Source organism: Dyella acidiphila (assembly GCF_014863405.1).
Taxonomy (GTDB): domain Bacteria; phylum Pseudomonadota; class Gammaproteobacteria; order Xanthomonadales; family Rhodanobacteraceae; genus Dyella_B; species Dyella_B acidiphila.
Genome location: NZ_JACZZA010000001.1, coordinates 510,079 through 740,764 on the forward strand (window position 1 = coordinate 510,079; position 230,686 = coordinate 740,764).

At 64.2% G+C, this 230,686-nt stretch carries 199 protein-coding genes and 1 pseudogene (2 of these 200 running past the window's edge); 91 read left to right on the plus strand and 109 right to left on the minus strand.

The window, feature by feature from the left end; genetic code table 11:
- A protein-coding gene (locus IGX34_RS02400; RefSeq protein ID WP_192554059.1) for an efflux RND transporter permease subunit crosses the window boundary here: on the minus strand, positions 1 to 1,613 show its 5' portion. It extends 1,564 nt beyond the left edge of the window; only the first 1,613 of its 3,177 coding nucleotides appear in the window; the start codon lies at positions 1,611 to 1,613; its stop codon lies beyond the left edge, outside the window.
- A complete protein-coding gene (locus IGX34_RS02405; protein ID WP_338015396.1) occupies positions 1,610 to 2,761 on the minus strand; it encodes an efflux RND transporter periplasmic adaptor subunit in 1,152 nt (383 codons plus the stop codon). Before IGX34_RS02405 ends, IGX34_RS02400 begins: the two co-directional genes overlap by 4 nt.
- Positions 2,762 to 2,916: 155 nt before the next feature.
- Between IGX34_RS02405 and IGX34_RS02410 the strand changes: the two genes are divergently transcribed.
- Positions 2,917 to 3,534 (plus strand): TetR/AcrR family transcriptional regulator, encoded by a 618-nt coding sequence (locus IGX34_RS02410; RefSeq protein WP_192554060.1) that lies wholly within the window; start codon positions 2,917 to 2,919, stop codon positions 3,532 to 3,534.
- A 7-nt stretch (positions 3,535 to 3,541) separates the two neighbouring features.
- On the opposite strand, the gene IGX34_RS02415 is transcribed toward IGX34_RS02410, so the two are convergent.
- From IGX34_RS02415 to cyoA, 5 genes are all read right to left on the minus strand, one after another.
- Complete coding sequence (locus tag IGX34_RS02415) at positions 3,542 to 4,324, minus strand: SURF1 family protein (RefSeq protein WP_192554061.1); 783 nt, start codon at positions 4,322 to 4,324, stop codon at positions 3,542 to 3,544.
- Positions 4,325 to 4,404: 80 nt separating this feature from the next.
- Positions 4,405 to 4,800: a cytochrome o ubiquinol oxidase subunit IV gene (gene cyoD, locus IGX34_RS02420; RefSeq protein ID WP_192554062.1), complete on the minus strand. Its 396-nt coding sequence runs from the start codon at positions 4,798 to 4,800 to the stop codon at positions 4,405 to 4,407.
- Positions 4,797 to 5,426, minus strand: coding sequence for a cytochrome o ubiquinol oxidase subunit III (gene cyoC, locus IGX34_RS02425; RefSeq protein WP_192554063.1), 630 nt, complete (start codon positions 5,424 to 5,426; stop codon positions 4,797 to 4,799). Before cyoC ends, cyoD begins: the two co-directional genes overlap by 4 nt.
- Positions 5,419 to 7,386, minus strand: a complete 1,968-nt coding sequence (gene cyoB / locus IGX34_RS02430) for a cytochrome o ubiquinol oxidase subunit I (protein ID WP_338015412.1) — start codon at positions 7,384 to 7,386, stop codon at positions 5,419 to 5,421. Before cyoB ends, cyoC begins: the two co-directional genes overlap by 8 nt.
- A gap of 65 nt (positions 7,387 to 7,451) precedes the next feature.
- Positions 7,452 to 8,423, minus strand: a complete 972-nt coding sequence (cyoA, locus tag IGX34_RS02435; RefSeq protein ID WP_225737146.1) for a ubiquinol oxidase subunit II — start codon at positions 8,421 to 8,423, stop codon at positions 7,452 to 7,454.
- A gap of 322 nt (positions 8,424 to 8,745) precedes the next feature.
- Here cyoA and IGX34_RS02440 point away from each other — a divergent pair, with 322 nt between their 5' ends.
- Positions 8,746 to 10,074, plus strand: a complete 1,329-nt coding sequence (locus IGX34_RS02440; RefSeq protein WP_192554066.1) for an MFS transporter — start codon at positions 8,746 to 8,748, stop codon at positions 10,072 to 10,074.
- A gap of 46 nt (positions 10,075 to 10,120) precedes the next feature.
- Positions 10,121 to 10,603, plus strand: a complete 483-nt coding sequence (locus tag IGX34_RS02445) for a gluconokinase (RefSeq protein WP_192554067.1) — start codon at positions 10,121 to 10,123, stop codon at positions 10,601 to 10,603.
- A gap of 3 nt (positions 10,604 to 10,606) precedes the next feature.
- Here the strand turns inward: IGX34_RS02445 and IGX34_RS02450 are convergent, their stop codons facing one another.
- The gene (locus IGX34_RS02450) at positions 10,607 to 11,524 is read right to left on the minus strand and encodes a DMT family transporter (RefSeq protein WP_192554068.1); all 918 of its coding nucleotides are present in this window, start codon (positions 11,522 to 11,524) and stop codon (positions 10,607 to 10,609) included.
- 98 nt (positions 11,525 to 11,622) lie between these two features.
- Between IGX34_RS02450 and IGX34_RS02455 the strand changes: the two genes are divergently transcribed.
- Entirely contained in the window at positions 11,623 to 13,029 is a 1,407-nt protein-coding gene (locus tag IGX34_RS02455) for an aminotransferase-like domain-containing protein (protein WP_192554069.1), read from the plus strand.
- A 137-nt stretch (positions 13,030 to 13,166) separates the two neighbouring features.
- On the plus strand, positions 13,167 to 15,263 hold the full coding sequence (locus IGX34_RS02460) for a phosphocholine-specific phospholipase C (protein ID WP_192554070.1): 2,097 nt from the start codon (positions 13,167 to 13,169) through the stop codon (positions 15,261 to 15,263).
- A 17-nt stretch (positions 15,264 to 15,280) separates the two neighbouring features.
- Here IGX34_RS02460 and glmS read toward each other — a convergent pair whose 3' ends face one another.
- From glmS to IGX34_RS02485, 5 genes are all read right to left on the minus strand, one after another.
- Positions 15,281 to 17,110, minus strand: coding sequence for a glutamine--fructose-6-phosphate transaminase (isomerizing) (gene glmS / locus IGX34_RS02465; RefSeq protein ID WP_192554071.1), 1,830 nt, complete (start codon positions 17,108 to 17,110; stop codon positions 15,281 to 15,283).
- A 184-nt stretch (positions 17,111 to 17,294) separates the two neighbouring features.
- Positions 17,295 to 18,665, minus strand: a complete 1,371-nt coding sequence (locus tag IGX34_RS02470; RefSeq protein WP_192554072.1) for a pyridoxal-phosphate dependent enzyme — start codon at positions 18,663 to 18,665, stop codon at positions 17,295 to 17,297.
- 146 nt (positions 18,666 to 18,811) lie between these two features.
- A complete protein-coding gene (locus tag IGX34_RS02475; protein ID WP_192554073.1) occupies positions 18,812 to 19,039 on the minus strand; it encodes an HP1242/YdcH family protein in 228 nt (75 codons plus the stop codon).
- Positions 19,040 to 19,367: 328 nt separating this feature from the next.
- Positions 19,368 to 19,994 (minus strand): hypothetical protein, encoded by a 627-nt coding sequence (locus IGX34_RS02480; RefSeq protein ID WP_192554074.1) that lies wholly within the window; start codon positions 19,992 to 19,994, stop codon positions 19,368 to 19,370.
- A complete protein-coding gene (locus IGX34_RS02485; protein WP_192554075.1) occupies positions 19,991 to 20,707 on the minus strand; it encodes a DUF4398 domain-containing protein in 717 nt (238 codons plus the stop codon). Before IGX34_RS02485 ends, IGX34_RS02480 begins: the two co-directional genes overlap by 4 nt.
- A gap of 111 nt (positions 20,708 to 20,818) precedes the next feature.
- Here IGX34_RS02485 and IGX34_RS02490 point away from each other — a divergent pair, with 111 nt between their 5' ends.
- Entirely contained in the window at positions 20,819 to 21,907 is a 1,089-nt protein-coding gene (locus IGX34_RS02490; protein WP_192554497.1) for a PilT/PilU family type 4a pilus ATPase, read from the plus strand.
- A 63-nt stretch (positions 21,908 to 21,970) separates the two neighbouring features.
- Here the strand turns inward: IGX34_RS02490 and maiA are convergent, their stop codons facing one another.
- The gene (gene maiA, locus IGX34_RS02495; RefSeq protein WP_192554076.1) at positions 21,971 to 22,642 is read right to left on the minus strand and encodes a maleylacetoacetate isomerase; all 672 of its coding nucleotides are present in this window, start codon (positions 22,640 to 22,642) and stop codon (positions 21,971 to 21,973) included.
- 125 nt (positions 22,643 to 22,767) lie between these two features.
- Between maiA and IGX34_RS02500 the strand changes: the two genes are divergently transcribed.
- Together IGX34_RS02500 and IGX34_RS02505 are read left to right on the plus strand one after the other, a co-directional pair.
- Positions 22,768 to 23,946, plus strand: coding sequence for a phosphoglycerate kinase (locus IGX34_RS02500; protein WP_192554077.1), 1,179 nt, complete (start codon positions 22,768 to 22,770; stop codon positions 23,944 to 23,946).
- A complete protein-coding gene (locus IGX34_RS02505; protein ID WP_192554078.1) occupies positions 23,946 to 24,578 on the plus strand; it encodes an HAD hydrolase-like protein in 633 nt (210 codons plus the stop codon). The genes IGX34_RS02500 and IGX34_RS02505 overlap by 1 nt, the downstream gene beginning before the upstream one ends.
- 92 nt (positions 24,579 to 24,670) lie before the next feature.
- Here IGX34_RS02505 and IGX34_RS02510 read toward each other — a convergent pair whose 3' ends face one another.
- The 6 genes and pseudogenes from IGX34_RS02510 to IGX34_RS02535 all read right to left on the minus strand — a co-directional run bounded on the left by IGX34_RS02510 (position 24,671) and on the right by IGX34_RS02535 (position 32,582).
- Complete coding sequence (locus IGX34_RS02510; RefSeq protein ID WP_192554079.1) at positions 24,671 to 25,258, minus strand: alpha-ketoglutarate-dependent dioxygenase AlkB; 588 nt, start codon at positions 25,256 to 25,258, stop codon at positions 24,671 to 24,673.
- Between the two features lie 21 nt (positions 25,259 to 25,279).
- Complete coding sequence (locus IGX34_RS02515) at positions 25,280 to 28,357, minus strand: error-prone DNA polymerase (RefSeq protein WP_192554080.1); 3,078 nt, start codon at positions 28,355 to 28,357, stop codon at positions 25,280 to 25,282.
- Positions 28,354 to 29,754, minus strand: coding sequence for a Y-family DNA polymerase (locus IGX34_RS02520; RefSeq protein WP_192554081.1), 1,401 nt, complete (start codon positions 29,752 to 29,754; stop codon positions 28,354 to 28,356). Before IGX34_RS02520 ends, IGX34_RS02515 begins: the two co-directional genes overlap by 4 nt.
- 132 nt (positions 29,755 to 29,886) lie before the next feature.
- Positions 29,887 to 30,498, minus strand: a pseudogene (gene imuA / locus IGX34_RS02525) (translesion DNA synthesis-associated protein ImuA); the annotation flags it as partial.
- The gene (gene lexA, locus IGX34_RS02530; RefSeq protein ID WP_192554083.1) at positions 30,498 to 31,118 is read right to left on the minus strand and encodes a transcriptional repressor LexA; all 621 of its coding nucleotides are present in this window, start codon (positions 31,116 to 31,118) and stop codon (positions 30,498 to 30,500) included. The pseudogene imuA and the gene lexA, both read right to left, overlap by 1 nt.
- Before the next feature lie 138 nt (positions 31,119 to 31,256).
- Positions 31,257 to 32,582, minus strand: coding sequence for an APC family permease (locus IGX34_RS02535; protein ID WP_192554084.1), 1,326 nt, complete (start codon positions 32,580 to 32,582; stop codon positions 31,257 to 31,259).
- 288 nt (positions 32,583 to 32,870) lie between these two features.
- On the opposite strand from IGX34_RS02535, the gene IGX34_RS02540 reads away from it, so the two are divergent.
- From IGX34_RS02540 to IGX34_RS02560, 5 genes are all read left to right on the plus strand, one after another.
- On the plus strand, positions 32,871 to 33,797 hold the full coding sequence (locus IGX34_RS02540; protein ID WP_192554085.1) for an ATP-grasp domain-containing protein: 927 nt from the start codon (positions 32,871 to 32,873) through the stop codon (positions 33,795 to 33,797).
- A gap of 72 nt (positions 33,798 to 33,869) precedes the next feature.
- On the plus strand, positions 33,870 to 34,937 hold the full coding sequence (gene dinB / locus IGX34_RS02545) for a DNA polymerase IV (protein WP_192554498.1): 1,068 nt from the start codon (positions 33,870 to 33,872) through the stop codon (positions 34,935 to 34,937).
- Entirely contained in the window at positions 34,934 to 37,102 is a 2,169-nt protein-coding gene (locus IGX34_RS02550) for an alpha-glucuronidase family glycosyl hydrolase (RefSeq protein WP_274380808.1), read from the plus strand. The genes dinB and IGX34_RS02550 overlap by 4 nt, the downstream gene beginning before the upstream one ends.
- Before the next feature lie 159 nt (positions 37,103 to 37,261).
- The gene (locus IGX34_RS02555) at positions 37,262 to 37,936 is read left to right on the plus strand and encodes a hypothetical protein (protein WP_192554086.1); all 675 of its coding nucleotides are present in this window, start codon (positions 37,262 to 37,264) and stop codon (positions 37,934 to 37,936) included.
- Positions 37,937 to 38,032: 96 nt separating this feature from the next.
- On the plus strand, positions 38,033 to 38,704 hold the full coding sequence (locus tag IGX34_RS02560) for a hypothetical protein (protein ID WP_192554087.1): 672 nt from the start codon (positions 38,033 to 38,035) through the stop codon (positions 38,702 to 38,704).
- 75 nt (positions 38,705 to 38,779) lie between these two features.
- Here IGX34_RS02560 and lpdA read toward each other — a convergent pair whose 3' ends face one another.
- The 3 genes from lpdA to IGX34_RS02575 all read right to left on the minus strand — a co-directional run bounded on the left by lpdA (position 38,780) and on the right by IGX34_RS02575 (position 43,122).
- Positions 38,780 to 40,558, minus strand: coding sequence for a dihydrolipoyl dehydrogenase (gene lpdA / locus IGX34_RS02565; protein ID WP_192554088.1), 1,779 nt, complete (start codon positions 40,556 to 40,558; stop codon positions 38,780 to 38,782).
- 13 nt (positions 40,559 to 40,571) lie between these two features.
- Complete coding sequence (aceF, locus tag IGX34_RS02570; RefSeq protein ID WP_192554089.1) at positions 40,572 to 41,942, minus strand: dihydrolipoyllysine-residue acetyltransferase; 1,371 nt, start codon at positions 41,940 to 41,942, stop codon at positions 40,572 to 40,574.
- A 373-nt stretch (positions 41,943 to 42,315) separates the two neighbouring features.
- On the minus strand, positions 42,316 to 43,122 hold the full coding sequence (locus tag IGX34_RS02575) for a DUF2884 family protein (protein WP_192554090.1): 807 nt from the start codon (positions 43,120 to 43,122) through the stop codon (positions 42,316 to 42,318).
- A gap of 221 nt (positions 43,123 to 43,343) precedes the next feature.
- Here IGX34_RS02575 and IGX34_RS02580 point away from each other — a divergent pair, with 221 nt between their 5' ends.
- Together IGX34_RS02580 and IGX34_RS02585 are read left to right on the plus strand one after the other, a co-directional pair.
- Entirely contained in the window at positions 43,344 to 44,999 is a 1,656-nt protein-coding gene (locus tag IGX34_RS02580) for an FAD-binding dehydrogenase (protein WP_192554091.1), read from the plus strand.
- Complete coding sequence (locus tag IGX34_RS02585; RefSeq protein WP_192554092.1) at positions 44,996 to 46,009, plus strand: 2-dehydropantoate 2-reductase; 1,014 nt, start codon at positions 44,996 to 44,998, stop codon at positions 46,007 to 46,009. The genes IGX34_RS02580 and IGX34_RS02585 overlap by 4 nt, the downstream gene beginning before the upstream one ends.
- A 2-nt stretch (positions 46,010 to 46,011) precedes the next feature.
- Here IGX34_RS02585 and IGX34_RS02590 read toward each other — a convergent pair whose 3' ends face one another.
- The 7 genes from IGX34_RS02590 to IGX34_RS02620 all read right to left on the minus strand — a co-directional run bounded on the left by IGX34_RS02590 (position 46,012) and on the right by IGX34_RS02620 (position 50,048).
- A complete protein-coding gene (locus tag IGX34_RS02590) occupies positions 46,012 to 46,332 on the minus strand; it encodes a DUF2845 domain-containing protein (RefSeq protein WP_192554093.1) in 321 nt (106 codons plus the stop codon).
- A 52-nt stretch (positions 46,333 to 46,384) separates the two neighbouring features.
- The gene (locus tag IGX34_RS02595; protein ID WP_338015398.1) at positions 46,385 to 46,972 is read right to left on the minus strand and encodes a DUF924 family protein; all 588 of its coding nucleotides are present in this window, start codon (positions 46,970 to 46,972) and stop codon (positions 46,385 to 46,387) included.
- Positions 46,969 to 47,412 (minus strand): PA2169 family four-helix-bundle protein, encoded by a 444-nt coding sequence (locus tag IGX34_RS02600; RefSeq protein ID WP_192554094.1) that lies wholly within the window; start codon positions 47,410 to 47,412, stop codon positions 46,969 to 46,971. Before IGX34_RS02600 ends, IGX34_RS02595 begins: the two co-directional genes overlap by 4 nt.
- 114 nt (positions 47,413 to 47,526) lie before the next feature.
- The gene (locus IGX34_RS02605) at positions 47,527 to 48,273 is read right to left on the minus strand and encodes a DUF2884 family protein (protein ID WP_192554095.1); all 747 of its coding nucleotides are present in this window, start codon (positions 48,271 to 48,273) and stop codon (positions 47,527 to 47,529) included.
- 84 nt (positions 48,274 to 48,357) lie between these two features.
- Entirely contained in the window at positions 48,358 to 48,903 is a 546-nt protein-coding gene (locus IGX34_RS02610; protein ID WP_192554096.1) for a hypothetical protein, read from the minus strand.
- Complete coding sequence (locus tag IGX34_RS02615; RefSeq protein WP_192554097.1) at positions 48,903 to 49,451, minus strand: peroxiredoxin; 549 nt, start codon at positions 49,449 to 49,451, stop codon at positions 48,903 to 48,905. The genes IGX34_RS02610 and IGX34_RS02615 overlap by 1 nt, the downstream gene beginning before the upstream one ends.
- A gap of 138 nt (positions 49,452 to 49,589) precedes the next feature.
- On the minus strand, positions 49,590 to 50,048 hold the full coding sequence (locus IGX34_RS02620; protein ID WP_192554098.1) for a hypothetical protein: 459 nt from the start codon (positions 50,046 to 50,048) through the stop codon (positions 49,590 to 49,592).
- A 224-nt stretch (positions 50,049 to 50,272) separates the two neighbouring features.
- Between IGX34_RS02620 and IGX34_RS02625 the strand changes: the two genes are divergently transcribed.
- The gene (locus IGX34_RS02625) at positions 50,273 to 50,692 is read left to right on the plus strand and encodes a universal stress protein (protein WP_192554099.1); all 420 of its coding nucleotides are present in this window, start codon (positions 50,273 to 50,275) and stop codon (positions 50,690 to 50,692) included.
- Between the two features lie 120 nt (positions 50,693 to 50,812).
- Positions 50,813 to 51,634: a ferritin family protein gene (locus tag IGX34_RS02630; RefSeq protein ID WP_192554100.1), complete on the plus strand. Its 822-nt coding sequence runs from the start codon at positions 50,813 to 50,815 to the stop codon at positions 51,632 to 51,634.
- A 30-nt stretch (positions 51,635 to 51,664) separates the two neighbouring features.
- Here the strand turns inward: IGX34_RS02630 and IGX34_RS02635 are convergent, their stop codons facing one another.
- From IGX34_RS02635 to IGX34_RS02660, 6 genes are all read right to left on the minus strand, one after another.
- The gene (locus IGX34_RS02635) at positions 51,665 to 52,132 is read right to left on the minus strand and encodes a DUF6491 family protein (protein ID WP_192554101.1); all 468 of its coding nucleotides are present in this window, start codon (positions 52,130 to 52,132) and stop codon (positions 51,665 to 51,667) included.
- A gap of 65 nt (positions 52,133 to 52,197) precedes the next feature.
- Positions 52,198 to 52,470, minus strand: a complete 273-nt coding sequence (locus IGX34_RS02640) for a hypothetical protein (protein WP_192554102.1) — start codon at positions 52,468 to 52,470, stop codon at positions 52,198 to 52,200.
- Between the two features lie 4 nt (positions 52,471 to 52,474).
- Positions 52,475 to 52,942 carry a DUF6491 family protein gene (locus IGX34_RS02645; protein WP_192554103.1) on the minus strand — a complete coding sequence of 156 codons (468 nt, stop codon included), beginning with the start codon at positions 52,940 to 52,942 and terminating at the stop codon, positions 52,475 to 52,477.
- Positions 52,943 to 52,974: 32 nt separating this feature from the next.
- Positions 52,975 to 53,439, minus strand: coding sequence for a DUF6491 family protein (locus IGX34_RS02650; RefSeq protein ID WP_192554104.1), 465 nt, complete (start codon positions 53,437 to 53,439; stop codon positions 52,975 to 52,977).
- 63 nt (positions 53,440 to 53,502) lie between these two features.
- Entirely contained in the window at positions 53,503 to 54,309 is an 807-nt protein-coding gene (locus IGX34_RS02655) for a hypothetical protein (protein WP_225737147.1), read from the minus strand.
- Positions 54,310 to 54,316: 7 nt separating this feature from the next.
- Positions 54,317 to 55,189, minus strand: coding sequence for a LytTR family DNA-binding domain-containing protein (locus IGX34_RS02660; protein WP_192554105.1), 873 nt, complete (start codon positions 55,187 to 55,189; stop codon positions 54,317 to 54,319).
- A gap of 98 nt (positions 55,190 to 55,287) precedes the next feature.
- Between IGX34_RS02660 and IGX34_RS02665 the strand changes: the two genes are divergently transcribed.
- From IGX34_RS02665 to IGX34_RS02675, 3 genes are all read left to right on the plus strand, one after another.
- The gene (locus IGX34_RS02665; protein ID WP_192554106.1) at positions 55,288 to 56,556 is read left to right on the plus strand and encodes an MFS transporter; all 1,269 of its coding nucleotides are present in this window, start codon (positions 55,288 to 55,290) and stop codon (positions 56,554 to 56,556) included.
- Positions 56,557 to 56,563: 7 nt separating this feature from the next.
- Positions 56,564 to 57,238 carry a glutathione S-transferase family protein gene (locus IGX34_RS02670; protein WP_192554107.1) on the plus strand — a complete coding sequence of 225 codons (675 nt, stop codon included), beginning with the start codon at positions 56,564 to 56,566 and terminating at the stop codon, positions 57,236 to 57,238.
- 78 nt (positions 57,239 to 57,316) lie between these two features.
- Positions 57,317 to 57,631: a hypothetical protein gene (locus IGX34_RS02675; RefSeq protein ID WP_192554108.1), complete on the plus strand. Its 315-nt coding sequence runs from the start codon at positions 57,317 to 57,319 to the stop codon at positions 57,629 to 57,631.
- Positions 57,632 to 57,701: 70 nt separating this feature from the next.
- Here the strand turns inward: IGX34_RS02675 and aceE are convergent, their stop codons facing one another.
- Together aceE and IGX34_RS02685 are read right to left on the minus strand one after the other, a co-directional pair.
- On the minus strand, positions 57,702 to 60,395 hold the full coding sequence (aceE, locus tag IGX34_RS02680; RefSeq protein ID WP_192554109.1) for a pyruvate dehydrogenase (acetyl-transferring), homodimeric type: 2,694 nt from the start codon (positions 60,393 to 60,395) through the stop codon (positions 57,702 to 57,704).
- Between the two features lie 316 nt (positions 60,396 to 60,711).
- Positions 60,712 to 63,003, minus strand: coding sequence for an NADP-dependent malic enzyme (locus IGX34_RS02685; protein WP_192554110.1), 2,292 nt, complete (start codon positions 63,001 to 63,003; stop codon positions 60,712 to 60,714).
- Between the two features lie 196 nt (positions 63,004 to 63,199).
- Here IGX34_RS02685 and IGX34_RS02690 point away from each other — a divergent pair, with 196 nt between their 5' ends.
- The gene (locus tag IGX34_RS02690; protein WP_192554111.1) at positions 63,200 to 63,694 is read left to right on the plus strand and encodes a DUF2165 family protein; all 495 of its coding nucleotides are present in this window, start codon (positions 63,200 to 63,202) and stop codon (positions 63,692 to 63,694) included.
- Here the strand turns inward: IGX34_RS02690 and IGX34_RS02695 are convergent, their stop codons facing one another.
- Together IGX34_RS02695 and rsgA are read right to left on the minus strand one after the other, a co-directional pair.
- Entirely contained in the window at positions 63,695 to 64,972 is a 1,278-nt protein-coding gene (locus IGX34_RS02695) for a peptidase MATCAP family protein (protein ID WP_192554112.1), read from the minus strand.
- 1 nt (position 64,973) lies between these two features.
- Positions 64,974 to 66,029, minus strand: coding sequence for a ribosome small subunit-dependent GTPase A (gene rsgA, locus IGX34_RS02700; RefSeq protein ID WP_192554113.1), 1,056 nt, complete (start codon positions 66,027 to 66,029; stop codon positions 64,974 to 64,976).
- A 208-nt stretch (positions 66,030 to 66,237) separates the two neighbouring features.
- Between rsgA and IGX34_RS02705 the strand changes: the two genes are divergently transcribed.
- The 4 genes from IGX34_RS02705 (at position 66,238) to IGX34_RS02720 (ending at position 73,182) form a co-directional block, all read left to right on the plus strand.
- Entirely contained in the window at positions 66,238 to 67,479 is a 1,242-nt protein-coding gene (locus IGX34_RS02705; protein WP_192554114.1) for an aminotransferase class I/II-fold pyridoxal phosphate-dependent enzyme, read from the plus strand.
- A 3-nt stretch (positions 67,480 to 67,482) separates the two neighbouring features.
- Positions 67,483 to 68,088 carry an SGNH/GDSL hydrolase family protein gene (locus IGX34_RS02710; RefSeq protein WP_192554115.1) on the plus strand — a complete coding sequence of 202 codons (606 nt, stop codon included), beginning with the start codon at positions 67,483 to 67,485 and terminating at the stop codon, positions 68,086 to 68,088.
- 293 nt (positions 68,089 to 68,381) lie between these two features.
- Positions 68,382 to 71,252, plus strand: coding sequence for a TonB-dependent receptor domain-containing protein (locus IGX34_RS02715; protein WP_192554116.1), 2,871 nt, complete (start codon positions 68,382 to 68,384; stop codon positions 71,250 to 71,252).
- 88 nt (positions 71,253 to 71,340) lie between these two features.
- On the plus strand, positions 71,341 to 73,182 hold the full coding sequence (locus IGX34_RS02720) for a tetratricopeptide repeat-containing sulfotransferase family protein (RefSeq protein WP_338015399.1): 1,842 nt from the start codon (positions 71,341 to 71,343) through the stop codon (positions 73,180 to 73,182).
- Positions 73,183 to 73,186: 4 nt separating this feature from the next.
- Here IGX34_RS02720 and IGX34_RS02725 read toward each other — a convergent pair whose 3' ends face one another.
- Positions 73,187 to 74,395 carry an aspartyl/asparaginyl beta-hydroxylase domain-containing protein gene (locus tag IGX34_RS02725; protein WP_192554117.1) on the minus strand — a complete coding sequence of 403 codons (1,209 nt, stop codon included), beginning with the start codon at positions 74,393 to 74,395 and terminating at the stop codon, positions 73,187 to 73,189.
- A gap of 166 nt (positions 74,396 to 74,561) precedes the next feature.
- On the opposite strand from IGX34_RS02725, the gene IGX34_RS02730 reads away from it, so the two are divergent.
- The 4 genes from IGX34_RS02730 to IGX34_RS02745 all read left to right on the plus strand — a co-directional run bounded on the left by IGX34_RS02730 (position 74,562) and on the right by IGX34_RS02745 (position 81,908).
- On the plus strand, positions 74,562 to 75,419 hold the full coding sequence (locus tag IGX34_RS02730) for a UDP-2,3-diacylglucosamine diphosphatase (protein WP_192554118.1): 858 nt from the start codon (positions 74,562 to 74,564) through the stop codon (positions 75,417 to 75,419).
- Positions 75,420 to 75,538: 119 nt separating this feature from the next.
- Positions 75,539 to 76,465 carry a Grx4 family monothiol glutaredoxin gene (grxD, locus tag IGX34_RS02735; RefSeq protein ID WP_192554119.1) on the plus strand — a complete coding sequence of 309 codons (927 nt, stop codon included), beginning with the start codon at positions 75,539 to 75,541 and terminating at the stop codon, positions 76,463 to 76,465.
- A 600-nt stretch (positions 76,466 to 77,065) separates the two neighbouring features.
- Positions 77,066 to 80,140 (plus strand): TonB-dependent receptor, encoded by a 3,075-nt coding sequence (locus IGX34_RS02740; RefSeq protein ID WP_192554120.1) that lies wholly within the window; start codon positions 77,066 to 77,068, stop codon positions 80,138 to 80,140.
- A gap of 169 nt (positions 80,141 to 80,309) precedes the next feature.
- The gene (locus IGX34_RS02745) at positions 80,310 to 81,908 is read left to right on the plus strand and encodes a tetratricopeptide repeat-containing sulfotransferase family protein (RefSeq protein WP_192554121.1); all 1,599 of its coding nucleotides are present in this window, start codon (positions 80,310 to 80,312) and stop codon (positions 81,906 to 81,908) included.
- A 111-nt stretch (positions 81,909 to 82,019) separates the two neighbouring features.
- Here IGX34_RS02745 and IGX34_RS02750 read toward each other — a convergent pair whose 3' ends face one another.
- Positions 82,020 to 85,094, minus strand: coding sequence for a TonB-dependent receptor (locus IGX34_RS02750; protein WP_225737148.1), 3,075 nt, complete (start codon positions 85,092 to 85,094; stop codon positions 82,020 to 82,022).
- Between the two features lie 515 nt (positions 85,095 to 85,609).
- Positions 85,610 to 86,398 (minus strand): AMP nucleosidase, encoded by a 789-nt coding sequence (locus IGX34_RS02755; RefSeq protein WP_192554123.1) that lies wholly within the window; start codon positions 86,396 to 86,398, stop codon positions 85,610 to 85,612.
- Between the two features lie 294 nt (positions 86,399 to 86,692).
- Between IGX34_RS02755 and IGX34_RS02760 the strand changes: the two genes are divergently transcribed.
- Entirely contained in the window at positions 86,693 to 87,637 is a 945-nt protein-coding gene (locus IGX34_RS02760; protein WP_192554124.1) for a DegV family protein, read from the plus strand.
- A gap of 59 nt (positions 87,638 to 87,696) precedes the next feature.
- On the plus strand, positions 87,697 to 88,323 hold the full coding sequence (locus tag IGX34_RS02765) for a DUF4124 domain-containing protein (protein WP_192554125.1): 627 nt from the start codon (positions 87,697 to 87,699) through the stop codon (positions 88,321 to 88,323).
- A 126-nt stretch (positions 88,324 to 88,449) separates the two neighbouring features.
- Here IGX34_RS02765 and IGX34_RS02770 read toward each other — a convergent pair whose 3' ends face one another.
- A complete protein-coding gene (locus IGX34_RS02770) occupies positions 88,450 to 89,232 on the minus strand; it encodes an SDR family oxidoreductase (protein WP_192554126.1) in 783 nt (260 codons plus the stop codon).
- A gap of 80 nt (positions 89,233 to 89,312) precedes the next feature.
- Here IGX34_RS02770 and IGX34_RS02775 point away from each other — a divergent pair, with 80 nt between their 5' ends.
- Together IGX34_RS02775 and IGX34_RS02780 are read left to right on the plus strand one after the other, a co-directional pair.
- On the plus strand, positions 89,313 to 89,525 hold the full coding sequence (locus tag IGX34_RS02775) for a hypothetical protein (protein ID WP_192554127.1): 213 nt from the start codon (positions 89,313 to 89,315) through the stop codon (positions 89,523 to 89,525).
- Positions 89,526 to 89,527: 2 nt separating this feature from the next.
- Positions 89,528 to 90,352 (plus strand): ABC transporter ATP-binding protein, encoded by an 825-nt coding sequence (locus IGX34_RS02780; protein ID WP_192554128.1) that lies wholly within the window; start codon positions 89,528 to 89,530, stop codon positions 90,350 to 90,352.
- A 37-nt stretch (positions 90,353 to 90,389) separates the two neighbouring features.
- On the opposite strand, the gene sppA is transcribed toward IGX34_RS02780, so the two are convergent.
- Positions 90,390 to 92,273 carry a signal peptide peptidase SppA gene (gene sppA / locus IGX34_RS02785; protein ID WP_192554129.1) on the minus strand — a complete coding sequence of 628 codons (1,884 nt, stop codon included), beginning with the start codon at positions 92,271 to 92,273 and terminating at the stop codon, positions 90,390 to 90,392.
- Between the two features lie 54 nt (positions 92,274 to 92,327).
- Positions 92,328 to 93,734 carry an MATE family efflux transporter gene (locus tag IGX34_RS02790; protein ID WP_192554130.1) on the minus strand — a complete coding sequence of 469 codons (1,407 nt, stop codon included), beginning with the start codon at positions 93,732 to 93,734 and terminating at the stop codon, positions 92,328 to 92,330.
- Positions 93,735 to 93,852: 118 nt separating this feature from the next.
- On the opposite strand from IGX34_RS02790, the gene IGX34_RS02795 reads away from it, so the two are divergent.
- Positions 93,853 to 95,049 carry a DUF3667 domain-containing protein gene (locus IGX34_RS02795; protein WP_192554131.1) on the plus strand — a complete coding sequence of 399 codons (1,197 nt, stop codon included), beginning with the start codon at positions 93,853 to 93,855 and terminating at the stop codon, positions 95,047 to 95,049.
- Between the two features lie 398 nt (positions 95,050 to 95,447).
- Positions 95,448 to 97,622, plus strand: coding sequence for a primosomal protein N' (locus IGX34_RS02800; protein WP_192554132.1), 2,175 nt, complete (start codon positions 95,448 to 95,450; stop codon positions 97,620 to 97,622).
- Positions 97,623 to 97,737: 115 nt separating this feature from the next.
- Here the strand turns inward: IGX34_RS02800 and IGX34_RS02805 are convergent, their stop codons facing one another.
- The 11 genes from IGX34_RS02805 to IGX34_RS02855 form a co-directional block, all read right to left on the minus strand.
- Positions 97,738 to 99,192, minus strand: coding sequence for an efflux transporter outer membrane subunit (locus IGX34_RS02805; protein ID WP_225737149.1), 1,455 nt, complete (start codon positions 99,190 to 99,192; stop codon positions 97,738 to 97,740).
- Positions 99,176 to 100,390, minus strand: a complete 1,215-nt coding sequence (locus IGX34_RS02810) for an efflux RND transporter periplasmic adaptor subunit (RefSeq protein WP_192554134.1) — start codon at positions 100,388 to 100,390, stop codon at positions 99,176 to 99,178. Before IGX34_RS02810 ends, IGX34_RS02805 begins: the two co-directional genes overlap by 17 nt.
- Positions 100,380 to 103,616, minus strand: a complete 3,237-nt coding sequence (locus IGX34_RS02815; RefSeq protein WP_192554135.1) for an efflux RND transporter permease subunit — start codon at positions 103,614 to 103,616, stop codon at positions 100,380 to 100,382. Before IGX34_RS02815 ends, IGX34_RS02810 begins: the two co-directional genes overlap by 11 nt.
- Positions 103,617 to 103,846: 230 nt before the next feature.
- A complete protein-coding gene (locus tag IGX34_RS02820; RefSeq protein WP_225737150.1) occupies positions 103,847 to 105,259 on the minus strand; it encodes a sensor histidine kinase in 1,413 nt (470 codons plus the stop codon).
- The gene (locus IGX34_RS02825) at positions 105,252 to 105,926 is read right to left on the minus strand and encodes a response regulator transcription factor (protein WP_192554136.1); all 675 of its coding nucleotides are present in this window, start codon (positions 105,924 to 105,926) and stop codon (positions 105,252 to 105,254) included. The genes IGX34_RS02820 and IGX34_RS02825 overlap by 8 nt, the downstream gene beginning before the upstream one ends.
- A 112-nt stretch (positions 105,927 to 106,038) precedes the next feature.
- Positions 106,039 to 106,896: an RNA polymerase sigma factor RpoH gene (rpoH, locus tag IGX34_RS02830; protein WP_192554137.1), complete on the minus strand. Its 858-nt coding sequence runs from the start codon at positions 106,894 to 106,896 to the stop codon at positions 106,039 to 106,041.
- A 402-nt stretch (positions 106,897 to 107,298) separates the two neighbouring features.
- A complete protein-coding gene (gene ung, locus IGX34_RS02835) occupies positions 107,299 to 108,027 on the minus strand; it encodes a uracil-DNA glycosylase (protein ID WP_192554138.1) in 729 nt (242 codons plus the stop codon).
- Positions 108,024 to 108,869 (minus strand): response regulator, encoded by an 846-nt coding sequence (locus tag IGX34_RS02840; RefSeq protein ID WP_192554139.1) that lies wholly within the window; start codon positions 108,867 to 108,869, stop codon positions 108,024 to 108,026. Before IGX34_RS02840 ends, ung begins: the two co-directional genes overlap by 4 nt.
- Positions 108,870 to 108,998: 129 nt before the next feature.
- Positions 108,999 to 109,964 (minus strand): permease-like cell division protein FtsX, encoded by a 966-nt coding sequence (ftsX, locus tag IGX34_RS02845; protein ID WP_425598771.1) that lies wholly within the window; start codon positions 109,962 to 109,964, stop codon positions 108,999 to 109,001.
- A gap of 2 nt (positions 109,965 to 109,966) precedes the next feature.
- On the minus strand, positions 109,967 to 110,644 hold the full coding sequence (ftsE, locus tag IGX34_RS02850; protein ID WP_192554141.1) for a cell division ATP-binding protein FtsE: 678 nt from the start codon (positions 110,642 to 110,644) through the stop codon (positions 109,967 to 109,969).
- 114 nt (positions 110,645 to 110,758) lie between these two features.
- On the minus strand, positions 110,759 to 112,453 hold the full coding sequence (locus IGX34_RS02855) for a DEAD/DEAH box helicase (protein ID WP_192554142.1): 1,695 nt from the start codon (positions 112,451 to 112,453) through the stop codon (positions 110,759 to 110,761).
- Between the two features lie 356 nt (positions 112,454 to 112,809).
- Here IGX34_RS02855 and trxA point away from each other — a divergent pair, with 356 nt between their 5' ends.
- The 3 genes from trxA (at position 112,810) to IGX34_RS02870 (ending at position 116,365) form a co-directional block, all read left to right on the plus strand.
- A complete protein-coding gene (gene trxA, locus IGX34_RS02860) occupies positions 112,810 to 113,136 on the plus strand; it encodes a thioredoxin TrxA (protein ID WP_192554143.1) in 327 nt (108 codons plus the stop codon).
- Between the two features lie 153 nt (positions 113,137 to 113,289).
- Positions 113,290 to 115,050: a transcription termination factor Rho gene (rho, locus tag IGX34_RS02865; protein ID WP_192554144.1), complete on the plus strand. Its 1,761-nt coding sequence runs from the start codon at positions 113,290 to 113,292 to the stop codon at positions 115,048 to 115,050.
- 268 nt (positions 115,051 to 115,318) lie between these two features.
- Positions 115,319 to 116,365, plus strand: a complete 1,047-nt coding sequence (locus IGX34_RS02870; RefSeq protein ID WP_192554145.1) for a hypothetical protein — start codon at positions 115,319 to 115,321, stop codon at positions 116,363 to 116,365.
- Positions 116,366 to 116,417: 52 nt separating this feature from the next.
- On the opposite strand, the gene IGX34_RS02875 is transcribed toward IGX34_RS02870, so the two are convergent.
- A complete protein-coding gene (locus tag IGX34_RS02875) occupies positions 116,418 to 117,353 on the minus strand; it encodes a sugar kinase (protein WP_225737153.1) in 936 nt (311 codons plus the stop codon).
- 13 nt (positions 117,354 to 117,366) lie between these two features.
- A complete protein-coding gene (locus IGX34_RS02880; protein WP_192554146.1) occupies positions 117,367 to 118,644 on the minus strand; it encodes an amino acid deaminase in 1,278 nt (425 codons plus the stop codon).
- 136 nt (positions 118,645 to 118,780) lie between these two features.
- Between IGX34_RS02880 and IGX34_RS02885 the strand changes: the two genes are divergently transcribed.
- From IGX34_RS02885 to IGX34_RS02900, 4 genes are all read left to right on the plus strand, one after another.
- Entirely contained in the window at positions 118,781 to 119,650 is an 870-nt protein-coding gene (locus IGX34_RS02885) for a MurR/RpiR family transcriptional regulator (protein ID WP_192554147.1), read from the plus strand.
- A 29-nt stretch (positions 119,651 to 119,679) separates the two neighbouring features.
- On the plus strand, positions 119,680 to 121,158 hold the full coding sequence (locus IGX34_RS02890) for an N-acyl-D-amino-acid deacylase family protein (RefSeq protein WP_192554148.1): 1,479 nt from the start codon (positions 119,680 to 119,682) through the stop codon (positions 121,156 to 121,158).
- A 28-nt stretch (positions 121,159 to 121,186) separates the two neighbouring features.
- Positions 121,187 to 121,585 (plus strand): RidA family protein, encoded by a 399-nt coding sequence (locus tag IGX34_RS02895; protein ID WP_192554149.1) that lies wholly within the window; start codon positions 121,187 to 121,189, stop codon positions 121,583 to 121,585.
- Between the two features lie 240 nt (positions 121,586 to 121,825).
- Positions 121,826 to 123,190, plus strand: a complete 1,365-nt coding sequence (locus tag IGX34_RS02900) for a GntT/GntP/DsdX family permease (protein ID WP_192554505.1) — start codon at positions 121,826 to 121,828, stop codon at positions 123,188 to 123,190.
- 64 nt (positions 123,191 to 123,254) lie between these two features.
- On the opposite strand, the gene IGX34_RS02905 is transcribed toward IGX34_RS02900, so the two are convergent.
- Positions 123,255 to 124,850, minus strand: coding sequence for an FAD-binding protein (locus IGX34_RS02905; protein ID WP_192554150.1), 1,596 nt, complete (start codon positions 124,848 to 124,850; stop codon positions 123,255 to 123,257).
- 354 nt (positions 124,851 to 125,204) lie between these two features.
- Positions 125,205 to 125,837 carry a M23 family metallopeptidase gene (locus tag IGX34_RS02910; protein WP_192554151.1) on the minus strand — a complete coding sequence of 211 codons (633 nt, stop codon included), beginning with the start codon at positions 125,835 to 125,837 and terminating at the stop codon, positions 125,205 to 125,207.
- Between the two features lie 362 nt (positions 125,838 to 126,199).
- Between IGX34_RS02910 and IGX34_RS02915 the strand changes: the two genes are divergently transcribed.
- The 4 genes from IGX34_RS02915 to IGX34_RS02930 all read left to right on the plus strand — a co-directional run bounded on the left by IGX34_RS02915 (position 126,200) and on the right by IGX34_RS02930 (position 130,553).
- Positions 126,200 to 126,865, plus strand: coding sequence for a response regulator (locus tag IGX34_RS02915; protein ID WP_192554152.1), 666 nt, complete (start codon positions 126,200 to 126,202; stop codon positions 126,863 to 126,865).
- A 33-nt stretch (positions 126,866 to 126,898) separates the two neighbouring features.
- Positions 126,899 to 128,395: a sensor histidine kinase gene (locus IGX34_RS02920; protein WP_192554153.1), complete on the plus strand. Its 1,497-nt coding sequence runs from the start codon at positions 126,899 to 126,901 to the stop codon at positions 128,393 to 128,395.
- 155 nt (positions 128,396 to 128,550) lie between these two features.
- Positions 128,551 to 129,918, plus strand: coding sequence for a glutamate--cysteine ligase (locus tag IGX34_RS02925; protein WP_192554154.1), 1,368 nt, complete (start codon positions 128,551 to 128,553; stop codon positions 129,916 to 129,918).
- Positions 129,918 to 130,553 carry a LysE/ArgO family amino acid transporter gene (locus IGX34_RS02930; protein WP_192554155.1) on the plus strand — a complete coding sequence of 212 codons (636 nt, stop codon included), beginning with the start codon at positions 129,918 to 129,920 and terminating at the stop codon, positions 130,551 to 130,553. The genes IGX34_RS02925 and IGX34_RS02930 overlap by 1 nt, the downstream gene beginning before the upstream one ends.
- Before the next feature lie 94 nt (positions 130,554 to 130,647).
- On the opposite strand, the gene IGX34_RS02935 is transcribed toward IGX34_RS02930, so the two are convergent.
- Entirely contained in the window at positions 130,648 to 131,109 is a 462-nt protein-coding gene (locus IGX34_RS02935; RefSeq protein WP_192554156.1) for a DoxX family protein, read from the minus strand.
- A 280-nt stretch (positions 131,110 to 131,389) separates the two neighbouring features.
- On the opposite strand from IGX34_RS02935, the gene bufA2 reads away from it, so the two are divergent.
- The 4 genes from bufA2 (at position 131,390) to IGX34_RS02955 (ending at position 134,314) form a co-directional block, all read left to right on the plus strand.
- Positions 131,390 to 131,659, plus strand: a complete 270-nt coding sequence (gene bufA2 / locus IGX34_RS02940; protein ID WP_192554157.1) for a BufA2 family periplasmic bufferin-type metallophore — start codon at positions 131,390 to 131,392, stop codon at positions 131,657 to 131,659.
- A gap of 58 nt (positions 131,660 to 131,717) precedes the next feature.
- On the plus strand, positions 131,718 to 132,563 hold the full coding sequence (bufB, locus tag IGX34_RS02945) for an MNIO family bufferin maturase (RefSeq protein ID WP_192554158.1): 846 nt from the start codon (positions 131,718 to 131,720) through the stop codon (positions 132,561 to 132,563).
- Positions 132,560 to 133,342 (plus strand): HvfC/BufC N-terminal domain-containing protein, encoded by a 783-nt coding sequence (locus tag IGX34_RS02950; RefSeq protein ID WP_192554159.1) that lies wholly within the window; start codon positions 132,560 to 132,562, stop codon positions 133,340 to 133,342. Before bufB ends, IGX34_RS02950 begins: the two co-directional genes overlap by 4 nt.
- A 69-nt stretch (positions 133,343 to 133,411) precedes the next feature.
- Positions 133,412 to 134,314 (plus strand): AraC family transcriptional regulator, encoded by a 903-nt coding sequence (locus IGX34_RS02955; RefSeq protein WP_192554160.1) that lies wholly within the window; start codon positions 133,412 to 133,414, stop codon positions 134,312 to 134,314.
- 127 nt (positions 134,315 to 134,441) lie between these two features.
- On the opposite strand, the gene dcp is transcribed toward IGX34_RS02955, so the two are convergent.
- The 8 genes from dcp to IGX34_RS02995 all read right to left on the minus strand — a co-directional run bounded on the left by dcp (position 134,442) and on the right by IGX34_RS02995 (position 144,960).
- Positions 134,442 to 136,655, minus strand: a complete 2,214-nt coding sequence (gene dcp, locus IGX34_RS02960; RefSeq protein ID WP_192554161.1) for a peptidyl-dipeptidase Dcp — start codon at positions 136,653 to 136,655, stop codon at positions 134,442 to 134,444.
- Positions 136,656 to 136,775: 120 nt separating this feature from the next.
- Complete coding sequence (locus tag IGX34_RS02965; RefSeq protein ID WP_192554162.1) at positions 136,776 to 137,885, minus strand: glycosyltransferase; 1,110 nt, start codon at positions 137,883 to 137,885, stop codon at positions 136,776 to 136,778.
- A 17-nt stretch (positions 137,886 to 137,902) separates the two neighbouring features.
- Entirely contained in the window at positions 137,903 to 139,045 is a 1,143-nt protein-coding gene (hpnH, locus tag IGX34_RS02970) for an adenosyl-hopene transferase HpnH (RefSeq protein ID WP_192554163.1), read from the minus strand.
- Between the two features lie 125 nt (positions 139,046 to 139,170).
- Entirely contained in the window at positions 139,171 to 139,773 is a 603-nt protein-coding gene (gene idi / locus IGX34_RS02975) for an isopentenyl-diphosphate Delta-isomerase (RefSeq protein ID WP_225737154.1), read from the minus strand.
- A complete protein-coding gene (locus IGX34_RS02980; protein ID WP_192554165.1) occupies positions 139,766 to 142,045 on the minus strand; it encodes a hydroxymethylglutaryl-CoA reductase, degradative in 2,280 nt (759 codons plus the stop codon). The genes idi and IGX34_RS02980 overlap by 8 nt, the downstream gene beginning before the upstream one ends.
- Before the next feature lie 76 nt (positions 142,046 to 142,121).
- On the minus strand, positions 142,122 to 143,225 hold the full coding sequence (locus IGX34_RS02985; RefSeq protein WP_192554166.1) for a mevalonate kinase family protein: 1,104 nt from the start codon (positions 143,223 to 143,225) through the stop codon (positions 142,122 to 142,124).
- Positions 143,222 to 144,250, minus strand: a complete 1,029-nt coding sequence (gene mvaD, locus IGX34_RS02990) for a diphosphomevalonate decarboxylase (RefSeq protein ID WP_192554167.1) — start codon at positions 144,248 to 144,250, stop codon at positions 143,222 to 143,224. Before mvaD ends, IGX34_RS02985 begins: the two co-directional genes overlap by 4 nt.
- A 47-nt stretch (positions 144,251 to 144,297) precedes the next feature.
- On the minus strand, positions 144,298 to 144,960 hold the full coding sequence (locus tag IGX34_RS02995; protein ID WP_192554168.1) for a DUF2147 domain-containing protein: 663 nt from the start codon (positions 144,958 to 144,960) through the stop codon (positions 144,298 to 144,300).
- On the opposite strand from IGX34_RS02995, the gene hpnI reads away from it, so the two are divergent.
- From hpnI to IGX34_RS03020, 5 genes are all read left to right on the plus strand, one after another.
- Positions 144,941 to 146,089, plus strand: a complete 1,149-nt coding sequence (gene hpnI / locus IGX34_RS03000) for a bacteriohopanetetrol glucosamine biosynthesis glycosyltransferase HpnI (protein ID WP_192554169.1) — start codon at positions 144,941 to 144,943, stop codon at positions 146,087 to 146,089. The genes IGX34_RS02995 and hpnI overlap by 20 nt on opposite strands.
- Before the next feature lie 66 nt (positions 146,090 to 146,155).
- Positions 146,156 to 147,583 (plus strand): hopanoid biosynthesis associated radical SAM protein HpnJ, encoded by a 1,428-nt coding sequence (gene hpnJ / locus IGX34_RS03005; protein WP_192554170.1) that lies wholly within the window; start codon positions 146,156 to 146,158, stop codon positions 147,581 to 147,583.
- 101 nt (positions 147,584 to 147,684) lie between these two features.
- Entirely contained in the window at positions 147,685 to 148,587 is a 903-nt protein-coding gene (gene hpnK, locus IGX34_RS03010; RefSeq protein WP_192554171.1) for a hopanoid biosynthesis-associated protein HpnK, read from the plus strand.
- The gene (locus IGX34_RS03015) at positions 148,584 to 149,606 is read left to right on the plus strand and encodes a flippase-like domain-containing protein (RefSeq protein WP_225737155.1); all 1,023 of its coding nucleotides are present in this window, start codon (positions 148,584 to 148,586) and stop codon (positions 149,604 to 149,606) included. Before hpnK ends, IGX34_RS03015 begins: the two co-directional genes overlap by 4 nt.
- Positions 149,607 to 149,619: 13 nt before the next feature.
- Entirely contained in the window at positions 149,620 to 150,624 is a 1,005-nt protein-coding gene (locus IGX34_RS03020; RefSeq protein WP_192554172.1) for a ferritin-like domain-containing protein, read from the plus strand.
- 96 nt (positions 150,625 to 150,720) lie between these two features.
- Here the strand turns inward: IGX34_RS03020 and hpnA are convergent, their stop codons facing one another.
- Positions 150,721 to 151,713 (minus strand): hopanoid-associated sugar epimerase, encoded by a 993-nt coding sequence (gene hpnA, locus IGX34_RS03025; RefSeq protein ID WP_192554173.1) that lies wholly within the window; start codon positions 151,711 to 151,713, stop codon positions 150,721 to 150,723.
- A 248-nt stretch (positions 151,714 to 151,961) separates the two neighbouring features.
- Here hpnA and IGX34_RS03030 point away from each other — a divergent pair, with 248 nt between their 5' ends.
- The 6 genes from IGX34_RS03030 (at position 151,962) to IGX34_RS03055 (ending at position 159,067) form a co-directional block, all read left to right on the plus strand.
- Positions 151,962 to 153,137, plus strand: coding sequence for a phytoene/squalene synthase family protein (locus IGX34_RS03030; protein ID WP_225737156.1), 1,176 nt, complete (start codon positions 151,962 to 151,964; stop codon positions 153,135 to 153,137).
- Positions 153,134 to 155,119 (plus strand): squalene--hopene cyclase, encoded by a 1,986-nt coding sequence (gene shc, locus IGX34_RS03035; protein WP_192554174.1) that lies wholly within the window; start codon positions 153,134 to 153,136, stop codon positions 155,117 to 155,119. The genes IGX34_RS03030 and shc overlap by 4 nt, the downstream gene beginning before the upstream one ends.
- Positions 155,116 to 155,853 (plus strand): phosphorylase family protein, encoded by a 738-nt coding sequence (locus tag IGX34_RS03040; protein WP_192554175.1) that lies wholly within the window; start codon positions 155,116 to 155,118, stop codon positions 155,851 to 155,853. Before shc ends, IGX34_RS03040 begins: the two co-directional genes overlap by 4 nt.
- 56 nt (positions 155,854 to 155,909) lie before the next feature.
- A complete protein-coding gene (locus IGX34_RS03045; RefSeq protein WP_192554176.1) occupies positions 155,910 to 156,272 on the plus strand; it encodes a copper resistance CopC family protein in 363 nt (120 codons plus the stop codon).
- Between the two features lie 85 nt (positions 156,273 to 156,357).
- Positions 156,358 to 158,013 carry a CopD family protein gene (locus IGX34_RS03050; protein WP_192554177.1) on the plus strand — a complete coding sequence of 552 codons (1,656 nt, stop codon included), beginning with the start codon at positions 156,358 to 156,360 and terminating at the stop codon, positions 158,011 to 158,013.
- 154 nt (positions 158,014 to 158,167) lie between these two features.
- On the plus strand, positions 158,168 to 159,067 hold the full coding sequence (locus IGX34_RS03055; RefSeq protein ID WP_192554178.1) for a polyprenyl synthetase family protein: 900 nt from the start codon (positions 158,168 to 158,170) through the stop codon (positions 159,065 to 159,067).
- Between the two features lie 77 nt (positions 159,068 to 159,144).
- Here the strand turns inward: IGX34_RS03055 and IGX34_RS03060 are convergent, their stop codons facing one another.
- The 3 genes from IGX34_RS03060 to IGX34_RS03070 form a co-directional block, all read right to left on the minus strand.
- Positions 159,145 to 159,495, minus strand: coding sequence for a hypothetical protein (locus IGX34_RS03060; RefSeq protein WP_192554179.1), 351 nt, complete (start codon positions 159,493 to 159,495; stop codon positions 159,145 to 159,147).
- Between the two features lie 63 nt (positions 159,496 to 159,558).
- Positions 159,559 to 160,236, minus strand: coding sequence for a dethiobiotin synthase (bioD, locus tag IGX34_RS03065; RefSeq protein ID WP_192554180.1), 678 nt, complete (start codon positions 160,234 to 160,236; stop codon positions 159,559 to 159,561).
- Entirely contained in the window at positions 160,233 to 160,946 is a 714-nt protein-coding gene (locus IGX34_RS03070) for a TMEM175 family protein (protein WP_192554181.1), read from the minus strand. The genes bioD and IGX34_RS03070 overlap by 4 nt, the downstream gene beginning before the upstream one ends.
- Positions 160,947 to 161,024: 78 nt before the next feature.
- On the opposite strand from IGX34_RS03070, the gene IGX34_RS03075 reads away from it, so the two are divergent.
- Positions 161,025 to 161,522 (plus strand): GAF domain-containing protein, encoded by a 498-nt coding sequence (locus IGX34_RS03075; RefSeq protein WP_192554182.1) that lies wholly within the window; start codon positions 161,025 to 161,027, stop codon positions 161,520 to 161,522.
- Between the two features lie 15 nt (positions 161,523 to 161,537).
- Here IGX34_RS03075 and yihA read toward each other — a convergent pair whose 3' ends face one another.
- Positions 161,538 to 162,194, minus strand: a complete 657-nt coding sequence (yihA, locus tag IGX34_RS03080) for a ribosome biogenesis GTP-binding protein YihA/YsxC (RefSeq protein WP_192554183.1) — start codon at positions 162,192 to 162,194, stop codon at positions 161,538 to 161,540.
- Positions 162,195 to 162,330: 136 nt separating this feature from the next.
- Here yihA and IGX34_RS03085 point away from each other — a divergent pair, with 136 nt between their 5' ends.
- The 5 genes from IGX34_RS03085 to IGX34_RS03105 all read left to right on the plus strand — a co-directional run bounded on the left by IGX34_RS03085 (position 162,331) and on the right by IGX34_RS03105 (position 166,060).
- Positions 162,331 to 163,152, plus strand: a complete 822-nt coding sequence (locus IGX34_RS03085) for a c-type cytochrome (protein ID WP_192554184.1) — start codon at positions 162,331 to 162,333, stop codon at positions 163,150 to 163,152.
- Between the two features lie 57 nt (positions 163,153 to 163,209).
- Complete coding sequence (locus tag IGX34_RS03090) at positions 163,210 to 164,097, plus strand: thiol:disulfide interchange protein DsbA/DsbL (protein WP_192554185.1); 888 nt, start codon at positions 163,210 to 163,212, stop codon at positions 164,095 to 164,097.
- Positions 164,098 to 164,180: 83 nt separating this feature from the next.
- A complete protein-coding gene (locus tag IGX34_RS03095; protein ID WP_192554186.1) occupies positions 164,181 to 164,840 on the plus strand; it encodes a thiol:disulfide interchange protein DsbA/DsbL in 660 nt (219 codons plus the stop codon).
- Between the two features lie 60 nt (positions 164,841 to 164,900).
- A complete protein-coding gene (locus IGX34_RS03100; protein ID WP_192554187.1) occupies positions 164,901 to 165,680 on the plus strand; it encodes an endonuclease/exonuclease/phosphatase family protein in 780 nt (259 codons plus the stop codon).
- On the plus strand, positions 165,677 to 166,060 hold the full coding sequence (locus tag IGX34_RS03105; RefSeq protein ID WP_192554188.1) for a hypothetical protein: 384 nt from the start codon (positions 165,677 to 165,679) through the stop codon (positions 166,058 to 166,060). The genes IGX34_RS03100 and IGX34_RS03105 overlap by 4 nt, the downstream gene beginning before the upstream one ends.
- On the opposite strand, the gene IGX34_RS03110 is transcribed toward IGX34_RS03105, so the two are convergent.
- A complete protein-coding gene (locus IGX34_RS03110; protein WP_192554189.1) occupies positions 166,010 to 167,608 on the minus strand; it encodes a glycoside hydrolase family 17 protein in 1,599 nt (532 codons plus the stop codon). The two genes, IGX34_RS03105 and IGX34_RS03110, sit on opposite strands and share 51 nt — an antisense overlap.
- A 164-nt stretch (positions 167,609 to 167,772) precedes the next feature.
- On the opposite strand from IGX34_RS03110, the gene IGX34_RS03115 reads away from it, so the two are divergent.
- From IGX34_RS03115 to IGX34_RS03130, 4 genes are read left to right on the plus strand one after another with little or no spacing between them, the layout of a single operon-like run.
- On the plus strand, positions 167,773 to 169,875 hold the full coding sequence (locus IGX34_RS03115) for a transglycosylase SLT domain-containing protein (RefSeq protein ID WP_192554190.1): 2,103 nt from the start codon (positions 167,773 to 167,775) through the stop codon (positions 169,873 to 169,875).
- Between the two features lie 17 nt (positions 169,876 to 169,892).
- Positions 169,893 to 170,837 (plus strand): complex I NDUFA9 subunit family protein, encoded by a 945-nt coding sequence (locus IGX34_RS03120; RefSeq protein ID WP_192554191.1) that lies wholly within the window; start codon positions 169,893 to 169,895, stop codon positions 170,835 to 170,837.
- 46 nt (positions 170,838 to 170,883) lie between these two features.
- On the plus strand, positions 170,884 to 172,113 hold the full coding sequence (locus IGX34_RS03125; RefSeq protein ID WP_192554192.1) for a multifunctional CCA addition/repair protein: 1,230 nt from the start codon (positions 170,884 to 170,886) through the stop codon (positions 172,111 to 172,113).
- Positions 172,114 to 172,169: 56 nt separating this feature from the next.
- On the plus strand, positions 172,170 to 174,353 hold the full coding sequence (locus IGX34_RS03130) for a sulfatase-like hydrolase/transferase (RefSeq protein ID WP_192554193.1): 2,184 nt from the start codon (positions 172,170 to 172,172) through the stop codon (positions 174,351 to 174,353).
- A gap of 113 nt (positions 174,354 to 174,466) precedes the next feature.
- Here IGX34_RS03130 and IGX34_RS03135 read toward each other — a convergent pair whose 3' ends face one another.
- Genes IGX34_RS03135 through IGX34_RS03155 form a run of 5 tightly spaced genes read right to left on the minus strand, consistent with a single transcriptional unit; the run spans position 174,467 to position 177,846 of the window.
- On the minus strand, positions 174,467 to 175,669 hold the full coding sequence (locus IGX34_RS03135; RefSeq protein WP_192554194.1) for a class I SAM-dependent methyltransferase: 1,203 nt from the start codon (positions 175,667 to 175,669) through the stop codon (positions 174,467 to 174,469).
- Positions 175,670 to 175,673: 4 nt separating this feature from the next.
- Positions 175,674 to 176,429 carry a twin-arginine translocase subunit TatC gene (tatC, locus tag IGX34_RS03140; protein ID WP_192554195.1) on the minus strand — a complete coding sequence of 252 codons (756 nt, stop codon included), beginning with the start codon at positions 176,427 to 176,429 and terminating at the stop codon, positions 175,674 to 175,676.
- Positions 176,416 to 176,826, minus strand: coding sequence for a Sec-independent protein translocase protein TatB (gene tatB, locus IGX34_RS03145; protein ID WP_192554196.1), 411 nt, complete (start codon positions 176,824 to 176,826; stop codon positions 176,416 to 176,418). Before tatB ends, tatC begins: the two co-directional genes overlap by 14 nt.
- Positions 176,827 to 176,844: 18 nt before the next feature.
- Positions 176,845 to 177,087, minus strand: a complete 243-nt coding sequence (gene tatA, locus IGX34_RS03150) for a Sec-independent protein translocase subunit TatA (RefSeq protein WP_192554197.1) — start codon at positions 177,085 to 177,087, stop codon at positions 176,845 to 176,847.
- A gap of 60 nt (positions 177,088 to 177,147) precedes the next feature.
- Positions 177,148 to 177,846 (minus strand): lipid-binding SYLF domain-containing protein, encoded by a 699-nt coding sequence (locus IGX34_RS03155; RefSeq protein WP_192554198.1) that lies wholly within the window; start codon positions 177,844 to 177,846, stop codon positions 177,148 to 177,150.
- Between the two features lie 112 nt (positions 177,847 to 177,958).
- Here IGX34_RS03155 and hemH point away from each other — a divergent pair, with 112 nt between their 5' ends.
- Genes hemH through IGX34_RS21980 form a run of 3 tightly spaced genes read left to right on the plus strand, consistent with a single transcriptional unit; the run spans position 177,959 to position 179,860 of the window.
- Positions 177,959 to 178,984 (plus strand): ferrochelatase, encoded by a 1,026-nt coding sequence (gene hemH, locus IGX34_RS03160; RefSeq protein WP_192554199.1) that lies wholly within the window; start codon positions 177,959 to 177,961, stop codon positions 178,982 to 178,984.
- A 19-nt stretch (positions 178,985 to 179,003) separates the two neighbouring features.
- Positions 179,004 to 179,378: an alpha/beta fold hydrolase gene (locus IGX34_RS21975; RefSeq protein WP_338015401.1), complete on the plus strand. Its 375-nt coding sequence runs from the start codon at positions 179,004 to 179,006 to the stop codon at positions 179,376 to 179,378.
- Positions 179,333 to 179,860: an alpha/beta fold hydrolase gene (locus tag IGX34_RS21980; protein WP_225737158.1), complete on the plus strand. Its 528-nt coding sequence runs from the start codon at positions 179,333 to 179,335 to the stop codon at positions 179,858 to 179,860. Before IGX34_RS21975 ends, IGX34_RS21980 begins: the two co-directional genes overlap by 46 nt.
- Before the next feature lie 15 nt (positions 179,861 to 179,875).
- Here IGX34_RS21980 and IGX34_RS03170 read toward each other — a convergent pair whose 3' ends face one another.
- The 5 genes from IGX34_RS03170 to IGX34_RS03190 are packed head-to-tail and all read right to left on the minus strand — an operon-like array spanning position 179,876 to position 184,198.
- On the minus strand, positions 179,876 to 181,051 hold the full coding sequence (locus IGX34_RS03170; RefSeq protein ID WP_192554200.1) for an ABC transporter permease: 1,176 nt from the start codon (positions 181,049 to 181,051) through the stop codon (positions 179,876 to 179,878).
- A complete protein-coding gene (locus tag IGX34_RS03175) occupies positions 181,048 to 181,782 on the minus strand; it encodes an ABC transporter ATP-binding protein (protein WP_192554201.1) in 735 nt (244 codons plus the stop codon). The genes IGX34_RS03170 and IGX34_RS03175 overlap by 4 nt, the downstream gene beginning before the upstream one ends.
- A complete protein-coding gene (locus IGX34_RS03180; RefSeq protein WP_225737159.1) occupies positions 181,779 to 183,332 on the minus strand; it encodes an alpha/beta fold hydrolase in 1,554 nt (517 codons plus the stop codon). Before IGX34_RS03180 ends, IGX34_RS03175 begins: the two co-directional genes overlap by 4 nt.
- A 20-nt stretch (positions 183,333 to 183,352) precedes the next feature.
- Entirely contained in the window at positions 183,353 to 183,550 is a 198-nt protein-coding gene (locus IGX34_RS03185; RefSeq protein WP_192554203.1) for a helix-turn-helix transcriptional regulator, read from the minus strand.
- A gap of 48 nt (positions 183,551 to 183,598) precedes the next feature.
- Complete coding sequence (locus tag IGX34_RS03190; RefSeq protein WP_192554204.1) at positions 183,599 to 184,198, minus strand: hypothetical protein; 600 nt, start codon at positions 184,196 to 184,198, stop codon at positions 183,599 to 183,601.
- Between the two features lie 475 nt (positions 184,199 to 184,673).
- On the opposite strand from IGX34_RS03190, the gene IGX34_RS03195 reads away from it, so the two are divergent.
- The 4 genes from IGX34_RS03195 (at position 184,674) to IGX34_RS03210 (ending at position 189,967) form a co-directional block, all read left to right on the plus strand.
- The gene (locus IGX34_RS03195; protein ID WP_192554205.1) at positions 184,674 to 185,234 is read left to right on the plus strand and encodes a fimbrial protein; all 561 of its coding nucleotides are present in this window, start codon (positions 184,674 to 184,676) and stop codon (positions 185,232 to 185,234) included.
- 82 nt (positions 185,235 to 185,316) lie between these two features.
- A complete protein-coding gene (locus tag IGX34_RS03200; protein WP_192554206.1) occupies positions 185,317 to 186,069 on the plus strand; it encodes a fimbrial biogenesis chaperone in 753 nt (250 codons plus the stop codon).
- Positions 186,069 to 188,882, plus strand: coding sequence for a fimbria/pilus outer membrane usher protein (locus tag IGX34_RS03205; RefSeq protein WP_192554508.1), 2,814 nt, complete (start codon positions 186,069 to 186,071; stop codon positions 188,880 to 188,882). The genes IGX34_RS03200 and IGX34_RS03205 overlap by 1 nt, the downstream gene beginning before the upstream one ends.
- Entirely contained in the window at positions 188,879 to 189,967 is a 1,089-nt protein-coding gene (locus IGX34_RS03210; protein ID WP_192554207.1) for a fimbrial protein, read from the plus strand. The genes IGX34_RS03205 and IGX34_RS03210 overlap by 4 nt, the downstream gene beginning before the upstream one ends.
- Here the strand turns inward: IGX34_RS03210 and IGX34_RS03215 are convergent, their stop codons facing one another.
- Entirely contained in the window at positions 189,968 to 190,309 is a 342-nt protein-coding gene (locus tag IGX34_RS03215) for a hypothetical protein (protein WP_192554208.1), read from the minus strand.
- Between the two features lie 522 nt (positions 190,310 to 190,831).
- The gene (locus IGX34_RS03220; protein WP_192554209.1) at positions 190,832 to 191,578 is read right to left on the minus strand and encodes an FAD-binding oxidoreductase; all 747 of its coding nucleotides are present in this window, start codon (positions 191,576 to 191,578) and stop codon (positions 190,832 to 190,834) included.
- A gap of 209 nt (positions 191,579 to 191,787) precedes the next feature.
- On the opposite strand from IGX34_RS03220, the gene IGX34_RS03225 reads away from it, so the two are divergent.
- Together IGX34_RS03225 and IGX34_RS03230 are read left to right on the plus strand one after the other, a co-directional pair.
- Positions 191,788 to 192,738: an ABC transporter ATP-binding protein gene (locus IGX34_RS03225; RefSeq protein WP_192554210.1), complete on the plus strand. Its 951-nt coding sequence runs from the start codon at positions 191,788 to 191,790 to the stop codon at positions 192,736 to 192,738.
- Positions 192,739 to 192,743: 5 nt separating this feature from the next.
- Positions 192,744 to 193,514 carry an ABC transporter permease gene (locus IGX34_RS03230; protein ID WP_192554509.1) on the plus strand — a complete coding sequence of 257 codons (771 nt, stop codon included), beginning with the start codon at positions 192,744 to 192,746 and terminating at the stop codon, positions 193,512 to 193,514.
- Between the two features lie 147 nt (positions 193,515 to 193,661).
- Here IGX34_RS03230 and iolG read toward each other — a convergent pair whose 3' ends face one another.
- Both iolG and IGX34_RS03240 read right to left on the minus strand, forming a co-directional pair.
- Entirely contained in the window at positions 193,662 to 194,669 is a 1,008-nt protein-coding gene (gene iolG, locus IGX34_RS03235; protein ID WP_192554211.1) for an inositol 2-dehydrogenase, read from the minus strand.
- A complete protein-coding gene (locus IGX34_RS03240; RefSeq protein ID WP_192554212.1) occupies positions 194,662 to 195,528 on the minus strand; it encodes a MurR/RpiR family transcriptional regulator in 867 nt (288 codons plus the stop codon). Before IGX34_RS03240 ends, iolG begins: the two co-directional genes overlap by 8 nt.
- 206 nt (positions 195,529 to 195,734) lie before the next feature.
- Between IGX34_RS03240 and IGX34_RS03245 the strand changes: the two genes are divergently transcribed.
- Genes IGX34_RS03245 through IGX34_RS03280 form a run of 8 tightly spaced genes read left to right on the plus strand, consistent with a single transcriptional unit; the run spans position 195,735 to position 205,861 of the window.
- Positions 195,735 to 196,787, plus strand: a complete 1,053-nt coding sequence (locus IGX34_RS03245; RefSeq protein ID WP_192554213.1) for a sugar ABC transporter substrate-binding protein — start codon at positions 195,735 to 195,737, stop codon at positions 196,785 to 196,787.
- A gap of 19 nt (positions 196,788 to 196,806) precedes the next feature.
- Entirely contained in the window at positions 196,807 to 197,952 is a 1,146-nt protein-coding gene (locus IGX34_RS03250) for an ABC transporter permease (protein WP_192554214.1), read from the plus strand.
- A gap of 10 nt (positions 197,953 to 197,962) precedes the next feature.
- A complete protein-coding gene (locus IGX34_RS03255; RefSeq protein WP_192554215.1) occupies positions 197,963 to 198,760 on the plus strand; it encodes an ATP-binding cassette domain-containing protein in 798 nt (265 codons plus the stop codon).
- Between the two features lie 9 nt (positions 198,761 to 198,769).
- On the plus strand, positions 198,770 to 200,734 hold the full coding sequence (locus tag IGX34_RS03260) for a bifunctional 5-dehydro-2-deoxygluconokinase/5-dehydro-2-deoxyphosphogluconate aldolase (RefSeq protein WP_192554216.1): 1,965 nt from the start codon (positions 198,770 to 198,772) through the stop codon (positions 200,732 to 200,734).
- Positions 200,731 to 202,599, plus strand: coding sequence for a 3D-(3,5/4)-trihydroxycyclohexane-1,2-dione acylhydrolase (decyclizing) (iolD, locus tag IGX34_RS03265; protein ID WP_192554217.1), 1,869 nt, complete (start codon positions 200,731 to 200,733; stop codon positions 202,597 to 202,599). Before IGX34_RS03260 ends, iolD begins: the two co-directional genes overlap by 4 nt.
- Positions 202,600 to 202,604: 5 nt before the next feature.
- Entirely contained in the window at positions 202,605 to 203,522 is a 918-nt protein-coding gene (gene iolE, locus IGX34_RS03270; protein WP_192554218.1) for a myo-inosose-2 dehydratase, read from the plus strand.
- A complete protein-coding gene (gene iolB / locus IGX34_RS03275) occupies positions 203,519 to 204,316 on the plus strand; it encodes a 5-deoxy-glucuronate isomerase (protein WP_192554219.1) in 798 nt (265 codons plus the stop codon). The genes iolE and iolB overlap by 4 nt, the downstream gene beginning before the upstream one ends.
- A gap of 24 nt (positions 204,317 to 204,340) precedes the next feature.
- Positions 204,341 to 205,861, plus strand: a complete 1,521-nt coding sequence (locus tag IGX34_RS03280) for a CoA-acylating methylmalonate-semialdehyde dehydrogenase (protein ID WP_192554220.1) — start codon at positions 204,341 to 204,343, stop codon at positions 205,859 to 205,861.
- A gap of 181 nt (positions 205,862 to 206,042) precedes the next feature.
- On the opposite strand, the gene IGX34_RS22310 is transcribed toward IGX34_RS03280, so the two are convergent.
- The 3 genes from IGX34_RS22310 to IGX34_RS03295 all read right to left on the minus strand — a co-directional run bounded on the left by IGX34_RS22310 (position 206,043) and on the right by IGX34_RS03295 (position 210,984).
- The gene (locus tag IGX34_RS22310; RefSeq protein ID WP_192554221.1) at positions 206,043 to 208,589 is read right to left on the minus strand and encodes a PKD domain-containing protein; all 2,547 of its coding nucleotides are present in this window, start codon (positions 208,587 to 208,589) and stop codon (positions 206,043 to 206,045) included.
- A gap of 707 nt (positions 208,590 to 209,296) precedes the next feature.
- A complete protein-coding gene (locus tag IGX34_RS03290; RefSeq protein ID WP_192554222.1) occupies positions 209,297 to 209,995 on the minus strand; it encodes an ArsR/SmtB family transcription factor in 699 nt (232 codons plus the stop codon).
- A gap of 56 nt (positions 209,996 to 210,051) precedes the next feature.
- Complete coding sequence (locus IGX34_RS03295; protein ID WP_192554223.1) at positions 210,052 to 210,984, minus strand: LysR family transcriptional regulator; 933 nt, start codon at positions 210,982 to 210,984, stop codon at positions 210,052 to 210,054.
- Between the two features lie 91 nt (positions 210,985 to 211,075).
- On the opposite strand from IGX34_RS03295, the gene IGX34_RS03300 reads away from it, so the two are divergent.
- Both IGX34_RS03300 and IGX34_RS03305 read left to right on the plus strand, forming a co-directional pair.
- Entirely contained in the window at positions 211,076 to 212,059 is a 984-nt protein-coding gene (locus IGX34_RS03300; protein ID WP_192554224.1) for an NAD-dependent epimerase/dehydratase family protein, read from the plus strand.
- 15 nt (positions 212,060 to 212,074) lie between these two features.
- Positions 212,075 to 212,530, plus strand: a complete 456-nt coding sequence (locus IGX34_RS03305) for a hypothetical protein (RefSeq protein WP_192554225.1) — start codon at positions 212,075 to 212,077, stop codon at positions 212,528 to 212,530.
- A 10-nt stretch (positions 212,531 to 212,540) separates the two neighbouring features.
- Here IGX34_RS03305 and hrpB read toward each other — a convergent pair whose 3' ends face one another.
- The 12 genes from hrpB to gspE form a co-directional block, all read right to left on the minus strand.
- A complete protein-coding gene (gene hrpB, locus IGX34_RS03310; RefSeq protein ID WP_425598768.1) occupies positions 212,541 to 215,033 on the minus strand; it encodes an ATP-dependent helicase HrpB in 2,493 nt (830 codons plus the stop codon).
- A 95-nt stretch (positions 215,034 to 215,128) separates the two neighbouring features.
- A complete protein-coding gene (gene gspD, locus IGX34_RS03315) occupies positions 215,129 to 217,567 on the minus strand; it encodes a type II secretion system secretin GspD (RefSeq protein WP_192554227.1) in 2,439 nt (812 codons plus the stop codon).
- Between the two features lie 3 nt (positions 217,568 to 217,570).
- On the minus strand, positions 217,571 to 218,290 hold the full coding sequence (locus IGX34_RS03320) for a general secretion pathway protein GspN (RefSeq protein ID WP_192554228.1): 720 nt from the start codon (positions 218,288 to 218,290) through the stop codon (positions 217,571 to 217,573).
- Positions 218,290 to 218,952, minus strand: a complete 663-nt coding sequence (gene gspM, locus IGX34_RS03325; protein ID WP_192554229.1) for a type II secretion system protein GspM — start codon at positions 218,950 to 218,952, stop codon at positions 218,290 to 218,292. Before gspM ends, IGX34_RS03320 begins: the two co-directional genes overlap by 1 nt.
- On the minus strand, positions 218,949 to 220,127 hold the full coding sequence (locus tag IGX34_RS03330) for a PilN domain-containing protein (RefSeq protein WP_192554230.1): 1,179 nt from the start codon (positions 220,125 to 220,127) through the stop codon (positions 218,949 to 218,951). Before IGX34_RS03330 ends, gspM begins: the two co-directional genes overlap by 4 nt.
- Complete coding sequence (locus IGX34_RS03335) at positions 220,124 to 221,008, minus strand: type II secretion system minor pseudopilin (protein WP_192554231.1); 885 nt, start codon at positions 221,006 to 221,008, stop codon at positions 220,124 to 220,126. The genes IGX34_RS03330 and IGX34_RS03335 overlap by 4 nt, the downstream gene beginning before the upstream one ends.
- On the minus strand, positions 221,005 to 221,673 hold the full coding sequence (locus tag IGX34_RS03340) for a prepilin-type N-terminal cleavage/methylation domain-containing protein (RefSeq protein ID WP_192554232.1): 669 nt from the start codon (positions 221,671 to 221,673) through the stop codon (positions 221,005 to 221,007). Before IGX34_RS03340 ends, IGX34_RS03335 begins: the two co-directional genes overlap by 4 nt.
- The gene (locus tag IGX34_RS03345; protein ID WP_225737160.1) at positions 221,670 to 222,092 is read right to left on the minus strand and encodes a type IV pilus modification PilV family protein; all 423 of its coding nucleotides are present in this window, start codon (positions 222,090 to 222,092) and stop codon (positions 221,670 to 221,672) included. The genes IGX34_RS03340 and IGX34_RS03345 overlap by 4 nt, the downstream gene beginning before the upstream one ends.
- Positions 222,089 to 222,604 (minus strand): GspH/FimT family pseudopilin, encoded by a 516-nt coding sequence (locus IGX34_RS03350; protein ID WP_338015402.1) that lies wholly within the window; start codon positions 222,602 to 222,604, stop codon positions 222,089 to 222,091. Before IGX34_RS03350 ends, IGX34_RS03345 begins: the two co-directional genes overlap by 4 nt.
- Positions 222,605 to 222,663: 59 nt before the next feature.
- Entirely contained in the window at positions 222,664 to 223,104 is a 441-nt protein-coding gene (gene gspG / locus IGX34_RS03355; RefSeq protein ID WP_192554233.1) for a type II secretion system major pseudopilin GspG, read from the minus strand.
- A 61-nt stretch (positions 223,105 to 223,165) separates the two neighbouring features.
- A complete protein-coding gene (gene gspF / locus IGX34_RS03360) occupies positions 223,166 to 224,380 on the minus strand; it encodes a type II secretion system inner membrane protein GspF (RefSeq protein ID WP_192554234.1) in 1,215 nt (404 codons plus the stop codon).
- A gap of 177 nt (positions 224,381 to 224,557) precedes the next feature.
- Complete coding sequence (gene gspE, locus IGX34_RS03365; protein ID WP_192554235.1) at positions 224,558 to 226,291, minus strand: type II secretion system ATPase GspE; 1,734 nt, start codon at positions 226,289 to 226,291, stop codon at positions 224,558 to 224,560.
- Between the two features lie 213 nt (positions 226,292 to 226,504).
- On the opposite strand from gspE, the gene IGX34_RS03370 reads away from it, so the two are divergent.
- A complete protein-coding gene (locus tag IGX34_RS03370) occupies positions 226,505 to 227,293 on the plus strand; it encodes a TatD family hydrolase (RefSeq protein WP_192554236.1) in 789 nt (262 codons plus the stop codon).
- Between the two features lie 128 nt (positions 227,294 to 227,421).
- Here the strand turns inward: IGX34_RS03370 and IGX34_RS03375 are convergent, their stop codons facing one another.
- From IGX34_RS03375 to IGX34_RS03390, 4 genes are all read right to left on the minus strand, one after another.
- The gene (locus IGX34_RS03375) at positions 227,422 to 227,958 is read right to left on the minus strand and encodes a pseudouridine synthase (protein ID WP_192554237.1); all 537 of its coding nucleotides are present in this window, start codon (positions 227,956 to 227,958) and stop codon (positions 227,422 to 227,424) included.
- 13 nt (positions 227,959 to 227,971) lie between these two features.
- Entirely contained in the window at positions 227,972 to 228,868 is an 897-nt protein-coding gene (locus tag IGX34_RS03380; RefSeq protein WP_192554238.1) for a class I SAM-dependent methyltransferase, read from the minus strand.
- 278 nt (positions 228,869 to 229,146) lie between these two features.
- The gene (locus IGX34_RS03385; RefSeq protein ID WP_192554239.1) at positions 229,147 to 229,809 is read right to left on the minus strand and encodes an NYN domain-containing protein; all 663 of its coding nucleotides are present in this window, start codon (positions 229,807 to 229,809) and stop codon (positions 229,147 to 229,149) included.
- A gap of 175 nt (positions 229,810 to 229,984) precedes the next feature.
- Positions 229,985 to 230,686, minus strand: the 3' portion of a protein-coding gene (locus IGX34_RS03390; RefSeq protein WP_192554240.1) for a LysR substrate-binding domain-containing protein. The gene runs 222 nt beyond the window's last position; 702 of the gene's 924 nt are visible here — the last part of the coding sequence; the start codon falls outside the window, past its right edge; the stop codon is at positions 229,985 to 229,987.

The following is a 230,686-nucleotide window of genomic DNA, read 5'->3' on the forward strand; positions in this document are numbered from 1 at the left end:
TAGATCTCGATCTCGTCGCCGTTGTGCACCAGCTGCGCCGCCTTGGCGGCCCGGGACTGATTCCAGCGTGCAGGCAGAAAGCGTGCCCACCATTCACTGCCTGGCTTGGTCCGCTCATGATGCTCGGGCAGCATGTGGTAGCCGAGCAGCGGGATCACGATTACCGCCGCCAGCCATGACACCAGCAAGGCAATCGCCGATACCTCGAAGATCGAGCGCGTGTATTCGCCGGTGCCCGACTTGGCCAGTGCGATCGGCAGGAAGCCGGATACCGTCACCAGCGTGCCGGTCAGCATGGGGAACGCAGTACTGGTATAGGCGAACGCGGCGGCACGCACCCTGCCCCAACCCTGTTCCAGCTTCACCGACATCATCTCCACCGCGATGATCGCGTCGTCCACCAGCAGGCCCAGCGCCAGCACCAACGTGCCCAGTGAAACTTTGTGCAGGCCGATGCCGAAGATATCCATGCACAGCGCGGTGGCCGCCAGTACGAACGGAATCGAGATCACCACCACCATGCCGGTACGCGCGCCCAGGCTGAGCAGACTTACCAGCAGCACGATGGCCACCGCTTCGGCTACCGATTCCAGGAAGTCATCCACCGAATGCGATACCGCGCGCGGCATGCTGGTGACTTCCGACAACTTCAGTCCGGCCGGCAGGCGCTGCTGCAAGGTATGCGTCGACTGCTCCAGCGCCTTGCCGAGCTGGATCACATCGCCGCCCGGCTGCATGGTGACGCCGATGCCCAGCACCGGCTGCCCCATGAAGCGCATGACCTGGCTGGGCGGATCGTCGTAGCCGCGGCGCAACGTGGCGATATCGCCAAGACGAATGCTTTTGCCGTTGATGTGCAGCAGCGTATCGGCCAATGCCTGCATATCGTCGTACTGGCCACTCGGCCGCACGAATACGCGGTCGTCGGCAGTGGTCAGCACGCCGGTCGAGGCCACCGCATTCTGCTCGTTGATCGCCTGGCCGATCTGCTGCGGGCTGATGCCCAGCTTGGCCAGCTGCGTGTTCGGGATATCGATGTAGATGTGCTGGTTCTGGTCGCCGAAATAATCGACCTTGGCCACGCCGGGTACGTGCAGCAGCTCGGCGCGCAGTTGATCGGCGTAATCGTGCAGCTGCGCCGGCGTGTAGCCGTCGCCTTCCAGCGCATAGATATTGGTGTAGACGTCGCCGAACTCGTCGTTGAAGAACGGCCCCTGCACGCCCTGCGGCAATTGCGCGGCGATGTCGCCGACCTTCTTGCGCACCTGGTACCAGGTTTCCGGCACGATCGACGCCGGTGCGGAATCCTTGATGTTGAAAAAGATCAGCGATTCGCCCGGACGCGAATAACTGCGCAGGAAATCGATCGACGGCGTTTCCTGCAGCTTGCGCGAGATACGGTCGGTCACTTCCTCCTGCACCTGTTGCGCGCTGGCACCAGGCCAGAAGGTTTGAATCACCATCACCTTGAAGGTGAAGGGCGGATCCTCCGACTGCGACAGGTTCTTGTACGACAGCAGGCCGAACAGCGCGATCATGCCCATCAGGAAAAACACCAGGGACTGATGGCGCAAGGTCCAGGCCGAGAGATTGAAACGCTCCTCGCTATTCATTGCGGCGCGTCCTCCGGATGCGGCGGCGCAATCGGCGTCACCTTTTCACCCGCCGAAACGGTGTGCACGCCCTGCATCACCACCCGTTCGCCCGGCTTGAGGCCATCGGCGAGCAGCACGTCGCGTTCGCCGTAGCGCGCCACCGTCACCGGGCGCAGTTCAAGCGTGGAATCGGCAGTGCGCACCACCCATACCGCCGGATGCTCGCCCTGGTGGAACAATGCGGTGGCCGGAATACGAACAGCCACCACCGCCGCATGGCCGGCGCGCGGCTGCATCACCACATCCGCGGTCATGCCCAGCTGCAGGGACTGGCCGGGTTGATCGACAGTCAGCTTGACCAAGTAGGTGCGCGACTGCGCATCCGCTGCAGGCGCAACCTCGCGCACCTTCGCGGCAAAGCTGCGCCCCGGCAGCGCCGGCAGCGTCACCGTGGCCGCCTGGCCGACGGCCACGCCGTCGATACGGTTTTCCGGCACATCCACCTGCACCTCGCGCTCGCCGGCCCAGGCAAAGCCAAACACCGCCTGCCCCGCCGCCAACACCTGCCCCACTTCCGCCTGCCGGCTGGTGATCGCACCGTCGTGATCGGCCACCAGGGTGGTGTAGCGGGCCTGGTTCTGCGCCAGCGAGAGCTGCTGTTGCGCCTGGTCGCGTGCGGCGAGGGCCGAGGCGTAGGCGTCCTGGGTCTGCTCCAGTTGCAGGTGGCTGATCAGGTTCTGCTTGGACTGCGCCTCGTCGCGATCGCGCTGCTGGGTGGCGAACAGCAGCCGATGCTCGGCCGCCGCCAGCGCCGCCTTGGCCGCAGCGAGCTGATCGTTGGCGTCCTTGGGGTCAAGCTGGGCCAGCGGCTGGCCTTGCTTCACCACGTCGCCCGGATTGACGTAGCGCGTCGCCAGCTGGCCGCCTACACGGAACGACAAGGGCATCTCGTAACGGGCATGCACGTCGCCGGGGAAGCGACCCGCATCGCTGCCATCGGCGGCCTGCACCGGCAAGGCAATCACTGGGACGGTTGTATCGGCTTCCGGCGCCCGGTGGCCGCAACCGGCCAGCAAAACCAGCGACGACGCCAGCACATACGGCAGCCAGGCGGCCCGGCGCGTCAGCCCGCGCCCGTGAGGCAGGGGGAATGATGGGTGATTCACAAGCCGCTCCTAGGGGAATGGGGGTAACTGCGACGGTGCGGGAACAGTGCCCGCCGGGGCCGGCGCAAATACGGCAACGGACTCTAATACACTTCTGTATCTGAATTCAAATAAGCATCGAAATACATGTGCCGGAAGCCGTGTTACCATGCGGCATGCCACGCAAACGATTGACCCGCGAAGAAAGCCGCGAACAGACCCGCCTGCGCCTGCTCGAGGCCGCAGCGGTGGCGATTGCCAAAAAGGGGCTGGCAGCGACCAGCGTGGAAGACATCGCGGCCCAGGCCGGCTATACCCGCGGCGCGTTCTACTCGAACTTCAAGAGCAAGAGCGACCTGTTTATCGAGCTGTTGCGGCTCGATCACCAGAACATCCAGGAAGACCTGCAAAAGCTGCTGGACGCCGACCTCTCCAGCGAAGACCTGCAGCAGCAGCTGGCGCTGTTCTATGCGCAGTGCTATCGCGACGACAACAACTACGTGATCTGGGCCGAAGCGCGCCTGCACGCCATGCGCGATGCGAAATTCCGCCAGCGCATGAACGCGCTATGCCTGGAAAAGCGCGACATGATCGCGTACTTCATCGAACAGTTCTGCCAGCGCCTCAACACCCAGCTGCCGGGTCCGGCCGCCGACTACGCGCTGGCCACCATCGCCCTGATGGACGGCATGCTGTATTTCAACATCATCATGCCCAACGAACTGCCGGATGCCTCGGCCGAAGCGGTGCTGACCAATATCTTCACCCGCACCTTTTTCAGCCCATCGCCCTGAGCGGCCGCTAGCCGCGCCGGAGAGAACGGCGCAGCCGGTACTCGTCGTAGCCCACGTAGGCACCGGCAATCAACGTCAGCAGCGCCATCAGATACCAGGTGATCAGGTAGCTGAGATGGCTGTTGGGGAAGTTGATCACGGTAGTGCCGCCCTCGGGCCACACATGTGTGCCATTCGCGGACGGGTGGCGATCCTCGTCGATGAAGTACGGGGCCACGTGCGCAAGTCCGCGTGCCGCGGCGATAGCCGGCACATCGCGCGTGTACCAGCTGTTATGCGCCGGATCGTTGTGGCGCAGGAAGCCGGACGGCTCGGACATGCGCAGCAACCCGGTCACCGTTACATCGCCTGTGGGGCCCGGCGCGCAGCCGCCATCACGGCCGCACCAGCCCTCCGGCGCAAAGCCGCGGTTGACCAGCACGATGGCGCCATCGGCCATGCGCAGCGGGGTCAGCACGAAATAGCCGCTACCCTCGTCCGAGGCAGCCCAGATCAAGGTCTGGCGATCGTGCAGGAACTGGCCGCTTACCTGCACGTGGCGATATTCATCGTCCTGCGCATTGACCTTGGACCACTGATCGGGCGCGGGCGGCGCCACCGGCGGCGCATGCACGCGCTGGTCCACGCGGGTGATCAGATCGCGCTTCCAGGCCAGGCGGCGTACCTGCCAATTGCCCAGCTCGATAAAACCGACGAACAGGTAGAGGCCGAACAGGGCGAGCAGGCACAGGGCGATTGGCCCGCGGGGGCCGCGCGCGGCGTCTTGGGTGGAATGGTTCGCAGATGACATGCGCTCATGATCGCATGAGCCATGCATGCCGCCCTCCCCAGCCCGCAGCGTGGGCGCCCGATCGCGATGATTTACCGCACTTACGGCAGGTTGCGCGGATCCTGCATCGCCGCCGGCATCATGTTGTCGTTGAGATGGAACATGATCCAGATCGACCCGCTCAAGGTGATCACTACAAGCACGATAGTGAAGACCAGCGCCAGCATGTTCCAGCCGCCTTCCGACTTGGTGTTCATGTGCAGGAAGTAGACCATGTGCACCACGATCTGGATCGCCGCCAGAAACAGGATCAAGGCATCCGCCGGACCTGACTTGGCGAAGGCACCGGTCATCACCAGCGAGAACGGGATGATGGTCAGGATCGCTGCCAGCATGAAGCCGCGCAGATAACCCTTCAGCGTGGCGTGGACCTGGCTGACGCCGTCGTGCTCGTCATGCTCGTCGTGGCCGTGCTGCGCCTCGATATGCTCGCTCATGGCAGCACTCCCATCAGATACACGAAGCTGAAAACGCCGACCCACACCACGTCGAGAAAGTGCCAGAACATCGACAGGCACATCAGCCGGCGCTTGTTGGCGGGGATCAGGCCTTTCTTGCTTACCTGCACCATCAACACCACCAGCCAGATCAGGCCGCAGGTCACGTGCAGGCCGTGTGTGCCCACCAGGGTGAAGAACGAGGTCAGGAAGGCGCTGCGCTGCGGGCCCGCGCCGATCGCAATGAGGTGCGAGAACTCAGTGAGCTCCAGCGCGATAAAACCTGCGCCCAGCAGTCCCGTCACTACCAGCCACGCCATCATCGGCCCGCGCCGGTTTTGCTGCATTTCCAGCACGGCGAAGCCATACGTGATCGATGAGAACAGCAGCAGGGTGGTGTTGAGCGCCACCACCGGCAATTCCAGCACCTGCGCGGCGGACGGCCCGCCGGCGTAGTCGCGGCCCAGCACGCCATAGGCCGCGAACAGGCAGGCGAAGATCAGGCAGTCGCTCATCAGGTACAGCCAGAAGCCGAGCAAGGTGCCGTTCTCGACGTGATGCTCGCCCTCTAGATGGAACTTCAGCGGTTCCGACGCGCCGCTCATGGTCATGGTGGTCTCAGACATGGGCCAGCAGCTCCGTACGGGAGGCTTCCACCTTGGCAACCTCTTCCGCCGACAGGTAGTAGTCGCGGTGGTAGTTGAAGGTGTGGCCGATGGCGGTGGCCAGCAGCGCCACGAACGAGATGATCGCCAACGGCCACATGTACCAGATCATGGCGAAGCCGAATACGGTGCTGATGCCGCCCAGAATGATTCCGGCACCGGTGTTCTTCGGCATGTGGATCGGGATGAAGCCGCCCAGCGGACGCTGGTAATGGTGCTGCTTCATCTGCCACCACGCATCGCCTTCGTGCACCAGCGGCGTGAAGGCGAAGTTGTACTTGGGCGGCGGCGAGGACGTGGACCATTCCAGCGTGCGGCCATTCCACGGATCGCCCGTCACATCGCGCAGCTGCTCGCGCCGGATGAAGCTGACCGCGAACTGGATCAGCATGCACAGGATGCCGAGCAGGATCAGGAACGCACCGAACGCGGCGATCTCGAACCAGATCTGCAGCGAGGGATCGTCGAAATGGCTGAGCCGGCGCGTCACGCCCATCAGCCCCAGCGCATACAGCGGCATGAAGGCAAAGTAGAAGCCGACCAGCCAGAACCAGAACGAGCACTTGCCCCAGAACGGATCGAGCTTGAAGCCGAAGGCCTTGGGGAACCAGTAATTGAGGCCGGCAAACAGGCCGAACAGCACACCGCCGATGATCACGTTATGAAAGTGCGCGATCAGGAACAAACTGTTGTGCAGCGAGAAATCGGCCGGTGGCACCGCCAGCAGCACACCGGTCATGCCGCCGATGGCGAAGGTCACGATAAAGCCCACCGTCCACAGCATCGGCACTTCGAAGGTGATGCTGCCGCGGTACATGGTGAACAGCCAGTTGAAGATCTTCGCTCCGGTAGGAATCGAAATGATCATCGTGGTGATGCCGAAGAACGAATTGACGCTGGCGCCCGATCCCATGGTGAAGAAATGATGCAGCCACACCAGGTAGGACAGCACCGTGATCACCACCGTGGCGTACACCATCGAGGCGTAGCCGAACAGGCGCTTGCGCGAGAAGGTAGCGGTGACTTCGGAAAAAATGCCGAACGCCGGCAAGATCAGGATGTACACCTCCGGATGGCCCCAGATCCAGATCAGGTTGACGTACATCATCATGTTGCCGCCAAGCACCGTGGTGAAGAAATTGGTGCCGGCATAACGATCCAGCGCCAGCATGGCCAGCGCCGCGGTAAGCACGGGGAACGCCGCCACGATCAGCACGTTGGTGCACAACGCCGTCCAGGTAAACACCGGCATGCGCATCAAGGTCATTCCGGGCGCGCGCATCTTGATGATGGTAGTGAGCAGATTCACCCCGGATAACAAGGTTCCCACGCCGGCTATCTGCAAGGCCCAGATGTAGTAATCCACGCCTGCGTCGGGACTGGCCGCAATGCCGGACAGCGGCGGATACGCCAGCCAGCCGGTGCGTGCGAATTCGCCGATGAACAGCGACATCATCACCAGCACCGCGCCGGACACGGTCATCCAGAAGCTGAAGTTGTTGAGGAAGGGGAACGCCACGTCGCGCGCGCCGATCTGCAGCGGCATCACGAAGTTCATCATGCCCGTCACCAGCGGCATGGCGACGAAGAAAATCATGATCACGCCGTGCGCGGTGAAGATCTGGTCATAGTGGTCCGGCGGCAGGTAGCCCTGCGTATGCCCGAACGCGATGGCCTGTTGCGCACGCATCATCACCGCGTCGGCGAAGCCGCGCAGCAGCATCACCAGCCCCAGGATGATGTACATGATGCCGATCTTCTTGTGATCGATGCTGGTGAACCACTCGTGCCAGAGATAGCCCCAGAGCTTGTAGTAGGTGATCACCCCCATCAGCACGAGACCGCCCAGCGCCACCACAATAAAGGTGCCGACCACGATCGGCTCGGGCAGGAATTCGTGCCAGGTCAGGCGACCGAAAATCAGTCTGGTAAGGTCGGGATGCAGGGACATCGTGGACACCCGTTCACTGGAGTCGGTTAAAGTGGTCAGGGATGAGCCATCGGCATGGCCGCCATGCTGTCCGCGCCATGCGCAGGAACAGCGGCGCCTTCTTCGCCTCCGGCCGGGGCTGCAGCCTTGTTGTTCATGCAGGCGCTGCCCTCCGGTACGCAATTGCCCATGATCGCCATGAAAAGATTCGGCGCCACGCCGGCGTAGTAATGCACGGGCACCTGCTCGCTGGGCGCGGCCAGTTTCACGTATTCGTCACGACTCAGCTCGCCGCCGCCGGCCTTCGCCTTCTGCACCCACTGGGCGAAAGCGTCCTCGCTGAGGCCGTGAAAGACGAAATTCATATGCGAGAAGCCATCGCCGCTGAAGTTCGCCGAGAAGCCGTTGAATTCGCCGGGCTTGTTGATCACCGCCTGGAGCTGGGTTTCCATGCCCGGCATCGCATAGATCTGGCCGGCCAGAGCCGGGATGAAGAACGAGTTCATCACTGTCGAGGCAGTGATATGGAACTGGATGGGTCGATCCACCGGGGCGGCCAGCTCGTTCACCACCGCGATGTTCTGCTCGGGGTAGATGAACAACCATTTCCAGTCCAGCGCCACCACATCCACCTGCAGCGGCTTGGCATCGGCCGGCACCGGGCGCCCCGCCGCAATGCGGTCCAGCGGCCGGAATGGATCGAGCTTATGGGTGCTGACCCAGGTCAGCGCACCCAGCGCGATGATGATCAGCAGCGGCGCCGACCAGATCAGCAACTCCAGCATGGTGGAGTGATCCCAGTCCGGATCGTAGCTCGCCTTCTTGTTGCCGGCCCGGTAGTGCCAGGCAAACAACAGCGCCATCACGATCACCGGCACCACGATCAGCAGCATCAGGATCAACGAATCGATGATCAGATTGCGCTGCTGTATCGCCAGGTCGCCGGAGGGCGCCATAAGCACGGTGTGGCATCCCGTCAGCGGGAAAAGGCCAAGCAGGAGCAGTCTTCGGAAAGTCTTCATGGACATGCCGGCGACGCAGCGAGAAAAGGATAGGGGTACTGCTTGCGGGGACAAGGTACGCCGAACTGCAGGCTGCGTGCAATTGGTCTGTTCGCTTGAACCTGCCTTCCACTGTCCATGCACACCATCCGGCGAAGTCATAAATATGCAAATTACGCTGGGCTTATACAAAAAGCCCACGTCGCAAACTGCTGCGACAGTTTGCCCAGCCCTCACGTGGACGCTGCGTGCTCTTCGCATGTATCGCAGGATCATTGGCGCTCTAGCCATCACGCCGCGACGGTGCCATGCTGTACCTGCCGCACCCTCCCTTGACCGAGTAACGACGATGTCGACGACGTTTGAGGATCAGCGCGAACCTGCCTTCAGCCACGAAGATATCGGCCGCATCCACGCCCACGCCAAGGTGGCGCCGGGCGAGATCGCCATCGGCGTGGTGATCGGGCGAACCTCCGAATATTTCGATTTCTTCGTGTTCGGCATCGCCTGCGTGCTGGTCTTCCCCTCGGTATTCTTTCCGTTCGAAAGCCGCCTCGACGGCATGCTGCTGTCGTTCGCAATCTTCTCGCTGGCATTTATCGCGCGCCCGATCGGCACCACGCTGTTCATGACGGCACAGCGGCGCTGGAGCCGCGGCACCAAGCTCACCATCGCCTTGTTCCTGCTCGGCAGCGCTACCGCCGGCATGGCCTTTCTGCCCGGCTACACGGTGATCGGCAACTGGGCTATCGGGCTGCTCGCCTTCTTCCGCATCCTGCAGGGCATCGCCTTGGGCGGATCGTGGGATGGCCTGCCCTCGCTGCTGGCACTGAACACGCCGCCGGAGCGGCGCGGCTGGTACTCGATGCTGGGGCAACTCAGCGCGCCGATCGGTTTCATGATCGCCAGTGCGCTGTTCCTGTTCCTGCATGCCCAGCTTGCCAATGACGATTTCCTCGACTGGGGCTGGCGCTATCCGTTCTTTGTCGCCTTCGCCATCAACGTGGTGGCGCTGTTCGCGCGCCTGCGGCTGGTGGTCACGGAGGAATATACGCGCGCGATGGAAGAGCGCGAACTGGACCCCATCGGCATCTTCGACATGCTGCAGCGCCAGGGCTACAACATTTTCCTCGGCGCCTTCGCTGCACTGGCGAGCTATGCGCTGTTCCACCTGGTGTCGATCTTCCCGCTGTCGTGGATCGCACTGGGCACCACGCAATCGATCAATGAAGTGCTGGCGGTACAGATTGCCGGGGCCGTCGTCGGCATTCTCGGCATCATCGCTTCGGGCATGATCGCCGACCGCATCGGCCGACGCACCACGCTGGGCACGGCCGCCGCGCTGATCGGCGTATTCGCGCTGTTTGCGCCCTGGCTGCTCGGCGGCAACAAGGCAGCGCAGGATGCCTTCATCCTGGTGGGATTCCTGTTGCTCGGCCTCTCCTACGGACAGGCTGCGGGCAGCGTCACTTCCAATTTCGAAATCCGGCTGCGCTATACGGGTGCAGCACTGACCAACGATTTCGCCTGGCTGATTGGTGCCGCGTTTGCGCCACTGGTCGCGCTCGGCTTGTCTTCCCGCTTTGGCCTGGCGGCAGTAAGCGTGTACCTGCTCTCCGGCGTGGCCTGCACCTTGATCGCCTTGCGAGTCAATCGCGCGCTTGCCACACGCGAATAGTCCACTGCAGGTACAAACCTCGAAGCAGGCGCGGGCGCTCGTCATCATGGGCGTCTCGGGCAGCGGTAAATCCACAGTGGCCGGCGCCATTCGCGATCGCGCCTGCGCAGTGCTGATCGAAGGCGACGATTTTCATTCGCCGCAGAACATCCACAAGATGCATAGCGGCACGCCGCTGAACGATGCCGACCGACAAGGCTGGCTCGAACGCATCGCCCAGGAAACCAACCGGCAGCTCGCCACGGCACCGCGCGTGCTGGTCGCCTGTTCGGCACTCAAGCGCCGTTATCGCGACATGCTGCGCCAGGCGATACCGGAGCTCGGCTTCGTCTTTCTCGATTTGAGCGAGGAGGAAGCGCGCGCACGCGTCAGCCAGCGCACCGATCACTTCATGCCTTCCTCGCTGGTGGAAAGCCAGTTTCGCGACCTGGAGCCGCCGCAGGGAGAACCGCGGGTGCTGACGGTTTCCGCCAGCAAGCCCGCAGCAGCCATCGCCGACCTCGTTATCGCGTGGTGGCCGACAGCCTAGGCACTACTCCGGTACGCAAGCACGCCGCGCCGGTGCCGGCCACAGCGTCCATTTCAAATTGACGCCCAAGGTACCCAGCACGATCAAGGCCAGGCCCGCGAACTGCACCGGCACCAGGCGATGTCCATACACCAGGTAATCCAGCACCAGCGTCACTAGCGGATAGATAAACGCCATCACCGCAATGCTCGCCACCGGCAGGCGTGCATAAGACGAATAGAACAGCACATAGACAATACCGCTGTGGATAACGCCCAGGCCGACCAACCATCCCCAATGCCAGCCCGCATGAAACACTCCCGTGCTGGAAAAGCCGGCAAGCATCGCCACGCCCACCCAGCACTGCAACATGACCAGGGCGAACGGCCGCTGCTTGCCCAGCTGCCGCGACATCAGCAAGGACGCACCGCATAAGCCGGCCGCCAGCAGGGTCATACCGATGCCGACCAGATACGTTGCATCGGCATGACGCCACATGCGTACCGGATCGGCCGATCCAACCACGCCCACGAAGGCCAGCAAGGTCCATCCCAGATCCGCGGGCCGCGTACGCTCGCCCAACAGCAGCGCCGCCAGCAGCAGCATCACGAACGGAAAGAAGTGGTAGACCATGGTCGCCACGCCGATCGACGAACGTGCCATGCCGGCGAACAGCGCCACCCAGTTGAGCACCAGCAGAACGCCGCTGACCACCGCGCCGCGCAACAGCGCGCGCTCCTGCCACAGCCCGCGCAGATGCCCTCGCGCCAGACCCCAGATCAGCAGGAACAGGCCGCCGAACAGGCAGCGGTAGAACACGGCGGTAACCGCATCCTGTCCACTCTCGTGCACGAATACACCGACCGAACCGATCAGCAACTCGGCGAACAGCAACTGGCCTACCGCTGTGCGGCGGCCCTCATGGCCGGATAGCGAAGTCATGCTGGCTCCTTTCGAATGGATGGCCAGCGTAAGCCGGCTCACCACACCAATACAGATTCAGATAGCATCCATTTCGACCAATACAGACGAACCACCCCATGCTGCTGTACGAGGAACTGGCCCATCAGCTGCGCACGCAAATCGCGCAGGGCACTCTGCGCGCCGGCGAACGGCTGCCGTCGATCCGGCAACTCGCGCTTCACCATGGGGTGAGCGCAGCCACGGCGGTACAGGCCTGCCTGCAGCTCGAACGCGAAGGACTGGCCCAGGCCCGGCCGCGCTCAGGCTATTTCGTCCGCGCAGCCGCGCCACTCGCGCCGATCGCCCGATCCACGCGGCGCCGCGCACCAGGCACGATCAGCAATCCCATGCTGCAAGACGTACTGGACATGCTTGCGCGCAGCGACCTGCTGCCGCTGCACAGTGCGAACGCCGCCGCCGAGTTGCTGCCGCAGGCCGCACTGACCGCATCGCTTACCCATTGCCTGCGGCGCACGCCGCAATCGGCGCTGGACTATGCGCCACCGCAGGGGCATCTCGAACTGCGCCGGCAGATCGCCCAGCGCTATGCGCAACTTGGGGTCGCGGTAGCCGCGGATGAAATCATTGTCACCGCCGGTGCCATGGAAGCGCTCAGCCTCGCGCTACGCACCGTGACCACGCCTGGCGATGTGGTGCTGGTGGAATCGCCGACCTATCACGGCATCCTGCAGGCGATCGCCACCTTGGGGCTGAAGGTGCTGGAAGTACCCAACCTGCCCGATCGCGGTATCGATGTTGTACGACTGGAGCAGTTGCTGCAGCAGAACAAAGTGCGCGCGGCGGTGCTGGTGCCCAACTTCAACAATCCGCTCGGCAGCCTTACCGAGGACGCTGACAAACAGGCGTTGCTGGCAAGCTGCGCACGGCATAACACCATCGTTATCGAAGACGACGTCTACGGCGAACTGGCCTGGTCGGGGCAGCGCCCTTCCTTGCTGCGACGCTGGGACAAGCACGGCATCGTGATCACCTGCAGTTCGTTCTCCAAGATCCTGTCGCCCGGCTTGCGGGTGGGCTGGGTGATCGGTTCCGAGTGGACGGACGCACTGCTGCGCGCAAAGTATTTCTCCACCGTGGGTGTCGCCAGTCTGCCGCAGCTGGCGATCGCGCACTATCTGCACCGCCATGACATGGAACGTCATTTGCGCCGCCTGCGCCGCGCACTGGCCGACAATGGCCAGCGCCTGCATGAAGGCATCGCGCGCTATTGGCCGCAGCAGACACGTGCCAGCACGCCGCGTGGCGGCCTTTCGCTGTGGCTGCAGCTGCCGCCGGATATCGATGTGCAGGCCTTGTTCGAAGCGGCGCTCGCCGCAGGTATCGGCACCTCGCCCGGCATGCTGTTTTCCAGTCGCGGCGACTACGCAGACTGCTTGCGCCTGAGTTGCGGCATGCCATGGGGCGACACCATGGATCGCGCCATGCGCCGACTCGGGCAACTGGCTGCACGGCAACTGCGCTAGCGATTTCTGCGGCCATCGCGATGTGCATGATTCGTGAAGGCGAAGGCCTCCGCGCGGGCGACATTCGCACGTCATCAAATTTGCACACAGGCTTCTTATCTTCGATCGAACAACATCACTTCACGCGCGGTGATCCCATGGTCGAGATGAATCGCCGTAAATTTCTTGCGTTGTCGATCAAGGCCGCCGCCATGGGCGCGACCGGATACGCACTGGGCAAAACCATCCGACCCGCGCAAGCTGCCACACCGGAAGCAGCAAGCGGCCTGGCCAACATCAAGCACGTGGTGATTCTCATGCAGGAGAATCGCAGCTTCGACCATTACTTCGGCAGCCTGCAGGGCGTACGCGGCTTCGGCGACAAGGCCGGCATCACGCTTGCGGGCGGCTACTCCGTGCTCGATCAGCCGAATGGAAGCGCGCGCCAATATCCCTGGGCTTTCAATACCACCTCGCCCGCAGCGAGCCAGACCAGCGAAGTACTCACGCAGTGCGACGGCAGTCTCGATCATTCCTGGCTGACCCAGCATGCCGCCTGGAATGGCGGCAAGATGGACTCCTGGGTGCTGGCCAAGGCCGGCGTGCGCACACTGGGCTATCTCACGCGCCAGGACATTCCGTTTCACTATGCGCTCGCCGATGCGTACACCATCTGCGACCACAACTTCTGCTCGATCCTCAGTTCCACCGGCCCAAACCGCACGTATCTGTGGAGCGGCATGATCGATCCCAGCGGCCAGAACGGCGGCCCGGCCTACGACGGCGGCTCCGAATCCGGACTCACTTGGGAAACCTACGCCGAAGAGCTGCAGGCGGCAGGCGTGACGTGGAAGGTCTATCAGAACGCTTCGGATAATTTCGGCGACAACGCCCTGGCCTACTTCACCCAGTTCGCCGATGCGCCGACTACCAGCCCGCTTTACCAGCAAGGCATGGCTTCCGTGCCGAGCACTACCGGCTCCACCCCGAACGACATCGCCACCGCCATCCAGAACGACGTGCTCAACGGCACCCTGCCGCAGGTGAGCTGGGTGGTCGCCAGCCAGGATTACTCCGAACATCCCGATGCACCGCCGGACAACGGCGCGCATTTCATCGACCTAGTGTTGCAGGCCTTGGCCGCGAACGCGCAGACGCTCGACTCGACCGTGCTGATCCTCAATTACGATGAGAACGACGGCTTCTTCGATCACGTGCCGCCGCCGATTCCGCCGAGCGGCACCGCCGGCGAATTCATTACCGTGGATGGCGTGACGCAACCGATTGGCATGGGTTTCCGCGTACCGATGATCATCTGCTCGCCCTGGACACGCGGCGGCATCGTCGATTCGCAAATCTACGACCACACCTCGGTGATCCAGTTTCTGGAAAGCTGGAGCAGCGCGCTGGGCAAGCCGGCAATCTGTTCGTCGATCAGTGCATGGCGGCGACAGGTCAGCGGCGATCTGACCGGCGCCTTCGATTTCGCCAATCCTGTGTATGGCCTGCCGGGCAATCTGCCGGCCACCAGCGCCACCATCAGCCGCACCGGCACCTGCGATCCGCTACCCAATCCCACCGACAGCAACGCATCCAACAGCCTGCCGGCGCAAGAATCCGGCACACGCACCGCGCGCGCCCTGCCGTATCAGCCCGATGCGAATATCTCGTCGATCCAATACGGCTCGAACGGCCAGATCCTGATCTGGATCGAGATGCTCAATGCCGGCAGCCTCGCTACGCGTGCCGTACCGATGGCGATCTACGCCAATGCCTACCGCAGCGGCGGCCCCTGGCAATACACGGTCGCCCCTTACAGCAACGGTAGCGATGGCAGCGTCAGCGATTTCTTCAACGTCGGCACCGGCTTCGGCAACGGCAGCTACGACCTGAGCGTGATCGGCCCGAATCGCTTTCTGCGCCGCTTCGCCGGCAATCTCAATGACGCGGGCAAGGCCTGCAGCGTCACCTCGTCATACCTGGCCGATCCGGTCTCCGGGCAGCTGGCCATCTATTTCGCGCTGACCAACGGCGGCAGCAGCGCCGTCACCTTCACCATTACCGCCAACAACTACACCGGCGAAGGTCCGTGGACTTACGCCGTTGCGGCCGGCGCCACCACCAATACCTATTTTTCTGCACTGGCCGATAGCCACGGCTGGTACGACTTCACCGTCACCCTAAGCGGCGACAGCAGTTGGATCCGCCGCTATACCGGACATCTGGAAAGCGGCAGCGATTCGATAACCGGCTGACACGCTGCCGCGGCGGATCATTCCACCGTGACCGACTTGGCCAGGTTGCGCGGCTGGTCCACATCGGTGCCGCGCAGTACTGCCACGTGGTAAGCCAGCAACTGCAGCGGCACGGTAAACACGGCCGGCGCGATGAATTCACCGCCGGCATCCACCCGCAGCACCACGCCACGCGCGGCATTGCCATCGATATGCGCCGCACTGTCGGCGAACACGACCAGCTCGCCGCCACGGGCGCGCACTTCCTGCAGATTGGATTTGAGCTTGTCCAGCAGCGGACCGTTCGGCGCCACGGCGATCACCGGCATGTCTTCGTCGACCAGCGCCAGCGGGCCGTGCTTGAGTTCGCCCGCCGGATAGGCTTCGGCGTGGATGTAGGAGATTTCCTTGAGCTTGAGCGAGCCTTCCAGCGCCACCGGGTAATGCGCACCGCGCCCCAGGAACAACGCATGATGGCGGTGCACAAAGCGCTCGGCCAGCGCGACGATCTGCGGCTCCAGCTTCAGGGCTTCGTCGATCGCGCGCGGCAAGCGCAATAGCTGGGCGCACAAATCCTGGTAGCGGGCCTGCTCCAGCCCACGCTGCCTGGCCAGGTGCAGGGCCAGCAGTGCAAGCGCGCTCAGCTGGGTGGTGAATGCCTTGGTCGAGGCCACGCCGATCTCCGGACCGGCGCGCGTCATCAGCTTGAGATCGGCTTCGCGCACCACCGAGGATTCGGGCACATTGCAGATGGCCAGCGTGCCCAGATAACCGCGGCGGCGCGATTCGCGCATGGCAGCCAGCGTGTCGGCCGTTTCGCCGGACTGCGAGATGGCCACGAACAAGGTATCTGCCGGCACCACCGCCTCGCGGTAGCGGTATTCGCTGGCCACTTCCACGCTCACCGGCAGGCGTGCGTAATCTTCGATCCAGTATTTGGCGACCAAGCCGGCGTGATAGCTGGTGCCGCAGGCGACAATATGCAGGCCCTTCACCTTTGCCAGCAGCTCCTCGCCGTCGACGCCGAAGATATTCGGCAGCACGCCGTGCGCATGGATGCGCGCCTCCAGCGTGTCGGCCACGGCACGCGGCTGCTCGAAGATTTCCTTCTGCATGTAGTGGCGGTATTCGCCGCGTTCCACCGCGTCGGCGGACAGTTCGCTTTCGTGCACGTCGCGCGCGGCGGGCTGGCCATCGAGCGTATAGACCTGGGCGCGCTCGCGCGTGATCTCCACCACATCGTCTTCGTCGAGATAGATGGTCTTGTTGGTGACCTGGATCAGCGCCTGCGCATCCGAACCCAGGAAATGCTCGCCGATGCCCACACCGACCAGCAGCGGCGCGCCGCGGCGCGCACCGACCACGCGGCCGGGTTCGTCCCGGCTCATCACGGCGATGGCATAGGCGCCGTCCAGTTCGCGCACTGTCGCCAGCACCGCCTCGCGCAGCGACAGCCCCTTGGACAGGTTCACGTCGATCAGCGCTGCCATCACTTCCGTATCGGTTTCAGAACTGAAGGCGTAGCCCTTGGCCTGCAGTTCGGTGCGCAGCGCGGCGTAGTTCTCGATGATGCCGTTGTGCACGATGGTCACGCGGCCGACCATATGCGGATGCGCGTTCGCTTCATTGGGCACGCCGTGCGTGGCCCAGCGGGTATGCGCGATGCCGGTGCCGCCCGGGAAGGGATCGGCCAGATAGGCGGCCTCCATTTCGCGCACCTTGCCCTTGGCGCGCACGCGACGTACCTGGCCATCGGCCAGCACGGCCAGGCCGGCCGAATCGTAGCCGCGGTATTCCAGTGCCTTCAGGCCGGCAATCAACAGCGGAGCCACATCACGTTGGGCGGCGGCAGCGACGATTCCACACATGGCGTTGATTCCTTTGTGGCGGACTGGTCAAAGCCCGGGGCTTCGATGGAGCCGGCGACTGTGCCGGGACGCCGTTTCGACAGGCTTTCGCGCCGCCGGTTCATTCATCCACACGAGCGGTGCTGACGCATCCCGGGCTTCCCTTGACCCACCACGTGCGGCAAGGGAAGCGGAACGACGTGGATCAATGCACCTTGCGGCGCAGGTAATTCAACAGATCGATACGCGTAATCAGGCCGAGGAACTGTTCGCCGTCCATCACGATGGCGACATGGCCGCGATCGAACACCGGCAGCAGCGACTGGATCGGCGCGCGCACATCCAGTATCTGCAGATCGCTGATCATCGCAGTAGCCACCGAATCGCGGAACCGCGCTTCGTCGGCATGCACGTGCATGAGCACGTCCGATTCGTCGAGGATGCCGACCAGGCGATGGCCATCCATCACCGGCAACTGCGATACGTCGTACAGCTTCATGCGCGTATACGCCGTCATCAGCAATTCATTCGGACCAACCACTACGGTGTCGCGCTGGGCGAACGGGCGCAACAGCAGATCGCGCAGATCGCCATGCTGCTCGCGATCGATAAAGCCGTTGTCGAGCATCCAGTAGTCGTTGTACATCTTCGACAAATACTTGTTGCCCGTATCGCAGACCAAGGTGACCACGCGCTTGGGTTCGGTCTGCTCGCGGCAGTATTTCAAGGTGGCCGCCAGCAGGGTACCGGTGGACGAACCGCCCAGAATGCCTTCCTTTGCCAGCAATTCGCGCGCGGCGAGGAAACTTTCCTTGTCGGAAATCGCGTAGGCCTTTTTGACGCGGGTGAAATCGCTGATGCTCGGCAGGAAATCTTCGCCGATGCCTTCCACCATCCAGCTGCTGGACTTGGTCGAGAGCACGCCTTCGTTGATGTATTGCGCCAGGATCGAACCGACCGGATCGGCCAGCACCAGCTCGGTATTCGGCGATTTCTCAGCAAAATACTTCGACAGGCCGCTGAGCGTTCCGGAAGAACCGCAACCCACCACCACCGCATCCACCTTGCCGTCCATCTGCCGCAGGATTTCCGGGCCGGTGGTTTCGATATGCGCCTTGGGATTGTCGGGATTGCCGAACTGATTGATGAAATACGCGCCGGGCGTTTCGCGCGCGATGCGCTCGGCCATGTCCTGGTAATACTCCGGATGGCCCTTGGCCACGTCCGAGCGCGTCAGCACCACCTCGGCGCCCATCGCCTTGAGATTGAAAATTTTCTCGCGGCTCATCTTGTCGGGCACCACCAGCACCAGCCGGTAGCCCTTCGCCTGCGCGACCAGCGCCAGGCCCAGGCCGGTATTGCCGGCAGTGCCTTCCACCAGGGTGGCGCCGGGCTTGATCTTGCCGGCTTTCTCCGCGCCTTCGATCATCGACAGGCCGATCCGATCCTTGATCGATCCACCCGGATTGGCGCTCTCCAGTTTCAGGAACAGCTCGCAGCGCCCGGTGTCCAGGCGCTGGGCGCGCACCATCGGGGTATTGCCGATCAGTTCGAGGACGCTGGTGTTGACCGTCATGAAGGCTCCATGGGATGACGTGGCTGGGGCGATATGAAGCGCAATCATAACGGGAACACCTTGCACCGGTCTCATCGCCACCGCAAAAAAGCAACGGCCCCGGCAGCTTTCGCCCCGGGGCCGTGTCCGTGATCAGAACCTGCAGATCAGTTGATGCTTTGCGATCGGGTATCCCACATGCGCTGGAGTTTTTCCTTGGCGTAGAGCTTTTCCTTCTTCATGCCAAGTAGCGTCACGTCGTCGATGGGAAGCACGCCGATTTCGGCATCGTGCACCTTGCTGTCGAGTTCCCTGTGGTGCTGATAGAGCCGGCGAAATTCCGCATCGGCTTTCATAAAGGCTTCGACAGCATCGCGCTGCTGATCTTCGAACATGATTCAACCTCCTCGCGGTAGGGCGGCGGGCGCAACAAGGACGTCCGCATACAGAAGCAAATCGCACGCATGACCACACCCCGCGCCCTGACTGCAGGACCCGGGAAACGAAAAGTGGAGGGATATGCGCATGATTCAGTCGGTAGGCCGCGACAGCTGTAAGTGGTCGCGGCGTGTTCGACCCTACTCCCGGCCCAAGGGGTGCGCAAGGACCCCTCGGCAAGGCGCATGGCTATGCGGGCGGTAGTCAAAAACCCGTAAAGGCCCCTGCAAAAAACCTACATGCCGCCTCCCCGGCCGTAGCCGGGAAGGTGTCATGCAAACCCGCTCAGTTACCGCCGGAAGATTGGTTTTCCTGCGCGGCACGGGCAGCCTGGGCCGCCTTGGTGGCGAGTGCGGCCTGGCGTTTGGCGGCCTGCGCCACCCGGGCCTGGGCCGCGGCCAGCTTGCGCGCCTGGTCGGCCTGGGCCTGGGCCTGGGCGGCCTGCGCCGCGGCGATCTGGCCCTGCGCCTGCAAGCGGGCGGTCTCCTGCTGCGCCAGCTGGTACTGCATGCGCTGGATATCCAGCTGCTGCTGGGCGGCATTGGCGTCGATCCGGCTGCGATCGAGCTGCAACTGGGCGTTTTCCTGATCGAGCTGGTTGAGCTGGCGCTGGGATACCTGCAGCTGCGCCTCGGCCTTGGCCTGGTCCACCCGGCGTTCGGCGATGTAGAGCGCGTGCGGGCGGTCGTGCGAGCTGGCCTGGGACAGCTGGCTGATCGCCTCGCGCGCCAGCGCCTGGTCGGCCTGGGCGTACACGCCCAGGTTCGGATCGCTGGCAAGCTGATTCAAGTTATTGCTGAGCCGGTCGACATCCATATCGTCCTTGCGCGCCTGGACGGCGACGCTGGCGAAAAGGGCCAACAGGGAAATGGCGATGAGCGACAAGGACTTTCTGGAGATGACACGGTTCATGGCTGGCCTCCCTGATTCTGCTGGCCAGCATCGGGCACGGTCTGGAAGCTCTGCCCCTGCTGCTGCGGCTGCGGCTGGGGGCTGCCCAGGACCGAGGACGACGGTGCCGGCATGTCCTGCTGCATCGGCGCCTGGGCCGGCAACGGCGGGGTCGGCGTGGTGCTGCCCGAAGCCGGCTCCGGCGTGGTGGACGAGGAGGCCGGATTGCCGTTGTCGCCACCGTTATCGCCATTGTCGGCGGCCTGCTGCATGGCCGCCTGCTGGGCGGCGAGCTGGGCCTTCTGCTGCTGATAGTGCTGGTCGTTTTCCGACTGCGCTTCGGCGTTCTGCGCACGCAACTGACCGTTTGCGTCCGTTTTTGACTGAATTTGGGCACGTGCCGCCGCCAGCTGGGCCTTGGTCCGGGCCAGCGTGGAGTCTGCGCGCGACTCATCGGCCAGGTCGGCAGCCTGGGCATATTTGCGGTCGGCCATGGCGGCCTGGGCCTGCTGGAACTTATCCTGCGCAAAGCCAAAATCGACCGGATCGTAGTCGGCCGCTCCCGCATCGCGGGCGGCCTGCAATTGGGCCTGGGCCTGGTTCATCGCGCTATCCGGCGGGGGTACGCTGGCACAGCCGCCCAGACTCAACGACACCGCCAGCAACAACGACGCCGGAACCACCGCACGGATACGCCAAGTGCGTACCCATAGCGGGGAAAATGTGTGCACCATCACTCATTCCTCTCTGAGGATCACGGCGTATTGTGAGCGGGCATAATCCTTGAATGCAATGCGTAAAATTTTGGGGTCTTTAAGGTGGATATCGGTTACTTCCTCAAGTTGATGGTGGATAAGGGCGCGTCGGATATGTTTCTGACGACGGGAGCCCCGGTGAACATCAAGGTCGAGGGCAAGCTGTACCCGCTCGGCAATACCGGGCTGCCCAGCGGCATGGTGAAAAAGATCGCCTACTCGCTGATGGACGAGGGCCAGGTGCCGCAATTCGAGCGCGACCTGGAGCTCAACATGGCGCTGGCGGTGAAGGAAGCCGGCCGTTTCCGCATCAACGTGTTCAAGCAGCGCGGCGAAGTGGGCATGGTGATCCGCGCGATCAAGAGCGAGATCCCCAGCATCGACCAGCTGCAGCTGCCGGCCATTTTCCGTGAACTGATCATGGAACCGCGCGGCCTGATCCTGGTGGTGGGCGCGACCGGTTCGGGCAAGTCGACCACGCTGGCGGCCATGCTCGATCACCGCAACAGCAACACTCCCGGGCACATCCTCACCATCGAGGATCCGATCGAATACCTGCATCGCCACAAGAAGTCGATCGTCAACCAGCGCGAAGTGGGCCTGGACACGCACACCTATCACGAGGCCCTGCGCAATGCGATGCGCGAAGCGCCGGACGTGATCATGATCGGCGAAATCCGCGATACCGATACGATGGAAGCGGCGATCGCCTTCTCCGAAACCGGCCACCTGTGCCTGGCCACCCTGCACTCCAACAACGCCGACCAGACGCTGGAGCGCATCCTCAACTTCTTCCCGGAATCGGCGCACAAGAACGTGCTGATGAACCTGGCCCTGAACCTGCGCGCGGTGATCAGCCAGCGTCTGGTCACCGGCAAGGACGGCCGCCGCCTGCCGGCGGTGGAAGTGCTGCTCAACACGCCCTTCATCCGCGACATGATCCGCCGCGGGCAGATCCACGAGGTGAAGGAAGCGATGGACCGCAGCCTGCAGGAAGGCATGCAGACCTTCGACCAGTCGCTGTACAAGCTGTACAAGAATGGCCGCATCGAGCTGGAAGAGGCGCTGGCCAAGGCCGACTCGCGCGACGGCCTGGCGCTGAAGATCCGGCTTTCGGAAAGCGGCAACACCGAGAATGCGGAGCTGGCCGGCAACGATCCGTACGGCCTGGGCTTCTAGGCACCGCAGGTTGGGTTGCCCCGGACCAGGTCCGGGGCAACCCAACCTAAGCCGAACATCATTTCATTGCGGAGCAGGCGCCGGCGCATCCGGCTGCTGCTCCGGCATCGCGGCATGGAACGCCGGCAGCGCCGCACAGGCAGCGTCGATGCGCAGGATGGTCGGGTAATCGTCCAGCGGTACTTTCCAGCGCCGCGCGTTGTACACCTGCGGAATCAGACACGCGTCGGCCATGCCCGGCGCATCGCCGTGGCAATAGCGGCCGGTGTCCTGGCTGCGGCTGAGCATGGTCTCGAACGCTTGCAGCCCACCGGCGACCCAATGCCGCATCCATGCGCTTTTCTGTGCATCGTCGGCCGCGAATTGCGTGCCGATCTGCTGCAGTACGCGCAGGTTGCCGATCGGATGAATATCGCAGCCCACCACCTGCGACAGCGCACGTACGCGCGCCCGGCCGGCAGCATCGCCCGGCAGCAGCGGCGGCTGCGGATGGGTTTCGTCCAGGTATTCCAGGATCGCCATCGACTGCGTCAGCACCCGCTCGCCATCGACCAGGGTGGGTACCAGTTCCTGCGGATTGAGCGCGGCATAGGCCGGCGCATGCTGCTCGCCGCCGTCGCGGACCAGATGCACTGCCCTCGTTTCGTAACGCAAACCCTTTAGATTCAGCGCAATGCGTACGCGAAAGGCCGCGCTGGAACGCCAATAGCTGTAAAGAATGAGATCCGATGGCATGGGCCGTTCCCTGCTGGAGATCGGCCCAGTGTAAAGCGGGGCCGTTTGCATCGCCGCGAGGCTGGCCGGAAAATACGCGGTTCCGGCCGCCAAGGCCGACCCTCGAAGCTGCCAGGAGTTTTCCCGTGACCGTCACCCGCATGAGCGACCTCGACCTGCGCGGCAAGCGCGTGCTGATCCGCGAAGACTTGAACGTGCCGATCGAGAACGGCCGCATCACCTCCACCCAGCGCCTGGACGCATCGCTGCCCACCATCAAGGCCGCGCGCGATGCCGGCGCCAAGGTGATGGTGATTTCGCACCTGGGGCGCCCGAAGGAAGGTCAGTTCGATGCGGAATCCTCGCTGGCGCCGGTGGCGAAGTGGCTGGGCGAGCAGCTTGGTACGCCGGTGCGGCTGATTGCCGATTACCTGGATGGCGTGGACGTCGCCGCAGGCGAAGTCGTGGTACTGGAAAACTGCCGCATGAATGTCGGCGAAGGCAAGGACGACGAGGCGCTGGCGAAGAAGTACGCCGCGCTGTGCGACGTGTTCGTGATGGATGCCTTCGGCACCGCGCACCGCGCGCAGGCTTCGACCCATGGCGTGATCAAGTTTGCGCCGGTGGCTGCTGCCGGTCCGCTGCTGTGCGGCGAACTGGACGCACTCGGCAAGGCGCTGGAACAGCCCGCGCATCCGCTGCTGGCGATCGTGGCCGGCTCCAAGGTGTCGACCAAGCTCATGCTGCTGGAAAACCTGATCGGCAAGGTAGATCAGCTGATCGTCGGCGGCGGCATCGCCAATACCTTTATCGCGGCCGCCGGACACTCGGTCGGCAATTCGCTGTACGAACCGGATCTGCTCGCCGCCGCCAAGAAAGTGCTGGCCGACGCCAAGCGCCGCGGCGCGGAAGTGCCGATGCCGGTGGACGTGGTGGTGGCGCCGGAGTTCTCCGCGCATGCACCGGCCAGCATCAAGGCGGTGGATGAAGTGAAAGATGGCGAGATGATTCTGGATATCGGTCCGCAGACCGCCAAGCTGTATGCCGACCTGATCGCCAAGGCCGGCACCGTGGTGTGGAACGGCCCGGTGGGCGTGTTTGAATTCGACGCGTTCGGCAAGGGCACCGAAGTGCTGGCGCATGCGGTGGCCGATTCCAAGGCATTTTCGATCGCCGGCGGCGGCGACACACTGGCAGCGGTGGACAAGTACGGCATCGCCGACAAGGTTTCCTATATCTCGACCGGCGGCGGCGCCTTCCTGGAATTCCTGGAAGGCAAGGAACTGCCGGCCGTGGCCGCCCTGAAAGCGCGCGCGGGGAAATAATGCTCTGTCTGTTCGACCTCGATGGCACGCTGATCGACTCGGAGCTGGGCATTACCGCCTGCATCCGGCATGCGCTGGACAAGCTGGAAATTCCCACCCCGGCCGATCTGCGCGACTGGATCGGTCCGCCGCTGCGGCACAGCTTTGCGCCGCTGATGGATCACGATGAAACGCGAGTGGAAGCGGCGGTGCACTATTACCACGAGCGATTCGCGGATCTGGGCTGGCGCGAATACGCCATCTATCCGGGCATCGAGGCGATGATCGATGGCCTGCAGGCCAACGGGCATCAGCTGGCGATCGTCACCAGCAAACCGCATCGGCATGCGCAGCCGATTGTCGATGCGCTGCCGTTCGGCCATCGCTTCACCCGCTTGTACGGGCCGCATCCTTCCAGTCCGCACAGCGAGAAAGCGAGCATGATCGCGGCGGCGCTGGCGGATTTCGGCGCCTCGCCACGCGAGACGGTGATGATCGGCGACCGCCGCTTCGACATTGAAGGCGCAGTTGCCAACGGCGTGACGGGTGTCGGCGTGCTGTGGGGTTTCGGTAGCCGCACCGAGCTGGAACAGGCTGGTGCACATGCGCTGATCGAGCACCCGGACCTGCTGGGTGCACTGCTGGCCGCGTAGGTTGGGTTAGCGCAGCGCAACCCAACAGACCTCCATCGAAGCGCCAGACATTTGCGTAGTTACCCCACGGCTCCAGTCCGAAGTAACCCAACCTACCAGGCATTGCGCGTTGGGCGCACCCGGAACGCCACGCTGATCCGCGGTCCCACCGGATAGCGCAGCTTCGGAATGCCATGGTCGTAATGCAGCTGCGCATTCCAGCCCATCAGCAACAGGCTGCCTGCCTCCAGTTCCAGCTCGGTTTTCAGATGCGGCGGCTGTTTGCGCCGGATCTGCATGGTGCGCGTTGCCCCCAATGACAGCAGCGCCACCGGCTGCTGCGGCAGCATTTCATGCAGCTTGTCGTTATGCGGCGCCACGCTGTCGTGTTCGTCGCGATAGAAATTCAGGCCGATGCTGTTGAACGGCGCATCGACATGCTGCGCGACCCGCGCCAAGGCCTCGCGCAACACGCCGGGCAGCGCGGGATCGGCCACGGCGTAATGGCAATGCAGCCGCGGCACGCCCACCAGGCGCTCGTACATCACGCGCGAGCTTGCGTGCCAGTCGCCCTGCTCGCGCAGAGCGTCGAACCAGGTGGCGGCCAACGTGGATGGAATAATTCCGGGCCGATACGTGATCGGTCCGCTAGCGTCGTCGGCAATCCGTTGCACGTCCTGCTCGAAAAGTAGGGTCTGCATGATCCTAAGTGCCGGTTGCGATCAGTGAAAATCCCGCGAACGCGCATCCAGTCCGCTGAGCATGTCGCTGACGTCATGCAGGCGCCGCGCAATCAAATGACTGACGCCGTCAGCCGTTTCCCAGCGTCCCTCAATCGCCAGCAGGCGTGCCTCCAGATAAGGACGGCGCTGGGTCTGCGCGATATGACTCCACACCACCACATTCACATGCCCGAATTCGTCTTCGATGGTGATGAAGGTGACGCCGCTGGCCGTTTGCGGCTGCTGGCGCTGAGTGACCAGGCCGACGGTGCGCACGGGCGCGGCGTGCGGCAGTTTTTGCAGGCTGCGCGAATCCAGGTAGCGGCTTGCGCGCAGGCGACTGCGCAGCAACCTCAAGGGATGCGGGCCCAGGCTCAAGCCGCTGTGTGCGTAATCGGCCTGCATATTTTCCGCTACCGTCGGCAGCGGCAGCACGATGTCCTGTTCGCGCGGACTGGTGCGGCCGAACAACGGCAGCTGCGCTTCCACGCCGGAGGTCAGCCATAAGGCACGATGGCGATGCCCGGCCAGCCCGCGCAGCGCACCCGCATCGGCCAGCAGATCCTGATGACGCGCGTCCAATGCTGCACGCGTGCAAAGATCCACTACATCCTGGAACGGACGCACATGGCGCGCAGCGGCAATGCGCGTGGCCACCTGCTCGCTGCAACCACGCAGCTGGCGCAGGCCCAGGCGCAGGGCGAGTCCTTGCGCACTCTGCGGATCGGCCTCCAGCGTGCAATCCCAATCGCTGTAGCGCACATCCACCGGCCGCACGCGAATGCGATGGCGCTGCGCATCCTGCACGATCTGACTGGGGCCGTAGAAACCCATCGGCTGCGCATTGAGCAAGGCACAGGCAAACATCGCCGGCTCATGGCATTTCAGCCAACTGCTGGCATAGGCGATATTGGCGAAACTGGCGGCATGGCTTTCCGGAAAACCGTAGCTGCCGAAGCCTTTTATCTGGTTGAAGATCTGCTCGGCGAATTCCAGCGTGTAGCCATTCTTCAACATTCCGTTGACCAGCTTTTCGTGATGCTTTTCCATGCCGCCATGGCGCTTCCAGGCAGCCATCGCGCGGCGCAGCTCATCCGCCTCGCCACCGCTGTAGTCGGCCGCCACCATCGCCAGCTTCATCACCTGTTCCTGAAACAACGGCACGCCCTTGGTGCGCTCAAGCACCGGCTCCAGCGCTTTCGATGGATAGACAATCGGTTCTTCGTTATTTCGGCGGCGCAGATACGGATGCACCATGTCGCCCTGGATCGGACCCGGCCGCACGATGGCGATCTGGATGACCAGGTCGTAGTAATTCGCCGGTTTCAGCCGCGGCAGCATCGCCATTTGCGCGCGGCTTTCGATCTGGAAGACGCCGATGGTGTCGGCGCGCTGGATCATGTCGTAGGTGGCTTTATCGTCCGACTTTATCGCGGCGATGCTCAGCGATTCGCCGCGATAGTGCTCATACAGATCGAAGCATTTGCGCAGGCAGGTCAGCATGCCAAGCGCCAGGCAGTCGACCTTGAGCAGATCCATGGTATCCAGGTCATCCTTGTCCCACTGGATGATGGTGCGCTCGGGCATCGTGGCATTTTCCACCGGCACCAGTTCATGCAATGGCGCATCGTGGATAACAAAACCGCCCACATGCTGGCTGAGATGGCGTGGTTTCCCCCGCAATTGCGCAGTCAGCATCAATAGTTGACGCATCACCGGCGCAGCGGGATCGAAACCCTGCTCGCGCAGACGATCATCCAGCGAAGCATCGCCAAGCCGGAAGAAGCTGCGGCCGATCTTGTCGATCTGGTCTTCGGGCAGGCCAAGCGCCTTCGCCACATCGCGCACCGCGCTTTTGGAGCGATAGCTGATCACCGTGGCGGCAATCGCAGCACGCTCACGGCCATACTTTCGGTAGACGTACTGAATAACTTCTTCGCGGCGCGAATGCTCGAAATCGACATCGATATCGGGCGGCTCATCGCGCTCTACCGAAATAAAGCGTTCCACCAACAGGCCGACCTTGGCCGGGTCGGCATCCGTGATGCCCAACGCAAAGCACACAATGGAATTGGCCGCCGAGCCGCGCCCCTGGCAGAGAATGCGCTGGCTGCGCGCGTAGCGCACGACATCGTTGACGGTAAGAAAGAACGCTTCGTAGTGCTTGATCTCGATCAGTTGCAGCTCACGCTCGATATAGGCCTGGATCTTGTCCGGCACGCCTTGCGGCCAGCGCGTGACTGCGCCTTCCGCCACCAGCTGACGCAGCCATTGCATCGGCGCATAGCCTTCCGGCACCAATTCCCTGGGGTATTGGTAATGCAAATCCCTCTTCAGGTCGAAGCTGCAGCGTCGGGCAATCTGCACGCTTTCATCGAGCAAGGCCTTGGGATACACCTTTTCCAGCAGGCTGCGCTTGCGCAGATGGCGCTCGCCGTTACGGAACAACACCGCACCGGCCTCGGCAATGGTCAGGCGATGACGGATCGCCGTCATCGTATGCTGCAGCGGCAGGCAGCCGCGCACATGCATATGTACGTCGCCACTGGCCACCAATGACAACTGCAGCGCATGGCCCAATGCTTCGAGCTCCGCCAGACGCGTACGATCATCGCCATCGCGATGAAGCTCCACCGCCAGCCACGCGCGCCGATCGAACACGCGCCGGATCCACGCGCCATGCTCACCGTCCGGCTGCGGCCCCGGTATCCATAGCGCCAGCGTGCCCGGCAGACCGTCGGACATGTCTGCCCTGGTCAGGCGATAGCTGCCTTTTTCGGAAGCCCGACGTCCTTGTGTAATCAAGCGGCAGATGGCGACATAGCCTTGCTTGTTTTCCGCCAGCAGCACCAGTTTCGGCCCATCCGCCAGCTGGATTTCCGTGCCCACGATCAGCGGCACTCCGCTATCGCGCGCCGCCTCCCATGCACGCACAATGCCGGCGAGCGAGCATTCGTCGGTGATCGCCAGCGCCGCATAACTGCATGCTTTGGCGCGCTCGAATAATTCGTGCGCACTGGATGCGCCGCGCTGGAAGGAGAAATCCGAAAGGCAGTGCAGCTCCGCGTAATCGCTCATGCAAACCACCCGTGCAACATCCAGCCGCACTGCTCGCCCGCTGCGCAAAAAACCCAGGCGCGCTGCCCTTGCGCGTTTTCGACCACGTAGTAATCGCGGCGCACGGTATCGCCATCCCACCAGCCGGTTTCCATACGTTCCGGGCCGGCCAGCACGTGCATCGGTCCGCGCCAGGGAAGCGGGCGCTGCAACAGCCAGGTGGGACGCGGGCGCGGCTCGATAAAGCTGTCGTTCTGCGTCGCGATGCGCTGCGAATGCTCGGGTCGCGGATCGATGGTAGTGCCCAGGCGATAGACCGCCGCATCGCCCAGCCTGGCGCGCAGGCGTTCGCGCAGTTGCTCGAACGACAAGGCATTGGCCGGACGTTCGTCGAACAGGTCGCGGCCGGCAGGCACGAAACCGGGCAGATCATCCGCGACCAGGCGCAATGCCAGCACCGGTGCAGATAATTGCACCCGCTCAAGGCGTCCGCGTGCCGCCTCGAACAACACCTCGGCGCCGCGCTCCGGGGCAAGCATGCCGACCGGCACCTCGGTGGCGGTGCCGTCACGCTGCTCCAACCGCAGCAGGAACCGCTGCACGCCGCCATCGCGCCCAGCCAGATAGGCAGCCAGATCGCTCATCATGCGTTTCAGCGGAAACACCAGCGCGGCGATGTTTTCCACTTCGTGCGAAAGCTCGATGCGCCAATCGACCGCGTCGGGCGGCAGATAAAGATCCAGGCCTGCAGGATGCTCGCCGGTGAGGCGATCCATCGCCTGCAGCAGTTCGGCGCCGAAGCGGCGTTGCAGGCCATCGCGCGGCATGCGCAGCAATGGCCCAAGACGGCGCACGCCCATGCGCGGCAGCGCATCTACCGCGTGCGCAGGCAAGCGGCTTTGCGGCAACGGCACGTCATCGAGCGCACGCCGCAGCGCATCCTGGGTAAACACTGCCAGGCCATCGCCGACGCCGGCCAGCACATAGGCGCCGTAAGGCGTCGGTGCAGCCGCCATGCGATGGCGGAAACCAAGTTCGGCGAAATCCTGGCGCAGGCTGGCCGCCATCTTGCCCCACGCACCGAACAGGCTTTGGCTCTTGCTGATTTCCAGTACGATCGCGTGCGGAAGCAGCGCCACCTGCGAGCTGTAGCGATACGCCACGCCCGCCAGGAACTGCTGCCAGCGCTCGACCTCGGCCGGGTCGTAAGACATCACTTCGAATTGCGCCAGCAGCGCCTGCGCCGCGGTCAGGCGTTGGCCCAGATACAGCCCCGCCGCACGCGCTGACGCATTGGCGGCAACAATGCTGCGCGCATTGGCCGGGCCATCCACCAATACCAGCGGGCTGTCATCGGCGCGACGGCGGAGGACGCCATCCAGCGCCAATTGCGGCAACAGCAGACAGGCCCATAGCATCGCCCGTCCTCACGAAGCAGCGTTCTTCTGCAGAGGAATCCCGCACAGGCCGGCACCCGCCGTGTCATGCATGCGCTGATGAACCGCCTGCACGAGTGACGCATGCCGGCCTGTGCCGGGAAGAACGGAGTCGCGCTCAAGCGCGATGGCCTGGGCCGGCGCATTGCCGCCGCGGCATTTGCGGATATGGATCAGCGTGTGCGGTGCCACGCTCAATTCCAGCCGCAGCGACGCCGGCGAAGCATTGGCCAGATGCTTGCGATCGCGAAAGACGAAGGCCAGCGCACGCCCGGCATCGGCGGCTACCTGCAAGCGGCGCAGACTGCGATCGTCTGCCTGCTGCGGCCATGCCAGCACCGCTGCGCAGCTGCCGGAGCGCAGACATTGTTCGGCGGCCCACAGCATTTGTTTTGCGTCGGCGTCGACGATTTCCAGCTGCTGCAGATTCACGCCGTGCTGGCGCCAGCCCATGGCGCACGGCGCATAAGGCGGCGCGATCAGCAGTACCGGACGCTGACCCTGGGTAAGCCGCGCCAGCGTCGGCAGCAGCAGTTGCAGTTCGCCAATGCCGTCGGCCGGCAGCAGGATTTCCGTCAGCGCCGCATCCGGCCAGCCGCGCGTGGGCAGCGCGGCATCGAGCGCGGGCCAGCCGGTGGGCTGCTCGCCTTCCGGCAGTGGCGCAGCGCGTCCGCGCCATACCTGGCGCGCATCCAGCAGATTCGACAGGGCTACCACCGCCCCCATCAAACGCCCCTCACCAGACCTGCAAACAAGCCTTCGATGGCGAAGTCTTCGGTGGGATCCGGATCGATCGGCTGATAGCCCGGGCTGTTGGGCAGCAGGCGGATCACCTCGCCCTGCCAGTACAGACGCTTGATGGTGAAGCGCTCGCCGCCCACGCGCGCCGCCACCACCTGCCCATGACGGGCCACCGGCGTAGCGTGCACCGCGACCAGGTCGCCATCGAGGATGCCTTCGTCGCGCATCGAGTCGCCGATCACCCGCACCAGATAATCCGGCTGCAGGCGGAACAGCCAGCGCGAGACATGCAGGCTGCGCTCCACCCGCGACTCGGAAAAGATCGGTTCGCCCGCGGCGATCCGGCCGATCAGCGGCAGCTCCAGCGTATCGGCGGCAAGCGGATCGGCCTCCTGCACCAGGCGGATGCCGCGCGAGCGGTTCGGCTCGATCGCCAGCCGGCCCTTGGCCTCCAGCGAGCGCACATGCTTGAGCACCGCGCTGACATTGGGCAGCCCCATGGCCTGGCCGATTTCCTCCAGCGTGGGGGCTTCGCCGTCCCGCTCCAGGCGTGCCCGGATGAAGGCCAGGATGTTGGATTGGCGGCTGGTGAGCTGGAGGGTCATGGTGACCGTATTTTCACCTTTTTAGGTGAAAATGGAAGGGGGTAGCCTAAAACGCCAACCCGTCATCCCGGCGAAGGCCGGGACCCAGTGACTTTTCCGCACCCAGGACGCTGGGGCCCGGCCTTCGCCGGGATGACATCACGATGCGGGTTGCGCACGCCGCCACAGGAAATAAACCGGCACGCCAATGGCAATGATCAGCAGGCTCATGCCCGCATCGCCGGGCGAGTTGATCACCGTGGCGCCGATCACGCCCAGCACCGTGCACACGAACAGCAGCGGCAGCAGCGGATACAGCGGCACCCGGTACGGCGCCGGCTGGTCGGCAAAGCGGCGGCGGTACCAGAACAGCGTGGCGATGCCGAAGGCGTGGCCCAGCCATTCGCCCACCGTGGTGTAGTCCAGCAGCTGGCCGAACGTGCCGGTAAGAATCAGCACGATCGCCCATGCGCCCAATACCGCCAGCGCAATCTGCGGCGCTCGCCAGCGCAAGTCGATGCGGCCCACCACGCGGAAGAACATGCCGTCGGCACCCATCGTCTGCAGCACGCGCGCACCACCGGCAATGGCGATGCTGCAATAGCCGAAGGTGGAGCAGGCGATGCCGATGGCCATGATGGTCACGCCGCGCGAACCGAAGATGCTGCTCATCAAGTCCGCCGCGGGCGCCTTGCTGGCGGCCAGGCCGGCATGCCCCAGGCCAACCAGGTAAGCGACATTGACCAGCAGGTAGCACACCACCACGCCGATCAGGCCCAGCGCCAGGGCACGTGGCAAGGTGCGCTGCGGATCGCGCACTTCGCCCGCCATATCGTTGAGGTAATGAAAGCCGCCGTAGGTAAACAGCACCGGCAGCAAGGCGCCGATCCAGGCGCCACTGGGCACCTGGTGGCTGGGATCCACCGCCAGCACGCCGCCCAGATGGCCGTGGGTCAGCGCCAGCCCCACCACCAGCAACATCACCACCGCCGCCAGCTTGAGTAGGGTGAACAGGTTCTGCATCCAGGCACCCGCGCGGATGCCGAACAGATTCACGCCGACGATAAAAAAGATCGCGCCCACCGCCACCGGCTTCACCCACCAGATCGGCAGGCCGCCGGCGCGGCAGAAGTAATCGGCGAAGGTGGTCGCCACGGCTGCCACGCTGCCTGGGTAATTGATCAGCGCCATGGTCCAGCCGAACAAAAACGCCGGCAGCGAACCAAAGGCTTCGCGCAGATAGATATAGATGCCGCCCGCCTGCGGCCGCCGCGCACCGAGTTCGGCGTAGCACAGCACACCGGCCAGCGTGAGCAGGCCGCCGATCGCCCATAGCGCCAGCAGCGGCAGTCCCGAGGCAGTGCGCTCGGCCACTGTCGCCGGCGTGCGGAAGATGCCTGCGCCGATGACGCCGCCGATGACGATGGCAGCACCGTCCCAGATGCCCAGCCGTCGAAGATAGGAATGTGAGGTGTCGTTGGTCATAGACGCCGACATTAACCCGAGTTGGCACTAAAATTCCGCTGACCTATGCCCTATGGCATCTGCGCCATGGCCGCTCGCCTGCACCATACGAGCGCGCACGCATCCTCTGGCACATTGACAGTACAAGCGCGGCCTCGGAATATTCGCCCGCGTCACGCGCCGTGACCAGATTTCACCGGCGCATCGGCCCCGAGGGGTGCTGCAACGGACATCCGGTCCGCTACGCTCGGTTTCGCCGTCCTTCCAACATGCTCAAGGGCGCCCACCCCATTTATTGGAGGTGTACCCATGTCCGTGTCCCATTCCGGCTTTCGCCTTGCTCTCGCCAGCTGCGCGCAGTTTCCGTCCGTCTATCCGGACGATGTGTATTTCGTGTCGGTGCTGCAGCGCCTGGGCATCGAAGCAACGGTATGTATCTGGAACGATCCCGCGGTGGACTGGACGGCTTTCGATGCCGTGCTGATCCGCACCGTGTGGGATTACTTCAAGCATTACGCCGCCTTCCTCGCCTGGCTGGATCGACTCGACCGCCTCGGCATCGCCGCCATCAACGACACGCGCCTGCTGCGCTGGAACAGCGAAAAACGCTATCTGCTGGATATCGCGCGCGCAGGCGTGCCGATCATTCCCACCCGCGTAGCGCCGGCCGGGCAACTGCCGCAACTGCTGCAGTCGCTGGCGCAGGACGAACTGGTGATCAAGCCCAGTGTCAGTGGCGGAGCCTGGCATACGCTGCGCGGCACACCGGGCACGGCGGCGTTCGAACAGGCGCTTGCGCAATTGCCCGCAACCCTGGATTTCCTGGTGCAACCGTTCGTGCCTGAAATCGCCAGCAACGGCGAATGGTCCCTGCTCTACTTCGCCGGCAGCTACAGCCATGCGGTGATCAAGCATCCCGCTTCCGGCGATTACCGCGTGCAGGAAGAACATGGCGGCAGCGCCGTGCAGGCCACGCCGGATGCCGGCGTACTGCAGGCAGCGGACCAGGCGCTGGCGGCGGTGGCCGCGCTCGGCTATTGCGAGCAGACCTATGCGCGCGTGGATGGCGTGGTGATCGGCGAGCAGTTCCACATCATGGAGCTGGAGCTGGTCGAGCCGATGCTGCATCTGGCCATTCGCCCGGACGCCGCCGAACGCTTCGCCGCGCAGGTGGTTGCACGGCTGCAAGGGCTGCATGGCAAAACGGCTTCTGCAGCGGAAGGCTCGGCGCCCTAGAATCGGGGCCTTCCTCCCCGTTCGTGCGAACTCGTGCCCGCCACGCCGCCCCGCAAGATCCTGCATGTCGACATGGATGCGTTCTACGCATCGGTGGAGCAGCGCGACGATCCCGGCTTGCGCGGCAAGCCGGTGGTGGTGGCGTGGCGCGGTGCACGTTCGGTGGTATGCGCGGCCAGCTATGAAGCGCGCAAGTTCGGCGTGCGCTCGGCGATGCCGGCAGTGCGCGCCGAGCGGTTGTGCCCGCAGGCGATCTTCGTGCCGCCGGATTTCACGCGCTACAAGGCGGTGTCGCGCCAGGTGCGCGAGATCTTCGCGCGCCACACCGACCTGATCGAACCGCTGTCGCTGGACGAGGCCTATCTCGACGTCACTACCACCAAGACCGGCTTGCCTTCTGCCACCGCGACGGCCGAAGCCATCCGTGCGGCGATCCACGAAGAAACCCGGCTCACCGCATCGGCCGGCGTCGCGCCGAATAAATTCCTGGCCAAGATCGCCTCGGACTGGAACAAGCCCGACGGCTTGTTCGTGATCCGCCCGCACCAGATCATGGCGTTCCTGGAACCGCTGCCGGTCAATCGCCTGCCCGGCGTGGGCAAGGTGATGGAAACCAAGCTGGATGCGCTGGGCATCAAGACCGTAGGCGATCTGCGCGCACTGGCGCTGTCCGAGCTGGAATTCCGTTTCGGCCGCTGGGGTCAGCGTCTGCATGAGCTTGCGCAAGGTGTCGACGATCACGCCGTGCAGCCCAATCAGCTCACCCTGCAAGTGTCGTCCGAAGATACCTTCGAGCACGATCTCACCCTGGACGAACTGGAACCGCATATCCGCCAGCTGGCCGAAAAAACCTGGGCCGCACATCAGCGCGAAGCACAGGGGGGACGCATCGCGCGCACCATCGTGCTGAAGCTGAAGACTGCCGATTTCCACACGCTTACCCGCAGTCTCACCCCGGCGTCGCTGCCGCATTCGGCGCAGGAGCTGGCCGATCTGGCCTGCGCATTGCGCGGCCGGGTGGAGCGTCCCGCCGACAGCCGTTATCGCCTGGTGGGCGTGGGGCTATCGGGTTTCGTCGACCAGGACAGCTTCCTCGCCCAACGCGATCTGTTCGATCACCCCGCGGCGACACCGACATGAAAAACCGCATGTGCTGGTTGGCAACGCTGCTGGTGTTCGCTGCCGCGTTATGCGCAGCACCCGCGCATGCCGAAGACGGCTACGACTTGTGGCTGCGCTATCGCCTGCTGGCACCCGCGCAAGTACAGCACTACCGTCCCCATGCCGCCGAGCTGGTCGCGGGCGATGCCACGCCCACCCAGACGGTAACGCGCGATGAATTGCAGCGCGGCCTGAGCGGCCTGCTCGGCAGCGCCATACCGCTGGCCAGCACGGTGACGCACGACGGCGCCATCGTCGTCGGCACGCCGGCCTCCTCGTCGCTGATCGCCGGCCTGAAGCTGGATCTGCAGGATCTTGGCGATGACGGCTATCTGATCCGCAGCGTGGTGGCGAACGGCCATGCCATCACCGTGATCGCCGGCCGCAACGATATCGGCGCGCTCTATGGCGCCTTCCAGTTCCTGCGCCTGCTGCAGACCACCCAGCCGATCGATCGTCTGGACCTGCGCGATGCACCGCATATCAAGCTGCGCGTGCTCGATCACTGGGACTATCTCAATGGCCAGGTCGAACGCGGCTATGCCGGCGCCTCGATCTGGGACTGGTGGAAGCTGCCGGACTGGCGCGCACCGCGCTACACCGATTACGCCCGCGCAAATGCCTCGATCGGCATCAATGGCACGGTGCTCAACCACGTCAGCTCCGGCGCGACCATTCTTACGCATGACTATCTGCAAAAGGCCGCCGCGCTGGCCGGCGTATTTCGCGCGTATGGCATCCGCGTCTATCTGAGCGTGCGCTTCAGCGCACCGATTGAAATCGGCGGACTGAAAACCGCCGATCCACTCAATCCGCAAGTGCAAGCCTGGTGGCACGCCAAGGCGGATGAAATCTACGCACTGATTCCGGATTTCGGCGGCTTTCTGGTCAAGGCCGATTCGGAAGGCCAACCCGGCCCGAAGGATTACGGTCGCACGCATGCCGATGGCGCGAACATGCTGGCCGATGCGCTTGCCGCCCATGGCGGCGTGGTGATGTGGCGCAGCTTCGTCTATGCCGACAAGCCGGACGACGATCGCGCCAAGCAGGCGTACCAGGAATTCAAGCCGCTGGACGGCCGCTTCCACGCCAACGTGCTGCTGCAGTCGAAGAACGGCCCGGTCGACTTCCAGCCGCGCGAACCCTTTCATCCGTTGTTCGGTGCAATGCCGCATACGCCGCTGATGATGGAGTTCGAGATCACCAAGGAATATCTCGGCTTCGCCACCCACCCGGTTTACCTGGGGCCGCTGTACGAAGAAGTGCTGGCAGCGGACACGCTGGCGCATGGCAAAGGCTCCACCGTGGCCAAGGTGATCGACGGTTCGCTGGATCACCATGCACTGACCGGCATGGCCGGCGACGCCAACATCGGCACCGATCGCAACTGGAGCGGCTCCGACTTCAATCAGGCCAACTGGTATGTGTTCGGCCGGCTGGCCTGGAACCCCACGCTGTCCTCGCGCGATATCGCCGAGGAATGGGTGCGCATGACCTTCAGCAACAACCCCGCCTTCGTCAAGCCGGTGGTGGCGATGATGATGGGTTCGCGCGAAGCGGCGGTGGACTACATGACGCCGCTGGGCCTGCTGCACCTGATGGGCCCGGGCCATCATTACGGCCCGGCGCCGTGGGATGCCAGCGAAGCGGAAGCCGACTGGCGCCCCGTCTATTACCACCGTGCGGATCGGCAAGGCATCGGCTTCGATCGCAGCCGCAGCGGCAGCGATGCGGTCGATCAATACGCGCCATCGCTGGCGGCGCAATTCAACGATGTACAGCAGACACCGGAACAGTTCCTGCTCTATTTCCATCACCTGCCCTGGAACTACCGCATGCGCTCCGGCCGCACGCTGTGGTACGAACTGGTGGCGCATTACACGCAGGGCGTCGAGGACGTGCAGCAGATGCGCGATACCTGGCAGCATCTGGACGGCTATATCGATGCGGAGCGCTACCGGCAGGTGGCGGCCTTCCTGACCATCCAGCAGCGCGAGGCGCAGTGGTGGCGGGATGCCTGCATCGCTTATTTCCAGAGCGTTTCCGGCCTGCCCCTGCCGCCCGGCTTTGCACCGCCGCAGCACCCGCTCGCGTATTATCAATCGCTGTCGTTTCCCTATGTACCGGGCTTTTCGTCGTGGTAGTAGCACCTTATTACCCGCCGTCGCCCGCACCCACCGTCATCCCGGCGAAAGCCGGGACCCAGCGTCTTTCGCCACATCGAAGGCACTAGGTCCCGGCCTGCGCCGGGATGACGGTCAAATAGGCGCCACGTATAAGCGCCACGCATCAAGGAATTCACCATGCACGTGGATGTACCCAAGCTGCCGATGGAATCGATGAAGGATGTGGCCAAGCATTATTTGATGATCGTGCTGGGCATCCTTACCGCGCTGGGCCTGGAGGCATGGATCGAGCATGCGCATCACCAACATGCCGCCGAGGCAGCCAGTACGCAGATCGAGGCGGAAATCCATGAAAACCGCCAGGCAGTGCAGCATGCGCTCGACAACGACAGGGCGCGCGAAGCGGTTCTGAAAAAAATCCGCGATGGACTGATCGCCGACATCAAGTCCAATGCCACCGACGCCGTCATCATGCAGCATCTTCAGCAGGAGGCGCCCGACGGGGTTTATCTCGATTGGCGCTGGCCCTCCTTGAATCACACGGCCTGGGAAGTGGCGATAGCCAACCAGTCGGCCGGGTGGATCGATAGCGACAAGCTGCATCGCTACGCCACCGTTTACTCCGCCCAGGATGCACATGCTGCGCTGATGCACACGGACATGCCGCTGGTGATCGACGGCCCGCGCATGAACGATGTCCTGCTTCAGCTGCAGATGGGCCAGGTGCAGCCGAAGGAACTCCTGCTCAGCGTCAACCAGATGTGGGAGATCGCCAATGAAAGCAGCCAAAATCTGACTGTCCTGGCCCAGCTGATGGATGGCACCCTGACCGGCCCAGGCTCCGCGCACTGACCCGCCCTTCCGCACAGGGCGGGTGCGGCGCGCGCTTTCCTAGCCCTGCCCCTGTGGTTACGCTTGCGCATCGACCCGCCCGGAGCACGACGCACCATGCATCTGGAATTGCCCAAAGCATCGTTGGAATCGGGGAAGGATTTCCTCAAGCATTACCTGATGATCGTGCTCAGCATTCTCACCGCGCTGGGCCTGGAAGCCTGGATCGAGCATGCGCATCACCAGCATGCGGCACAGGTGGCTTCTGCGCAGATCGATGCGGAGATCCGTGCCAATCTGGCCGAGATCCACATCGCGCTGACGGAAGATACCGAACATGCGCAAACCTTCGCCCGAATCCGCGACGGGCTGGAACAAGACCTGCGCGCAAACACGCCCGAAGCGACCATTGAACAGCACATCCTGGCGCAGACCGGAGACGGCAACTTCAATCTCAATCTGCGCTGGCCCACTTTGCGCCAGGAAGCCTGGGATGTGGCCGTGGCCAACCAGTCGGTGAGCTGGCTCGACGACGAACGGATGCGCCGCTACTCCGCCGCCTATTCAGCGCAACGCGACGTCGTCAATAGCCTGAGCGCCAACCTGGGGCTGGTGATGAATGGGCCGAGGATGATCGACACGGCTACCGACCTGCGCTCCGGCCACGTGGATCCGCGCGAATTCCTGCATGTGATTGCACAAATGGCCTTGATGCTCCGCCAGGCCAAGGACAACCTGGGTACCTTGCAGCAGCGTTTGCAGGATGCCCTGCCGGAAGAAAAGCACTGAGCCCGAGCACTCAACGTGTGCCTATAAAAAAAGCCCGGATCGCTCCGGGCTTTTTTAATGCTTGCTTTTTGATGCTTACTTTTTCTTCGGCATGTACAAATCGGTGATGGTGCCTTCGTAGGCTTCGGCCGCCATGCCCACCGATTCGCTCAAGGTCGGATGCGGGTGGATGGTGAGGCCGATATCGGCCGCCTCCGCCCCCATCTCGATCGCCAGCGCGACTTCGGAAATCAGGTCGCCGGCATGCGGACCGACGATGCCGCCACCGACCACGCGATGGGTTTCCTCGTCGAACAGCAGCTTGGTAAAGCCTTCGGTGCGGTCGATGCCGATGGCGCGGCCGCTGGCCACCCACGGGAACTTGCCCACGCCGATCTTCAGGCCCTTTTCCTTGGCCTCGCGCTCGGTCACGCCGACCCAGGCGATTTCCGGGTCGGTATAGGCCACCGACGGAATCACCCGCGCATCGAAATGGCTCTTCTGGCCGGCGACCACTTCCGCGGCCACCTTCGCTTCATGCGTGGCCTTGTGCGCCAGCATCGGCTGGCCGACCAGATCGCCGATGGCGAAGATATGCGGCACGTTGGTGCGCATCTGCGTATCGACGTTGATGAAGCCGCGCTCGGTAACGGCGACGCCGGCCTTGTCCGCGCCGATCTTGTTGCCGTTGGCCGAGCGACCCACCGATACAAGCACGCGATCGAACAGCGTGGTGGCGGGCATGTTCTCGCCTTCGTAGCTGACCTCGATGCCCTTTTTGGTGGCCTTGGCTTCCACCACCTTGGTCTTCAGGTGCACGCCCTTGAGCTTGCCGCCCAGGCGCTTGGCCAGCGGCTTGATCAGGTCGGCATCGGCCCCCGGAATGATCTGGTCCATGAATTCGACCACGGTCACTTCGCTGCCCAGCGCGGCATACACGGTGGCCATTTCCAGGCCGATGATGCCGCCGCCGACCACCAGCAACTTGGCCGGCACGTCGCGCAGTTCCAGCGCACCGGTGGAATCGACGATGCGCTCGTCGTCCCACGGGAACGCCGGCAGCTTCACCGACTGCGAACCGGCGGCGATGATGGCGTATTCGAAGCGCAGCAGCTTTTTGCCGTCGGCGGTGTCGATTTCCATTTCATTGGGCGATACGAACATGCCTACGCCCTGCACCGTGCGCACCTTGCGCTGCTTGGCCATGCTGGCCAGGCCGCCGGTGAGCTGGCCGACCACCTTGGTCTTGAAACCGCGCAGCTTGTCGATGTCGATCTTGGGCTTGCCGAAGCTGACGCCGTGCGCAGCCATCGCTTCCGCCTCGTCGATCACCGCCGCAGCATGCAGCAGCGCCTTGGACGGAATGCAGCCGACGTTGAGGCAGACGCCGCCGAGCGAGGCATAGCGCTCCACCAGCACGGTATCCACACCCAGGTCGGCGGCGCGGAACGCCGCGGTATAGCCGCCCGGGCCGGAGCCCAGCACGACCAGCTTGCATTCGATGTCGGCCTTGCGGCCGGTGCCGCCAGCGGCCTGCGGCGCAGGGGCCGAAGGCGACTTGGCCGGTGCGGGGGCGGGTGCCGGAGCGGGTGCCGGTGCAGCCGCCTTGGGCGCCTCCGCGGCGCTGCCTTCGCCGGAGGTTTCCAGGATGGCGATCACCGCCCCCTCGGACACCTCGTCGCCGACCTTGAGCTTCAGCTCCTTGATCACGCCGGCCGCGCTGGCGGGAATCTCCATCGTGGCCTTGTCGGATTCCAGCGTGATCAGGCTTTGTTCCTTCGCCACGCTGTCGCCGACTTTCACCATCACCTCGATCACCGGCACGCCATCGTGACCGCCGATATCGGGGACTTTCAGTTCGATCGTATTGGCCATGGTCGCGTCCCCGTCAGAGCAGCAGGCGGCGGATGTCGCCGAGCTGGGTGGCGAGGAAGGAGGCGAAGCGCGCGGCCAGCGCGCCGTCGATCACGCGGTGGTCGTAGCTGAGCGACAGCGGCAGGATCAGGCGCGGCGCGAATTCCTTGCCGTTCCACACCGGCTTGGTCTGGGCCTTGGAGACGCCCAGGATCGCTACTTCCGGCGCGTTGACGATCGGCGTGAACGCCGTGCCGCCGATACCGCCGAGCGAGGAGATCGAGAAGCAGCCACCGGACATGTCGTTCGGGCCGAGCTTCTTGTCGCGCGCCTTCTTGGAGATCTCGCCCAGTTCGGCGGCCAGGTCCAGCAGGCCCTTCTTGTCGCAGTCGCGGATCACCGGCACCACCAGGCCATCGGGCGTATCCACCGCAATGCCGACGTGGAAGTACTTCTTCAGGATCAGCTTCTCGCCGCTCTCGTCGAGCGAGGCGTTGAAGGTGGGGAATTTCTTCAGTGCGGCAACCACCGCCTTGATCTGGAACACCAGCGGGGTGATCTTCAGATCCTTGTTTTCTTCGCCGAGCTTCTTGCGGAAGGCTTCCAGCTCGGTGATGTCGGCGTCTTCGTGCTGGGTGACGTGCGGGATCATCGCCCAGTTGCGCGCCAGGTTGGCGCCGGAAATCTTCTGGATGCGCGAGAGCTGCTTTTCTTCGATTTCGCCGAACTTGGTGAAATCGACCTTCGGCCAGGGCAGCAGGTTGAGGCCGCCCACATTGGCCGCACCGCCGGAAACCGGGCGGGCGCCCGAAGCCAGCGCATGCTTGACGTAGGCGGTGATGTCCTCGCGCACGATGCGGCCGCTGCGGCCGCTGCCCTTCACCTGCTGGACGTCCACGCCCAGTTCGCGCGCAAAGGCGCGGATGGCCGGGGTGGCGTAGGGGGCATCGCCCGGCATCACCAGCTTGGCATCGAACGGCGGCCGCGCCTGCGGGGCCACGTCGCCTTCGGGCGCATTGCCCGGCAGCACGCTGCGGCCACCCTGCGGGGCGGGTTCTTCCTTGACCTGGGGCGCTGCGGCCGGTGCCGGAGCAGGCGCTGCCGGGGCGGGCGCCGGGGCGGCTTCGGCCTTGGCCGGCGCGGGGGCCGGGGCCGCTGCACCGTCGGCGGCTTCGATGATGGCGATCACCGCGCCCTCGGAAACTTCGTCGCCGACCTTGAGCTTCAGCTCTTTGACCACGCCGGCAAACGGCGCGGGCACTTCCATGGTGGCCTTGTCGGACTCCAGGGTGATCAGGCTCTGATCCTTCTCGACCGTATCGCCGGGTTTGATCAACACCTCGATAACGGGCACATCCGCGTGTCCGCCGATATCAGGAACGCGGGCTTCTTTAAGGTCGGCCATGATTTCTCCTGCAGAGCGAAGGCAGCCGCGCTGGGGGAGGCGTAGGCGGCCGCAAGGCTTCCAATCATAGCAACCGTCATCCAATACGGACATGCCAAATCCGCCTTAAAAGGTACATGCGCATACGTATGCGATCGCCGGATCCGGCCCACTCCTGCCGACCCGGTGCATCGGCGCGGTGTAATCGGTGTTGCGGGAATGCAATGCCGCCGCGATCGAGGCCGACCGTTCCTGCGCTTTATCGCCCCGCTGTCCTGACCGTCCCTACCTGGCCTTCATGACAAGGGCGCCCGCACGGCCAAAAAAAACGTGCCCGGAGGGGGCCGGGCACGCGACTGTCCCATGCCGGGGAGGCATGGTGATTGGGAGGGGGTTACCGCTGGGCGTACTGCCTTGCCTTGTTGTTACCGTCCATGTCGATGGAGAGCAATTGCAGGCGCCCGCCATCGGCAAGGCGGAAGCGGAATTGCTGCTGCAAATGATCGAGCGCGCTCAGCCGGGGGCACAGCGCATCGGCGCGCTGGCCGAGTTTTTCGGCGGGTTCGTCCACCGCCTTTTCCATGGTGGTGTCCAGTGCGTTGGTACGCGCCTGAAGTGCCGCAAGACGGTTCGAATCGCCGCTCAAGGCATCGCTCACCGCCTCGCCGGCCAGATTGCCGACCAGGCTTTCGATGGTTTTTCCCAGATTGCTGGCGAACAGATCGCTGTCGCTGCCGGCCGCCCACAGGCCGTTCCCGAGCGTGATGTCGACCTGATGCATCGCTTCGGCGCGCCGGTCGTGCAGCGATTGCAGCATGTCGCTGCGCCGATCGTCATTGTCGGCCAGCGTGGCCACCACGGTGGTCAAGGCCGTATAGCCGATATCCACGCCGGCACGCGCGATCGCCGCCATCTCCGGCACCAGTTCGCGCACTTGCTGTTCGTAGGCGCGCAGGCGTACCGCATCGTCGGCCGAGATGGCCACCTGGCTGCCGTCGATGCGCAGTTGTCCGTCGTGCATGAAGATGCTGCCCGGGTGGCCGCTGCTGCGCGTAAAGGCGACGCCATTGGGCTGTACCTGTACGTCGTAATCGCTGTTGTAGGAGCATTGCAGGTGGTGTGAGTGGCTATCGGCAGCCTGGGCGCTGCCCGCGGCAGCCAGGCCGAGCAACAGCGCAAGTGAAATGATATGACGGCGCATACGTGATTCCCTCCCCAGAGCCTGATCCAGGCCAGTCGTTGCGGCTTGGATGCGCTCCACCTCGTCTAGGGTTTAACAGCGGCGCCTGCGGCGGCATGGGCCGCACGTCATCCCGTGCCATCGGTCATGTCGGCAGCGTTTGCCGCGATGGCGCAGCGCACATAGGCAAACCCGGCGGTGCGCGATAAGTTGCTCCTTCGGATCGCACTCAGGGGCTGCACATGCAATCCACCGATGTCATCGTGGTCGGCGGCGGACTGGCCGGCCTGGTCGCCGCCACCGAGCTCACCGATGCCGGCCGGCGCGTGCTGGTGGTGGAACAGGAGCCGCGGCAAAGTCTTGGCGGCCAGGCGCATTGGTCCTTCGGCGGCCTGTTTTTCGTGGATTCGCCGGAGCAGCGCCGCATGGGCGTGCGCGATTCGCATGCGCTGGCCCTGGCCGACTGGATGGGCACCGCCGCCTTCGACCGCGCGGAAGACCATTGGCCAAGGCAATGGGCCGAGGCTTACGTGGATTTTGCCAGCGGCGAAAAACGCGCCTGGCTGCACGGCCTGGGCATGCGCTGGTTTCCGGTCGTGGGATGGGCCGAGCGTGGCGGATACGGTGCCATCGGCCACGGCAATTCGGTACCGCGCTTCCATGTCACCTGGGGCACCGGCCCGGGTGTGCTGGAACCGTTTCTGCGCCGCGCGCACGCTGCCGAAGCAAACGGTCTGCTGCAGTTCGCGTTCCGTCATCGGGTGGATGACCTGCTGGTCGAGCACGGCAGCGTCGTCGGCGTGCGTGGCGCGCGGCTGGCCGAGGATGCGGTGGAACGCGGCAAGCCCAGCTCACGCGACGTGATCGGCGATTTCGACTACCGCGCGCAGGCGGTGGTGGTGGCATCGGGCGGCATCGGCGGCAATCACGAACTGGTGCGCAAGAACTGGCCCGAACAACTGGGACCGCCGCCGGCACGGATGATCTGCGGCGTGCCCGCGCATGTGGACGGCCGCATGCTGGGCATTACCGAAGCGGCGGGTGCGCGGCTGATCAATCGCGATCGCATGTGGCATTACGTCGAAGGTATCGAGAACTGGAATCCGATCTGGCCGATGCATGCGATCCGCATCCTGCCCGGCCCGTCGTCGCTGTGGCTGGATGCACGCGGCCAGCGCCTGCCCGGTCCGCTGTGGCCTGGCTTCGACACCATGGGCACGCTGCAATACCTGCGCCGTACCGGTTTCGACTACAGCTGGTTCGTGCTGGACCAGCAGATCATCCGGCGCGAATTTGCGCTCTCCGGCTCCGAACAGAATCCCGATCTCACCGGCAAGAGCTGGCGGCAGGTGGCCAAGCGCGCGATCGGCAAACAGGCACCGGCGCCGGTGGAAGCATTCAAGCAGCACGGCCGCGACTTTATCGTGCGCAACACGCTCGACGAACTGGTGCAAGGCATGAATGCGCTGACCGGCAATTCGCTGATCGATGCCGCGCGCCTGCGCGAGGAAATCGAAGCGCGCGATCGGCAGTTCGACAATCCGTATGCGAAGGACGGCCAGATCATGGCCATCCACAACGCCCGCCGCTACCGCGGCGACCGGCTGGTGCGCGTGGCCAAACCGCATCGCCTGCTCGATCCGGCCAACGGCCCGCTGATTGCGGTGCGGCTGAATATTCTTACCCGCAAGACCTTGGGTGGCCTGGAGACCGATCTGCACGCGCGGGTGCTAGGCCACGACCAGCAGCCTGTGCGCGGGCTGTATGCGGTAGGCGAAGCGGCCGGCTTCGGCGGCGGCGGCCTGCATGGCTATCGGGCGCTGGAAGGCAGCTTTCTCGGCGGCTGCCTGTTTTCCGGACGCATTGCCGGACGCGCCATCGCCGCGGAGCTGGCATGAAGCCGTTGCCGCGCATCGCGATCTACGGCGCCGGCATGATCGGCAATTACCTCGGCGGCCGGCTGCACGATCATGCACACATCCGCCTGATCGCGCGCCCGCATGTCGCCGCTGCACTGCGTGCGCATGGGTTGAGTGTCAGCGATCTGCACGGTCACCAGCAGCAGATCGCACCGGATTCGCTCGACCTGCGCACCGGGCCCGAAGCCGTACGCGATGCCGACCTGGTGCTGGTGACGGTGAAATCCGCCGCCACCATGGACGTGGCGCACGAACTGGCCGATATCCTGCCGGCAGAAACGCCGGTGATCAGTTTCCAGAACGGCGTGCGCAATACGGCCGAACTGCGCGCCGCGCTGCCCCGGCATCGGGTGCTGGCCGGCATGGTGCCGTTCAATGTCACGCAGCCGCAAACCGCGCATTTTCATCAAGGTTCGTCGGGCGAACTGGCGATCGAGCACGCCACCGCCATCGCGCCGTTCCTCGCCACCTTCGCCGCCAGCGGCATGCCCTTGCAGCAGCATGAAGACATGCAGGCCGTGCTGTGGGCGAAGCTGCTGATCAATCTCAACAATCCGCTGAATGCGTTGAGCGGCCTGCCGCTGCGCGAACAGCTGGCGCAGCGGCCGTGGCGGCAATGCCTGGCACTGTTGCAGCGCGAAGGCCTGCGTGTGCTCATCGCTGCCGGCATTCGCCCTGCTCAGCTCACTGCCCTGCCCGCTCGCTGGCTGCCGCACGTACTGGCGATGCCGGATGCATTGTTCCGGCGCATCGCCGCACGCATGCTCGCCATCGACCCCGTGGCGCGCTCCTCTACCTGGGATGATCTGCAAGCAGGGCGGCGCACCGAGGTCGATTACATCAACGGCGAAATCGTGGCCTTGGCCGCATCGAAAAAAGGGCGCGCTCCGGCCAATGCCCGCGTGGTGGAACTGGTCCGCCAGGCCGAGCGCGCCTATTCGCCCTGGCACGGCCAGGATCTGCTGCAGGAATTGATGGCCGCGCGCTGAGTTCAGCGCGCCATATCTTCGATGTGCACGAGCTTGCCGTTGGCAATGGTGAAGATGGTGGTGTGGCCCTCACGCCGATACTGCCACTGCTCACCCTGTTCTTTCGCCGCGGCCCGCTTGCTCTGGCCCACCGGCTTCCGCGCCTTGCGTGCACTCTTGGCGGCACTGCCGCGACTGTGCACCACCGGCTTGCCCATCAGCTCCCTTACGCGTGCCGCGCTGTCTCCCACCGACAGCACCTGGCTGCCGATGCGGATGCTCTCCAGCGCATGCGCGCCGGCACTGCATGTCAGCAGGAAAGCAAACAGAACGTAACGATGCATGACGTGCTCCTTGTCGTAATGCGGCCACTCCGTGACCGGTGTGCGGCGGCGATCAGAATCCCGCGCCGGGCTCGGCAAGATAGGCCAGTTCTTCCAGTGTGCTGCTCCGCCCAAGCGCGGCATTGCGATGCGGAAAGCGGCCAAAGCGCGCGATCACCGCCTCGTGCCGTCGAGCATAGTCGAGAAAACTGGCGTAGCCGGGATGCTGGCCGGGAGGCGCGTCATTGCACAGGGCTGTGAATAAGGCGACGGCGCGCTGCTGAAGTGCAATGTCTTCAGCATGTTCCAGCGGCATGTAGGCGAACACGCGGTGGATCAGCGGAAGACGGCGGTCAAAACCTTCCGCGATGCCTGACAAAGCCAGTCGCTGTGCACGCAGGTCCCGTTGCCAGGCACGCGCATCGTGGCGATAGAGATTGCGGGGAAACTGATCCAGCACGATCAGCAAGGCCAGCCATCCTTCCGGCGTGGCCGTCCAGCCGTCCAGGGCATCGGCCACCGCCTGCTCGAGCCGATGCGCGAAGCGCTCGCGAATCAGCGCATCGAAGGCCGCATGGCCGGCATACCACTCATCGCGATGGGCAGGATCGAACCAGAACGCCAGCACGGCCGAAGCCGCGGCCGGCGGCTCGGTTCTCACTGACCGACGGCCTTGGCCAGGCTGTGCATATCCAGATCGATCGACTGCAGCCGCGGCAGCTGCCGGTGCAGCGCGTTGTTCATATCGCCCGCGGCCATCCGGCGCATGGTGCGTTCAAACGCTTTAAGCAAGCGCTGCTCGTTACGGGCCAGCAGGCGGATCCAGGCGTCGTCGCTGCGCGGAATGCCGCGCACCAGCAGATCGTCCAGGCGCTGGCGCGCCGCGCCGAACACGCGGCTGCGCGTGGCGGGCAGCACGTCGTGCTTGCGCAGTTGCGCCTGCAATTCGGCAATCACTTGATCGAGGGACTGGGCCTCTTCATCCAACACGGTGCGCAAACCCGGTTCCTTGACCTGCTCGGCGGCATGGCGATACAGCACCCGCAGCTCGATGCTGCGACGGATCAGCCGGTTGTACAGGTATTGAGGTGTGAGCGACACGGCGGTCGTCTCCTGCCTGGTCTCGTCATCAAGGGATGGCGAGCATGTTGCAGGACAAGTACTTACCCGCACATTAACCTGCAATGTCTAGAAAATGTTCGCTCAGCGCGCGTTTCACTGGCCAATCTGCAGCAGGTTCAGAGGCCGCCCATTGGCGGCCCGGATGCCCTCCTGCAGCTCCGCCAGGCGCTGCATATCCGGACAAAGCGCCTGGATCTCGGGCCGCAGCACCTGCAGGCGCCGCTGCAATCGCGGTTGAAAACCGCTCATCAGATTGCCGGCGCGGTCGCGTAAGGCCGCAGCCTGCTGCAAATCGCCGCTCATTGCCGCGCTGACGGCCTGCTGCCCCAGCGCCGAGGCCAGCAAGGGGCCGATATCACTGATGATCTGGTTGGCGTACTGATTGGCCGCATCGCCGTGCCAGTCATGCGTACTCTGGCTGGCCGCGATGCGCTGATGCAGCTCGGCCGCATGCGTGGCCAGGCGCTGATCCAGTTCCGCTTGCGTATCGGCATCCAGATTGAGACTGCCGGCATCTTGCCGCACCGCCTGCATGGCGACATCCACGCCGTGCTGTGCGACGGCCTTGACGCGCGGCATCAATGCGCGCAAATCGCGCTGAAATACCGCCAGGCGATCCTGGTCTTCTTCGTTGAGCGCAACGCTGCGTCCATCGGTCACCAGCGCGCCATCGCTGAGCACTACCCGCGTAGGCGCAGGCGTGGGCCGGTCGAACACCAGCCGGTTCGGCTCAACGGTAAGGTCATAGCTGCTGGTGGCATGACAGACCGTCGCCAGATCCTGCGCATGCACACCCGCACAGGCGGCAGCCAGCACGGCGCTGGCAAGCAATCGACTCATGCACATGGGATATCCGTTCGCCCGCTCAGGGATGGGCCGACAGCGATACGGCCCGGCGCGCGAACCGGGGCTGAATCGTGCCGATCAGACCCGGCGCGCACGAAACTGCAGGCGTACGGCAGGGTGTCCCAGCTGCCAGGCAAGCCACAGCAGCAGCGGGATCGCAATCACGCGCAAGCCCAGGCCCAGCAGCAGCACGCGCCGCAAATCCGTTACCTGCGGCGGCACGGTTGCGCCCCCTGCCACCAGCGCCGCGTTGGCCGCGTTGAATACCTGCCACTGCTGCCACAACAGCACGCCGCGATAGGCACTCCACACGCACAGCAGCAGTACCAGCACGCGCAGTACGGGGCGGGCCCAATCCTGACGCAGGATGCAACCCGCGCAGGCCACGATCAGCGCGAACGACGCCACCAGATAGCCCACGTCCCAGGCCAGCATGCCATGCAGGGCCGACGCGCTTTGTTCATCGCCCGCGGGCAATGCCTGCAGCGCGCCCCACACCTGCTGGCCATGCTGCACATATTGCACGCCGCCAAAGGCCGCCAACAGCAGCAACAGCCATACCAGCATGCGCCACCATGCAAACCCGGGCTTGCGCCGGCCCAGGTCGGAGCGGGAAATCAGCATCAATGGATCGCCTTCTTCAGCGTATCGAGATCGCTCAGTACCTGAGCGGAGTTTTTCTCCGGATCCACGTCGCGGTAGATCTTGGCGATCTTGCCGTTCGGATCGATCAGGAAGGTAGTGCGCTTGGCGAAGTGCATGCCGACCGCCGAAGTCAGCACGCCGTAGTTGATCGCCACCTGCCGCCTGGCATCGGACAGCAGCGGAAACGGCACGTGGTACTTGGCCGCGAATTCGGCATGCGATTTGACGTCGTCCAGGCTGATGCCGACCACATCGGCACCGCTCTGGCGCAGCTTGATTACCGCATCGCGGAAGGCGCAGACCTCGGTGGTGCAGCCCGGCGTGAAATCTTTCGGATAGAAGTACAGCACCAGCCAGTGCCCGTGGTAGTCGGCGGGCGTATGCCAGTGCCCGTTCTGGTCTTCCAGGCGGAAAGCGGGTGCGGCCTGTCCCACTTGCGGATTGCCCAGCTTCACCCCGGCCAGCGCGGGAATCGCGGCCAGGCCCGACAGGCAGATCAGCGCAAGCATGATCAAAATACGACGCATGGGCGGTACCCCCTCAAGCAAGAAACCGATCCGTGGAACATGTAGTGCGCCGAGTATACGCGGGCCTTCACGCTCGGCAGCGGGAAAACGAAAGGCGCCACATGGGCGCCTTTCGCGGATTGCCGCAGCGAACTGCGTTTACTTGACGGGCTCGATGTCGAACTTGTCGACGGCCACGCCGAGGTTGACACCCTCGCCGGTACCGGTCAGCGCGATCGACGCGGTGCCCTTGGTCAGCACCTGGGCGGTGCCGCTGTTGACTGCACCGGCCGATGCGCCGGCCTGGGCATAGCTGCCGAATACATCGTGGATGGCGTAGACGTTGCTGATGTCGCCACGGCCGCTGACGCGGAACTTGCCGGCGGTGAGGCCGCCACCATGCATGCTCAAGCTCACGGCAGCACGCTGGCCGTTGTCGCACACCACGTGACCACTGCCTGTCGCATGCTGGTAAATCGCTGACCAGCCGGCCAGTTCATACGTCAGATGGCACTTCACCGGAGCCGTGGCCGCAGAGGCCTGGCTAGCCGGCAGGGCCGCCAGTGCACCGGCAGCAAGCAGCAGGGCGGCGGTCAGTCCAACAGTAGTCTTCTTCATGCTGGTCTCCTTACATTGCGTTGACGGTCTTCAATGCCGTGACGGAAGTGTCACGTGTGGAAACTGAACGATTTAACAAGAATGCTCCGAGATGTTCAGGATCGGCAAGTTCCCGTGATAAATCCGTACACGCCGCCTGTTGTTTCCGTGTGCTTGATGCTTAACTAACAAGACGCCGCGCACACTGAACTCACGTGGCTGCCGCCATCGCCACGGAGGACCCCATGATCAAGTACTCGCTGGTTGGTTACGACAGTTCGGATACCTCGCAGCGTGCTTTCCGCTTTGCCATGGAACTGGCGCGCTGCAGTGGCGGCCGTGTGCGCGTGGTGTATGTGCTGCAGGTGACGCAGGGCGGTGCGGACGCCTGCTCCCTGATGATCACCGACGAGTCCCGCAACCGCAGCGAAGAGCTGCTGACGGAGTTGCGCCAGATCGCCCCCGATGCGGGCGAACGAGTGGACCTGGAAATCACCCATGGCAGCCCCGGCGACGTGCTGGTCAATCAGGTCCGGCAGCACCCCGACATCGACCATATCGTCATCGGCCACACCTCCCGCGGCACCCTGGGCCGCTGGCTGCTCGGCTCGGTATCGGAAGATGTGCTGGCCGGCGCCCATGTGCCGGTGACCGTCGTCCGCTGAGATAGTTGCCGCGACAGCTTTCGGGTCGGCTGGCATTAATCACTCGCAGCGTTCACCCTTTATGCTGTTGTCCCCGATCTGTCATGGATCGGGTGGCCTTTTTCGTACAGGAAACCCCTCGTGGACTACAGCTCCGCCCTGCCCTGGACCCTGGAAAGCCTGAATTTCGCGGAGATCGATGTCGCCCGCGTACGGCATAACCAGGATCTTTTCCTGCTGCTCTGCAGCGCCTCGTTCGTGGAAAGCGGCTCGGACCTGTACACGCACAACCTGATCGAGCACTTCGACGGCGACGCGGAGCTGCAGGGCTGGCTGCGCGAACACTGGGAACACGAAGAACTGCAGCACGGCCGCGCCCTGGCCGCCTACGTCCGCCACGTCTGGCCGGAGTTCGACTGGGATGCCGGCTTCGAGGCCTTCTGGAAGGACTACGGCGCACTGTGCACCAACGAACAGCTGGAACCGTCGCGCGGGCTGGAACTGGCTGCCCGCTGCGTGGTGGAAACCGGCACCGCCAGCCTTTATCGCGCCTTGAACGACATCGTCGACGAGCCGGTGCTCAAGCAGCTCACCAACAACATCAAGAGCGACGAAGTGCGCCACTACAAGCATTTCTACCAGGCATTCCAGCGCTATCGCGAGAACGAACGGCTGGGTCGCTACAAGGTGTTCCGCGCGATCCTGCGGCGGGTCAACGAGATCCGCAACGAAGACAGCGATATCGCGCTGCGCCACGTGTTCAACCAGTGCTACCCGCAGCACAAGGGCAACCAGGCGGAATTCCAGAAGGTGGCCGGTCCGGCGCAGGCGCTGCTGCGCCGGCATATTCCGGCGGAAATGACTGTGAAGATGCTGCTCAAACCGCTGGCCCTGCCGCCGCGCCTGCAGCAAACGCTGGAAAAACCACTGGCACGCATCAGCGAAAAGCTGTTCCTGCAATAACCGGTACGCGCCTGCGGCTTTCCCGGGCGCTCAATGATTGGCAGGCGGCGGCGCCGCGGCACTGCCGCTGTCGCGCGACTGCATGTCGACCTCGCGCTGCGCGGCCTGCTCGAGCTTCAGCTGCGCAAGATTCACCGGGCGGATCCGGCTGATGACGCAGGGCACATACGGCCGCCCGGCCAGCACCTTGTCGAAATTCACCGATACCTCGCGGAAGCTCGAGGTCAGCCCGATCGCCTGCGCCCACATCAGATTCGGGCAATCCCAGACATCCAGCAGATAGGCGGTGCTGGGCGTGGTGTAGACCGCCAGTTGCTTGTCGCTCAACGGCTCCCACGACCAGATCTGGGTGAAGAAGCGGAAGCTGCGGACGGGTGCGCCTGCGGCCGCGTTATAGGCGTTCCGGCGCTGCTGCGTGCGTTGCGCATAAGGCACGCTGGAACAGGCGGCCAACACGGCCGAAAGCAGCACGGCTGCGGCGATTCGCATGGTCGACATGGCACAAGCTCCGGTTGTTCTGCTTGCCCTAACGCGCCAGCGCCATGCAAGTGCACAGCATGGCTTCAGCGCGAGGACGGCTGCTCGGCTTCCAGCTGATGTTCCGATTCGTGCTGTTCGGTCTCGGGCCAGTGATACCAGTCCTTGTGCAGCGAATAGCGTTTGCAGGCATGGCAGGCGGTGATTTCCCAGCGATAGCTGCAGCCTGGACAGACACCGCCGGTCCAGAAGGTATTCCACGAGGTATTGCATCCGCCCATCTGGCGCGCGCAGACCCAGCGACTGGTACCCAGCGGACGCCAGGCGCATTGCGGGCAATAGATCTGCGGTTCGCTCACGGGGTCAGTGCCCGCCTGCCGGCTGCGGCGCGGCGTCACGCTCGCGCTGCAGGCGGTCGACGTGGCGCTGTGCCTCGCGCTCCAGCTTGAACCGCGCCAGGTCCACCGGGCGGATCTGCTTGATCATGCAGGGCACGTAGCCGCGGCCGGTAAATACCTTGTCGAATCCCACCTGCACCTGATCGGCGAACGAGGTGAGGCCAATGCCGTTGGCGAAGGTGAGATTGCTGCACGGCCACACATCGAGCAGATAGGCGCGCGTGGGCTGCGTATAAACCACCAGTTGCGTGTCGCTCAGCGGCTCCCACGAATAGATGCTGCCGAGGATCAGGCGAAAACTCTGCACTGGCGCGCCAGCCGCAGCGCCGTAGGTCTGCTGACGCTGCTGCAGGCGCTGCGCATACGGCACGCTGGAGCAGGCGGCGAGCAGGCTGGACAGCAGCAGGGCTACGACGATTCGTTTACACCGCATGGCACCGCCTCCGATGATGCTGCGCCGGATTGCTACGCGGCCGGCTTGGACGCGTCGCTATCCCGTTGCAGGTTGTCGATATGGCGCTGGCTCGCCTTGTCCAGCTTGAACTGCGCCAGATCCACCGGCCGAATCTCTTCGATCTTGCAGGCCAGGTGGGAGTGGCTGACGATCACCTTGTCCGCTCCCACCGCCACCTGGTTGGCCGAAGAAGTCAGGCCGATGCTGTTGGTGTAGTTGAGACTGCTGCAAGGCCACACATCCAGCAGATAGGCGCGCGTGGGCTGGGTATAGACCACCACCTGCGTATCGCTCAGCCGCTCCCAGGAATAAATATCGTGCAACACCAGGTGGAAGTGCTGCACCTGGTCACCGGCCGCGGCGTTGTACGCCTCCTGCCGTTGCTGCTGCGGCAGCGATGGGGTGGACGGTTCGCTGACACAGGCACTCAGGCCCAGCGCCAACAGCATGATGGTCGACACGCGCAATACCGGCATAACACTCTCCCTGTATGACATACCACGCCAATCATGCCTGCCCGGCACACCGGGCAGCACGCCTCACTTCTTACCCACCTCGGTCCACTTCGACGAATCGTAGCCGCCAGTCTCGAACACCAGCTCCTGCTTGCCGCCGTCCTGCAGCTCCACGTCCATCACCATGCGCCTGGTCTTGCTCAGCGCTTCGATAAAAGGCTTGTCGTCGCGAATGAAAATGGCCGGCTCGCCAGTGGTGGGCAGGAACGCGCGCAGCGGATGCGGCTTGCCGTCGAATTGGGCCTGGATTGTGCAATTGCCCTTGCAGACAAAGCCGTGGCCATTGCCGAACAGAAATACGCTTTGCCCCCACTGAGTATGCCGGCGCAGCACCAGGCGCACCGCGCGATCGCCCGAGGGCCGCGTGGTGTAGAGGCTGGCGGTGGATTGCGTGCCGCCTTCCATCGGGCCGACCTGATACGTCCACAGCGCTGCGAGGCGGCGTTTCTCGCTGGTTTCTTTCCAGCGCTGCTGCACGTCCGGCAGGCTTTGTTGCACTTCCTTGGCCGCGGGCGAATTGGGGAAATGCTGCAGGATGTCCTGGCCCAGCTCCGCCGCCATCTCGTCGTTCTTCGCCTGCAGCATCTGGCGGTAGCTCTGCAGCTGGCTGTTGGCTTCGTTGGCCTCGGCCTGCGCCTGTGCCTTGGCGGCATCGGCCTGGGTGGCCGCGTTCTGATCCTGCTGCGAGCAGGCGGCCAGGGCCAGCAAACTGCACGCGGCAGCCACGGCAATGGAGCGACGAGGGAGCAAGCGGATCATGGTCAATGCACCGGCGATGGACAGGCTGTTAGCTTGGAACGAGCCCTGTTTCAGCGCAACCGGGGCGATCATGCGGACATCAGGCGGCGCTGGATTGCCCGAAGCGCTCGCGCAATGCCGCGCGATAACGGCGGCTGCAGGGAATCTTCGCGCCGTCGCGCATCAGCAGGCGCGCATCGCCCGTATCGAGCGGCTCGATCTCGGCCAGGAAATCCAGGTTGATCACGTAGCTGCGATGCACCCGCATGAAGTGCTGCACGTCCAGCCGCGTCTCGATCCCGGCCATGGTGGCGCGCAAGGGATAGTCGCGGCCGCGCACATGCAGATTGACGTAGTTGGCCGAGGCCTGCAGCCACTCGATCTCGCGCGCAGCGAGCAGAAATTCCTTGCCCAGCTTGCGCACCAGAAAACGCTCCGGCTGCTCCACCGGCTCTACCGGCGGCCCCACGTCCGGCTCCGCCAGCAAGCTGGCTTCGCCCTGGAAGCGCATCACCCACAGCCGGTACAGAGCGATGCCAGCCATCATCCAGAAATAGCTGCGCACATCCTTGAGGTATTCGTAGCTGAAATTCGACCAACTGTCGCCGAACACGTAATGGCCCCCGACCATTGCATAGACCACCTCGCGCACCGCCACCATGCCCAGCACATGTACCAGGCTGAAAAGCACGCTGAAGGCCAGATGCCGCAGCAAGTTGGTGCGCCAGGTTTCGAAGCGGATCGGCCAGCGTCGCGATACGTAGACCAGGGCCGGCATCAGCGCCAGCATCACCACCGCACTGCTGGCTTCCCAGGTCCACGGCTCCCATGCCGGAAAATCCGGGTGATCCATCACCGATACCGTAGCGTTGAACACGGTGTTGATGACGAAAAATACCGGCCAGAAGCCGAGCTCGAACGCACGGCGCCAGCGCTGGAAGCTTTCGAAGGTGAAGCTTTGCTGTTTCCCCATCCGGCAATTCTAAGAGGAAGTGCCGCGCATTAGGCGCAAGCGTCACTTTGCCAGCCCATGCCGCGGGCTGATAATGCAGGTTCTGCCCAGGATCGATCATGCCGCCCTCCCCCACGTCCCCCGCGGACTCGCTGCTGCAACACCGCGCCTACGTCGCCTTCTGGTGCGCCCGCACCGCCTCAAGCTTCGGTTTCCAGATGCTGGCCGTGGCGGTGGGCTGGCAGATCTACGCCATGACCGGGCGTGCCTTCGACCTGGGCCTGATCGGCCTGGTGCAATTTTTCCCGTCGGTGTTGCTGGCGCTGCCGGCCGGCCATCTCGCCGATCAGTTCGACCGCCGCCGCATCGTGCTGCTCGGCCAACTGGTGGAATGGGTGGCGATCGTACTGCTGGCTGTGCTGACCCTGCTGCATGCCATCAACGAAGTCGGCATGCTGCTGCTGATTTTCACCATCTCGGTGACCAAGGCCTTCGAATCGCCGTCGATGCAATCGATGGTGCCGGCACTGGTGCCGCCGGCCCTGCTGCCGCGGGCGATGGCTGTGAACGGATCGGCCATGCAGGCGGCATCGATCGTGGGTCCGGCGCTGGGTGGCTTTCTGTATGTGGCCGGGCCGGGCGTGGTGTATGCCGTGTCGGCTGTGCTTTACCTGATCGCCGCCACGCTGGTGGCGCAACTGCGCTACGAGCAGGCGCCGCCGAAACGCGAGCCGCCCACACTGAAGACCTTGTTTGCCGGCGTGCATTTCATCCGCGAGCGCAAAGATGTGCTGGGCGTGATTTCGCTCGACCTGTTCGCGGTGTTGCTGGGCGGCGCCACCGCCCTGCTGCCGGTCTTCGCCAAGGACGTGCTGCACACCGGCCCATGGGGCCTGGGCCTGCTGCGTGCAGCGCCGGCAGTGGGCGCCTTGCTGATGTCGTTCTGGCTCGCGCGCAACAACATGGAGCGCAACGTCGGCAAGATCATGTTTGCAGCGGTGGCCGGTTTCGGCGTCGCCACGCTGATATTTGCGCTGTCGAAGCTGCTGTGGCTGTCGCTGCTCGCGCTGTTCGCGCTGGGTGCCTTCGATATGGTCAGCATGGTGATCCGCGGTTCGCTGGTGCAACTGGATACGCCGGACGCGATGCGCGGGCGGGTCAGTGCGGTGAATGCGATTTTCATCAACACCTCCAACCAGCTCGGCGAATTCGAATCGGGCATGCTGGCCGCATGGCTGGGCGCGGTCGGCTCCGCCGTCGTTGGCGGCATCGGCACGCTGGTGGTGGTAGGTGTATGGATGTGGCTGTTCCCCACCCTGCGCCGGCGCCAGCGCCTGCATATGGAGCCGGTGGAACAGGATCGCGAAAACCAGGCGCAAACGGTGTGAGGTCCGCATGATTACCGTTCACCATCTCAACAACTCGCGCTCGCAGCGCATCCTGTGGCTGCTGGAAGAGCTCGGGCTGCCCTACGAGATCAAGCGCTACCAGCGTGATCCGCGCACCATGCTGGCACCGCCCGAACTGCGCGCAGTGCATCCGCTGGGCAAGTCGCCGGTGGTCACCGATGGCGAACGAACCTTGGTGGAATCGGGCGCGATCATCGAATATCTCGCCGACCGCTACGGCAATGGCCGATTGATTCCCCCGCACGGCAGCGACGCGCGCCTGCGCAGCACCTATTGGCTGCACTACGCCGAAGGCTCGGCAATGCCGCCGCTGCTGCTCAAGCTGGTGTTCCAGCGCGTGCAGAGCACGCCGGCGCCGTTCTTCGTGCGCCCCGTGGCCAAGGCCATCGCCGGCAAGGTGCAGCAGAGTTTTGTCGATCCGCAGATCGCCCTGCATCTTTCGTACCTGGAGGGCGAGCTGACCAAGGCCGAATGGTTCGGCGGCACGGATTTCAGTGTCGCGGACATCATCATGAGCTTTCCGCTGGAAGCGGCCGCCATGCGCAGCGGCCTCGACCAGCGCTATCCGCGCCTGCAGGCATTCCTGCAGCGCATTCACGCGCGGCCGGCCTATCAGCGAGCGCTGCAGCAAGGCGGCGAATACAGCCTGTTGAGTGGCTGAATACATCTATTATCGATTAACGCCACGCTCACGTAGGCGCTGGCAAGTTCACCCATCTGGATACCGCGGAGAAGACCCATGAGCAGGCAAGCCGATATCGAACGTCGCCTCGACGACCTCAGCAGCCGGGTGCGGCAGTACGGCGACGGCATTTCCGACACGGCCGACAACCTGATGACGCGCGGCCGCCGCGCCGTGGGCCGCCTCAACCGCCGCGACACCGGCAAGCGCATCGCCCGCGCGGCCGAGGATTTCGCCGACGAAGCCAACTACCAGTACCGCCGCCTGCGCCGGCAGGTGAATCGCCATCCGGTGGCCACGGCAGCGATCGTTGCCGGCACCGTGGGTGCCTTCCTGCTGCTGCGTCACGTATTCCGCGGCGACGACGACTGAGCAGTACAGCGTTCGCCCCGCCGCAAAAAAGAAACCCGCCTTTCGGCGGGTTCTTTTTTGACTGCGGCGATTACACCGTCTGCGGGTTCGGCTTGTCCGGATCGAGCTTGTACTCGCGGATGGCGCGCGCCACATCCTTGGCGTTGACCTTGCCGTCCTTCGCCAGCGCCGCCAGCGCGGCGTGGGCGATCCAGTAGCGGTCCACTTCGAAGAAGTTGCGCAGATGCTCGCGCGTATCCGAGCGGCCATAGCCATCGGTGCCGAGCACGGTATAGCGCATGCCGTCCGGCATGAAGGCGCGGACCTGGTCGGCGAATTCGCGCACATAGTCGGTAGCGGCAACCGCCGGACCCTGGCGGCCCTGCAGCAGGCCGGTGACATACGGCAGGCGCTGTTCCGCTTCCGGATGCAGGCGGTTCCAGCGTTCGGCATCGAAGCCGTCGCGGCGCAGTTCGCTGAAGCTGGGCACCGACCAGATGTCGGCGCTGACGCCGAAATCCTTCTCCAGCAGTTCGGCCGCGGCAATCACCTCGCGCAGGATGGTGCCGGAGCCGAGCAGTTGCACGCGGGTCTCGCCCTTCTTCGCCTTGCCGCCGTCCTTGAACAGGTACATGCCCTTGACGATGCCTTCCTCGACGCCTTGCGGCAGATCGGGATGGGCATAGTTTTCGTTCATGACGGTGAGGTAGTAGTACACGTCCTCCTGCTCTTCCAGCATGCGGCGCGTGCCGTCCTGCAGGATCACAGCCACTTCATAGGAGAAGGTGGGATCGTAGGCGCGCACGTTCGGAATCGAACCGGCCAGCAGGTGCGAATGGCCGTCTTCGTGCTGCAGGCCTTCGCCGTTGAGCGTGGTGCGGCCGGCGGTGCCGCCGATCAGGAAGCCGCGCGAGCGCATGTCGCCCGCGGCCCAGGCCAGGTCGCCGATGCGCTGGAAACCGAACATGGAGTAGTAGATGAAGAACGGCAGCATCGGCTGGTTGCTGATGCTGTAGCTGCTCGCCGCCGCCATCCACGCGGCCATGCCGCCGGCCTCGGAAATGCCTTCCTGCAGCACTTGGCCCTTCTGGTCTTCGCGGTAATACAGCAGCTGGTCGGCGTCCTGCGGGCGGTACTTCTGGCCTTCCGGCGCATAGATGCCGATCTGGCGGAACATGCCTTCCATGCCGAAGGTGCGCGCTTCGTCGGCGACGATCGGCACCACGCGCGGGCCGATGCCCTTGTCGCGCAGCAACAGGTTCATGCCGCGCACCAGCGCCATGGTGGTGGAGATTTCGCGATCGCCGGTGCCCTTGGTGATCTGCTCGAAGGCGGCCAGTTCCGGCGCCTTGAGCTTCACGTCGGTGTGGCGGCGACGCTGCGGCAGCGCACCGCCCAGCGTCTTGCGGCGCTCCAGCATGTACTGCACTTCCGGCGAATCCTTGCCGGGGTGGTAGTACGGCACGTCCTTGAGCTTGTCGTCCGAGACCGGGATGTTGAAGCGGTCGCGGAAATGGCGCACGGCGTCGTCATCCAGCTTCTTCTGCTGGTGGGTGGGATTCTGCGATTCGCCGGCCGCGCCCATGCCGTAGCCCTTGACCGTCTTGGCCAGGATCACGGTCGGCATGCCCTTGGTGTTCACCGCGGCGTGATAGGCCGCGTACACCTTGTGCGGATCGTGGCCGCCGCGGTTGAGGCGCCAGATATCATCGTCGCTGAGGTTGGCGACCATCTCGCGCGTCTCCGGATACTTGCCGAAGAAATGCTCGCGCGTGTACGCGCCGCCGAAGGCCTTGCAGGCCTGGTATTCGCCGTCGATGGTTTCCATCATCAGCTTGCGCAGCACGCCGTTCTTGTCGCGGGCGAGGAGCGGATCCCAGTAGCTGCCCCACACCACCTTGATGGCATTCCAGCCGGCGCCGCGGAACACACCTTCCAGTTCCTGGATGATCTTGCCGTTGCCGCGCACCGGACCGTCCAGGCGCTGCAGGTTGCAGTTGATCACGAAGATCAGGTTGTCCAGGCCTTCGCGGCCGGCCAGCGAGATCGCACCCAGCGATTCGGGCTCGTCGGTTTCGCCGTCGCCCATGAAGCACCAGATCTTGCGGTCGGTCTTGGGCATCAGGCCGCGATGCTCCAGATACTTCCAGAACTGCGCCTGGTAGATGGCCTGGATTGGGCCCAGGCCCATCGACACCGTCGGCACCTGCCAGTAGTCGGGCATCAGCCAGGGGTGCGGGTAGGAGGACAGGCCGCGGCCCTTGCCGGCCACTTCCATGCGGAACAGGTCGAGCTGCTCTTCGCTGATGCGGCCTTCGAGGAAGGAACGGGCATAGACGCCCGGGCTGGAATGGCCCTGGTGGAACACCAGGTCGCCCGGATGATCGGCGCTCGGTGCGCGCCAGAAATGGTTGAAGCCCACGTCATACAGCGTGGCGGACGAGGCGAAGCTGGCGATATGGCCGCCCAGCTCGCCCGGCTTGCGGTTGGCGCGCACCACCATCGCCATGGCGTTCCAGCGGATCAGGGTGCGGATGCGCCATTCCATCGCGGCGTCGCCGGACATCTTCGCTTCCAGATGCGGCGGGATGGTGTTGACGTATTCAGTGGTGGGATCGAACGGCAGGTAGCCGCCCGAACGACGCGTGGAGTCGACCAGCCGCTCCAGCAGGAAATGCGCGCGCTCGGTGCCTTCGCGATCGATGACGGCATTGAGCGATTCGACCCACTCCTGGGTTTCGGTGGGGTCGAGGTCCTGGTGGAGGATATCGTCGAGCTGATCCATGGAACGTCTCCGCGGCGCCGTGCGCCGCATGCTGTGGATGCGCGTCGCTGGGGAAGCGACGAAACCAAGGCATCGATCCGGCGACTCAAGGCCGGGACGGAACAGGACCGCGTTGGCGTGTTCGCCGCAGGACGAGCTAAGTCCTCCGATTCTAGCCTCCAAGCGACTATCCCGCCAATTGGCGGGAGCCTACATACGTATGCGCACGGATACTATTGACGGCCTGCGCCGGCCATCAAAAATTTAGACGTTCAAAAAAAGCAGGCGGCCCGCAGGCCGCCTGGCAATCGGTGGGGCAAGCCCCCTGTGGATCGGCTCAGCTGCGCTCGCCCTGAGCCGCGGCACGGATCTGTGCATCGACCACGGCAATGGCGGTCATATTCACCACGCGCCGCACGGTGGAGGACGGCGTGAGGATATGCGCAGGCCGGTTCACGCCCATCAGGATCGGGCCGATGGCGACGCCATCGGTCATCACCCGCACCATGTTATAGGCGATGTTGGCGGCGTCCAGGTTGGGCATCACATACAGGTTGGCGCGGCCGCTCAGGGTGGTGTTGGGGAAGATGCGCTGGCGCAGCGTTTCATCCCAGGCGGTATCGGCCTGCATTTCGCCGTCCACTTCCAGCTTGGGCGCGCGGGCGCGCAGAATCTTGAACACCTCGCGCATCTTGGCCGCGCTGGCGTTCTCGTGGCTGCCGTAATTGGAGTGCGACAGCAGCGCCACCTTCGGCTCGATGCCGAACAGCTTCAGGCGATACGTGGCCTGCAAGGTCGCCTCGGCGATCTGCTCGGCGGTCGGATCGCACTGCACATGCGTGTCCAGGAAGAACCAGGTGCCCTTGTCGTTGATCACGCCGCTCATCGCCGAGGTGCACGATACGCCCGGGTCGAGCCCGAACACGCTACGGATATAACCGAGCTTCTTGTGATAGCGCCCGACCAGGCCGGAGATCATCGCATCGGCTTCGCCGCGCTCGACCATGATGGCGGCGATCAGCGTAGGCCGCGAACGCAGCAGGTTCTTGGCCGCGGCCGGCGAAACGCCGCGCCGCTCGGTCAGCAGGTGATAGTGCTGCCAGTATTCGTTGAAGCGCGGGTCGTCATTGATATTGGTCAGTTCGAAATCGACGCCCGCGCGCATACGCAGGCCCATGCGCTGGATGCGCGTTTCGATCACATCGGGACGGCCGATCAGGATCGGATAGGCGAGCTTTTCGTCGATTACCGTCTGCACCGCGCGCAGCACGGTTTCTTCTTCGCCTTCGGCGTACACCACACGCTTGCGGTCGGTGCGTGCACGCTCGTAGATCGGCTTCATGATGTAGCCGGTGCGGTAGATAAACTGCGCCAGCTTCTCGATATAGGCGTCCATGTCGGTGATCGGACGCGTGGCCACGCCCGACTCCATTGCCGCCAGCGCCACTGCCGGTGCAAGCATCACCAGCAGGCGCGGATCGAACGGGCGCGGAATCAGATAGTCCGCACCGAAGGTCGGCGGATCGCCGGCGTAGGCGCTGGCCAGGTCGCCTGACTCCATCTGCGCCAGCGCTGCGATGGCGTGCACGCAGGCCAGCTTCATCGCTTCGTTGATGCCGGTGGCGCCTACGTCCAGCGCACCGCGGAAGATGTACGGGAAGCACAGCGCGTTGTTGACCTGGTTCGGGTAGTCCGAACGGCCGGTGGCGATGATGCAGTCCGGCCGCACCTGCTTGGCATCCTCCGGCAGGATCTCCGGATTGGGATTGGCCAGCGCCAGGATGATCGGCTTGTCGGCCATGCTGGCCACCATCTCCGGCTTCAGCACGCCGCCAGCCGACAGGCCCAGGAAGATATCCGCGCCATCGACGATCTCGGCCAGCGTGCGCGCCTTGGTATCGCGCGCATAGCGCTGCTTGTCCGGATCCATCTGGTCGCGGCCGGTGTACAGCACGCCTTCGCGGTCGTAGGCGAGGATGTGTTCGGGCTTCAGGCCCAGCGCCACCAGCATGTCGAGGCAGGCGATGCCGGCCGCGCCGGCGCCGGCCGTGGCCAGGTGCACGTCTTCGATTTTCTTGCCGACGATCTGCAGCGCATTGACGATGGCCGCACCGACGATGATCGCGGTGCCATGCTGGTCGTCGTGGAACACCGGGATCTTCATCCGCTCGCGCAGCTTGCGCTCGACGATGAAACACTCCGGCGCCTTGATGTCTTCCAGGTTGATACCGCCGAAGGTCGGTTCCATCGCGGCGATGATGTCGACCAGCTTGTCCGGGTCGCGCTCGGCCAGCTCGATATCGAACACATCAATGCCGGCGAACTTCTGGAACAGCACGCCCTTGCCTTCCATCACCGGCTTGCCGGCCAGCGGCCCGATGTCGCCCAGGCCCAGCACCGCAGTGCCATTGGTGATCACCGCCACCAGGTTGGAGCGCGCGGTGTACTCGCTCGCGCTTTGTGGATCCTCGACGATCGCTTCGCAGGCATAGGCCACGCCGGGCGAATACGCCAGCGACAGATCGCGCTGAGTGATCAGCGAGGTCGTCGGCGAAACCTTGATCTTGCCGGGGCGCGGCAGGCGGTGATAGTCGAGGGCGGCTTGGCGGAAGTCGTCGGAATGGGCCATCGGATGCGTTGCAACGAAGAAGGAGGGCGGGTGCCGCGCGGCGGCATGCTGCGCATGGTAGCACCCGTGCACCGCGGCGCCGGGCACAAGAGCTAGTCAAAAGGTAGTAGTGCGGTCACGTTCTGTTCGGTAGCCTTCTGCTGCATCGTCATTTTGCTGCAGCGCGATATCCATCGCGCCGGGCACCGGGACACTCATGACCACTCGCATCGCCAAGATCGTGCTGTCGCTGGTACTGGCGGCGTTCGCCTTGATCGTTACCCTCGACAACCTCGTCGACTACGGCTCCAACTTCCGGTTCGTCCAGCATGTGCTGTCGATGGACACGACCTTTCCCGGCAATGCTTTGCTTGGTCGTGCCATCACCAGCCCGGTGCTCTGGCATATCGGCTATGGCCTGATCATCGCCGCCGAAGGCGCCACCGGCCTGCTGCTGATAGCCGGCAGCCTGGCGCTGTGGCGGGCCCGCCACCAGCAGGGAGCCCGCTTCAACCAGGCCAAGAAACGGGTCACGGCCGGCTGTGTGCTGGGTTTTGCGGTGTGGTTTTTGGGCTTTATGGTGGTGGGCGGGGAATGGTTCGCCATGTGGCAGTCCAGCAGCTGGAACGGCCAGGAAGGCGCCTTTCGCTTCTACATGGCGATCCTGGGCGTGCTGATCTTCGTCAACCAGCCCGATCACGATCTCGCCTGATCAGATCCCCGCCGACAGCGTTTCCGCTTCCACCTTGGACATGCGCACGCGGTTGATAAACAGCGAAAACGCCAGCTTGCCGGCCAGCCCGTGCACATGCTGCATCCACGGCGGCAACCAGCGCGGCGGGGCCAGCGCACCGGACAGGAAATGCGGCTCCAGGCTCATCACGTCGTGCAGGGTGAGCTTGCCGGCAAACAGATAACGCAACAGGTCCAGCCGCCGTTCCTTCAAGGCCCAGCGGAAGAAGGTGTGCACGTCGAGCAGGCCGGAGAGGTACACATTGTCTTTGGCGAAGGCCGCACCGCCGGTCAGCGGCACGCCGCGGAACACGCGCTGCGCGGAATGAAAGCTGTCGCCCACGCTTTGCCCGCAGCGATTGAAGAAGCGATACACCTCGACAAAGTCCGCCCCGTTGAGCGCCATGTCGATCGCCAGGATGCGCAGGCTGATGCGCTTGAGCCGCGCGATATCGATGGCGCCGGACATCAGTTCGGCAAACACCGCCAGGCCTTCCTGCGTTGCCGTGACACGCGGCGAGGTGCGCGCCAGCGAAGCCAGCAGCGGCTGCTCGCGTCCGTTCAAGGCGGTCAGCGAATGCACATAGGCTTCGTGATTCAGCAGCTGGTGGCGGTCGTATTGGCTGAAGCGCATGCCGCCGCGCAGACGAATGCGGGTGGCGCCGGCGGCGGCCTTGGCGGTGAGATCGTTATCGATTTCCACCGCGATCTTGCCGACGCCGAAAAAGTCGTCCAGCGCCTTGGCCAGGTCGGCGCGCAACACTTCGGAGGAAATGTTGGCGGTGATGTCGTCGTCGTGCAGGTCGGCGCCGAGCTCGTCGGACAGCTCCACGAAATAGCGCGCGGCATCCAGATTGCTGCGATCGCTGCCGGAAATCGCGTCGCCGGGACGGCCGTACAGCTGGATGGACGGCGCGGTAACGCCCTCGGTGCCGACCGCTTCGAGCATCTCTGCCGCAATCCGCCACGATTCGGCCGTGCGCCGCAGGTAATCGCCGAGCGGATCGTCATTGCCCGCTTCGCTTTCGATCGCGGCCAGTTCCCTGCGCACCTCGGAAAGATCCGGCACTTTGTACTGCACGTCCGGCAAGGTGTATTGACCCCTGCCGTACTCCTCGATCATGCGGTCTTCCAGCGAAGCCGGCCAACTGACCGTGGAGAGAATGTTGATGCCGCGAACCGCAGCGAGCAGACGCTTGTCCAGCGCGGCATACGGAGCCAGGTCCGCGGGAATGGCTTCGATGGGGGTACTGCTCATGTCACTCCCGCTCACGCGAACCGCGCGGCCCATGCGTTTTCACTACCGGCCGGCCGCCGCGCTGGCGGCGCAGGCGCGACTCCAGCATGTTCGCCTGCTCTTCGCGCTCGTCGCGCAGCTTCAGATAATTGCGCCAGCGCTCGGCCGACAGTTCGCCGTCGTGCAAGGCTTCCTGCACCGCGCAGCCCGGCTCGCTGCCATGCCCGCAATCGGCGAAGCGGCAGTTCTCGGCCAATGCGTCGATATCGGCGAACAGATCGAGGTTTTCTTCACCGGTAAGCTTCAGCTCGCGCATCCCCGGCGTATCGATCAGACAGCCGCCGCTAGGCAACTGCAGCAAGGCGCGATGGGTGGTGGTGTGGCGGCCGCGGCTGTCATGGCTGCGCACCGCACTGGTGGCCATGCGCTCGGTACCCAGCAAGGTGTTGGTCAGGGTCGACTTGCCGGCGCCGGAAGAACCGACCAGCACGGCGCTGTCGCCCGGCTTGAGGTAGGCCGCCAGCACCGCGACGCTGGCCGGGTCCTTGCCGTTAATGGCATGGATCGGCGTGCCCACCGGCAAGCGCACGCGCAGGTCGGCCACGCAGGCCTCGGCATCCTCGCGCTGGTCGAGCTTGCTCAGGATGACCACCGGCTGCGCACCCGAACCCTCGGTAAGGGACAGGTAACGCTCGATGCGCGCCGGATTGAAGTCGCCATCCAGCCCGGTCAGCACCAGCACGTAATCGATATTGGTGGCGATCACCTGGCGCTCATAGCGCTCGCCCGCCGCGGCGCGCGACAGCACGGTGCGGCGCGCCTGCACGGCAAGAATATGCGGCGGCTTGCCCGGCTCCACTTCGACGAAGTCGCCGACCGCCGGCCGTTCGGCCGGATCCAGCCCGCGCTTGAGGAAATGTCCGGCCGGCTGGGCGCCGAAGGTATCGACGCCATCGTGCAATTCGTAGCCGGCGCGATGCTGCGCCACCACTCGCGCCAACCGCCGTCCGTCGGCTGGCAAGGCATCGCCCCGCCAGCCGATGTGGCGGAGCTGTTCGATGGTCTGGGCATCGCTCATGGGGTTCGATTATGCCGGGAGCTGGGGTCGACGGGGAATGGACATACCGCATGGACGCTCGGGGCACACCGTGGTGAAAGGAAAAACCCGCATATCCGATGCCTTTTTTCGCCCGATTCAGAGCCCCACAGCGCCCGCACACGCTGTTAGCATCGACGCAAGAACCGGCGGCAGGCCGGGTTTCCCCGAAGAAATAAGGACTAAGCCGTTGGCCTCGATCAAACCCAGTGCGCATCTGAATGAGGTGCGCTATGAAATCCGTGGTGCGCTGACCCGCCGTGCACGCGAACTGGAAGCGGCCGGGCTGCCGATCATCAAGCTCAATATCGGCAACCCTGCCCGCTATGGCTTTACCGTGCCGGAGCATCTGCGCCAGGCCATTGCCGCGCACCTGCACGAAAGCGAAGCCTATGGCCACGAGCAGGGGTTGGAAGAAGCGCGCGAGGCGATTGCCGCGCAGCAGCGCGCCCGCGGCGCGCGCCAGGTGGAAGTGGAACGCATCTTTATCGGCAACGGCGTCAGCGAGCTGATCGATCTCAGCCTGCGCGCCCTGCTGCAGCCGGGCGACGAAGTGCTGCTGCCCAGCCCGGACTACCCGCTGTGGAGCGCCGCCACCATTCTCAACGGCGGCGTGCCGCGCTACTACCGCTGCCTGGCGGAAAACCGGCATTTGCCGGATCCGGAAGAAATCGAGGCGCTGGTCACGCCGCGCACGCGGGCGCTGGTACTGATCAATCCGAACAATCCCACCGGCGCGGTGTATCCGCGCGCGCTGCTGGAACAGATCGTTGCCATTGCCGCACGCCATCGCCTGCTGTTGCTGTGCGACGAGATCTATGACGAGATCCTTTACGACGGCACCCATTTCCAGCCGGTGGCGCAGGTGGCGGGCAATACCCCGTGCATCAGCTTCGGCGGCCTGAGCAAGGTGCATCGCGCCTGCGGCTATCGGGTCGGCTGGCTCAGCCTGTCGGGCGATGTGGCCAGCACGCGCGAATACCGCGATGCGCTGCAGCTGCTGGCGGCACTGCGCCTGTGCGCCAACGTCACTGCGCAATGGGCGGTGATTCCGGCGCTGCAGGACACGCCCACCATCGGTGCGCTTACCGCACCGGGCGGCCGCCTGCATGAGGCACGCAAGGCCGTGCTGGAAGGCGTCGCCGCCAGCGATTATCTGGACCTGGTCACCCCGGGCGGCGCCTTGTACGCCTTCCCGCGCGTGCGTACCGACCGCATCGCCAACTTCAACGACGACACCTTCGCCCTGCGCCTGCTGGAAGAAGAATCGGTGCTGGTGGTGCCTGGCTCCAGCTTCAACGTACCGACCAGCCGCCATGTGCGCCTGACTCTGTTGCCGCAGCCGGCGCAACTGCGCGACGTGTTCGTGCGCATCGAGCGCGTGCTGGAACGGATGGCCGCCGAACAGACTCCGCGCGCCGCGATCGCCTGATCCATGCCGCTGCGTTACCTGGCCCTGGGCGATTCCTACACCATCGGCGAAGACGTGCCCGCCCAGGCACGCTGGCCGGTACAGGTGGCCGAAAAGCTGCGCGCACGCGCCTTTGCCATCGACGATCCGCAAATCGTCGCCGTCACCGGCTGGACCACCGACGAACTGTCGGACGGCATGGACAAGGCCGAACTGGGCGCCAGCTACGACCTGGTCACCCTGCTGATCGGCGTCAACAATCAATACCGCGGCCGCGCGGCAGAGGAATACCGCGCGCAGTTGCGCACCTTGCTGATGCGTGCCACCACCCTGGCCGGCAAGCGTGCGGCACGCGTGGTGGTGGTATCCATTCCCGACTGGGGCGTCACCCCGTTCGGCCACCGGAGCGGCCGCAATCTGCAGCAAATTGCGGCCGAACTGGATGCGTTCAACGCAATCGCCCGCGAGGAGGCGCTCGCGGCGGGGGCCCGTTTCGTGAATATCACCGGCATCTCCCGCGATCACGCGAGCCTGGTCGCCTCCGACGGGCTGCACCCGTCCGGCGCCCAATATGCGCTATGGACCGAGGCCATCGAGCCCGCCGTGGCCGCTGCGCTGGCGCAGCACTGACCTTTCCCGCTTTCGCCCGGAAAGAAACAGAAAGTGACAGGACATGTCACGACAGCTAAGCGCGGCAGCGCGAGCTGCGGCGCCCGTGGCCTGGTTCACGAAACTTGCCGCAAGTATTTGCCCGCAAGTATTTACTCTTCGTCAGTTTCTTGAAAGAGTTGCTCCAGGGGGAGCACTAGGCAAAGCATCCCTGATCGGATGTCCGGATTACACGTCCCGTGAAGCACGGGGAAAGCACGGGCGTGCCGGGTTGTATCGGTGTTCCTCCTTGGCCATTCATTCGGGGAGACATCATGCAAGCTCACTACAATCGCTTGTCCATAGCGGTGCGTCTGGCGCTGTCGGTCGGCCTCGCCTCTTCTGCAGTAGTTGTCCATGCGCAAGACACCGTCCCGCCGCAGAACCCCTCTAACCAGAACACCGGCGAGCAGAGTCCGCCGGCCAAGCCCAAGACGCTGTCGGCGGTAACCGTCACCGGCTCGCTGATTCGCCGCGTGGATACGGAAACCGCCAGTCCGGTGATCACGCTCGATCGCACCGCCATCACCAATAACGGCAGCCCCACGCTGGGCGATGTATTGCAGCAACTGCCGAGCATTTCCGGCTACGCCACCAACCCGTCCAACAACAGCAACGGCGGCGGCGTCGCCAGCCCCACGCTGGAGGGCGGCGATGGCGCATCGCGCGTCTCGCTGCGCGGCCTGGGCGCCAATCGCACCCTGGTGCTGGTAGATGGCCAGCGCATGGCCAACGCGGATCTCAACATGATTCCGCAGAACATGATCCAAAGCGTGGACGTGCTGGCCGAAGGCGCCTCCACCGCCTACGGTTCGGATGCCGTCGGCGGCGTGGTGAACTTCCATCTGCGTACCGATTTCAAGGGCGCCGAAGCCAGCGTCAACGATGGCATCTCCAGCCACGGCGACGGCCAGCGCCGCGGCTTCAGCTTCACCACCGGCGCCAGCGGTGCGCAGGGCAACATCGTGGCGGGCATCGACTGGAACAAATACACGCCAGTGCTGGCCACCCGGCGCAGCTTCTCGCAGCACGCGCTGTATCTGTCCAGCGGTGTCGTCACCCCGCAAGGCTCCGGCACCATCCCAACCGGCCGCATCCTGATTCCTGCCGGGCTCTCGCCGGGCGGCTGCAGCGTCAACGGCGCGGGCAACACCTATGTGACGCTGTCGCATGGCACCGGCAGCAGCCTCGGCGATTACCGCTGCTACGGCGGCCCGGGCGACACCTTCAACTACAACGCCTACAACTACATTCAGACCGAGCAGAAGCGGGTGAACTTCTTCACCCTCGGCAACTACAACATCACGCCGAACCTGACGGCGTTCGCCAACGTGTTCTTCAACCGCACCAACTCTGCCGGGCAGGATGCGTCCTCGCCCACCGGCACCAGCGACGGCTGGTACGTGGCGGCGAATAACCCGATCAATCCGTTCGGCGTCACCTTCGGCACGCCGCCGGGCTACACCGGCACCAGCTACGTGATGAATACGCGCCTGACCGGCCTGGGCACGCGCCTGCACACCTTCGATACCGACAATCTGCAGGTCAATACGGGCCTGCGCGGTCACTTCGGGCAGAGCAGCTGGATCTGGGATGCGAGCCTCGATTACGGCTACACCAACCGCAAGCAGGTCGACTACAACGAAGTGAACATTGCCGACCTGCAGGCGGTCATCAATGCCGGCGGCAACATCTTCGATCAGGCCGACCCGGCGGTAACCGGCGCGCTGAAGAACGGCGTGGATTCGCCCACCTATGTCTACACCGCCACGATGAAGCAACTGCAGTTCAATGCCTCCGGCGAGCTGTGGGATCTGCCCGCCGGCGCGATCCAGCTCTCCACCGGCGCGCTGTACCGCTGGAACTCGATGAACTACACGGTGACGCCGGATGCGATTCTCGATCCGGGCACCGCCACCTGCGCGGTGCTGGCCGAAGCCTGCGGTTCGCCCGGTCGCGGCAGCGACAACGTCAAGGAACTGTACGCAGAAACCTTGCTGCCGCTGCTGTCGGGCAAGCCGGGCGTGTATTCGCTGAACCTGGATCTTGGCATCCGCGCCTCCGACTACAGCACCTCCGGCACCACCACCAACAAGAAGATCGCGCTGGAGTACCGCCCGATTGCCGACTTGCTGGTACGCGCCACCGCCACCCAGGTCTTCCGCGCGCCCAACCTGGATGAGCAGTTCGACGGCATCACCATCGCCAATCCCACCATCAACGATCCCTGCGTGGGACTCAGCAGTGCGGCGCTGGCAGCGCATTCGGCAGCGTGCCAGAACGTGCCGCCGCAATGGGCAGGCAATCCGAATCCGCAGATCACCGGCTACTACTCCGGCGGCAAACCCGCAGGCGTCAATTTGCGGCCCGAGCAGGGCATGTCCTACGACTTTGGGCTGGTGTATTCGCCGAGCTGGCTGGAAGGTTTCTCCTCCACCGTCGATCTGTGGCGCATCAACCTGCACGATCTGCTCACGCCGCTGGCGGCGCAGACCGTGCTGGATGCGTGCTTTGCCAATGGCGGCAGCCCGTACTGCAACTTCATCCATCGCTATCCCAGCAACAATGCACTGGCCGGCGCGATCTATTACATGAACACCCCGGAAGTGAACCTGGGCACCTTGAGCACCAGCGGCGTGGATTTCAGCACCACCTACTCCATTCCGCACTTCGACCTGGGCAGCTTCAATCCCGGCAATTTCAAGCTGGGGCTCAACACGACCTATACCGGCTCGTTCTACAACAACGCCACGCCCGGCCAGCCGGGTGCGAAGACGGTCAACTACGCCGGCACCTACACGCAGCAATTCGGCAATATCGCCCGCTGGCGCGGCACGCTCACGCTCAACTGGTCATTGGGCAACTGGAGTGCGCAATGGCAAACGCGCTACATCAACCACCTCACCAACCTCAACGCCGACTACATCACCGGCGCCAGCGCACCGATGGCCTCGGTGCTGTATCACTCGGCACAGATCGCCTATACGGTGCCGTCCATCAAGACCCGCTTCGAATTCGGCGTGGACAACATCACCGACAAGACGCCCCCGCTGATTTATCAGAACGGCCTGAACTACAACGTCGACACCGCTACGTATGACGTATTGGGCCGCTACTACTGGGCGCGTGCGACGGTGAAATTCTAAGCCGCCGACGCCGTACTTCGTGCCATGATCGATGCCCTCCCCGGCCTGTCGCCGGGGAGGGCCGACGCACGACATGGGGACCCGCCGCGTGGATGCCTCCCGCTCCAGTACCGCCGAGATGCTCGCCGCCTTCGAACAGGGCGAGATGCAGCGCGTGCTGACCTTGAGCGAAAGCTTGTCCGGCGAGCATGAAATCGAACTGCTGCTGCGCGCCCTGGCCTTGCGTGCCACGGGACGGGCAACCGAAGCCCTGCCGCTGCTGCTGCGCCTGACCCAGCTCAGACCGCAAACCTTCGAGTACTGGAACAATCTGGGCCTGGTCGCGCGCGAAACCGGCGACGTGCCTACGGCCGAGCAGGCGTTGCGGCGCGCCTTGGCGCTGGCGCCGCAACACGCCGACGTGCACTACAACCTCGGCCTGCTCCAGCTGCAACAGCAACACTGGCTGGCCGCACGCGAGACCTTGCTGGATGCCGTGCAACTGGCTCCCGGTTTGATCGAGGCGCGCCTGCAGGCCGCGCATGCCTGCCATGTCTGCGGCGACAGCCTGGGCGAGGAAGCGATGCTGGAAAACGCCGCGACATGGCCACCGCAGCCCGCCGAGCAGGCGCTGACCCTGGCCCGCATGCTGTCCACACTGGGACGCCAGGACGAAGCATTCCACGCCCTGGACCAGGCACTGCTACCGGGCGATCACAGCGCACCCTCTCTGCGCCTGCGCATCATCGCCATGCGCGCCGCGCTGCTCGAACGCAGCAACCGGCTGGAGCAGGCCGAAACAGAACTCACACAACTGCCTCTGCAGGAACTGCCGCCAGATGATCCGCAACTACTCTGCGCGGCTTGGCTGACCCATGCGGCAGTAGCCATGCGGCGCGGCGACACAGCCAGCGCCGAACAGCTGTACCGACGCATCCTCGCCAGCACCGAGGACGCAGACGCACGTGCGCAAGCCGCATTCGGCCTGGCCGCCGCCTGTGATCGACAGCAACGGCAGCACGCGGCATGGGCTGCCTTGCAGCAGGCGCATGCCGCGCAGCTCACTATCGCCCAAGGCATCGTGCCTGAGCTGACCGGCGAAGACAGCCAGCCGCTGGCGATGGCCGACCTGCTCGTCAGCCGCAGCGAATACGCGCGCTGGGCACCGCTACCACCGCCACGCGAGGACCAGAATCCGGTTTTCGTGCTGGGCTTTCCGCGCTCCGGCACCACCTTGCTGGAACAAATGCTGGATGCACATCCGGACTTTTGCGCGATGGACGAACGCGCCTTCATCCACGAACTCACCGAGCGCATGCGGCTGGCCGGCCAGCCCTATCCGTCCGCACTGGCCGATCTCACCGACACGGATGCCGCGCAGCTGCGTGCCGTCTATACCCAGATGGTGCGCAAGGTAGTGCCCGAGCTTGGTGCACGGCGGCTGGTCGACAAGAATCCGCTCAACATGCTGTGCCTGCCGATGATCGCGCGCCTGTTTCCGCAAGCGCGCATCATCCTGTGCCTGCGCCATCCCTGCGACGTATTGCTGAGTTGCTACATGCAATCGTTCCGCTCGCCGGCCTTCATGGTGATGTGCAGTTCGCTGCAACGCTTGGTGCGTGGCTACGTGCGCGCGTTCGAGCACTGGTTCGACCAGGTCGAAGTGTTGGCGCCACGGGTATTGGAATGGCGCTACGAATCGGTGGTGTCGCACTTCGACGAGCAGGTGCTGCAACTGGGTCATTTCCTGGATCTGGACAATGCCGGACCGATGGCGCGCTTCGCCGAGCACGCGCGCAGCAAGCGCTACATCAGTACACCCAGCTATGCGCAGGTAACGCAGGGCATCCACGGCCACGCCGTGCATCGCTGGCATGCATACCGCGAGATGTTCGAGCCCGTGTTGCCGCTGCTGCGTCCGCTACTGGAACGACTGGGCTACGCCGCATAGCGCATCAGGCACCGCTTGCGCGATTGAACTGACCGATCGCTTCGATCAATTCGGTGACCGCGACGCGCTCGGCATCGGTCAGATCGGGATTCCAGCTATCCAGAATCAATACCACGCGGGTTTCCGCGCTGCGATTCCACGCTTCGTGCTCGAAGGTGTCGTCGAAAGTGACGCAATGGCCCTCGCGCCATGCGTGCAGCTCACCACCGACACACAGGGCGCAATCGGCTGGCACCAGCAAGGGCAGATGGGTGACCAGGCGTAGGTTGGTGACGCCGGTGTGCGGCAGGATATGCGTGCCGGGGGTCAATACGGAGAACAGCGTTTCGGGCGCGTGGCCGGGGATGCGCGTGAGCGGCAGGCCGTCCAGCAACGCAGCCGTGCGTGGACAGGCCGCGGCATGGGCGTCGTAACGCTCGCCATGCCGATAGAAGAAATAAGCATCCCAGGCAGCAGGCTGCGGCCCCGACGATTGCAACATGGCCTGTTGCATCTGGCCCGGCGGCGGTGCGTCCAGAAAAGCTTCCAGGCTATCGCGCTGCGCCAGCACAGCCTGCAGCTCTTGCCGGATCGATGCGGTGGCCGCTTCGAGCTCGGCATGCCAGGGGAAGCGTTCGCGCGGGTAATAAGGCTGGCTGGGCAGGCCGGGGAAATAGAGGAATTTGGGTCGCTGGCGCGGATCCGGCGTGGCGACAGGACGCTCGCCGAGATAGCTCGCCAGGCAATCCGCCACCCGGCGCATCTGGGCGACACCGTAGCGCTGCTGCAAAGGTTCAAGTACCTGCCGGAACCAGGCCGGACGGCCTGCATCGACGTAGCGCATGGAGTGCTTCACCGCGTCGCGCAGGCCCGGTGCGGTGGTGTCATCGCCAAGCCAGCGTCCCTGGTTCTGCGCTGTACGCAAGGCGCCGAAATAGGCGGTCAGTGCGTCCTGCGGGCGGTCAAGCCGTTCCAGCGCCACGCCCAGGCGCAGCCGCTCCACGAACAACTCTGGCGCCCGCTGCAGTGCCTGCTGCAAGGTCTGGGCGGCGGCGGAAAAATCGCCGGCCGCCAACTGCGCGGTGCCCAGCACCTGCAGCGCTTCCACGTCGTCCGGCAGTTGTTCCAGGATCCGCTGGAACAACGCCGCGGCCTGCTGCAGCTCGCCGCGCTGCAGGCTGGCATGCGCGGCTTCGCGCCATTGCGCAAGCGGCGTGGCGACTGGCAGGTTCATGGCTGTTTCCCTCCCCTCGCGGCTCTTATCGCATACCGACCGCGGTTTTTCCCAGTTCCTGCGCGCAAAAAGCCGTGGCGGCAACCTGTTTGCAACCTTTTCGCCATCACCCGGTGACCTTGCAGGACGAGACTGGGCACCCGGCAACCAACCGGGAACCGACGCCATGGCCATCCTCCGCTGCCGCAGCGTTTTCATCTCCGATGTCCACCTGGGCACGCCTGATTGCAAGGCGGCCTACCTGCTGGATTTCCTGCGCAATCTGCAGTGCCAGAAGCTGTACCTGGTGGGCGACATCATCGATCTCGAAGCTCTGGGCCGCCGCAAGTGGTGGCATCAGGACCACAGCACCGTCATCGCCGAAGTGCTCGACATGGCACGGCGCGGGGTTGAGGTCACCTATATCCCCGGCAACCACGACGCGCCGCTGCGCGGCATGGTCGGGCAATCGATCTGCGGCGTGCGCATCGAACTGGATGCCGTGCACGTAGGCGCGGACGGACGCCGCTACCGGGTCAGCCACGGCGACGAATACGATCCCGAGCAGATCGGCCGCAGCTGGATGCTGCATATCGGCGAAGCCATGCACCGCTTCATCTGCTGGAGCAATCGCCGCGTGAATGCCTGGCGCCGACGCATGGCGCTGCCGTACCTGCCGCTGTCGATTATCGTGAAATCGCATATCGGCAAGGCGCTGGCCTATATCCGCGCTTACGAGGAACGCGTCGCCGCCGATGCGCGCGAGCGCGGCATGGACGGGCATATCTGCGGCCATATCCATTACGGCCAGGTGCGCACCATCGACGGCGTGGTCTACCTCAACGATGGCGACTGGGTGGAACACTGCACCGCGCTGGTCGAAGACGAGATTGGCGCGATGGAGCTGATCCACTGGAGCGAGCAGCCCACTGCCCTGGGCCGCGCCAGCCGCGAACTGGTACTGCCGTCGCCCACCGCCGCCCTGGCGCTGGCCCCGCTGGCCCGCCGCAAGCGCGACCTGGACGAGCTGCGCCCCGCCGCCTGATCCCCTGGACGACCTCCCCTGCCCCGCAGGGGAGGGCCGGCAACATCCCACCTTGGAACATGGCCGACCCGCCTGCATATGCAGGGGGATACAATGTCCCTCTTTTGCCGGAGCCTTCCATGTCCCTCGACAGCGCCACCCGCGACCGAATCGAAAGCCTGCTCAAAGACCACCGCGTGGTGCTGTTCATGAAAGGCACGCGCCAACAGCCGATGTGCGGCTTTTCCGCCGCCGCCACCAATACGCTCAACGAGCTGCTGCCCGACTACCACACGGTGAACGTGCTGGAGGATTCGGAGATCCGCGAGGGCATCAAGGCGTTCGGCAACTGGCCGACCATTCCGCAGCTGTATGTCGACGGCGAGCTGGTCGGCGGCGCCGACATCATTCGCCAGATGTACGGCAGCGGCGAGCTGCACCAGCTGTTCGGCGCCTCCGCGCCGGACCGCACGCCGCCGCAGATCACCATTACCGACAAGGCCGCCGAGGCGATCCGTCAGGGCACGTCGAATGCACAGGGGCTCGCGCTGCATCTGGAAATCGGCCCGGACCACAGCGCCGGCTTCCAGCTGGCGCCGGGCAGCGAGCATGACATCGTAGTGGTGGCCAACGGCATCGAAGTGCACTTCGATCCGGCCAGCGCACAGCGCGCCAAGGGCATCGTGATCGACTGGGTCTCCACCATGCAGGGCGAAGGCCTGAGCCTGAAATTTCCCGGCGCCGGCACCGAGCTGAAGTCGATGAGCGTGCAGGAGCTGCAGCAGCGTCTGGCCAAAGGCGACATCACCCTGATCGACGTGCGCCCGGCCCAGGGCCGCCAGCTGGCTGCGCCGCTGCCGCAGGCGCGTGTGCTGGAAGAAGAGGGCTACGCCGCGCTGGCCGCGCTGCCCAAGGACACCGCACTGGCCTTTATCTGCCACCACGGCATTTCCAGCCGTAGCGCGGCCGAGCGCTTCATCGCGCACGGCTTCACCGACATCTACAGCGTGGATGGCGGCATGGACGCATGGGCGGCCGAGATCGACAGCAGCGTTCCGCGTTACTGATCTCCAGCTTCGCGCATGAACCCAAGCACGGGACCTCAGGGTCCCGTGCTTTTTTTGTGCCTGTAGCGCCTCGGGGACAACTGAATAAGGCAGCAGGGACCCGCATTTCTCGGTCTATTCCGACCAGGAAATCACAAAAAAATACGATTGGATTTAACTACCGTTAAGTAAAAACTTGCGATTGACTGCCCATGCTGACGGCGGCTGGACATCGTGCAGCGCCGCAACGGCCAGCCAGTCTCTGGGAAATTCCCTAATAATATTAAGTAGCTAAGTTTGACTACCCGCCATGGCGCATATGCCACGCGCAAAGCGTGCCAACTTCGTCCGTAAAAAATTTCGCCATCTTTTCGTAAGCATTGCGTAAGAATTTGGCATTTCGTAATTTCGTACGCGGCCTGGTTGTAACGGCATCGCCGCCGGACCGGCCTCCCGGGTGTGGGGACACCCGGTCGAATCGGGCATAGCAAGCCACCCAACCAGAGGTATCGCAGGACGAGGCTGGAGCCTCGTGCGCGGCTTCGCCGTGGGCGGCAGACCGGTTCGATGAAAGTTCCAGGCGCAGCAACGAGAACAATCATCATCAACCGAGGTTCAACCATGATTTCCAGCCATGCCAAGCGCCGCGAAGGTTTCCTGCCTGCGCGACGACAGATCGCCTTTGCCGTATCGCTCGGCCTCAGCCTTGCCGCCGGCGTGCTGCACGCGCAATCGAACTCTACCGGCGTGATCTTCGGCCAGGCCGAAGCCGGCGCAACTATCCACATCGAAAGCGCGCAGACCGGCCTGCGCCGCGACCTCACCACCGATTCGCAAGGCCGCTATCGCGCGGCGTCGCTGCCGATCGGCTCGTATTCGGTGTCGGTGATCCGCGATGGCAAGGTGATCGACAGCCGCAACAACGTACAGACCACGATCAGCAGCGGTACCGAGGTGTCGTTCGCCAACGCCGCCAGCGCGGCCAATGCCAAGAACCTCGGCACGGTAAGCGTCACCGCCAATTCGATGCCGGCGATCGACGTATCGTCGGTGGACTCGCGCACCGTACTCAACGCCACCCAGCTGTCCGAGCTGCCGATTGCGCGCACGTCGATCAGTTCGATCGCGCTGCTGGCGCCGGGCACCGTGCCGGCAGCGCGCGGCTATGGCAATGCGTTGTCGTTCGGCGGTTCGTCGGCCTCGGAGAACTCGTTCTACATCAACGGATTTTCGGTCACCAATCCGCTCACCGGCGTGAGTTCGCGCCAGCTGCCGTATGACGCGATCGACCAGGAACAGGTACTGATCGGCGGCTACGGCGCCGAATACGGCCGCTCCACCGGCGGCGTGATCAACGTGGTCTCCAAGCGCGGTACCAACGACTGGAAGGGCGACGTGCAGATGTTCTGGTCGCCCAGCGCGCTGGCGCAGGAGCCGCGCAATGTGCATCGCCGCGACGGCTCGCTCTACCAGATCGGCAACAACTACGCCGGCCGCGACAGGGATGAGCTGCAGTACTCGGGCTCGATCGGCGGCCCGCTGATCAAGGATAAATTGTTCTTCTTCGGCGCCGCCGATGCGATCCACTCCAACGACCAGCTGTACACGCCGCAGACTGCCGGCTCCACCGCGCAGAACGACAACAACCGCATCACCCGCTGGCTGGCCAAGGTCGACTGGAACATCACCGACAGCAACATCGTCGAATTCACCGCCATCGGCGACGACGAACAGACCGATTCGCAGATCTACGGCTACAACTACCTCAGCGGCCAGAACACCGGCTATCTCGGCCATCAGTACACCAAGAACTACAACGGCACGCAGACCAACGGCACGCCGGGCGGCAACGTCTACATCGCGCACTACACCGGTTACATCACCGATGACCTGACGATCAACGCGATGTACGGCAAGAGCAATTCCGATCACATGCAGACGCTCACTGGCCAGGGTGGTTCGGCTTGTCCCTCGATCCAGGACAACCGCGCCATCGCTGCCACCAATCCGGCGCCGAGCTGCCAGTTCGGCAACTCCACCGTGCTGCGCCCCGGCTCGAAGGACAGCACTGCGGGCTGGAGCCTCAACGTCGAATATCGCCTCGGCGATCACGATCTGCGCGCCGGCATGGACAACTACAACCTGCGCGCCACCTGGGGCAGCGCGCCTGTAGGCGGCACGCAGTGGCGCTACTACGACGTCGGGAACGGCCAGGCGATCCAGCAGCGCCTTACCAACCTCGGCCTGAGTCCGACGCTGTACAACCCGGCCAACTTCGCCAACGGCTGGTACGCGGAATCCACCGGCCTCAGCACCGGCACCTCGGCACGCACCGCGCAGCGTTCGGAATTCGTGGAAGACAACTGGCAGGTGACGGATCGCTGGCATGCCTACATCGGCCTGCGCAACGAACAGTTCACCAACTACAACGGTATCGGCCAGGCGTATGCACGCGAACGCCATCAGCTCGATCCGCGCCTGGGTGTGTCGTGGGACGTATACGGCGACAGCACGCTGAAGGTGTACGCCAATGCCGGCCGCTACCATCTGGGCCTGCCCACCAGCGTCGCGGTGCGCGGCGCCGGTCCGTCCACCTTCCCATCCACCTACTACAGCTTCACCGGCATCGATCCGCTCACCGGCGTGCCGACCGGCATCAGCACCGGTGCGGCCTATTCCGGTACGTACTACAACAACGGTGCCAACGGCGTACCGCCGGATGCCAAGACCGTTTCGATCAAGAACCTGAAAACCTACTACCAGGACGAGTTCATCCTCGGCTTCGACAAGCAGCTGTCGGAAACCTGGACGGTCGGCGCGAAGGCGATGTTCCGCGTGCTGCGCAACCTGATCGACGACACCTGCGATGCGCGCCCGCTGCAGGCCTGGGGCGATGCGCATGGGCTGAGCGACCAGGTAGCCGCTGGCCTGGCGCGCAGCACGGGCTGCTGGCTGTTCAACCCGGGCAACCACGGCACCTTCGTGCTGTCGCCGGCACCGGGCCAGTACCTGGATGTGCCGCTCACCGCCGCCGAAATCGGCGAGCCCAAGGCGAAACGCCGCTACTACATGCTCGACATGTACGCCGAGCACCAGTTCAGCGACAAGTGGTACGGCCGCTTCGAATACACCTTCTCGCGCAGCTACGGCAATTCGGAAGGCCAGATGAATTCGGACATCGTGCAGGCCGACGTGTCGACCACGGAAAGCTGGGATTTTCCGGAGATCATGGAAAACACCAACGGTCCGCTGGCCAACGACCAGACACACCAGATCCGCATCCTCGGCACCTATCAGCCGACACCGGAGTGGCGCTTGTCGACGGTCACCCGCATTGCTTCCGGCACGCCGATCAGCTGCATCGGTGCGCGTCCGGAATCGGCGGGCGGCGATCCGATGAATTACCAGGCGGCCTATTTCTGGTGCAACGGCCAGCCCTCGGCACGCGGCTCCAAGGGCCGTACCCCGTGGACGTATGGCCTGGACTTCAGCGCCGCCTGGCAGCCGGCCTTCCTCGATCACCGCTTCACGCTGTCGGCGGATATTTTCAATCTGCTCGGCAAGCAGCGCGTAACGCAGCTGTATGAGTCCTGCGAGAACGCTTCCGGTGCAACGGTGATCGATTGCTTCCGTCCGCGTTCGTTCCAGGATCCGCGCTACGTCCGCCTCGGCGCGCGCTACGACTTCACGCTCTGAGGTCGCTCCCCATGCGGGCTCAGGGACGAGTCCGCACCTTTTTCACGCGGCATGCGTCGCTTTCCTCCAGCACAGGCCATCCTTCGGGGTGGCCTCTTTTTTCGCCGCCGCCCGGGCCGCTGATGTAGTCTTTCGCGTTGGATCACAGCGGCTTTCGGGGATACGCAACATGACGGCAAACCAGGCTCCATCGCCGGAAGATCGTGCAGCTGGCTTGTCGCCCACCGCCCGTCGTTTTCTGGAGGAGGCCAGCCAGGCGTTTGGCCGCGGCCAGCCAGGCATCGCCGAGCGCTCATTGATCAGCGCGCTGGCCTTGGCGCCGAAGAACGCCGAAGTCCACATGCTGCTGGGCATCGCATCGCAAATGCAGGGCGACCACGCCAAGGCCGTCGAGGCGTTCGAGCATGCACTTCGCCTGCGCGCCGACGACGCCCCCACCGTGATGTATCTGGGCATCTCGCAGTTCGAGCGCGGCGCGGTGGAGCAGGCCCTGGCGTCCTTCCAGCGCGCATGCGAACTGGCGCCGCAGATGACGCCGGCCTGGTACAACCTGGGCAAGGCCTTGAAAGTGCAATGGCGCCGCGTGGAAGCCTGCCAGGCGATGGAGCGCGTGCTGCAGCTCGATCCCGCACACATGCTGGCGCGCCTTAGCTTGGCCGATACCCAGCTAAGCCTGGGCGACGTAGCCGCTGCGATCGCCAACTACCGCGAGGTATTGCGCCGCCAGCCCGAGCATCCCGAAGCATGGTTTGCCTTGGCCAATCTGAAGACCGAAGCGCTTAGCGAACAAGATGTCACGCTACTGCAGCGCGCGTTCCGCAAGCCGGGCCTGGCCGCCGATGCACGCATCCGACTCGGCTTCGCGCTGGCCAAGGCGCTGGAAGACCAGGCCGCCTACGCCGCTTCGTTCGAGGTGCTGCGCGAAGCCAATACGCTGAAGCGCACGCAGTTGCGCTGGAGCGCTGCGGAAGAACACGCGCGTGTCGACGCCATCATGTCGGCGTTTGCTGCCTCCATGCCGGCGCCGCTCGATCCGACGCTGGGCCATGAAGTCATTTTCATCGCCAGCTTGCCGCGCTCGGGTTCCACCCTGATCGAGCAGATCCTGGCCTCGCATCCGCAGGTGGAAGGTGCGGACGAAATCACCGATCTGCCGCAGGTGCTCGACGAAGAATCCAGACGCCGCGGCCAGCCGTTTCCGCAATGGGTCGCGGCGGCCACCGCCGAGGACTGGGCGCGGCTGGGGCGCGACTATCTCGCACGCACCGCGCGCTGGCGCCTGCAGCGCCCGCGCTTTACCGACAAGAACATGCTGACTTGGCAGTACCTGGGCGCGGCCCTGGCAATGCTGCCGGGCGCGCGCGTGATCAACTGCCATCGCGATGCCGTGGAAACCTGTTTTGCCTGCTATCGCCAGCTCTTCAGCATCGGCTCGCATTTCAGCTACGACCTTGACGACATGGCGAGCTACTACAACGACTACGTGCGTCTTTGCCATTACTGGCAACAGCGTCATCCGCAGCAGGTGCTGGACTATTCCTATGAAGCCCTGCTCGCTGACAGCGAGCCGCAGATTCGGCGCCTGCTGGATTTCTGCGGCCTGGACTTCGATCCCGCCTGCCTGGCGTTCCACCAGACCTCGCGCACCGTGCTCAGCACCGCCAGCGCCGCCCAGGTACGCCAGCCATTGCAGAAGAGCACCGCACGCGCAGCGCATTACGAAGCTCAGCTGGCGCCGTTGCGCGCACGTCTGCAGTCGACAAGCTAAACACACCGCATCCGCTCGATGCATAAAAAAAGCCGCCGGATGACCGGCGGCTTTTTTTGTTTTGCTGCAACGTGGCTGGAAGAAGCCAGCCACGTTGTATTTGCTTGACGCTTACCAGTCGTAGGTAACGCCGACCTGCACGGTACGCGGAGCTTCCACTGCCGCGGCGCCGTTGGACAGCTGGTACACCGACTTGTACAGCGCGTTCGGCGAAGCCACGGTACCGAAGTCTGCCTGGTACTGGGTGATCTTCTGCTCGTTGGTCACGTTGCGAACCTGCAGCTGGAAGCCCAGCTTCTTGTCCGCCCACAGCGGGCGATATTCCAAGGTCAGGTCCAGCGTGTGGATCCACGGAGTGAAGCCGGTGCTGCCCGCCGGGGTCGGCACGCCGCCGCACCAGTGGTAGGCACCCACGCCGTAGCCCAGGCCCGGGTTGCTTTCGTTCGGACCGTACAAGCCAAGGCACGAAGCCGGGGTACCCGAAGCGATCTGCAGCACGCCGCTGATCGACCATTCCGGCAGGAACTGGTAGGTACCGTAAGCCTTCAGCACATGCTTGCGGTTGTTCGACTGCAGGCCGTTGGCGGCCGACATCACCTGGCCGTAGTCCCACTGCTCGGTCGCCGACTGAGAAGTACCGCCCTGGCCGATGTTCGACTGGGTCGGACCTTCGGTGGTGCCGTAGCTCTTGGAGTAGACGTAGTCCACCTTCGCCCACCACTTGCCATCCCACGGATGCTCCAGGAAGAGCTCCAGAGAGTAGAAGTTGCGGTAAGCCGGCGGATACAGCAGCTGCGACGGGCTGACCCAGCCGTAGGCGTAACCGCCGTTGGCGTTCTGCAGCTTGTAGTACTCGGTCGAACCCGGGTTGATCAGGATACTGGCGTTGGCGTTCAGCGGACCGCCGTTGGCGCAGTTGCCGCCGGTCTGGCCGGCCAGGCCCGGATTCTGAGCCATGACGGCGTCGCAGATCGCGTACTGGCCTTCGCCGGTATCGTCGATGATGCGGCCCAGCTTGGTCCAGGTACCGGTTACGCCGTAATCCCACGACGGGTTGATCTGCTGCTGGAAGCCCAAGACGTAGGAATCCTGGTACTCAGCCTTCAGATTGCGCGCCGCAACCGTGGAAGCGTCGAGCGGCTGGCCATACTCGTTGTTGGCCGACACCGGCACGCCCGGACCTGCGGTCTGGCCGATCGAGGGGATCGCGGTCAGGCCGGTCGGAGCGCCGTTACCGTCGATACCGGTATAGGTGTAGTACTGGCCGGTATAGGTCGAAGCCGAGGCTTCACGCAGAGCCACGCCGGTCGGCAGCGCGAGGTAGTAGCGGCCCGCGTTGGCGAACAGCTTCATGCTCGAGTCGCCGAGGATGTCCCAGCTGAAGCCCAGGCGCGGGGCCCACTGCGGCTTGGTCAGACGCACATAGGCTTCGCCGACCGGGTTGTAGTTGGTGAACTGGTCGTTACGCAGACCGAGGTTCAACAACATGTTCGGCGTAACCTGCCAGGTATCCTTGATGTACTGCGCGCGCTGTGCCACTTCCACCGATGCGCTGGTGATGTAGACAGTCTTTTCGACGTAGTACTCGCTGCCGATCGGGGCGACGTACGGAGCGGCGTTCGGGTTGTTGCCCACGATCGCCTGGCCCGGGGTGGCGGGGCCGTAGTTCCAGTAGTAGCCAGGACCGGTCGGGATCGAACCGTCGTTGATGTCGCGCGTGGTCTGGTTGTCGATACCAACCTGGATGTTGTGATCGCCGAGCTTGTAGCTCAGGTCAAAACGCAGGTTGGTTTCTTCCGACTTGTGGTTCGGGTTGGTGACGTCGGCGTACAGCTGGCTGTTGGTGCAGTTCTGAGCCGGGCAATAAGCCGGGTTCTGATAGTTCGCACCAGCAATGGCCGGCAGCGAGGACGCGGTACCCGGGGTAGTCGAGTAGTACGTGCCGTCCATCTTGCCGTACAGCACGTTCAAGGTCAGGTCGTCGGTGATGTACGACGTGAACTTGGCGATGCCGAGGTTGAAGTTGTTCTTGAAGAACGTGTTGTAGCCGGCGAACGCGCCTTCGCTACGGGTGGCGTAGTCGTAGTTGTAGTAGTCACCGTTGTAGTTTTCCGTCGACTTGATACCGGTCAGCGACAGAATGTTCGAATCGGTGATGTTCCAGTCCAACTTCGCGTAGTACTTCGGATTGGAGTACTTGTTCTGGTACTCGTAAGGCGTACCGCTGTTCGCGCTGACGTTGTCCGTATCGCGATGATCGGCTTCGGCAGCGATGAAGAAGAACAGCTTGTCCTTGATCAGCGGGCCGCCGACGTAGGCGTCGTAGATCTGTTCCCACTGCGAGTTGTCATTGCGGTACTGCAGCAGGCTGCCCGGAGCCGTCGACCCGGAGGTGATGGCGGGGTTGCGGTAGTACATGTTTGCCTGCGTGCCATTGGCACCCGACGGCGACCAGAACACTGCGCCACCGAAGTGCCACGTGTTGGTGCCGCTCGCGCCCACCTGGCTGATCACGCCGCCGGTCGAACGACCGTATTCCGGACCGTAACCGTTGGTGAGGGTTTCCTGCTGGGCGATCGCGCCGTAGGGCAGCGTGATACCGCCCGAGTCGGACAGCGGATCGGTGGTGTTGAAGCCGTTGATGTAGTACGCGTTTTCAACCACCGACGAACCACCGAACGACACCAGCGGTTCACCGGTCGGGCCGCCGCCGAGCGCGCTCGCGCCCTGCACGGTGCCCGGCGCCAGCAAGGCGATCGCCGCACCGGTACGGGCCAACGGCAGGTTCTTCAGCTGCTCGGAGGTGATAACCGTGCTTTCCTGCGTCGAGCTCACGTCGATCGGCGGAATCGCATTGGCGGTCACCATCACCGACGACAGATTCTGTGCGTTGCTGGACGAAGCGGCGCCGGCAGCGGCGACGAAGTCCACGTTCACGTTACCGGCAGCCAGGGCGGTCACGCCCTTCTTGGTCTGCACGGCCTGACCGTTCTGCATCAGGGTGACGTCATAGGTACCCACCGGCAGCGTGATGCTGTAGCGGCCCGACTTGTCGACCGGCACGGTACGGTTGTAGCCCGAACCACCGATGATCTGCACCGTTTCACCGCTGGCAACCGGCGCTTGGCCGAAGATCGTGCCATTGGTCGACTGTGCGAGAACGCTCCCTGAAAAACCGAATCCCATGGCAACAGCCACAGCCAACGCAGTGTGACGCACCGGCATCCTGGATGCGGGCGCAAGCTTTTTAATACTCATGCGGTAAAACCCCCAGCGGCAAGAATTTTTTTAAAACGGATCAGCCGTCGCTGGCCTTCCTTTGCCGAGCCGGGCCTTATGGCCCTGACTGCGAAAAACACGACGTTTGATCGTCCCCATCCCCAACAGATTGTTTGGTCAGCGAGCCTCTACTTAACCACTGCTTAGCAATCTGATGCGCCGAACATACGGTTCCAAATAACAGAAAGTCAACGGCAAAAAATTACGCTTCTTGTGCAAGAAATTACGAATTATAAAAAGCCTTTCCGGCTCGGAATTTACCGGGCCGGCCGTTCATAAAAACCGACAATAGCCGCAAGAAATTGCGTCATGAAATAGCGCGTTTTTGTCGTCGAACTGACGGAGACATCACCCTGTAACAACATCCAGGTAAACCCGGAGAAGGCCCAAATGGGCGCTCCGGGCCACCGTCGCCGCGCCGATCACTCGATCGGATCTTCCTCGAATCGCAGATGCTTAACACTTCGGCCGTTGCGGCGGACCAGCTTGAGCGCCTCGATGCCGACGCGGATGTGCGCCTCCACGTACTGGGCGGTGACGCTGCGGTCGCTCAGCTCGGTCTTCACCCCTTCCGGGATCATCGGCTGGTCCGACACCAGCAGCAGCGCCCCGCAGGGAATGTGGTTGGCGAAGCCGGCAGCGAAGATCGTGGCTGTCTCCATGTCCACCGCCATGCAGCGGGTACGGCGCAGGTATTCCTTGAAGGTTTCGTCGTGCTCCCACACGCGCCGGTTGGTGGTGTAGACAGTGCCGGTCCAGTAGTCGTGGCCGAGGTCGCGGATCATGGTCGACACGCCGCGCTGCAGCTGGAACGCCGGCAGCGCCGGTACTTCGGGCGGCAGGTAGTCGTTGCTGGTGCCTTCGCCGCGAATCGCCGCGATCGGCAGGATCAAGTCGCCCAGCTTGTTTTTCTTCTTGACGCCGCCGCATTTGCCCAGGAACAGCACGGCGCTCGGGCTGATCGCGCCGAGCAGGTCCATCATGGTCGCGGCATTGGGGCTGCCCATGCCGAAATTGATCATGGTGATGCCATCGGCCGTGGCATTGGGCATGGGTCGATCGCGTCCCTGCACTTCCACCCCGTGCCATTCGGCGAACAGGTCCACATAGTGGCCGAAGTTGGTCAGCAGAATATGCGGGCCGAACTGCTCCAGCGGCACGCCGGTATAACGCGGCAGCCAGTTGCTTACGATCTCTTGTTTGGTCTTCATAGGTGCTCTTGAGCAGAGCGCAGCGAGCCATCGCTGCGCATGACCGGCGACGCCACGCCGGCGGAATGCCAAATAGAAGCCCCGCCATTTTAGAGGTTATCGATGAACGCCGGGCGGCAGCATGCATCACCTATGCAAAGGCTATACATGCCGCTACCGTCGTCACGCATACCTTCAACGCAGGTCGTGCAAGCGTGTGGCCGGGTGCCATGGAACCTTGGCGCACTGCGACAATCACAGCTTGATAACGCGTGCTATGTTCCGCACGCCATGACAAGGTGAGGGAGTGGCAAGATGCGAATGGGCTTGGCTATCGATGCGTCCTGCGATCTGCCGCAGGATTTCCTGCAACAGCACGACATCGCCGTCATGCCCATCGCGGTGCGGGTGGATAGCTCCACCTTCAAGGACAATCGCGACCCCGCCGAAATCCAGCGCTTTCTCAGCCTCAAGCTGGGCAGCCGCAGCCATTCGGCGGAAACCGAGCCCTGCTCGGTGGAAGACGTGCAGAAGCTGTTCCTGGAAAAACTGGTGCTGGAAAAGGACTGCGTGTTCTGCCTCACCATCACCGCCACGCGCAGCCCGATCTACGACCACGTGGTGAAAGCCAGCTTTGCGGTACTGAAAAACTACCGCCAGGTGCGCGAACCGGCCGGCATCACCGGGCCGTTCCTGATGCGCGTGATGGATACGCGCAGCCTGTTCGCCGGTTCCGCTCCCTGCGTGATCGAGGCAGTACGCCTGATGCAGGCGAATGAAACGCCGGCGGCGATCCGCGAGCGCCTGGCCTATATCGCCGAAAACTCCTACGGCTACATGTTGCCGCGCGATCTTTATTACCTGCGCGCGCGCGCCAAGAAGAAAGGCGACCGCAGCGTGGGCCTGCTCAGTGCCGTGCTCGGTTCCACCCTCGACATCAAGCCACTGCTGCGCGGCTACCGCGGCGACACCAGCCCGGTCGGCAAGGTGCGCGGCTGGGAGCACGGCTGCGAGACCCTGTTCCAGTACGCCGCCGACCGCGTGCGCGCCGGCCTGCTGGTCCCGGTGATGTGCACTGCCTATGGTGGCGACCTGGCCGAGCTGCCCAAGCTGCCCGGCTACGACAAGCTGGCGCAGACCTGCGAAGAATACGGCGTGACCCTGATGCAGGCGCCGATGAGCATCACCGGCATGGTCAATGTGGGTGAAGGCGCGGTGACCGTCGGCTTCGCCGCCGAAGAACACCAGGTCGACTTCTGACCGCCATCCGGCCGGCGGCTGCCGGGTCGCGCGCTGCCAACCTCCTTTATTCTTGCGGCATGAATCGCCTGTCCGCCCTGTTGCTGGTTGCACTGCTTCTGCTGGCGCTGCGTGCACCTACGCCGGCCCAGGCCGATACCACTGCATATAAGTGTGTCTCAGCCCAGGGGCAGGTGGTTTATCAGGACAAACCCTGCGCGCATGGTCAGCAGCAGCAGACCTTGCAGTTGGAGGACAAGGAGCCCGCTCCCCCGCCGCCTGCGTCTGCCACGGACGAGGCGGCCCCTGCAGCAACCGTCGCCGCCGCGCCTGCACCGGCCCCGCTGCGCACGCCGCCCGCGCCGATGTACCGCTGCATCAACGCTGTCAACAAGAACAGCTACATCAGCAGCAATGGCGATCCGCAGCCGTATTACGCGCCGCTCGCCGTGACCGGCATCGTGCCTACCCCGCTCGGTCATACCTATGCGCCGCCCGGCCGCGGCGCCGCCAACGCCGCCACCATCGCCAGCCACTACGTGCTGGTGCAGGACAGTTGCCAGGCGATGACGCCGCAAGACACCTGCTCGGAATTGCGCGACGAATACGACGCCAACGAAAGCAAGCTGTCGCGCGCTTTCAAGAGCGATCAGCCGCCGCTGCTCCAGCGCGAAAAAGATTTGCTCGCCCAGCTCAATCGTTGCTGAGCAAAACCTGTGCAGCATGTGCGCAAGCCGACGCAAATACTTGTCGCGCAACGCCTGCAGAAAGTTGTCCACAGGTTTGCTACCAGGCTGTCCCCAATCGCTGTGGAAAACTGCCGGCGGCCCGGCTCAGAAGCCGTAGTTGAGAAAACCGCCGTCTACCGCCAGCAATTGCCCGGTGATGTAGCTCGCCGCAGGCAGGCAGAGAAAAGCAATCGCCGCAGCGACTTCTTCCGGCTCGCCAATGCGCCGCAGGGGCGTGTGATCGAGCACTTCGTCCAGATAATCCGCATCGGCCAGCGCCGGTTCCGAACGCTGTGTGCGGATGTACCACGGCGCGACGGCGTTGACGCGGATGCCGTCGATCGCCCATTCCGCCGCCAGATTGCGCGTGAGCTGGTGCAGCGCCGCCTTGGTCATGCCATACGGCGAACCGGTGCGCACATGGGTGACGCCGGATACCGAACCGACATTGACGATCGCCGCATGCGCGTGCTGCGCCAGATACGGATGCGCCAGGCGGCACATTTCATAAGCCGAGAACAGGTTCTGCTCGAAGATCTCGCGGTATTCGTCCGGCTGATAATCAAGCGTGGCCTTGGGCGCATTGCCGCCGGCATTGTTGATCAGCAGCGACAGCGGCACTTCCAGATCGGCGATCCAGTCGAACACGGCCATGCGATCTTCAGTCACGCTTACATCGGCCGCAAACGACAACACCTCGACGCCGGGAAAATCATCGGCCAGTTCCACGCATACCTGCTCGAGATAATCCTCGTCGCGCGCCACCAGCAGAAGATCGGCGCCCAATCCGGCCAGTTCGCGTGCAGCGGCATAGCCGATGCCCTTGCTGGCACCGGTGATCAAGGCGGTGTGATCCTGCAATTGCCACGCGTCGATGCGGTTATTCATGCGCGCAGCTTACAGGAACAGCTTGTTCCAGACCGCGCATGGCGGGACACTCTCCCGCATCGCTGCCCGAGGCCATTGCCATGAAAACCGTCGCCGCCCTGCTGTGCCTGCTCGGCCTTGCCGCATGCAGCAACAAGCTGCCCGCACCGCAGTCCGATCCCTCGGCAGCAGCCACCTCGGCTGCACCGTGGGCGGCCATGAAGCAGGATGAGCAGCGCGCCAAGGACGTGCAGAAGATGGCCGACAAACAGGCCGCCGACCAGGACAAGCAGATCCAGCAGCAGACGCAGTAAGCATGTTGGATAGCACTCACGCCATTGATACCGCCGCGCCACTGCTGGAGATTCACCGGGCCAGCGTGATGCGCGGCGAGCAGCTGATCCTCGACCAGTTCAGCCTGCGCCTCGCCACCGGCCAGCACACCGCCATCCTCGGCGCCAATGGCTCGGGCAAATCCACCTTAATCCGGCTGATCGCGCGCCAGCTCTATCCGCTGGCGCGCGGCGACGGCACGCCGGTGATCCGCGTGTTCGGGCGCGAGCGCTGGAGCGTCAGCCAATTGCGCAGTCTGATCGGCATCGTCTCGCCCGCGCTGCAGCTGGACTACACCAGCGATGCGCCGCTGGAAGTGTTCGATGCGGTGGTATCGGGTTTCTTTGCCGCACGCGGCCTGGGGCTGGATCACCAGATCACGCCGCCGATGCGCGAACGTGCGCATGCAGCGCTGGCGCAGATGGATGCCTCGCCACTGATCGGCCGCGAGATGGCCAGCCTGTCCACCGGCGAGGCACGGCGCGTGCTGATTGCGCGGGCGCTGGTGCATCGACCGCGCGCACTGCTGCTGGACGAACCCTGCGCCGGCCTCGATCCGGCCAGCCGCCGCCGCTTTCTCGAAAGCCTGCGTCAGCTCGCCCGCCAGGGCACCACGCTATTGCTGGTCACGCATCACGTGGAAGAAATCCTGCCGGAGATCGAGCATGTGCTGCTGTTGCGCGAAGGCCGTTTGCTGCAGGAAGGACGCAAGACGGAGGTGCTGACCGACGCTGCGCTGAGCGCGGCATTCGGCATGCGCATGCAGGTCGGACGGCGGGGCGACTATTACAGCGCCGAAGTGCTGTAGCGCGCTCCCTCTCCCCGCGGGGAGAGGGAGTAGAACGTCAGTGCGGCGAGCAGAAGCAATACGAATACACGTTCGGCTGGCCCGCCTGCGCCGTGCGCAGCATTTGCAGTTCCGGGGCGAGTGCGGGCAACTGCGCCACCCAGCTCGGCAGCTTCACGCCATAGCCCTGCAAGCCCGCCACCATCGCCGTCTGATTGAGGCTGACCACGAAGCGCTCGAACGCGCCCATCGGCTGTTCCTGGTAGCGCACGGCGTAATCCTTGCCCAGATGCGCCAGATCCGCCGCCTGCGTGATGGCGGTATTCAAACCGCCCAGCTGGTCGACCAGGCCACGCTGCATGGCCTGCTCGCCGGTCCACACGCGGCCCTGCGCAATCGCGTCGATGGCGGTGTAGTCCTTGCCGCGCGCCTGCGCCACGCCACCGACGAAATCGTGATAGCCCTTGTTGATCACCGACTGGATCACCGAACCCACCTTGGGATCCAGCGGCCGGCTGATATCGAACGCGCCGGCCAGTGGCGTGGTGCTGACGCCATCGCTGCTGACGCCGAGTTTGGCCAGCGCGTTGGGGATGGTGTAGTACATGCCGAAGATGCCGATCGAGCCGGTGATGGTGTTGGGCTCGGCGTAGATCTTGTCGGCATTCATCGCGATCCAGTAGCCGCCGCTGGCCGCCACATCACCCATCGACACCACCACCGGAATGCCGGCTTTGCGGGTCTGCGCCACCTCGCGGCGGATTTCTTCGGCGGCATACACTTCGCCGCCCGGTGAATTCACCCGCAGCACCAGCGCCTTGGTGCGCTTGTCCTGGCGTGCGCTGCGGATCAGCGCCGCGGTGGATTCGCCGCCGATCGAACCGGCCGGCTGCTCACCGCCGGAAATCTCGCCTTCGGCCACCACCACCGTCACACCCGCACCGGTGAGCTTGTCGCGCGTGGGCATGGCCGCGGCATAGCGGTCCAGGGTCACGCCGCGGATGCCATGGCCGTCCTTGCCGGCGGGCACGCCCTGCGAACGCAGGGTTTCGATCAATTCCTCGCGCGTGGCCAGGCCATCGATCAGATGTTCGTCCAACGCCAGCTTGGCCAAGTCGCCCTGGGCGCCGGCAATGCGATCGGGCAATTGGTCGATGTCCGCTCGCACCACCGCCGGATCGAGCTTGCGCAGCTTGGCCACGGTAGCGATGTAGCCGTCCCACAGACCGCCCATCCAGTAACCGTCCGCTTCCTTGGATTCGGGCGAGGCGTGATTGAGGATGAAAGGCTCGGCCGCGCTCTTGAACTGGCCGACACGGAACAGGTAGACCTGCACGCCCAGCTTGTCGAGCAGATCCTTGTAGAACAATCGATAGTTGGCCAGGCCGGTGATCAGCACGCCGCCCTGCGGATCGAGCAGGATGCGATCGGCGTGCGCCGCCAGCAGATACTGGTACTGATCCAGATTCGACGCCCACGCCACCACCGGCTTGCCGGCGGCGCGGAAGCGGTCCAGCGCGGCGCCTACTTCGGTCAGCGCGGCAAAACCGCTGGCCTGCAGCTGGCTGGGATCGAGCACGATGCGCGTGATGTGCGCATCCTTCGCCGCCGCATCGATCGCACCGGTGAGATCGCGCAGCTGCACTTCCTTGGGCTCGTTGCCGGAAAGCTTGGACAGTGCACGCTGCATCGGATTGATGCTGTATTGCTCCACCAGCCGCCCCTGCGGCTTCAGCACCAGCACGCTGCTGTCCTGGATATCGATGTTGTGCCTGGTCGCGCCGATCGCAAAGATCACCAGCAGGAACAGAAACAGAAAGCCGAAGAACAGCAGGTTGATCAGCACCAGCCTCACCATATTGAGGCCGCGGCCGAACACGCGCAGAAAAGCCCAGAATCCATTCGGCTGGCGCGCCTGGCGCAAGGGCGGGGGTGTCGTCATAAATCCATCGATCCTCTTGGTCGACCGTGAGCGTAGCCGCTTATACGGTCCGGGTCATGAGGGAATCGTGGCATCCGCGGTGGACGTTGTGACAGGGCCAAACGTCCCGGGTTGCGGCCGGCGCGAACTCAGCCAGAAACGCGTGAACAACAACACCGCGGCCATGCTCAAGCCGGCGATCAGGCCCATCCAGATACCGCGTGCGCCCAGGCCGAGATGGAAGGCCAGCCACCAGCCCACCGGCATGCCCACTATCCAGTAGGCGAACAAGGTGATCGCCATCGGCACACGCGTATCCTTCAGCCCGCGCAAGGCGCCGTTGGAGGCGACCTGGATGCCATCCGAAAACTGGAACAGCCCGGCTAGCAGCAGCAACTGCGAAGCCAGCGCGATCACCGCAGGATCATGCGTGTAAAGCGAAGCAATAAGATGCGGCACGCCCAGCATCAGCCCGGCCGAGATCAGCTGGGTGACCAGGGTCAGGCCGATGCCGCAGAAGCCGGCATAGCGCACGCCCGCCGCATCGCCGCGGCCGACAGCATTGCCGACGCGCACGGTGATCGCCATTGCCAGCCCGAGCGGAATCATGAAGAACAGCGACGCGACGTTGAGCGCCACCTGATGGCTGGCCACCACGTCTTCGCCCATGGTGCCGATCAGCAGCGCGGCGGCCACGAACAGGCCGCCTTCCGCCAGCAAGGTGACCGCCATCGGAAAACCGATATGCATCAGCGCGCCGATGCGCTTGAGATTGGGCCACTCGAAATGCTCGAACAGACCCAGTCCCTGATAGCTGCGATGGCAGGCCACATAGATGCCGAACGCCAGCATCTCCAGCCACAGCACCGTGGCCGTGGCGATGCCGCAGCCACGCGCACCCTGCGGCGGCAGGCCCAGCTTGCCGAACATGAAGATATAGCCCAGCGGCACCAGCAGGAACAGGCCGCCGAAGCTGAAATACATCGACGGGCGCGTCAGCGACAGTCCTTCGGACAAGCCGCGCAGCGCGAAATAACAGGTAAGCGCCGGCGCCGCCCAGCTGATGGCGCGCAGGAATTCGCCCACGTCCAGATACAGGCCGGGGGATACGCCGATCAGCTTGATCAGCGGCTCGGCATGGCGCACTGCAAACCACAGCACCACGCCCATGCCCAGCGCCAGCCACACCGCCTGGCGGAACACCGCCCCGGCCTCATGCCGGCGGCCGGCGCCATCCAGCTGCGAAATCGACGGCGGCACCGCCATCATCATGCCGATGCCCGAGACCAGCGCCAGCGACCAGATGCTGGCGCCCACCGCCACTGCGCCAAGCACGTGCGCGCCCACGTGACCGGCCAGCACGGCATCGATCACATTGCTGCCGATGGCAGCCAACTGGGCGAAGATCAGCGGAAGTGCGAGGCGCACGGTAGCGCCGATCTCCCGTGACACACGGGCACGGTCGAGATGGAAGGCGGGCATGGAATGAGCTCTCCGTAGCCGTTCATTGTACACACCAGGCCGCATGCTTCAGGCCGGCAGCGGTAAAAACCGTACACATATGCCAAGATCGCGGGCTTGTACCGAAGGGGATCGGGGCATGAAGGAATTGACGTCGTTCGAAGGCGTGAAGTGCGCCAACTGCGCCACGCCGCTGGAAGGCGAGTACTGCCACCACTGCGGCCAGTCGGTGCACAGCGTGCTGCGCCCGGTGCACGGGCTGCTGGAAGAATTCCTGGAAACGGTGCTGCATATCGACGGCCGCATCCTGCACACCCTGCCGCCGCTGTTCCTCAAGCCGGGCTTTCTCACCCTGGAATATTTCAGCGGGCGGCGCGTGCGCTATATCGCCCCGTTCCGGCTGATGTTCGTGCTGTGCCTGCTGTCGTTCTTCACCATGCACCTGGCAGCGGACGTGATCTCTTCGCGTGCCGGCCAGCGCCACCAACAGGACCTGATCAGCGGCGCGGCCAGCAACTTCGACGAAGACCACAACGCCGACGTGGTGCGCAAGGACCTGGCCCGCAAGCTGGCCAGCCTGGAGGCCCTGCGCGAGTCCAATGCCCGGCCCGGCGGCAATCCGGCCATCGCCGCTCAGGTCGAACGCAGCGAGCAGCAATACCGCGCCGACGCCGCGCAGCGCCTGCACGACCTGGGCGTGCCCGCGGCGACCGCCTCAGCCGCCAAGGCGGCCCCTGCCCCGGCCAGTTCGGCCGATGACGATTACAGTGACAAGCCGTCCGACTGGACCGTCAAGCCGGTGTCGATCCACTGGCTGCCCGCCTTCGCCAACGAGCGGCTGACGGTGCTGGACCAGCACATGATCGACAACATGCACGAGCTGTTCCACGGCACCGAGGCCCAGCGTACCCAGGCGCGCGAGCGGCTGATCACCAACGTGTTCAGCGAGCTGCCCGAGACCATGCTGGTGATGATGCCGTGCTTCGCGCTGCTGCTGACCCTGTTCTATCTGTTCAAGCGCCGGCTGTACATGGAGCACCTGATCGTCTCCCTGCACAGCCATGCCTTCATCTTCCTCAGCCTGATGCTGATCACCCTGGCCGGCATGCTCTCCACCTGGCTGCGCCCGCATGCGGCCTGGACCGGCTGGGCGCTGGGCCTGTGCCAGGGGGCGCTGATGCTGTGGCTGCCGGTCTACCTGTTCCTGATGCAGAAGCGGGTCTACCGCCAGGGCGGCCTGATGACCTTCGTAAAATTCTGGCTGATCGGCTGGTGCTATTTCTGGCTGCTGACCTTTGTCCTCAGTCTGGCGGCGATGCTCGGCCTGGCCCACTGATTGTCATTTTCCGGGGCCGGAAAGGTCGGTTTTGCACAGCGTCAAGGGATTGACATATCCGTGTGTCCAGGTCGTGGAGTCGGCTAGGACAAGATCGATGCTTTGGCGCAATCCACTGAAAATATTGACTATTTTTAGCTGATCAAAACTTGAACAGCTTGTCATAAGGTCCATTCTGGCGCGTGTTAAGCCCCCCTCTCAACGGTACATCCACAGACTTATCCACAGATCTTGTGGATAAAGGAAAAACCACGTGTCGCTGAGCCACTTAGCCGTTTTTCCTAGATGACAAGGCATCACTCGCAGGCAAGCCTTCGACGCAACATCCTTCGCCATCCGGACCCGTGCGTTGCCGGCTGCGCGATACACTTGAGCCGGTAGCGCGCCCGATCTCGACCATGCCATCCGCCCTCCGCATCGCCCTGCCGGTTCCCCTGCCCACCTTGTTCGACTACCTGCCGCCAGTCAGCGGCGAGGCGGCGGTGGGCAGCCGTGTGCTGGTGCCGTTCGGGCGCGGCAAGTCAGTGGGCGTGGTGGTCGCGGCCGGGGTCGAAGCGCAAGTAGGCAGCGCACGGCTCAAGCGCGTGCTGCGGGTGCTGGACGATGCGCCGCTGCTCGATGCCGAATTGATGCAGACGCTGGCCTGGGCCGCCGACTACTGGCTGGGCGCCCCCGGCGAAGCCTATGCCAACGCACTGCCGCTGCTGCTGCGCGAGGACAAGCCGCTGCCGGAAACACGCGAGCCGGTGTGGCAGCTGAGCATCGCCGGCATGAGCGCATTGGATGCCGGCAGCCGCCGCGGAGGCAGCCGCGCCTTGCTGCAGGCGCTGGCCAACGGACCACAGCCCGCGGCGGATCTGGATATCGCGTTGCCGGAGTGGCGCGCCGCCGCACGCCGCCTGGCCGAGGCCGGCCTGATCGAGCGCGGCGAACAGTCGCTGTCGCCGACCGCGCAACCCGCGCTGGCCGCACCGGCCCTGCATCCCGAACAAGCGGTCGCCGTGCAGGCCGTCGCGGCGGCCTTCGATCGTTTTCAGCCGTTCCTGCTCGATGGCATTACCGGCAGCGGCAAGACCGAGGTGTATCTCGCGCTGATCGAACAGGCGCTGGCGCAGGACAAGCAAAGCTTGTTGCTGGTACCGGAAATCGGCCTGGCCCCGCAAACCGTGCGCCGCCTGCGCGAACGCCTGGGCGTGCCGGTGGAAGTGCTGCATTCCAACCTGGCCGAAGGCGAACGCGCGCGTGCCTGGCTGCGCATGCGTTCGGGCGAATCGAAAGTGGTGCTGGGAACGCGCTCGGCCGTGTTTACGCCGTTGCCGCAGGCGGGCCTGATCATCGTCGATGAAGAACACGACGGCGCCTACAAACAACAGGAAGGCTTTCGCTATCACGCACGCGACCTTGCCCTGGTGCGCGCACGCGCCTTGAACGTGCCGGTGCTGCTGGGCTCGGCCACGCCCTCGCTGGAAAGCCTGGCCAACGTCGAAGCCGGTCGCTATCAGGCACTGCACCTGCGCTCACGTCCCGGCACGGCGCGTCCGCCGCAAGTGCAGATCATCGACATGCGCGCGCAGCGGCTCGAACACGGCCTGTCGCCGGCCCTGTTGCACGCCATCGGCGACACCGTGGCGCGCGGCGAACAGGCGCTGGTGTTCCGCAATCGCCGCGGCTACGCACCGGTGCTGCTATGCCACAGTTGCGGCTGGCATGCCGAATGCCCGCGCTGCGAACATCCGATGACTTTGCACGCGGCCTGGCGCCGCCTGATCTGTCATCACTGCGATCATCAAGCCGCCGTGCCAGCCGCATGCCCGGCGTGCGGCAGCAACGAGCTGAAGCCGCAAGGCCAGGGCACCGAGCGCCTGGAAGAAGCGCTTACCGCGCAATTCCCGCAAACACCGGTGCTGCGCATCGACCGCGAGACCACGCGACGACGCGACGCCTTCGAGCAATTGCTGGCCAATCTGCATGAGGATGCGCCGGCAATCCTGGTCGGCACCCAGATGCTGGCCAAGGGCCACGATCTGCCCAATCTCACCCTGGTGGCGATCGTCGGCGTGGACGAAGGTCTGCTCAGCGTGGATTTCCGTGCCAGCGAACGTTTGGCGCAATTGGTGGTGCAAGTAGCCGGTCGCGCCGGCCGCGCGCGCAAGCCCGGCCGCGTGCTGCTGCAGACACATCATCCGGATCATCCGCTGCTGCGCAGCCTGCTGGCGCAAGGTTACGCCGTGGCAGCCAAGGAACTGCTGGTCGAACGCCGACAGACCGGCCTGCCGCCGCATGGCCATCAAGTGCTGCTGCGCGCGGAAGCGCATCAGCGCATGGCCGTCGACGCCTTTCTCGGCGAAGCCCGCGCTGCGTTGCCCGATACCGATGCACTGCAGATTGCCGGACCGATGCCTGCACCGATGCCGGTGCGGGCCGGACGCCAGCGCGGCCAACTGCTGGTGGAATCGCCCAGCCGGCGCGATCTGCATATGGCGGTGCGGCCATGGTCGTTGCAGCTTGCGCAGCTGCCCAGTGCGCGCAAAGTGCGCTGGTCGCTGGATGTGGATCCGGTGGATTTGTATTGATCCAAACCCGCGCGATGCGTAGGTTGGGTTAGCGCAGCGTAACCCAACGATGTCGCTACGAAGACGGATCGTCGGGTTACGCTGCGCCAACCCAACCTGCGTTCGGTGCAAGGGATTATTTGCCCGACGCTTGCGCCACCATCCCAGCCTGCTCGCGCGTCCAACCGCCACCCAACGCCCGGATCAGATCCACGCTCGCCTGCAAGCGTCGCGTCCGCAGCGTCTGCGCATCGCGCTGCGCCGACAACGCCGCCGTCTGCGCCGTCACCACATCCAGGTAATTGACGATGCCTTCGCGATAGCGATTGGTCGCAATGCTCTGGGTTTTCTGCGCGGCAACCACCGCCTGATCTTCCTGATCGGCTTCCACTCCCAGATCCCGTAGCAGCACGAGGTTGTCCTCCACATCGCGGAAGGCCGCCAGCACCACTTGCCGATAATCGGCCGAGGCTTCGTCGAACTCGGCATGCGCCTGACGCAATTGCGCGCGGCGCAGACCGGCGTCGAACAGGTTCAAGGTCGCCAACGGCCCCAGCGACCAGAAACGATTGCCGATGCCCAGCAGATTGCCGAAACCGGTGTTCTGGAAACCGTAGCTGCCGGACAGACTCAGATCCGGAAAGAACGCCGCCCGCGCGACACCGATGCCTGCGTTCGCAGCGAATACGCGACGCTCCGCTGCCGCGATATCCGGGCGACGCTCCAGCAAGGTGGACGGCACGCCCGGCGGCGTTACCGGCACCTGCAACTGCTGCGTATTCGCTGCCAGCGAAAAGCTCGATGCCGGCTCGCCGATCAGCGCGGCGATGGCGTGCTCGGTCAGTGCGCGTTGCGCCATGACCTCGGTCACCTGCGCCTGCGCATCGTGCAGCTGTGCTTGTGCGCGCGAGACATCCATGCCGGATGCAATGCCGCCCGCGTGACGGTTCTCCGTCAAGTCCAGCGCACGCTGATAGGCCCGCAGGGTGTTTTGCAGAATGCCGGTCTGGATGTCGTAGCCGCGCAGGCGCACGTAATCATCCGCGAGCTGCGCTTCAAGGCTCAGCTTGGCCGAGGCCAGATCGGCCTGCGCCGCCTGCGATTGTGCATGCCCTTCGCTGACTTCGTTACGGATGCGACCCCACAGATCCAGATCGAAGCTGGCGGACACGCCCGCCGTGTCGGCGTCGTATTCATCCGGCTGGCCGGACCCGCGCAGCGGGCGGTTATTCGACTGACGATCGCGCTGCGGGTTGGCCGAAAAATCCAGGCTGGGAAACAAGCCGGAACCGAGTTGGCTCTCGAAGGCGCGCGCCGTGTCGTAGCGGGCCAGCGCGGCGGCGAGGCCGGGATTGTCCGCATCCAGCTTGCCTTCCAATTGGCTCAGCGCATCGTCGCTGTACACCGTCCACCAGTTCCCGCGCGGCAACTGATCAGCGGGTTGCGCCACCTGCCAGGCCGTGCCCGCTTCTTTGAACGAGGCGGGCATCGGTGGCAGCGCAGGCGTGTGATACGTCGGTGCCAGCGAGCAGCCGCCCAGCATGGCGATGGCCGTGGCTGCTACCAGCAAACGATTAGCGTGCCGCTGCATGGCCCTTCTCCGCAGCCGCCTGGTCGGTAGCATCGCTGTCGCTGGCATCCAGTTGCACGCGATCGCCGTTCATCAGCGAATCCGGCGGATTTTCGATCACGCGGTCATTCTGCGTGAGGCCTTGGTCGATCAACAGCGTCTGGCCAAGATCCATGCCCACGTGCACGTCGTGCAGATGCGCGTGGCTGTCCGGCCCGAACACCGCCACTTGCGGACCATGCGCGCGGAAGATCAGCGCGCTGGCCGGAATGCTGACCAGGTTCGGATTGGTTTCCAGCGACAGCTTCACATCGGCGTAGTCGCCCGGCTTGAGCGCGCCATCGTCGTTGTCGGCTTCGAACTGCGCCAGCATGCTGCCGGAGGCCTGGTTGATCGCGCCGGAGTTGCCGAGCAACGTAGCCTGGAACGTGCGCCCCGGATATTCGGGCACGCTCAGCGTTACCTTCATGCCGGGCTTGATACCGCCGGCATCTACCTGCGGAATCGGTACGTACAGGCGCATATGCGTGGTGTCGGCCACGGTGAACAGCTCCTGGTTGCTGTTGTCGTTGTTGGCGGTGATCAGGTCGCCCACGTCGGTGCGGCGCGCCGTGACCAGACCCTTGAACGGCGCCACGATGTTCTTGAACGCCTCCAGTGCATTCAGGCGATCCACATCGGCCTTGGCCGCCAGCACGGTGGCCTCGGCGGCCTCGGCTTCGCCGGCCTTTTCATCAGCTTCCTGCTTGGACACCGAATCGGAGGCGAGCAGATGCTGCCAGCGCTTGGAGGTGATGTTGGCCAGATTGTCGTCGGCGCGTGCCTTGGCCAGCACCGCCTTGGCCTGCTCCAACTGTTGATCGAGCTCCGGCGTATCGATGCTGGCCAACACCTCGCCAGACTTCACCTGAGCGCCGATGTCCTTGTACCAGTTCTTCAGATAGCCGCTGACGCGCGCGTGGATCGGCGAGCTGTACCACGCTTCCAGATGACCGGGCAGCGTGATCACATGCACTTTGTCCGGATCCGACGGCGGCGCCAGGCGCACGGTGGGAATCAGCTGGTCGTCGGTCCATTGCACCAGTTCGTGATGATCGTGATAGCGGATCGCCAGGCCGCCGCCGACGATCAGCACCGCTGCGATGATGCCGATGACGGCAAGCTTTTTCAGGCGCGGCGGACGCGCTGCGACGTGCACGGGTGCAGGGTTATGCGACATGGGGAATTCCTGCGGCAGGTTCGGATTCGGAAGAGGTTTGCTCGCGGCCGTGCACGATGCTGAAGATCACCGGCACGAACAGCAGGGTGGCGCCGGTGGCGAACAGCAGGCCGCCGATCACCGCGCGCCCCAGCGGCGAATTCTGTTCTTGCGTCAACGCCATCGGCAGCATGCCGATGATCATCGCCAGCGCGGTCATGCAGACCGGACGGAAGCGGGTGAACCCGGCTTCCAGCGCCGCCTTCATCGCGTCGCCGTGCTCGGCCAGGCGTTCGCGCGCAAAGCTCACCACCAGGATCGAGTTGGCAGTGGCCACGCCCATGCACATGATCGCGCCGGTCAAGGCCGGTACCGACAGCGTGGTATGCGTGGCGAACAGCATCCACACGATGCCGGCCAGCGCGGCGGGCAATGCCGTGATGATCACGAATGGATCCAGCCACGACTGGAAGTTCACCACGATCAGCATGTAGATCAGCACCACCGCGCCGAGCAGGCCGAACAGCAGGCCGCTGAAGGCGGTATTCATGGCCGTAACCTGGCCGAACAAACCGACGGTGGAACCTTTCGGGCGATCCTTGGCGAAATCGTTGAGCACCTTCTGGATATCGGAGGACACCGCGCCCAGGTCACGTCCCTGCACCGCGGCGTAGACGTCGAACGACGGTGCGATGTTGTAATGCGTGACCACCGCCGGCGTATCGGTGCGCGTGATCGACGCCAGCGCACCCAGGGTCTGCTGCGCGCCGGTGCTGGCGGAGGTGATCGGCAGACTTTGCAGCTGAGCCATGCTGTCCATGTTGTACTGCGGTGTCTGCGCTACCACCGCGTAGGACACGCCGGTGCGCGGATTCAGCCAGAAAGTGGGCGCCACCTGCGAGCTGCCGGCCAGCGAGGACACCATGCTGTTGGTGACATCCTTTTCGGTGATATCCAGCTGGTCGGCGCGCACGCGATCGACGTTCACGTTCAACTGCGGCTGGCCCACCGACTGCTGCAGGCGCACGTCGGCGATGCCCGGGATGCTTTTCATGCGGCGCATGATCTGGATCGCATACGCCTGATTGGCGGCCAGGTCGCGGCCGGAGATCTTCACGTCCAGCGGCGCGGGCGCGCCGAAGTTGAGGATCTGGCTGGCCATGTCCGCCGGCAAGAACGAGAAATCCGTACCGGGAAATTCGCGCGGCAGCACGGTGCGCAGTTTTTTCACGAACTCGTCGGTGGGATCGTGGCCTTCCTTGAGCAGGATCTGGATGTCGCCATCCTGCGGACCGATCGTGCCGGTATTGCTGTACACCATATTGGTGCCGCTGATCGGCAGGCCGATGTTGTCAATGATGTTGTCCAGCTGCGCCGGCGGGATCACCTTGCGGATCGCGTTTTCCACGCGGTCGAATTCCGCCGCCGTATCCTCGATGCGCGTACCTACCGGTGCGCGCACATGCAGGGCGATCGCGCCCGAATCGGTGCTTGGGAAGAAGTCGCGCCCCAGGAACGGCACCAGCACGAACGAGGCCACCACAAAGGCGAGAAAGCCCAGCACGAACTTCCTGCGCGCGCCCAGTGCCAGGCTGAGCATGCCGTAGTAGGCGTCGCGGATCTGGGAGAAGCGGCGCTCGAAACCCTGCTGAAAATGGACCAGCGCCAGCCGTACCGAACTGCGCCGCATCGACGGATGCTGATCGCCTTCGTGATGGTTGATGAACGGATCTTCCGGATGCTCGCCTTCGCCCGATTCCATCACGTGCGGCTTGAGCAAATACATCGCCATGGTCGGCACCAGCGTGCGCGACAGCACGAACGAGGAAATCATGGCGAAGATCACCGCCAGCGCCATCGGCCGGAACAGATAGCCGGCGATGCCTTCCAGCATGAACATCGGCACGAACACGATGCAGATGCACAGCAGCGAGACGAAGGCCGGCGTGACGATCTGGCGCGCGCCGTCCATGATCGCGGTGTGCACGTCCTTGCCCTGCTCCAGATGCCAGTTGATGTTCTCGATGGTCACCGTGGCGTCGTCGACCAGGATGCCCACCGCCAGCGCCAGGCCGCCTAGCGTCATCACGTTGAGCGTTTGCCCGAACGCTGCCAGCAGCGCGATCGCCGACAATACCGCCAGCGGAATCGACACGGCGATGATCACGGTGGAACGCCAGCTGCCGAGGAAGATCAGGATCATCAGCGAAGTGAGACAAGCGGCAATCGCACCTTCGCGCGCCACCGACGTCACCGCCGCTTTCACGAATATCGACTGGTCGCCCAGCGGCTTGACCTTCAGCGAGGGCGGCGTGGTTTCCTCGATCAGCGGCAGCATTTTCTTGATGCCGGCCACTACCGATAGCGTCGATGCCTCGCCGTACTTCAACGCCGACATCAGCACCGCGCGATGGCCATCCACGCGCACGATGTTCTGCTGCGGCGGCGCGCCATCGCGTACGTGTGCGACCTGGCCAATGGTGATGGTGGCGCCGTTGACGGTCTTGATCGGCAGGTTGTTGAGCTCTTCGATCGCCGTGGGGCTGTCGTTGAGCTGCACCATGTAGTCATCCCGGCCGATCTTGATATCGCCCACCGGCACGATCTGGTTCTGCGCGGCCAATGCATTGCCGACGTCCTGCGCGGACAGGCCCTTGGCGGCCAGCGCCTGCGGATCCAGGTCGAGCATCACCTCGCGGTTCTTGCCGCCATACGGCGAAGGCACCGCCACGCCGGCCACATTGGTCAGCGCGGGGCGGATGAAGTTCTGGCCGATATCCAGAATCTGCTGCTCGGAAAGCTTGTTGCTCGACAGCGCCAGCTGCAGGATCGGCACGGTGGAGGCGTTGTAGTTGATGATCTGCGGCGGCGTGATGCCCGGCGGCATCTGCTTGAGCACCGTCTGCGAGATCGAGGTGACCTGCGCCGTGGCGGTGCGGATATCCACGCCCGGCTGGAAGAAGATCTTCACCACGCCGATGCCGGGCAGCGACTGCGATTCGACATGCTCGATGTCGTTGACCGAGGTACTGAGCGAGCGCTCGTAGTAGTAGATCACGCGGCCGGACATGTCGTTGGGCGACAGGCCGTTGTAGGTCCACACCACGCTGATCACCGGGATGCCGATGTTCGGGAAGATATCCGTGGGCGTGCGCAGCGCCGCCAGCGGCCCTACCAGCAGGATGAACAGGGCAAGGACGATAAAGGTGAGCGGGCGCGAGAGGGCGATCCGGACGAGGGCCAGCATGGGCGCGATTCCAGCAGCTTGCGTTAGCGTTGCCGCGTATTATCGAAATCGGGCCGGCTGGATGCCTTTCGTGGGCATGAAGATTATTTAATAAAGCCCGGTCCTGATGCGCTTGGTTCAGCCGCACCTTCGCCCGTCGTCCCAGCGAAAGCTGGGACTCAGTGACTTCGCGCCGCAAAGGCGCCGGATCCAGCGTTTGCCGGGAAGGCAAGCGCAAGCCGATCGGACAGCTACGCCAATGCCGGCGAGTCCTGCGCTCGCAAGGCGCATTCCATCACCATCCGGGCACCGGCCCCATCCCCCTCGATGCGCAGCTCGAAATCATGCAGCTTGGCGATGGCCGCCACGATGCTCAGGCCCAGGCCATGGCCGGAAGCATCGCGGCTGCCGTCGCCCCGGTAGAACCGCTGCCATACCGCATGGCGCTGTTCCTCAGGGATGCCAGGTCCATTGTCGGCCACCTCGATGTGCGCCGTGCCGGGCCCGCTCTGCTGCACCGACAGAGCGACGCGCCCACCGGCCGGCGTGAACTTGATGGCGTTGCCGACCAGGTTGCCCAGCGCCTCGAACAGCAGATCCGGATCGGCCTGCACGATCAACCCCGCTTCGGCCTGCAGCTCGAACTGCAGCTGCTGATCTTCGGCCAGCGGTGCATACAGCTCGTGCACGCGCTCCAGGGTCTGGCCCAGATCCACATCGACAAAGCCTTCGCGCCGGCGGCGATCCTCCAGCTCGGAGATGCGCAGCAAGGCGCGGAAGCGGGCCAGTACTTCGTCCACGTCGGCGGCGCAGCGCTCGATCATCGCCGTATGCGGATCTTCCTCGCTCAACTCCTGCTGCACGCGATACAGCTGCGAGCGCAGGCGCGTCAGCGGCGTGCGCAGGTCGTGTGCAATGTTGTCGCACACACCTTTCACCTCGCCCATCAGGCGTTCGATCTGGTCGAGCATGCCGTTGACGATCGCCGCCAGCCGGTCCAGCTCATCGCCGCGATGGCTTACCGGCAGGCGCTGGCGCAGATCGCCGCGCATGATCGGCTGGGTGGCGGATTCGATCTGCCGGATGCGCCGGCGCGGCCCCCGGTTGAGGATCAGGCCACCGATAAGCCCTGGCACCAGGGTGAAGGACACACCCCACCACACAGCATGCGAAATGATATTGCCCACTCGCGCGGCAATCCGGGTGGTATGTGCCAGCACCAGGATCTGGCCGTTCGGCAAATGCGCGGCGATCACCGATAGCCTGGGCGTAGGTGGCGCCAAGGGACCTGCAATCACCTGCTCGGTGGGCAGGCGGACCGAGTCCGAATCGATCTTCAATCCGGCGGGAAATTGCAGCACATCGCCGTATTGCCAATGTTGCTTCGCATCGAACAAGCCCCAGGCGTTGTAGTTGGTGCGCTCGAGAATCACGTAGTCGTTCAGCGCCACCAGCAGATGTTCCTGGTTGAGGCTGCGCAGATAGGCGACTTGCTGCTTGAGCTGCATGTCGGTGCGCGTTTCCAGGTAATGCAGGGTTTCCCAATAAATGAAACCCAGCAGCACCATGCCCCAGATCACAAAGAACACGCCGTAGGCCAGCAGCAGGCGCGACGTGGTGGCACGCCAGTGGATCGACAGGTTTCGTGCGGTTGCGTTAGCCAAGGCGATACCCCGAACCGCGCATGGTGCGGATCAGCGAGGCCTCGCCTTCGTTGTCCACCTTGCGCCGCAGACGTGCGATATGCACGTCGATCAAATTCGTGCCGGGATCGAAACGCAGTCCCCACACGCTTTCGAAGATCATCGCGCGCGTCAGCACCTGGCCCGGATAACGCATCAGGAATTCCAGCAGCCGGTATTCGGTGGGCAGCAAGGTGAGCTCGCGGCTGCCGCGGCGCGCGGTGCGGCTGATCATGTCCAGCTCCAGGTCGGCCACGCGCAGCTTGGTCTGTGCCGGCTGCTCCTGCCGTTGCCGGCGCAGCAGCACTTCGATGCGCGCGGCCATTTCGTCCGGCGCGAACGGCTTGGTGAGGTAATCGTCGCCGCCCGCGCGCAGGCCGCGCACGCGCTCATCCACATCGCCCAGCGCGCTGATCATCAACACCGGCGTGGCGATGCCGCGTTCGCGCAGCTGCGTCACCAGGGTGAGGCCGTCCATGCCGGGCAGCATCAGGTCCAGGGTGATCGCGTCGAAATGCGGTTCCAGCGCACGCTGGAAGCCCTGGGCGCCATCGTGCACGCGCTCGGTGGTAATGCCATGCGCGGCCAGCTCCAGCGTGATTTCCCGCGCGGTGATTTCGTCGTCTTCGATGACCAGGATGTGGGGCATTGAGGCTGCAGGCGATGCCGTCGATGGCGGTAAGGGTAGGCCATGCCTGCACCCACAACAAAACGGCCTCCACCAGGGAGGCCGTTTTAACTTGCGGATAGGCGCTGCCGGATCAGGCTGCGAACAGGCCGCGCATCTTCTTCATCGCATTGGCTTCCACCTGGCGGATGCGCTCGGCGGAGACACCGTACTCATTAGCCAGATCCTGCAGCGTGGCCTTTTCTTCATTGAGCCAGCGGCGCTGGATGATGTCGCGCGAACGCTGGTCCAGCTTGCGCAGTGCGTTCGACAGGGTTTCCAGCTGGTTGTCGGTCTGGTCGGCGTCGGACACGTTGTCGTACGGATCGGCGCCTTCGTCGACCAGGAACGCTTCCGGTGCCGGCTTGGCGTCGTCCTCGGCGTCCGCCGGGGCTTCAAAACCAATGTCGCGGCCGGACAGGCGCGATTCCATCTCGCGCACGGTGGCTTCCGGTACGCCCAGGTCCTTGGCGACCACGCGCACTTCCTCGGCATTCATCCAGCCCAGGCGCTTCTTGCTCTTGCGCAGGTTGAAGAACAGCTTGCGCTGCGCCTTGGTGGTGGCCACCTTCACGATGCGCCAGTTGCGCAGGATGAATTCGTGCATTTCGGCACGGATCCAGTGCACGGCGAAACTGACCAGGCGCACGCCCTGGTCGGGGTCGAAACGCTTGACCGCCTTCATCAGGCCGATATTGCCTTCCTGAATGAGATCGGACAGCTGCAGGCCGTAGCCGCTATAGCCACGGGCCACATGAACAACGAAACGCAGGTGGGACATCACCAGCTTGCGGGCCGAGGCCAAGTCCTCTTCCGCCTGGTAGTGGCGGGACAGGTCCTGCTCTTCTTCCTGGGTCAGCACCGGAATCCGGTGAACGGCCGCAATATAGGCATCCAGACTGCCAACAACACTAGGAACCGGCAGATTGGCCGTCGCCAAGGCTTGGGACATGTTGGAACCTCCTGAAAGTGGGGTCAGCTTAGCACTCGGGTACTTTGAGTGCTAACGGCGACGGGAGTTCCGGCGCCATTTATGTACCGAATAGTACACGAATGGGTCGGCCTTGTCCATTCCCATGGTTGCCCCGGGAAGGGGTTTCAAGCGTGACTTTTGGATTGGACGGCGGCTGGGGGATCGACTGTGCGGGGTGGCGCCTTATGGCACCGTGTAACAACAGTAAAATCGTCGGCCGATTACCCGCTGGATGAACCGCACGGATGAGCTACGACTTGATGGTCTTCGACGTTGCCGGCGCCCCTCGTGACCCCGCCCAGTTCCTGGGCTGGTATCGCGGCCAGACCAACTGGAACCTCGCAGAACTGCGCTGCACCGCCGACACGACGACGGCCCGGCTCAGCCAATGGTTCGCCCAGATGACCCGCCGAGTTCGGCGCGCGGCGGCAGCGACCAGTCGATCGGCGCCTTGCCGTGCTGCTCCAGATACTTATTGGCCGCCGAAAAATGGCCGCAGCCGATAAAGCCGCGATGTGCAGACAGCGGCGAGGGATGCACCGATTTCAACACCGCGTGGCGGCGTGTATCGATCAGCTGGCCTTTGCGCTGCGCATATGAACCCCACAGCATGAACACGATGCCTTCGCGCTCGCGGTTGAGCGCATCGATCGCGGCATCGGTAAAGCCTTCCCAGCCTTTGCCCTGGTGCGAGGCAGCCAGGCCGCGCTCGACGGTGAGCACCGCGTTGAGCAACAGCACGCCACGATCCGCCCACGGCGTAAGACAGCCATGGCCCGGCGGGGCGAACCCCAGGTCGCGCTCGATTTCCTTGAAGATGTTGACCAGCGACGGCGGCGCCGGCACGCCCGGCCGCACCGAAAAACACAGCCCATGCGCCTGGTTGGGACCGTGATACGGATCCTGGCCCAGGATCACCACGCGCACCGATTCGAACGGCGTATGCGCGAAGGCATTGAAGATTTCCGGACCGGGCGGATAGATCACCTTGCCGCTGCGCTTCTCCGTGCGCAGGAAATCCGCGAGCGCGCGCATCTCCGGACGCTGCAGGTAATCGCCGATGCGTTCTTTCCAGGAGGGTTCGAGCTTGACGCGTTCTTCTTCGGTCATTGGCCTGTTTCTTCTCGCGCACGCAGGTGCTGCGCCACACGCAATTGAAACAGAAGCTTGGTGACCAGCAAACGTTCTTCGACCGGTTTTTCCACCAGGTCATTGGCGCCGGCGCGGATCAGCGCAGCCTGGTTGTCGGGGTTTTCGTCGCCGGTCATCACCAGCACCGGCAGCCGGCCCTTGCCGTAGCCGAAGTCGTTGCGGATGAACTTGAGCAGGTCGCCACCGGTGAGCTCGCCCTTCAGGCTGACGTCGGTAAGCACCACGTCGGCGCCCACGCCGCCTTGCGCACGCTCGGTTTCCAGCAGGGCCAAGGCATCTTCCACGCTCACCACGTGGCGCACGGTCAGGCCGATTTTCTCCAGCATGCGGCGGGTGGCGAGCGCCACCACGCGGCTGTCTTCCACATACAGCACCACGCCTTCGACCGCACTTTCCGGCCGCACATAGCCGCGGATGAATTCGGCCAGCGCCTGGAAGCCCAGCGACTTATCGAAATAGTCCGTCACGTGTTCGCCCAGCGCGCGGCGATGCAGACGGTCGTCCACGTCGCCGGACACCACCACGATCGGCACGTAGACCTGCGGCGAGGCCTCGCGCACGTAGCGCGCCAGTTCCAGCCCGTCCATGTCGGGCAGGCGCAAGGCCACGGTGATGAAGTCGAACACGCCTTCGCCGAGCAACTGGTGCGCTTCGGCGCCGCTGCCGCAGCCGACGACCTCAGCCTGCGGCAATTCGGTTTTCAGTACGCGCGTAATCAGCTGGCGGACGACCTTGGAGCCGTCCACTACCAGCACTCGCGGTGCAGCGCTGAGGTCGCGGCTGCTGATACTTGCAGTCATAAATCCCCATCAACCCGTAAGCTTCCGTGCTTATGCGTCGGCAGACGCCCCCTGCGCCTGTATGGCCGGTCAATGATGCCCTAGACCAGGCCAAAGCGCTGCGAACGATTTCACCACCCGCCGCTCCGCTCAGGCCGCCCGGCGCAATTGCCAGGCGCTGACCAGGCGCGCGCCGAGCCAACCGAGCAGGGCCGCCGCCACCGGCACCGCCAGCAGGAGCCACGGCGGCAGGCCGCCCACGTGCAGCTTGCCTTCGTAGACCTGACTGAGGCGGCCCACCGGTTCGGCCAGCGCAAATTCGATCGCCAGCGCCAGTCCCACCGCCAGCACGCCGCTGAACAGGCCGTACCAGATGCCGGCATAAAGATAAGGACGGCGCACGAAGGCGCGGCTGGCGCCGATCAGCTTCAGCACGCCGATTTCCTCGGCACGGCTGGTGATATCCACGCGCACCGTGTTGCCCACCACCAGCAGCACGGCCAGCGCGAACAGCGCGGCCAGAATCAGCACGGCGCGGTTGCCCACCTCCAGCAGTGCATCCAGGCGCTGACGCCAGGTGCCACTGTCCTGCACCAGGTCCACGCCCTGCATGCCGCGCAGATCCTCGACCAGATGGCTGGCCGCGTCGGCGCCGATGCCGTCCTGCGGCTGCACCTGCAAGACATAGGGCAGCGGATTGTCGTCCAGGGCGTGCAGCGAATCGGAGAAGCCCTGCATCTTGCTCAGCTCGTCCATGCCCTGCTGCGGCGTCTTCACCGTGACGTTGGCCACCCCGTCGTGCTGCTGCACCTGCTTGGCCAGCAATTGCGCATTGCTGACCACCTGGTCGGGCTTGAGGAATACGTTGATCACCTGGTTGCGGCCCAGCGCATCGCCCAGCGACTGCACATTGGACAGCAGCAGGTAGAAGGCCAGCGGCAGCGCCAGGGCCAGACCCATCACCGCCACCGTCAGCAGGGTGCCGACCGGCTTGGTGGCCAGCCGGCGCAGGCTCGCCCCGGCGCTCCAGCCGTGATGTTCGCGCCAGCTCGCCAGCGGACGGCGATGGCTGCGCTCGCTGCGGGCGGGCGCCTGCACATGGATATCGTTCGGCACGCTCACAGCACCTCCTCCGCCGCCACATCCGCTACCAGGCGGCCGTGATCGAGCACCACCACGCGCTTGCGCATGCGCTTGATCAGCGGCAGATCGTGGCTGGCGATCAGCACCGTGGTGCCCACCTGCTGGAACTCGGCGAACAGGCCCATGATTTCCACCGCCAGCTGCGGATCGAGGTTGCCGGTAGGTTCGTCGGCGATCAGCACGCTCGGCTTGGCGACGATGGCGCGGGCAATACCCACGCGCTGCTGCTCGCCGGTGGAAAGCGAGGCGGGCAGCTGGCGCTCATAATCGAGCAGGCCAACCTTCTCCAATGCGGCACGGACGCGCCGGCCGCGTTCCAACGGCGCGATGCCGCCGATCACCAGCGGCAGTTCCACATTGGCGAACACGGTGCGGTCCATCAGCAGGCGGTGGTCCTGGAACACCATGCCCAGGCTGCGGCGCAACTTGGGAATGCCGCCCTGCCCGATCTTGGCCAGACTTTGCCCATCCAGATAGACCTGCCCGTGCGAAGGACGCTCGATCAGCGCCAGCAGCTTGAGCAAGGTGCTCTTGCCGGCGCCGGAATGGCCGGTGACGAAGGCCATTTCGCCCGTGGCGACTTCGAATGTGAGCTGCGAGAGGGCTTCATGCCCACCTTCATAGCGCTTGCTGACTTGGTCGAAGCGGATCACCGCGTTCCCACCCTTTAACCCTGCATGTCAATGGCGGCAAGGATAAGGGAAGCGTTGTGAGCTGTCGTCATGCGCCGGCGTGCGGGACGACGCGTGTCGTCCCGCCGTACAGCATCAGTGGCTCTTGAACAGGTTGACCAGGCGGCGGAAGAAACCCTGCTTCTTCGGCGTGGGCAGTTCGCCGGACGGCGATTGCGCCACCACCTGGCGCGAGGGGCGACTGCCGCTGCTGCTGGCGCCGACGGCGTTGCCAACCTGGCCGGCTGCCGCCTCGGCACCTGCGGCGCCATTGCGGCGGCGACCGCGACCGCCACGACGACGGCGGCGCTTGCCCTCGCCGGCCAGTGCATCGGCGGCCTGCTCGGCAGGCGCTGCCGCGGGCACGCTTTCCGCCACCACGGCATCGGCCGGCTGTTCGGTGCGCGGCTTGCGCGGACGATCTTCCCGGCGACGCTCCGACGATCCCGAACGCTCGCCGCTGCGGCCGCCACGACCACTGCTCGAGCCACGCTCACCGCTGCGACGCGAGCCGCCCGGACCTGGTTTCTGTTCGCGCGAAACCACCTTGTCGCCGAACGCCGCACTGTCGGCCGCCGCTTCGGCGGCGAACTGCGCATCGATCTGCTTGGGCTCGGGCATCACCAGCAATTCCGGCGCGACCGCCGCGGTGGGAATCTTCTGCCCGATGTATTCCTCGATATCCGGCAGCGACATCGCATACAGGTCGCAGGCGAAGCTGATCGCATCGCCTTCGGCGCCCAGGCGCGCGGTACGGCCGATGCGGTGCACGTAGTCTTCGGCATCCTGCGGCAGGTCGTAATTGAATACGTGGCTGACGGCTGGAATATGCAGGCCGCGCGCGGCTACGTCGGTGCATACGAGGATGTCGAGCTGACCATCCTGAAAGCGCTGCAGCAGCTTCTGGCGCTTGAGCTGCGGCACGTCGCCGGACAGCGCGCCCACGCGATAGCCCTGGCGCTTGACGCGGTCGGTAATCCGTTCGGCCGCGGCCTTGGTGTTGACGAAAATGATGCTGCGCTCGGCCTTGGTCTGGTCCAGCAGGTTGAGCAGCAGCGGCATCTTTTCTTCCTTGGCGGGGAAGTAGACCAGCTGGCGCACGCGGTCGGCGGTGACGTTGTCGGTCTCCACCACCAGTTTCTCGGCGTTGTGCATGTGCTCGTAGGCCAGCTCCAGCACGCGGTGCGAAAGCGTGGCCGAGAACAGCAGCACCTGGCGCTGCTCGCGCGCCGGCAGGCGCCGGAAAATGAAGCGCACATCCTTGATGAAGCCGAGATCGAACATGCGGTCGGCCTCGTCGATCACCATCACTTCGACGCCGTTGAAGCCGAACACGTTCTGCTTGTAGTAGTCGAGCAGGCGGCCGGGCGTGGCGATGATGATGTCGCAGCCGTCCTTCAGGAGCTGGCGCTGCTTGTCGTAGTCGACACCGCCGTAGATCAGCGCGGTGCGCAGGCCGGTATAGCGGCCGATGTTCTTGGCGTCCTTTTCGATCTGGATGGCCAGCTCGCGGGTCGGCGCGATCACCAGGGCGCGCGGATCGGAATCCTTGCGCTCGGCCACCGCCGGCTGAGTCAGCAGGCGGTTCATCATCGCGACCAGGAAGGCGCAGGTCTTGCCGGTGCCGGTCTGGGCCTGGCCGGCCACGTCGCGGCCGGTAAGGGCCATCGGCAGGGTCAGCGCCTGGATCGGCGTGCAGCGGGCGAAGCCGGCCTCGTCCAGGCCTTGCTGCAGCAGCGGATGCAAGTCGAATTGGGTGAAAAAGGTTTCGGTAAGTACGGTTTGGGACATGAAAGGGGAGTCTGGTGCGGGCAGGCGCTGGGCGCCCGGCCCGGTCCCGCAGTCAGTTCGGCAACCTTGGGACAGGTGGATGGATGCGGCACGCTGCACACAGCGGCGCGAAAAGGCGGCACGCCCTGCCGGCATAGGCCAAACCGCTAAATAGCGGCCTCGCCTATGCCAGCCGGACCCGTCGCATAGCCCTTGAATCGCTTGAATCGCGTCCCGACTTAGGCTGGAATGGAACCCTGCCGCAACGGCACCGCTTCCATTCCCGGATCGACCCGCGCCTCATGGGCATTCCAATAGTGTAGCCGATGATCGGCGCGCGATCGTAAACCCCCACCGCCTTACCCTTGGAGACCACGGTGAGCGAACTTATCAGTCATGTGAGCGACGACGCCTTCGACCAGGAAGTGCTGAAGTCGGAAACCCCGGTCCTGCTGGACTTCTGGGCCGAATGGTGCGGCCCCTGCAGGGCCATCGCCCCCACCCTGGAAGATCTGGCCAAGCAGTACGAAGGCAAGCTGCGCGTGGTCAAACTGAATATCGACCACAACCAGAAGACCCCCCGCGACTACGGCGTGCGCGGCATCCCGACCCTGATGGTGTTCAAGAACGGCAAGGTCGAAGCCACCCAGATCGGCGCGGTCAGCAAGGGCCAGCTGGTGCAGATGATCGACAAGGCGATCTGAATCGCCGATAGGTTTGTCTCGCTGCGCATGCCCTTTACGACGCTGCGCAGCGAGTGCTAGATTCGTTCAGTCGGGGCAGTCCTGCCCCCTCGCGCGCTCCGCGCAACGCTCGTCCTCCCTCCTGTCATCAACGGCGCCCCGTGAGGTTTGCCCGTGTCCGATATCGAAAGCAAAGATCCTTCCGACGCTATCCGCGCCGATTCCAAATCCGTAAGCGATACCCCTCCGCGCACCCGTGCGCCGCGACGTTCGGCCGCTGCCGCGGCCAGCGGCGAAGCTCCGGCACCCGCCGTCGAGCGTCCCGCGCCGCCCGCGGAAACGCGCGCCGAATCGCCGGCCCCGGCACCCTCCCCGGCGCAGGAACAACTGCGCTATGGCAATGGCCAGGCCAGCGAGGGCCAGGAAGCGCCCCGCGAAAACGGCCAGGGCGGCCAGCAGAACAACAACGGTGGCCAGAACCCATATCAGGGTCAGGGCAACGACCGCCGCAACGACCGCAATGACCGCAACCGTCGTCGCCGCCACGAGCGCGGCCAGCGCCCGCAAGGCCAGGGCCAGGGCAACGGTGGTGGTGGCGGTGGCGGCCAGCCGCGCAATCCGCACGGTCTGCCGGTAGACGACGATAACGCGGATATCGGCAGCAACGACCGCGTGATCAATCTCACCGAGCTCAAACGCAAGAACCCGGTGCAATTGCTGGAATTCGCCGAGTCGCTCGGCATCCAGGAAGGCGTCGCCCGTCAGCGCCGCCAGGATGTGATCTTCAACATCCTCAAGGCACATGCCCGCTCCGGCGGCGGCATCTGGGCCGAAGGCGTGCTGGAAATCCTGCAGGACGGCTTCGGCTTCCTGCGCTCGGCCGATGAGTCCTACCTGGCCGGCCCCGACGACATCTACGTCTCGCCCAGCCAGATCCGCCGCTTCAACCTGCGCACCGGCGACTACATCACCGGACGCGTACGCCACCCGAAGGAAGGCGAGCGCTACTTCGCGCTGCTCAAGGTGGACGACATCAACGGCGATCCGCCGGAAGCATCGAAGAACAAGATGCTGTTCGAGAACCTCACGCCGTTGTTCCCGCGCAAAGCGTTCCGTCTGGAGCGCGGCAACGGTTCGACCGAGGACATCACCGGACGCATCCTGGACCTGGTCGCCCCGGTCGGCCGCGGCCAGCGCGGCCTGATCGTGTCGCAGCCGAAGTCCGGTAAGACGATGATGTTGCAGAACGTGGCGCAGGCGATCCAGTACAACCATCCTGACGTCCATCTGATCATGCTGCTGATCGACGAGCGCCCGGAAGAAGTGACGGAAATCGCTCGCACCGTGCGTGCGGAAGTGATCAGCTCCACCTTCGACGAACCGGCCGTGCGCCACGTGCAGGTCGCCGAAATGGTGATCGAACGCGCCAAGCGTCTGGTCGAGCACAAGAAGGACGTGGTGATCCTGCTCGACTCCATCACCCGCCTGGCCCGCGCCTACAACACCGTGGTACCGAGCTCCGGCAAGGTGCTTACCGGCGGCGTGGACGCCAATGCGCTGCAGCGTCCGAAGCGCTTCTTCGGCGCCGCGCGCAACGTGGAAGAAGGCGGCTCGCTCACCATCATCGCCACCGCGCTGACCGACACCGGCAGCAAGATGGACGAGGTGATCTACGAGGAATTCAAGGGCACCGGCAATATGGAAGTGCACCTGTCCCGGCGCATTTCCGAAAAGCGTGTGTATCCGGCCATCGACATCAACCGCTCCGGCACACGCCGCGAAGACCTGCTGATCGATCCGGACCTGCTCGCCAAGATCTGGATTCTGCGCAAGCTGCTGCATCCGATGGATGAACTAGCGGCGATGGAATTCATGCTCGACAAGATGAAGAACACCAAGTCCAACGACGAGTTCTTCAATTCGATGAAGCGCTGATCCACGCTACGCTGCAACGCAAGTAAAAATCGCCCGGCTATGCCGGGCGATTTTTTTTGGGCCCGCAAAACCATCAGACAGACATCCGGACTCGCGCCGAAAAGTCAGCACATCTGTCGTTGCAAAAGCGCGCCTCATCTTGAGCGCCACCGAACCACACACCCTCATCGCTAGGATGATGACGAATATGCGTTAGCCGCCGAGGAATCCATGAAGGGACCGAGGTGCTGGACGCCTACAAAAACTGGCGGATCTTACTCATTCCGTCATGTTTCCAGCGCGGTGTATCAAATCTTCTCGTCCCCTGAGAAGCGCACCGATCATGCTGCAAACAAAGCCGTTAAGCCTTGTACGACCTCTGCTTCTTGTTCTCTTGCTTGCGTTCTCGTCTGTAAGTTTTTCGGAAGACCGGATCCTTCCGGAAGCCAATTACACCGGCACACTCATCACATCCAATCCCAACACCATCCGCGAGGGCTCGCTGGTTCTCACCCCGTACGTGATCTACCTGCATGCCAACGATCGCTACGACCCTCATGGACGACGCGAGAAGCTTCCGCATAGCTATTCGCAATGGCAAACCTTGTTGCCCATTGCCTACGGCATTACTCCACGCCTGACGGGCAAGCTGACCCTGGGCGGCAACCGCACATCCGAAAAAGGCGATCACACACGAGGGCTGCAGGCCACCGATGTCGCCCTGCGATTGCAATACCAGCTACTGGCTCCAAACAGAGATGGAAGCAGGCCTTCCGTATCGGTTTTCATTTCACAGAACCTGCTGACCGGCAGCTACGACTCGCTGCGCGATCATCCGCTGGACGGCATGGGCAGCGGCGCCAAGCGCACCAATCTGTCGCTGCTCAGCCAGAAAGTGTTCTGGCTGGCCAATGGCCGGCCGTTGCGCCTGCGCGGGCAGTTGTCCTGGAGTCCCAAGCCGCCCAGCATTCGCCTGCAAGACGTAAGCGTATACAGCACGCCACACGGCTTTCGCGGCATCTACTATCCCGGCTCCCAACTCAATCTCAGCATAGGATCCGAATACAGCATGGATGCGCACTGGGTGCCGGCCATAGACATAGTCGCCAGCCGCCAGGGGCGAGCTTCCCTGAGCGGCACCATCCAACAGGAAGATGGCAGCCTCTCTCCCATGCAGCGCACGGATAACTACAGTGCCATCTACAGCATCGTGCCGGCCATCGAATACAACTTCAACGGCCAATACGGACTGATCGCGGGAGTGCAATTCAGTCTGGGCGGCCACAACACACGCGCGCCGATCACTCCGCGGATCGCTTTCAACGCGGTGTTTTAAGCCCTTGGATGCAGTGCGCCGGCGCTCGACGCCGGCGCATGCTTACGCCTTTTCATGCCGTACTGGCGTACTCACTCAGAGCACCGTACACCGCCTCGGCGCGAGGAATGGACGCAACCGCGCCGTATCCGGTAGTCGACAGCGCCGCAGCAACATTCGCATACCGAGCCGCCGCCACAGCATCGTCGCCCGCCACCACACGAGCAACGAAGGCACCGCCAAAACAGTCTCCCGCACCGGTGGCATCGATCGCCGCCACCGCGTGCGGAGGCACCAGGGTGCGCTGGGCAGGCGTGGCGACATAGCAGCCGCGCGCGCCCATCTTCAGCGCAATCAACTTGACGCCCCAGCCCAGCAACGTATCGACGATGGCATCGCGCTCATCACAATCCAGCAGGACGGTGATGTCATCCCAGCTCGGCAGACACAGATCGCATCCATGCAGCGCTTCACGAGTGATCGCGCGAGCGCGCGACAACGGCCACAATCGCAGGCGCAGGTTGGTGTCGAACGACACCATCACGCCCGCCGCGCGTGCCTCCGCCATTGCCGCCAGACTCGCATCGCAAGCGCTTTGACTGATCGCCAGGCTGACACCCGACAAATGCAGGACGCGCGCGGCAGCAATCGCTTGCGACGGCAGCTGCGCGACCTGATAGCGACTCGCTGCAGAGCCGGCCCGCAAGTAGTCGAAATGATGTCCGGACGCATCGTGCGAGACAAAATACACGCCGGTAGGCGCCTGCTGATCGGTGCGCACATGGGCGTGATCGACACCCTCCGCCTGCCATAGATCACGCAGACCTTTACCGAAGCGATCATCGCCCACTGCACTGATATAGCCAGTGCTGGCACCTTGCCGTGCTGCGGCCACGCAGAAGTTGGACGTATCGCCGCCATAGCCCAGGCGCCAGTCGGCACTGTCCGGGCGCGTTTGATTGAATTCGGCAAGCGGCTCGCCGAAGGCCAGAATCTCTACCACGCTCATGGCTTTTTCCGTATCAGAAATAGGTCTGCACGACATCGACGATGTTGTAAGCGTCATCGATCACGCAAATCTGCCGCCATTTATCGAACGTCAGGCAGGGATGGGAAATATCGAAGGCGATCATGTCGCCCACGCGGAGATCATCGCCGGGGGTGATTTTCAGGTAGGCGTGCTGATCCATCATGCCGGTTACTTCCCAGTGCGCCGACACGGGAGAAGGCTTGCAGCGCCCCGGACGAAAGTGCAGAGCCGGCAGCGGCAGGCCCGCGTCGAAAGCCACGTCGCGCTTGCCCAGCGCAACGATGGCGCATGCCGGCTCCGGCACCGATTGCACATAAGCCCACACCTGCAGGGCCGGCAGCAGGCTGGTGCGCATCTTGTGCGCAAGCGGATTGCGTACCTGGATCTGCGCCTGCGCGGCGCGATAGACACCTACATCATGGGTCAGATAGCAGCCCGGTCGCAGCACGACATCGAGCGGCGCGCCGATATCGGCGCGGGAAAATTCCTCGGCCACCACGTCATACCAGGCCGATCCCGCGCCACTGAGTACGGCCGGCGAACGCTGGAGACGACCGGTATTCGCCAGCCCCTGCAGGGTCTTGACGGCGCGCAGCAAAAACGCGCGAATGAGGCCCTCATCGCTCAATACACCTTCATAGACCTCCAGCCCCGCCAGCTTCACCACTCCATGACTCTGCGCCAGCGCATCGAGCACAGCCTGCAATTGCGCGTCGTCCCGCACGCCAGTGCGGCCGCCACTCACGCCCAGTTCGATCAATACCTGGATGGTCTGGCCTGTCTCGCCAAAGAAGGACGCCAATTGCTGCACCTGATCGACGGCGTCCACCAGGCAGAAAAATTCGAACGAAGGATCGACCAGCAGCTCGGCCACCATGGCCATATTGCGTCGGCCCACCAGCTGGTTGGCCATCAATATGCGGCGCACGCCATGTGCATGCGCGACTCGCACCTGATGCGCCGTGGCCAGCGTCATGCCCCACGCTCCCGCCTCCAATTGTCGGGCAAACAGACGCGGCGCCATGGTGGTTTTGCCGTGCGGCGCCAGCTTGGCGCCGTATTCGGTGGCAAAGCGCTGCATCCACGCCAGGTTATGTTCCAGCCGCGACTGCGATAGCACGGCTGCGGGCAGATTCAGATCCTCCCGCAGGAGGTTCCACCCGCGCGCGGCAATGACTTCCGGCGCACACGCTGCATCCAGGGCGCCAATACCTTTGTCAAGCGGATTCACGGTAAGCGCCACATCACTTTGGTACTTTTTATCAAACATGGGTCCGTCCTCAGAATAGCGATATATAGCCGGCAAATTTGAATATATTTGATCATGCACTGATCGTAAAACTATGTTAGCGTTCCATACATGTTACAAACAAACATACAAGATTAGACGGCCGGACGACACCCGCATGCGCGACTCCATGGACATCGTGACTCGTATCGCGCAAGTCGCCGCGGCGCTACGTCCCGCCGAGCGGAAGGTGGCGCAGACCATTCTTGGCGACATCGCCGGCGCCGCGGAAATGAGTATTCGCGCCCTGGCCGAGCGCGCCGAGGTGAGCGAGGCCAGCGTCACCCGCTTCGCCAGGGCCACCGGCTGCCGCGATGTGCGCGAACTCAAGCGCAGACTGGTGCAGGCATCGACCGTAGGACGGCGCTTTCTGGATAGCGAGCAAGCGCATCCACCCACCAGCGCCGAAAGCATCCTCGCCGATATCGACGCTGTACTAGAGACCAATCGCGCACTGGTACAGCCCGACGTTTTCCGGGCCGCAGCACACAGCCTGGTGGCGGCGCGCATGATCATCGTACTCGGCACCGGCGGCGGCTCCACCGTGATGGCGGATGAAATGCGCTATCGACTGGCGCGGCTGGGATGTCCGGTAGCAAGCTATCAGGATGCGCTGTTTCAGCGCATGGTCGCAGCCACCCTGTCGGCACGCGACGTGATGATCGTACTTTCCGTCAGCGGCCATGTGCCCGAAATCATCGATAGCGTGAGCATCGCGCGTGAATATGGCGCACACGTCATCGCCATTACTGCCGTCGGTTCGCCGCTGGCAGGCCTGGCCAATGTATTGCTGCCCGTGCAGGCGATGGAGACGGATTTCATCTTCAAGCCGTCCTCCTCGCGCTACGCCTTGATGATGATGATCGACCTGCTTTCTACCGAGGTTGCCGTACTGCAGGCCGATCGCAGCCAGGAGCTGCTCCGCCGCGCCAAATACGTGCTCGATGCTCATCGCGGCGGCGGCAATCGCCAGCCGCTGGGCGATTAATTTCTTACAAGTACAGGCAAGGGATCGCCATGCAGCAATTTGCCACCGTCATTCGCCGCGCACGCATCATCGATGGAAGCGGCCAAGAAACGAGCAGCGCTCTGTTCGATGTAGCCCTCGACGAAGGCCGCATCGCCGCCATTCAACCGACCGGCGAGAGCAGCTGGCAGGGCGATGCGGAAATCGATGGTGCCGGCCACGTGCTCACCCCCGGCTTCATCGATGTGCACACGCACGATGACCTGCATGTAATCCGTTCGCCGGAAATGCTGCCCAAGCTGTCGCAAGGGGTGACTACGGTGATCGTGGGAAACTGTGGCATCAGCGCATCGCCGGTCACACTGTGCGGCGAGCCGCCCGATCCGATGACCCTGCTCGGGCCGGCCGATGCCTTTGCCTATCCCACCTTCGGCGTTTACGTAGAGGCCATCCATCGCGCGCAGCCTGCGGTGAACGTGGCGGCCCTGGTAGGCCATACGGCGTTGCGTCAGAACCATATGGATCGGCTTGATCGCCCCGCCACAGCAGGGGAAATCGAGGCCATGCGCACCCAGCTATGCGAAGCACTGGAGCACGGCGCACTCGGCCTTTCGACCGGACTGGCCTACGCCAATGCCTTTGCAGCCACCACCGAGGAAGTGATGGCCCTGGCCGAACCGCTGGCCAGCGCGGGCGCACTCTATGCCACGCATTTGCGCACCGAGTTCGAAGGCATCCTCGAAGCCATGGGCGAGGCCGGCCGGATCAGCCGGCACGCACGCGTACCGCTGGTGATTTCACACTTGAAATGCGCCGGCGCCGCCAACTGGGGACGCGCCGGCGAAGTGCTGCATGCCATCGAATCAGCGCAAAGCCATCAAACCATCGGCTGCGATGCGTATCCATATATCGCCAGCTCGTCCACGCTCGATCTCAAGCAGGTGACCGACGAGTTCGACATCGACATTACCGCTTCATCGCCGCACCCGGAGACGGCCGGCCATACGCTCAAGCAGATTGCCGATCGCTGGGGCCTGGGTCTGCTGGAAACCGCGCGACGCCTGCAGCCGGCCAACGCCGTCTACCACAACATGTCCGACGACGATGTGTCGCGCATTCTGTCCCACCCGGCCACCACCATCGGCTCGGATGGCCTGCCCCACGATCCGCATCCTCATCCGCGGCTATGGGGCGCCTTTCCGCGCGTGCTGGGTCATTACAGCCGGGAACGCGGCCTGTTCAGCCTGGCCACGGCCATTCGCAAGATGACCGGGCAGTCAGCCGAACGCTTCGGCCTGGCCGAGCGCGGCTTCGTGCGCAAAAACTATTGGGCAGACCTGGTGCTGTTCGACCCTGACACCGTGCGCGATACCGCCACCTTTGCCCAGCCGCAGCAGCAGGCCGCCGGCATTGCGGCCGTATGGGTGAATGGCGTGCTGTCGTATCACCGGGGCTGCGCGCAACCCCACCGCGCCGGTCGCTACCTGCCCCGCCGCGGTCCGGCGCAGCACGGCCAGCCTGCCGCCTGACCCTTCCCGTCCATACAAGGAGTACCGCATGACTGATTCCATCGTTCGATTTGGCGTAGAGGGCGGCTCCGGTACCGGCGGCCAACATCTTCCTTTTGCTCGCGCCGCGGGCGCCGACGGCTGGCTGTTCGTGTCCGGGCAGACACCGATGGTGAATGGCGAGGTCATTCATGGCGGCATCATCGAGCAATCGCACCAGACCATCCGCAACCTGATCGCCATCCTCGACGAGGCCGGCTACGGCACTGAGCATGTCGTGCGCTGCGGCGTGTGGCTGGACGATCCACGCGACTTCCCGTCGTTCAATCGCGTATTCAAGGAATACTTCGGCGCCCACCCGCCCGCGCGTGCCTGCGTGGTATCGAGCATGGTGGTCGACTGCAAGGTAGAAGTCGATTGCGTGGCCTACAAAAAGCCACAGCCGTGATCGCGGCGACGCAGGCGCGCAAGCTCTCGATGACCTCGCTAGCACCGTAGCAGGCTTGCCGCCCGAACCCCGATCGCCCCGCATGCCGTCGCCAATATCCGCGACGGTGTGAAACAAAGCCTGTCACAACGCTCCTTACATATGCTTTGCGCAGCACGCTGCGACGGCGAAGCAAAGCCATCTGCCTGACCTTCGGAACGCCCCTGGCGCCACTATTCAAGGAGGAACGCAATGAGTTCAATGCAAGCTACTCTCTCGCTGCAAGGTAACGCGCTGCTGCTGGCGGCAGCGGTGGCGGTGATCCTGCTCATCTATCTGATTGCCAAGTGCAAGCTCAACCCCTTCATATCGCTCATGGCCGTCTCCCTGGGCCTGGGCATCGTCGTCGGCATGCCAATGCGGAGCATCGTCAAGGCCTTCGAAGTTGGCGCAGGCGGCACGCTTGGGCATATCGCGCTGCTGATCGCGCTGGGCACCATGCTGGGCAAGATGATGGCCGAGTCGGGTGGCACCGAACGGATCGCGCACACGCTTATCGCCGCCTTCGGTGAACGCCGGGCGTCCTGGGCGATGATGGCAGTCGCATTCATCGTAGGGCTGCCCGTGTTTTTCGATGTCGGCTTCGTACTGCTGATGCCGATCGTCTTCCACATAGCCAGAAGCGCGGGCGCGTCGGTGCTGCTGATCGGCCTGTCGATGGCGGCCGGGCTGTCGGTAGTCCACGGGTTGGTACCGCCGCATCCCGCAGCACTCCTGGCCGTTACCGCCTATCACGCAGATATCGGCAAGACCATCCTGTATGCGCTGCTGGTCGGACTGCCGACCGCCATCATCGCCGGCCCCTTGTTCGCCCGCTGGGTCTCGCGCTACGTGATCATCGATACGGACAACCCGCTGGAGAAGCAATTCGTGGAAATGGATGAAGCGCGCCAGCTGCCAAGCTTCGGCACTGCGCTCTTCACCCTCCTGCTGCCGGTGCTGTTGATGTTGATCGGCACCTGGGCAAATCTGCTGACCACGCCAGGCACTCGCGCCAACGATATTCTCGAGTTTCTCGGCAATTCGGTGGTGGCGCTGCTGCTCGCAGTGCTGATGAGTTTTTACACCTTCGGCAAGCGGCGCGGTTTCAGCCGGGAAACCATCCTCACCTTCACCAACGACTGCCTCGCCCCCACGGCCACCGTGATCCTGGTGGTGGGGGCTGGCGGCGGTTTCGGCCGGATCCTGCTGGACTCTGGCGTATCGCATGCCATCGTCGCCGCAACCCAGGCATCGCATATTTCGCCGCTGCTGCTGGGATGGCTGATCGCGGCGATGCTGCGCATCGCCACCGGCTCGGCCACTGTGGCGATGGGAACGGCCTGCGGCATCGTCGCCCCGATCGCTGCCGCCGCAGGCAACGCCGTGCATCCGGAACTGATGGTGTTGGCCACCGGCGCCGGATCACTGGTTCTGTCTCATGTAAACGACGGCGGCTTCTGGATCGTGAAGCAGTACTTCAATATGACGGTGCTGCAGACGCTCAAGACCTGGACCGTGATGGAAACACTCATTTCGGTGATCGGTTTTTTGTTGACCTGGGGCCTGTCGGCAATCATCGTCTGACGGCATCGGCACAAACAACCGAGGCGGACGCCAACGATACAGCGCCCGCCTCGGTATCAGATCACTACGGTGTAGCCCCTAACGCCATCGAAAACTTAAAGATGCCATCCGGGTCGTATTTATTCTTGATGGCTACGAGCTGCTCGTAGAGCTTTCCATAGTAGAGCTCGCCCCAATTGTAATTGGCCGCACCGGGCACTTTCCCGGTCAGCATATCGATATCCGGGTAACCGATATAGCATCCTTCATAGCGGGAGTTCGGGTTGGCCACCGACTCGGGACAGGGCGTGCCGTTATAGCCATGTTCCTGATGCACTTCGTAGTAGAAGTCGCGCAACCATTGCACATGCTTGTCGTCCTGGGCTCGATCGGTCCAATACGTCTGGTACTGAAGCTTCATGACCGAATTGCGCTGAAATACCGCAGTGCCATTTTTACTCGGATCGAACCCGTTATTGCCTTTGGCGATGTGATTGATCGCACCGCCGTAGGAATCCACTTGCACAAGCGACTGGGAAAAGTCGCTGTCGTCAGGATAGGTCTCGACCAAATACTTGAAGAGGGCTTCCATTTCCGCCTCCGCGAAGGCCTCCTTCATATAAGAAGACTTATATTTTCCTCGCTGATTATTCCCCGACCCGTTCACCGTTTGCGTGGCGTATAGCCAGTCATAAACCACCGTACCGACGGGCAGATCGCCCCCGGCCACGCGCAGCGGGTGCCTTTGCTGAGTAAAGGGATTCGGTCCGGTGCCAGGTATGTAGGTCGACACGGGAACACTCTTGGCCACCGAATCCATCGCCTTGATCAGGTCGACAAGCGGCTGAATATTGTCCAGCTTCCCGTTGCTGTCGGTGTATTGGACCACCAGCCCAATGTTCCCGGCGCTGATATGGGTCAGCTTGAACAGCGTAAACAGTCCATAGGTTTCCGGGTCGAGATCGGCCTGCTTCATAAAGTTGCTGTAGGCCATCAAGAACTTTTTGAATCTCGGCTTATCCTTGGCAAACTGCGACCATGGATATTGCTTCACCAATAGCGCGACCTGCGCAGGAGCCTCCGGCAGCGGCTCAAAATGGTAACTGGTGATAATGCCGGCGTTGCCGCCCCCTCCGCCCCGGCAGAGCTTGAACAACTCGGGCTCGTTGCTTGCGCTGACAAGCTGGCGCTGCACCTGGCCACCGGAAACCGTGAGCAACTCCACAGCCTTGAGCCAGTCCACCGTCAATCCGTGCAGACGCGAAAGCAGCCCATAGCCGCCGCCAACGATGTGCCCGCCGCTGCCGACCGAGTAGCATGAACCTCCCGGCGGCGCACTGCCCGTCAACTTGAACATGTTGACGTAGCCGTCCCAGTTCTGATTGCCCGCCCCGATCCGGTACACCGTGTCGTCGACGCTCAGTTCCGTGAGAAACCCCACATCGATAATCACGCCATCGGGATTGTTTGATACGAATCCCTCATAACAATGACCGCCGCTGCGGATCGTTGGACGCAATCCTGATGACACCGCCTGCTGCAGGGCCTGCTGCGCATCCTCCACGGTGCGGCAGACATAAATGGCCTGCGCTTCGGCACCGTCCACCGGCCACCTCTGATTGAAACCCTTTTTAAGGGTTTCATAGCGGGAATCATTCTTCTCAATCGAAATGTATGACATAGCAAACCCTCACAAGGTTGATGTACCTACTTCACCTCAGGCTTTAGTCGCACCCGAAACGGAGTTGTGAGTTGGTTCCCAAGATTTCTGCCATATGGGATCCATCCCCACCGCGAGCACGCTCACGTCGACTACTTCCTGCGGGCGCATAGCCCGTCAGGAAGAATAGGTCGCCATAGAGAAGGCCAACGGCCGGCACGCAAAAAATCAGAACGTTCTGTCATCCGTCCCCATCAACGAAGTGAACGAACCCGCATTCGACGCGTTAAATATGTCGCTATCGATTTTTTATTCAACAAGATAATTTCTTTCGTAACCGAAAAAGCCCGGCCAATGCCGGGCAATTTTCTGAACTCACAACGCAGCCAGATAAGGTCCTGGATTGACACGCTGGCCACTGCGATAGATCTCGAAGTGCAGATGCGGGCCGGTGGCATGCCCGGTCGACCCGACCCTGGCAATCGATTGACCCGACCTCACCTTCTGCCCCGTTTTCACCAACAACGTATCGTTGTGCGCATACAAGGTTTTGTAACCGTTGTGATGATCGATCACCACCACATTGCCATAGCTGCGATCACGCACGGCCTTGACTACCGTGCCCGCGGCAACCGCATGTACCGGCGTGCCGCGCGGCGCAGCCAGATCGATGCCTCTGTGAAACGCATGACCGTTGCCCAGCGGATTTTGGCGATCGCCAAATTCGGAGGTGATGCGTGCCAGGGCCAGCGGCATATGCGCATTCATCCGGTGAAAACTCGCAAGCTCATCCCTCGGCAATGACTTATCCGCCATGGCTTTATCGATCGATGCGTCATACACACGTGTCAACGTGCGTGCATACGCATCCGACGGCAGATCGACATATCGCTGCGCTGCTGACACCGTTACCGCATGCATGACTGCCCAGACGACCACGGTCCCGACCGTGGCATAAAGAAAGCGGATTCGAAAAAAATATTCTTTGATGCAGAACAGACTGATCATGACTTTTTCCGGCACGCAGAAGTCCAGCGCCCCTGTCCAGGAACGGTGAGCCACTGAGGGATGGAATGGCGAGAGCGTCCGTCATCTCGCTGTTTTGCAGACGCCGTCGCTGATGCATGTGGATCATTGACGCCGGACATCATTGGGCCAGAAAGCCGCGACCGGAAATACTGGAAGAATCTAAATAATCGGCGAGGCACACTGCCTAGCTGAATAAACGACCTGATTTAAGCTGCCATGACAATCATCGAAGCCCGTTCGTCAGCGCAGCGAAAGGCTCATCACGTAAATCTAACGCTACGCTGTGCCATTGCCGTTCTGCTGTTACGATTTTCCAACCCACCCCACTATTCCGGTCCGTAATGCGCATATTGCTCGTTGAAGACGATCCCCTGGTATCCGACGCCATCGTGCGCGGGCTGGCCACTGCCGGTTATGTAGTCGATGCGGTAACCGATGCCGAATCCGTGCAGGGGCGCCTGGACACCACGCACTACGACTTGGCGATCGTGGATCTCGGGCTGCCAGGTGAGGATGGCTTCACGTTGGTGAAGCGCCTGCGCCGCGAAGGCAGTCCGCTGCCCTTGCTGATCGTGACGGCGCGCGATGGCCTGGACGATCGGGTGAATGCGCTGGACCTGGGCGCCGACGATTACCTGGTCAAGCCCTTCGCGCTGCCGGAATTGGCCGCGCGCTGCCGCGCCCTGATTCGCCGCGCCACCGCTGCCGCCTCCAATGAGATGGTGGTAGGGCGTTTGCGCATCGACCTGGCCGGCCGCCGCGCCATGGACGATGCGGGCCGCGTGCTGGAACTGACGCGCCGCGAATGGTCGATCCTGGAGTGCCTGGCGCACCACAGCGGCCGGGTGGTGAGCAAAGAGCGGCTGATCCAGGCGATCGTGAGCTGGGATGAAGAGATTTCCGGCAACGCGATCGAAGTGCACGTATCGCGACTGCGCGCAAAACTGGGCGATGCCGCCACCGTGCGTGGCATCCGCGGCCTCGGCTATCGCCTGGATGACGCCTGAGCAATACTGAGCAATTAAGTCGCAGGCGTGGCGATGTCAGGCTCAAGCTCCACCAGTACTCTCAGCATCCGCAGCCGCTTGTTCGGCTATCTGTTGCTGCCCCTGGTATTGCTGCTGATCGCCAGTATCTGGGCGGATCACCGCACTTATGTCACGCCGATGTACGACATGTTCGACCGTGCGCTATCGCATTCCGCGGTGGCCATCGCCGCACATGTGCACAAGGCGTCTGATGGGCATCTTTACGTCGACCGGCAGGATCCCGGCCCCCCGCTGGTGCGCGCCCCCGGCTCAAGCCCCCTGCCGCCGCCGCCCGGCGATGCGCCGTTCGACCGCGATCACCCGAGCGAACACTTCGATCCCGAATACCGCCCGATGTCGTGGATGCGGCTGTATTCCGGCGCGCGGGAAAATTTCGTCTACCGGATCAGCCTGGCGGACGGCAGCACGCTGACCGGCGACCCCTCCTTGCCCGTCGCCTCCGGCGAGATCATCGACAACCTCACCTACGGCGAAGCAGAACATGCGGGGCTGGAGTTTCGCCTGGCCAGCTATCACACCGTGGTCGAGGGCGAACCCATCGTGGTCACCGTTGCCGAAACCGTGCATCGGCGCGATACGGTGGTACGCCGGCTCGACACCGTGGTCGGCCTCAGCGACGGCATCCAGTTGCTGCTGGTGCTGGGCTTGTGCCTGTTCGGCATCCGCACCGCGCTGCGTCCGATCAACCGGCTGCGCGAGCAGATCGTGCATCGCGAACCGCAATCGCTGCAGCCGCTGCCGCTGGAGCCGGTGCCGAGCGAAGTACGCCCGCTGGTGGAGTCGCTCAACAATCTGCTGATGACCGTGCGCGATTCCACCCTGGCGCAGCAGCATTTCCTCACCAATGCCGCCCACCAGTTGCGCACCCCGCTCACCGGCCTGAAGGCGCAGCTGGAAGTGCTGGCCAACGAAACCCAGGACAACGCCCAGCAAGAGCGCATCAGCCGGCTGCAGGGCAGCGTGGATCGTCTTGCCCATACCGCCAATCAGCTGTTGGCGCTGGCGCGCGCGGAGCCATCGGCGCACGGTCCCAGCGACTTCGTGGCGATCCAGCTCGACAGCCTGATCGGCGCGATGGTGGATTCCATGCTGGACCGCGCCCTGGCCAACGACATCGACCTCGGCGCCGAATGCGAGCCGGTGCAGGTGCATGGGGTGTATTGGCTGTTGCACGAATTGCTGATCAACCTGGTCGACAACGCACTTCGGCATACGCCCAGGGGCGGCGATGTCACCCTGCGCTGCGGACTGCACAACGGCGCGCCCTATCTGGAAGTGGAAGACAGCGGCCCGGGCATTGCGCCGGCCGAACGCGAGCGCGTGCGCAAGCGCTTCTACCGCTCCGCCGGCAGCGACGGGCAGAGCAGCGGCCTGGGCCTGGCGATCGTCGAGGAAATCGTACGCAGCCACCGCGCCCACCTGGAGATCCTGGACGCCCACAAAGGCACCGGTGCGCGCATGCGCATCACCTTTCCCAGGCACGACTGAGCGGTCGCCGGCAAGGGGACCGCAACGGCCCCGGGCATGACTTCCGGCGGGCATCGCTGTAGCTGTACTGTCACGTACAATTTTTTTCCTCCGCCCCCTTTTCAGCGGGGTACAGCGCCTCCATAGTCGGAGGCTCTTCCTGCGAGGCCAGCCAAGTGTCCATACCCAGTGCCGTCAAGAGCACCCCGATCCACGGCCGCCAGCAACTGCTCGACTACCTCGCCGCCGGCGAAAAGCCGCGCGAGGCCTGGCGCATCGGCACCGAGCACGAGAAGTTCGGCTTCCGCACCGAAGACCTGCGGGCACCCGCCTTCGAAGGCGAGCGCGGCATCCGCGCCCTGCTCGAAGGCATTGCCGCCCGCTATGGCTGGGAGATCGCGCGCGAAGGCGAGACCCCGGTGGCGCTGATGCGCGGCAAGGCCAATATCACCCTGGAGCCGGCCGGCCAGCTGGAGCTCTCGGGTGCGCCGCTGGAAACCATCCACCAGACCTGTTGCGAAGTGAACACGCACCTGGACGAGGTGCGCTCGATCGCCGATGGCCTGGGCCTGGGCTTCCTCGGCATGGGCTTTCAGCCCAAATGGCGCCGCGACGAAATGCCGTGGATGCCCAAGGGCCGCTACAAGATCATGCGCGAATACATGCCCAAGGTCGGCTCGCTCGGCCTGGACATGATGACGCGCACCTGTACCGTGCAGGTCAACCTGGATTTCGCCAGCGAAGCAGACATGGTGCGCAAGTTCCGCACCAGTCTCGCCCTGCAGCCGATCGCCACCGCGCTGTTCGCCGATTCACCGTTTACCGAAGGCAAGCCCAACGGCTATCTGTCGTACCGCTCGCATGTGTGGACCGATACCGACGCCGATCGCACCGGCATGCTCGATTTCGTGTTCGAGGATGGCTTCGGCTACGAGCGCTATGTCGACTACATGCTCGATGTGCCGATGTATTTCAGCTACCAGGACGGGCGCTACCTCGATCTGGCCGGACAGGATTTCAAGCGCTTCATGGCCGGCACGCTGGACGCCGTACCGGGCGTGCGCGCCACCATGAAGGACTGGGCCGACCACCTCACCACCGCTTTTCCGGAAGTGCGGCTGAAGCAATACCTGGAAATGCGCGGCGCCGACGGTGGCCCCTGGAATCGCCTGTGCGCGTTGCCCGCGCTGTGGGTAGGCCTGCTGTATGACGACGACGCCCTGCAGGCCGCCTGGGATCTGGTCAAGGACTTCAGCCGCGAAGAACGCCATGCCCTGCGCGATGGCGTACCCAAGCATGCGCTGAAACTGCCGTTCCGCAACGGCACCGTGCGCGACCTGGCGCGCGAGACGCTGCAGATCGCTGCGCACGGCCTGAAGCGCCGCCAGCAGCTCAATCGCCATGGTGCCGACGAAAGCATCTTCCTGGAACCGCTGATCGAGATCGTCGACGCCAACCAGACCCCGGCAGAACGCAAACTCGAACTGTTTCACGGCGAGTGGAACGGCAGCGTGGATCCGGTATTCAAGGAATTTGCATATTGATGGTGGCGGGATCGAGCCACGCTCCCCTGCTGGCCGGGCTTCTGCTTGGCGCATCCCTGATCGTGGCGATCGGTGCGCAGAACGCTTTTGTGTTGCGCCAAGGTTTGCTGCAAGCGCATCGCTTTCCGGTCGCGCTGTTCTGCGCGCTTTCCGATGCCGTGCTGATCGCCGCAGGCGTGGGCGGCCTCGGCATCGCGGTCGGCCAGCATCCGCGCGTATTGATGGCGATTGCCTGCATCGGCGCGCTGGTACTGTTGTGGTACGGCGTGCAGGCGTTGCGTCGCGCCATCCATCCGCAAGCGCTCACGCCCGATACGCACACTGATACACGTAGTGTGTGGCGCGTGCTCGCCACCTGCGCCGGTTTCACCTGGCTCAATCCGCATGTGTACCTGGATACCGTACTGCTGATCGGCAGCCTCGCCTCGGCGTGGCCGGCGACAGGACCGCGCCTGTTGTTCGGCATCGGCGCGGCCACCTCGTCGTTTATCTGGTTCTTTGGGCTGGCTTATGGGGCGCGCCTGCTGGCGCCGCTGTTTCGCAAGCCGATGGCCTGGCGTGTGCTCGACGTGTTTATCGCGCTGATCATGTGGAGCATTGCGATCAAGCTGCTGCTGTCGTTTATCGTGCACTGAGCTTTTTCCTACGTCACGCACGCTCCACTTACGGTCATTCCGGCGAAGGCCGGAATGACCGCTCAGGTGCACTTCGCGAAGGTATACGGCGCTGCTAATCCTGCGTGCGGATGCGCAGCCACCGCGCCACCAGCGTATCCAGGCTTGCCTTGCCGGGCCCCGCGATCAAGAACCACAAAAAGATCAGCGTATAGACCACTTCGTCCGCTTCGACGTAGTCGTCCAGCCCCATCAAGTTGCTCGACACCACCAGGGTTACCGCCACGATCATGTTGATGATCATCGGAATAGTCACCAGCCGGGTGAACAGGCCCAGCATCAACAGCAGGCCGCCGAGCAATTCCGTCCATGCCGACAAGCCCGCGCTGAAGGCGGGAAACGGAATGCCCCAGCCGACGAAGCGCTGGGTGAAGCCATCCAGGTTATGTACTTTGGCGATGCCCGTCTCCAGCCAGAAGTAGCCGAACACCAGGCGTACCACCAGCGGCCCCAGCCAGCGCACGGCGTGCAGCCGCTGCAGCAGGCGCGAGCAGGTCTCGGCGATAAATTGACGCATTGCACATGTCCCTTTGGTTGAAGTGAGCGCATCATGCGCGGGCCCCCACCCCAGCCACCATGTCCATCAGTCCAGGCTTTCTTGCCAGGGATCCGGCAACGTGGAACACGCATGCGGACCGGACGATCGGGCATAAAAGCGGGATGCGCGGGTGCAGTTGTCTACGGTAATGCGGTAACACAATCACCCTGTCGAGACGGACAGCGCCAAGCCGCTGCACGGACGAGACATTCCCCACAGCCGCATGACGGCGAACGAAACCTTTTTAGGAGCCATAGACATGAACATCAAGACAGTCAACGCAAGCGCCATGGCCGTGATGGTCGCCGGTCTGTTCGCCGCCGCCGCGGTATCGGCTGCACCGGTCGGTGCGCCGGCTGGCGACCAGGCGCAGGTCAAATGCATGAATTCTTCTTCGTGCAAGGGCCAGGGTGCCTGCAAGCAGGCCAGCAACTCCTGCAAGGGCCAGAACTCGTGCAAGGGCCAGGGCTTCACCATGCAGAAGACCCAGGCCGACTGCGATGCCGCGCAGGCCGCCGTGAAGAAGTGATGTCATCGGCGGGGCGCCGGCACGGCGCCCCGCTTTCCGTGGGCAAGCGAGCATCGCCATGAGCACATCCACCATCGGGTTGCCTTATCTCGGCTACGGCCTGGGCCTGCGCACGGAGCATTACCAGGATCTGCTCGCCGACCCCGGCCAGGTCGAATGGCTGGAAATCGTGTCGGAAAACTATCTGGTCAACGGCGGCCTGCCGCTGATCTGGCTGCAGCGCTTTCGCGAACGCTTTCCGCTGGTGATGCATGGTGTGTCGCTGTCGATCGGCAGCACCGATCCCCTCGACGAAGACTATCTCAGCCGCCTGGCCAGGCTGGCGCGGCGGATCGAGCCTGCCTGGGTTTCCGATCACTTGTGCTGGACCGGCGTGCAGGGCGTGAACCTGCACGACTTGATGCCGTTGCCCTACACCGAGGAAGCGCTGGAGCATGTGGCCGGCCGCGTGCGCCAGGTGCAGGACCGGCTCAAGCGCCGCATCCTGCTGGAAAACGTGTCCAGCTATGTGAGTTTTGCCGATTCGCAATTGAGCGAATGGGAATTTCTCGCTGCCGTGGCGGAGCGAGCCGATTGCCTGATCCTGCTGGATATCAACAACGTGCACGTCAGCGCGATGAACCACGGCTTTTCGGCCCTGGATTATCTGCGCGGCATTCCGGTTTCGCGCGTACAGCAATTCCATCTGGCCGGTTACGAGCAGGGCGAGCACCTGATCATCGATACCCACGATGCGCCGGTGTCGCATGCTGTGTGGGATCTTTATATCGAAGCCGTGCGACGTTTCGGCCGCGTATCGACCATGATCGAACGCGATGACAATTTTCCTCCGCTGGCGGAACTGAGAGCGGAGCTGGAGCATGCCCGCACACTGGCCGAACCCTTGCTGCGGAATGCCGCATGAGCTCGTTGCAGGCCCTGCAGCAACAGCTGTTGCAGGCGGTGCTGTCTGAGCGGACGCCGGCCACGCTGCCGCTGGTCCGCGCCGACGGCATCGCCGACACCGGCAGCCGGCTCGAGGTGTATCGGCATGGCTATCGCGTCCGCCTGCGCGATGCGTTGAAGCAGGAATTTCCCGGCCTGCACCACATGGCAGGCGCCCAGTTCGAGCGCCTGCTGGACAAGTACGTCGCGGCCCATCCCTCCGAGCACTACAACATCCGCTGGTACGGTGCCGGCCTGGCGGCCTTCCTGGACTATGCGCGCCCCTGGCGCGATCGCCCCGCGCTGGCCGAAATGGCGCGGGTGGACTGGGCCATCTCGATTGCCTTCGACGCCGCCGACGAGCCCAGCGCGAACATCGCCGAATTGTCGGCGGTGGCACCCGAGGCATGGCCAGGCCTGCAATTGTCGTTGCAGCAAAACCTGCATGTGCTGGATTGCCGCTTCAATACCGCCGCCTTCCGCCGCGCCGCGGACCAGGGCGGCAAGCGTCCCCGCCTGCGCCGCCTGCAACAGCCGCGTCAGCTGCTGGTATGGCGCAAGGACAGCAGCGTCCATTACCGCCAGCTCGAGGTGGACGAATGGCAGGCGCTGGGGGCCGCGATCCGTGGCGAACCCTTTGCCGCCCTGTGCGCGCAGCTGGCCGCCTACCACGCACAGGCCAGCGCGCTGCCGCGCATGGTCGCCCTGCTGCAGGGCTGGCTGGAGGCCGGACTGATCCGCGGCTGGAGCTTCGCCTAGGGCGCCTGGTAACCGGCACCGGCCTGCAGCGAAGGACGGTATAGCGCCCCGCCACGGAAGCCTCTGCCCATGCACGTCGAGCCCCTCGCCGCAGTACCGCGCCCGGCGCCCATCGTTCCGGCCCTGGAAGCCCTGCTCAATCAGTCGATGCTGCGGGTGGAGATCGTGTCCGAGGAGCAGTACTGCGGCTCCTGGTTCATGGACGAGCCGCGCTACCACTGCGGACTGTTCCATCTGGTCGGCACCGGCGAATGCATGATCGAAAGCACGGTGCTGCGCGATGCATGGCAACTGCAGGCCGGCGACCTGGTGGTGCTGCCGCACGGCGATCCGCACCGGCTGTATGCGGGCAACGGCCAGGAACACATTCCCACCAGCCTGATCTGCGGCGAACTGCATTTGTGCAGCCATGCCCAGCACCCGCTGAGCTTCGCCCTGCCCGCCTGCTTCGTGGTGCGGGCCGCCCAAGCCGATGCGCTGTTCCGGCATTTGTCGGCAATGATGGTGGAAGTCGCCAATTCCGGCACGCCCGGCCGCCAGCTGCTGCTGAACAAGCTGGCCGATACTTTGTTCACCCTGGCGGTATGCGACTACGCCAATCGCAATACCGATCACCAGGGCCTGTTCGCCGCCCTGGCCGACAGCCGTATCTGCAAAGTGCTGCAAGCCGTGCACGAAGCGCCGGGACGACCGTGGACCATGCAGGGCATGGCTTCGCTCGCCTGTATGTCGCGTTCCGCCTTCGCCGAGCGTTTTGCACAGCTGATGAAAATGCCGCCGATGCAGTACGTGACGCAGTGGCGCGTGAGCATTGCCGAACGCATGCTGCGCGAGCGGCGCTTGTCGGTGGCGTCGATTGCCGAGCAGCTTGGCTACAGCAGCGAAGCGGCGTTCCGGCGCTTGTTCAAGCGGATCAGTGGCACCTGTCCCGGCCGAATTCGGCAAGTGAAGGCGGAGCGAGTCCTAAACTGAAACACCGGGATTACGTAGGTTGGGTTAGCGCAGCGTAACCCAACGATCCATCTTCGTAGCGATATCGTTGGGTTACGCTGCGCTAACCCAACCTACAAAAAAGGCCGGCATTGCCGGCCTTTTTTGCTTACTTCGTGGAACCTTGCTTCAAACCGCGATCGATCAGCATCGGCTCGATGCTCGGATCCGCTCCGCGCCAATCCTTGTACAGCTTGGACAGCTCCACCGTATTGCCGCGCGAGAGAATCATCGCGCGGAAGCGGTCGCCGTTCTCGCGGGTAAGTCCGCCGTGGTCCTTGAAGCCTTCGAAGGCATCGTCCGCCAGCATCTGCGTCCACAGATAGGCGTAGTAGCCCGCCGAATAACCGTTGCTCCAGATATGCAGGAAGTAGCTGGAACGATAACGCGGCGGCACGTAGGACAGATCCACACCGTCCTTCTTCAGCGAGGCTGCTTCAAAGTCGTCGGTTTTCTGCTTGGGCTCGTCGGCACCCAGCATATGCCAGTTCATGTCGAGCATCGCCGCGGCGACCAGCTCGGTCATGTCGTAGCCCTTGTTGAACAGGCCCGCCTTCTTGATCTTGTCGACCAGCGGCTGCGGCATCGGCGTGCCGTCCTTGTAGTTCTTCGCGTAGTTGGCGAATACCTTCGGATCGGTCGCCCAGTGCTCGTTGAACTGCGAGGGGAACTCGACGAAATCGCGCGCCGTGGCGGTACCCGACAACGTCGGATACTGCGTATCGGAGAACAGGCCGTGCAGGCCATGGCCGAATTCGTGGAACATGGTGACCACGTCATCCATCGACAGCAGTGCAGGCTGGCCGTCGGCCGGCTTGGTGAAGTTGGCCACGTTGTAGATCACCGGCTTGGTGCCCAGCAGCTTGGACTGGCCGACAAAACTATCCATCCACGCGCCGCCGTTCTTGTTGTCGCGCTTGAAGTAGTCGAAGTAGAACAGCGCCAGCGACTTGCCGTCCTTGTCGAACACTTCGAACACGCGCACATCGGGGTTGTAGACCGGGATGTCTTTGCGTTCCTTGAAGCTCAGGCCGTAGAGCTGGTTGGCGGCGTAGAACACACCGTTCTGCAGCACGTTGTTGAGTTCGAAATACGGCTTGATCTGCGCATCGTCGAGATCGTAGCGAGCCTTGCGCACTTCTTCGGCGTAGTGCTCCCAATCCCAGGGTTCGAGCTGGAAGCTGGGCTGATGCAGCGCGGCCTGATCCTTGTCGATCTGCTTCTGGATATCCGCCGCTTCCACCTTGGCCCGCGCCACCGCAGCCGGCGCGAGCTTGGCCATGAAGCTCATCACCGTCTCGGGCTTCTCGGCCATCTGGTCTTCCAGCGTCCAGGCCGCGTAGTTGGGGAAGCCGATCAGCTTGGCTTCCTGCGCGCGCAACTGGGCGAGGCGCTCGATGATGTCGCGCGTGTCGTTGGCATCGCCCTTTTCGGCACGCGTCCACGAAGCCTCGAACAGCGCCTGACGCGTGGCACGATCGGTCAGATCCTGCAGCAGCGGCTGCTGGGTGGTGTTCTGCAGCGTCAGCACCCATTTGCCGTCGAGGTGACGATCCTTCGCTGCCTGTGCCGCGGCAGCGACATCTTCATCGGACAGGCCGGCGAGCTTGCTCTTGTCGTCGATTACCAGCGCACCGTTCTTGGCCGCGGCGAGCAGCTTGTTGTTGAACTGCGCCTGCAGGCCGGCTTCTTCCTTGTTGTAGTCCTTGAGCTTGGACTTGTCGGCATCGGACAGCTTGGCGCCGGCCATCACGAACTGGCGGTACACCACTTCGACCAGGCGCTGTGATTCGGCATCGAGCTTGAGCGAATCGCGCTGGTCGTACACGGACTGGATGCGCTGAAACAGCTTGCTGTTGAGATGGATCGCGTCGGCGTGCGCGGCCAGCTTCGGTGCTTCGTCTTCCTGCACTTTCTGCAGCGCATCGTCGGTGTTGGCGGCAGTGACGCCGTTGAACACCGTCATCACGCGATTGAGCAGCACGCCGGTTTTCTCCAGCGCCACATAGGTGTTTTCGAAAGTCGGTGCGTCGGCGCTGTTGGCGATCTTGTCGACTTCGGCCAGCTGCTGCTTCATGCCTTCTTCGATTGCCGGCTGGTAGTCGCTGTCCTTGATCTTGTCGAACGGCGGCGCCTGATACGGCAGCGTGCTGGCGGCAAAGAACGGATTGCTGGCCACCGCCTCGGCGTTCGCCGTGGTGGCCGCCTTGGCCGGCGCCGTGCCCGAAGCCGCCGGCGCCGAGTTGCCGGTGTTGTTGGGCGACTGGGAACAGGCGGCGAGCGCGATCGACGTGGCGATCGCAAGGATACGAAGACGAGGCATGAAGGCTCCCCAAGGTGGCGGCCCGGCGGCTGCAGGGCATGAATAGGTAGCCCCTGACTCTAGCCAGAGCGCCCCCATCTTCCAAGCCTGCCGGACGACACGTAGGGGAAAACCGCGTTGTCAGGTGCTGTAGGTGCGGTCCTTCCAGCGCGAGCGTACGCCGCGCCAGTAGCGGATGGCCGAGCTCCAGGTCATGCCCAGATAGAGCAGCGCGCCGAACGGCAGCAGCAGAGCCCAGGCCAGCCGCATGCGGTAGTAGCGCAGCATCGGCAGATAGCTGAGCATCATCGCCAGCAGCGCCAGCAGGCCCAGGCGCCAGGTGGCAGTGCCGGCCAGCAGCAGGAACGGCAGGCCATAGGCCAGCGCGAACAGCACCGTCACCACCAGCAGCACCACGGTGGAATAGCCCAGCTGGGTGAAGGCGGAGCGCGCCACCATGTCGTGGATGGAACCCAGCGTGCCGTATGGGCGCAGGCTGACCACGCCGCGGCTGAGGCCCAGCCAGGTGCGATAGCCGGCGTTCTTGACCTGCCGCGCCAGCGTGCAGTCGTCGATCAGCGCATTGCGCAGGCTGGCGAAGGCGCCAGCCCGCTGCAGCGCTTCGCTGTCGACCAGGATGCAGCCGCCTGCGGCCGCCGCAACCAGACGCGAGGACGAGTTGGAAACCGAGAACGGATACAGCAGTTTGAAGTAGTACACGAACGCCGGCAGCAGCAGGCGATCCCAGAAACTGGTGCGGCGCAGATCCGCCATCAGCGAAACGAACTGGCGATTGTCGCGACGCTTATGCGCCAGCAGCGCGGCGAGCAGTCCCGGCTGCAGCTGGATATCCGCATCCAGCAGCAAGGTGATCGGCGTGCGTACCTGCGACTTGCCCTGCTCCAGCGCCCACAGCTTGCCGGCCCAGCCCTCGGGCAGTGGCTGGCCGCTGATCACGCGCGTATTCGGAAACGAGGCGGCGATCTCCGCCGTGCGGTCGCTGGACTGATCGTCCACCACCACCACCTGCAGCCCGCTGCCCTGTGCCTGCAGGCCGGCCAGCGTGAGGCCGATGACATCGGCCTCATTGCGTGCCGGAATCAGTACGGTGATCTCGCTGAGATCGACCGACCCGGCATGCGGGTCGGCTTCAATGCGCTCGCGGGTACTCCACGGCCGCCACGGTACCAGCAGCAGGCCTACCCACATCACTACCGGCAGCAACGCGGCCACCCATGCCAAGGTACTCATAGGTGGTCGCGATCAGGTCAGTGGTTGGCGTCGACGCCGGTCGACGAGCTGCGGCGCTGGATCGAGCTGATCGGAATCTTGATCGCGGTGGCGTCGGCGCGATCGCCGTACTTCACCGGCAGATCCGGCGCCATCGGGCCATCGGTGCGCGGACCGAACATCGACACCTTCAGCGCCTTCAGCGGATGCGCGAACATGTCGTCCACCGCGGTGCCTTCGAAGCCGCAGTGCGCCATGCAGTTATCGCACTTCGGATTGATGCCGACGCCGTACTTTTCCCACTCGGTCTCTTCCATCAGCTCCTTGTAGGTCTTGGCGTAGCCTTCGTCGACCAACAGGTAGCACGGCTTCTGCCAGCCGAAGATGTTGTAGGTGGGGTTGGACCACGGCGTGCACTGGTAGGCCTGGTTGCCCGCGATGAAGTCCATGAACATCGCCGACTGGTTGAACGCCCACTTGCTCTTGCGTTCCTTGCCGACCTTGAAGATGTTGCGGAACAGGTGCTTGCTTTCGCTGCGGCCGAGGAACACGTCCTGGCGCGGCGCATGCTGGTAGCTGTAGCCCGGCGACACGGTGATGCCTTCCACGCCCAGTTCCATCGCATAGTCGAAGAAGTCGGCGACTTCCTCCGGCGGCTCGCTGTTGAACAGCGTGCAGTTCACCGTGACACGGAAGCCCTTGGACAGCGCCAGCTTGATCGCCGCCACTGCCTTGTCGAACACGCCGTCCATGCAAACCGATTCGTCGTGGCGCTTTTCCAGGCCATCCAGATGCACCGACCAGGTGAAGTACGGCGAGGGCTTGTACTCGTCGATGTGCTTGGGCATCAGGATCGCATTCGTGCACAGATACACGAACTTCTTGCGCTCGATCAGGCCCTCGACGATCTTCGGCAGATCCTTGTGGATCAGCGGCTCGCCGCCCGGGATCGACACCACCGGCGCGTCGCACTCGTCCACCGCGGCCAGTGCCTGTTCCACGCTCATGCGCTTTTGCAGGATTTCCTTGGGCTGGTCGATCTTGCCGCAGCCGGCGCAGGCCAGATTGCACTGGAACAACGGCTCCAACATCATCGCCAGCGGGTAGCGCTTCTGGCCGGTCAGCTTCTTGCTGAGGATGTAGCGGGCGATCGTGGTCTGCTGAATAAGTGGAATACCCAAGGGATTCTCCAGTACGTCAATGCCGCGATGCGGACCCTTTCGCGGGCCTGCGCATCGATGGCTGTAAGTCTTGCGTGTGGGCCAGTATAAGGCAGCCCGCCGGGCTGCCGTTATGCCGAGCCCGCCTAACCCTTGGAGCGGGCAGCGAATACGTGAGCATGCTCACGGCGGATCCGCTCCCATTCGATCTTGAACCAAGGGGTGAAAGTTTCCGGTTTGGCGGCCATTTCCGCATCGAGCGCGTCGGGCGAGATATAGCGCAGGCCCGAGATCTCGTTCACGTTGACGGTCGGCGCATCGTCGCTGCGGCCGGCGTAGACCCAGCACAGCTCGTGCTCGGCACCGTCGGCATCGAACTGCGCGTGGTACTCGAACTTGAACAGGTACTGCAGTTCGCAGGCCAGGCCCAGCTCTTCCTTCAGGCGGCGATGGATGGCCGTGTCGATGGTCTCGCCGCGGCGCGGATGGCTGCAGCACGTGTTGGACCAGTACCCCGGCCACAGGCGCTTGCCCGGCGCGCGCTGCTGCAACAGCAGCTCGCCCTTCGCATTGAACACGAACAGCGAGAACGCGCGATGCAAGGTGCCCTTGCCCTCATGCGCCGAGGCCTTGTCGAGGAAGCCGACTTCGCGGTCGTCATGATCGACCAGCACCAGCGGCTCGTCGTCGAAGGAGACGATTTCGTTCGAGTCACGCCATTCCTGGCGCTCGAGCTCTTGGTTATCCAATGTCCACCTCCATCGCCTGGTAGCCGGCATCGCGCATCGCGGCGGCCACTTTTTCGCGGTTCTGCGGGCACAGCGCGATGATCGAACCGCCGCCGCCGCCGCCGGTGAGCTTGGCGCCGAGCGCGCCATGCTCGCGCGCGATCTGCACCAGCTCTTCCACTTCCCAGCTCGACACGCGCAAGGCGTTGAGCAGGCCGTGGCAGATGTTCATCAAATCGCCCAGGCGTTCCAGGTCGTACTGCTGCATCGCTTCCATGCCCTGCAGCGTGAGGCCGTCGATCTGCTGGAAGATGCCGTCGTACAGCGCCGGATTGCGCTGCCATGCCGTGCGTACCTTGCCCACCGTCACGGCGGTGAGGCTTTCCTTGCCGCTGATGCCGATCACGATCGGAATGCGCTTGGGCAAGTGCAGTTCGCGCACCATCGGCGCGTCGCCCTTCTTGCTGGCGCGCTTGTACAGCAGCGGCTTGCCGTAGGTGGCCACCGTGTTGTCGATGCCCGAGGCCGAGCCGTGCGCAACCTCTTCGCAGCGGAAGGCCAGCGCGTTGATCTCTTCGTCGCTGAGGCCCAGCTGGTAATGCTGGTCGAGCGCACGGATCACCGCCACCGCCATCGCGGCCGAACCGCCCAGGCCCATCGCGCGCGGCACGTTGGGGAACACTTCGATGCGCATCGAGCGATCGGTGAGTTCCAGCGTGTCGAAGATGATGCCGAGCGAGCGCTGGAAGGAATCGCGATGCGCCGGATCACGGTGCAGACGGTATTCCACGCCCCAGCGCGGAATGAACATGTCCACGCCGCCGGACTTGGTGTCCTGCGCCACGGCGCGCACCGCCAGCGGTACCGGCGCGGCGATCGCATGACTGCCATACACCACCGCGTGTTCACCCAGCACGATGATCTTGCCGTGGCCGCAGGCGCGGTGATCGACGGCCGGCTGTTCCGGGGTTTCCGGCACGCCGCGCGACTCCTTGCGCACCTGCTCGACGATTTCCTGGGCTTTCCAGATCTTGATCTCGCCGCTTTCCACCAGTCGCTCCACCACGGTGTCGAAGATTTCCGCGGTGGCGCCGGCAGCCACGGCCACGCTGCGTGCATGCAGCGTCATATGGCCTTGCTGGATGCCTTCGGTGACCAGCGCACGCAGCGCCGAGAAGTTCTGCGCCAGACCCACGGCGCCCATGATTTCGGCCAGTTCGCGCGCAGTCTTCACGCCGAGCAGGCGCAGGTTGAGCGCCACCGTGGCGTTCGACTGCAGCGGACCGCCGACGGTGCCGACTTTCATCGGGATATCCAGCTCGCCGATCAGCTCGCCCTTCTCGCCCTTGTACCAGCGCGTGAGCGAGGTGTAGCGGCCGCCGCGGGCGGCGTAGGCGTGCGCAGCGGCTTCGATCGCGCGCCAGTCGTTGCCGGTGGCGAGCGCCACCGCATCGACGCCATTCATGATGCCCTTGTTGTGAGTGGCGGCACGGTACGGATCGATGCTGGCAAATTCATTGGCGAGCACAATGCCATCGCGCACTTCTTCGCCGGTGAAGCCCTTGCCGGTGAGTTGCTCGGCCGGGATTACGCAACGCGCACGCACCATCGAGCGGTCGGTGAGATTGGACAGGATGCGCAGGAACACCCGGCCGCCGGTCATCGTCTCCACCAGCGAGGCGATGCCTTCGCACATGGTGTTGACCAGGTTGGCGCCCATCGCGTCGCGCGTGTCGACCAGCAGGTGCAGCACCAGCATGTCGCCGCCTTCCGGGCGCGGATGGATGTGCACTTCCAGGTCCTGCGCACCGCCGCCGCGCGCCACCATCTGCGGATGCAGGCTGTTGGCGAGGTTGAGCAGTTCGTCCTTGCGCTGGAGCAGGGCGGCCTTGGCGTGCGCAAGATGCGGCACGTCCACCACCTGCACCTGGCCGATCAGCACCGGCTCGGTGCTCTCGACGGTGAAGCCGCCGGTACCGCGCACGACTTTCGCCGCGGACGAGAGGGCAGCCACGATCGACGGCTCTTCCACCACCAGCGGCACGATGTAGTCGCGGCCGTTGACCAGGAAGTTCAGGCCCAGGCCAACCGGCAAGCCCATCACGCCGACGACGTTCTCGATCATCTTGTCGGCTTTGTGGATCTTCAGCGTGTGCTCGCCGGAGACCAGCGCCTGATAGTCCTCGGCCGACAGCCAGCCGCGCTCGTGCATGATGCGAACGCGATCAGAGACAGAAAGTTTGTAGAAGGCGGGGAATCGGGACCGTTCGGCACTCGATGATTCGGCGCTCATACCGTAAGCACTCCGTATAGGTCGTAAGTCACGCAGCCCGACTGCGGGATATCGCGTGCAGCACGAACGTTGGCGATCACGTCAAAATCCTGGTGGGGAAAGAATTTCGCGTCTGGCGCATATGGGAGTCGACCCCTTGAGAATCAAGGTCGAGGGGAACGACATGCATGCCGGCGGGAACAATGGCGCGTTCAAATGTCGCCAACCTTTCCGCATCGTCGGCAAAAACCACGCCGAAGTCGCCTCCAGCGCCGCAGGGCTTATAGCTGACGCCGGCACTCGATGCCAGTTCGGCGAGCTTTTTCTGCTCCGGCGAATAGATTTCCAGGCCGCAGGCATGACCGAAGGCCTGCAGCGCCGATGCGTAGTCTTTTGTAAGCCGGATGAAAGATTGAGCATCCTGGCGCGCCAGCGCCTGCAGCGCCGCCTCGGACAAACGACCAAGCTCATCCATATGCGCGGTGTATTCCGCAGCACGCTGCGTGCGCCACTGTGCAAGGCGCTGCAGAAAATCATTGGTCGAAACCGATTGTCCCGACCACACGAACAGACAATGCACGCCGGCCATCGGCCACGCCAATGCACTGAACCCAGGTTCGCGCGCAGGCCCTGTCAGCTGATAACGGATCAAGCCACCGGCCACACTGGCGCCGACATCCACGCCGCTGCCGCGACCGCCCTGCCAGCCGCCATGCATATGCAGCAGCCGGCGCAGCCATTGCTGCCGATCGCCAAGCACCTCGGCATGACCGGCATAAGCCGCCAGCGCGGAGGCCAGCGCCACCGTAAGCGCTGCACTCGAGCCCAGGCCCAGCTTGGCGCGCGGTTCGCTGTCGGCATTGAAAAAACCGGAGGTATCCAGGTGCAGGCTGAAGCCGGTGCCGGCGGAAGGCGCCAGCCCTTCGCGCTGCATGCCCTGCCATACGTGCTCGACCAGCGAGAGCTTGCCAGCCACCGCGGCATCGCACCGCCAATGCAGGCCGGCGCCATCGATAGTCATGCGTGCAGCGCTTACGCCCAGATCCGGCGCATGTACATCGCATACACCGTCATCGCGCGTTTCGATGCGCACGTGGGCACGGCGATTCACGGCCAGCACCAGCGCCGGCGCACCTTCCAGTACGGCGTATTCGCCCAGCAAGACCAGCTTGCCGGGAGCACTGGCGGTGAGCTCGATCATCTCGCCAGCTCGCCCACCGGAATGGCGCGCGCACCGGCGCCAAGGCCGGTATCGAGCACATCCAGCACGCCGGGCACATCGCGCAGTGCGTCCTTCACCTGCTCGATCGCCGAGGGTGCGCACACTGCCTTCAACTGCGGGCCCGCATCCACGGTGAAGAACACCGGCACGCCCTGCTGGCGCAAGGCGCGTACGCGATGCATGCATTCCACCGTGGCGCCATTCCAGTACAGCAGCCCCGGCTGCGCGGCCATCGCCAGCGCGTGCATCTTCAGGCAGCTGTATTCGGAAATCTGCGCCAGCGCATCGAAGTCGCGCGCATGGATCGCATTGCGTGCAACGCTCAGATCCGTTTCCTGCGTATCCACCCAGGCGGATTGATAAGGCGAGGTATCCGCAGTACGACGCATGCCTTCGGTGGAACCGACTTGCTTGGCTGCCTTGGACGTAATCGCCACGGCAACGCGCAGCGGCCACGCCTCGGCATCCAGTAGCGGACTGGCCACCGAATCGGTGCCGTCGGCCAGCTGGCCGTGCGTCCATTCCACGTAGCCGCCAAAGATCGAACGCGCCGCCGAACCCGAGCAGCGGCGCGCCAATACCGACTGCTCGGCAAGGCTCAGATCCAGGCCCAGCGCGCGTGCGCCGGCATGTACCAGCGCGGCGAAACCCGAGGCCGACGACGCCAGGCCAGCCGCGGTGGGGAAGTTGTTGTGGCTGGCCACTTCGGCGCCGTAATCGACCCCGGCACGCTGGCGCAGCAGATTCATGCAGGCGCTGATGCGCTTGGCCTCGGCCTCGTCGCTGCGGCCATTGAGGCTGACCACGTCCTGTTTCTGGCCGGGCACGAAGCGCACTTCGGTACGCGTCCACAAACTGTCGAGCGTGATGGAAATGGAACCGACCGCCGGCAGATTCAGCGCGGTATCGCGCTTGCCCCAGTACTTGACCAGCGCGATGTTCGGCTGGGCTTGCGAGGCAGCATGGAATGCTCCGGAAGCATCGGCACGTGATTCGAAATTCATACGTCTCGCAGGGATGTGGTCAATAAAAACACAAGCCGGACAATGTGTTACTTGTCTGGCACAACCATCTCGAAGGGTAGTCCGCCACCAGCGACGGGGTTTCGCATGGTGACCCGGCTCCACACGGTATTTCCGCCCAGCAGGCTGATGCCGATGTAGCCGTGCAGTTGCAACCGGTTCGGTCCTAGCAACCGGACCAGACAATTATACGTCTTACCGTTCTCGGAATTATAAACGCGCCCGCCCGTCCACTTCCCGTTACCCGCGTCATAGCTCAGGCCTTTGAGCAGCCGCAGGCCGGTGAGGGGCTGGGAACGCAGGGCCGGATCGGGGTTGTTGCGGTCGGTGACGATCTTGCCGTTGAGCTCCGGACCGTCCTCCGGGCCGTAGGTATTGTGCAGCTGCCAGAGGATATAGCCCTGGTATTGGTCGCCGACCTGCTCGATCCGGATCACCGCATCGCGGCTTGCGACCAGCCAGTCGCCCTCGATGGCAGCAGAACCGGAAGGCTCATAGCGATCGGCAGCCCATGCCTGCCCGCCGGCCAGCACGGCAAGGAAAGCCAGGCATGCCAGGCACCATTGCCGGAACCCATATGAGGCAATCTTCATCACACACCCTTGCATCGATGAGGAGCGGACCCAATCTCCGCGCCCTTTGGGGCTCAGCCTGCCGGTAGCATAAGCGTCCATGTCTTTGAGCTGGATCATCACCGCCATTATCCACGGACTCGGCATCGGGCTCGTGTTTGCAGCCGCGGGCTACGCCTGCGTGGCGCTATGGGCAGTGCTGAAAGGCGCGCGCGCAACGCACAGTGGCAAGCATGCCGCCACGCGGCCCGTCACCGTCCTCAAGCCGCTGCACGGCACCGACGCCAGGCTCTACGACAATCTGCGCAGCTTCTGCGTACAGGCGCATCCCGACTATCAACTGGTGTTCGGCGTGCGCGAGGCGGACGATCCGGCGATCGCCGTGGTAACGCAGCTGCGCAGTGAATTCCCGCAGCGCGCGATCGCCCTGGCGGTGGATTCGCGCGTATACGGCGCGAACCTCAAAGTCAGCAATCTGCTGAACATGCTGCCGCATGCGCAGCACGACTGGCTGGTACTGGCCGATGCGGATATCAGCGTTGCCGCCGATTACCTCACCCGCGTAACGGCGCCGCTGGCCGACCCTGGCGTAGGCATCGTCACCTGCCTCTATCACGGCATTCCCGGCCCATCGTTCTGGTCGCGGCTGGGGCGGCTGTTTATCGACGACTGGTTCGCGCCATCGGTGCGCCTGTCGCACGCCTTCGGCTCCACCCGCTTCGCCTTCGGCTCCACCATCGCCCTGCGCCGCGATGCCTTGCAGGCGATCGGCGGCTTCGAGGCCCTGCGCGATATGTTGGCGGATGATTTCTGGCTGGGCGAGCGCACGCGCCAGGCCGGCCTGCGCACGGTGCTGTCGGAGGTGGTGGTGGGCACCGATGTCGGTGAAAGCCAATTGAAAGATTTGTGGGCGCATGAATTGCGCTGGCTGCGCACCATCCGCTCCATCGCACCCGCCGGTTTTGCCGTGACTTTCGTGTGTTTTACCTCGCCGTTATTGCTGCTGGGACTATGCCTGGCCCCCGGCGCCATCACCGCGGGGCTCGCCGTACTCGGTGGCGGGGCGCGGGTTTTGCTACACTTTTTGCAGCGGCGCACCAGCGATCTGGCCTTTGCCTGGCATGAAGTCCTGCTGATTCCCCTCCGCGATGCCTTGCTGCTGATGGAATGGGCAGTTGCCCTGGCCGGTTGGCAGGTAAAATGGCGCGGTCAGGTCATGCATGCTCGAGGCGGCGGTTCAGCGCCGTAGACCCAAGTTTCTGAACTATCTGCTGTCCCCGGGCACGGTGATGTGCCTTCGCAGGAGTCCTTCGTAATGAAAACGCTTTTTCTGCAAGCTCCCTCTTTCGATGGCTTTGATGGCGGCGCCGGTTCGCGCTACCAGGCCAAGCGCGAAATCAAGAGCTTCTGGTACCCCACCTGGCTGGCCCAACCGGCTGCGATGGTGCCCGATTCGCGCGTGCTCGATGCGCCCGCCGACGAAATCTCGGTAGAGGACAGCCTGAAGATCGCCGAGCAGTACGAGCTGGTGATCATCCACACCAGCACGCCGTCGTTCCCGACCGATGCCAAGTTCGCCGAGCTGCTGAAAGAGCGCAAGCCGAACGTGCTGATCGGCCTGGTAGGCGCAAAGGTCGCAGTGGATCCGACCAGCTCGCTCACCGCCTCGCCGGCGATCGACTTCGTCGCCCGCGAAGAATTCGACTACACCTGCAAGGAAGTGGCCGAAGGCCGTCCGTTCGAAAGCATCACCGGCATCAGCTATCGCCTGGCCGACGGCAGCGTGCAGCACAATCCGCCGCGCGCGATGATCGAGAACATGGACGACCTGCCGTTCGTGGCGCCGATCTACAAGCGCGACCTGAAGATCAGCAACTACTTCATCGGCTATCTCAACTATCCGTACGTGTCGATCTACACCGGCCGCGGCTGCCGCTCCAAGTGCACCTTCTGCCTGTGGCCGCAGACCGTCGGCGGTCATCGCTATCGCACGCGCTCGGCCGCCAACGTGCTGGCCGAAGCGAAGTGGATCAAGGAGAACATGCCCGAAGTGAAGGAGCTGATGTTCGACGACGACACCTTCACCGACAGCTCCAACATGGATCGCGTGCACGACATCGCGCGCGGCCTGGGCGCAATGGGCTGGACCTGGTCGTGCAACGCCAAGGCCAACGTGCCGTACGAGTCGCTGAAGATCATGAAGGACAACGGCCTGCGCCTGCTGCTGGTGGGCTACGAGTCGGGCGACGACCAGATCCTGCACAACATCAAGAAGGGCCTGCGCACCGACATCGCGCGCCGCTTCACCGAAGACTGCCGCAAGCTGGGTATCACCATCCACGGCACCTTCATTCTCGGCCTGCCGGGCGAGACCAAGGAAACGATCGACAAGACCATCCAGTTCGCCAAGGAAATCAATCCGCACACCATCCAGGTGTCGCTGGCCGCCCCTTATCCGGGCACGGCGCTGTACAAGCAGGCGGTGGAGAACAACTGGCTGCAGGAAAACGAGGCCGTCAACCTGGTCAACGACAAGGGCGTGCAGCTGGCCCTGATCGAATACCCGCATCTGTCCAAGGCGGACATTTTCCACGGCGTGGAAAAGTTCTATCGCGCGTTCTACTTCCGCCCGTCGAAGATCTGGGAAATCGTCAAGGAAATGCTCACCAGCTGGGACATGATGAAGCGTCGTCTGCGCGAGGGCGTGGAGTTCTTCCGCTTCCTGCGTGCGCACGAGGCCTGACCTTCAATCATCAAAATGCGAGCGCAGCGAGCCGCATTCGCCTCCTCTCCCCGCCGGGGAGAGGATTGAGGTGAGGGGCCACGGCTTGCCTCACTCTTCCAATGACATCGCGCTCTGAATCATCAGCAAGGCAAGAACGCCCCCTCACCCCAACCCTCTCCCCAGAGGGGAGCGGGAGCAAGGGTGTTGATCGCCCGCGCCTGATCGTCACCGCCGACGATTTCGGCCTGCACGATGCCGTCAACGAAGCGGTGGAACACGGCTATCGCGACGGTGTGCTGCGCGCAGCCAGCCTGATGGTCGCTGCACCCGCTGTTGCCGATGCCGTAGCGCGCGCCAAGCGCAATCCCGGCCTCGCGGTGGGTCTGCATTTGGTGCTTGCGGACGGCCGCGCCATGCTGCCGCCTACGCGCATTCCCGATCTGGTGGACGGGCAAGGCATGTTCAATTCGGACATGGTGCGCAACGGTTTCCGTTTCTTCTTCCTGCCGCATGTGCGCCGCCAGTTGGCCGACGAAATCCGCGCGCAGTTCGCCGCCTTTGCCGCTACCGGCCTGCCGCTGGATCACGTCAACGCGCACAAGCATTTCCATCTGCATCCGACGATTCTGTCGATGATGCTGGAGATCGGCCGCGAATACGGCCTGCGCGCGATCCGCCTGCCTGCCGAACCCGGCATGGGTCCGTGGCTGCGGCCGTGGCTGGCGCTGATGCGCTGGCGCATGGATCAGGCCGGCGTCGCGCACAACGATCACGTCTTCGGCCTGCGCCACAGCGGCGGCATGGACGAGGCGGTGATGCTGGAACTGCTGCAGCAATTGCCGGAAGGCTTGTCGGAGGTTTATCTGCACCCTGCATCGCATGGCCGGCTTACCGCAAGCATGGCCGACTATCGTCATGCCGACGAACTGGCCGCCCTGCTGTCGCCGCGCGTGCGTGCAGCGATCGACGCGCGTTATCAGCTGTGCAACGGCTTTGCCGACCCCGCGGCGGCCACCGCATGAGCATGAAGCTTTTCAGCTATATCGCCGGGCTGCTCGGCCTGGCCGTGGCCATCGCCCTGGTGGCACATCAGGGCTGGGGCGAAATTGCCACGGCAATCGACCATGCCGGCTGGCAGCTGCTGTGGCTGTTGCCGTTCCATGTGTTGCCGCTGGTACTGGATGTCATTGCCTGGCGCGTCTTGATCGCGCCGCGCGATCCGCACCGGCGGGCCACGCTGCCGTTCCTGTTCTGGGTCGCCTCGATCCGCGAAGCCAGCAATCGCCTGCTGCCGGTGGCCAATATCGGCGGCGAAATCATCGGTATCCGGCTGGTGAAATGGCGCGGCATCGGCGGTGCCGCCGCCGCGGCCAGCATCATCATGGAAGTGCTGCTCACGCTGGTGAACCAGTATCTGTTCACGGCGCTGGGCATCATTCTGCTGATCGAGCTGACCAGCAATATCAGTGCTTTCAGCACGGTGATTTCCGCCCTGGGCGCCAGCCTGCCGCTACCGATCTTCCTGATCATCCTGCTGCGCCACGGCAAGGTGTTTTCCCGGCTGGAAACCTTTGCCGAGAAACTGCTCGGCGGCCGCTCCAAGCTCACCGAGCTGATCGACGGCGCCAACCTGGATCTGGAAGTCCGCGCACAGTATTCGCGCCCGCTGCGCCTGGTCGTCGCTTGCGCCTGGCAGTTCGTCGGCTACGTGGTGGGCAGCTTCGAGACCTGGCTGGCGCTGCATCTGCTTGGCTATCCGATCAGCGTGTGGGATGCCATCGCGATCGAAGCGGTGACCCAGGCGCTGCGCCATATCATTTTCGTGGTACCGGCCGGCCTCGGCGTGCAAGAAGGCGGCCTGGTGCTGTTCGGCAACATGATCGGGCTGCCGCCCGAGGCCAGCGTCGCGCTGTCGCTGGTCAAGCGTATGCGCGAAGTGGGCTTTGGCGTGCCCGCCCTGATTTCCTGGCAGTGGGCCGAAGCACGGCGCCTGTATGCGGGCTCGTCCGCACGCGCCGGCTCCGGCCAGCCGCCCATTTGATAGAGAACGATCGATGACGCTCCAACACGAAGCCTTTGACACCGCCACCCTGGTGCCCGGCTATCACGAACCGGTGCTGCCGGAAGGCGAACCGGATGCGGCCACCATCGCCGCGTCCGAGGCACGCACCCGCCACTGGTCGGGCGCCGGCAATCAGCGCATCAAGTACGGCTCGGATCTGCACAAGCAGATGATGTGCCGCATGTTCGCCGAGACCTTCAATCCGTATCGTCCGTCGGTGCTGAAGTGGCCGACGCTGGACGACGCAGCCCTGCATCGCATCACCTCGCTGCCGATCTGGGATATCGCCGTGCAGACCGAGGGCAAGGCTCGCCTGCGCATGGCCGCCTATGCGCGCACCATCGCCGATCCCGAGATCCGCAACGCGCTGGCGCAGAATGCGTGGGAAGAAAATCGCCACAAGCAAGTGCTGTCCAAGATGGTGCAGCACTATCAGATTCCGCTGGTGCCGGAGCCGCCCTACGAATACCCGCAGGATCCGGAATGGGCTTATCTGGTGACCGGCTACAGCGAGTGCATCGACAGCTTTTTCGCCTTCGGCCTGTTCAAGGTGGCGCACGACTCGGGCCTGTTTCCGCCCGAGTTGATCGACACCTTCGAACCGGTGATGCAGGAGGAATGCCGGCATATCCTGCTGTTCGCCAACTGGGTCGCCTGGCATCGCGCCAAGCTCAACCTGTTCCAGCGCATCGCCTTCGAATGGAAGGTGTTCCGCGTGTGGTGCTTCCTCGGCATGGAGCGCATGGACCTGGCCAAGAGCCTGGATGCCGACGGCAACGAACAGGCGCAGGACAATAACTTCACCGTCAACGGTGCGCAGTCGGTGACCGAGCAGGATCTGAGCGTGGCCCAGCTGATGCAGTGGTGCCTGAGCGAAAACGATCGCCGCTTCGCCGGCTACGATCAGCGCTTGCTGCGGCCGACCACGATGCCGTTCATGGTGAAGTGCGCGCTGCCGGTGCTGAAGTTCTTCGAGAAGCGCAAGCAGCGCAAATAAACCGCAACGCCACCCGCGTAGGTTGGGTTAGCGCAGCGTAACCCAACGATGTTTGCTTCGATGGAGATCTGTTGGGTTACGCTGCGCTAACCCAACCTACAGGCTGCGAAACCAGGCGACGGCATCTTCCAGGGCTTGTCGCGCGGGCCGCGCGGTATAGCCCAATTCACGCTGCGCCTTGGCACTGCTGAAGAACATCCGCTTCTTCGACATGCGCACTTCTTCGACGGTGGCGATCGGCGTCATGCCGGTGAGCCGCGCCCATGCTTCGGCGATATAGGCAATCGGCATCACCACGCCATGCGGCAGCCGCACTTTCGGCGGCGAGCGCCCGGCGATATCGGCAATTTCGGTGAGCACTTCGCGCAAGCTCATGTCGTAGCCGCCCAGCACATAGCGCTCACCGACCACGCCACGCTCGAACGCCAGCCAATGCCCGTGCGCCACGTCGTCCACGTGCACGATGTTCAGGCCCGTATCGACATAGGCCGGCACGCGCCCGGCCATCGCATCGCGCACGACGCGGCCGGTGGGCGTGGGCTTGATGTCGTGCGGTCCGATCGGCGTGGACGGATTGACGATCACTACCGGCGTCCCTTCCGCCGCAAACTGCCGGGCCACTTCCTCGGCCAGAAACTTGGAACGCTTGTAGTGGCCGATCATGTCCTCGACCGACACCGGCGTACTTTCGCTGCCCGGCGTGCCGTCCTTGGGAATGCCCAGGGTCGCCACGCTGCTGGTGTAGACAATCCGCGGCACGCCAACCTTTCGCGCAGCTTCCAGAATCGAACGCGTGCCGTCCACATTGGCGCGATACAGTTCGCCTGGATCCGGCGCCCACAGGCGGTAGTCCGCCGCTACGTGAAAGAGTGCATCACATCCTTCGCAGGCCGGCAGCAGTGAGGCGGCCCGGGTCAGGTCCCCTTCGGCCACTTCCACGTCCAGTCCCTGCAAATTGCGGCGATCGGAACCCGGACGTGCCAGCACGCGCACGCGATGGCCATTGCGCAGCAAGTGGCGGGCCACGGCCGATCCGACGAATCCGGTGGCCCCGGTAACCAGCGCCCTCACAGCAAAACCCGCCGGCATGCGACAGGCGGAAAGGGTGCGGAAATGTTCGGCAGCGCCGAAAAAAGCAGGATTCTCATCACGCAATTATGGACGAAAACCGCTTGCTGCTTCAGCATATTGGGCATGCTCACCCCACCCTGCCAGCCCCACGCCAGCACGTGCGCGCAGCTGCCCTTGCAGTTCCACCAGGGGCCTGGAACTTCAAATAGCGGCCGCGTTCTGAATTCGTACCCGTATTGGTGTGTCATAATTCCGCGGATTGAGGCATGCCAATGATCGAATTCAACACTGCCCCCGCCCCCGCTGGCAGCGACCAGGCCGACGCCTACCAGGATGCGATCCTGCCCAAGGTGTCGCGTACTTTCGCGCTGACCATCCCGCAGCTTCCGCCGGAACTGCGTCGCGCGGTTGCGAACGCCTATCTGCTCTGCCGCATCGCTGACACCATCGAAGACGAGCCGGCACTGTCGGCCGAACAGAAGCGCAGTTTCGAAAATGCCTTCGTCGATGCCGTCACGGGCGACACCGATGCGCAGGAAGTGGCCGACGACGTCGCGCCGCTGCTGTCGAACGAAACGCTGGAAGCCGAGCGCGACCTGATGCGCCGGCTGCCGCTGGTGCTCGAGGTCACGCGCAGCCTCGAACCGGCACAGCAGGCCTCGATCGTGAAGTGCCTGAAAATCATGTCGCACGGCATGCACGAATTTCAGCGCAAGGCCGGCCTGCATGGCCTGCCCACGCTGCACGATCTGGATCGCTACTGCTACTGCGTCGCCGGCGTGGTCGGCGAAATGCTGACCGAGCTGTTCGTCGATTTCGAACCGGCGCTGGCTCCGCATCGCAACACCATGCTGCGCCTAGCGGTGTCCTTCGGTCAGGGCCTGCAGATGACCAACATCCTCAAGGACCAGTGGGAAGACCGCACGCGCGGTGCCTGCTGGCTGCCGCAGGACATGTTTGCGCGCCACGGCATCAAGCTGAGCGAGCTCAAATCCGGCAAGCAGAATGCCGGCTATGCCGCCACCATGTCGGAGCTGGTCGGCATTGCGCATGCGCATCTGCGCCAGGCGCTGGATTACACCTTGCTGCTTCCGTCGCGCCACGCCGGCGTGCGCCGCTTCTGCCTGTGGGCGATCGGCATGGCCCTGCTCACCTTGCAGAATCTGCGCAACAACCTGGATTTCTCGGCCGGCACGCAGATCAAGATTTCGCGCAAGGCCGTCGCGCGCACCATTTTGTTCACCAAGCTGTTCGGCAAATCCAACGGCGCATTGCGCTGGCTGTTCGCGGTAACCGCACGCGGCCTGCCGCTGACGCCGCTCACCGCCGAATGGAGCGAACCGTCCACGCCTGCGCGCACCTGGCCGAAGCGTTCGATCCCGCATATCGCCGATATCGCCTGGCGCGAAACGGCGGATGCGCAAGAAGTGCATCATCCATGAGTGCTTCGACGCCCCTGACCGCCGACGCCGCCAACGATCTGCTGCAGTCCCTCCAGAGCCACGGCCTGGACGAAGCGATCGAACGCGGCCGCGCTGCCTTGCTGGCGCGCCAGCAGCCGGACGGTCACTGGTGCTTCGAGCTGGAATCGGATGGCACCATCACTGCCGAATACATCCTGATGATGCATTTCCTCGACGAGATCGACGAGGTGCTGCAGGCGAAGATGGCGCGCTATCTGCGCGACACGCAAGAACGGCATGGGCATGGTGGCTGGGCGCAGTACTACGGCGGCGAACTCGATCTGTCCGGCACGGTGAAGGCGTATTACGCCCTGAAGGCAGCCGGCGACAGTCCCGACGCCGAACACATGCGGATCGCACGCGAAGCCATTCTTGCGCGCGGCGGTGCGGCCAAGGCCAACGTATTCACGCGCATCCTGCTGGCGCTGTTCGAGCAGGTGCCCTGGCGCGCCACACCGTACGTGCCGGTGGAAATCATGCTGCTGCCGCGCTGGTTTCCGTTCCACATCGACAAGATGTCGTACTGGGCGCGCACCACGTTGGTGCCGCTGACCGTCCTGTGTTCGCTCAAGGCCAAGGCGATCAATCCGCGCAAGATCCATATTCGCGAATTGTTCGTCACGCCGCCCGAGCAGGAGCACCACTACTTCCTGCGCGGCGGCCTGCTCAACCGCACGTTCCTCGCGCTGGACAAGCTCGGCCGTTTCGCCGACCGCTTCATCCCGCGCAAGCTGCGCCAGCATGCGATCGACAAGGCAGTGGCGTGGTTCCTGCCGCGCATGAACGGCGAAGACGGCATCGGCGCGATTTTTCCGCCGATGGTCAACTGCCTCGAAGCGATGACCTTGCTGGGTTATCCCAAGGATCACCCCGTACGCGAGACCTGCCTGCGTTCGATCCAGAAGCTGGTCGTGCATCGCGATCACCAGACCGCGTACTGCCAGCCCTGCGTGTCGCCGATCTGGGACACGGTGTGGAGCGCGCTGACCCTGATGCATACCAGCCAGGACGCCGGCACCCAGGACGCCATTGCCCAGGCCTGCGACTGGCTGATCTCCAAGCAGGAGCTGGAACTCAAGGGCGACTGGGCCGTGCAGGCGCCGGACCTGCCGCCGGGCGGCTGGGCGTTTCAGTACAACAATGCCTATTACCCCGATATTGACGACACCGCGGTCGTCGCGGCGCTGCTGCATATCCAGGATCGCCGCCGCGGCGAATCGGGACGCCATCGCTTCAACACTGACCGCGCGATGGACTGGATGATCGGCCTGCAGTCGAAGAACGGCGGCTTTGCCGCGTTCGATGCCGACAACACGCACTACCACCTCAACGCGATCCCGTTCGCCGATCATGGCGCCCTGCTTGATCCGCCGACCGAGGATGTCTCCGGCCGCGTCGCCGCCTGCCTGGGCGTGCTGGCGCGCCCGCAGGATGAGGCCAGCCTGCGCCGCTGCATCGACTACCTGCGCAGCACCCAGCTCGAAGACGGCAGCTGGTGGGGCCGCTGGGGCAGCAACTACATCTACGGCACCTGGAGCGTGCTGGCCGGCCTGGCGCTGGCCGGCGAGGATTCGCGCCAGCCTTATATCCGCAAGGCAATCGACTGGCTGCGCTCGCGCCAGCACGCCGACGGCGGCTGGGGCGAAACCAACGACAGCTACATCGATCCGGCCCTGCGCGGCCGCAACCACGGCGTGAGCACGCCGCAGACCACCGCCTGGGCACTGCTGGCGCAGCTGGCCTTCGGCGAGGTGCAGGCCGATTCGGTCAAGCGCGGCATCGCCTTCCTGCTGGCCAATCAGCAGGCCGATGGCGCGCTGGAAGGCTTGTGGTACCACCCCTCGCACAATGCGCCCGGCTTCCCGCGCGTGTACTACCTCAAGTACCACGGCTACACGGCGTATTTCCCGCTGTGGGCACTGTCCCGTTACCGCCAGCTGCAGCAGTCGGCCGCCGCTTGAGCCAGCGTCCAGCCAGCGGCGCGGTCGGCGTCGTGGTGGCGCTGGCCTCCGAAGCCAGGACGCTTACCCCGCAATCCGTGCAGACCGAGCGCAGCACGCCGCTCGGTACCGGCGCCATGTTGTGGCTGAGCGGCATGGGGCCGAGCGCGGCACGCCGCGCCGCCCAAGGATTAGCTGATGCCGGCGCCCAGGCGCTGGCTGTGTTCGGCGTCGCCGGCGCCTTGAATGGCCAGTTGCGCAACGGCGCGCTGCATTGCCCCCGGCAAGTGCTAGATGAGGATGGCCAGGTCCATGCGGTGGATGCGGGCTGGCATGCACGGCTGCAACGGCAATTGCATGGCATCGGTTTGCCACTGCATGCGGACGGCGCCTTGCTCAGCGTGCGGGCACCGCTGCTGACCGCCGCCGACAAGTCCGCGGCGCATGCGCGCTGCGCCGCGCTGGCGGTGGATATGGAGAGCGCCGCCGTGGCCGCCGTCGCGCATGAGCGCGGGCTGCCCTTGCTGGTGCTGCGCGCCATCGTCGACGAAGCCGGCGATGCCATTCCGGCCGCCCTGAACGACAGCGTCGACGCCTGGGGACGCCCGCGCACGCTTGGCCTGCTTGCCGCCCTGTGCCGCCACCCGTCGGTGCTGGCCGACCTGCCCCGTCTATACTCGCGCATGCAACGCGCCACCCTGGCCCTGCGCGCCGCCGCCAAGGTCGCCGGCCCCGCGCTGGCGTGGCCGGAGTAAGTCGCGTTTTTTCGTTTCGCCGCGACCGCGGCAATGTCCTACCGGAGAACTCGCTGATGTCCCTGCGTCGTCATATTGGAAGCTTCGTGGTTGCTGCGGTCTGCGCAGTGGCCAGCATGTCCGCATCCGCCCATGCCATCCTCACCGACAGCACCCCCAAGCCGAACGGCACGCTGGCCGCCGGCCATGTGGCGATGGTGTTCAAGTACAACAGCAAGATCGACCAGCACCGCTCGCGCATCACCCTGGTCAAGGCCGACAAGAGCGAGAGCGTGCTGACCATCGTCACCGACGGCAGCAAGCCCAACGAACTGGATACCAGCGCCGATCTCGCGCCGGGCAGCTACACCATTCGCTGGCAAGCGCTGGCGCTGGACGGCCATATCACCCGCGGCGACGTGCCGTTTACGGTGAAGTAAGCACGTCGTCTGCTGCCCACTGTCATCCCGGTGCATGGCATCGGGATGACCCACTTCGACCGCTTCCCATCCTGAGCAATTCCTCGTGGAACTACTCGTCGATATCTTCGGCTACCTGAGCATCATCCTGCACGGCATCACCATCGTCGCGCAGTCGATGACGCTGGGCGGCATTCTGTTTCTGGTGTTCCTGGCACGCCCGTTTGCGCATCTGCTGCAGCAAGGCGCCGACCTGGAACAGCGCATCACGCGCCTGACTATCTATAGCGCGATCGGCCTGGTGCTGGCCGAAATCGCCGGGGTCGGGCTGCAAGTGGCGGTGGTGATGTCCACCGTCGACCTGGGCTTTTTCGACGTGATGCAGGCGCCGTTCGCGATCGCCGGCACGGTCAAGATCCTCTGCGCGCTGCTGTTGATTCCGTGCCTGGGCAAGCGCGTGGCAGCCAGTCCGCTGTCGGCGTTGTTGCCGCTGCTGATCGGCGCGGCGGAACTGACCGCCGCCACCTTCACCACCCACGCCTATGCGCGCCTGAGCGACAACATGCTGCTGTTGTTGGTGGAAGGCCTGCATCAGTTCGGCGCAGCCATCTGGGTAGGTGCGATCCCATGCTTCGTGCTGGCGCTGGGCCGGCTGCATGACAGCAACAGCTGGCGCCTGGTCGGCGCGCGCTTTTCGCGCATGTCGATGATCGGCGTGGCCAGCATCGTGATATCCGGCGCGGTGATGAGCCTGTTCTATATCGGCAGCGTGCAGGGCTTCTACGGCACCGCGTATGGCGTGATGGTTGGCGCGAAGATCGCCATGTTCCTCGCCCTGCTCGCGCTGGGCGCCGGCAACCTGATGGTGACCGAGCGTCTGCGCAAGAACCAGGACACCTCGGTGATCCGCCTGCGCCGCTTCGCCGAAGTGGAAATCGGCATCGGCTTCACCATCTTCTTCGCTGCCGCATCGCTGACCTCGGTGCCGCCGGCGGTAGACCTCACCGCCGACCGCGTCACGCTGCACGAAATCGCTGTGCGCAACGCGCCGGCATGGCCGCGCCTGAGCTCGCCCGATCACGACAAACTCGCGATCTCGGAAATGCAGGCGGGCCTGAACAAGGAAGCCGAACAGCGCGGCCAGGCCGCGGCACAGGCCAACGTGCCGGGCTCGGGCGTATTGCCGCCGCGCAATGCCGACGATATCGCCTGGTCCGAATACAACCATCACTGGGCCGGCATCTTCGTCTTGCTGATCGGCCTGCTGGCCCTGCTCAATCGCGCCGGCGTGGGATGGCTCAAACACTGGCCGCTGCTGTTCCTGCTGATGGCCGGCTTCCTGCTGGTGCGCTCCGATCCCGAAGTGTGGCCGATGGGCAGCGAAGGATTCTGGGTGGCATGGCGCGACGTGGAAGTGGCGCAGCATCGCTTCTTCGTGGCGCTGATCATCCTGTTCGGGGTATTCGAGTGGGCCGTGCGCACCGGTCATCTGCGCAATCAGAAGGCCGCGCTGGTGTTTCCGCTGCTGGTGGCGGTGGGCGGCGCGATGCTGCTGACCCACAGCCACCAGATTTCCAATGTGAAGGATCAGCTGCTGATCGAGCTGACCCATACCCCGTTGGCGCTGGCCGGCGTGGCGGCAGGCTGGGCGCGCTGGCTGGAACTGCGCCTGCCCGGTCGTGGCGGCCGCATCGCCGGCTGGGTATGGCCGATCTGCTTCATGCTGGTGGGCGTGATCCTGCTCTGGTACCGCGAAGCCTGAGCTGCGGTACGGCTGCCATACCGAGGGGCGGGCAAGACGCGGGTCTTGCCCGCCCCTCGCCGTTTATGCCGACGCTATACACCATGGCGCACAGGCGATAGCGCTGCCCGCGATGTTAAAATCGCCCGATTACTGCACCCTGCCCGGACCTTGCATGAGCTCGACTTCCACCACCGCCGCCTTCGATACCCGCGTATCCGCCTATCTGCAGCGGCTGGAGCGCAGCATGGATGCCATCCTGCCGCCCGCTTCCACCGATCCGCAACGCCTGCACGAAGCACTCCGCTATGCCTGCGAAGGCGGCAAGCATCTGCGTGCGCTGATGGTGTATGCAGCCGGCGAAACGCTGGGCGTCGATGCCGAGCGCCTGGATGCGGCGGCCTGTGCGGTGGAACTGATCCACGCCTATTCGCTGGTGCACGACGACCTGCCTGGCATGGACAACGATGATCTGCGCCGCGGACGTCCGACCGTGCACAAGGCTTACGACGAAGCCACCGCCATCCTGGTCGGCGACGCGCTGCAGACTTCGGCGTTCGAAGTGCTCGCCATCTCTGCGGCACTGGACGATGCACAGAAAGTGCAGATGATCCGCGCACTCGCCCTCGCCGCCGGCTCGCTCGGCATGGTCGGCGGCCAGGCGGTGGATATGGCGTCGGAGAACCTGACGCTGACGCTCGCGCAGCTCGAATCGCTGCATGCGCGCAAGACCGGCGCCTTGATCCTGGTTACCTGCCAGCTTGCCGCCATTGCAGCGAACGCATCGGAAACGGTACGCAACACCCTGGAGCATTACGGACGCTGCATCGGGCTGGCCTTCCAGATCCAGGACGATGTACTGGACCAGATCGCCGACACCGCCACACTCGGCAAGACCGCCGGCAAGGATCTGGCACAGCACAAATCCACCTTCCCGTCCCTGCTCGGCCTGGAGCAGGCGCAGCAGCGCGCGCATGCGTTGTTCGACGAAGCGCGCAACGCCGCGCGCAGCATTTCCGGCCATGCCGATGCCTTGCTGTGGCTGGCCGATCATATTCAGCAGCGCGATCACTGACCGCAGCGCATTCCGTCGGTCGACAAAAAAAAGCAGCTGTGCGCAGGCACAGCTGCTTTTTGTTTTTCAACGCGAGCTCAGGCCGGGCGTACGTCGTGCAACTGCCACTGTGCACCGATCAACCAGTTCAGGCGCTGGCGCACGATACTCATCGGCAGGCTGCTGACCACTTCCACTTCGGTATGCAGATCCACCGCCTTGGCACTTACGCTGGCCAGCTGATCGGTCAGCCCAAGCCGCTCGTCGACGTCATCCGGATCGGGCTGCAAGGCACGCCAGCGCTGAAACAGCAGCGGGCTGCGCAAGGCTTCCTGCAGCGCCGCCGCGAAGTCGTTCGGACCGGCGCCGTCATAGCTCAACGCAGCCTGCGCGCCGCGCGCATGGGCAAGATCCTGGATCTGGATGTAGTAGCGGCTGCGGTTGGTCATAAAAGCTCCCGTTGGCTGACCGTATGCATCGGGCACCGATCCGCCGGTCCCGGTTCCTGTGCTTCAAAGCGCGAGCGCTGCGCAATCGAGCAGATTGGCGGCCGACGCCGGCGCGACACCATGCGGCAGGATGCCCAGGCATGGTGCCGGCAGCAGCGTGCGCAGCGTGTGGATATTCTCCTCCACCGCGGCCATCTGCGGATCGACACGGTTCCCAATCCAGCCAACCAGCCGGCAACCGTCCGCCACAATGGCTTCCGCGGTCAGCAAAGCGTGACTGAGGCAGCCTAGACGCAGGCCCACCACCAGCACTACCGGCAAATTCCAGGAACGGGCGATATCCGACGCAAACAGCTCCGCCGCCAGCGGCACGCGCCAACCGCCTACGCCTTCGACTACCACGGTGTCGTAGCGCGCGCTCAATGCATCGAAGGCGGTACGCAGCGGCGGCAGTGCAATCGTCACACCCTCATGCGCCGCCGCGAGATGCGGCGACAACGGATCGCGCAAGGCCAGCGGATTGACCTCGGTGTAAGCAGGCGCCGGCAAGCCGGTAGCCTCCAGCAAGGCGAGCGCATCTTCGTTGCGCAGACCGTCGGGAGTTTCAACGCAGCCACTGGCAACCGGCTTCATCCCGCACACCGTGCGTCCGTTTGCGCGCAAGGCGTGAATCAAGCTGCACGCCGAATGGGTCTTGCCGATGCCGGTATCGGTACCGGCGACAAACAGGGCGGTCTTCACGCGATCTGCGCCAATGCGCGCCGGGACCAGCGCCCGGTAAAACCGTAGACCGGCGTGAGCAAGACATAGGCCATGCCGGGCAGCGAATCCCACAGGCCATTGTTGACCGCCGGCAACAGCAAGGTCACCAGCAGGGAAAGCAATGCCACCGACACCGAGCCGATCTGCACGTAATACGTTTCGCGTGCCTCAATGCGCTGCCGGGCCGAAAGCGATGACGCGTGGCGCAAGCTGTGCCGGTATAGCAGCGCCAGGCAGCCGGCCATGCAGGCATAGGCCAACGCATAGCAGATAAACAGCGCTTTCAATTCGCGCACGCTGCCGATCTCCGGCTCGTTGGGCAGCGTGGTGTGCGTGTAGGCGTCGTACAAGGTGCTGAATAGCGCCTGGAACAGCATGTCCAGCGGATAGACGAAGATCAGCGCGAAGAACACCAGCATCAGGCTCAGGCGAATGCTGGTGCTGTCATGCAAGCGGAAGCGATCGCGCCAGCGCACATGCCGATGCCAGAACAGCATCAGGGTGGCGAAGCTGCAGGCGAAGCCCGGAATGCGATCCAGCGCCAGCATCAGATCGTGCAGGCTGTGCGGCACTTCCGCGCCGGCAATCGCCATCACGCTTACGGCGAACGCGAACGCCGCATCGATAAATCCATCCAGGCGATGCGCCTCGACCCGCCCGACGTGCGCGGACTCGTCCGGTTCGCTCATGTTTGCTGACTCCCCTTGTGCCTAGGCACCTGACGTCCCATTTTAGGGCATTCGCCTTTGCAAATCGGATCGCCCGCCATGTTCGAGATCAAGACCGCCTCCGCCGGCAGCAAGCATGAGCTCTACGCCGACCTGGTCCAGCAGGCCGAGGGCATACTGGCCGACGAGCCGGACCTGATCGCCAACGCGGCGAATTTTTCCGCCCTGCTGTTCCACAGCCTGCCGGATCTGAACTGGGCCGGCTTCTATCTGTATGACGGCACCGAGCTGGTGGTCGGTCCGTTCCAGGGCAAGCCGGCGTGCATTCGTATCGCGCTGGGCCGCGGCGTATGCGGCACTGCAGCGCAAACGCGTGAAACGCAGGTGATCCGCGACGTGCACAGCTTCGATGGGCACATCGCCTGCGATGCGGCCTCGCAATCGGAAATCGTGGTGCCGTTGGTCAAGGCCGATGGCAGCCTGCTGGGCGTATGGGACGTGGACAGCCCGTCGGTGGCGCGCTTCGACGAGGAAGACCGCGCCGGCATGGAAGCCTTGTGCGAGGTGTTCATGCGCGCGGTGAACGCGCACGCCTGAGCACGCGCCGGGCGGCTAGCGCTCGGCCATGTTCTTGGTGCGGATGTTGCCTTCCAGCAGCCGCATTACCGCGGCGCGGGCATCCTCCACCCCGGTGCCGTCGGCGGATGAAAAAACCTGCGCCGTGGCCGGCGTGCCCACCGGCAGTTCCTTGCGCAGTGCGGCAAGAGACTGGCTGGCCTGGTTCCGCGACAATTTGTCCGCTTTCGTCAGCAGTACGTGGCAGGCAAGCTCGGTATCCAGGCAGAACTCGAGCATCATCCGATCAAATTCTTTCAGGGGATGGCGAATATCCACGATCAGCACCACGCCGCGCAGGCTGCGCCGCTGGTGCAGATAGCGATCAATCTCGTGCCGCCAGTGCTCGCGCAGGGCTTCGGGCACCTTGGCATAGCCGTAGCCGGGCAGGTCGATCAGGCGCGCCTCCAGTGCAGGCAGCGCTTCGCCGTGCACGATCGGCGGCAGCGAGAACGCCACCATCTGTTGCGTGCGCCCCGGCGTCTTGGAGGTGCGCGCCAGCCCTTTGTGGCCGGTCAGCGCATTGAGCGCGCTGGACTTGCCTGCATTGGAACGGCCGGCGAATGCAACTTCCGCCCCTTCGTCGGCCGGCAGCTGATTGATGCGGTGGGCGGCGAGCACAAATTGCGCGCCTTGCAACGGATTGGAACTCATGCGTCGTGGTTTGACCGGTTAGGATGGCGTGGTGATAATTCGGGAGCTCTGATCAGAGTATCCCAAGGTTCTGCCAATCACGGTCGCTGAGGGTGCGTACCGAACATTCGTAGCAGTATTTCCTGGAGGCAAGTGTATGAGTTTTCGGCTCGCCGGTACTCGGCCCGCTGTCGTGAATGCAGTCGCCCTGGTTCTTGCTCTCTCTGCCGGCGTGGTTCTTGCGCAGAACACCAAAGCTCCGGCGGCGCCCAAAGCGGCCGCCCCTGCCTCCGCCTCCACGGCCGCCAACCCTGCTGTCGCCAGCAGCAGCGCGCCGGCCGCGGGGGCACCTGCGGCGGCCGCCGCCGATGACCACGTCATGGCCGCCACCAAGCCGGGCGACGCCACCGCCGGCCAGGCCAAGGCCGCCGCCTGCGGCGCCTGCCACGGCATGGATGGCAACTCCAGCGACGCGCAGTATCCGAAGCTGGCCGGTCAGCACGAAATGTACATTGCGCACCAGCTGCACAACTTCAAATCGGGCGCACGCCAGAACCCGGTGATGCTGGGCATGGCCACCCCGCTGGCCGACCAGGACATGCGCGACATCGGCGCCTACTTCGCCAGCAAGCGCTCGCTGCCGGGCGTGGCCGACCAGGCGCTGGTCGACCGTGGCCAGAAGCTGTACCGCCAGGGCGATCCGGAGCGCGGCATTCCCGCCTGCATGGCGTGCCACGCCATCGACGGTCGCGGCAACCCGGGCGCGATGTATCCGCAGCTCACCAGCCAGCACGCCCAGTACGTGGAAGCCAAGCTCAAGGATTTCCACGATGGCGTCAGCTGGGGCAGCGAGCCGCATGCGCAGATCATGCCGACCATCGCCAAGAAGCTCGATCAACAGGACATTGCCGCGCTGGCCAGCTACATCGAAGGCCTGCACGTCGCCGACAACAACGCCTCTGTGTCTGCATCGCCGTAACTTCTGGCCGGTCATGTTGTCCAAGGCTCTCTCGCTTTTCCCCTCCTGAGGCCAGCCATGCTGAAGCGTCTGACTTTCCTTTGTACGGCCCTGCTCGCGCTCAGCGCCTGCAGCCATAACGGCTCCGACAACAACGCCGCCCAGCCGGCGGCACCGGCGCCTGCCCAGACCTCAGCTCCGGCCGCCCCGGCCACGGCCGCCACGCCGGCACCGGCATCCACCGCAGCAGCGACCCCGGCAGCCGCCGGCACCGCAGCCGCACCTGCCGCGGCCGGCACCAGCGCGGCCGCCCAGAAGCCCGCCGCGCCGGCCACGCCCTTCGTCGACGACGGCAAGTGGGTGGAAGGCAAGAACTACTTCACCATCGACCCGGCCCAGCCGACCACCGACCCGAACAAGATCGTGGTGACCGAGGCGTTCTCCTACGCCTGCCCTGCCTGCAACGCCTTCCACACCACCGCCGACCAGCTGGCCCAGGCGCTGCCGGCCAATGCCGAGATGACCTATCTGCCGGTGTCGTTCCGTCCGGACGAGAACTTCCCGCTGTTCCAGCGCGCCTATTTCGCCGCCAAGGCGCTGGGCGTGGCGGAAAAGACCCAGGACGCCATGTTCGATGCCGTGTGGAAAACCGGCGAACTGGCTTCCGACGACCTGACCACCGGCCGTCCCAAGCCGCAGTCGGCGTGGCCGACGCTGGACGACGTGGCCAAGTTCTACGCCAAGTACGGCGTGGATCCGAAGGAATTTGTGGCGGTGGCCAACTCCTTCAGCATCAACACCCAGATGAAGCGCGCCGATGACATGGTGAAGGCCTATGCCGTCGACGGCACGCCCACCATCATCGTCAATGGCAAGTACCGCTATACCCCGGGCAGTGCCGGCGGATACCCGCAGGCGATCGAACTGGCCAAATGGCTCGTCGCCAAGGAAGCCGCCGGGAAATAACCCGCTTCCGCCAGCGCCCGGTTCGCCGGGCGCTTTAGTTTTGCAGACCCCACTAACGCCGATACGCCCCAGGCACAACGACCATGTTCAAGCTCCCCTCTTTCCGTTCCGCCGCCTTGCTGTGCGGCCTGCTGCTGGCCAGCGCCTGCACCGCTGCCGGTACCGACTCGGCCCAGGCCCCGTTCACCGACGGCAACGAATACGTGACCCTGCCCGCGCCGTACCAGCGCGTCAGCAACAGCGGCAAAGTGGAAGTGGTGGAGGTGTTCTCCTACGCCTGCATCCATTGCGCCGAGTTCTCGCCCTACGTCGACCAGCTGCGCAAGGAGCTGCCCGCAGGCGTGGAGTTCAAGCTGGTGCCGGCACCGTTCAACGACAGCTGGGTGCCGTTTGCACGCGGCTACTACGCGGCCAAGAAGATGGGCGTGCTCGATCGCACGCACGATCTGCTGTTCGACAAGAAGTTCAAGGACCAGTACCCGATCAACTCGATGGATGAAATCGCCAGTTTCTACGCCAGCCAGGGCGTGAATCGCGAGCAGTTCCTGAAGATCGCCACCTCGCCGGAAATCGATGCGCAGATCAAGAAGGATCTCGCCCTGATCCAGGCCTGGGGCGTGGACGGCACGCCGACCATCGTGGTCGACGGCAAGTACCGCAGCAACAACATCAAGGATTTCCCGCAGCTCGTCGCCCTCACCAAGTGGCTGGCTCAGCAGGAATTGAACGCCAAGGGCAAGTAAGCGCAAAGCGTCGGTGTCGTTCATATGAACGACACCGCAAAACATGTAACGTTCGCCCCCATGACCCGCGCCCCTGCCAAGCAACGGCTGCGCCTGTTGAGCTGCAACATCCTGGCGGGCGCCAGCGTGCAGCGTTACCGGCAGTACGTGACACGCAGCATCAATGCAGTGCTGCCCGGACGCAGCAAGCTCGAGAACCTCGACCGCCTGGCCGAACTGCTGCCGCAGTTCGACGTCATCGGCCTGCAGGAAGCCGATGCCGGCAGCCTGCGTTCGGGCTTCCTCAACCAGACGCGCTATCTGGCCGAGACCTCCGGCATGCCGTACTGGAGCCACCAGCCCAACCGCCCGCTGGCGCAGCTTTCACATACCGCCAACGGACTGATCAGCCGGCTTGAGCCGCAGGTGGTGATCGATTATCCGCTGCCCAGCCGCATTCCCGGCCGCGGCGCGCTGCTGGCACGTTTCGGCGCCGACGCCAACGGGCTGGCGGTGATGATTGCGCATCTTTCGCTGAGTGCGCAGGCGCGTGCCAAGCAGCTCGGCTTCATTGCCGAAGTACTGCAGGATCATCCGCATGCCGTGCTGATGGGCGATCTCAACACCGACGCGCACAGCCCGGAAATGCAACATCTATTCGAACGCTGCAGCCTGCAGCCGCCGGTGCATCCCGTGCTAACGTTTCCCAGCTGGAAACCCAAGCGCGCGCTGGACCATATCCTGGTTTCACCGGAAATCCATATCGAAAAGGTGTGGACGCTTCCGCAGGCCTTCTCCGATCACCTTGCGCTCGCTGCGGAAATCCAGTTGCCCGCCGCTTCCCACAGATCAACGCGATGACCGCAAAACGACTGACTCCCACCATCCTGCCCTGGCTGCTGATCGCCCTGATCGGACTGCTCAGCGCGTGGCTGCGCTACGGCTTTGTCGAACAGGCAGCCATGGCGCACTTGTGCGACGACGTCCACAAGCCCGCATCGTGCGGCGTGCGTACGTTTATCGTGTTTGGCTTCAACACCTATGGCTTCGGCATTGTCGCGCTGGTGGCGACCGCGCTGGCGCTGCTGTTCAAAAAGACCTTCGTTGCCTGGCTGGCGGCAGCGCTGGGCATGTTCGCGCTGATCCTGTACTGCTATTACGCCGGTGCGGTGGCGCTGCTGATCGGTTGCCTACGCCTGCTGCGTCTTCAGATAAACCGCATGGCAGCGCCAGGCAATTAGTACCGGCACGGCGATCGCCAGGTTCACACCCAGCCATAGCCACGCCACCTTGCTCATGCCCATTTCGGCCACTACCGGCACGATCGCCAGCAGCACGCCCGCAGAGGCCATGAAACGCTGCTCCGCCGAAGGCATCGCCTGCTCGTGCGTAAGCAAGCCGAACACGGCGTAGGCGACGCACGGCAGCAGGAACAAACCCATCGGGAAATCCAGATAGCGTCCGTCGAACGCCATCAGGATGTCGTACAGCACCAGTGCAAACAGCGATCCGAAGCGCCACCACGTAGCGGGTTCGGAATGATCGCGATGATCGGCCAATTGCGAGGCGATCCGCCGCATCAGCGCCGCCGCGACGCATAGCGCACCGAGCAGGCAGGCGGACGACAACAGCCAGTCCGCCCAGCCGGTACAGGCATAACTCATCTGGCGCAGCTGCCACGCCGCCGACGTACCCGCTGCAAAGCCGCCCAGCAACAATGCGAGCCAGCCCTTCGCGCCGCGCCACTGGCGTGCGCGCATGCCGGCCAACACAAACAGCACCGCGCCGATCGCCCCGGCCAACCAGCCCAGCCACCAGCGCGGCTCCTCGGTTACCGGTCCGCGCATCGGGAATTTCGGCCGCGCCTGCGAATCGAAAATGCCCCAGTAGCCGCCAACCGTGCCTTCCTGCGCACGCTTCCATGGCTGGTCGAAGGCTTCGATCACGTTGTAAGGCATGTTCACGGTAGCGGCGTAGCGCAGGAAATCGCGCAGATACAACGCCTCGTCCACGATGCTGGGTTCGGCCGAACGACGCAGCCGTCCGGCACTGGGCCAGCCGGTTTCGCCGATCATCAGTTGCTTGCCGGGAAATACTTTCTGCATGCGCGCATAGACGTCTTCCACGTGCTGCACGGCATCTACCGTCTTTACCGGGTTGTCTTCCCAGTACGGCAGAATGTGGATGGTGACGTAGTCCACCACCTGGGCCATCTGCGGATATTTCAGCCAGCGCTCCCACACATCGGCATACGTCACCGGAATGGATTTGGGCGTGGCCGCGCGCACGGTCTGGATGTATTCGGTCAGCCGCTTGGGCGACAACTCGCCGCGCAGCAATACCTCGTTGCCGACGATGATGCCGCGGATCGCGCCCGGATTGGCGTTGGCGGTGGCGATGCCCTGGGCCACTTCGTTGGCGTTGTATTTTTCGACGCTGCTGAGCCAGATGCCCATCAGCACCTGCATGTGATAGCGCGCGGCGATCGCCGGCACGGCGCTCAGGCCATTGCTTTGCGAATACGTGCGCACGCAGTCGAAGCGCTTGGACAGCGCACGCAGGTCTTCGTCGATGCGTTCCGGCGTCATCACGAAGTGAATGTCGTAGGGCGTTTCGCCAAGCTTGCGGAACGGTGCATACGAGACGCAGGCGATCCGGTCCGACGGCGCATCCGGCAACACCACCGGCCTGCCGATGTTCCACCACCAGAACGCGCCGGCCAACGGCGCCAGTACCAGCACCAGCCAGGCGAGTCCGTAGTGGGCGATGTTCTTGGATGCTGGCAGCATGCGGATTGCTTCAATGCAAATGACCGGAACGCGCAAGCTTAGCAGCCTGCCCGTAGTCGATACTCTCACTCATTCTGCACGGCGTCGCGGCGAAACTAACGGATTGTTCAGGGCGATCCGAAGCCATCGATTACACTTCGCCCGGATTGCCCGCAGGAGTTTCCATGGCCCCGCACGCCGTAACGCGCCTAGGCCGCCGTCTGCTGACCGTGTTTGCCGGCTGGATGCTGGTCGGCGCGGCGACTGCCCAGACCGCCGCCGACACCGCCGCCCTCGAATCGCAACGCGCCGCGTTCAAGCAAGCCTATGCGGCAGCCAGCCAGGGCGGCGACAGCTGGCGCGCACTGGCCACCGGCCTGCACGACTACCCGATCTATCCCTATCTGCAGGCAGCCGCGCTCGAGCACGATATCCAGCTGATCGACCGTCCCACGGTCGAAGCCTATCTGCGTCAATATCCGGACCTGATACCGAGCGACGATCTGCGCCGTCATTTCCTGCAGGAGCTGGCGCGGCGGCAAGATTGGGACAATTTCCAGGCGATGTATCAGCCCGGCCTCGGCGACACGCTGACCTGCGATGCCTTGCAGGCCAAGCTGGCCGGAAGCGCCCCGCTGGACTTCAACAAGGATCTGGCCACCCTGTGGACCGAACCCACCCTGCCGTCCGCCTGCGACCCCGTGCTGCAGGCTGCGCACGATCAGGGCCTGCTGACGCAGGAACGCTTGTGGGCGCGGATCGATATCGCCGCCGATGCCGGCAAGGGCAGCAGCATTTCCGCGCTGCTGAAGTGGCTGTCCCCGGACGACGCCCAGGTTGCGCAGCGGCTGGCGCAGGCACTGAACGATCCTGCCTCGGCCGCCGCTGCCGCTCCCAGCTGGCCCAATACCACCCGTTCCAGGCAGGCGGCGACGCTGGCGCTGGTGCGGCTTGCGCGGCGCCAGTCGATTGCCGCGGACGCAGCCTGGCAGAAGTTGCAGGGGCAATTTGCGTTCACGCCCACGCAGCGCGACAGCATTCTCAATGCGCTGGCGCTGTTCCACGCCACCGACTACGACAGCGACGCGCTGGCGCGCCTGATCAACCTGCCACCGTCTGCGCAGACCGATATCAGCCGCGAATGGCGCGTACGCGTTGCGCTGGCCGAGCAGAACTGGACTGCAGTGATGGCCGCGCTCGATGCGCTGTCGCCCACGCAGCAGCAAAATGACGAGTGGCTGTATTTCCGTGCGCGTGCCCTGAGCGAACTGGGTCGCTCGAGCGAAGCGCAGACCGCCTACGCGGCAGCCGCGCAGCAATCCAGTTACTTCGGCTATCTCGCCGCCGATCATCAAGGCTCGCCTTACGCGTTATGCGTGCGGCAGCCGGCGGTGGACCAGCAAGGCGAGCAGGCGGTGCTGGCGATCCCGGGCATGCAGCGCGCCCTGGAATTGTTTGCCGTGGGCCTGCTCAAGCAGGCGCGGCGCGAGTGGACCCAGGCGCTGGCCAATGCGGATCCCGCAACGCTGCGCCAGGCGGTGAACATCGCCTATGCGCGCGGCTGGTACGACCGCGCCATCTTCACCTTCAACAACGGTCCGGCACTCAGCTTCTACACGCTGCGCTTCCCGCTGGTGCCGCAGGACGGCATGGTCGCGCAGGCCGAGCAGGCCGGCATCGATCCGGCCTGGGCTTACGGCATCCTGCGCCAGGAAAGCGCCTGGGTGAGCGACGCGCAGTCGGGCGCCAACGCCCGTGGCCTGATGCAGCTGGTGCCTGCCACCGCGGCCGATGTGGCGCGCCGCAACGGCCTACCCTGGAGCGGCGGCGACAGCTTGTACGACCCCGCCGTCAACATCCAGCTGGGCACGCGCTACCTGGCCCAGATGGCCGGGCGTTTCAACGGCGCCCCTTGGCTGGCCAGCGCCGCCTACAACGCCGGCGCGGCACGCGTAGGGCAATGGCTGGACGCGCGCTCCAGCCTGCCGCCCGACCTGTTCGTGGCCAGCATGCCGTTCAAGGAAACCCGCGAATACGTGGCACGCGTGATGTACTACAGCGCGATCTATGATTGGCGCCTGCACGGCAGTGCCGCCCCGATCTCCACCCGCATGACGCCGATCGGCCAGCCGTATAGCCGTCCAGATGCAAACATTGCACGCAAGGACATGACCTGCCCGGCACCGCCGCCCGCCGCTGCATCATCGGTACCGGCCGTAGCGGCGTCGGTACCCGCCAGGGCTGCGGCATCCTCCAGCACCAAGGCCGCAGCGGAACCGGCACACTGACTCGAAGGGCTTCCGGCATGACAGCCAAGCGCATCGTGATACTCGGCGGAACCGGTTTCGTCGGCAGCTATCTGGTGCCGCGGCTGGCGGCGGACGGCCATCGCCTGGTGCTGCTTTCGCGCAATCGCGAAGCGCACCGCGAGCTGGCGGTACTACCCGGCGTGAGTGTGCGCAGCGCGGACGTCTACGACGATGCCGTGCTGCGCGCGCAGCTGGAAGGCGCCGATGCGGTGGTCAATCTGATCGGCATCCTCAATCCGCAGGGGCGCCATACCTTCCAGCGCGTATATATCGACCTGACCCGACGGCTGATCGATGCCTGCAAGGCCAGTGGCGTAAACCGCCTGCACCAGATGAGCTCGCTGAAGGCCGGCCAGGGACTCTCGCGCTATCTCAAGACACGCGGCGAAGCGGAGACCTTGCTCAAGGCATCTTCGCTGGACTGGACGCTCTATCAGCCCAGCGTGATCTTCGGCGTGGGCGATGGTTTGGTGACGCGCTTCGCCGCCCTGCTGCGCAAGCTGCCGGTGCTGCCGCTGGCACGCGCCGGCTCGCGCATGGCGCCCACCTACGCCGGCGACGTTGCCGAAGCACTGGCCCGCTGCATCGCGGACGACAGGCGGTCGAGCCGGCGCAGTTTCGAACTGTACGGTCCGCAGGTGCTGACCCTGGGCGAGATCGTGGCCGCGATCCGCACCGCCGCCGGTCTGCGCAGCATGATTCTGCCGCTGCCCGACAGCCTTGGCCGGCTGCAGGCACACGTGGCCGGCCTGCTGCCCGGCAAGCCATTTTCGCCCGACAATTTTCTTTCGCTGCGCACCGATTCGGTCGGCAAAGTGGACGGCTATGCCGCGCTCGGCATCGTGCCGCAACCCTTTACGCCGTGGCTGCCGCGGCTGATCCACGGGCCGCCGCGCCAGCGGCGCCTGGACGCGGCGCGCCAGGCCTTCCGCCGCCACTGACCCGGCCGCGCAAGGCGCGTGCAGCCTGGCGTGGCAAAATGCAGCGATGCGCACTTATCTGGTTGGCGGCGCCGTCCGCGACAAATTGCTCGAACGGCCAGTGGTCGATCGTGACCACGTGGTGGTCGGCGCGTGTCCCGAGGAGATGCTTGCGCGGGGCTACAAACCGGTCGGCAAGGATTTTCCGGTGTTCCTGCATCCGCAGTCCGGCGAGGAGTACGCGCTGGCGCGCACCGAGCGCAAGACCGGGCATGGCTATCACGGCTTTGCCTTCCATGCCGATCCCGCGGTAACCCTGGAGCAGGATCTGGCCCGGCGCGATCTCACCATCAACGCCATCGCCGAGGACGAGCACGGCAATCTGGTCGACCCCTATGGCGGCGTGCGTGACGTGGAGCAGCGCGTGCTGCGGCATGTATCGCCCGCATTCGTGGAAGATCCCGTGCGCCTGTTGCGCGTGGCGCGCTTCGCCGCGCGTTTCGCACCGCTCGGCTTCAGCGTGGCCGAGGAAACCATGTCGCTGCTGCAACAGATGGTGCGCGAGGGCGAAGTCGATCATCTGGTGCCCGAGCGCGTCTGGGCGGAAACGCGCAAGGCGCTGGGCGAAGCGCAGCCTTCGGCGTTCCTGCGCGTATTGCGCGAGGCGGGCGCGCTGGCCGTGCTATTCCCCGAAGTGAATGCGCTGTACGGCATTCCACAGCGCGCGGAATACCACCCGGAAATCGACACCGGCATACACCTGGAAATGACCCTGGACGCCGCCGCGCAGCTCGCCCCCGGCAACGACCTGGTCGGCTTTTGCGCCTTCACCCACGACCTGGGCAAGGCGCTCACGCCAGCCGCGGAACTGCCCAGCCACCGCGGCCACGAGCACCGCGGCGTGCAACCGCTGCGCGCACTGGCCACGCGGCTGAAAGTGCCTACCGAATATGCCGCCCTGGCCGAACTGGTGTGCCGCGAGCACCTCAACGCGCACCGCGCACTGGAACTGCGCCCGGCCACGGTATTGAAGCTGCTCATCGCCCTGGATGCCCTGCGCCGGCCGGAACGGCTGCAAACCTTCCTGCTGGCCTGCATGGCCGACAAGCGCGGCCGGCTCGGCCAGGCGCAGAGCGACTACCCTCAGGCGGATTGGCTGCAGCGGGCGCGCGAGGCGGCCGCGGCCATTACCGCCGCGCCCTTTGTCGCCCAGGGGCTGCTGGGTCCGGCCGTGGGGGCCGCGATGGAAAAGGCCAGGGTCCAGGCCATAGCCGAAATGAAACTTTGTAACACTTAATCCTTCGGCGTATAAAGCACCGATTGTTTGATTGCCGCCCCTGACCGGAGCACGCCGTGTCGTTGACCTTTTCCTCCCATGCCTCGCTGCGCGAACGTTTTCGGCCCCTCTGGTGGCTCGGCATCGTCTATGTCGTGCTGGGTGCCCTGACCCGTATCGCGCTGCTGGTGATGACCGGCAAGGGCGTGCCGCACGACCCGCTGGACTGGCTGTTCGCCTTCGGCGTGGGGCTGTGCTCGGACCTGATCGCGCTGCTGTACGTGGCCTGGCCGCTGCTGCTGTTCCTGTGGATCGTGCCCTCGCGCCGGCCGCTGATTTCCAGCGGCAAGCAATGGGCCCTGTATGTGCTGCTGCTGGCGGTGCTTTACGCGCTGACCCTGTTCGGGCTGCATCTGGCCATCCATGCCGCCATCGCCGATGTCTGGCCGGTGCTGCTGGTATTCCTGTTCTTCCTACCGATGCCGGCGCTCGCCTATGGCGCGCGCAGCGGCCAGCGCGGACTGTATGTGCTGTGCCTGCTGCTGCTGTTCGGCCTGATGTTCGTCGCCGCCTCCGAGCTGGTGTTCTGGAACGAGTTCGGCGTGCGCTTCAACTTCATCGCGGTGGATTACCTGGTCTACACCACCGAAGTGGTGGACAACATCCGCGAGTCCTACCCGATCGGCCGCTGGCTGAGCCTGCTGGCCATCGTGGCCATTGCGGTGCTGCTGCTCTCGCGCGGCGCATTGCGCACGCGCGATCAGGGCACGCGCTTCGCCCAGCGCAGCAAGGTGGTGGCGGTGTGGTTCGCGCTGACCGTGGTGTCGCTGTTTGCGGTCAACAGCTCCACCAAGGACCTCACCAGCAATACCTATGTCAACGAGCTGGCCGGCAACGGCATCTACCAGTTTTTCGCCGCCTTCCGCAGCAGCCACCTGGATTACGACCGCTTCTACCGCACGCTGCCGCTCGATCAGGCCTTCGCGCGCGTACATAGCCAGTTGCAGACGCCCGACGCCACCTATGTCAGCAACGATCCGCAGGACCTTACCCGCGAGATCCGGCACGCCGGCCCCGAGCAGCATCTGAACGTGGTGCTGATCAGCGTGGAAAGTCTTTCTGCCGATTTCCTCAAGACCTTCGGCTCCAGCCACGGCGATATCACGCCGAACCTGGATGCGCTGGTCGGACAAAGCCTGTTCTTCGATCACATGTACGCCAACGGCACGCGCACCGTGCGCGGCCTGGAAGCGCTGTCGATGTCGATCCCGCCCACGCCGGGCGATTCCATCCTCAAGCAGGCGCATAACGAAGACTTGCTGTCGCTGGGCCGGATCTTCGACCAGCACGGCTACGTGTCGCAGTTCGTGTACGGCGGCTACGGCTACTTCGACAACATGAATTATTTCTTCAGCCACAGCGGCTACCAGATCGTCGATCGCAGCTCCATTCCCAAGGACATGCCGATCCACGGCCAGAATGTCTGGGGTGTTGCCGACGAAGATCTCTACACGCTGGCGCTCAGCCAGATGGACGCCATCCATGCGCAGGGCAAGCCGTTCTTCCTGCACATCATGACCACCTCCAACCATCGCCCCTTCACCTTCCCGGCCGGGCGCGTCAGCCAGCGCAACGGTACGCGCGAGGGCGCCATTGCCTATACCGACTGGTCGATCGTCGACTTCATCAAGCGCGCGCAGGCCAAGCCCTATTTCGATGACACCGTGTTCGTGATCACGGCCGACCATTGCGCCTCCAGCGCCGGCCGCAGCAGCGTGCCGATCGATCGCTACCACATCCCGCTATGGATCTACGCACCCAAGCACTTCCCGCCGCAGCGCATCGAGACGCAGATGGGGCAGATCGATATTCCCACCACCCTGCTCGGCCTGCTCAATTTCAGCTACCGCAGCCGTTTCTTCGGCCATGACGTGTTCCACCTGTCGCCCGGCCAGGAGCATGCCTTCCCCGCCACTTATGAAAAGCTGGGCTACCTGCATGGCAAGGTGCTGAGCATTCTCGAGCCGCAGCGCAAGGTGGAGCAGGTCAATCCCGATTTCGATACCGGTGATGCCACGCCGGTGGCGAGCATCAATCAGGATGATCTGGACAACGCCACTGCCGACTATCAGGTGGCCAGCTATATGTTCAAGCACGGCATGCTGACGCGTCAGGCATCCGATGCAACGCCGGTGGTCTCCGCGCCGGCGCCGGCCAGCTCCGTGCCTGCGGCGGCGAGCACGGCGGGCGCTGCGCATTAGCGCGAACGGCCCTCGGCCATCGCCTTTTTGCGGTCATTCCTGCGGAAGCGGGAATGACCGCCAGGAAGCAACCTGCCGATACCGCCAGCTTGGCCGCAGCGCTTAAAAGCCGATCAGAGCCTGCCGCCCTGATCAGCCGCCAGCAATTCAGCCGGTAGCGGCAACGCAGGCAGCCCCTTGGCAAACAGCATGGCCTGGAAACGTTCGCCCATCTGATCGGGCAGCGTCAGCTTGCGCACCTGCTGCGCAAGGCGCAGGCGTGCCGTGTCGTCGGCGTGTTCATAAGCCTGCTCGAACACCTGCTGCAGTCCCGCTGCAATCAGGAATTGCGCCTGCGGCAGATAGGCCGCCACACCGAAGCCGGCGCTGTTGCCGGCCTCGGCCAGCGCGGTGAAATCGACCGAGGCGGTGAGATCGTTCAGGCCAGGCAGATAGAACGGATCGCTGTGCGCGCGATGACGATAGTGCGCCATCAAGGTACCGTCCTGGCGCTCCGGCAGATAAAACTCGCGCCGCACGTAGCCGTAGTCGACGAACAGCATCAGCCCAGCTTCGAGCGAGCCGGCGATCGCCTGGATCCAGTACGGCAGCTGCGGCAGGATTTCCGAGCGATAGCCATCTTCGAATTCGCGCTGCAGATCGCGCTCGACATGGCGCACCGCGCCCGATACCAGCGCATCGGCCGGGCGATCGACCCGCAACAGCCGAGCCTCTCCATCGAGCGCGACATGCTCTTCGCACACCTCGCCATGGCGCAGCACGAAGCGCGTGGTCGGCAGCGCATCGATCACTTCATTGGCGAACAGCACGCCGTGCCAGTTTTGTTCGGGCGGACGATCGATCCACACTACCCGCGCCGCCAGTTCCGACGGCAATGCCGCCGCCATGCGTTCGCGCTGTCGCTCGCGCAGATCGGCGCTGGGTTCGAGGATCAGATAGCGGCGCGGCAACACGCCGCTTTCGGCAAACGCGCGCAGCGCCGCTTCCGCAAACGCTCCGCTGCCGCCGCCCAGCTCGAGGAAATCGGCATCGCCGCCCAGCAGGGCCATGCTCGGCTGCACGCAATGCACGACGCAACGCGCGAACAGCTCGCCGAGTTCCGGCGCGGTAATGAAATCGCCGGCCTCGCCGAACTTGGTCTTGCCGGCGCTGTAGTAGCCCAGGCCCGGCGCATACAGGCAGCGCTCCATGTATTGCGAGAACGGCATCGGGCCGCGTGCGGCAATCTGTTCGCGCAGATGCTGCAGCAGTTGCTCGGAATGCGCGCGTTCGTCCGCGGAAGGTTCCGGCAGGCGGGAAGTCTTGGCTGGATTCATCGGATCAGGCTGAGGTTGCAGCGGCCGCCGGCTTCAGTAGCCAGCGCACGGCCAGCACGCCCAGTTCGTAGAGCAGGCACATCGGAATGGCCAGCATGATCATCGAGGTGATATCCGGCGGCGTCACCACCGCGGCGATCGCGAACGCGCCCACCATCGCGTAGCGGCGGCCCTTGCGCAGCTTGTCCAGGTCGACGATGCCTACCGCGGCAAGAATCACCACCGCCACCGGCACTTCGAAGCACAGGCCGAAGGCGAAGAACATCAGCGTCACGAAATCCAGGTAATGGGTGATGTCGGTCATCATCTCCACGCCCTGCGGCGTTACCGCCGTAAGAAAGCGGAACGCGGCCGGCAGCACCAGGAAATAGGCGAACGCGCAGCCGATATAGAACAGCACCATCGCGGCGATCAGCAGCGGCCGCGCCAGCCGCTTCTCATGCTTGTACAAGCCAGGACTGACGAACGCCCACAGCTGGTACAGCACCACCGGCATGCTGATAAACAAGGCGGTATACGCCGCCAGCTTCAGCGGCGTAACGAACGGACTGGCCACTTCGGTAGCGATCAAATGCGCGCCTTGCGGCAGGCGCGATACCAGCGGCTCGGCCAGCAAGGCGTACAGGCGATTGGCGAACGGCACCAGCGCCGCCAGCACGATCACCACCGCCACGATCGCCTTGATCAGGCGCGTGCGCAATTCCAGCAAATGCGAAAACAGCCCCTGTTCCAGCTCTGCTTCGGGTTCAGACGCTGCCATGCGTGGGTTCCTTCGGCGCGTCTGTCGGTGCATCGACCGACACGGTGGCCGGCACGGCAGCCGGCACGACATCTTTCTTCACTTCGTCGACGGTCTCACGCACTTCGTTGCGCACCTCGGTAGCCGCCGACGTCATCTGCTCGCGGGTGTCGCGCGCGGTCTTGTTCATCTCGGTCTGCATGGCTTCGGCGCGGGCCGCCGCCTCGCGCGCGGTGCGCTTGAGTTCTTCGATTTCCAGTTCGCGCTCGACCTCGGCGCGCACGCTATCCCAGCCGGAGCGCAGGCGGCGCATCAGGGCGCCGGCCGTGCGTGCGGCTTGGGGCAGTTTTTCGGGGCCAAGCACGATCAGCGCGATCAGCGCCAGCAACACCAGCTTGCCGAGGCTGATCTCAATCACGGTGCCATTCCTGTCCGGTTATTTCGATTCGCTGGAATCGCGCTGCTGCTGATTGGCCTGGGTGCCGGCCGGCGGCGGATCGGCCTGCAGCTTTTCCTGTGCCTTGCGCTTTTCTTCATCCTCGTCGCCCTGCATGGCTTTCTTGAAGCCACGCACGGCATTGCCGAGATCGGAGCCCACCCGGGTCAGCTTGCCGGTGCCGAACACCAGCAAAATGATCACCAACAGGATCGCCCAATGCCAAATGCTGTCCAAACCCATGAGAACCTCGTTGCGGATTGCGCCGTCTGCGGCCGCGGGAAGCGGCCGCCGGCTTCCGGATCAATGTGAAGTGTACTCCTCCAGGGCGTCGCGGAAGGCGACGACCGGCGCAGGAACGTTGTTCACGCCCCCCTCGAAAATGCGCCGCGGCGTGATGCCCTGGCCGTAGACCGCCTTATTGGCGTCGTAATCGATCTTCATCACCGAACCGTCCAGCGCGACGCCCGCAAACAGGCCGCGCGCGCGGGAATAGGAATAGATCTCCGCCTTCAGCTGCTGGTCAGTGGCGGCCGACGCGGTGCGGCCGACCGGGCCGGCGGCAGCGGAGGCATCGGCGCCGATCGTAAATTTGCCGTTGACGATCGAATCGACACCACGCTGCGTACGGAACACCAGGATCACGTCGGTCTTGGACACGCCGGCCTGGAAGCCGAAGCTGCCGCCGCCCAGCACCACGAAGCTGGGATTGGACCAGGTGCCGTCGGGATTCTTCACCGAAATCAGGCCCTCGCCGCGGCGGCCGCCGAACACGAAGCCGACCTTCAGCACATCCGGCACCACCGCGATCGCCTTGGCATCCCGCAGCAGATCGCCGGGGATGGATTTGTCCGGCGCCTGCTCGATTTCGTTGAGCACGCGCACCGCACTCTGTGCGCGCACCAGCGGGGAATCGTCATCGGCATGCACGGCAGCGACCGGCAGCAACAGCGCCAGGGCCAGGGCCAGGAGCGAAAAACGACGCAGCGATGCTTTGAACATGGGCAGCTCCGGATTAGTCAAAAGGTGGCCAGCGTTTGGCGGACTGCATCATACCGGTGCAGTGCGCGGCGCTTATGGCAGACTTCGCGGGCTTACCGCCGCGGCCGCCACAATGCCTCCCAGCCACTATACCGGTCTTGCCGGCCAATCCCATGACCAACCCGCAAAGGCTGGCGTACTGCTGGTGAACCTGGGCACACCGGAAGCCCCTACGGCGGCGGCGTTGCGTCCGTATCTGGCGGAATTTCTGGGCGATCCGCGGGTGATCGAGTATCCGCGCTGGCTGTGGTGGCTGATCCTGCACGGGGTGATCCTGCGCATCCGGCCGGCGCGTTCCGCGCATGCCTATGCACGCGTCTGGACTGCAGCGGGATCGCCGCTGCGCGTCGGTTCCGAGCAGCTTGCCCAGGCCCTGCAGCAGCAACTGCCGGAGGCCCGGGTGGCGCTGGCCATGCGCTATGGCCGGCCGTCCATCCGCAGCACGATCGAGCAGATGCAGCGCGAAGGCGTGCGGCGCCTGCTGGTGCTGCCGCTGTATCCGCAGTATTCGGGCACTTCCACCGGCTCGGTGATCGATGCGCTGGCCGATACCTTCAGGCAACTGCGCTGGCCGCCGGAACTGCGCATCGTCAACGACTATCACGACGACCCGGGCCATATCGAAGCACTGGCGCGCTCGATCGAGCAGTGGTGGGCCGCCCATGGCCGCGGCGAAAAATTGCTGCTGTCGTTCCACGGCATTCCGCAGCGCTATGTCGATGCAGGCGATCCGTATTTCCGCCACTGCCAAACCACCGCGCAGAAACTTGGCGCGCGGCTCGGCCTGGATCCCACGCAGCTGATAGTGAGCTTCCAGTCGCGCGTCGGCCGCGAACCCTGGCTGCAGCCGTACACCGACATCACCGTGCAGCAACTGGCCAGCGAGGGCGTAAAGCGGCTCGACGTCGCCTGTCCCGGCTTTGCCGTGGACTGCCTGGAAACGCTGGAGGAAATCGCCATGCAGAACCGCGATTTCTTCACCGCCGCCGGCGGCGAAACGCTGCGCTATATACCCGCGCTCAACGACAGCGCGGAACAGGTCGCCAGTCTGGCGGCATTGATCCGGCGGCATGCACAAGGCTGGCCGGAATTCTCCTGACGCCCATGTGGATCTGCGCGTGACTCTCCCGACCGAACAACGCATCACGCTGTCCCACCACCTCACGCTCACCGCGCAAAGCTGGGGCGCATCCGATGCGCCGCCGCTGCTGACCCTGCACGGCTGGCTGGACAATGCCGGCAGCTACGCGTTCCTGGCGCCCTTGCTGGCCGAACGCTGGCGCGTGATCGCACTGGAATTGCCCGGCCATGGCCACTCCAGCCATCTGCCGGCCGGCATCAACTATCACTACGTCGATTACGTCAGCGCCGTGCTGGCCGCCGCCGACGCCTTGCAACTGGAGCGCTATACCTTGCTCGGCCACTCGCTCGGCGCAGGCATCGCCTCATGGTGGCGGCGGCGAAACCGCAAAGCATCGAGCAGCTGTATCTGATCGAAGGCCTGGGACCGCTGGGCGATGACGGCTCGCACACCCTGCAGCGTTATCGCGATGCCTTTGCCGCGGCCGGCACCAGCGGCAAAGCGCTGCGCGTATTCGAAAACATCGATCAGGCAGTCAGTGCGCGCGTACAGGCCAGCGGCCTGCGCGCGGAGCTGGCACGCCCGATCGTGGAACGCGGCCTCAGCAAAGTCGAAGGCGGCTACCGCTGGCGCAGCGATCCGCGATTGACCCGGCCCAGCGCGGTGCGCCTGGCGGAAAGCCAGATCCATGCGCTGCTGCCCGGCATCGAGGCGCCCACTGCACTGCTGTTGTCGCAGCCGCAGACGCCTTACCTGCCCTCCGCCACGATGCAGCAGCGTGCCGCACTGCTGGCAAATATCACCATGACGCATATGGACGGCGGCCACCACCTGCATCTGGAACATCCGCAGGCAGTGGCCGATTGGCTGTTCGCACACAGCCGCCGGCCCTGACGGCCGGCCCGGCGCTCAGGCCGAGATCGCCAGGCGTTCCGTGCTGTACACCCGCGCCGTCAGCAAGGTGGCGAGCAGTGCCACGATCAGCCCGGAAATCACGCAGGTGGCAATCTCCTGCGCGCTCAGCTGACCGCCGCGCAGAAGTTGCGTAATGCCCACCTGCTGGCCGAGCAAGGGCACCGCATACATCCACTCGGCCACCTTCACCGGCATCACGCTCAGCAGGATCGACGGCAGCGCCGGCACCAGCATCAGCATCGACAGATAGGTCTGCGCTTCGCGATAACTCTTGGCAAATGCCGCCACCAGGGTCTGCAGGGATGCCAGCAGAATCACCAGCGGCAACATGATCAGCAGCACCTGGCCGGCGAACGACGGACCGAGGTTGATCACCATGCCCAGCTTCTCCGCAGGAATCAGCCGGCCGCATATGCCGAAACCGGTCACGCCGATCAACAGGCTGGTCAGCGAGAACGCACAGATCGCCGCCAGTTTGCCCAGCAGTACTTTCCAGCGTGGCACCGGATTGGCGAACAAGGGCTCCAGCGACTGCCGCTCACGCTCGCCGGCGGTAAGGTCGATGGCCAGATACATGCCACCCATGAAGACGGTGAGCACGAAGAAGTACGGCAGGATGGCGAACATCTGTCCCGCACGCGACTGCGGCGTGGACTGGTCGCGCTCGTCGAGCGTCACCGGCGCCATCAATGTCGGCGCCAAGCCGCGCGCCACCAGTCGCATCGCGCCCTGGCGACGGATATACGCATCGAGCATATGCCGCACGCGCTCCACCGAACTGCCGGCATCGCGCTGCGAGGAATCGTAGATCAGCTCCACCTGCGACGCTTCACCCTTGCGCCAGGATGTACCGAAATCGGCCGGAATGCGCAGCACCACCTCGGCGCCCTGATTGCGCACCGCCTCTTCCGGATCGGCAATGGCCGGCTGCGGCAACAGGCCCTGCTGCTTGAGTGCGGCGATCATGTTCGGCGCGTACTCGGCGCCGATCACCGGTACCTTGATCGGCTGATCGGCCTTGTTGAGTTCGCGCGTGAGTACGGTATTCATGATCAGCACGAAGATCACCGGACCGATCAGCGGCCCATACAGCAGCGCGCTGGTGATGGTGCGCCGGTCGCGCAGGTTTTCCTTCACTTCCTTGAGGAAGACGGTCAGCGTGGTTTTCATGCTGCGAGTCCCTCTTCGCTACCGATGATCTTCACGAACGCATCCTCCAGATTGGCTTCGCCGGTTTGCGCGCGCAGCGCGTCCGGCGTTTCGTCCGCGACCACGCGGCCGTGCGCGATCACCACGATGCGATCACACAGCGCCGCCACCTCTTGCATGATGTGGCTGGAGAACAGCACGCAGCGCCCTTCCTGCTTCAAATGCTGCATGAATTGGCGCAGGCCGCGCGTAGCCATCACGTCGAGGCCGTTGGTCGGCTCGTCCAGAATCACGTTCTTCGGATCGTGCACCAGCGCGCGCGCAATCGCCGTCTTCACGCGCTGGCCCTGCGAAAAGCCCTCGGTGCGGCGATCCGCGATATCGGCCATGTCCAGCGCCTTGATCAGCTGTTCGCGGCGCGTGCGCGCCAGCGTGTCGTCCAGCCCCTGCAGGCGCGCGAAATAATCGATGTTTTCGCGCGCGGTCAGGCGCTTGTACAAGCCACGTGCGTCAGGCAGCACGCCTAGCCGGCGACGCACCGCCAGGGCATCTTGCTTAGCATCGATGCCATCGATCAGCACCTGTCCGCGATCCGGATTCATCAGCGTGTACAGCATGCGCAAGGTGGTGGTCTTGCCGGCGCCGTTGGGCCCGAGCAGACCGGTGATTTCGCCGTCGCGCGCCTGGAAGCTGACACCGTCGACGGCCTTCACCGTGCCGAAATGCTTGTGCAGATCCTTGACCTCGATCATGGCGAAGCTCCGTTGAAATCGATGAATGCCGGGGTCGGGCCGAGCTGGTCCAGGCAGTTCGCATCCAGCTGTTTCGGCTCGGGCTTGTCGATGAATTTGCCCAGCACTTGCGGCATGCAGCCACGGCCGAGCAGGGAATGCCCCTGGCCTTTGAACAGCAGCTGCCGCCCGTTGCTCAGGCCGGCCAGAATGGTCTGGCCGTAGCGCGGCGGCGTTACCGGATCCAGCTCGCCGGACAAGATCAGGATCGGCTTGTCACTCTTCAGCGGCGTATGAAAATCCGCCGGCCGGCTGCCGTGCGGCCACACATCGCACTCCGCCTTGATCGAATCGATCAGGTGATTGCCGAGCATCGCATTCTGGTCCTGCGGGCGCGGCTGCAGCAGATCGGCATCCTCGCTGCACATCACGCTCATCGACATACCGCTGTTCATATCGCCACCGAGGTCGCTGCTGAGCAATTTGGATTGCCCCAGCAATGGACCGACATCGCCATGTGCGGCCGCATCGATCGATAGGGGCAGCAACGCCGCCGTCTCCGGCTGATAGGCGAACATGCGCACCAGGCCGGCCAGCGAGAACTCGCTGAGCGGACGTTCCACCGTCTGGTAGGTCTGCGGATCGCGGAAGCTGACCTTGTGCGGATTGGCGCGCAGCGCATCGCGCAGCTGATACAGCGTCTGCATCGAATCACCGAAGCGCTGCTTGCAGGCCGGCACCGCCGTACACGCGGCGAAATCCTTGGTCAGCGCGCTGTCGAGATTGCCGGCCATGTCCTCGCCCAACACCACCTCGTTGGGCACGGCCGAATCGAGCACCACGCTGCGCACACTGTCGGGATAGCGGCGCAAGTATTGCTGGGCCATGCGCGTGCCGTAGGAAACGCCGACCAGATCGAACTGCGGCGAGCCCAGCGCCTTGCGCACATCTTCCAGATCCTGCGCGGCGATGGTGGTGGTGTAGTAGCGCGGATCGGCCTTCTGCTTCACTTCCGCCAGGCAAGCAGCAACATCCTTGCGCACTTCATCCAGGTTCAAGGTGAAAGGCGAGCTGTCGTCCGCATTGGCTTTCTCCACATCCTTGCAGCTGAGCGGATTGGAGCCGCCGGTGCCGCGCTGGTCGAGCAACACCACGTCGTGATGCTTGCGCACTTCGTCGAACTCGGGCGCGGCCACCACCCAGCCCTCGGTCGCGGCTTCGCCCGGACCGCCTGCCAGCAGTACCACCATGTCCGGATCGGGCACCTGCGCATCGCTGCGCGCGATCGCCAGTTTCAGGCCGATGCGGCGACTGTGCGGATCGTCGCGATTCTCCGGCACTTCAAAGGTGGTGCACCAGGCGCCGGCTGTCGCGCCGCTGCCGGGACGCCCCAGCTCGCACGGCTTGAAAGTGAACGAGCCGCGCTGCCAGCTGCGCGCCACTGTCGGTGTGGTGTGTGCCGGCGCTGGTGTCAGCACCGGTGCTTCCTGTGCGGCCGCGGCTGGCTGCTGGTTGCGCTCGTACTGGTACGCCATCGCCCCGAGGGCGGCCACGGCGATGGCTATGCGCATGACGGTTCTAGGCTGCATCCCTACGCTTCTCCAGGTATGAAGATCATTTCGATCGACATGCCGAACAGGCGTGCGATCTTGAAAGCCAGCGGCAGGCTTGGGTCGTACTTGCCCGTCTCGATGGCATTGACGGTTTGCCGCGAAACATCGAGCTGCTGGGCCAGATCGGCCTGTGACCAGCCGCGTTCGCCGCGCAGTTCACGTACAAGATTGTTCATGGGGTTGGGCACTGTGCGGCGAGTGACGCGTCGTCGTGCATACGCAGATCAGTCACGCTGCCGCTGCCGGCGCCAGCGGATGAAAGCCGTCGCCAGGCCTGCCCCCGCGATGCCGCCCGCGGTGCCGTAGACGAAGCCGAGGCGATAGCTGTCCAGCGCCGGCGGATAGAGCCAGATCACCGCAATCACCACCACGCCCAGCAGCGCAAAGCGCAGGTAGTACCAGCTGCTGGCTTCCTCGCTGCACCAGGATCGCTCGCCGTAGCGGCGCAGCACGTACCAGCGCGCAAGGCTGTAGCTCCACATGATCACGGGGAACACCCAGATCAGTACCGTGCCGTCCAGCTGCACCACCTTGGCCATGCTGAGGAAGCCGCCGATCAGACCCAGCACGCTGGTGACCGCGGCCGCCACGCCCAGCGCCGCCAGATGGGTGCGCTGCTCGAATTCGTCGCTGGCGCGGATCCGCCGCGCCAGCAGGAAGATCAGGTAGATCACCGGCAGCGCCGGGGCGAGCGCCCCCAGCAGCTTCAGGCCGAAGGCCATCGGCGCGCGCAGCAACGGCCACACGAACAGGATCAGCGCGCAGTACACCAGCATCGCCCACAGCGTCTGGGCCTCGTATTGCTTTTGCGTAAAGCGTGTCATGCCACCCCCCTCCTTCCCCGTGTGCGGCATTCCGCCGCGGCCCGATGCGACCGCGCGCGACCATGGATCGATGCTACCCCTGCACGCATGTAAAGCGTGCTTGACAGAAAGGCTAGGCCCTCCCGTCTTTCATGTCAAGCACGCTTTACAAAACGGGGTTTGGCCTACCTGCCGAGACAGCTACCGGACCCAGAGCGTCACATTTGGACGGGGCATCCAGCCCTCTTTGTGACCCAAATCACGGAATTTTCTGATGGGCGACGGGGGAGTTCTTAAGTCACCGTGACGGAAGTGTAGGAATTCGGGCCAGTCCGATGGAAAATGTGATGTGGATCACTCTTTGGCCCGATTGTTGCTCAGCAGACCATGCAAGGCGTGGGCCTGCCCGTGAGGGGGCGGGGTAACGCGCCCGGCCCACGCAAGCGATTCACTCACCGCTGCACCTGACATACACACGTAACTCAAGGAAAACGCAATGAAAAAGACCATTATCACTGCCGCGTTGCTGACCGCCTTCGGCGTGGCAGCTCTCGCGCCGCTGGCGGCCAGCGCCACCGACGGCACGATCACCATCAACGGCAAGATCTCCTCGTCCACCTGCACCATCAACGGCAACGGCAGCGGCAGCTCCTCGTTCACCGTGACCCTGCCGACCGTGGCCGCCAGCGCCCTGGCCAGCACCGGTGCCGTGGCCGGTGACACGCCGTTCTCGCTCGTGCTGAGCGGCTGCACCTTCTCCGCTTCCGGTACCGTCAGCACCTACTTCGAGCCGGGCGCCAACGTCCTGGCCGACGGCAACCTGAAGAACAACGGCTCGGCCACCGGCGTCGAAGTGCAGCTGCTGAACAGCGGTAACACGGCCATCGCTCTGGGCTCGGCTTCCGGTTCGCAGAATGCCAGCACCGCCGCCGTGACCACGTCCAGCACGGGCGCCACGCTGAACTACTTCGCGCAGTACGTCGTGCCCGCCAGCTCCACCAAGGCTGTGGCCGGTAGCGTCACCACCACGGTGAACTACGACATCACCTATCCGTAAGCAAGCACCACCCCGTCGTGGCCGGCCTAGCCGGCCACGACATTCTGGCTGGCTCTCAGCCTGCGGCCGAGGAAATCCGATCATGAGAAATCTGGTACGCGCCATCGGTACGGCGCTGCTCACCTTGTGCCTTATCGCGCCGGCGGCCCACGCCAACGTGATCATTTCCGGCACGCGCGTGATTTTCCCCGCCCAGGACGGAGAAGTGACCGTCCGTCTGACCAACCAGAACACCAGCCCCGCGCTGGTCGAAGCCTGGATCGACAATGGCGACAAGGATTCCACCCCGGACAAGGCCAATACGCCGTTCCTGATCACGCCGCCGCTGTTCCGCATGGAACCGAACCGCGATCAGAGCCTGCGCATCCTGTTTACCCACAGCCAGCAGCCGCTGCCGAGCGATCGCGAGTCGCTGTTCTGGCTCAACGTGCTCGACGTTCCGCCCAAGCCCACCGGTCCGCAGACCGAAGGCAAGAATTACCTGCAGCTGGCGATCCGTTCGCGGCTGAAGCTTTTCTATCGCCCGACCGGACTGGCCGGCGATCCGATCAAGGCTGCTGCTGCGCTGACTTTCAAGGCCGGCCCGTCCAATGCGGGCGGCTATACCTTGGTCGTGCATAACCCGACACCGTATTACGTGACGATCAGCAAGCTGACGCTGCAGTCGAGCGGCAGCAGCTACAACGGCAAGACCAATATGGTCGCACCGATGTCGGATCTTAAGCTCGACCTGCCCGAGCTCAAGCACGCGGCCGCGGTCGGCGACGCGATCGAGTTCGACAGCATCAACGACTACGGCGCCATCGACGCGCTCAAGAGCAGCGTCGCGCCGTGATGCAGCACGCGCCCACTCACCAGCCGAACCACGCCCGCATGCGCGCGGCGTGTCGTCGGCTTGTGTTGTGCGCGGGCATTGCCGCCGTGCTTGCCGGCTGGCACAACACGGCATTGGCGTATGCCGCCGTGGACGCTTCCGCCTCTGCTTCTGCTTCTGCTTCCGCCGCTCCGGTGGAAGGTGCCGAAGGCGGCCCCGCCGAATTCGATCGCAGCCTGCTGGCCGGCGCCGGCCAGAACACCACCGATCTGTCCCGCTTCGAGCATGGCAACCCGGTATTGCCTGGCGACTATCGCGCGGACATCTATCTCAATAACGCCTGGGTTGGCCGCGACAACGTGCGCTTCGCCAACAAGTCCGCGCAGGCCAATGCCAGTGCGTGCGTGGACGACAAGCTGCTCGGCATTCTGCAGTTGCACCCGGCCAAGCTGTCGGACCAGGTCATCAACGACCTGAAAAATCCTGCGGCTTGCGTCGCCATCGGCGATGTGATCCCCGGCGCCACCATGTCCTTCGACGTCGCCGGCCTGCGCCTGGATACCAGCGTGCCGCAGGCTTATATGGGACAGGCTGCACGCGGCTACGTAAGCCCGCAGTTCTGGGACCACGGCGTTACCGCCGGCATGTTGAACTACAACTTCAACAGCTATCGCAGCAGCAGCCTCGGCCAGAGCCAGACCACCACCTATCTCGGCGTGAACATGGGCTTCAACCTGGGCTCGTGGCTGTTCCGCGAGAACGGCACCATGACCTGGTATTCGGGCGGCAACAACGCCTCTTCGCGCCGGCAGTTCCAGAACATTCTTACCTATGCACAGCGCGACCTGCCTTCGCTGCGCGCGCTGCTGACCGTCGGCGACAGCTACACCGACGGCGCCGTGTTCGACAGCTACGGCATCCGCGGCGTGCAGTTGGGCACCGACGACCGCATGCTGCCGCAATCGCTGCAGGGCTATGCGCCGGTAGTGCACGGTATCGCGCAGACGAATGCACAGGTCTCGGTGCGCCAGAACGGCGTACTGATCTACCAGACCACGGTGGCGCCCGGCCCGTTCACCATTTCCGACCTGTATCCCACTGGCTACGGCGGCAACCTCGACGTAACCGTGACCGAAGCGAATGGCCAGGTGAATACCTTCGTCATTCCCTATGCGTCGGTGGCGCAGTTGCTGCGTCCGGGCATCACGCGCTTTGACATCGCGGCCGGCCAGCTGATCGATCGCTCGATCTCGAACAAGCCGCCGGTGCTGCAGGCCACCGCGCAGCACGGCTTCAACAACATTCTGACCGGCTATGCCGGTATTGCCGGCTCGACCGGTTATGCGGCGGTGCTGGCCGGCGCAGCGATCAATACCAAGTTCGGCGCACTCGCACTCGACCTGACCCACGCCCAGGCGCATATCCCCGGCTACGACACCAAGTCCGGCCAGAGCATGCGCATCACCTATAGCAAGATCATTCCCGAAACGCAGACCACGTTTTCGGTGGCTGCCTATCGCTATTCCACCGGCGGCTTCCTGAGCCTTACCGACGCCGAGCAAGCGCGCAATTACGCGCAGCACAATATCAACGCCTTCGATTACACGCCGCCGTCGATCGCCGCGCAGAGTGTCGATGGCGTTACTGCACAGACCGTGCTGACGCCGGCCGAACAGGCTACGCTCGCCGGCAACCCGTTCAGCACCGGCACGCTGCTTGGCGCCAGCGGCCTGGAACTGCAGCGCAACAGCTTTACGCTGACCGTCAACCAGCGCCTGGGCAGCAGCGGCGGCTCGCTGTATGCCAATGCATCGATCAGCGATTACTGGAACCAGAAGGGCACCAACACACAGTTCCAGATCGGCTACAACAATTCGTTCCACCGCCTTAACTACAGCATTTCCGCCACGCGCTCGGTCGATCCGTTCGGTCGCTTCGACAACGAGTACATGGTGAGCTTCAGCCTTCCGCTGGGCCATAGCAGCCATTCGCCGACCTTCACGCTCAATGTCGCGCACGACCAGAACGCCGGCGCGCAAGACCAGGCGATGCTCACCGGCTCGTTCGGCAGCGACGAGCAGTTCAACTACGGCGCGACCGCCACCTATGCCAATGCCGGCAGCTCCAGCGGCGCGGCCGGTACCGCCAATATCGGCTATCGCAGCCCGTATGCGCTGTTCAGCGCCAGCTACGGCGATGGCCAGGGCTACTCGCAGGCATCGGTGGGCGTGACCGGTTCGGTGATCGCGCATCCGGGCGGCATTACCTTCGGCCAGCCGGTGGGCGATACCGTCGGCATCATCTATGTGCCCAACGCCGGCGGCGCGCGCCTGCTCAGTTCCGCCGGTGCGCGCGTGGATGGCGGCGGCTATGCCATCGTGCCCAACCTGACGCCGTACATCCTCAACACCGTGCAGATCGATCCCAAGGGTCTGCCGCTGGATGTGCAGCTCGATTCCACCAGCGTGCAGGTCGCTCCTTACGCCGGTGCGGTGGTGATGCTGAAATTCAAGACTGAAAGCGGCCGCACGCTGATCGTGCGCGCCCGCCTGCGTGACGGCCAGGCCGTGCCGTTCGGCGCGGAAGTGGTCAACGAAAAAGGCGCTACGCTCGGCGTGGTCGGCCAGGCCGGCCAGATCCTGCTGCGCGGCGTGAACCAGGCCGGCCAGCTCACCGCGCGCTGGCATGACGATGCTGGCGCCACGCAATCGTGCACGTTCTTCTACCATCTGGCACCGATAGCCAAGGGCGCGCACGCCAAGACCTATGAACAGATCGACGCGACCTGCGAAAACCCGGACGCGGTCGCGCAAGCCGTCAGGAGTGGCCCATGATCGGACGTAATGGCAATGCGCAGCGGCATCTGCGCGCCCTGGCCTGGTTGCTGATCCTGTGCGCCAGCCTCGGCTGGGCTCCGTTCGCGGCGGCGCAAAACTGCACCACTTCCAGCGCCACGATCACTTTGCCGGCGGTTACCGTTTCACCGAATGCGTCGGTGGGTACGCTGTTGGGCAGCCCGCAGTCGGTGACGATGACTTTCACCTGCAGCAATATTCCGATCGTCACCCGTAATCGGGTGACGTCCAACACCACGACCACCATTCAAGCCGGCGAGACGCTGGCCACACTGGCTTCCACTAACGTACCCAGCGGTCCCGGCATCACCTTTGCAACCAATCTCCCCGGTATCGGTGTGATCATCACCGGTAGTCCAACCCAGGCGACCAGCGAAAGCGGCAGTGTCAACGACGGCCCGAACAGCCAGGCCGGCTTTCCGGTGGGCTCGGTCAATGCTGGCGCCGGAAAGACCAGCGGTACCTACGGCGGGACCGTGACCGAGACGTTCACCGGGCAGCTGATCGTTACCGGCACCATCAGCGCATCATCGGTGGGTTCGATCTCGTCCAATTCGCTGATACCGTTCTGGTGGTATATCCCCGGCGGCACGGTGGACTCATCCAGCGTAAACACCGGTAACAGCCTGAATATCTCAGGCGGCTCGGTGGTGCTGCAGGCTTGTACGGTCCAGGCCGGCTCGGCCAACCAGACCATCACCCTGCCGACCGTCAACGCGCGCTCACTGACCAGCGTGGGCAGCACGGCGGGCCTGACCGCATTCAATATCGCGCTGACCTGCCAGGCCGGCGCTAACGCGTCGATCACTATGACGACCGCCAATGCGGCCACTGCGACCGGCGTGATCGCGCCGACCACCGGCACTGGTTTTGCGAAGAATGTCGGCGTGCAGATCCTCAACGGCAGCCAGCAACCGATCACCTTCAACACGGCGCAAAGCCTGGGCGCCACGCCGACGGGAACCTTGAATGTTCCCTACTTCGCGCAGTACTACGTCACCGGCACGCCGGTGGCCGCCGGACAGGTGACTGGTACGCTGACCTTCACCATGTCCTACCAGTAGTTATTCGTATGTCTGCGTCACCAGCACAGGCGCTGACGCCGTCGGCGAACCGGACCGGACATAGCCACTGAAATAATTCAGCACCTTGTCCTGTTCGGTATCCGACAGACGCACCACGCTCTGCGCATAAATGCTCTGCACATCGGTCGACTGCCCTCCGGCAGCAACGCAGCTGTGCTGCGCCGCTACGCTGGCATCGACCATGGCATTCAGTTCAGTCGATTGAACGGCCACGCCGCAGGTCGGTTCGACGATCGCGCCAACAAACGAGATCGTGCCGCCTTCCACGACATTGCCACCGCCCGATGCCGCCGCAACCGGCGCGCATAGCAGTGACGCCACCAATACTCCACTTACAACCCACCACCGCGGATCACGCATAGTGCTGCCCTCCACCGGTGCTCGCGCACGGTGCGAGTACCTGTGTAGGCACATCGGCGGCGCGCCCCTGGGGCTTGAGAGCGTCTGCCCGGGCAAGTCACGGAAATGCGATGTGCATCACATAATCCGTGGAGGGCGATCGTCGCGCGCTGCTGCGAGCGTCAATCAAACAGCGTTGGTTGCGGGTGCGTGAATTCCCTATAAAACAACGGTTTCGACTTGCCGCGAGGAGAAACCGGCGCCGTGCGGCCTGCTTGCGCTCAAGGGCAGTTGAGCGCTTATGCAAAAACCTTATCGCCGGGTTCCAGCGTCATGGACTTGACGCTTGTGCCGAGCTCCTGCCCGGCCCAGTGATTTATCGGCATGAATCCGGCGGACTTTAGATCGGATGTGAAAATTTGTTTACAAATTTCTGCACGCTGCGCATGGCGCCGCCCGGCGCGGCAGGAGGCGGTATGCCATGCGCGCGCCTATCTATCGGCATCAACGCGAGGAAATGTACTTCTCGCGGCGAATCTGCGGGATCGGCAGTCCGAATTCCTTCAGCGCATTGAAGGCGCCGTCGACCATGTTGGGATTGCCGCACAGGTAAGCGATGTCGCGCGCCGCGGTAGGTGCCAGTTCCGCCAGCACGCCCTGCACGTGGCCGGCGCGGTCGTTGATGCGCGGCAGCTCGCGCGGCTGCCGGCTGAGGCAGCCGTGGAAGGTGAAGCCGGGATGGGCTTGCGCAAAGGCTTCGAATTCCTCGTTGTACAGCAGCTCGGTTTCGTTGCGCGCGCCATACAGCAGCACCACTTCGCGATCGCCCTTGGCCAGCAGCTTGGCGAACTGCGGCAGCATGGCGCGGTACGGCGTGACGCCGGTGCCGGTGGCGAGCAGCAGATAGCGCGGATGGGTATCGCTGTCCTGCAGGCAGAAGCGTCCGTACGGGCCGCTCGCCTCGATGGTGCCGCCCAGTTCCAGTTCGCTCAGCAGCTTGGTGGCGGCGCCGCCGTCCACATAGCTGACCGCGATCTCGATGCGCGTCACCGGCGAACTGCCGTCACCTACCGTCGCCACCGAATAGCTGCGCTTGGTCGGCGTGCCGTCGTCGTAATTGAAATGGATCTGCAGGAACTGGCCGGGAATAAAGGCCAGGGGCTGTCCGTCGGCGCGTTCGAAGGCCAGGTGGCGCACGGTGGGCGCCAGCATGTGGCTGTCGGCGAGACGCAGGGTGAAGTGTTCGGCCATGCAGTTGTCCAGTGGAGTATTGAGCGCGTCGACGCGAGCCTGTTGCCGCTTCGACCTAGGAATCAAGCACTTGAAGCAGGTTTTCGTGCCACTGCGGAGCCGCCGGCGACGGATTGTTTCCCGCCGCCCGACGCTGTGTGCTGTCCGCAGGGCCCGGGTGGAGCAGACAAGCCCGCTATAATAAAGGGCTGAATCCCACGGTGCAGCCCATGTCCTCCTCCCCCGCACTTGTCGTCGACAATCTGCGCAAAACCTATGGCAACGGCGTCCAGGCCCTCAAAGGCATCAACCTCACGGTCCAGCCAGGCGACTTCTTCGCCCTGCTGGGCCCGAATGGCGCCGGCAAATCCACCCTGATCGGCATCCTGTCCTCGCTGGTCAATTCCAGCGGCGGCGATGCGCAGATCTTCGGCGTATCGGTCAACAAGCAGCGCAACGAAGCGATGAAGCTGATCGGCCTGGTGCCGCAGGAAATCAACTTCAACCAGTTCGAAAAGCCGTTCGATATCTGCGTGAACGAAGCCGGCTTCTACGGCATTCCGCGGCGTATCGCCGCCGAGCGCGCCGAGAAATACCTGAAGGAACTGCGCCTGTGGGACAAGGCGCAGGACCAGGCGCGCATGCTGTCCGGCGGCATGAAGCGCCGCCTGATGATCGCCCGCGCGATGATGAACGAGCCGCGCCTGCTGATCCTGGACGAGCCTACCGCCGGCGTGGATATCGAGATCCGCCGTTCCATGTGGCAATTCGTCAGCGGCATCAATGCGGCCGGCACCACGGTGATCCTCACCACGCATTACCTGGAAGAAGCCGAGCAGCTGTGCCGCAACATCGCCATCATCGACCACGGCACCATCGTGGAAAACACCTCGATGAAGCAGCTGCTGTCCAAGCTGGACGTGGAAACCTTCGTGTTCGACGTGGACAACCTGCCCGAATCGCTGCCGTCACTGCCCGGCATCAACTTCCGCCGCGTCGACGAGCACACGCTGGAAGCGGAAATGCCGCGTACCGAGGCGATGAATGCCATGTTCGAGGCCTTCAGCACGCACGGCATTACCGTCACGTCCATGCGCAACAAGACCAACCGCCTGGAAGAGTTGTTTGTACGTCTGGTCGAAAACGGCCGCCAGGAACCGGGCAAGGAGAAAGCAGCGTGAGCAACATGTCCGGCAACCTCGTCGCCCTGCAGACCATCGTGCGTCGCGAAATCGTGCGCATCATGCGCATCTGGACGCAGACCCTGATTCCGCCCGCCATCACGATGACGCTGTACTTCGTCATCTTCGGCAAGCTGATCGGCAGCCGCATCGGCAACATCCAGGGCGAATTCACTTATATGCAGTACATCGTGCCGGGCCTGGTGATGATGAGCATCATCACCAATAGCTACGGCAATATCTCCAGCTCCTTCTTCGGCGCGAAATTCCAGCGCTCGGTGGAGGAAATGCTGGTATCGCCGATGTCCAACTGGGTGATCCTGCTCGGCTACGTCACCGGTGCGGTGGCGCGTGGCCTGGTCGTGGGCCTGCTGGTGCTGCTGATCGCGCTGTTCTTCACCAACCTGCACGTCGCCCATCCGCTGGTGACGATCCTGTCGGTGCTGTTCGGCGCCACCATTTTCTCGCTGGCCGGCTTCGTCAATGCGGTGTATGCGAAGAAGTTCGACGATATCGCCCTGGTACCCACCTTCGTGCTCACCCCGCTGACCTATCTGGGCGGCGTGTTCTATTCGGTGAACATGCTCGGCGAGCCGTGGCAGGCGATCTCGCGCATCAATCCGATCCTGTACATGGTCAACGCCTTCCGCTTCGGCGTGCTGGGCATCAGCGATGTGCAGATCGGCGTAGCCTTCGGCGTGATGCTGGTCTTCGTGATCGGCCTGTCATGGCTTGCGCTGAGCCTGCTGCATCGCGGCGTGGGTCTGCGCTCGTAAAGCGTCGACCGGCGGTGAGGCCACTCAAGCCTCGAACGCCTGGTCCGGAAATGCGTCTCGCGTTCTGAACCGACAAGCCCCCTTTACCGTTCCGGCAAAGGGGGCTTTTTGCTTATGCGCAAAGCACCCATGGTCGGCGCAGCATGACTACACCGCGCACTCCAGCGCCTTGCCTTCGCGCCACGAACGGGTAGCAAGTTCGGCCAGTTCCAGCGCCTTGATGCCGTCCTCGATGGTGGTGCGCACCGGCGTGCCGTGCACCAGGGCATCGAAGAAGTGCTCGATTTCCAGCGCATAGGCGGCGCGGTAGCGCTCCAGGAAAAACGCCTCCGGCTTGTCGCAGCTGATCGCCTGCTCGCCCCACGCCACCACCTCGGTGGGACGCACATTGCCGGCCTGCAGCAGGCCCTTGCTGCCCAGCACCTCGAAGCGCTGGTCGTAGCCATAGGCAGCGCGGCGCGAGGTGTTGATCTGGCACAAGCTGCCGGCGCGCGTGCGCAAGGTCACTGCGGCATGCGAGATATCGCCGGCCGCCGCCACCTCCGGCATGCCGGGGCAGCCACCGGTGGCATGCACGCTGACCGCTTCGCCGCCAAGGATCCAGCGGAAGATATCGAAGTCGTGGATCAGCATGTCCTTGAACACACCGCCGGACCGGGCGATGTAAGAGGCCGGCGGCGGTCCGGGATCGCGGCTGGTCACGACCAGCATTTCCGGCGTGCCGATCTCGCCGGCATCCAGGCGCTGCTTCAGTGCGGCAAAGGTGGGATCGAAGCGGCGCTGGAAACCGATCATGCAGACCACCCCGGCACGCCGTACCGCCTCCGCACAGGCACGCGCGCGCTCCACCTCCAGATCCACCGGCTTCTCGCAGAAAATCGCCTTGCCGGCCGCGGCAGCGCGCTGGATCAGGTCGGCGTGCGTGTCGGTGCTGGAACCGATCACTACCGCGCCGATCGAGGCATCGGCCAGCGCCTGTTCCACCGTTGCCACCTGCGCGCCATGCACGGCCGCCAAGCTCTGCGCGGCCGGCGCATGCACGTCGACCACATAGCGCAGGCTGGCATGCGGATGCCGCGCCAGATTGCCCGCATGGATGGTGCCGATGCGGCCGGCACCGAACAGCGCGACACCGATGGACTTGGGTTCACTCATCGTATTCTCCGGGATGGACGGTCTCTTCAACCTTCAGCTCAAGCTTGTAGGCCAGCGCCACGAATAGCGCCTGGCACAGGCAGATCGTGCTGGTGAGCGCGCGGAAGGCAAACGCGCTGCCTTCGTTAACCTTCAAGGTCACCTGCGCCTCGCGCCCGAGCGCGCCCAGCGCGCTGTCGGTGATCGCCAGCACCTTGGCCTTGTGCTGATGCGCAATGCGGCTGCAATACAGCGTTTCCTTGCCATAAGGCGGATAACTGATGGCGATCAGTACATCGTTCTTGCCGATGCTGCGGATCTGCTCGTGATACATGCCGCCCAGGCCGCTGACCAGATGCACGCGCTTGGTGGTGTGCTGCAGCGCATAGACGATGTAGCTGGCGATGCTGAAAGTGCGCCGCACCGCGACCACGTAGATGTTTTGCGCCTGGAGCAGCAGGTCCACCGCGGCATCGAACTGCCTGGCGTCGAAATGTTCGGTCAGCTCGTCCAACCCGGCCCGGCTGGCGTCGATAAAGCGCAACGCCATGTGCGACGGCGGCATGCCCGCTTCGCCATCGGCGATGACCTTGCGGATTCTTTGCTGATAGCTGCGCGCGGGCGTGCTGGCTTCCGTGTAGTCGTTGCGGAACACCGCCTGCATTTCGGTGAAACCGGAATAGCCGAAACGCTGCGCGAAGCGGACCACGGCCGAGGGATGCACCTCGCAGCCCTCCGCGATCTCATTGATGCGCTGGACCATGATGTTGGCCCGCTCCCGCTCCAGGTAGCTGGCGATGTTCTGCAGCTGCCGCGGCAGCGTTTCGAATTCCTGCGCGATGCGCAGGAGCAGCCCGTCGACCGCGCTTAGCTTGCCCATATCCGCCCTGGAGCGCCCATGTCTGATGGGGGCCCATGCTAGCCATTTGGAAAAATATTTCCATATTTTTTCATTGTGCAATGCAAGTTGAAATTAGCGCAGCAGCCTTCCATGCTCGGCCAATCACGGCTGGCGCGAGCCCCTGTCCGCATCGTCCAGCCCCTCTTCGGCCGGCCAGGCTTGGCCACTCGGGTTATGGAGGCGGTATGCGCGTGCGATGGAGGTTCCCGCGATCGACCGGGCTGCTGTTGGCCGGCGCAATGGCCGCCATCGGCGCCGGTGCGGCGCTGGCCGCCAGTCCGCAGGCCGATCAACGTTATGTGCTGATCAGCCACGCGCCCGATTCGGACGCGTTCTGGAACACGATCAAGAACGCCGTCAGCCAGGCCGGACAGGATTTCGGCGTGCAGGTGGACTACCGCAATCCGCCCAACGGCGACTTGGCCGACATGGCCCGCCTGCTGGAGCAGGCCGCCGCGCGCAACTACGACGGCGTGGCTTTCGATATCGCCGATTTCGATGTGTTGTCCAAGCCGGCCATGCGCATCAGCGCCAAGCGCATTCCGATCGTCACCATCAATTCGGGCACTGCGCAGGAAAGTCAGAAGCTGGGCGCGATCATGCATATCGGCCAGCCCGAATACGAAGCCGGCAAGGCCGCGGGCGAACGCGCCAAAGCCGCAGGCATCAAGAACTTCGTCTGCGTCAATCACTACGTCACCAATGTCGCCTCGTTCGAACGCTGCAAGGGTTTTGCCGATGCACTGGGTGTGGACGCGCGCAGTTCGATGATCGATTCGGGCATCGATCCTACCGTGGTCGCCGGCAAAGTAAGCGCCTACCTGCGCAACCATCCCGGCACCCAGGCCGTGCTGGCGCTCGGACCGCCCTCGGGCGAGCCCGCGCTGCAGGCGCTGCAAAAGATGGGCGTGGCCGGCAAGACCTATTTCGTCACTTTCGATCTGTCGCCGGCGATCATCGACGGCATCCGCAAGGGCTATGTGAATTTCGCCATCGATCAGCAGCCCTATCTGCAGGGCTATGTGGCGATCGCGGCGCTGGCGATCGCGCACGCCAGCAACACCCGCGATGCGGCAACCATCATCGCCAATCTGAAAGCCAGTCCCAAATACCAGGCACGGCTGCAGGAATACGGGCTGGTTCCGGTCTATACCAAAGATGGATTGAGCTCAGGACCGGCCTTCGTGACCAAAGACAACGTCGAGACGGTGGCGAAATACGCCGGCCAGTACCGCTGATCCGGCGACCGAGACTTGCATGAGCGCGACGCTACCCACCGCAACCGTCACCCGACGCAATGACGAGGCCGCCGTGAACCCCGATGAGCGCGTACGGCGCATTCCCCTCTGGCGCAGCCTGATGCATCGCCCCGAATTCGGCTCCATTGCCGGCACGCTGCTGGTGTTCGTGCTGTTCGGCATCTTTGCCGGCAACTCGGGCATGTTCAATCTGGACGGCGTGATGAACTGGGCGCAGGTCGCGGCCTATCTGGGCATCATCGCGGTCGGCGCCTGCCTGCTGATGATTGCCGGCGAATTCGATCTGTCGATCGGCTCGATGATCGGCTTTGCCGGCACCTTGATGGCGGTGCCGGCGATGTTCATGGGCTGGCCGGTCTGGGCTTCGGTGCTGTTCGCCTTCGCCGGCTGCATGGCGCTGGGCTGGCTCAACGGCTATCTGGTGGTGCGCACGCGGCTGCCGAGTTTTATCGTCACCCTCGCCTTCATGTTCATCCTGCGCGGACTCACCCTGGTGCTGTCCACGTATTTCTCCAACAGCACCATCGTCAGCGGCGTGGGCGACAAGGTCGCTGCCGATCCGCTCGCCCACGGCCTGTTCCAGGGCAACGTGCTGCACGGCCTGTTCGTATGGATGTCCGCTACCGGCATCATCACCAAATTGCCAGACGGCGAGCCGATCGTCGGCGGCCTTCCGAAGGTGCTGGTGTGGTGGCTGGTGGTGGCCGTGGCGGCCGGCTTCGTGCTGTCGCGCACGCGCTTCGGCAACTGGATCTTCACCGTCGGCGGCGATGCATCCGCGGCGCAGAACGTAGGCGTACCCGTACGCCGGGTCAAGATCAGCTTGTTCGTACTCACCGCCTTCTGCGCCTGCCTGTTCGGCGTGCTGCAGGTGGCCGACGTAGGCTCCGCCTCGGCCGACCGCGGCCTGCAGAAAGAATTCGAAGCGATTATCGCCGCCGTGATCGGCGGTGCCTTGCTGACCGGCGGCTACGGCTCGGTGCTGGGCGCCTGCTTCGGCGCGCTGATTTTCGGCGTCGTGCAGATCGGCATCTCGTACACCAGTTTCGATTCAGATTGGTATCGCGTTTTCCTCGGCGCCATGCTGTTGCTGGCAGTGTTGTTCAACCACTACATCCGTTCGCGCGCCACCACGGGCAAGTGAGGCTTTCGCCATGAACACCGCCGGCAACGATCACATTCTGCAGTTGGAAGGCATCAGCAAGTTTTTCGGCACGGTGATCTCGCTGCAGGACGTTACCCTGCGCCTGCGCCGCGGCGAGGTGCATTGCCTGCTGGGCGACAACGGCGCCGGCAAGTCCACCTTGATCAAGACGCTCGCGGGTGTGCATCGCCCCAATCGCGGCCGCTATCTGGTGGAAGGCACGGAAGTGCAATTCAGTTCGCCGCGCGATGCGCTGGACCATGGCATCGCCACCGTCTACCAGGATCTCGCCCTGGTGCCGCTGATGAGCGTGGCGCGCAATTTCTTTGCCGGGCGCGAGCCGGTGCGCAAGCTGTTCGGCCTGATCCCGGTGATGGACCTGCATCACGCTGCCCGCGTCGCGGAAGAAAAACTGGCGGAGATGGGCATCGCCGTGCGCTCGCCGCATCAGCCGGTGGGCACCATGTCCGGCGGCGAACGGCAATGCCTGGCGATCGCACGAGCGATTCACTTCGGCGCCAAGGTATTGATCCTGGACGAACCCACCGCGGCGCTGGGCGTGAAGCAGAGCTGCAATGTGCTGAAGCTGATCCATACCGCACGTGCGCGCGGCATTTCGGTGATCTTCATCACCCACAACGTGCATCACGCCTACCCGATCGGCGACAGCTTCACCTTGCTCAACCGCGGCCGCTCCATGGGCACTTTCAGCAAGGATCAGATCAGCAAGGAACAGCTGCTCGACATGATGGCCGGCGGCGCCGAAATCCAAAGCCTGGTGGCCGAGCTGGAAGGCCGCGCCGCTTGAGCTCCACCCATGCATGAAGTATCCGAGATGAGCGAACGCCAATACGACTTGATCTGCCTCGGCCGCCTGGCCGTGGATCTGTATGCGCAGCAGCCCGGCGCCCGGCTGGAAGATGCATCGAGCTTTGCCAAATACCTGGGCGGCTCCTCCGCCAATGCCGCCTTCGGCGCGGCGCGGCTGGGATTGCGCACCGCCATGCTCAGCCGGGTCGGCGACGATCACATGGGCCGTTTCCTGCTGGAAACCCTGCACAGCGTGCACTGCGATACCAGCCAGGTGCAGGTGGATGCGCAGCGCCTTACCGCGCTGGTGCTGCTGGGCATCAAGGATCGCGATAGTTTCCCGCTGATCTTTTATCGCGAAAACTGCGCCGACATGGCGCTTGCCGCGGAGGATATCGACGAGGCCTTTATCGCCTCCAGCGGTGCGCTTGCCATTACCGGCACGCACTTCTCGGCGCCCGGCGTGCATGCCGCCAGCAGCAAGGCGCTCGCGCTGGCGCGCAAGCATGGTGTGCGCACGGTGCTGGATATCGACTACCGCCCGGTGCTGTGGGGCCTGACCGGACGCGGCGACGGCGAGACCCGCTTTATCGCCGACGACCAGGTTACCGCGCACTTGCAGGCGATCTTGCCGCAGTTCGATCTGATCGTCGGCACCGAAGAAGAATTCCATATCGCCGGCGGCAGCCAGGATCTGCTGCAGGCTCTGCAAGCCGTACGCGCATTGACGCCTGCCACCCTGGTGGTGAAACGTGGTGCGCTCGGCTGCAGCGTGATCGAAGGCGCCATTCCCCAGGCCTTGGAGCAGGCACCCACCTATCGCGGCACGCAAGTGGAAGTGCTCAATGTGCTCGGCGCCGGCGACGCCTTTATCGCCGGCTTTCTGTACGGCTGGCTGCGCGGCGAGAGCATCGAGCGCAGCTGCGCCTATGCCAATGCCTGCGGCGCCATCGTGGTATCGCGCCATGGCTGTGCGCCGGCGATGCCTAGCCGTGCAGAGCTGGATTACTTCCTGGCCCACGCCGATCGCCTGCAGCGTCCCGATCGCGATGCCGAACTGGCGCATCTGCACCGTGTCAGCGTGGCGCGGCCGGCATGGGACGACCTGCATATCTTCGCTTTCGACCACCGCAGCCAGTTCTACGACCTGGCCTGCGCCTGCGCGGCCGATGAAGCGCGTGTGCCGCGGCTGAAGCGATTGCTGGTGGAGGCCGTGGCGAAGGCGGAGCAGGAACTGGGCCTGCAGCGTCGCGTCGGCGTGTTGATCGACCAGCGTTATGGCGAAGATGCGCTGCACGCGGCCACCGGCCGCGGCTGGTGGATCGGTCGTCCGGTGGAAACGCCCGGCTCGCATCCGCTGGAATTCGAATACGGCCGCTCGCTCGGCAGCCAGTTGCAGCACTGGCCGCAGGAGCACGTGGTGAAGTGCCTGGTCGCGTTCGATCCCGACGACAACGCCGACCTGCGCCTGGAACAGGAAACCCAGCTGCTTACGCTCTACGGCGCCGTGCAGCAGAGCGGGCACGAATTGCTGCTGGAAGTGATTCCGCCTGCACGCGACGGCGCCGGTACGCCGGGCGAACGCGTGGTGCGCGCGATGAAGCGCATCTACAACCTCGGCATCCGTCCCGAATGGTGGAAGCTCAAGCCGCTGGCGGCGGGCGAATGGACTGCCGTGGATGCACTGATCGCCGAGCGCGATCCGTATTGCCGCGGCGTGGTGCTGCTCGGCCTCAATGCCCCCTTCGACGAACTGGCAGCCGGCTTCGCCGCCGCTTCGCGCAGTGCAAGCTGCCGCGGCTTCGCCGTAGGCCGCAGCCTGTTCGTCGAGCCGGCCGATGCATGGCTGCGCGGCGAGATCGACGACGCGGCGCTGGTCGAGCGCGCTGCCCAGCAATTTGCCCGCCTCGCTGCACTATGGCGGCAAGCACGCGATGGCCAGCGGCAGCGCACGGCCAAGGTGTCCGCATGAGCGGCAGCGTACGCCTGACCATGGCCCAGGCGCTGGTGCGCTATCTCGCCGCGCAGTATGTGCACGACGATGCCAGCGGCGAAGCACTGCCCTTGTTCGGCGGGGTCTTCGCCATCTTCGGCCACGGCAATGTCGCCGGCCTCGGCGAAGCGCTGTATGCCTGCCGCGACCGCCTGCCGACCTATCGCGCGCACAACGAACAGGCGATGGCCAACACGGCCATCGCCTACGCCAAGGCGCATATGCGCCGGCGCATGATGGCGGTGACCACCTCGATCGGTCCCGGCGCCACCAATCTGCTTACGTCGGCCGCGCTGGCTCACGTCAACCGTCTGCCGGTGCTGTTCCTGCCGGGCGATATCTTCGTGTCGCGCGCGCCCGATCCGGTGCTGCAGCAACTGGAAGATTTCGGCGATGGCACGGCCAGCGTCAACGACTGCTTCCGCACGGTATCGCGCTATTTCGACCGCATCGTGCGGCCCGAGCAATTGCTTACCGCGCTGCCGCGCGCCCTGCATGTGCTGACCGATCCGGCCTTGTGCGGCCCGGTGACGCTGGCGCTGCCGCAGGACGTGCAAGCCGAAGCCTACGACTGGCCGGAAGAATTTTTCACCGAACGGGTGCATCGCTTCCGCCGCATGCCGCCGGCCCCCGAAGACATCGCGGCCGCGGCACAGCTGCTGCGCCAGGCCAGGCAGCCGGTGATGATCGTCGGCGGCGGTGCGCTGTATGCACGGGCCAGCCAAGCCGTGCAGCGCTTTGCCGAACTGCATGGCGTACCCGTGGCGGAAACCCAGGCCGGCAAGGGCACCCTCGCCTGGCATCATCCCTTGCAGCTCGGGCCGGCCGGCGTATGCGGCTCCAGCGCCGCCAACGAACTGCTGGCCGAGGCAGACGTCATCCTCGCCGTCGGCACACGCCTGCAGGATTTCACCACCGGTTCTCACGCGCTTTACCGCCAGGCGCGCATCGTCACATTCAACGTCAATGGCCATGACGCACTGAAAGGCGGCCACACGCAGGTGCTGGCCGATGCGGCCGCCGGCCTCGATGCACTCTCCGCCGCACTAACCGGCTGGCATGGCGAAACCGCGTGGCGGCAGCACGCCACGCAGCTGGCCGATGACTGGCGCACCACGGTGGAGCGCATCACCGGTCAGCGCGAACTGCCACCTGGCCGCCTGCCCTACGATGGCGAAATCATCGGCGCGGTGCAGCGCTCGCGTGCGGATTCGGCCAGCAGCGATATCGTCGTCTGCGCGGCCGGCACATTGCCGGCCGAACTGGAAAAACTCTGGCGCACCGAAACGCCAGGCGGCTACCACATGGAATACGGCTATTCCTGCATGGGCTATGAGATCGCCGGCGGCCTGGGCGTGAAGATGGCCAGGCCCGAGCGCGAGGTGATCGTGATGCTCGGCGATGGCAGCTACCTGATGCTCAATTCGGAGCTCGCCACTTCGGTGATGCTCGGCCACAAACTGATCGTGATCGTGCTGGACAACCGCGGCTTCGGCTGCATCAACCGCCTGCAGCAAGCCTGCGGCGGCGCGCCGTTCAACAACATGCTCGAGGACTGCCTGCACGGCCCCGATGGCGTACCGTCGATCGATTTCGCCGCACACGCACGTGCGCTGGGTGCGCAGGCCGAACACGTGCACACCATCGCGGAACTGGAACAGGCATTGCAGCGTGCACGCGCCGCCACGCGCACCTATGTCATCGCCATCGACACCGATCATCGGCGCACCACCGAAGCCGGCGGCAGCTGGTGGGAAGTAGCGGTGCCCGAGGTCTCCGAGCGCGCGGCCGTGCAGCAGGCACGCCGCGACTACGAGCTCGCCAAACAACAGCAGCACAGGTAAGACCCATGGCCGACACCCATTTCGACGTAAAGATCGGCATCAACCCGATCAGCTGGAGCAACGACGACCTGCCCTCGCTGGGTGGTGAAACACCGCTGTCCACCGCGCTGAGCGAAGGCCGCCAGATCGGCTATCAGGGCTTCGAGCTCGGCAACAAGTTTCCGCGCGAGCCGCAGGCCCTGCGCGAGCTGATGGCTGGCTACGGACTGGACGTGGTTTCGGGCTGGTATTCCGGCCAGCTCGCCACCCGCAGCGTGGCCGAAGAAATCGCCGCGGTAGCACCGCATCTGCGCCTGCTGGCCGAAAACGGCTGCAAGGTGATGGTGTATGGCGAAGTGGCCGACGCGATCCAGGGCGATCGCTCGGTGCCGCTGTACAAGCGCCCGCGCTTCCGCGACGAGGATGCTTTCAAGCGCTACGGCGAACGGCTCAATGCCTTCGGCGCGCATCTGCTGAAGCACGGGGTGCGATTGGCCTATCACCATCATATGGGCGCCTATATTGAAGCGCCCGAAGACATCGATCGACTGATGCTGCATACCGGCGAAGAGGTCGGCCTGCTGTTCGACAGCGGCCATGCTTATTTCGGCGGCAGCGATCCGCTCGCCCTGCTTACCCGGCACATCGGCCGCGTCTGTCATGTGCATTGCAAGGATGTGCGGCCGGCCATCGTCAAGCATGCCCGCAATCGCCAGTGGAGCTTTCTCGATGCGGTGCTCAACGGTGTCTTCACCGTGCCCGGCGATGGCGCAATCGACTTCGCCGCCATCGTCGATACGCTGCGCGCGCATCGCTACCAGGGCTGGCTGGTGGTGGAAGCGGAACAGGACCCGGCGGTAGCACCCAGCTACGCCTATGCCGACAAAGGCTATCGCACGCTGCGTGCACTGGTGGACGGCACGCCGCTGAAGGAGGTCGCATGAGCCTGCTGGTCAAAGCACACGCCAAGGGGCGCGAGATCGTCAGGGTCACGCCGGCTTCGGCGGGTTGGAAACACGTCGGCTTCGAAGGCTTCCGCCTGGCTGCCGGGGAATCGCTGCAATTTTCATTGCCGAACGACCGCGAAGGCTGCCTGGTAGTGCTGGCCGGCACCGTCAGCGTGCGCGCCGGCAGCGGTCATTTCGAAGCCCTGGGCGGTCGCAGCAGCGTGTTCGAGGAGCGCTCGCCCGATGCGGTCTATGCGCCACCCGGCACCCACTTCGAGATCAGCGCGCACGATGCGGTGGAACTCGCCCTGGCCACGGCGCCCGCCAGCGGGCGTTATCCGGTGCGCCTGATTCCCGGCACCGGCATGCAGCGCTCGGTGCGCGGCAAGGACACCAACACCCGCTATATCTGCGACATCCTGCCCCAGACCGAGCCGGCCGAATCGCTGCTGGTGGTGGAAGTGCTGACCCCTGCCGCGCATTCCTCCAGCTATCCGCCGCACAAGCACGACACCGACAACCTGCCGCTGGAAAGCAGCCTGGAAGAAACCTATTACCACCGCATCGACCCGCCGCAGGGTTTCGCTTTCCAGCGCGTATATACCGATGACCGCGAGCTGGACGAATCGATGGCGGTCGGCGACCACGATGTGGTGATGGTGCCGCGCGGCTATCACCCGGTGGTGATGCCGCACGGCTACCGCGGCTACTACCTCAACGTGATGGCCGGTCCGCATCGCGAATGGCACTTCAAAAACGATCCGGCGCACGACTGGTTGATGTCGCGCTGAACGCACGCCCACAGGAATACGCTTATGTCAGCTCAACTTTCCGCATCCCATACGCCACTGGCAATCGGCCACTACATTCACGGCGAGCAGCGCGGCAGCGACGCCAGCATCCCTGCCTACAATCCGGCCAGCGGCGCGATCAGCGGCGCCGTGGCGCTGGCCACCGCCGCCGACGTGGACCTGGCCGTGAAAGCCGCCGCCGCGGCGTTTCCGGCCTGGGCGCAAACCCCGCCATTGAAGCGCGCACGCGTGATGTTCCGCTTCAAGGAACTGATCGAGCGCGATCTGGACCAGCTCGCCGCCACCATCACCCGCGAACACGGCAAGGTGTTGTCCGACGCCAAGGGCGAACTGGTGCGCGGCCTGGAGGTGGTCGAATACGCCTGCGGCATTACCGAACTGTTGAAAGGCGAATACACCGAGCAGATTGCCAACGGCATCGACGCCTGGACCATGCGCCAGCCGCTGGGCGTGTGTGCCGGCATTACGCCGTTCAATTTCCCTGCGATGGTGCCAATGTGGATGTTCCCGATGGCGATCGCCTGCGGCAACACCTTCGTGCTCAAGCCGTCCGAACGCGATCCCTCGGTGTCGCTGCTGCTGGCCGCCCTGCTCAAGGAAGCCGGCTTGCCCGATGGCGTGTTCAATGTGGTGCAGGGCGACAAGACTGCGGTGGATGCGCTGCTCGATCATCCCGCCGTGCGCGCGATCAGCTTCGTCGGCTCCACCCCGATCGCCCAGTACATTTATGCGCGCGGCACGGCCAACGGCAAGCGCGTGCAGGCGCTGGGCGGCGCCAAGAACCATATGATCGTGATGCCGGATGCCGATCTGGACAAAGCCGCCGACGCACTGATCGGCGCCGGCTACGGCGCCGCCGGCGAACGCTGCATGGCGATCTCGGTGGCGGTGGCGGTTGGCGATGCCACTGCCGATGCGCTGGTGGCGAAACTGGCGCCGATGGTGCGCGCCCTGCGCATCGGCAACGGCATGGATGACAAGGTCGAGATGGGGCCGGTGATCACCGCGCAGCATCGCGACAAGATCACCGCCTATATCGAAGATGGTGTCCACGCCGGCGCAGAGCTGGTGGTGGATGGCCGCGGCCACCGCGTAGCCGGTTGCGAGCAGGGCTTCTTTCTCGGCGGCACGCTGTTCGATCACGTCGCGCCGGACATGCGCATCTACAAGGAAGAAATTTTCGGCCCCGTGCTGTGCGTGGTACGCGTGCCGGATTTCGCCGCCGCGCTCAAGCTGATCGACGAACATGAATACGGCAACGGCACCGCCATTTTCACCCGCGACGGCCATGTGGCGCGCGAGTTCGCGCATCGCGTACAGGTGGGCATGATCGGCATCAACGTACCGATTCCGGTGCCGATGGCCTTCCACAGCTTCGGCGGCTGGAAGAACAGCCTGATGGGCGACCATCATGCGCACGGTCCGGAAGGCGTGCGCTTCTATACGCGGCAGAAGGCTGTCACCCAGCGCTGGCTGGAAAGCGCCGGCAGCCATGGCGCGGAATTCGCCATGCCCACGCATTGAGCCAGCCTCGCCGAAATCGTACCGACGCACTGCGCATCATCTTTCTTATCCCCTGCCCGTATCCCCCTACCGGCGGGCAGTGGGATTTTTTTTCGCAAGCGCGCAAGACAAAAGAGGCCCAGCCAAATGGCCGGGCCTCGCGCTTTGGGAAAAGACGCGCATCCGTGCCCGTCCGACACACTTAGAACGTGACGCTCCAGCTGTTCAAGGTGCCGTGGTCGCCGCCATCGCCATAGATATCGTCGTCGATGACCTTCAGCTTCCACGTACCGTTGGCCTTTTCGCCGGAAGCATTGACCGTCCAGGTCTTGTTGATATTGCCGTTATTCTCGTAGTTGGGCTGCTGCAGAATCGCGTAGTCGCCGCTCGGCGCATACACGATGATCTCCAGGTCGCCCGACCAGTTGTGGGTGATGTTGGCATGCACCTGCAGGTTCGACGGCGCATTGCCCGACTCACCGGTCACCGGAATGCTGCTGGTGACGGTGGCGTCATCCTTGATCGTTACCGGCGTATTGTTCGAGAACGTGCCACCCGAACCGCCGCCGCTGCTCACCGTTACCGACTGGCTGGTGCTGTTGCTGGCACCGGTGTTGTCGGTTACCTGCAGCGAGACGGTGTAGGTGCCGGCTGCCGTATAGGTGTGGCTGGGGCTGGCCGTGGTCGAGCTGCTGCCGTCACCGAAGTTCCACGCATACGAGCTGATGGTGCCGCCGGTATCGGTGGAGGTATTGGTGAACGCAACGCTCAAGCCGCTCACGCTGTCGGTGAAGCTGGCCACCGGGCTGCCGCCACTACCGCCGGACGACACCGTGACCGAACCGGTCTTGGTGTTGGTGGCGCCGGTGCTGTCGGTCACCTGCAGCGAGACGGTGTAGGTGCCGGCTGCCGTATACGTATGGCTGGGGCTGGCCGAGGTGGAGGTGCTGCCGTCACCGAAGTTCCACGCATACGAGCTGATGGTGCCGCCCGAATCGGTGGAGGTATTGGTGAAGTTCACCGTCAGGCCGCTGACCGTGTCGGTAAAGTTCGCGACCGGGCTGCCGCCGGACGAACCGCCACCGGCCAGAGTGCTGAACTGGCTGACATTCACGCTGCCCCAGCCAGTGGTGTAATCCCAGCCCGCTGCAGCGGTTTCACCGCTGTTGTTGCCCGAGGTCACATCGTGGAAGGCATTGGCGTAATTGGTCGACGACGACTGCGCCACCTTGTAGATCACCGGCGCCGCAAAGCCCACGCTGTTGCCATTGGCCTGCAGCACGTGCGCCCAGAAGCCCACCGCCAGCGGCGCGGCCAGACTGGTGCCGCCGATCTGCTGGTTGGCCTGGCCGTCTACGGTGACCAGCGCGCCGCTGTCGGGGCTGGCATCGAAAGCGATATCCGGCACGCCGCGGTAGGTCTGGTTGGTCACGCCGGAAACACCCTTCTGCCAGCTCGGAATCGGCTCGAAGGTGCTAGGGCTGCCGCCGGTGGCGCCTTCGTTCTCGCTGAGGTTGTTCCACACCGTTTCGCTGGACCAAGTGGTGGTGCCCGAGGTGTACAGCTCGGTACCGCCCACCGCGGTCACGTATTGCGAACTGGCCGGCCAGCTCGGCGTCACGCCGCCGTTGCCGCATTCATCCGCACCGGAGTCGCCGGCGGAAACGAAGAAGGTCTGGCCTTGTGCGACAGCCTGCTTGAACGTGGTGTCGTTCGACGCGGCTTCACCCGAGGAATTGGCATCGGTTTCGCATTCGCCCAGCGAGACGTCGATCGCTTGCAGCAGGTTGTCCGACACGATTTTGGCGTAGTCGGTCTGCAGGTCTGCGTCGCTCAGCGAGGCGGCGTTGTAGAAGTAGTACTGCTTCACACCGGTGAAGGCGATGATGTCCTGGCTATCCAGGTCCCATTCGCCGTCGCCGCTGGTGCTGGTGCCGCTGCTGCCCTTCACCGTGACCGTCACGCCGGGATCGACCGACTTCAGATCGCTTTCGACATTGCTGAGCGAGCCCGCCGATACCGAGCCGACCGCGACCGAGGTGATATTCGCCATGCCGCTGGCGCCATAAATGGTCGGGAAATTGGACGGCTGATGGCCTACTGCCGTGCCACTCGCTTCCGGATGGGTCGCCATCGCATGCGCGGCGATCGGATCCTGATAGCGGGCGAACACGTGCGCGGTATGCACGTTCTGCACGCCGAGTACGGCGTTGACCACGCCTTGCAGGTTGGCCGGAATCTGCACCGCACTGCTGTTGGCGAACGCATCGCGCCCGTCATGCGTCTTCACATGCACGAAGTTGGTGTGGAAGGCAGCCTGCGCCGTGTCGGCACGGCCGTCCGCCTCGACCAGCCCGTTATTGGGCGCGATGCTGACGTTGCTGAAGCCAGCCTTGGTGAGGTAGTCGGCCACCGACTGGGCCTGTGCGGCGGTCGGCGCATATTTCGCATTGAACTGCGCCGAGGTGAGCGGCTTGAAGCCGGGTTTGGCAATGTACTGATTGAGCTGATCTTCATTGCGCAGCTTCAGCGTGATCACGACATGCATCGGCTGCGACACCGCCAGCGGTCCTACAGCTTGATCGCCATTGCGCAGGCTGACAGCCGGATGCAAGGCCACCATGGCCGAGCTGGCCGCCGCGGCGATGGCATCATTCGCCACCGGTTGCGCAACGACTCCCACCGAGCTGCCCAGCAGAGCCAGGCCCATGGCGGTAATAAGCGTTTTTACACGGAGATTGCTTGGCATTATCTAATTCCCCAGGAATTGGAGACGAACGACCCCGATGAGGTCGCACGTACCCCATAACAGTAAAGTCGCGCTCAAACACGACGCCGTTGTATCGATAGAGATTTGCCCAGCGATTCCTCGAGCCTCGGCGTACTGCTGCTCCCCCTACCTCCCGTTGCAGGCAGTGCCGACGTAACACTCGAACGATGCGCAGCCCCTGGTGCAAGGCATCGCCGCGGAATCATTCGCCGTGTGCTCCCTACGGCGAATGCGATCGAAAGTATCTGTCGAATAATTCTGCGTCAAGGCGCGACGATAGAACCGAATCGCAGGAACTCATGCCGCAAACGCGCACTAAAAACGCTTGTTCGATTCACAAAAATTAATGCGCAAACAGTGGCGCATGAACTTGCATGTTGTTATCGATAGCAGAGTTAGCGCGCACTTGCGTGTCGCTGTCGCCGCACGATGAAGTGCCTTGCCGGCGCCTACTTATGCTGTCCACAGGGTGTGAACGTGAAATCTGTTTCACGCAAAATGTTTCGATAAAGCGCCGCATGAGATATCAATGCAGCGCGCCAAAAGTTGCTGCAGTTCACATCGCGCATGCGCATCGGCACGTGCATGTGCACGCCGCGCTTTCACATTTGCACGATTCAAAAATGCGGCAGTCGCACGCACATGCCGCGAAAAATGCATGAATGGTTGCTGACGCAACGACTGTGTCAGTCGTCGAGGCGCACGCCAAGCTCGGCAAGTCGACGCAATCCATCCGGTGTCGGCAGCAAAGCACGATTGCGTTGTGCGCGACGCAACCAGCCGGCTTCCAGCATGGCGCTGGTCATGGCGACACCCAGCGGGCCACCTACATGCAGGCGGCGCTCGGTCCAGTCCAGGCAACCGCGGCCGCGCAATTGCAGGAGTTGCCGCGTCGATGCCGGTTGCCAGCCGGCACGCACCAGGGCATCGGCTGCGTCCTCGTCCAGGCTGATGCCATCGCTGCCGGCCTGCAGCCAGCCGCGTTGCAGCCATGCTTCGCAGAGCACCACGCCCAGTTGCCCGGCCAGATGCCGATAGCACGTGCGTGCACGGCACAGTGCTGCATCGCGCACTGCCGTCGTCGACGCCTTGCGTGTCACTTGCGGCAAGGCCATCGCTTCCAGCCACGCCGCCACATCGTCGTTGGCCAGACGGAAATAGCGGTGCCGACCCTGTTCGTGCAGACCCAGCAATCCGCCATCCAGCAAGCGCTTCAGATGCGCGCTGGCGGTGGCGGCACTGACGCCGGCGATGCGCGCCAGTTCGCCAGCCGGGCGGGTGGTGCCGTCCATCAGCGCCAGCAGGATCGCCGCGCGCGCCGGCTCCGCCAGCAAGCTGCCCAGCTCGGCGAGTTGATAGCGATTGAGGGGACTGGCTTCCGTCATGCGGGCAGTCTAACCGTGGGTTCCGGCAGACGTTTCGCTACGGGGCGAAATGTCGTCTATGCATCGCGCCTGGGCGGCCGCCTGGCTGGCCGCGGGGCCGGCGACTTGGCGTAGTCGGCCATGGCGATGCACAGATGATCGTAAAGCGCACGCACGCGCAAGCTGCGCCGCTGGTCTTCATGCATGACCAGCCAGGTATCCATCTGCAAAGTGAATTCCGGCAGCAGTGGCACCAGCGACGCATCGCGGCTGGCCAAGCCTGCCTGGCAGATGCCGATGCCATAGCCGGCGCGAATCGCAGCCAGCGCGGCCAGATCGCTGTCGGTGCGCAGCGCAAAATATTCGCGCGCATACGGTAGCCCGGCCGGACGCATGGCGCGGATATACGCCGTTTCATGATCGAAACCGATCAACGCATGGCCGATCAATTCGTCCACGCTGCGCGGGCGCCCGTTCGCGGCGAGATAGCGTTTGTGGGCAAAGTAGCCCAGGGCGATCTTGCCGATATGGCGCGCGACCAGCGCATCCTGGGTCGGGCGCGCCATGCGCACGGCGATGTCGGCGTCGCGCCGCAGCAGATCTTCGGCCCGATTGGACAGCGACAGCTCGATCACGATGCCCGGATGCTGCTGGCGAAACGCGGCCAGCATCGGCGGCAGCACTTCCGCACCGATCACCTCGCTGGCCGTGACGCGCACGACTCCCGCAATCGCCGCCTGCCGGCTGGTGGCGGCACGCCGCAGCGCTGCCGAGGCGGAGGCCATCGCCTGCGCATGCGGCACCAGGTCCTGGGCCAGGTCGGTGGCGGCCAGCCCCTGCTGCGAACGCGCGAACAAGGAAACGCCCAGCGTTTCTTCCAGCTCGCGGATATGCCGCCCCAGGCTCGGCTGGGTCATGCCCAGGCTGCGGGCGGCGGCGGACAGGCTGCCCTCGCGCATTACCGCGAGAAAGGAGCGGTACAACTGCCAGTCGGGCTCGGCCTTTGCCATACATATCTGTATAGCAGATCTACGTTATTCAGCAATTTTCATTTATCCAGGGCAAGCCCAGACTGGCGCCATCCCAAGCGAGGAAACAGCCATGAATACGACGAAAATTGCCCTGGTGATCGGCGCCAACGGCGGCATTGGCCGCGAGACCTGCCTGGCCTTGCGGCACCATGGCTGGCAGGTGCGCGCCCTGGTACGCCAGCCACCGGCCGATCCCAACCAGGACGGCCTGAGCTGGATCAAGGGCGACGCCATGCAGGCAGCCGATGTACTGGCCGCAAGCCAAGGCGCCAGCGTGATCGTGCATGCGGTCAATCCGCCCGGCTATCGCGGCTGGGAAACCCTGGTGCTGCCGATGCTGGACAACACCATCGCTGCCGCCAAGGCCAACCATGCCCGCATCGTGCTGCCAGGCACGGTCTACAACTATGGCCCGGATGCCTTCCCCCTGCTGCGCGAGGATTCGCCGCAACATCCGTCCACCCGCAAGGGCGAGATCCGCGTGGAAATGGAACGCAGGCTCGCCGATGCCAGCAAGCACGGCGTGCGTACCTTGATCCTGCGCTGCGGCGACTTTATCGGACCGCACGCCGGCAACACCTGGTTTTCGCAAGGCCTGCTCAAGGCCGGCAGCCCGGTGAAGACGCTAAGCTATCCCGGCGACTATGCCATCGGCCATGCATGGGCCTACTTGCCGGATGTGGCACAGACCATCGCGCGCCTGCTCGAGCGCGAGCAGTCATTGCGCGACTTCGACAGCTTCAACTTCGGCGGCTACTGGCTGGACGGCCAGCAAATGCTCGATGCCGTGCGGCACGCGACTCATAATCCGGCGATCGCCGCGGGCCGCTTTCAGTGGTGGCTGACTGCTTTGCTGGCACCGTTCATGGAAACACTGCGCGAACTGCGCAAGATGCGCTACCTGTGGCAATCGCCGGTGCAACTGGACGACCGCAAGCTGCTGGCATTCTTCGACGGCCGTCCGTACACGACGCCGCTGGAACAGGCGCTGCACACCACGCTCTCGGCGATCGGATGTGTCTCATCGCAACCGACTGCTGCAGCCCACGCTTAAATAGATGCATTGCGCATGGCCATCGCCGTGGAGCGTGCATGGATAGTTGTTCTCAATTGCGTCGATAACAACAAACAATTTCATGCGCACTGGCCGCTCCTATACGGCCAGCTCACTCACCACGGAGCGCGCGCCATGAACAAGGCTGCCAGTGGAAAGGCGATTACCGCGCAGCGCAAACCCATGCATGCACAGGCGGCGCTTGGAATCATATTGGCCGGCACCTCACTGCAGGCAACGCTCTGTGCGCAAGTAAGCGGCACGATTCATTTTCAGGGTGCCATCGTGGAAGCCGCGCCGAATGTTTTCGCATTGCCGCTCGCCGCGCTGGAGCCGGCGCATCACGATCGCTATGTCGTGGAGCGAGCTCCGCTCAGGCAGATCAGTCAAGTTTTACGTGTGGAGTTGCTGGATGACTACGCCGAGTGTGCGGCGGACACCGCAGTACTGGTCACGATCTCGCTGAATTGAAAGCCACGCTCTATGTGCCGCGTGGCTTCGCGCGGTGCGTAGGCGTCGCTGTCCACGGATCGTCCGGCCAGGGGTGCTTGGGATAACGCCCCTTCAGTTCCTTTTTCACTTCCGGATAGGTGCGTTCCCAGAAGCCTTTCAGATCTTGCGTAACCTGGATCGGCCGGCCCGCCGGCGAGAGCAGATGCAAGGTGACCGGAATGCGGCCGCCGGCCACCCGTGGCGTGTCGACCAGACCGAACAGCTCCTGCAGCTTCACGGCCAGCACCGGCGCTTCGCCCGGGATGTATTCCAGCCGGCGCACCTGCCCGCTCGGCACCGTCAGGCTGTCCGGCGCTTGCGCATCGAGCTGTCGGCGCTGCTCGTAGTCGAACAATGCCGCCAGCGCCTGCGAAAGATCTTCGGCCGACAGGGCATCGAGCTTGCGTTTGTTCTGCAGATACGGGGCGAGCCAATGCTCCAGCGTATCGAGCAGCTGCGTATCGGATACATCGGGCAAGCCGAGCTCGGGCATCCAGCTGCGCAGCGACTGCATGCGCAGACGCAAACGGCTGGCAGTATCGCTCCAGGGCAACGCATCGAGGCCGCGCGCACGAATCGCCGACAACAAGGCCGGCACCGCATCATCGGCCTGCACCGGTACGCTGCGGCGTTCCAGCACGATCGCGCCGAACCGCCGTTCCTCGAACGCCTCCACCGCAGCACGCTCTTCGTTCCAGCGCACATGACGGCCACGCTGGAATTGCTGCGGATAATCCTGTTCCAGTACGCGCGGATCGAGCGGTGCGGCGGAGAGCACCAGGCTGTCGCGCGCTTCGTGGCGCAGGTCCAGCACGACCAGCCACGGTTCGCCCATCAGCGCGGTCTGCTCATGCAGGCGCGCACCGCGTCCATTGGCCAGGGTGTAGCGCAGTGGATTGCTCTCGTCCTGGCGCGCAATGCGATCGGGGAAGGCATGCAGCAGCAAATCGCCCACGGCATGACTATGCGGCACGCCGCTGGCGGCGCTGCGTACATCCAGGCGACGGCGCCAGCCCTTGCTGGCTTGTTCGATGGCGGCGAGTGCACCGGCATCCGCGCCGCCGTGAAAGCCGGTGGCGCTGCGCCGGTCGCGCCAGGCGTGCAGTGCATGCACGCGCACGCGGAAGTCGTCGCTGCGCGATTGCTCGCCGCGCAAAGGCGAGCGTGCGTCCATCAGCGCCAGCAGATCGGCGATCAGCGCATGCAGTGTTTCCGGCGCACGGATCGCTGCCGCCGCCAGGCGCGCGGTTGCGCCGAGTTCCAGCATGCGGCGGCCCAGGGCGGTGATGCGCTGCTGCGCATCGAGGGCGCCCAGGCGCGCCAGCAATTCACGCGCCTGCGCCATGGCCCCGGCCGGCGGCGCGTCCAGCCACGGCAATTGCGCGCTGCCCCAGGCGGCCAGTTCGAGCGCAAGGCCGGACAATTCCGCTTGCATGATCTCCGCCGTGCGCGCGGGATCCAGCCGGCGGCTCTGTGGCCACAGGCGATAGGCAACGCCTTCTGCAACGCGGCCGGCGCGACCGGCGCGCTGGTCGGCCGAGGCCTGCGAAATCGTCACCGTTTCCAGGCGCGTAAAGCCGCTGTTGGGGTCGAAGCGCGGTTCGCGCGCGAGCCCGCTGTCGATCACTGCGCGGATGCCCGGCAGCGTGACACTGGATTCGGCCACATTGGTGGCCAGCACGATTCGCCGCATGCCTGCTTCCGCCGGCGCCAGCGCGAGCTGCTGTTCGGCCAGCGACAGCTCGCCGTGCAAGGCGACGACATCTACATCGTCGCGTTGCAGCGTCTGCAGCAATACGCTCTGGGCACGTGCGATTTCCCGCCGGCCCGGCAGAAAGGCCAGCACGTCGCCGCTGTTTTCCTCCAGCGCCTGGCGCATCACCCGTGCCAGCTGGTGCTCCACCGTTTCCTGGGCGCGCGCAGGCGGATAGTCGATGCGGACCGGAAAGCTGCGTCCGGGACTGCTGATACGCGGTGCATCCAGCCATTGCGCAATACGTTCGCCATCCAGCGTGGCCGACATCACCAGAATGCGTAGGTCGGGCCGCAGCGTGGCCTGGATATCCAGCGCCAGCGCCGCACCCAGATCGCCGGCCAGATGCCGCTCGTGGAATTCGTCGAACAGGATCGCGCCGATGCCGCTGAGCTCGGGATCGTCCTGGATCAGCCGCGTAAGAATGCCTTCGGTGACCACTTCGATCCGCGTGGCCGCACTCACCTTCGATTCGAAGCGGATGCGGTACCCGACCGTCTGCCCGACTGCCTCCCCCAATTGCTGGGCCATGAACTGCGCCGCAGCGCGTGCAGCAATGCGGCGCGGCTCCAGCATCACGATCTTCTTCCCCGCCAGCCATGCTTCATCGCGCAGTGCCAGCGGCACCTGGGTGGTCTTGCCGGCGCCCGGCGGCGCTTCCAGCACCAAGCGCGGCTGCGCGGCCAACGCCGCGCAGATCTCGGGTAATAACGGGGCAATCGGAAACATCGGCGCGGTCATGCGCGCGATGATAATGGCGCCACGCGGCTTAGCCCACCGAGCTCATGCATGCCTTGCGTGGAAGGCATGCATGAGCGGCGCGACTACTGCCGGATCGGCGTGGTGGTGGTCGCCGTCGGCGTGGTAGCGGTGGGTTCCGGACGTGCACGCAGCGGCGCCAGCGATTCGAAGCCGTTCTGGTAATCGTCGGTGATCTGCTTGGCTTCCTCGCTGTTGGTAATCACGCGCGGCGTGATCAGCACCAGCAGCTCGGTGCGGTTCTTGGACTTGCCGGTGGAACCGAACAACTTGCCGAGCACCGGAATATCGCTCAGGAACGGCACGCCCTGACCGGCATCGGAATTGATCTGCTGGATCAGGCCGCCGAGCAGCACCGTCTGGCCGTTCTGCACACCCAGCTGGGTAGCGATCTGGCGCTGCTGGATGGTGAAGTTGCCCTGGCTGTTGGCGGCACCACTGGTGGAGCTCACCTGCTGGTCGATATTGAGATAGATCAGGCCGCCCGGATTCACGCGCGGCTGCACATCCAGAATGATGCCGGTGGGAATGTATTCCACCTGGCCTACCGTAGTTCCGGTGGTGGTGGTGGTGCCGCCCAGGCCGGTGTAGTAGGTCTGGTTCACCGGAATCTGATCGCCCACCTGGATATGCGCAACCTGGTTGTTGAGCACCACCAGCGAGGGCGCCGACAGCGTCTTGGTGTTCTGGCTGCTTTCCAGCGCGTTGATGGCGACCTGGAACTTGCCGTTCGAACTGAGGAAGGAATAGAAGAACGGCTGGCCGCTATAGCTGGTGCTGGCGGTCGAATTGTCGCCGATGCCGCCGCCCAGGCCGATCATGCGATGCGCATACGGATTGCCCGGCGTATAGCCGCCGCTGGAATTGGTCGAACCACCGGCCAAGCCTTGCAGATACCACTGCACGCCGTATTGAAGATCGCCGACCAGATCCACTTCGAACACGCGCGTCTCGATCTGCACCTGCAGCGGCGGCACGTCGAGCTGCTTGATGGCGCCGAGAATTTCTTCCCATTGCGCCGGACGCGAACGCACCAGCAACTGGTTATTGGCATCCACCGAGCTGATGCGGATGCTGCCGTCCTTGGAACTGTAGCCCTGGTCCTGGTTGTTGTTGCTGGACAGGCCGCCATTCATGCCGACGCCATTGACGCCGGTGCTGCCACCGATGCCCCCGGTCGAGGAGCTGCCGAACGAGCTGCCGGTGCCGGTCGAAGAACTGCCGAACGAGCTGCTGCCGCCGATGCCGCTGCTGCTGCCCAGGCCGCTGGACAGACCGCCGCTGGTGGAGCTGCCGAAACTGCCGGCCGTGCTGCCCATGCCACTGCTCGAACCGGATGCGTTGTTGCCGATGCCCAGGGTGGTGGAGCCACCCGCGCCCGGCGCCACGCCGCCGCCGTGATCGCTGCTGCCGTTGCCGGCGTTGTCGGTATAGATCTGCGCCAGATAGTGCGCCAGATCCGATGCATTGATGTTGCGCACGTCGTAGACGTACAGCTGCGGTTCGTTGCCGCCGCCGAGATCGATCTTGGCGATCCAGTTGCCCACTTCGCTGAGGTAATTGGGCTGCGTGCTGATCACCACCAGCGCATTGGTGCGCTTGATCGGGATGAAGCGCAGCATGCCGGCCAGCGGCGTATCGCCCTTGGCGCCGAACATGCTGTCCAGCTGCGGCATCAGGTCGTCGACCGTGGCGTGCTGCAGGTTGAACACGCCCACCGACATGCCGCGCAGCCAGTCGACGTCGAAGGTGCGCACGGTGCGGTCGTAGTTGTCCAGCTCATCCGGCGTGCCGGACACCACGATCACGTTGCGCGCATTGTCGACCAGCAGAATCGAATCGGCGCGCGCAAACGGCTTGAGCAGTTTCTGCATCTGGTCGGCGGCGATGTAATGCAGCGGGAACAGGCGCGCCTGCATGCCGCCGGCCGGCGCCGCAGCGCCGAGGCTCGGCGCGACGTTGCCCTGCACGGCATCCTTTTCCGGCATCACCACGTAGCGGCCGTTGGTCTTGATCAGTGCGTTATGCGTCCACGACAGCAGCGTCTCCAGGATCGGCATCGCCTGGCTGCTGTCGACCGGCTCGGAAGTGGAGAACGAAATATTGCCCTGCACGCCGGGCACGATGGTGTAGTTCTGCTGCAGCAGGTCGCCCAGGATCGCCTTGACTACCGCCTGCACCGGCTGGTTTTCGAAATTGAACGTTACCGCGCCGCTACCGGTAGCGGCCGGCCGCGATTTGGCCAGCGCGGTGGGCTGCACGAATTTGCCGGTGCCGGTGGCAATGCTGGCGACGGCAGGCGCCTCCGCCACATTGCCCAGATTGCTGTTCAGCGCCTGCGGCTGTGGGGCCGGCTTTTCGGTGCCGGCCACCGCTTCGCGTTCCAGCGTGAGGTCGGATGGCGCCGGCTTGTTGGTGGCGCAACCGCACAGGAAAACCGCCAGCGCGATGGCGCCGATTCGCAAATCCTTGCGTCGATGAAATGGCATGCGCACGTGTGACATGAATCAATGTTCTCCCTGAGCGTTTCCGGCCTGCTGGGAACGCTGTCTAAGAATAGCGGCCCTGAGTTTTTGTAAGCGTTGCGCTTGCGCTTCGTTCGGTGGCATCGGGCCACCCGGAGGCGGTGGCGGCGGCATGGCGTGACGCGGCTCCCCCTGCACGTCATGCGTACCACTCATCGGTATGGCACCCGGCGGGGCGGTCTTCGATGCGGGCTGATCTATAGGTGCGCCGGCGGGCAGCTTTAGTTCCGTGCGGCCGCTGGGCGAGGCGAAAATGGCCGAGCGCGGCAGCACCTTGACCAATTTCCAGCCGCCGTCCGGCAGGTTGGCGCCTTCTTTTACGCGCACTTCCTGGCCGTCGTCGTCCTTGCTGCTGTCGTGATTGGCCGGACCGAGCAAGGCCATGTGCAGCGTCGGCGTAATGATCACGCCGGTGAGCTGCAGGTCGCCGAGACTGACCCCGCCCGCATCGCCGCCGCTGGTGACGATCGGCTTGCGGTCGGCGCTGAACAGCGGGTGCTCCCATACCTGCGCATAGCTGGGCAATGGCGGCGGCGGCGGCAGGGTCACGCTGTGCACGGCCGGCAGCGGCGGCGTCTCGCGCGGCGCATCCCAGCTGACACCTTTGCCTACGCCGAACAACAGCGACAGCAGGGTCACGCCGAGCACGACGGCGGCAGCACCGAACAGCGGGGTAAGGCGGCGTTGGGCGGCGGCGTCCATCAGTCGTCTCCCGGGGCCGTGTTGTCGCTGTTCGCGCCGGCATTGCCGGTGCTCGGCGCCGCGTTGGCAGGCGCATGCACATAGCCGCCCAGGGTGAACTGCACTTCCAGCGGCGCAGCGCCGCTCTTCTGCATGGTCAGCAGCGGATTGCGGTACACGCTGAAGTCCTGCACGAACAAATAAGGCTTGCCCTTCTCCAGCGTATACAGCAGGCCGATCAGCGGCTGCATATCGCAATGCAGGCTGATGCTGACCACCACTTTGCGATACGGCTCGTTGGTGCTGGTGCCGGGATTGGGCACCGGCATCTTCTGGCTGACTTCGCAGCTGCCTTCCTGCGCGTGTGCGGCGGCATCGTCCACCACGCGCTGCATCAGGCCGGCGGCGGCGGCATTCGGATCGGTTTCCGGCAGGAAGGTGCTGCTGTCGGTCTGGCTATGGCCGAGCTCGGCCAGCCGCTTCTGCAACTGCGGCTTCTCGGCGATCGCGGCGGCGTAGCGGCTTTGCGTATCGCGCAGGTCGTCCATCTGGCTGTCGATGTCGCGCAGCGGCGCCACGAACCACCAGTGCAGCAGGATGAAATACGCCAGCACCAGCATCAGCAGCAACAGGCCAATGGCGGCCATGCGGCTTTCCATCGGTTTCATCGGCCGCATGTTCATCGCGCCGCTCCCGCGCTGCTGCTGGCGGCCGCCTTGGCGCCGGCATTGGCAGTCGCGCTCGCCGGTTTGCGCAGCTGCGCATCCATGTAGAAACGTTCCTTGTTGGTGGCCGGATCGCGCTGGATCACGCCCTGGAAATTGGCGCCGGTGATCAGCTTGCTGGTTTGCAGCACATCGATCAGCGAGGCTGCCTTGGCGCTCTGTCCCTGCATCCCCAGGTGTCCACTGCTGTCGACGGTGAAACGCTCCAGCCAGGTATCGTCGGGAATGCGCGCCGTGAGGTCCTGCAATACATCGACGACGGCCACCGCATCGGTCTTGCGCCGCGCCAGGAAACCCGAGGCGCCGGCGCTGTCTTCCAGCTGCTTGCGCAGGTCGGAAACTTTCTGCGCATCGCCATGCATGTCATCGACCTGCGCCTGCATGGCGGTGAGGGCGTCTTCGCGGTTGTGCAGCCATTGCCCGAGGCACAGCAGCAACAGCAGCAGCGCCGCGCCGGCCAGCGCCAGATTCAGGCGGCGGCGCGGATCGCGATGCACGCGCGCCATCTGCGGCGGCAGCAGGTTCACGCCCAGGCGTTTGTCGCCGTCGCACAGATCCACCGCATCGATGGCGATGCCGGCATTGCGCAGATGTTCCAGCTTGGCGTCCACCGCGCTGCGCGGCGCCGCCACCAGCTCGGCGGCGATGCGGCCGGCCGGCGCAGGGCCCGGCAGCTCACGCAGGTCGTAGTACACCTGCTCGGGACGGAACGGCGTCTGCCGGTCCATTTCGAATGCGCCGATCTGGCGCAGGTTGTCGCGCGCCGCCTCGGGCAGCAGCAACCGGCGGCGCAGCACGGTGTCCGGCGCCAGGCACAGCGCCAGGCGCAGGTCCTGGCGATCCACACCGGCCACGGCGGTGTTGAGCATGGCCTGCTGCGCGGCAGCATCCAGCACGTCGCTCCAGGGCGCGGCAGTCTGCGGCTGGCCGTTGCGCCGCACATGCCATTGGCCGCCGTCGTGGCGCAGCAGGCACCACACGTTGCCGCCGCTGAAGAAGGCCTGCCAGCGCGTCGGCAGCAGGGCGCGCAGTTCGCCCCCCCACCAGGCCAGGAAACCCGGCAAGGGCGAGCCGCGCCATGCGCGGCGTGCGCGTTCCATCTGCGGTCGCAGTGTCTGCGTAGCGGAATTCACTCCCCATCTCCCTCTTGCCAGCGCAGCACCGCAAAAGCTTGCGAACCGGGCCGAAATCCCTGCAACCGTACCGTGGCGCGCAGTACCGCACGCGTTCCATCCGCAAGCACGGCCTCTGACCGAATACTATGCGTGATGCCATTGTTGGCGACCAGCCCCGCTACGGCATTGGCAGCGGCATTGGCACCTGCATTGTTCGCACGCGCGGCAATCATCGCCGCAGCTTGTTGCAGATTCATGCCGGGCGGAATGGAGGCTAGCGCAAGCAGGGGTGCGGTATTGGGGTCGGGGCTTGCGCGTCCCGACCAGATTGTGACGTAGGGCGCAACCGTGTCGTACAAGGCCGGCGTCATACCCAGCACCATCTGCAATTCCTCCACGCTGGCAAAGGGTCCGTTGCGCGGGCCGTAGTCGCGACCTGCCGCCGTATACGCCGCCGTGCGCTGCGCAACCTGCTGCGGCGTCATCGGAAAACTGCGCCAATCCACGATGGCCTGGGCGATCGCCGCGGCATGCTGCGGATCGACCCCGGCGTTGCGAAACAGATTGGCGAGCAGGTCGGGTGATGATGCATTCAGATCGACCTTGCCGCTCTCGGAAATAACCGATATGCCGACCTTGGCGCCTTCGTAGGCGAACGGATAAACGCGTCCGTCCGCGATCCAGCGATCGTTGATGTTCGGCGCCTGCAACGCATAGATCGCGCGCATCAGGCCCGCTTCGGCCGCGTAATGCGCGCGCGTCTGCTGGAACTGATAGGTCGACTGCAGGCCTTCGGTATGCGCAAGCGCCGCATAGCCGCCGAGCAGGATGGCCAGCAAGGTACACGCCCACATCACCAGCAGCAGGGCCACGCCACGCTGGCGGGAGCGCGGCGTCATGGTCCCGCTCCCGGTCCGCGCAGGCCGCGCAGCAGGTTGCCCTGCCCCTGCGTCGCCGCGGCATTCACCCGCAACGGCGCGGCCAATTGCGGCCACTCGCGTCCATCCTGCAATGCCAGCTTGATGGTGACGATGTTCGGCATCGTGCCGGTGTATTTCCAGTCGCCCTGCCAGTCCATCACCTGGCCTTGCTGGTTGAGGCCGCGATAGCTGAAGCTGCCATCCGTCACGCCATCCACCAGTACCTGCGGATCGCCCAGCGGCTTGGGCGCACTGCCATCCGGCGGCAACACTGCCAGCTCGGCCACCAGCTGCTTGCCCTTGTCGCCGGCAGAGACCAGCTTGATGTCGACGATCTGCGGGCCGGACATGCCGAGGTAGGACGGCATCGGCGCCACAAAGCGCATCTCGCTGCCGCTGCCGACAAAGAAAATGCCGTTGCCGTTATCGTCGCGACTGATCGCCTGCGCCATCGCCTGTTCCAGCTCGCGGCGCAGGAACAGCTGCGCGGAACGCACCTGATCGAGCTGTTCAATCTTCCGCGTGCCCGCCTGCACCGTGTGCGTAGCCGAGCGCACGCCGGAATACACGCCCAGCAGCAGCAGCGAGAGCAGCACCAGCGCACCGAGGACTTCCAGCAGAGTGAAGCCGGCTGCGCGTTTCATAGCGAGGGCTGGGTATTGCCGGGGCTGCCGATGCGCAGCGTGCTGAAATGCGCCTTCTGTTCGAACGGCGACGAACCCCACATCACATCCAGGTCGATGCGATACATCTGCATCGCGTTGGGATTGGGTGCCAGCGCCACGCCAGGCCCCACCCACGGCACCACCGACATGCGCCAGCGGTAATAGTCATTGAACTGGCCCTGGCTGACGCCGGGCTGGATCGGATCCAGCGCAAAATGCGTATCCAGCAGCGAGCGCGCCCACAGCGCGGCCTGCGTATGCCGGGCGGCGTTCTGCGACAGACGGATCGAACCGCCGGCCACTTCCATCAGCGCGCCGAAGGTAACGGCCAGCAACAGGATCGCCGCGATCACCTCGAGCAGACTGAAACCGCGCACCTGGCGTGCCGGCGCCATCATGAGTGTGCAGCCGCCGTGTCGAACAGGCTGATCGCGCCGGTCAGCCACGACACGTTGACATGCCATTCGCGCTGGCCGCTGCGGATGGTGATGCGCCCGCCGGTGGAACTGCCGTCGGGATAGAAATTGATACGCGCGACATCGCCGCTCTGGTCTTTCTTTGCGCTGGTCACTTCCAGGTCCATGCCCTTGGGCAGGCGCATATCGCGCTGGTCGGCACCGCGATAGGTGCCGTCGCGCAGGTTGACCTGAAAATAACGCGGCTGGCCGTGCACGATGGCCTGCGTGCGGGTGGTGCGCAAGGCGCCCGCCAGTTCGCTCGCTGCGGCATTGATGCGCGCGCTGGCCAGACTGTGCGCTACCGAAACCGATACCGCCGCCGCCGCAACGCCGATCAGGATGATGACGGCGAGCATTTCCAGCAGGGTGAACCCCTGCTGGCGGTATTGGGAAAAAACGCTTCGCCGACGTACGGCGAAAACATCGCGCGCACGCATCGAGCACGGCAACACGGGCGCACTGCATGGCAGCGCGCGCGTGTTGCCCAGGCCCGATGGCGCATACGGATGCATTACTGCCAGTTGCCCACGTCGGCGTCGTAACCCTCACCGCCAGGCTTGCCGTCACGACCATAGAAAATCAGGTCGTAATTGCCGTGCTCGCCGGGATACTTGTAGCCAAAATCATGGCCCCACGGATCCTTCAGCTGCGAAGGCTTTACATACGGTCCCTGCCAGTTGTTGGCGTTGGCCGGCTTGCTGACCAGATCGCCCAGCTCGGCCGGCGGCGAGCCGTTGTCCAGCGCGTAGCTGTCGACCGCCTGGCTCAGCGTGGTCAGCTGTGCCTTGCCGGCACCGTATTTGCCCTTGTCCACGCTGCTGCCGACCTGGCGGACCACGATGGCGCCGACGATGCCGATCAACACGATCACCGCCAGCATTTCCAGCAGGGTGAAGCCGGCACTGCGGGAAGGACGGTGCAGCTGCCGGGTTCGGGGATATCTGTACTGCATGGGCTGGTTTCTCCGTTTTAATGCGTGGATCTGAAGGTGTGCCAGGATCGGACCGCGTCGATCACTGGATGTTGCTGGTAAGACTGAGCAAGGGCAGCAGGATCGCGGCCATGATGATCGCCACGAAGAAGGTCATCACGATGGTGAGCGCCGGGACCAGTGCCGCCAGCAGGCGATCGATCGAACGGCGACTCTCCAGTTCGAAGGTATCGGCCACTTTCAGCAGCATGGTGTCGAGCTGGCCGGCCTCCTCGCCCACCTGCACCATCTGGATCGCCAGACGCGGAAAGCGCTGCGATTGCGACAGCGCCAGGCTGAGTCCATTGCCGCCCTTGACCATCTCGGTGGCCTGCACCAGCGATTCGTCCAGCGCCTTGTTGGAAGTGACCATGCGCGCGATGCCGAGCGCGGACAGCAAGGGCACGCCGTTCTTCACCAGCGTGCCGAGCGTGCGCGCCAGGCGCGCGGTTTCCACTTTCAGCACCAGCGGACCGACCAGGCGCATTTTCAGCAGGCGCTCGTGCCAGGCCAGGCGCAGTGCGGGATCGCGCATGCGTGCCCGCCATACGAACACGCTGCCGATGATCAGCACCGCCAGCAGCCACCACCAGTTTTGCAAGGTAGTGCCCAATGCCAGCACGGCGCGGGTAATCCACGGAATCGGCACCTGCATGTCCTGGAAGATCGGCACGAACTGCGGCACGACATACGTGAGCAGCAGCAACAGCGAACCGAATACGCCCACCATCAGGAAGGCCGGATAGATCAGCGCATTGATGATGCTGCCGCGCAGCTGTTGCGAACGCTCCAGGTAATCGGCCAGGCGACGCAAGGTGTCTTCCAGCGAACCGCCCACTTCGCCCGCACGCACCAGCGCGATGTAGAGCTTGGGGAAAACGCCGTGTTCTTCGTCCAGCGCCTGCGACAGCGGCGTGCCGCCGCGCACGCGATCACGCACGCGTTCGATCAGCTTCTTGGCGTGCTCGCCCTCGGGCAGATCCATCAGGATGCCGAGCGCGCGATCCAGCGGCTGGCCGGCACCGAGCAGGGTTGCCAGCTGATGGGTGAACTGCGCGAGCTGGTCGCCGTTGAAAGGGCCGCGCTTGAACAAGGCAAAGCCACCGCTCTCGCCGCCGGCATCGGCCGGCTTGGCTTCCAGCGGCGTGTGGCCCTGGTCCTGCAGGCGCACGATCACTTCGTCGAGGCTGGCCGCCTCCATCTGTCCCTGCACGATTTCGCCGGCGGCGCTGACGGCGCGGTAGCGGAACTGGCTCATATAAAGAGACGCTCTTCGCGTTCGCCTCCTCTCCCTTTCGGGGAGAGGATTGAGGTGAGGGGCCAATCGTGCGCAAAACCAGCACCGAAGCCGCGCTCCGATGGTGATGCGGAGCAAGCCTTGCCCCCCTCACCCCGGCCCTTTCCCCGCAGGGGAGAGGGAGCGTGGCCATTGGCGTTATCCCTCCTGCGTAACACGCAACACCTCCTCAATGGTGGTGATGCCTGCCACCGCCTTGGCGATGCCGTCTTCGTACATGGTGCGCATGCCTTCGGCGCGCGCCTGCTTCTCGATCTCGCCGGCATCCGCGCGCTGCATCACCAGGCGCCGCAGCGGATCGCTCATCACCAGGAATTCCATGATGGCGCGGCGTCCGCGATAGCCGGTGGGATTGGCTGCACTGGTGCCAGGCTTCCACAGGCGGATCGGCCGTTCGGTGGTGTATTTCTCCAGCTCGAATTCCTCGATCACTTCCGGCGGCGCCTCATACGCGACCGCCGTTTCCGGATCGAGCCGGCGTACCAGTCGCTGCGCGAGGATGCCATTGACGGTGGAGCCGAGCAGGTAATCTTCCACGCCCATGTCGAGCATGCGCGTCACGCCGCCCGCGGCGCTGTTGGTATGCAGGGTGGACAACACCAGATGGCCGGTGAGCGCGGACTGGATCGCGATGCGGCAGGTTTCCAGGTCGCGCATTTCGCCGATCATGATCACGTCCGGATCCTGGCGCATGATCGAGCGCAGCGCATTGGCGAAATCCAGCCCGATTTGCGGCTTCACCTGAATCTGGTTGATACCTTCGAGCTGATATTCGACCGGATCTTCCACCGTGATGATCTTCACGCCCGGCGTATTGATCTTCGACAGCGCGGTATACAGCGTGGTGGTCTTGCCCGAGCCGGTAGGACCGGTGACCAGCAGAATGCCATGCGGGCGCTGCAGCACTTCCACGAAACGTTCGCGGAAATTCTCGGTGAAGCCGAGCGAGGCGAAATCGAACACCACCGTTTCGCGATCGAGGATACGCATCACCACCGACTCGCCGAAGCTGGTCGGCACGGTGGACACGCGCAGGTCCAGCTCCTTGCCCTGCACGCGCAACTGGATGCGGCCATCCTGCGGCAGGCGGCGCTCGGCGATATTGAGCTTGGCCATGATCTTTACGCGGCTGATCACCGCGGCGGTGGAACTGGACGGCGGCGCTTCCACTTCATGCAGCACGCCATCGATGCGGTAGCGCACTTTCAGGCGGTTCTCGAACGGTTCGATGTGCACGTCCGAGGCGCGTTGTTCCACCGCGCGCTGCAGGATCAGGTTGACCAGGCGGATCACCGGCGCCTCGGAAGCGAGGTCGCGCAGATGCTCCACATCGTCTTCTTCGGCGGCGCTGCCATCGAGGTTTTCCACGATGGTGCCCATGGCCGAACGGCCCTGGCCGTAGTAGCGCTCGATCAGGTCGTCGATTTCCGAGCGCAGGCCGATGCTCAGCGATACGTCCCGGCCCGACGCGAGCCGCACGGCATGCAGGGGATAGGGGTCGGCCGGGTCGGATACCACCAGGGCCAGCCCTTCGTCGCCCGAGCGCACCGGCACCACGTGCTGCTGCTTGAGGAAACGCACGGAAATATCGAGGTCGGCCGGCGGCATGTCCGGCGCATCCTTGGCCGCCAGCAGCGGCGCCTGCAGCAGCTCGGACCAGGCCTCGGCAAGGTCGCGCTCGGAAACCAGGCCCAGCCGCGCCAGCAGGGCGGTGAGGGTGCCGTCCGGCGCCTCTTCATGCAGGCGCCTGGCCCTGGCCAGGTCGTTGTCCTTCAGGCGCCCACGCGCCACCAGCAGTGCGCACACCGCCGATTCATGGTCATCCGTGGCTTTCGTCGCCCCAACGGACGCCGGCTTTGCGACTGCCGACATGCTCAACTCCGTTCGTGATTACTTCGTGAAAACATGTCCCTGCCAGCCACACATCCCCTTCATGTCGGCAGGCGAATCCCATTCGTAACACATCCGCAAAGCGGCTGGCGAGCCTTGCTTTGTAAGCGCATCCATGGATGCAGTGCCGGTTCATGCGGCGGCTGGGCGATGCGCTCAAGGAATGGGACAATAAAAACTTAAAAAGGGTTCTCCATGCAGCTTGTCGATATCGGGGCCAATCTCACCCACGAGTCTTTCCGGCACGATTTCGATGCCGTGCTCGACCGTGCCGCCGCGCACGGTGTCACTCATATGCTTGTCACCGGTGCGTCATACGACGGTAGTGAACACGCACTGCAACTGGCCCGCAGCCATGCGGGACGCCTGTATGCAACAGCGGGCGTGCATCCACATCATGCTATCGACTACAACGATGTGACTGATGCAAGACTGCGCGACTTTGCGAAATTATCCGAAGTGCGCGCCGTCGGCGAAACCGGCCTGGACTATCACCGCAACTATTCGCCGCGCGATGTGCAGCTGCAAGTATTCGAGCGCCAGCTGCAGATCGCCGTGGATGCCGGCAAACCATTGTTCCTGCACCAGCGTGATGCGCATCACGATTTTCTCGCCTTGCTCAAGCGCTACCGTGACAGGGTTCCCGCAGCGGTGGTGCATTGCTTTACCGACACGCGCGAGGCATTGCTCGATTACCTCGCACTGGATTGCCATATCGGCATCACCGGCTGGATCTGTGACGAGCGTCGCGGTACGCATCTGCGCGAGTTTGTGCGCGAGATTCCGGCCAACCGGCTGATGATCGAAACCGATGCGCCCTATCTGCTGCCGCGCACGGTGCGGCCGCAGCCCAGCCATCGGCGCAATGAACCGATGTATCTGAGGCATATTTGTGAAGAGATTGCGCGCGATCGCGGCGAACCGGTGGATGTGACGGCGGCCAACAGTACGGCGGCGGCGATGGCGTTTTTTGGGTTGGCGTGACGCTCATCCATTCCTGGCTTGCCAAATACCCCAACGAACCGCGCCGTCATTCCCGCGAAAGCGGGAATGACGGCGCGGGGTATGGAGATCAGGCGAGGCACCGGTCTTGCGGATAGCGAAAAGCGTCATCAAGCCTTCAACACCCGCACCTGCCCTGGCAATAAATCTTCCAGTGCATACGCCCCGATCCGCACACGGATCAGACGCAAGGTAGGAAACCCCACTGCCGCAGTCATGCGACGCACCTGCCGGTTGCGCCCTTCGCGCAAGCTGATCGACACCCAGCTGGTAGGGATGCTTTTGCGAAAGCGCACGGGTGGATCGCGCGGCCAGAGCCATGCAGGCTCTTGCGCATGCTCGACCGCGGCTGGCAGCGTCGGCCCGTCGTTCAACGCCACGCCGCGGCGCAGTGCCTGCACGGCGTCGTCGCTGATCGCACCGTCCACCTGCACCAGATAGGTCTTGGGCTGCTTGTGCCGGGGATCGGTCAGCCGGTGCGCCAGCACGCCGTCATCGGTCAGCAGCAGCAGGCCTTCGCTGTCGTGATCCAGGCGGCCGGCCGGATACACATCCTTGTGCGGCACGTAGTCGGCAAGCGTGGGACGGCCGTCATCGGTGGTGAACTGGCACAGCACACCGAACGGCTTGTTCAGTGCGATCAGCATGCGTAGCCCCTGCTCAATGGGCAGTGGCGTCCGCTTTCGCCGCCGGGGCCTTGCCCTCTTTCACGAAGCGCAAGGTCATGCGATCGGATTCGCCGATCGCCAGGTACTTGGCACGGTCCTGGTCGCCCAGGGTGAGGGTCGGCGGCAAGGTCCATACGCCCTTGGGATAATCCTTGGTGTCCTTGGGATTGGCGTTGATCTCGCTTTGCGCGTCCAGCTTGAAGCCGGCATCGGTGGCCAGCTTGATTACGTAGTCGGTCGGCAGGTAACCCGAGGCCTTGACCGCATCGAGGCTGGCGCCCGCGGCAGCGCGGTGATCCACCACTCCCAGCGTGCCGCCCGGCTTGAGCACCGCGTAGAACGCCTTGAACATCGCCGGTGCGGTACCGGCCATGGTCCAGTTGTGCACGTTGCGGAAGGTCAGCACCATGTCGGCCGAACCGGGGGCGCCGAACACCGGCGTCTTGGGATTGAAGGTAGCGATGCTGGCCTTGCCGTATTCGGCGGGATCGGCGCTGAACTTGGCGTGCAGCGAGGCGGTGTCCTGCTTGCTTTCCGCATCGTTGCTGGCCGCCACGGCGGCAATGTAGTGACCGTTGTCGCGCAGCAGCGGCGCCAGGATTTCGCTATACCAGCCGCCGCCCGGGGTGATTTCGATCACCGTCTGGTCGGGCTGCAGGCCAAAGAACTGCAAGGTGGCCTTGGGGTGGCGATACACATCGCGCGCCTTGTTGTGCTCCGAGCGCCACGAACCGGCCAGCACGGCATCCAGCTGGTTGGCGGTGAAGTCGCTGGCACTGGTCGGCGGCACCAGGTCGCCGGACGGCTGGTCCTGCGCCACCTGCTGCGCATAGGCCGTGCCGGCCAGCAACAGAGCGGTGGACAATCCGACGGCAAGCCTGATCTTCATGACGACTCCTTCAACGCGCCCGCGGCGACATGCCGCCGGTCACATGCAGCGAATGGGTGATTTTACGATTAGTTTACGACCGTTGCGTTAGGGGCGTGCGAACTGTTTGCGCGCTCGGGTGCCTTTCCCCTTGGGTCGAGGGTTAGGCGAGGGACAGCCGCAAGCGATATTGCGTTGAAGAACGGCGCGCCCGGATGCAGCTCTGTCGCGAGCGCGCCCCTCACCTCAATCCTCTCCCCGGGGGGAGAGGAAGCGAACGCGAAGAGCACGCTATTTCATTAAAACGGGCGGGGGCAGACTGACTGCAAGCCGTCGATATGCTCATGCAGATCCGGCGCAATGCCCTGCCACATCGGATCCAGGATGAAGTCGATGCCCTCGTAGCGCGCCAGCTTGGCCGCCGGGATAAAGTCCGCATCGCCCGCGACCAGGATGATCTGGTCCACCTGCCTTTTATAAGCCAGCGCTGCGATATCGATGCCGATCTTCATATCCACCTGGGTCTGGCGCATATCGGGCTCGAAATGCTCGTCGCCCAGCTCATCCCAATACAGCGATTCGTCGCGCAGTTGCTGGTAGGCCTGATGCTTGAGCTTCCACTCGCCACGATCGGCCAGCCGTCCCAGGCGCAGCGCCATCTTGCGCTGACGGCGCAATTGATCGTGCAGATCGCGCCGGAACCCCGCGGCGGCCGTGCGCGCGAAATCGATGCTTTCGCCGCTGACCGGCTTTACCAGCACCTTTTCCAGCGGCGGGCAGTCGTAGAAGAAAATGCGATATAGCGCCTCGCGCGGCCGATCCAATGCCTTCAGATGTTCCAGCGCCATGCCGAACACGGTCTTGGCCACAGTACGTGCGTCATTGACATCACGATCGCCCCAGACCTTGCGATAACGAGCGAGAAAAAAAGCACCGTCGACGAGAATGGCGGTACTCGGCATGGAAAATCCTTATTGAATTGTCACGGATTGGGTGTGCGACGCCGGCAAATAGCGGGCGGCGATCCACTATTTTATGTCAGTTACCAGATTATTCGTCACGATAACGTCATCACGCTTAGCGAAATACACCGCCACATAGAGACATGCATCGCACAGCAAGAACCTGCCGAAAGCATCAGGCCGCATCGTCTTCGCACGGCCACTGCGGCATTTGCTGGCAATACGCCTCCGCCTCGCCAAGCACCCATTCGCGAAACGTGCCCAAGCCGCGGTGATCTTCCGAGCGTGGCGGATACACCAGGTAATACGCTTCCGGCTCGGGCACCGGCAGATAGCGATCGCCCAGCACCACCAGCCGGCCGGCATCGATCAGCGACTTGGAGGTGACCATGCGTCCCAGCGCTACGCCCAGGCCTTCCAGCGCGGCATGCCGCAACGATTCCACCGTATCGACATGCGCCACATAGCGGCGCGGCGGCTCGCCGCCGTAATGCGCGAACCAGTCGTTCCAGCGATTGTTCGGATTGGGATCGCCGAGCAACGGCCATGCCGACAGATCGAGCGGATCGGCACCCTGCATGCGCGCCACCAGCTCGGGCGCCGCCACCGGCGCCAGCCATTCGCCGAATAGTCGCTCGGCATGTACGCCCGGCCATTGGCCCTTGCCATAACGCAGGGCGACATCCACCGGTTCGCGCTCGAAATTCACCAGCGTAAAACTGGATTGCAGATTAAGTTCCAGTTCCGGATGCGCCGCAAGCAAGCGCGGCAGGCGCGGCATCAGCCAGCTCGAAATCATGCCGGGACTGGTGCTGAGGGTGAGCGCCTCGTGGCGCCGCTGGCGATAGCGCGACAGCGCATGCTCGATGCCGTCGAA

Bases quoted from the DNA above. Each gene is read 5' to 3' on its own strand.
- IGX34_RS02590 (WP_192554093.1), bottom strand. From the start codon at position 46,332: ATGCATCGTTACGTTCTGTTTGCTTTCCTGCTGACATGCAGTGCCGGC.
- IGX34_RS02770 (WP_192554126.1), bottom strand. From the start codon at position 89,232: ATGAATAACCGCATCGACGCGTGGCAATTGCAGGATCACACCGCCTTG.
- IGX34_RS02745 (WP_192554121.1), top strand. From the start codon at position 80,310: ATGACGGCAAACCAGGCTCCATCGCCGGAAGATCGTGCAGCTGGCTTG.
- IGX34_RS03135 (WP_192554194.1), bottom strand. From the start codon at position 175,669: ATGAATCCAGCCAAGACTTCCCGCCTGCCGGAACCTTCCGCGGACGAA.
- IGX34_RS02605 (WP_192554095.1), bottom strand. From the start codon at position 48,273: ATGAGTCGATTGCTTGCCAGCGCCGTGCTGGCTGCCGCCTGTGCGGGT.
- dcp (WP_192554161.1), bottom strand. From the start codon at position 136,655: ATGCCTCGTCTTCGTATCCTTGCGATCGCCACGTCGATCGCGCTCGCC.
- IGX34_RS02880 (WP_192554146.1), bottom strand. From the start codon at position 118,644: ATGTTTGATAAAAAGTACCAAAGTGATGTGGCGCTTACCGTGAATCCG.
- lpdA (WP_192554088.1), bottom strand. From the start codon at position 40,558: ATGGCCAATACGATCGAACTGAAAGTCCCCGATATCGGCGGTCACGAT.
- IGX34_RS02780 (WP_192554128.1), top strand. From the start codon at position 89,528: ATGTTGGATAGCACTCACGCCATTGATACCGCCGCGCCACTGCTGGAG.
- IGX34_RS02535 (WP_192554084.1), bottom strand. From the start codon at position 32,582: ATGACCAACGACACCTCACATTCCTATCTTCGACGGCTGGGCATCTGG.
- bufA2 (WP_192554157.1), top strand. From the start codon at position 131,390: ATGAACATCAAGACAGTCAACGCAAGCGCCATGGCCGTGATGGTCGCC.
- IGX34_RS02575 (WP_192554090.1), bottom strand. From the start codon at position 43,122: ATGCGCCGTCATATCATTTCACTTGCGCTGTTGCTCGGCCTGGCTGCC.
- hemH (WP_192554199.1), top strand. From the start codon at position 177,959: ATGCCTCCCAGCCACTATACCGGTCTTGCCGGCCAATCCCATGACCAA.
- IGX34_RS03250 (WP_192554214.1), top strand. From the start codon at position 196,807: ATGAGCGCGACGCTACCCACCGCAACCGTCACCCGACGCAATGACGAG.
- IGX34_RS02660 (WP_192554105.1), bottom strand. From the start codon at position 55,189: ATGGGGAAACAGCAAAGCTTCACCTTCGAAAGCTTCCAGCGCTGGCGC.
- IGX34_RS03295 (WP_192554223.1), bottom strand. From the start codon at position 210,984: ATGGCAAAGGCCGAGCCCGACTGGCAGTTGTACCGCTCCTTTCTCGCG.
- IGX34_RS02765 (WP_192554125.1), top strand. From the start codon at position 87,697: ATGAATCGCCTGTCCGCCCTGTTGCTGGTTGCACTGCTTCTGCTGGCG.
- hrpB (WP_425598768.1), bottom strand. From the start codon at position 215,033: ATGTTTCCGATTGCCCCGTTATTACCCGAGATCTGCGCGGCGTTGGCC.
- IGX34_RS02810 (WP_192554134.1), bottom strand. From the start codon at position 100,390: ATGTCGCATAACCCTGCACCCGTGCACGTCGCAGCGCGTCCGCCGCGC.
- IGX34_RS03015 (WP_225737155.1), top strand. From the start codon at position 148,584: ATGAGCATGAAGCTTTTCAGCTATATCGCCGGGCTGCTCGGCCTGGCC.
- IGX34_RS02790 (WP_192554130.1), bottom strand. From the start codon at position 93,734: ATGCCCGCCTTCCATCTCGACCGTGCCCGTGTGTCACGGGAGATCGGC.
- gspM (WP_192554229.1), bottom strand. From the start codon at position 218,952: ATGAACATGCGGCCGATGAAACCGATGGAAAGCCGCATGGCCGCCATT.
- IGX34_RS02685 (WP_192554110.1), bottom strand. From the start codon at position 63,003: ATGGCCCATTCCGACGACTTCCGCCAAGCCGCCCTCGACTATCACCGC.
- IGX34_RS03370 (WP_192554236.1), top strand. From the start codon at position 226,505: ATGCAGCTTGTCGATATCGGGGCCAATCTCACCCACGAGTCTTTCCGG.
- IGX34_RS03280 (WP_192554220.1), top strand. From the start codon at position 204,341: ATGTCAGCTCAACTTTCCGCATCCCATACGCCACTGGCAATCGGCCAC.
- IGX34_RS02585 (WP_192554092.1), top strand. From the start codon at position 44,996: ATGAAGCCGTTGCCGCGCATCGCGATCTACGGCGCCGGCATGATCGGC.
- IGX34_RS02445 (WP_192554067.1), top strand. From the start codon at position 10,121: ATGGGCGTCTCGGGCAGCGGTAAATCCACAGTGGCCGGCGCCATTCGC.
- IGX34_RS02800 (WP_192554132.1), top strand. From the start codon at position 95,448: ATGCCATCCGCCCTCCGCATCGCCCTGCCGGTTCCCCTGCCCACCTTG.
- yihA (WP_192554183.1), bottom strand. From the start codon at position 162,194: ATGAGTTCCAATCCGTTGCAAGGCGCGCAATTTGTGCTCGCCGCCCAC.
- IGX34_RS02490 (WP_192554497.1), top strand. From the start codon at position 20,819: ATGGTGGATAAGGGCGCGTCGGATATGTTTCTGACGACGGGAGCCCCG.
- IGX34_RS02520 (WP_192554081.1), bottom strand. From the start codon at position 29,754: ATGCTATGGGCCTGTCTGCTGTTGCCGCAATTGGCGCTGGATGGCGTC.
- IGX34_RS02615 (WP_192554097.1), bottom strand. From the start codon at position 49,451: ATGCGTCGTATTTTGATCATGCTTGCGCTGATCTGCCTGTCGGGCCTG.
- IGX34_RS02675 (WP_192554108.1), top strand. From the start codon at position 57,317: ATGAGCAGGCAAGCCGATATCGAACGTCGCCTCGACGACCTCAGCAGC.
- IGX34_RS03210 (WP_192554207.1), top strand. From the start codon at position 188,879: ATGATCGGACGTAATGGCAATGCGCAGCGGCATCTGCGCGCCCTGGCC.
- iolE (WP_192554218.1), top strand. From the start codon at position 202,605: ATGGCCGACACCCATTTCGACGTAAAGATCGGCATCAACCCGATCAGC.
- IGX34_RS03100 (WP_192554187.1), top strand. From the start codon at position 164,901: ATGACCCGCGCCCCTGCCAAGCAACGGCTGCGCCTGTTGAGCTGCAAC.
- IGX34_RS02935 (WP_192554156.1), bottom strand. From the start codon at position 131,109: ATGCGTCAATTTATCGCCGAGACCTGCTCGCGCCTGCTGCAGCGGCTG.
- IGX34_RS03375 (WP_192554237.1), bottom strand. From the start codon at position 227,958: ATGCTGATCGCACTGAACAAGCCGTTCGGTGTGCTGTGCCAGTTCACC.
- IGX34_RS03340 (WP_192554232.1), bottom strand. From the start codon at position 221,673: ATGAAACGCGCAGCCGGCTTCACTCTGCTGGAAGTCCTCGGTGCGCTG.
- IGX34_RS03155 (WP_192554198.1), bottom strand. From the start codon at position 177,846: ATGTTCAAAGCATCGCTGCGTCGTTTTTCGCTCCTGGCCCTGGCCCTG.
- mvaD (WP_192554167.1), bottom strand. From the start codon at position 144,250: ATGAATTTCGAATCACGTGCCGATGCTTCCGGAGCATTCCATGCTGCC.
- lexA (WP_192554083.1), bottom strand. From the start codon at position 31,118: ATGACCCTCCAGCTCACCAGCCGCCAATCCAACATCCTGGCCTTCATC.
- IGX34_RS03110 (WP_192554189.1), bottom strand. From the start codon at position 167,608: ATGCTGCCAGCATCCAAGAACATCGCCCACTACGGACTCGCCTGGCTG.
- IGX34_RS02505 (WP_192554078.1), top strand. From the start codon at position 23,946: ATGCTCTGTCTGTTCGACCTCGATGGCACGCTGATCGACTCGGAGCTG.
- IGX34_RS02620 (WP_192554098.1), bottom strand. From the start codon at position 50,048: ATGAAGAAGACTACTGTTGGACTGACCGCCGCCCTGCTGCTTGCTGCC.
- IGX34_RS03175 (WP_192554201.1), bottom strand. From the start codon at position 181,782: ATGATCGAGGTCAAGGATCTGCACAAGCATTTCGGCACGGTGAAGGCC.
- IGX34_RS03125 (WP_192554192.1), top strand. From the start codon at position 170,884: ATGCGCACTTATCTGGTTGGCGGCGCCGTCCGCGACAAATTGCTCGAA.
- glmS (WP_192554071.1), bottom strand. From the start codon at position 17,110: ATGTGTGGAATCGTCGCTGCCGCCGCCCAACGTGATGTGGCTCCGCTG.
- IGX34_RS03240 (WP_192554212.1), bottom strand. From the start codon at position 195,528: ATGGGCAAGCTAAGCGCGGTCGACGGGCTGCTCCTGCGCATCGCGCAG.
- IGX34_RS02460 (WP_192554070.1), top strand. From the start codon at position 13,167: ATGGTCGAGATGAATCGCCGTAAATTTCTTGCGTTGTCGATCAAGGCC.
- IGX34_RS02905 (WP_192554150.1), bottom strand. From the start codon at position 124,850: ATGTCATACATTTCGATTGAGAAGAATGATTCCCGCTATGAAACCCTT.
- IGX34_RS03030 (WP_225737156.1), top strand. From the start codon at position 151,962: ATGCCAATGATCGAATTCAACACTGCCCCCGCCCCCGCTGGCAGCGAC.
- cyoD (WP_192554062.1), bottom strand. From the start codon at position 4,800: ATGAGCGAGCATATCGAGGCGCAGCACGGCCACGACGAGCATGACGAG.
- gspF (WP_192554234.1), bottom strand. From the start codon at position 224,380: ATGAGCCAGTTCCGCTACCGCGCCGTCAGCGCCGCCGGCGAAATCGTG.
- IGX34_RS02910 (WP_192554151.1), bottom strand. From the start codon at position 125,837: ATGATCAGTCTGTTCTGCATCAAAGAATATTTTTTTCGAATCCGCTTT.
- IGX34_RS02900 (WP_192554505.1), top strand. From the start codon at position 121,826: ATGCAAGCTACTCTCTCGCTGCAAGGTAACGCGCTGCTGCTGGCGGCA.
- IGX34_RS03095 (WP_192554186.1), top strand. From the start codon at position 164,181: ATGTTCAAGCTCCCCTCTTTCCGTTCCGCCGCCTTGCTGTGCGGCCTG.
- IGX34_RS02665 (WP_192554106.1), top strand. From the start codon at position 55,288: ATGCCGCCCTCCCCCACGTCCCCCGCGGACTCGCTGCTGCAACACCGC.
- IGX34_RS03075 (WP_192554182.1), top strand. From the start codon at position 161,025: ATGTTCGAGATCAAGACCGCCTCCGCCGGCAGCAAGCATGAGCTCTAC.
- IGX34_RS21980 (WP_225737158.1), top strand. From the start codon at position 179,333: ATGGTGGCGGCGGCGAAACCGCAAAGCATCGAGCAGCTGTATCTGATC.
- aceE (WP_192554109.1), bottom strand. From the start codon at position 60,395: ATGGATCAGCTCGACGATATCCTCCACCAGGACCTCGACCCCACCGAA.
- maiA (WP_192554076.1), bottom strand. From the start codon at position 22,642: ATGCCATCGGATCTCATTCTTTACAGCTATTGGCGTTCCAGCGCGGCC.
- IGX34_RS03045 (WP_192554176.1), top strand. From the start codon at position 155,910: ATGTCCCTGCGTCGTCATATTGGAAGCTTCGTGGTTGCTGCGGTCTGC.
- rpoH (WP_192554137.1), bottom strand. From the start codon at position 106,896: ATGTCCCAAGCCTTGGCGACGGCCAATCTGCCGGTTCCTAGTGTTGTT.
- IGX34_RS02480 (WP_192554074.1), bottom strand. From the start codon at position 19,994: ATGAACCGTGTCATCTCCAGAAAGTCCTTGTCGCTCATCGCCATTTCC.
- cyoA (WP_225737146.1), bottom strand. From the start codon at position 8,423: ATGTCCATGAAGACTTTCCGAAGACTGCTCCTGCTTGGCCTTTTCCCG.
- iolG (WP_192554211.1), bottom strand. From the start codon at position 194,669: ATGAGTGAACCCAAGTCCATCGGTGTCGCGCTGTTCGGTGCCGGCCGC.
- bufB (WP_192554158.1), top strand. From the start codon at position 131,718: ATGAGCACATCCACCATCGGGTTGCCTTATCTCGGCTACGGCCTGGGC.
- IGX34_RS02805 (WP_225737149.1), bottom strand. From the start codon at position 99,192: ATGCAGCGGCACGCTAATCGTTTGCTGGTAGCAGCCACGGCCATCGCC.
- IGX34_RS02980 (WP_192554165.1), bottom strand. From the start codon at position 142,045: ATGAGCGCCGAATCATCGAGTGCCGAACGGTCCCGATTCCCCGCCTTC.
- IGX34_RS02645 (WP_192554103.1), bottom strand. From the start codon at position 52,942: ATGCGGTGTAAACGAATCGTCGTAGCCCTGCTGCTGTCCAGCCTGCTC.
- IGX34_RS03105 (WP_192554188.1), top strand. From the start codon at position 165,677: ATGACCGCAAAACGACTGACTCCCACCATCCTGCCCTGGCTGCTGATC.
- IGX34_RS02510 (WP_192554079.1), bottom strand. From the start codon at position 25,258: ATGCAGACCCTACTTTTCGAGCAGGACGTGCAACGGATTGCCGACGAC.
- IGX34_RS02895 (WP_192554149.1), top strand. From the start codon at position 121,187: ATGACTGATTCCATCGTTCGATTTGGCGTAGAGGGCGGCTCCGGTACC.
- IGX34_RS03070 (WP_192554181.1), bottom strand. From the start codon at position 160,946: ATGAGCGAACCGGACGAGTCCGCGCACGTCGGGCGGGTCGAGGCGCAT.
- IGX34_RS02610 (WP_192554096.1), bottom strand. From the start codon at position 48,903: ATGCTGATTTCCCGCTCCGACCTGGGCCGGCGCAAGCCCGGGTTTGCA.
- IGX34_RS02555 (WP_192554086.1), top strand. From the start codon at position 37,262: ATGCACGTGGATGTACCCAAGCTGCCGATGGAATCGATGAAGGATGTG.
- IGX34_RS03190 (WP_192554204.1), bottom strand. From the start codon at position 184,198: ATGACACGCTTTACGCAAAAGCAATACGAGGCCCAGACGCTGTGGGCG.
- IGX34_RS02475 (WP_192554073.1), bottom strand. From the start codon at position 19,039: ATGTTCGAAGATCAGCAGCGCGATGCTGTCGAAGCCTTTATGAAAGCC.
- IGX34_RS03185 (WP_192554203.1), bottom strand. From the start codon at position 183,550: ATGAACAATCTTGTACGTGAACTGCGCGGCGAACGCGGCTGGTCACAG.
- IGX34_RS02485 (WP_192554075.1), bottom strand. From the start codon at position 20,707: ATGGTGCACACATTTTCCCCGCTATGGGTACGCACTTGGCGTATCCGT.
- IGX34_RS03260 (WP_192554216.1), top strand. From the start codon at position 198,770: ATGCATGAAGTATCCGAGATGAGCGAACGCCAATACGACTTGATCTGC.
- IGX34_RS03300 (WP_192554224.1), top strand. From the start codon at position 211,076: ATGAATACGACGAAAATTGCCCTGGTGATCGGCGCCAACGGCGGCATT.
- IGX34_RS03020 (WP_192554172.1), top strand. From the start codon at position 149,620: ATGACGCTCCAACACGAAGCCTTTGACACCGCCACCCTGGTGCCCGGC.
- IGX34_RS02670 (WP_192554107.1), top strand. From the start codon at position 56,564: ATGATTACCGTTCACCATCTCAACAACTCGCGCTCGCAGCGCATCCTG.
- IGX34_RS03335 (WP_192554231.1), bottom strand. From the start codon at position 221,008: ATGACGCCGCGCTCCCGCCAGCGTGGCGTGGCCCTGCTGCTGGTGATG.
- IGX34_RS02995 (WP_192554168.1), bottom strand. From the start codon at position 144,960: ATGATCCAGCTCAAAGACATGGACGCTTATGCTACCGGCAGGCTGAGC.
- IGX34_RS03245 (WP_192554213.1), top strand. From the start codon at position 195,735: ATGCGCGTGCGATGGAGGTTCCCGCGATCGACCGGGCTGCTGTTGGCC.
- IGX34_RS02625 (WP_192554099.1), top strand. From the start codon at position 50,273: ATGATCAAGTACTCGCTGGTTGGTTACGACAGTTCGGATACCTCGCAG.
- IGX34_RS02710 (WP_192554115.1), top strand. From the start codon at position 67,483: ATGCCGCTGCGTTACCTGGCCCTGGGCGATTCCTACACCATCGGCGAA.
- IGX34_RS03060 (WP_192554179.1), bottom strand. From the start codon at position 159,495: ATGACCAACCGCAGCCGCTACTACATCCAGATCCAGGATCTTGCCCAT.
- IGX34_RS02965 (WP_192554162.1), bottom strand. From the start codon at position 137,885: ATGAGTACCTTGGCATGGGTGGCCGCGTTGCTGCCGGTAGTGATGTGG.
- IGX34_RS02540 (WP_192554085.1), top strand. From the start codon at position 32,871: ATGTCCGTGTCCCATTCCGGCTTTCGCCTTGCTCTCGCCAGCTGCGCG.
- IGX34_RS02560 (WP_192554087.1), top strand. From the start codon at position 38,033: ATGCATCTGGAATTGCCCAAAGCATCGTTGGAATCGGGGAAGGATTTC.
- IGX34_RS02825 (WP_192554136.1), bottom strand. From the start codon at position 105,926: ATGCCCCACATCCTGGTCATCGAAGACGACGAAATCACCGCGCGGGAA.
- IGX34_RS02775 (WP_192554127.1), top strand. From the start codon at position 89,313: ATGAAAACCGTCGCCGCCCTGCTGTGCCTGCTCGGCCTTGCCGCATGC.
- IGX34_RS02580 (WP_192554091.1), top strand. From the start codon at position 43,344: ATGCAATCCACCGATGTCATCGTGGTCGGCGGCGGACTGGCCGGCCTG.
- IGX34_RS03180 (WP_225737159.1), bottom strand. From the start codon at position 183,332: ATGCGCATAGCCATCGCCGTGGCCGCCCTCGGGGCGATGGCGTACCAG.
- hpnA (WP_192554173.1), bottom strand. From the start codon at position 151,713: ATGCCGGCGGGTTTTGCTGTGAGGGCGCTGGTTACCGGGGCCACCGGA.
- IGX34_RS02915 (WP_192554152.1), top strand. From the start codon at position 126,200: ATGCGCATATTGCTCGTTGAAGACGATCCCCTGGTATCCGACGCCATC.
- IGX34_RS22310 (WP_192554221.1), bottom strand. From the start codon at position 208,589: ATGCCAAGCAATCTCCGTGTAAAAACGCTTATTACCGCCATGGGCCTG.
- IGX34_RS02515 (WP_192554080.1), bottom strand. From the start codon at position 28,357: ATGAGCGATTACGCGGAGCTGCACTGCCTTTCGGATTTCTCCTTCCAG.
- IGX34_RS02440 (WP_192554066.1), top strand. From the start codon at position 8,746: ATGTCGACGACGTTTGAGGATCAGCGCGAACCTGCCTTCAGCCACGAA.
- IGX34_RS02455 (WP_192554069.1), top strand. From the start codon at position 11,623: ATGCTGCTGTACGAGGAACTGGCCCATCAGCTGCGCACGCAAATCGCG.
- IGX34_RS03120 (WP_192554191.1), top strand. From the start codon at position 169,893: ATGACAGCCAAGCGCATCGTGATACTCGGCGGAACCGGTTTCGTCGGC.
- IGX34_RS02715 (WP_192554116.1), top strand. From the start codon at position 68,382: ATGCAAGCTCACTACAATCGCTTGTCCATAGCGGTGCGTCTGGCGCTG.
- gspG (WP_192554233.1), bottom strand. From the start codon at position 223,104: ATGCAGTACAGATATCCCCGAACCCGGCAGCTGCACCGTCCTTCCCGC.
- IGX34_RS03055 (WP_192554178.1), top strand. From the start codon at position 158,168: ATGAGCTCGACTTCCACCACCGCCGCCTTCGATACCCGCGTATCCGCC.
- IGX34_RS02890 (WP_192554148.1), top strand. From the start codon at position 119,680: ATGCAGCAATTTGCCACCGTCATTCGCCGCGCACGCATCATCGATGGA.
- cyoC (WP_192554063.1), bottom strand. From the start codon at position 5,426: ATGTCTGAGACCACCATGACCATGAGCGGCGCGTCGGAACCGCTGAAG.
- IGX34_RS03380 (WP_192554238.1), bottom strand. From the start codon at position 228,868: ATGAAGATCAGGCTTGCCGTCGGATTGTCCACCGCTCTGTTGCTGGCC.
- IGX34_RS03170 (WP_192554200.1), bottom strand. From the start codon at position 181,051: ATGAAAACCACGCTGACCGTCTTCCTCAAGGAAGTGAAGGAAAACCTG.
- sppA (WP_192554129.1), bottom strand. From the start codon at position 92,273: ATGACGACACCCCCGCCCTTGCGCCAGGCGCGCCAGCCGAATGGATTC.
- IGX34_RS02740 (WP_192554120.1), top strand. From the start codon at position 77,066: ATGATTTCCAGCCATGCCAAGCGCCGCGAAGGTTTCCTGCCTGCGCGA.
- IGX34_RS03195 (WP_192554205.1), top strand. From the start codon at position 184,674: ATGAAAAAGACCATTATCACTGCCGCGTTGCTGACCGCCTTCGGCGTG.
- IGX34_RS02955 (WP_192554160.1), top strand. From the start codon at position 133,412: ATGCACGTCGAGCCCCTCGCCGCAGTACCGCGCCCGGCGCCCATCGTT.
- IGX34_RS02930 (WP_192554155.1), top strand. From the start codon at position 129,918: ATGGTGGCGGGATCGAGCCACGCTCCCCTGCTGGCCGGGCTTCTGCTT.
- IGX34_RS02450 (WP_192554068.1), bottom strand. From the start codon at position 11,524: ATGACTTCGCTATCCGGCCATGAGGGCCGCCGCACAGCGGTAGGCCAG.
- IGX34_RS03345 (WP_225737160.1), bottom strand. From the start codon at position 222,092: ATGATGGCGCCGGCACGCCAGGTGCGCGGTTTCAGTCTGCTCGAGGTG.
- IGX34_RS02410 (WP_192554060.1), top strand. From the start codon at position 2,917: ATGCCACGCAAACGATTGACCCGCGAAGAAAGCCGCGAACAGACCCGC.
- IGX34_RS03225 (WP_192554210.1), top strand. From the start codon at position 191,788: ATGTCCTCCTCCCCCGCACTTGTCGTCGACAATCTGCGCAAAACCTAT.
- IGX34_RS03205 (WP_192554508.1), top strand. From the start codon at position 186,069: ATGCAGCACGCGCCCACTCACCAGCCGAACCACGCCCGCATGCGCGCG.
- IGX34_RS02795 (WP_192554131.1), top strand. From the start codon at position 93,853: ATGAAGGAATTGACGTCGTTCGAAGGCGTGAAGTGCGCCAACTGCGCC.
- IGX34_RS03085 (WP_192554184.1), top strand. From the start codon at position 162,331: ATGAGTTTTCGGCTCGCCGGTACTCGGCCCGCTGTCGTGAATGCAGTC.
- IGX34_RS02730 (WP_192554118.1), top strand. From the start codon at position 74,562: ATGGCCATCCTCCGCTGCCGCAGCGTTTTCATCTCCGATGTCCACCTG.
- IGX34_RS03320 (WP_192554228.1), bottom strand. From the start codon at position 218,290: ATGGACGCCGCCGCCCAACGCCGCCTTACCCCGCTGTTCGGTGCTGCC.
- grxD (WP_192554119.1), top strand. From the start codon at position 75,539: ATGTCCCTCGACAGCGCCACCCGCGACCGAATCGAAAGCCTGCTCAAA.
- shc (WP_192554174.1), top strand. From the start codon at position 153,134: ATGAGTGCTTCGACGCCCCTGACCGCCGACGCCGCCAACGATCTGCTG.
- IGX34_RS02470 (WP_192554072.1), bottom strand. From the start codon at position 18,665: ATGACGGTCAACACCAGCGTCCTCGAACTGATCGGCAATACCCCGATG.
- IGX34_RS03290 (WP_192554222.1), bottom strand. From the start codon at position 209,995: ATGACGGAAGCCAGTCCCCTCAATCGCTATCAACTCGCCGAGCTGGGC.
- gspE (WP_192554235.1), bottom strand. From the start codon at position 226,291: ATGTCGGCAGTCGCAAAGCCGGCGTCCGTTGGGGCGACGAAAGCCACG.
- IGX34_RS02415 (WP_192554061.1), bottom strand. From the start codon at position 4,324: ATGTCATCTGCGAACCATTCCACCCAAGACGCCGCGCGCGGCCCCCGC.
- dinB (WP_192554498.1), top strand. From the start codon at position 33,870: ATGGATGCGTTCTACGCATCGGTGGAGCAGCGCGACGATCCCGGCTTG.
- IGX34_RS03090 (WP_192554185.1), top strand. From the start codon at position 163,210: ATGCTGAAGCGTCTGACTTTCCTTTGTACGGCCCTGCTCGCGCTCAGC.
- aceF (WP_192554089.1), bottom strand. From the start codon at position 41,942: ATGGCCGACCTTAAAGAAGCCCGCGTTCCTGATATCGGCGGACACGCG.
- tatA (WP_192554197.1), bottom strand. From the start codon at position 177,087: ATGGGTTTGGACAGCATTTGGCATTGGGCGATCCTGTTGGTGATCATT.
- IGX34_RS02655 (WP_225737147.1), bottom strand. From the start codon at position 54,309: ATGATCGCCCCGGTTGCGCTGAAACAGGGCTCGTTCCAAGCTAACAGC.
- IGX34_RS03200 (WP_192554206.1), top strand. From the start codon at position 185,317: ATGAGAAATCTGGTACGCGCCATCGGTACGGCGCTGCTCACCTTGTGC.
- IGX34_RS02760 (WP_192554124.1), top strand. From the start codon at position 86,693: ATGCGAATGGGCTTGGCTATCGATGCGTCCTGCGATCTGCCGCAGGAT.
- IGX34_RS03115 (WP_192554190.1), top strand. From the start codon at position 167,773: ATGGCCCCGCACGCCGTAACGCGCCTAGGCCGCCGTCTGCTGACCGTG.
- IGX34_RS02725 (WP_192554117.1), bottom strand. From the start codon at position 74,395: ATGAACCTGCCAGTCGCCACGCCGCTTGCGCAATGGCGCGAAGCCGCG.
- hpnI (WP_192554169.1), top strand. From the start codon at position 144,941: ATGTCTTTGAGCTGGATCATCACCGCCATTATCCACGGACTCGGCATC.
- IGX34_RS02875 (WP_225737153.1), bottom strand. From the start codon at position 117,353: ATGAGCGTGGTAGAGATTCTGGCCTTCGGCGAGCCGCTTGCCGAATTC.
- IGX34_RS02815 (WP_192554135.1), bottom strand. From the start codon at position 103,616: ATGCTGGCCCTCGTCCGGATCGCCCTCTCGCGCCCGCTCACCTTTATC.
- IGX34_RS02855 (WP_192554142.1), bottom strand. From the start codon at position 112,453: ATGTCCCAAACCGTACTTACCGAAACCTTTTTCACCCAATTCGACTTG.
- iolD (WP_192554217.1), top strand. From the start codon at position 200,731: ATGAGCGGCAGCGTACGCCTGACCATGGCCCAGGCGCTGGTGCGCTAT.
- IGX34_RS02885 (WP_192554147.1), top strand. From the start codon at position 118,781: ATGCGCGACTCCATGGACATCGTGACTCGTATCGCGCAAGTCGCCGCG.
- IGX34_RS02985 (WP_192554166.1), bottom strand. From the start codon at position 143,225: ATGATCGAGCTCACCGCCAGTGCTCCCGGCAAGCTGGTCTTGCTGGGC.
- hpnJ (WP_192554170.1), top strand. From the start codon at position 146,156: ATGAAAACGCTTTTTCTGCAAGCTCCCTCTTTCGATGGCTTTGATGGC.
- IGX34_RS02750 (WP_225737148.1), bottom strand. From the start codon at position 85,094: ATGGGATTCGGTTTTTCAGGGAGCGTTCTCGCACAGTCGACCAATGGC.
- IGX34_RS03385 (WP_192554239.1), bottom strand. From the start codon at position 229,809: ATGCCGAGTACCGCCATTCTCGTCGACGGTGCTTTTTTTCTCGCTCGT.
- tatC (WP_192554195.1), bottom strand. From the start codon at position 176,429: ATGGCAGCGTCTGAACCCGAAGCAGAGCTGGAACAGGGGCTGTTTTCG.
- IGX34_RS02920 (WP_192554153.1), top strand. From the start codon at position 126,899: ATGTCAGGCTCAAGCTCCACCAGTACTCTCAGCATCCGCAGCCGCTTG.
- IGX34_RS03305 (WP_192554225.1), top strand. From the start codon at position 212,075: ATGGCCATCGCCGTGGAGCGTGCATGGATAGTTGTTCTCAATTGCGTC.
- IGX34_RS02950 (WP_192554159.1), top strand. From the start codon at position 132,560: ATGAGCTCGTTGCAGGCCCTGCAGCAACAGCTGTTGCAGGCGGTGCTG.
- IGX34_RS02870 (WP_192554145.1), top strand. From the start codon at position 115,319: ATGTTTCCAGCGCGGTGTATCAAATCTTCTCGTCCCCTGAGAAGCGCA.
- IGX34_RS03230 (WP_192554509.1), top strand. From the start codon at position 192,744: ATGTCCGGCAACCTCGTCGCCCTGCAGACCATCGTGCGTCGCGAAATC.
- IGX34_RS02690 (WP_192554111.1), top strand. From the start codon at position 63,200: ATGACCACTCGCATCGCCAAGATCGTGCTGTCGCTGGTACTGGCGGCG.
- IGX34_RS02695 (WP_192554112.1), bottom strand. From the start codon at position 64,972: ATGAGCAGTACCCCCATCGAAGCCATTCCCGCGGACCTGGCTCCGTAT.
- iolB (WP_192554219.1), top strand. From the start codon at position 203,519: ATGAGCCTGCTGGTCAAAGCACACGCCAAGGGGCGCGAGATCGTCAGG.
- ung (WP_192554138.1), bottom strand. From the start codon at position 108,027: ATGACCGAAGAAGAACGCGTCAAGCTCGAACCCTCCTGGAAAGAACGC.
- IGX34_RS03255 (WP_192554215.1), top strand. From the start codon at position 197,963: ATGAACACCGCCGGCAACGATCACATTCTGCAGTTGGAAGGCATCAGC.
- IGX34_RS02550 (WP_274380808.1), top strand. From the start codon at position 34,934: ATGAAAAACCGCATGTGCTGGTTGGCAACGCTGCTGGTGTTCGCTGCC.
- IGX34_RS02650 (WP_192554104.1), bottom strand. From the start codon at position 53,439: ATGCCGGTATTGCGCGTGTCGACCATCATGCTGTTGGCGCTGGGCCTG.
- IGX34_RS03220 (WP_192554209.1), bottom strand. From the start codon at position 191,578: ATGGCCGAACACTTCACCCTGCGTCTCGCCGACAGCCACATGCTGGCG.
- hpnK (WP_192554171.1), top strand. From the start codon at position 147,685: ATGACATCGCGCTCTGAATCATCAGCAAGGCAAGAACGCCCCCTCACC.
- IGX34_RS02840 (WP_192554139.1), bottom strand. From the start codon at position 108,869: ATGACTGCAAGTATCAGCAGCCGCGACCTCAGCGCTGCACCGCGAGTG.
- rsgA (WP_192554113.1), bottom strand. From the start codon at position 66,029: ATGAGCGATGCCCAGACCATCGAACAGCTCCGCCACATCGGCTGGCGG.
- gspD (WP_192554227.1), bottom strand. From the start codon at position 217,567: ATGTCACACGTGCGCATGCCATTTCATCGACGCAAGGATTTGCGAATC.
- IGX34_RS02755 (WP_192554123.1), bottom strand. From the start codon at position 86,398: ATGAAGACCAAACAAGAGATCGTAAGCAACTGGCTGCCGCGTTATACC.
- IGX34_RS02635 (WP_192554101.1), bottom strand. From the start codon at position 52,132: ATGTCGACCATGCGAATCGCCGCAGCCGTGCTGCTTTCGGCCGTGTTG.